We start from the raw sequence: 230,686 nt of genomic DNA, 5'->3' as shown, positions 1-230,686 counted from the left end.
ATACGTCTCGCCGAACGGAAACGAACCGACGATTCCGGCCGGTGTTAGCGCCGATGAGCTTGACCGTGATGCGCTGCGTGCCCTTGCCACCCTTTCCGGTCCTAACCGAGACATCGTTGCGCGTCATCTCGTGATGGCTGGGCAGCTGATTGATCTCGATCCGGAGGCTGCCTATCAACACGCACAGGCCGCGGTTTCCCGTGCTGGCCGCGTCGACGTTGTCCGTGAGGCAGCCGCTTTGACCGCTTACGCGTCCGGCCGCTACGAGGAAGCTCTGCGCGAGGTTCGTGCGGTCCGTCGTATGCGCGGCGATTCATCGCTGCGTGCAGTCGAGGCAGATGCCGAACGCGGTCTTGGCCATCCGGAGAAGGCCGTCGAAATCATCGACGCAACCGATGCCTCGTCCCTTGATCTCGCTGAGCAGGTCGAGCTTGTCCTCGTCTCCTCCGGTGCCCGCGCCGACCTCGGCCAGGCTGACGTCGGCCTCGTGATCGTCGACGATGCTCTCGCTGCACTGCCTGCCTCTGCCGATGACGAACTGCGTCGTCGCCTGATGGAAGTGAAGGCACAGCGCCTGACAGAGCTCGGTCGCGACGACGAAGCTGGCGAGGTTCTCGATGCTATGCCTGCCGTTGCTGAAGATGCTGAGATCATCGACGTTGCCCTGTACCAGGATTCAGATGTCGATGGGAAGCGTTCGCCGCTGCGTGGTACCGGCAACGCCCTCGCCGAGGACTACGATTGTGCTCTCCTTGACCTTGATGGCACCGCGTGGTCGGGCGACGAGCGCATCGAGCATGCGGCTGCGTCCGTCGTTGAGGCGCGTGAGCTTGGTATGGCTTCTGCCTTCGTCACGAACAACGCAATGCGTACGCCTGCGCAAGTGGCCGAGAAGCTCAACAGCATGGACTTTGATGCGACGGCTGACATGATTATGACCTCCGCGATGGATATTGCCGCGATCATGGCTGAGGAGCTTGAGGAAGGCTCGAAGGTCTTTGTGATTGGTGGTGCGGGTCTGCGCCTCGCGCTGGAAGAGCGTGGCTTCGTTCTCGTTGATAGTGCTGACGATGAGCCCGCCGCCGTCGTGCAGGGCCTCGATAAGCAGGTGGATTGGGCGCTTCTGTCCGAGGGCGCGTTCGCAATCGAGCGGGGCGCTGCCTTCTACGCGTCCAACCTCGACGCGACGCTGCCCGTTGAGCGTGGGCAGGCGCTTGGCAACGGTTCGCTCGTGCGCGCGATCCAGCACGCGACCCACAAGCGTCCCACTGCTGGTGGAAAGCCTGAGCCGGGCATCTATCGTCGCGCGAGCGAGCTCGTGGGTGCACAGAACCCGCTCGCCGTGGGCGACCGGCTCGAAACCGACATCATGGGAGCGGTTGCCGCGGGCGTTCCCGCGATGCACGTTCTCACGGGTGTCCACATGGCCAGGGATGTCATCCGTGCGCCCCGCGGCCAGCGCCCGAGCTACCTCGCGATCGATATGCGTGGCCTGCTGGAGGCACACCCCGCCCCGAAGCATCACCGTGACGGGACGTGGACGTGCGGACTGTCCCAGGTGGCAAAAGCGCACCGTTCTGGTGTGTTGACCCTTGACGATGTCGAGCTGACCGAGCCGGTGACGATCACGATGGACTCCTACCGTGCGCTTGCCGCAGCCGCGTGGGAATACGCGGATGCTGCTGGTTCCGCCCCTTCGTGCCCCGAGATTACCGTTGTGAGCAATGACGATCCGGCTGGTATCGTCACTGCCCCGGAGCCGACCGCAGCTATCGATGACGACGACGATTTCTTCGACGTCGCCGCAAACGCCGACAGCCTCCCGGAGCCGGATTCGCAGACGCCTGCATTCCTGCCCGGGGAAGAGGAGCTTGAGCGCCTCCTTGAGGACACGGCCGATTTGGACGACGAGGCCTGATGGCCCTACGCGAGCAGATAGAGGCCCGGCTCATCGGTTTCGATGGTCTTCCAGTGTCAGAGCAAATGACGACGCTGGAAGCCATTGAGTCTGATTTGCGCCGGGCCCTGTCTGCCGGCGTTCCCGGCGGCGCGGCCGTTCCTGCGGAACATATTCGCGTCGCTCATAAGGATCGGAGAGATGGGTGAAGCTTCGCCGTATTGATTCTGAGCTGGTCCGACGTGGGCTCGCGAAATCGCGGTCCGCGGCCGCACAGATGGTTGAGGATGGGCGCGTCAAGCTCGACGGTCAGGTTGTCGTCAAGCCGGCCCGTCAGATGGATCCTGCTCAGGCGATCGTTGTTGAGGAATCCGACGACCCTGAGTACGTCTCGCGTGGCGCGCACAAGCTTGCCGGCGCCCTCGACACGCTCGGTGAGAAAGCACCGGTCATTGAAGGGCGTCGTGCATTGGATGCGGGTGCGTCGACGGGTGGGTTTACTGACGTCCTGCTGCGGCGCGGTGCCTCTTCGGTTGTCGCCGTCGACGTGGGGTACGGCCAGCTGGCATGGAAGCTTCAGTCCGATCCTCGCGTCGAGGTTCACGATCGTACGAACGTGCGCACCCTCGATCCTGCCTCGGTCGCACCAGCCCCCGAACTCGTTGTAGGGGACATGTCGTTCATTTCGCTGACCCTCGTGCTGCCCGCACTGGTCGCAGCGGCCGCTCCACACGCTGACTTCCTGTTGATGGTCAAGCCTCAGTTTGAGATCGGAAAAGAGCGGCTCGGGCACGGGGGAGTGGTGCGTAACCCGGAGCATCACGTTGAGACGGTGGAAAAGGTAGCGCGGTGTGCCATCGACCTGGGGCTCGACATCGCCGCTATTGCCGCGTCCCCGCTTCCTGGGCCGAGCGGTAACGTCGAGTATTTCGTGCATATGCGACGAGATTATCCTGAGCCGATCGATCCTTCCCAATTGACCGATTACATCCGTGCGGCCGTCGCTGCCGGTCCCGCTGGAGGACACTCATGACCCGTGTGTTGATGGTGCGCCATCGTCACCGCCCGAACGCGGTGACGAGTGCTGTGAGCTTGGCGGAGGCCCTCAAGGCGCGCGACATCGAGGTTGTCGAAGACGCCTCCGGGGGTGGCATCGACATGGTGCTATCGATCGGCGGTGACGGAACGTTTTTGGTGGCGGCGTCGAGTGCGCGTGCCTTGGACGTCCCGCTGCTGGGTATCAACGCTGGCCACATGGGCTTCTTGACGGAACTGGGAGATAAGGGCACCGGTGACCTTGCGCGCAAGATTGCCGATGGAGATTTTTCGGTGGAACGTCGCATGACGCTGGACGTGACGATGGAGCGTCCCGACGGTTCCAAGGCTGACGACTGGGCGCTCAACGAAGCGGTCGTTATGCACACGGACGTCGCACATCCCGTTCATTTTGCCCTCGTCGTCGATGGCCAAGAAGTGTCCACGTACGGCGCGGACGGGATGATTCTATCGACGCCGACCGGCTCAACCGCCTATTCATTTTCCGCTGGTGGACCGGTCGTGTGGCCGGATACGGAGGCAATCGTTGTTGCCCCGTTGGCAGCGCACGGGTTGTTTACGCGTCCGCTCGTCGTTGGTCCGTCGGCGTGTGTGGAGATCGTGGTCCTCGATGATATGTGGACTGCTCCGGAAATGTGGTGCGATGGCCTGCGCCGCATGACTGTCCCGGCCGGGGGTGTGGTGCAGGCGCGCGTGGGCTCGTCTCCCGTGCAGCTGGTGCGTGTGGATGATACGCCATTTTCGGCGCGCCTTGTCCGTAAGTTCAACTTGCCAGTCCGTGGATGGAGGGACGCTGCGCAGTGATTGAGTCTCTCGATATCTCCAATCTGGGTGTCATCGCTCACGCGCATGTCGATTTTGGCCCGGGGCTCGTCGTCGTCACTGGCGAAACTGGTGCCGGTAAGACGATGGTTCTGTCGAGTCTGCAGCTTCTGCTCGGGGCTCGCGCTGACGCCGCGCTCGTGCGTAGCGGTGCGCAGCGTCTTTCGGTCGATGGTATTTTTTTGATCGCGCCCGATGTTGCGTCGCGTGTGGAGGATGCTGGCGGCTTCGTTGAAGGCGATGAGCTGATTGTTGGCCGGTCCGTCCGCGCGGCGGGGCGCTCGCGCGCGCACCTTGGTTCCCGTCCCGTTCCTGCTTCGGTATTGGCCGATATCGTCGGCTCGATGGTGACGATCCATGGTCAGTCGGATCAGATTCGGCTGACGGGGGAGGCCGCTCAACGACGTGCACTGGACCAATTTGGAGGTAGTGCACATGCGGCTGTGGTGGAAAAGTATCGCGCAGCTTTTCGCGGTGCCGTCGATATCAAGCACCGCCTTGATTCCTTGCGCGGCGACGCGACTGAACGTGCCGAGGAAATTGAGGACCTGCGCGGCGCGATCGATCAGATTGAGGCGCTTGATCCGCAGCCGGGTGAAGAAGAAGACCTGGTGCGAGAGGCCGCGCGCCTGACGAACGTCGAGGATCTTCGTGCCCTCATGGGTGCCTCCCTTGGTTTTCTGAAGGGGGATGATCGCGGGGATTACGCGGGTGCGGTGGAGGCCGCACGTAGTGCGTACGCGCAGCTAGACGAGGCCTCGCGCTTCGACGAGGCCGTGGCTGATTTCGTCGCCCGTGCCCGTAACCAGGCGCTCGAGTTGGATGCTCTCGCCGATGACGTGTCGTCCTATCTGAGTCGACTCGACGCGGATCCGCAGCGCCTGGCGCAGATTCATGCCCGTCGCGCTGCCCTGAAAGATGCGTTGCGCGGAAGAGCTGCGGATATCGAGGGCCTGCTCGCGTGGGTCCAGGAAGCGCGCGTTCGGCTCGCCGAGCTGTCAGCTCCGGCCTCGGACCCCGCCCTTGTTGAGGAGGAGCTCCGTGCCGCGCAGGAACACGTTCTAGCATGCGGCTCCCGTCTGACGGCCGCACGCGCCACGCTCGCCGCGGAACTTGCCAGCGGTGTCAACGAAGAGCTGCATGCTCTGTCAATGCCCGACGCCACGCTCCACATTGACCTCGAGGCAACGAAGCCGACGTCCCACGGGTGTGAGAGCGTTGTATTCCGCCTGCAGCCGCATCCGCATGCTCCTGCGCGTCCCCTCGGACAGGGTGCCTCCGGCGGCGAGCTCTCGCGCGTCATGCTCGCCCTCGAGCTGATGCTCGGACGCACCGAGGCCTCGTCCACGTTTATTTTCGACGAGATTGATGCTGGCATCGGCGGGCAGACAGCGACGGAGGTAGGCGCACGGCTGAAGAGACTCGCCGCATCGCGCCAGGTCATCGTCGTGACGCACTTGGCTCAGGTTGCTGCGTTTGGGGACCAGCATCTCGTCATCGAGAAAAGCGACGGGACGACGCAGGTTCGCGACGTGCGCGGGGAAGCGCGAGAAGCCGAACTGACGCGCATGATGGGTGGGGATCCGCACTCGGCTGCGGCGCGCCGCCACGCTTCGCAAGTCTTGGCTTCCGCCGTGTCACAATCGCAGGGATGAGTGAAACACTTTCAAAGGAATCGAAGGGCCAGTTGGGGCGCGTACGCGTCGATGACCGCCCCAAGCACCTGGCAACGCGCCTCGAGCGTGGAGAGATCGCCGTTATCAACGTCGCAGACTTGGACCGCGAGAGTGCTGCTGCGCTGGTTGAAGCCGCGCCTATCGCAGTCCTCAACGCCCAGCCCTCGCTGACGGGACGCACCGCGGCTCTCGGTCCGCGTCTCATTCTCGACGCCGGTATCGCGCTCGTTGACGACCTCGGTCAAGACATCATGTCGCTGCGCGAGGGACAGGAAGTCGCCGTCACGGGCGGCAAGGTCCTCGTTGATGGCGGTGTCATTGCAACCGGTAGGACTGTGTCAGCCGAGGACCTGGATGTTGAGGTCGCTGACTCGGCCACGCTGTTCGCCGGGTTCGAGGGGTCTGTCGAAGACTACCTGGCCAAGGATGGTGCAACCGTTCTACGTGGTGAGGGAGTGCCCTCTATTGATGGCCTTGGCAAGCGTCCGATTCTGCTCGTAAGCGCCGCGAGCGAGGCAGCGAGCGATTGTCGCGCGCTCGCCCGCTGGCGTTCCGAGGCTGCTCCTTTCGTTATCGCTGTCGATGGGGGAGCGGACGTCGCCCTCAAAGCGCACCTCACGCTCGACCTCGTCGTGGGTGATGCAGACCTGATGAGCGAGAAGGCCATTCGTCGTGCACGCGCCTTCATCGTGCGGGTCGGTGGTGATGGTCTCGCACCCGGTGCCCAGCGACTCGATCGTATGGGTATCGTCTACGAGCGTGTGGCCATGGCCGGTACGTCTCTCGACGCGGCCCTCGTCGTTGCCGCTCATTCAAGCGCAACCGCGGTGATCACGGCCGGTGTTTCCTACGGGGAGGCTGAGCTTGTTGATGCTGGACGCGCGCTCGTCGCCCCTGCGTTTTTCTCTCGGCTTGCGGTCGGCTCGCGACTCATTGGCGCGCAGGCGGTTGCGGCCACGTTCCGCCCCCGTCCGCGCGGCTGGACCCTCGTGCTCCTCGCCCTTGTCGCTCTTGGGCTGATGGGCGTTGCGCTGTGGTCGACCCCGTGGGGTAACGACCTGTTGCACCCGATTACCTCTTTCTTTGTCTCGCTGATGCATTCCGCTGGAGGAACCCAATGATTAACTTTCGCTATCACGTTGTCTCGATCATCGGGATCTTCATCGCTCTCGCTGTCGGAGTCGTCCTGGGTGCCGGTCCGCTTCAGAGTCGTATCCACGCCGGAGTGAACGCGTCGTCGACTTCGAGCGTGACCGATCCCCAGCTGAGCGCACAGGCGGAAGCCGAGGCAGCGGGCCTGAAAGCCCTCGCTTCCTCGACCCTCGCGGGTTCCCTGACCGGTGCCAAGGTTGCGCTCGTCGTGCTCCCCGGTGCGTCGGATGATGATGTCGCAGCCCTCCGTTCGACGCTCACCGACGCCGGAGCGAGCGTCGTCGGCCGCGTGACGCTGAGCGACAACTGGCAGTCCACATCCATGAGCCAGTACCGCACGACCCTGTCGACGACGCTCGCCTCGCATCTGACCTCCGGCGCGGCGAAGACGGCTAGTGCGGATGGTGTGGTGGGTTACTCGATCGCTCAGGTGCTCACCTCGACCGGCTCCGAGACTGACCTACTGCGTCAGATTCTGACGGATGAATCCACCCCGATCATGACGATTGATGAGGACCCGGCCGGCACCGCGACCACTATGGTCGCCGTCGGGCCGCGTGCGCAGGCCGTTGCCTCGAACGACGCGACCCCCGTCGCAGTAACCGCCAGCTCCGATGCCTGGGTCGGTCTGGCCCAAGCCGTGGGCTCGACGTCCGGTGTGCTCGTGGGCGATGCGTCGACACGCGACGCGATGATCACTTCTGTGCGCGCCAGCGGCACCGTCGTGACGACCGTTGACTCGGTCGGTACCACGCTCGCTGCCGTTGATACGGCGCTCGCCCTGTCCACGCCTGCCACCGGTGCCCGCGCCTTCGGCGTGGGTAACGGAGCACAGTCTGTCATCCCGAGCAACAAGTAAAGCGCGTCAATACGCGATTTTCCTCGTCGGTCCCCGCTGATCTGCCCAGATCGCGGGGGCCGATTCATGCCAGGAGTGTTAGGCTGAAGTTCCATGGTGAGTACTTCAATGCGCACGGTGCGTGCGGAAAATTCCATGACCAAGCATATTTTTGTCACGGGTGGCGTTGTGTCCTCGTTGGGCAAGGGCCTGACCGCCTCCAGCTTGGGAAGACTCCTTCGTTCTCGGGGACTGCATGTGGTCATGCAGAAGCTCGATCCCTACATCAACGTCGATCCCGGCACGATGAACCCGTTTCAGCACGGCGAAGTTTTCGTGACTGAAGACGGCGCGGAAACCGACCTTGATATCGGCCACTACGAACGCTTCCTGGATGTGAACCTGTCGGGCGCTGCAAATGCGACGACGGGCCAGGTGTACTCCACGGTTATCGCCAAGGAACGTCGTGGTGAGTATCTGGGCGATACCGTTCAGGTTATTCCGCACATCACTGACGAGATTAAGAATGTGATGCGTCGTCAGGCGCAGCCTGATGAGAACGGGAATCGTCCTGACGTCATCATCACTGAAATCGGTGGTACCGTCGGCGACATCGAATCGCAGCCGTTCCTCGAGGCGGCTCGCCAGGTGCGCCACGACCTCGGACGCTCGAACGTCGCTTTTGTCCACGTGTCGCTCATTCCGTTCTTGCCTGCTGCCGGTGAACTCAAAACGAAGCCGACGCAGCACTCCGTCAGTGCACTACGTTCGATTGGCATCGCGCCGGATGCTCTGGTGCTGCGCACCGATCGTCCGCTGCCTGAGGGGATCAAGTCGAAGGTTGCGCTCATGTGCGACGTCGACCGCGACGCCGTCATCGAGTGCGCTGACGTACCCTCCATCTACAACGTGCCGCTGACGCTGCATCGCGAGGGACTTGATGCCTACCTCGTCCAGCGCCTTGGATTGTCCTTCCGGGACGTCGACTGGAAGGAATGGAAGGTACTTCTGGAGCGCGTGCACTCCCCGAAGCACCGCCTCGAAGTTGCTCTTGTTGGCAAGTACATCGACCTGCACGACGCCTATCTATCGGTATCAGAGGCGATTAAGCACGGTGGCTTCGCGAACAACGCACGGGTTGATATCCGCTGGGTTGCGTCGGACACCTGCGAAACGCCCGAAGGTGCTGCTCGCGAGCTCGCCGGTGTTGATGCGATCGTTGTCCCCGGAGGCTTTGGCATTCGAGGCATTGAAGGCAAGCTCGGCGCTCTAAGGTGGGCGCGCGAGCATCGTGTGCCGACCCTGGGTCTGTGCCTGGGTTTGCAGTGCATGGTGATTGAGGCAGCCCGCCATCTCGCTGGCATCCCCGGGGCTTCGTCGACCGAAATGGATCCCGACACCGCCGAACCCGTTATTCACACGATGGCGGACCAGCACGAATTCGTCGATGGAAGCGGCGATATGGGCGGAACGATGCGACTGGGTGCGTATCCCGCAAAGCTCGTGCCGAATTCTATTGTTGCGACTGCCTATGGCACGACCGACGTGAGCGAGCGGCACCGTCACCGTTACGAGGTCAACAACGCCTACCGCGACCGCCTCGAGGCGGCGGGCCTGAAGGTTTCTGGAACCTCGCCGGACGGCTCCCTCGTTGAGTTCGTCGAGCTTGATTCGGCTGTGCACCCCTACTATGTTGCAACGCAGGCGCATCCGGAGTTCAAGAGCCGCCCGACGCGCCCGCACCCGCTGTTCGCGGGGCTGATTGAAGCTGCGTTGAAGCGTCATGTGGGACGTTACTCTTCGCGCTCTGACGAGAAGGAATGAGAGGCGACATGCATTTTCTGTCGAGCGACCAGGTCCAGACGATCGCGGACCAGCCGAGTCCTCACGAGGTTGCCGCGAGCGAGGTCGTCTGGAGCGGCCGCATCGTCGACATGGTCGAAGATCATGTCGTCGTCGTGAAGGGACAGGATCCCGTGGTGCGTCAATACACCCGTCATCCTGGTGCAGTTGCCGTCGTGGCGATGCGCGGTGATGGTGGCGCTGAGGAGATTCTGATGGAACGCCAATACCGTCATCCGGTTCAGGCGAACCTGTGGGAGATCCCCGCTGGCCTCCTCGATATTCCCGGGGAAGATCCGCTCGTCGCCGCCGAGCGTGAGCTCGCGGAAGAGACTGACATGAAGGCTGGTCGATGGGAGGTGCTCGTCGACTTCCTGACGTCGCCCGGTGGTACGAACGAGCCTCTGCGTGTTTTCCTCGCTCGAGACCTCGAGGCGACCGGAACGGTCTTCGAGCGCGAGGACGAGGAAGCAACCATGCAGTATGCGTGGGTCTCACTCGACCAGGCTCTGGACATGGTGCTGTCGGGTCGTCTGCACAGCCCTTCCGCCGTCATCGGTATCCTCGCGGCGCATGCCGCTCGTGGCCGCAACTGGGAGGGTTTGCGGCCCGCCAACGCTCCGTGGATGCGGTAGCCACCCAGCTCTGGGCCCTTAGTCCCTCGACTTGTGGGCTGTCCGACACTCCAATCGGCTTTTCGCAACGCCTATTTATCTAAATTGGCGTACACTCGTTCCCAGAGAAAAGCACACGGAGACGCACATGAGAAGCGTCGGAGCGGAGGACAGGTGGCAGAAGAATCAGACGCCACAACCCGACAGCAGGTGCTCGATCTCATCGTCGAAAAGGGACCGGTCACGGCCTCGTCAATTGCGAAGGTCCTTGGGCTGACAACAGCTGCCGTGCGGCGCCATATTACGTTGTTGCTCGATTCCAAAGAGATCGCGGAACACGAGCCAGGTGCCCCCTCCAAGCGAGGGCGGGGACGCCCCGCGAGGCATTACGTCGCGACGGAGCGCGCGCACGTTCACCTGGCCGATGGATACTCAGACCTTGCTTCCAAGGCGCTGGGATACCTTGGGCAGCTCGGGGGAGAGGAAGCCGTCGAATCTTTCGCGGCGGCACGTTCTCGCGAGATCGAACGGCGATACGCCCCGATCGTGCGCGATGCCGGAACGGATCCTCGTGTTCGTGCGCAAGCCCTTGCTGATGCCCTCACTCAAGACGGCTATGCCGCGACCGTGCGCGACATTGGCGGTGGCACGCTCGCTGTCCAGCTCTGCCAGGGCCACTGCCCGATCCAAAACGTTGCGGGCGACTTCCCGCAGTTGTGTGACGCCGAGACAATCGCTTTTGGCAAGCTCCTCGATGTCCACGTGCAAAGACTTTCCACGCTCGCCGGTGGCGGACACGTGTGTACGACTCACATTCCCGTGGGGATGCCCGTGATTCGCCCCGGGGCGCGGAACGTGCGACGCAAGTAGCACGCAGTTAAGAACGAGAGGTTGATACAACAATGACGCAGGCACCCGCCTCGGGCGCTGAGGACCGTCGTATGACCGATGATGAGATCATCGAGTCGATCGGCGGTTATGAGTACGGTTGGCACGACTCCGACGACTACTCCAAGGACGTCCCTACCGGCATTAACGAAGAAATCGTCCGCTTTATCTCGGACGTGAAGGACGAGCCGCAGTGGATGCGTGAACGTCGACTGAAGGCGCTTGAGCTCTTTGAACGCAAGCCGATGCCCGCGTGGGGACCGGATCTGTCCCATGTGGATTTTGATGCGTTCAAGTACTATGTACGCCCCACCGATCGCCAGGTCAACGACTGGGAAGACCTCCCCGACGAAATCCGTGACACCTACGACCGCCTCGGCATTCCCGAGGCTGAGAAGTCGCGTCTGGTGTCGGGCGTTGCCGCGCAGTACGAGTCCGAGGTCGTCTACCAGCAGATCCAGGAGGACCTGGAGCGCCAGGGCGTCATCTTTACCGACACGGACACGGGCCTGCGCGAATACCCCGAGATCTTTGAGGAGTACTTCGGCAAGTGTGTGCCCGCGGGCGACAATAAGTTCTCCGCGCTGAACACGGCCGCCTGGTCCGGTGGCTCGTTCGTGTACGTTCCCAAGGGCGTGCACGTGACCATTCCGTTGCAGGCGTACTTCCGCATTAATACCTCGGCGATGGGGCAGTTCGAGCGCACGCTCATCATTGCCGACGAGGGCTCCTACGTGCACTACGTGGAGGGCTGCACCGCCCCGATTTACGATCAGAATTCGCTGCATTCCGGCGTCATCGAAATCTTCGTGAAGAAGGATGCACGCGTGCGTTACACGACCATTCAGAACTGGTCGACGAACGTTCTCAACCTGGTGACTCAGCGTGCCATCGTCGAAGAAGGCGGAACCATGGAATGGGTCGACGGCAACATGGGTGCCGCAATCACCATGAAGTACCCCGCCTGCTTCCTGATGGGCGAACACGCTCGCGGCGAAACGCTGTCCATCGGCTTTGCCGGCCCCGGCCAGCAGCAGGACACCGGCGCGAAGATGGTGCACATGGCACCCCACACCTCGTCATCGATTGTCTCGAAGTCGGTCTCGCGTGGCGGTGGCCGCACGTCCTACCGTGGCCTCGTCCAGGTCAACGCACGTGCACGCCACTCCAAGTCGAACGTCCTGTGCGATGCCCTGCTCGTGGACAAGATCTCGCGTACCGACACGTACCCCTACGTGGACGTGCGTACGGACGATGTCGAGATGGGACACGAGGCGACCGTGACCAAGGTGAGCGCCGATCAGCTGTTCTACCTGATGAGCCGAGGCCTCGACGAGAACGAGGCCATGGCGACGATCGTGCGTGGCTTCGTTGAGCCGATCGCTAAGGAGCTGCCGATGGAGTATGCCCTCGAGCTCAACCGCCTCATTGAACTGCAGATGGAAGGATCCGTCGGCTGATGACGACCCCCAACACTATTGTCGAGACCATGAACAAGGCCCACTCGCACGGGGCTGACGCCGAGAGGGCACACCCGTCGCGCGCGGATCGTCCCACCTCGTTCAACCTGAACGCCATTCCCGCCCCTCACGGACGCGAAGAAGACTGGCGTTTCACCCCGATGCGCCGCATCGAGCGCCTCTTTGAACCGGCGAACTACGACGCAGGCGATGCGCCCGTTGCGGTTGACGCTCCTGATTCCGTTCTCGTCGAGTCGGTGTCGCGCGATGACTTGCGCCTCGGAACTGTGCTCGCACCCGGCGACCGTACCGCGGTCGTGGCGTGGAACGGTTTTGAGCGGGCGACTGTCGTTGAGATCCCGGCCGAGGCCGAGCTCGACGCACCCGTGCGCATCAACGTCGCAGACGTCGACGGCACCCGTGCGCAGCACCTCGTGATTCGCGCAGGCGCTTTCTCCAAGGCGACGGTGATCCTCTCGCACAGCGGTTCCGCGCAGGCTGCGCTCAACCAGACCGTCGAGGTTGAAACGGGCGACAGCGCGAACCTGACCGTCGTGTCGCTGCAGGAATGGGACGACACCGTCCTGCACGCCTCGAACCAGCGCCTGGCACTGGGACGCGACTCCAAGCTGACCCACATCGTCGTCACCTTCGGCGGCGACCTCGTGCGCCTGTGCGCGGACACCGACTTCCGCGGTCCGGGCGCCGAGCTCACCATGCTGGGCATCTACTTCGTGGACGGCGGCCAGCACCTCGAGCACCGCGTCTTCGTGGATCACTCTCAGCCGAAGTGCTTCTCGCGCGTTACCTACAAGGGTGCCCTGCAGGGGAAGGACGCGCACTCGGTGTGGATCGGTGACTGCCTGATCCGCGAGGCAGCCGATGGTACGGACACGTACGAGTTGAACCGCAACCTGGTGCTCACCGAGGGGGCCAAGGCCGATTCGGTGCCCAACCTCGAAATCGAAAACGGCGAGATCGAAGGTGCCGGACACGCGTCTGCGACCGGTCGTTTTGACGACGAGCAGCTGTTCTACCTGATGAGCCGTGGTGTTCCTGAGCACGAGGCACGCCGCCTGGTCGTGCGCGGCTTCTTCGCCGAACTGATCAACCAGATCGGCGTTCCCGAGGTGGTCGACCACCTCATGGCAACCGTCGAGGCCGAGCTGGCCAAGTCCCGTAACAACTGAGCTGTAAGGAATACATATGTCGACTCTGCGTATTAAGGATCTGCACGTCTCCGTCGAGACTGCCGAAGGCCCCAAGGAGATCCTCAAGGGCGTCAACCTGACGATCAACTCCGGTGAAATCCACGCCATCATGGGCCCCAACGGCTCCGGTAAATCCACCATGGCCTATGCCCTGGCCGGTCACCCCGACTATGAGATCACCTCGGGTGAGGCCTGGCTCGACGATCAGCTCATCACCGAGATGAGCGTCGATGAGCGCGCCAAGGCGGGCCTGTTCCTCGCTATGCAGTACCCCGTCGAGGTGGCTGGTGTGTCCGTCTCGAACTTCCTGCGCACCGCGAAGACCGCGATCGACGGCCAGGCACCCGCCCTGCGCTCGTGGGTTAAGGAAATGAAGACCTCCATGGAGAACCTGCGCATGGACCCCGACTTCGCCGAGCGCGATGTCAACGTCGGCTTCTCCGGCGGCGAGAAGAAGCGCCTCGAGATCCTCCAGATGGAGCTCCTCAAGCCCTCCTTCGCTGTCCTTGACGAGACCGACTCCGGCCTTGACGTCGACGCGCTGCGCATCGTGTCCGAGGGCGTCAACCGCGTCCACGGCGAGACGGGCTGCGGCGTCATGCTCATCACGCACTACACCCGCATCCTGCGCTACATCAAGCCCAGCCACGTTCACGTTTTCGTCGACGGCCACGTCGCGGCTCAGGGTGGTCCCGAGCTGGCTGACGAGCTCGAAGAGAACGGCTACGACAAGTACCTGGGTCTCTGATCGCCGTGTCGCGAGACTTTACCGCCGCCGAGCTCGACGCGATTCGCATCGATTTTCCGATTCTGAGTCGCGTCGGGCGCGGCGGCGCGCCCATTGCGTACCTGGATGCCTCCGCGACATCCCAGAAGCCCGCGTGCGTCATCGACGCCGAGGCCGACTTCTATCGCCGCAGTAATGGCGCGGTCCACCGGGGCACGCACCTGCTGGGCGACGAAGCGACCGACGCATTCGAGAGCGCGCGCGGCGCTCTGGCCTCGTTTGTCGGTGTGTTGGCAGACGAAATCGTCTGGACGAAGAACGCGACCGAAGCGATCAACCTGGTTGCCTTGTCGATTGGTCACGCCTCGCAGGGCATGGGCGGCGCGGAGTCTGCGTCGCTGCGCGTGGGACCGGGCGATCGTATCGTCTGCACGCGCGCCGAGCACCACGCGAACATCGTCCCGTGGCAGCAGCTGTGTGCGCGCACGGGAGCCGAGCTTGCCTGGCTCGACCTGACGCCGGACGGCCGCATTGACCTGGAGACGCTCTCGGTCATCACGCCGAACACTCGTCTCGTCGTGTTCACCCACGTCTCGAACGTGACCGGTGCCGTTTCTCCCGTCGCGGCCGTGAGCGCTGCGGCCCGCGCCGTTGGCGCACTTGTCCTCCTCGATACCTGCCAGTCCAGCGCACACATGGCGCTGAACCTCTCAGAGCTCGACGTCGACTTCGCGGTGTTCTCCTCGCACAAGATGCTCGGCCCCACGGGTGCCGGTGCACTGTGGGGGCGCCGGTCGCTCCTGGCGGCGATGCCGCCCGTCCTCACCGGCGGCTCCATGATCGAATGGGTCACCATGGAGGAATCTACCTTCATGGCACCGCCCGAGCGTTTTGAAGCGGGCTCGCAGCCCGTCGCTCAGGTCGCTGCCTGGTCGCTGGCACTGCGCTACATGTCGGCGCTCGGCATGGATCGCGTGGAAGCACACGAACACGCGCTCACGTCCATGATGCTCGACGGTATCTCGTCGATCGATGGCATCAGGGTTCTCGGCCCAGACTCGGATGTCGATCGCATCGGTGTTGTTGCCTTCGCCGTGGACGGTGTGCACCCCCACGACGTCGGCCAGTTTATGGATTCTGTAGACGTAGCAGTGCGGGTTGGTCACCACTGTGCGATCCCGTTGCATACTTTCTTCCAGGTGCGTTCCTCCGCACGTGCGTCAGTTGCCCCGACGACTACCGCTGACGAGATCGAACGCCTCATCGACGGGCTGTCGAAGGTACGCAGCTTCTTCGGTCAGTAGAATTGCACGTGACGGTTGGGTATGAAAGGAAGCCATGGGCAGTCTTGAACAGTTGTATCAGCAGGTCATCTTGGATCACGCTCGTGAAAAGCATGGTGCTGGTGACCCGTCGGGCATGGACGCATCGTCCCATCAGGTCAACCCCACTTGCGGTGACGAGGTCACCTTGGGCGTTTCTCTCGATGGCGATCATCTCGCCTCCCTTCAGTGGGAAGGCGATGGCTGCTCGATCTCGCGCGCATCGCTGTCCATGATGACCGATCTGACGCAGGGTAAGTCTGCCGAGGAAATCGGCCGTCTCTACCGGGACATGGAAGTTATGATGCATTCGCGTAATCTCGGCGTCGACGATGAGATCCTCGACGACCTCGGTGACGCAGCCGCTCTGGAATCCACCTCCCAATTCGCTAATCGCGTCAAGTGTGCCCTCCTGGGGTGGTATGCGCTGCGCGACGCAATGGCCAAGTCCGGCATCGATATCTCCACCGCGGGCGAGCCCGCCGATCAGTAAAGGAACAGGAATGAGTAACCCGATGGCTCAGTCTGAGCCGGTCGAGCAGCGCTTCGGCACACCCGCTCAGGCGCAAGCTCCCAGCGCCGAGGTGCCCACCCGCCAGATCGACGGCACCGACGTCATCGAGCAAGGCACGCTCGCAGCCGAAAACGTGCTCGAGGCCCTCAAGGATGTCATTGATCCCGAGCTGGGCATCAACATTGTCGATCTCGGCCTGGTGTACGGCGTCGTGATTGGCTCTGAGAACCAGGTCCGCCTCGACATGACGCTGACCTCGGCTGCCTGCCCGCTCACCGATGTCATCGAACGCCAGGCACAGACGATTCTGTCGGCTGTGACCGACGAAGTCCAGATCAACTGGGTGTGGATGCCGCCGTGGGGCCCCGATCGCATCACGCCGGACGGGCGTGAACAGCTTCGGGCGATCGGCTTCAACGTCTGAGGCACCTTGATGCACAGTGTTCCCGGAACCGAGTGGTTCCGGGAACACTGGTATACGGCCCCCAATCGGTGTGCTGACGTCTCTCGTTCACCAGTGTCAGTAGATTCGGTGTTGTGCGTTCCGCTCCTCACACTGTTCCGGTAACCTAATGTGAGTCATGGCATGAAGGAAGGGACCAACACCCATGGAGATGCTCGACAACAACCAGGGCAAGCGCTTGGGAGACTCCCTGCGTGCCACGCTTGACGATGACGCGAAGCTGTCGATTATTAGCGCGCACTTCAGTCTTTTTGCCTATGGAGAGCTCCGCGAGGAACTTGAGCGCCTTGACTCCGTGCGTGTTCTGTTCAATGAACCGACCTTTATCCGAGACATGAAACGGAGACTGAGCACTCTCGAGTTTGACATTGCCCAACGCGCGCAGGGACAGCGCGAGAAAGCACTCGCGGAATCCGGCTTGGAGCTCACACTTCGTAACAAACTGAACCAACGTGCTCTCGCGCGGGCGTGCGCATCGTGGTTGAGGAATAAGGTGACGCTACGCTCCGTGCGGCGTGAGCATGTGCTCCAGTATCCGCCGAGTTATGTCATCGAAGGTGCTGCGGTGAGTCCTCACCTGTTTGCGGGGCAGGGTGCTACTTTCACCTTGGAGGGATTGGGAGTCGCGCGCCGTCCGGACACGCTGACGATGATTACTCACTTTTCGGGGGATGAGGCCAAGGCACAGGTTGAGTTCCTGATGGCGCAGTTTGAGTCCGTATGGGCGAATGAAGAGGCAACATGTGACGTCACCGAGCAGGTCGTCGAGCAGGTGGAGGCGATGTACGCAGACAACGCCCCTGAGTTCATTTATTTCCTGACCCTGTACCACATCTTCCGGCGTTTCCTTCAGGAGACCCGGGACCACAATCCACGTGAAGACACCGGCTTTTTCGATTCGGTGATATGGGGCAAGCTCTACGATTTCCAGAAGGACGCCGTCATCGGGGCGATTCGTAAGTTGGAAAAGTACAACGGCTGCATTATTGCTGATAGCGTCGGCCTGGGGAAGACATTTGAGGCACTCGCCGTCATCAAGTACTACCAGCAGCTCAACAAGAATGTCCTGGTGCTGTGTCCGAAGCGCCTGCGAGAGAACTGGACTCTCTGGATGCAGGCGAGTGATGAGCGTAATCCCTTGGCCGCGGACCGCTTCAATTACAAGGTGTTGAACCATACGGACCTCTCACGTCGGCGCGGCAAGAGCGGGGATACTGACCTAGAACACCTACAGTGGGGCACATTCGATTTGCTGGTCATCGATGAGAGTCATAACTTTCGCAATAAGGCCTCGACCGCAACAAATTCGAACCGTTACACGCGCCTGATGAATGAGGTCATACGATCCAACGGACGCACGAAGGTGCTCATGCTATCGGCGACCCCGATCAATAATCGTCTCACCGACCTGCGCAACCAGATTGAACTCATCACGGAGGGACGCGATGACTATCTCGAGAAGACTGACGGCATCGGTTCCATCGATGCAGTGATGAGGTTGGCACAAAAGCGCTTCAACCTGTGGAGTTCGCAGGCACATGGACGTCACACGACGCAGAGCTTTGCCGAGTACGTCAACGCCGACTATTTCAAGCTTCTTGATGCCCTGACCATTGCGCGTAGCCGCAAGCACGTGACGAAATACTACGGCACCGAGGCGGGTACATTCCCCAGCCGCCTCGCCCCGCGCAATGTCCAGGTGCCCATTGATTCGCGAGGCGAGCTGCCTCCTATCAGCGAACTCTACGCAATGATCAGCGACCTGACGTTCGCCCAGTATCAGCTTCTTTCCTACGTGCGTGAGGATGCTCGCCCTGGCTATGAGGTCGATTACCGTGAGGGGTTCGGCAATGACTTCGGCAGTGAACTACATCGTACGAACGCTGTCGCCGTGCTGATGCGGGTCAACCTCCTCAAGCGCATGGAGTCCTCCGTGAGCGCCTTCCGTACGACTCTGAGGCGCGTGCGCAGTTCCTGCGCCGATATCCTGGAACGGCTTGCAGCGCTTGAAGCACGAAGCATCGACGATGCTCTCAGTTCCATCGAGGTCGGATACGGAATTGAGGGTCTTGAGGACGGCCTCGATGATCGGGAGACTGAGATGTTCGAAGTCGGGGCGCAGATTCGCGTCGACTTGCGCGATGTGGACCGCGAGGCTCTGTCCACGGACCTGACGCACGACGTCGAAATTCTCGACGAACTGATCGATTATTCCTCCGCAGTGACACCGGATCGAGATGCCAAGCTCGGCGCGTTGAGGACACTAATCATCGAGAAGACCGGCGCCGGTCAGATCAATTCGGGTAACAGGAAAGTGCTCGTCTTCAGTGCCTTCGCTGACACCGTTACCTACCTGTATGACCAGTTGGCAGCTGATCTACAGCGCAGCCATGGTCTGACGTGCGCGCAGGTGACGGGCACTCGCAATCGCATCACTGGGAAGCGATACGTGCGCGGTAGCTTCGAGGATATCCTCGGTCGTTTCTCGCCCCATTCGAAGGAATGCATCGCTTTCGCGGAACGTGAAGGGCAGATCGATATTATTTTCGCAACGGATTGCATCTCGGAGGGCCAGAACTTACAGGATTGCGATTGCGTCGTCAATTACGACGTGCACTGGAACCCGGTTCGCATCGTGCAACGCTTCGGCCGGGTCGACCGCCTGGGTTCACCGAACAAGTACATTCAGATGGTGACCTTTTGGCCAGACGTCGATCTGGAGTCCTACATCAAGCTTGAGTCGCGCGTCAAGGCGCGCATGGCTCTGGGCGATGCGAGTGCCTCCGGTGAGGAGAATCTTCTTACCCCATCAGAGGACATGAACGACTTGGAGTATCGCTCGGATCAGTTGCGCACCTTGCGTAGCGAAACCCTCGATCTCGAAGACATGCGGCGAGGAATGTCGATTACGGATTTTGCGTTGGATGATTTCCGAATCGAGCTGGAGCGCTACATGAACGCTCATCCGGGCATTCTGCAAGGCGCACCGACAGGCTTGCACGCGGTCGTCGACATTCCGGATAGCCTGCGCGCTCAGGTGAGTCCAGGAGTGGTGTTCTGTCTCGAACAGCGTGGAGACACCGGTGATAGCAGTGGTGTAACCGCGCCGCTCTCTTTGATTTACGTGCCAAGGGATGCAACGGGCGCACGGGTGTTGTCCCACCCAACGTACTCCCTGGACCTGCTCAGGCAGCTGTGCGAGGGACGTCATGAGCCCCTGGACGCCCTGTGTGCACAATTCAATCGAGATACACGTGATGGTGAGGACATGAGTGTGTACTCGGCTCTGCTGGCGCAGGCTGTCGCAACGGCGATCACGCAGGGAGAAGCAACGACCCTCGAATCGCTGTTTACACCGGGAGTGATCTCCCGCGGAGCCGCGTCAGAAGCAGACTTTTCTCTGGTGAGCTTTGTGGTGCTCCTATGAACTCCATCGACTGGGCTTCGACGCTGGCCATGCCGCCCGGCGTCCGCCGTTTCGAGCGTACGATTCCCACGCATGCGCTGGAGCGCGAGGCCGAACTGACGCGCACGCAGTGCGACGGCCTGGGCAAAATGACGGGGCTGACTCTCCTGGGTGTCGTACAGGAGGGTACGACTGGCATTCCCGCGGCAACGGCGATGGGCCGCCGTATCGATGCGGTGTTGTTCTTGTGGGCGTCCCTCGGTAACACGCGAGCGCTCGAATCGACTGCCACCATTGTGCACGGATGTTTCCCGCATCCCTCAGTCCTGATACAGGAGAACACCCGCGGAGACGTCTGTGTTTCTGCTGCACTCACGTCGCGCAGGAAGCGTGCAGCAGGGTTGAGTGTCGATGCCATGGAGGTGGACACCAGTGTCGGTTTGTGGCGACGCACTGAGCAGGGGAAGGCGTTCTTGTCCTCGTTGGCTTTCTCTACCCTTGATCAGCGCACGCTGGCTCATCTCACCGCGGACATGATGGCGAGAATTCGCTTGGCTCGCGTCGCTCATCTCGTTGGCTTCTATCCTGATCCGGAGCTGTGCCGTAGCCCGGATGTGGTGGCGTTGATCGAGTGCTTGCTTGAGCGTCAGAGCAGGCAAGATCAGCTGCGTGCGCAGTGGAAGGCACGCGGAACCACGCAGCGCGAGCGTCTACGGTTACGAATTCCTCTCGCCGAGGCGATGAGCCAGACGAAAGCAGCTATCGAAGAGTTAACGAGGCGTTGTGGACCTTAACGCTCTCAGCGCCCGAGAGTCTCCCGCACGAGCTGCGCGACCTTGCGGCGCAAGATCTTACCCATCTGGTTACGCGGCAGTTCGGCGATGACGACCAGCTGACGGGGAAGTGCGTAGTGCGCGATGGTCTTTTCCGCCCAGGCACGCACTTCCTCAAGAGTCAGGGGTGCACTCCCGTCTTCCATAATGATCGCCGCGGCGACCTCTTCGGTCGCATCGGACACGGGAATGCCGACAACTGCGACGTCTGAGACGGCTGGATGGGATCGGATTGCTGCCTCGACCTGGGACGGGTAGACGTTGAATCCTCCCGATAGGATGAGTTCCTTTTTGCGGTCAGCCATCGAGATGAAGCCGTCGCTGTTCACACCGATGTCGCCAGTCTTGAACCAGCCTTCGGAGGTAAAGACGCGCGAGCTCTCCTCGGGTGCATCCAGGTATCCGTCGAAGACCTGCGGGCCACGCACGATGATTTCACCGGGCTGCCCGTCCTCGACATCGACCGTATCGTCTTCGAGGGAGACGAGGCGCAGCTGCGTCGAAGGGAACGGAACGCCGAGGACGCCGTGGCGGCGCTTGTCCGACAGGGGAGCGCCCGTGAGGACGGGCGCGGTTTCAGACAGACCGTAACCTTCGACGATCATGCCACCGGTTGTTTCCTCCCAATCTGCGGCAAGCGCGGTCGACAGCGGCATGGCTCCGGCTACCGCGTATCGGATGGAGGTGATGTCGGTATTCGTCTTGTGTGCCTGGCGCAGGATCCGCTCGAACATCGGCGGGACACCTACAAAGAAGGTAATCGGGTGCCGCTTGTGTGCGTCGAGCGCCATCTGCGCATCGAACTTCGGCAGCAGCACCTGGGTCGCCGCCTTGCGCACCGAAGCGCATAGGAAGAACGTCAAGCCGAAGGCGTGGAAGTAGGGGAGGAGAGAGAAGAACGTTTCGGCTCCCTCGTGCAGTTTCCACACCCAGAACATGCACTGGTTAACGTTGACACCGATATTGCGGTGGGTGAGGGGCGCCGACTTCGGGATACCGTTCGTGCCCGAGGTATGTAGGATGACTGCGCGGTCGTCGCCGGTTGGTAGCGGGTGGCTCGAATCTATCGGCGCGGACGAGGCCGTGGCACGGTCCCAGGAGCGTGTCTGCGCGGGGACGGAACCACGCAACTGGTTGCGAGTCTTCCGTGCGCGGGCGACGGGCAGACGAAGAAGCACACGCTGTGACATCGGCATACCGTGCGAAATATCGACCGTAAACACCGTGTCGAGAACATCGAGCGGGTAGGCGTCCACACACTTTTCCCACACGATCGCGACCTTGCCCCCGTGGCGTGCCAGCTGCCCCGCAATCTCCGAGGCCGGAGCAAGCGGGTTGTGCTGCGCAGCGACCGCTCCGATACGCATACACGCGTAGAAAGCGACGAAGGCCTGCGGGCAGTTAGGCAGTGCGATGGCCACCGTGTCGCCGGAACGGACCCCGGCCTCGTGTAGAACCCTGGCGGCCTTGAGTACCTGGTCGCGTACTTGCGCGTACGTGGTCGTTGCGCCAAAGTAATCCAGCGCGATGCGGTCGGGGTACAGGCGCGCCGCATTATCCAGGAGACTGTACAGTGACCCGTCGGGCACGGGAACCTCGTAGGGAACCGCGTCGTACATGTCGTGAGCTTGCTCGACGATGCTGCGTGTCATGACTTCCTCCTGGGAATCGGCGAATCCAATTGTACCGACCCGCAGAATTCCTTACACCTGCGATGCCGACCACGTATCGCACGTGGAAATATCTCCGGAGTCGAGGCCGCGCTGCAGCCAGGTCGCGCGTTGATCGGCACTGCCATGGGTCCAGGTCTCGGGATTGGACGTGCCCTGGTACTTGGTTTGCAGGCGGTCATCGCCAATAGCTTGCGCGGTCTGCAGGGCACCCCGAACCTGATCGGCGGTCGGGGTCTTCAGGTAGGGCGTACCCGTTGACGGATCGGGAGTATTCGACGCCCAGTGCATCCACACCCCCGCGTAGCAGTCCGCCTGAAGTTCTGAGCGCACACCCGCACCCTGAGCGCCAGTCTCGCGCGTGTCGTGAGCGCGGAAGACCCCCTGTAGATTCTGGATGTGGTGGCCCCACTCGTGGGCAACGACGTACTCCTGAGCAAGCACCGAATCGGAGGCGCCATACTGAGAGACCATGTCGTTGAAGAAACCGAGATCCAGATACACGGTGGAATCACCGGGGCAATAGAACGGTCCAACGGCACTCGTCGCGTTCCCGCATGCCGTCGACACGGAATCCGTGAAGATCTGGAAGTCGGGAAGCTCGTAGGTTACGCCCGTCCCCTGATCAGCCAGCTGAGTCTTCCACACTGCGTCAAGCGACTGCGCGGTCGCAACCATTCGGCACTCGACGCGCTCGTTTGCGTCCTTTCCCGTCTGGCACGACGACACGTCCACCGAAGAGGAGGACGAGGAGGAGGTCTGCGGTGACGACGATAGAAGGCTCGTGAGATCAATCCCCGTGAAGTAGGAAAAACCGAGGATGAGGAGGACACCGAGAATCGACCCGCCGCCGGCCCCTGCAATCTTGCGCCCCGCACCCGACGTGCCGACACGGGACGGATCCAAGCGGATATTGTCGTTAAAGCTCATGAATGCTCCCGGGAGTTAGCGGCGTCGACCGGCTTCGTAGCGGCCGAGCATGTCGGAACGGAACTCATCGAAACAACCGTCCTCAATGGAGGCGCGAATACCATCCACGAGGCGCAGCGTGAACCACTCGTTGTGAATGGTGGCCAGCGTCGCTGACAGGATTTCCTTCGCCTTGAAGAGGTGATGGATGTATGCGCGCGTGTAGTGGGTGCACGTGTAGCACCCACAGCCATCGACGAGGGGCGAGAAGTCACGCTTGAAGCGTGCGTTCGTGATGTTGAAACGACCGTCGGGGGTGTAGATCGCAGCGTTACGTGCGACGCGTGACGGATTCACGCAATCGAAGGTATCCGCGCCCGCCGCGACACCCGCAAAAAGATCCTCCGGTTCGGAGATACCCAGAAGATGGCGAGGTCGATCTTCGCCGAGCTCTTCGCACACCCACGACACAATCGTGCCGAGGTTTTCCTTCTCGAGGGCTCCTCCTACGCCAAAGCCGTCGAAGCGCTGACCATCGACGTCCATATCGGCCATCGTGCGAGCGGCCAGACGGCGCAGGTCCTCCCACTGGGCACCCTGAATAACGCCCCACAGCTGCTGATACGGCTTGTGGGAGCGTTCCTCGGTGAGGCGCTTGTGCTCGGCGAGGCAGCGCGCCGCCCACGCGTGCGTTCGCTTGAGTGATTCCTCCTGGTAGGAGCGCGGGTGAAGAAGGCTCGTGAGCTCATCGAACGCAAACATAATGTCGCTGCCGAGCTGATGCTGGATCCCCATCGATACCTCGGGATTGAACCGGTGCTTCGACCCGTCGATGTGGCTGGAGAAGATCACGCCGTCGTCGTCCACGACTGCGTTCGAGGCCTTGATGGCCTGCATTTGGACGGCGGGATCCGTTGGGTCGGCTTGCCCAGAAAACTCCTGTGAGAGCACCTTTTTGAAGCCCGCGCCGAGCGACAACACCTGAAAACCGCCGGAATCGGTGTACGTCGGACCCGACCAGTTCATGAACTGGCCGAAACCACCCGCCTCGTCGACGATGTCGGATCCGGGCTGCAGGTAGAGATGGTAGGCGTTCGCCAGCACTGCCTGGGCACCCAGACCTCGAACCATCTCGGGGGTCAGTGCCTTAACGTTCGCCTTCGTACCGACGGGGATAAACGCCGGGGTACGAATATCACCGTGCGCGGTATGGAGGACTCCGGTGCGGCCCAGGCCCCCGTGCGCTTCCAGACGTGTGCCGATCGTAAATCCGCGGTCAGGGGAGTGGCCGCCCGACGAGGCCGGGGCCTCGAACGGCGTGAGCTGCTCAGCAGCAGGGGAGGAGAGCCAGTTGTCGGTCATCGATCAAAGACCTCGTCCTTCTTCAGTCCCTCAGTGCGGCGGATGGCGGCGATCACCGGATAGGTGACAGGGAGAAGAATGACCTCCAGGAGGACCTTGTAGAAGTACCCGGTCACCGTGTAGTTGATGAAGTTACCCAGCGTCATCTCGCCGTAGAACAGGATCGTGCAGAACAGAATGGTATCCGCGGCCTCGCCGACGACCGTCGAGCCGATGAGTCGGGCCCACAGGTGCTTCGTTCCCCAGCGACGACGGATCCACACGAGCACGTAGGAGTTCAGGAGCTGGCCAGCCAGGTAACCGGCGAGAGAAGCCACAACCGCGCGCCACACGACGCCGAGAACCGCAGCGAACGCCTCCTGGTTTTCGTAATCGGGCGCGGGGGGCAGGTACTGGACGATAAAGAAGGTCAGGGATGCGAGGAACGAGGCGACAAAACCCATGATGATGACGCGCCGCGCGCGTGCAAATCCGTACACTTCCGAGAGCACATCGCCGATGATGTACGTCAGCGGGAAGAGGACCGCACCTCCGTCAAAAATGAGATAGTGCGTGGACGTGCCGAGCATAAACGCCTTGGTCGCGGCGATATTGGAGATGAGCAGCAGTGCCACGAAGGCGACGGAGATGATGTCAAGGGCGCGCGTCTGGCGCGCCGATCCAGACGGAATGGGGCTGTCGGACATGGTGTGAAAACCTCGTAGATTGACTCAAAGAAAGGGTGATACCCGACATCCATTGTGCCTGTTGATCGTGCCGTTGCGCGCATCGGGAGGGCTCACGGCGTGGGTTGATTCGCCCACAGGCACCCCTCCCTCTACTCTTGGAGGGTGATTAACGTCCAGGATTTCTCATTGCGTATCGGTGCCCGTGAGCTCGTCAACCACGCAAGTTTCCGTGTCGATAAAGGCATGTGCATTGGTCTCGTCGGCCGTAACGGCGCCGGTAAAACAACGACGATGCGACTGCTCGCAGGCGAGGCTGATCGCGGCGGCGCCGCCGAGCACACCGGAACCATCACGTCCAACGGCACCGTCGGCTACCTCGCGCAGGACACTCACGTCGGTGATCCACAGATGAAGGCCCGTGATCGCATCATCTCTGTGCGCGGCATCGACTCGATCATCGCGCGCATCCGCAAGGCCGAACACGAGATGTCGACGACCGAGGGCGCGCGGCAGCAGCGTGCCATGGAGCGCTACGTCAAGCTCGATCAGCAGTTTACGAACTCCGGAGGGTGGGCTGCCAACGCCGAGGCGGCGCAGATCGCTCATTCCCTCGGTCTCGAGGACCGCGTCCTCGACCAGACCCTCGATACCCTCTCCGGCGGCCAGCGTCGCCGCGTCGAGCTGGCACGCGTGCTCTTCTCCGATGCGGATGTACTCCTCCTGGATGAGCCCACGAATCACCTCGATCACGACTCGATCATGTGGCTGCGCGACTGGATTAAGACGTTCCCCGGCGGCGTCATGATCATCTCCCACGACGTCAAGCTCCTCGGCGACACGGTCAACCAGGTGTTCTACCTCGATGCAAACCGCGCCCAGATCGACATCTACCACCTCGGGTGGGCGGCGTACCTTAAGCAGCGCGAGGAAGACGAACGTCGTCGGCGTAAGGAGCGCGCCAATGCGCTGAAGAAGGCCGAGCATCTCAAGGCGCAGGGCGAAAAGATGCGTGCCAAGGCCACAAAGGCCGTGGCCGCCCAGCAGATGCTGCGCCGTGCTGAGGAGCTGTTCGCCCAGGCCGGACAGGAAGCCACGCAGGAAAAGGTGGCGCGTCTGCGTTTCCCAGATCCCGCTCCCTCCGGGCGTGTTCCCCTGACCGCCGAAGGACTCTCCAAGTCGTACGGCTCGCTCGAAGTTTTCACCGGCGTGGATCTGGCCATCGACCGCGGCTCCAAGGTGGTTGTGCTCGGCCTGAATGGCGCAGGAAAAACGACGCTGCTGCGCCTTCTCTCCGGCATCGAGGAGCCGGACTCGGGACGCGTCGTGCCCGGACATGGACTCAAACTCGGATACTACGCCCAGGAGCACGAGACCCTCGACGACACCCGCACGATTCGAGAGAACATGGCCGAGGCCGCCCCCACACTCGACGATACCCACGTGCGCAACATCCTCGGACAGTTCCTCTTCCAGGGCGACGACGTTGAGAAGCCCGTCTCCGTCCTGTCCGGCGGCGAGAAGACACGCCTTGCCCTGGCGACCCTCGTCGTCTCGGGCGCCAACGTCCTGCTGCTTGACGAGCCAACCAACAACCTCGATCCAGCATCGCGCGAGGAGATCCTTGCCGCTCTGCGCGACTATGAGGGGGCCGTCATCCTCGTGACGCACGATCCCGGTGCGGTCACAGCCCTGAATCCTGAGCGTGTCCTGCTTCTTCCGGACGCAGATGAGGACCTGTGGGACGACAGCTACCTCGACCTCGTCACCCTCACCTGACAGCGACACTTCTCCATCCCCTCGTTAGGTGCCGCGGGGACGACAAAGGCCGGGACTGGGAAAACCCAGCCCCGGCCTCGTCGAATGAGGATCAGAGCACCTTGGAGAAGAACTCCTTGGTACGCTCCGACTGTGGGTTGTCGATGACCTCGGCGGGAGCTCCGGCCTCGACGATCACGCCGCCGTCCATAAAAACGACCTGATCGGCGACCTCGCGGGCGAACCCGATTTCGTGGGTAACGACCGCCATCGTCATGCCGGAGGCGGCCAGATCCTGCATGACCTGGAGAACTTCACCGACGAGTTCGGGATCAAGCGCGGACGTGGGCTCGTCGAAGAGCATGATCTCCGGATCCATCGCCAGCGCGCGGGCAATCGCCACACGCTGCTGCTGGCCACCCGAGAGCTCGGCGGGGTAGTGGTCCGCACGATCGGCCAGGCCCACGCGATCGAGGAGCTCGAGTGCCTGCGTGCGCGCCTCACTCTTCGAGCGCTTGAGAACCTGAATCGGGGCCTCCATGACGTTTTCGAGTGCCGTCTTGTGCGGGAAGAGATTGAAGCGCTGGAACACCATGCCGATACGGGAACGCTGGGCCGCGATCTCCTTATCGTGACGCTCATGTAGCACACCGTGGTCGTCTTCGCGGTAGCCGAGCAACTCGCCGTCGACGAACACGCGACCGGCACTAATGTCCTCAAGCATGTTCAGGCAACGCAGGAGCGTCGACTTGCCGGAGCCCGAGGGACCGAGGATCACGCATACCTCGCCGGGAGCGATATCCAAATCAATACCCCGCAGGACGTGCAGGTCGCCGAAGAACTTGTGGACTCCGCGCACGGAGACCATGGGCGTCGTGGTCGTCATGGTGTCACATCCAGAAACTTGAGCTTAGTGGTGTGCGTCTCGTCCTCGCTGTCGGCCTTCGAGGACTCGGTGGGGGATTCCGCAGCCGCATTATCGCGGCGTTCGAAACCCTTGCCATAGTACTTTTCGATAAAGGACTGAATCCACATCAGGAGGCTCGTGATCACGAGGTACCAGATTGCCGCGGCGATGAGGAGGGGCACAGGCGCAAACGTCGCCTGGCCACGCTGACGCGCAATGAACGTGAGCTCGAGGGTGAAGGGAATCGCCGACACCAAAGAGGTCGTCTTGAGCATCGAAATCGTCTCATTGCCGATCGGCGGGACAATCACGCGCATCGCCTGCGGCAGGATGATGCGGCGGAAGATCGTTCCGCGCGGCATGCCCAGAGCGGTCGCAGCCTCCCACTGGCCCTTCGAGACGCTCAACAGACCAGCGCGCATGATCTCAGCGAGGTAGGCACCCTCGTTGAGGCCCAGGCCGATGAAGGCCATCCAGAAAGGGGTGAAATAGGTGGCCGTATCAAAGCTCAGCTCCCAGCCCCACAGCGAACCGAGGAACGGCACGCCGAAAGACAGCGTCGGGTACAGCGTGGGCAGCAGCGACCAGAAAATCAGCTGCGTGTAGATAGGTGTTCCGCGGAAGAACCAGATGTAGGCCATCGCCACCCAGCGTAGGACTGGGTTCACGGACTGACGCATAATCGCCATCGTGATCGCGAGCACGGTGCCGACCACCATTGCGAGGACCGTCAGAATGATCGTGAAGAGCACGCCCTGCATGATCGAACGCGAGAACAGCCACTGGAAGACGACCTGCCACTGGAAGTTTGCGTTCGTGATGAGAGCGTGGGCGGCCATCGCTGCGAGAATCGCGGCGACGATTGCGCTCGCCCACCTCCCCGGGCGGGGGACCGGTTTCGCGTCGATCAGCTCGACGCCGTCTTTGATGATTGCCATGAGAGCCTCAGTCGTTCGTCGCCGGGTTCAGCTCGGCGGTGGTCAGGGCTGCGTCCTGAGCGCCATAGGTGGACAGGATGTCCTTGAGGTAGCCGTTGTCCATCAGGTATTGCATGGCCTTCTGGACGGCCTGTGTCAGTTGTTCGTCGTTCTTGCTCAGGGCCACGCCCTGCGGTGCGGATTCGATGACGTCGCCGACCTGCTCGATCTTGCCGCTCGAGAGATTTGCGGTGTAGCCGATGACCGTCGAGTCAGCAAAGGTTGCGTCGTACTGGCCGCCGATGACCTTCGTGGTGATATCGGTCTGCAGGTCGTGCGGCATGATCGTGATCTTGTCCTTGCCGTCGGCTACGCACTTGTCCGACAGTTCGGTTGCGTAGTCTTCCTGCGCGGTACCGGTCTGCACGCCGATCGTCTTGCCGCAGGGGTTGGTCGGATCGAAGTTCTTCGGGTTGCCCGCAGCGACGCCGTAGGCGGAGCCCACCTGGACGTAGGAGATCAGGTTTGCCTGCTCCTCACGCTCGGAGGTGATCGTGAAGGACGAGATGCCGACGTCGAACTTGGTGCCGAGCGCCGGGATGATCGTCGGGAACTCCGCGTGGCTGGTCGTTCCCTCACTGAGGCCCATAACCTTGGCCAGTGCCTTGTTGATGTCGACGTCGTATCCCTGAGGAGTCTGCGAGTCATCACCGAGGAATTCGGCGGGGGCATAATCGGCAGACGCACCATTTCGCAGCGTGCCGCGCGCCTTCACCTCGTCTGGAACCAGGGCAGCGATCTCGTCAACGGTCGGAATCTTCGACACGTCGTACGAGGTCGTGGCTGCGGTGGTTGCCGATGTGTCCGAGCCGCTGGTCGACGAGCTGGTCGACGTCGGATCCGCGCAGGCTGCGAGAGGGAGTGCAGCGGCAGCTGCGAATGCGATGAGGGCGTGTGCCTTCGAGATGGTCATGATCTGCCTTCCGATGGGAGTGGGCCAAGGCCCGTGATTGCTACCATTATGCACCCATATGCATATAAATGCATATTATGCGTAGTGTGTCACGAGTCAGTTGACGCTGGGGTTCAGCTCTGCTGTTGTGAGAGCGGCATTATCGGCGCCGTAGGTGGCCAGGATGTCTGTCAGGTAGTCGTTGTCCATCAGGTACTGCATGGCCTTCTGGACTGCTTCGGTGAGCTGAGCATCGTCCTTTGCGACCGCAATGCCCTGAGGTGCAGATTCGAAGGTGTCGCCGAGCTGTTCGATCTTGCCGCCCGACTGGGCGCTCGTGTAGCCAATGACGGTAGAGTCGGCGAGCGTTGCGTCATACTGTCCACCAATGAGCTTGGTGGCAATGTCAGTCTGAAGCTCGTGGGGCATGACAGTGATCTTGCTCTTTCCTGCTGCGACGCATTCGTCAGAGAGGGTGGCGGCGTATTCCTCCTGGGCTGTTCCAGTCTGAACGGCAATCGTCGTCCCGCACGGATCGCTGGGGTTGAAGTTCTTCGGGTTGCCGGCAGCGACGCCCCATGCGGATCCAACGTTGAGGTAGGACACCATGTTGACCTGCTGTTCCCGATCGGTTGTGATGGTGAAAGACGAAATGCCGACATCAAACTTGGTCCCGAGGGCGGGGATGATCGTTGGGAACTCGGAGTGCTTAGTCTCCCCGCTACTGAGGCCCATGACCTTCGCGAGCGCCTTATTGATATCGATGTCGTAGCCGATCGGCGTCTGCCCGTCGGTGTCCATGAACTCTGCAGGGGCGTAACCGGTCGAGGCTCCATTGCGCAGGGTGCCCCGCTTTTTGACATCGTCTGGGACCAGTGCTGCGATCTCGTCGACTGTGGGAATCGAGGAAACATCGTATGACGTCGTGCTCGATGCGGTCGCCGTCGTTGTCGCACCTCCCGAGCCCGTGCTCGTTGTTGGGTCCGCGCACGCTGTCAGGGCTGTCGCGGCACCGGCTATGGCGAGTGTGGCGAAAATTGTCTTCGTATGCATGATTATGTTCCTCGGTATCCGTACGTCAGTGAAACTGTGTGCTCAATATGCAAGCACATGCATAGTATGCATTATGTGATCGTCTCGGATAGTGGATACACAAGTGGGCAAGCACTCAGTGCTTGCCCACTTGGAACAGTTGCTCAGTTGCCCCGCAGTGCACGGCGCGACGGCTTGGCGCGGAGTGGATCGATCCCCTTCGGGATCGGCGGCTCGCCCGAGCGCAGAGCGTTGATGCGTGCGGAAACCTGGGGGACCTCTTCGGGGGTCAGGACGTTCTTAAGTTTACGCAGCTCGCGCTGGAGATCCTTGAGAGCGATCTGACCATCCTCGCGTCCCACCTGAATCTGATGAACCGGAACGTTGCGCATCACCTTGGTCACTCGCTTTGCTTCCGCTTGCAGAAGCGGACGAACGCGCGAGGCGGGACCCTCGGAGATGAGAACAACTCCGGCGCGTCCAACGATGCGCCAAACAAGATCCCGCTCGCGGGTAAACGCAATAGGCTGCTCGGGGATGACCCAGCCCCGCTGGATTTGGGACAGGGCGACCTTGACGGCTCCCGCAGTATCTTCGACCTGTGAGAACAGAGCCCGGCGCGCTAGGAAGCTCAGAAGGGCAAGAGCTGCGGTGAACGAGCCCATGAGGCCAACGACAAGCCAGCCAATCCACGAGGTATTGGACAGCCAGGCCACCAGCATGAAGATAGCGATCACCACAGCGGCTGTTCCGAGAAGCATCCACGGGAGCGCAGGGTATGTGCGTGCGGTCAGGCGGTACGCATCGAGGATGTTCTGATAGAAGCGCCTCTTAGCGGGGGGATTCGATTCACTCATAGGGTCATTATTCTACGCGGAGAAGATAAGTAAAAGCGCTCGCGTCCGACCAGGTACTTTATAAAATGAGTTGCATCACATTATGCGGATTTGGACAATGGGAACATGAAAATCGGCGGATATGACATTGGGCAGGTCTTTCACATTGGGAGCAATGGTCCATTGTGGAGGACGCGCACCGACGCAGGCGATGCATTAGTCGCGCTACGCTCCCCTCGAGAGGGGGAGCACAACCTTGCGCGTTGGAAAGCGTGGGCATCCATCAGCTCGCGCCATGTCGTTACCCTGCGCGATGTCGTGCGCTCGGATGACGGCCGGTGGGCAATCGTCGAAGACTATGTGCGCGGACGAACTCTCGATTCTGAACTCGGTTCGGCTGACCTCCGCCCGATCGCAACACGGCGTCAGATCGTCCACGGGATCGCGGCTGGCGTCAGCGCGTTACACGCCGCCGGAATCGCGCACGGGGACCTCACGCCAACGAACATCATCATCACCCCTGAAGGTCGAGCCGTCATCATCGACCTCATCGATGAAATCGGTGACGGCGAAGGGACCCCCGGGTGGAGTCTCGAGACATCAGGGATGGCGGGAGACCGACAGTGTCTCCGTCAGATCGCCACACTCCTGAACATGGACGAAGAGCTGGAGCTTTTAGGTTTCTCTGACTCGTCGTCATGGCACGCAGATGCGACCCCGACGGTTACCGAAGCGGATGAGCACATCATCTTGCGCGAGCCCGTCGATCCCGAACGCATCATCGCTCAACTGCGGGCTGCTGCACTGCGCGAAGACACAGTAACTGAATATGACGAGGGTGACTTCTCGCAGGATATGCGTCACCGCAGCGGCGCGAGGCGAATTGGGAGACGGTGGCGGGTGGGTATTCTCGTCGGTGGCCTCGTTGTGATCATGGCAGGTCTGGCCATCATTGCGTATGGGACGTGGCGCGAGACCTCACAGGCCAGAGGTAGCGCACCCGGCACACAATCGTCGGGCCCGGAGACTTCCTCGCCCGCCCCATCCAGTATGTGTGAACCGGCTGCCCTCACCGATCTCATTAGTCGTGCAATCGCGACGCGTGATCGTGCCGTTGTGGACGGTGACGCCTCTGCTCTCGACTCGGTACTCGGGGGCGAACTACTCGAGCAGGACACGACCCGAATCGACACGATGCGCTCGCAAGGTGTTCGCGTCGCGGCCCTCTCTTCGACGATTGACAATGTCGCTGTGCTCTCCTGTGAGCAGGGAGCAATCGATGTGGGTGCAACACTCACCGTCCAGTCATCTCAGGTGTGCCGCGCGGATGAATGTGAAAACCGCGATATACCGGAAGCAACAGATCTCGTTATCCGCGTTGATCCCGTGTCCGGCAAAGTTGTCAAAGCGCAACCGGTCACTGCAGACGATGGACAGAGCGATACGGCACCGGGTTCTGCCGGGTAGCGTCACATACTGATGGGGTGGGCCTGCCACGCAGACCCACCCCATCACGGGTGATAAGCGGTGATCAGAGACCCAGGTCGGCCTCGAACGCGCCTTCCTCGAGACGCTTCTTCACATCCATCAGGAAGCGAGAGGCGTCCGCACCGTCCACCAGGCGGTGGTCGTAGGACAGCGACAGGTACACCATCGAGCGAATCGCGATGACGTCACCACCATCGGCGCCCTTCATGACCACGGGGCGCTTCACGATCGTGCCAACACCCATGATCGCAGTCTCCGGCATGTTGAGGACCGGGGTGTCGAAGAGGGCACCGCCCGAACCGGTGTTCGTCACAGTGAACGTGGAACCGGACAGCTCATCCGGGCCAATCTTCGAGTCGCGGGTGCGGGCAGCCAGATCGTTGATCGATGCTGCGATACCAGCGATGTCCTTGTCACCGGCGTTCTTGATGACGGGAACCAGCAGACCGCGCGGCGTGTCAACGGCGATACCCACGTGCTCGTGATCGAAGTACGTGACCTCCTTGTCGTTGATGGTCGCGTTGATCTTCGGGTGGTAGGCGAGAGCTTCCGTTGCAGCCTTGACAAAGAAGGGCAGGAACGTCAGCTTCGTGCCGTGCTTGGCCAGGAAGGCGTCCTTGGAGCGCGCACGAAGAGCGGCGACCTTGGTGACGTCAACCTCAATGACCGTGGTCAGCTGAGCGGCAGTCTGCAGCGACTCGACCATGCGGCGGGCGATCGTCTGACGCAGACGCGACATCTTCTCGGTCGTGCCGCGCAGCGGCGAGGGCTCACGGACGACTGCAGGCTGCGTGGCGGCCGGAGCTGACGGCGCGGCGGGAGCCGCGGGCGCTGCAACTGCGGCGCGGGCAGCAGCAGCGGCAGCCTCGATGTCTTCGCGACGGATGCGGCCACCGACACCGGTGCCCGATACTGTTGTCAGATCGACGCCGAGCTCGCGAGCAAGCTTGCGCACGATGGGCGTGACGTACGCGGAGCCGGTTACGGCGACGGGGGCCTCGACGACCGGGGCAGCCGACGCCGTCTGTGCCAGAGTCGAGGCATTCGGGAACGGATCCACCGGCGCAGCCGGGGCTGCCGGGGCCGCAGGAGCTGCCGGTGCAGCGGGAGCAGCGGGAGCAGCAGGAGCAGCGGGAGCAGCAGGCGCTGCCGGTGCAGCAGGTGCCGCAGGAGCTGCAGCCTCTGCTGCCGACGCGGCGGTCGGGGCCGACGACGAGATAATCGCGACGACCGTTCCGACCTCGACGGTCTCATCCTCGGGAACACGAATCTCCGCGAGGAAACCGGCCACGGGGGAGGGAACCTCCGAGTCAACCTTGTCCGTCGACACCTCGAGCAGCGGCTCGTCGGCGTCAACGGCATCGCCCACGGACTTCAGCCACGTGGTGACGGTGCCCTCGGTGACGGATTCGCCCAGAGCAGGCATACGCACCTCGGTACCCTGCGCGGGAGCCGCAGCGGGCGCCGACGCAGCCGACGCAGCCGGGGCAGCCGGAGCCTCGACGGGGGCGGCAGCAGGGGCGGCGGGGGCAGCCGAGGCCTCGGAAGCGTCGCCGATGCGCGCGATTTCGGTGCCGACCTCGACGGTCTCGTCCTCGGGGACCAGGATCTCCAGCAGGACGCCGGCGACGGGGGAGGGGACCTCAGAGTCGACCTTGTCCGTGGACACCTCAACGATGGGCTCGTCGAGCTCGACGGTATCGCCGACCTGCTTCAGCCACGTGGTGACGGTGCCCTCGGTGACGGATTCGCCCAGCGCGGGCATGGTCACTGAAGTTGCCATTGTGTGTTCTCCTATTAAAAAATTTCGGTCAGTTGTGGACGTGGAGCGGCTTGCCGGCCAGTGCCATAGCCGCTTCACCAATCGACTCGTTCTGGCTGGGGTGCGCGTGGATCAGGGAAGCGACGTCGGAGGGGTACGCCTCCCAGTTCACCATGAGCTCGCCCTCACCAATCTGTTCGCCGATGCGTGCGCCGATGCCGTGGAAGCCCACGATCGGACCGCCCTCAAACGAGACCAGCTTGATGATGCCCGATGTGGCCAGGATAGACGACTTTCCGTTTCCGGCGAGGTTGTACTCGACCGTACGCACCTGGTCGCCATACTTTTCACGCGCCTGCTTTTCGGTCATGCCGACAGAGGCGATCTCCGGCTCGCAGAAGGTCACGCGCGGGATGTTGATATCCGCCTGCATCGTCGGGTTCAGGCCGGCGATTTCCTCGGCGACGAAGATGCCCTGCATGAAGCCGCGGTGAGCGAGCTGGAGGCCGGGGACGATGTCGCCAACCGCGTAGATGTTGCCAACGCCGGTGTGCAGGCGGTCGTTGGTGATCACGAAGCCGCGGTCCAGTGTGATTCCAGCCTGCTCGTAGCCCAGGCCCTCGGTGACGGGGCCGCGGCCGACGGCGACCAGGAGGACGTCAGCGTCGAAAGCCTTACCATCTTCGGTTTGAACGTGAACGCCCTGCTCATTCTGCGTGGCCGAGGCAAAACGGGTGTTCGTGTGGAACTTGATGCCGCGCTTGCGGTAGGCGCGCTCAAGCTGTTTGGAGATGGCCTCGTCCTCATTGTTGGCGAGGTGGGGCAGGGCTTCGATGATCGTGACCTCAGCGCCGAAGCTACGCCACACGGAGGCAAACTCGAGGCCGATGACGCCGCCGCCGAGAATCACGACGGAGGAGGGAACCCAATCCATCTGGAGCGCCTGATCGGAGGAAATGACGCGGCCGCCGATCTCGAGGCCGGGAATCGAACGCGAGTAGGAGCCGGTGGCCAGAACGATGTTGCGGCCGGTGATGCGCTGGCCGCCTACTTCGATGGTGTTCGCATCAGCGAGGCGACCCCAGCCGGAGATGACCTCGACGTCACGGGACTTGAGCAGACCCTGCAGACCCTTGTAGAGGCCGGAGATGACAGAGTCGCGGTACTTGCCGACCTGAGCCATGTCGATACCGTTAAAGGTGGAGGCCACGCCGAACTTGGCAGACTCGCGAACGGCGTCGGCGGTCTCTGCGGCGTGCAGGTACGCCTTCGTGGGAATGCAACCGCGATGCAGGCAGGTGCCGCCCACCTTGTCGCCGTCGATGAGGGCGACCTTCATTCCGAGCTGTGCAGCGCGCAGGGCGGTCGCGTAGCCACCGGAACCCGCACCCAGAATGACGATGTCGTAGGTCGATTCGCTCAAGGTTTAAAACTCCTCGTTGATGAGCCGGAGCTCAGATGGTTGTTTTCATGGCGGGCCTCACGGTCCTTATAGGCCTATTGTCCCACGTTTGGGCAATACTGTCTTGAAGCTCGGTGTTTCATCCCGGTGTATCAGGCCACATGACACCCTGTTGTTGAGGATGCTTCGTTGATGCGATGCAGGGCGTCCACGGTCTCGGTAGGATCGGTAACGTGCATGGACATGACGCAACGAACGAGACTGTCGGTGCGCGCGATCAGCGCCCGCCGTCGCTTGGACTTGGCCGCATTATCATCGCTTTGTTTTGGCTCCTGGGAGCCTGGATTTTTGTGACGGCTATTCTCGATCTCTTTCATGCCCAGGGCCAGCCCTGGGGGCCACGAATCGTTGCACTCCTTGCTGGCGTCGACTACCTCATTGCTGCGACGGCTTTGACGCACAACGGACGACGCATGCGTCTGGTCGGCTGGGTGACGATTGCACTATCGATCGCTATCCCGATTATTTTGTGGGTTGCGTCGCTCGGTCTCGATGAACTCAATTCCGCACGCTCCGCATGGACCGGTTTTGGCGTGGACTTCTATTACTTACCTCTTGTCGTCTCAGTTGTCGGCCTGGTGTGGATGTGGCGTTCGAATCCGCGCAGGATCGTCTCCCTCGCGGAGCAGGTGGAGCGCCCTTCCGCCCCGTGGAGGGCTAGCTGAGCCACCGCCTCGCAGGGGTTGCCCGCAGCAAGCGAGGCCCGGCGGATTCATCCGACCTGGGCCTCGCTTCTTTTATGTCCATTGAGGGCTAGATGCCTCCTGGGAAGCCGAGCTGACGCCACGCCTCGTACAGGACGATCGACGCGGAGTTCGCCAGGTTGAGGGAACGGACGCCGTCAACCATCTGGATACGCACGCGGTCTGCGACGCGGGGATGATTCATCGCTTCCTCGGAGAGACCGACTGACTCGCGACCAAAAAGGAGGCCGTCGCCATCGGTATAGGAGATGTCGGCGTACATGGTGGTGGCGTGTCCTGTGAGCGCCCAGATACGTCCCGGCACCTGAGCGAGAGCCTCGTCCAGGCTCTCGTGCACCATGACGTGCGCGAGATCGTGGTAATCCAAGCCGGCGCGACGAAGCTTCGCGTCGTCCATGTCAAAGCCCAGCGGCTTGACCAGGTGCAGCATTGATCCGGTACATGCCGACAGACGGATCGCAGCACCCGTATTCCCGGGGATTTCCGGCTCCCAAAAAATAATGTGCAGCATAATCCTCAGGCCTGGTGAGTAACGGTCAGGGTCGCGCGCGCGATGATGTGCTCAAGCGCCACAAACGAGGCCATGGCTGGAGTCGCATCGTCATCGAGCCCGAGCGAATCCGTATCAAGGGCGTGCACCGCGAATACGTAGCGATGCGGGCGGTCGCCAACCGGGGGAGCGGCCCCGAAGTATGAGGCTTCACCCGCATCACCGCGCAGGTGGAAAGCCGGACCGTCCAGCATGAGATCGGAGGCTCCCGCCCCCGCCTCCAGGTGAGTCATCGATGCGGGGATATCGAGGATAGCCCAGTGCCACCATCCCGAGGGGATCGGGGCGTCCGGGTCGAAGCAGGTCAGCATGAAGCTTGCTGTTTCCTCCGGGAAGCCATGCCACGCGAGATCCGGAGAAAGGGAACCTGCGTCGGCTGTCGCTGACTCGGGCATCGGCGCACCATCGGTAAGAACGCTCGATGTCAGTGTGAATGTGGGGACGTCCAGGCCTTCGTAGGGGCTGGGGGCAGGTGGGCGCTGGTCGATGTTCATGCCTTCTCCTTTTCGCGGTGCCTCCATTGTGACCTATGTGCGCTCGATCGGCGTTCGGGACGCAGATGTGTGAGCGCGGTTCTACACTTCCCCTATCGAACACGTGTTCTATTGTTGGAAGGGGGGAGTGATGACCAACGCGCACGCACGGCTGCTCGCGGCACGCGACGTACTAAACCGCGCCGAACAGGCTGTTGGACTACGAGCACGCGACGATATTGAGCATGTGCCTGCTGGTACCTCTCTCGTCCTCCTAGGACCGACGAGCAGGTCCGAACTCATCCGTCTACTCATTGATGTGTGCCCCACCGGTGGGTGGATCGGTGTGTGTGGAGTTGGCGATATCGGTTGGGAGTGGGCGGCTCAGCAGGGGATGAACCTCGACCGTGTTCTCGTCTTAAATGCGGAGAAAGAACACCAGGTGGGCGATCTGTGCGCCCTTCTGGTGGATGCCTGCGATGTCATCTGCCTCGATATACCTGAATTATCCCGACCGCACCAGCGAAACCTGGCGGCGCGTGCCCGCTCAATGGGACGCACAATCGTGACGCTTTCTCCCTGGCAGGGGCTTTCTCGCACCCCCGCGCCACATCGACGAATGCGGCTGGTGGTCTAGGTGCGTGACATGGTGGTGTGGGTGCCCGACTGGCCGGTCCACTGCCTCGTGGTTGACCTGCCGCCGGGTGGGGCCGGGGCCGTCGTGCATGCTGAACGCATCCAGGTAGCCAGCGCGGCGGCTCGGCGGGCTGGCGTCAGGAGCGGCATGAGCGTACGGGAGGCGACTTTTTTATGCCCCGACCTCCTCTGTCTGCCTCGCGATCCCGATCGCGAGGCCAGGGCATTTAGCGCGGTTATTGACGCCTTCGACTCAGTAGCGGCTGGGGTTCAGTGCATGCGTCCGGGCCTGGCCAGGTGTCGGGTGCGGGGCCCGGCTCGTTGGTACGGAAGCGAAGAGGCCGCCGCCTCGGCTCTGGTGTCGGCGATCGAGGAGGCTGTCGGAGTCGAATGCTTCGTCGGCATTGCAGACGGTCCGGTTGCGTCCCTGAAAGCGGCGCGTGAGGGACGTATCGTTCCTCCCGAGGAAACCCAATCATTCCTGGGACACATACCGTTACGCGAGGTTCTTCGCTCTGTTTCTCCCGCAATGGGCAGCAGAGCATCGAATACTGTCGAGCTCTTGCAAGGCCTAGGGGTCCATACCTGCGCGGATTTTCTTAGCCTTGGTCGCGGTCGCGTGTGTGAGCGTTTCGGGGACGTTGGCGACGCGCTCTGGATCCTTGCATCTGGAGGCGAACACACCGGTGCTTCGGCTGATCGTATCCAGCCTGACATTGCGGTGCAGTGCGATATTGATGCCGGTGGAGAATCCATCGACACGATGATGGTTCCCATTCAGCGCATTGCACGAAAACTGTCGCACAAGTTGGCGCAGGGTGGGCTCGTCTCGCAGACGCTGCGCATTGACGTAGAAGACGCAGGGGGCGGGCAACGCACTCGCACGTGGAGCGGATGCGATCTGTGGGCTCCCGATGATGTCGCGCTTCGCGTTCGATGGACGCTGGCGGGATGGACGTCTGGCGTCGATGGTCCCAGTGGTGCTGTAGCCAGCATCCGCGTCACCGCATGCGATCCCCGGGAGGGACAGGGTGCGACCGCACTGTGGGGACGAGGAGACCGCGAGCGCGACGTATCGCGCAGTGTCGTGCGCATCCAGGGTATGGCGGGGCCGGATGCGCTCCTCGTTCCGCGGGTGCAGGGTGGTTATGATCCTCGTAGTCGCGTGGTAATGGCCAGATGGGGCAGTGAGCCTCGCCTGCGTTCGTGTGAGGGGGCGTGGGAGGGGCGCATTGCTCAGCCTCCGGCGACGCTTTTTGACGAGCCCGTACGCGTGAGGGTGGTGAGTGCTTCGGGTGTGTTCGATGACGTGCGTGTTGATCATCGGGGAGCCTTGAGCGCGACACCCGCCTATGTCGTCGAAGCCCACGACCCGACACTGTCCACGCCCGGGAGGGGGCGACGCATCGCGGTCGTGCGCGTGGTGGGTCCCTGGCCGGTGTGGGGACGTTGGTGGGCCGAGGAGCGCCCGCGCGCCTACATGAGGGTGTTGCTTGAGGATGGCCGGGATGCGCTCCTTGTTTGGCAGGGAGGGGAGTGGGCGATGGAAGGAGTGACCCAGTGAGCCGGTGACGGGCGCTGGTGCGTGCCGTAGACTGAAAGGATGGTATCGCTGTCGCTGAGTGAAACGCTGGCCTCGCTGTCGGATGACGATGTGATGGCCCTCGTCGGCCCGGCGACGTGGGCAAACGGTCTGCGTTTGGCACGCAGCGGTGCGGTGCGTGAATTTTCTTGGGATGAGGTCGACGAGCGAGCTGAGGCGCGTATCAAAGAGGCGGGGCTGACGTATCGTGTGCGTGTCGAACAGGGGGTGCTGCGTCCATCGCTCTCATGCGCATGCCCGCTTCGAGGCGACTGCCCGCATGCGGTTGCCGCGCTTATCGTCGGACGTGAGGATGCCCGCGAGAAGCGTCGCACTGTGCCCGAATGGAGCCGGGTTCTTGAGCAGATGCTGGGAGCAGATCGCGACCATCTGGGCGATCCCTTGGCCCTCGTTGTTGATGCCCATAATCCCGGCGTCGAGCCGTCTCTCGTTCCTCTTCGCCGTGGCTCCTCGTCGGCGTGGACGACGAAGCGCGCCTCGTGGCTCGATCTGACGGCAACCCAGTGGGCGTCGGTGACCGATGGTCTTGATCCGACGCATGTCTCGCTGATGCGCGAGGGCTACCGCCTGTCTCGAGAGTCGCGTTCGTGGCATTCGCGTACGGAAGTGACGCTCAGCTCGCTGGGAGAGCATGCATACGCGTGGCTGGCGCGCTTGGTGCGAGCTGGGGTGGAGCTGTATGCGTCGCCCGAGGCGCGCGACCGGGTGGTGCTGTCTCATACGACGTGGGATGCGGACATCGATGTGCGCGCTGACGATGGCGGCCTTGACGTCAGAGTTGTTGCGCGTAACGGAGATGACGTGGTGACCAGGCCTCGCATCGACCGCGATGCGGGTGTTCTACTGCTCGATGGAGGGCGGACGATTGCGCGCATCGAGGGGCTGGCGACCCTCGACGGCTTTCCTCTCGATCGCGCTGTGCATATTCCCTCGGCGGACGTCGCTGAGTTTCGAGGATCGTGGCTGCCGGCGCTTCTGCGGCGTTTTTCGATGGCGTCCTCCGACGGGAGTTTCGACGCGCAGGCGCGGCCGGATGTCTCCCTCGTTGGCACGGTGCGCCGCGATGGAGAGTCTGTTGCTGTGCGTTGGTGGGCGGAGTATGAGCAGGGCGCGTCGCGCTCGCGCACTCCTGTGGCCCACTGTATGAAGGACGAGGCCGTGGCGCAGATTGTGCGCCGCGTCGAGTCGTGGGGGAGTGTACCGGATGCGGATCTGTGGACGCCCCCACCGCGTACGGGGCACCTGTCGCCGTGGCAAGTCCCTGCTTTCTTGGAACAGATCGTTAGCGCCGAGGGGCCAGATGGCCTCGTGTGGGATGTTGCGGAGGATGTACGCGCGATTGATGTGCGAGAAGACGGCTGTGACGTCGAGCTAAGCATCGATCCTGCCCAGCGCGACTGGTTCGACCTGAATGTGCGGTTGCGCTTGGGCACCGTCACGATCAGTGTGCGCGAGGCGCTTGAGGCACTAGCCAGCGGTCAGGACTATGTCGAGGTGGAGGGCGTGTGGGTGCGCCTGGACGGGGAACGCATTCGTTCTTTGGCCACCCTCTTGGAGGAGGCTCGTACGCTGTCGGGCTGGGATGGTGAGGAAATGAGGCTCACTCCCATGCAAGTCGGAATGGTCGATCTGGTTGCCGCCGCATCCGACCACGTGAGGTTGAGCGACGCCTGGAGAACGCGCATCGCCCCGCTGCGCGGCGGCTCGGGGGATGAAGGTTTGCCTCCTGTGCCGTCCCTGAGCAAGATCCTGCGCCCGTACCAGCGTCGTGGACACGCGTGGTTGACGGCTCGGCTGGCGCGGGGAATCGGTGGGATCTTGGCCGATGATATGGGCCTGGGCAAGACTGTTCAGATTCTCTCTGCCGTGGCCGCCCTACACGCGCAGGCGCCTGCGGGCGAAAGAACCCCAGTGCTTGTCGTCGCGCCGACGTCCGTTGTTGGTGTCTGGACCGATCAGGCCCGCACTTTTACGCCGCATCTGCGCGTGCGCGTCGTGCGCGAAACCGCCGCGCGCCGAGGAACGACGATTGCGCAGGAGGTCGAGGAAGCCGACGTCGTTGTCACCTCCTACACGCTGGCGCGCTTGGAGGGTGAACAATGGAAGGACGTGCGTCTCGGTGGTGTCATCATCGACGAGGCGCAGGCAGTGAAGAACCCCCGCACCGCGACGTACCGCGTCCTTCGCGACCTCGAGGCACCGTGGAAGCTGGCGGTGTCTGGCACGCCGATTGAGAATTCGCTGTCAGACCTGTGGTCATTGCTTTCTTTGACGTGCCCGGGGCTCTTGCCCCCGTGGGAGACATTCCAGCAGCGGGTGCGTAAGCCCATTGAAAATGGTGCGGATCCGGCACTGCTCGCGCGTTTGACGGCCTATGTTTCCCCCTTTGTTCTACGCCGTACGAAGGAGGAAGTTGCACCCGATCTGCCCGACAAGATCGTTGACATCGTGCGCGTTGACCTGGGTAAGGAACACCGTCATATCTACGACCAATACCTGGCCCGCGAGCGCGCGCGGATCCTCGATCTCTTGCGCGATGTGGATGCGAACAGGATGAGCGTGTTGGCGTCGATCACGAGGCTGCGCCAGCTTGCGCTCGACCCGGCCCTCGTTGAGTCCTCGTACGCGCACGTTGGCTCGGCGAAAATTGAATACCTGGCTGATCGCCTGGACGAGATCGTGCCGTTGGGCCATCAGGCGCTCGTGTTTAGCCAGTTCACCTCATTCCTGGAACGTATTCGCCACGTGCTGGAGCGTCGTGGAATCTCCGTCGTACAGCTTGATGGATCGACGCGTGGTCGCGCTGAGGTCATCGAGCAGTTCCGCTCGGGGCGCGCCCAGGTCTTCCTGATCTCACTCAAGGCTGGCGGCTCGGGGCTGACCCTCACCGAAGCCGACTATGTGTACGTCATGGATCCGTGGTGGAACCCAGCCGCCGAGGAACAGGCGATTGATCGCGCGCACCGCATCGGCCAGACGAAGAAAGTGAACGTCTATCGCATGGTTGCCACGGACACGATTGAAGCGAAGGTCGTGGAGCTTCAGGACCGCAAACGCCAGCTGATTTCCTCGGTGATGAACGGGACGGGAACTGGTGCCCGCCTCAGCGAGGCGGATCTGCGCGGTCTTCTTGATTAACGGCCGACCACGCCGGCCGGTCGTACGGCGATCTTCAGCCCGGCGCGCGTGCGCACCGCTTCGAGGGCCGTACCTACGTCGGACAGTGCAAACTCGTGCGTGATGAGCTGCGAGAGGTCGATGCTCCCGGTTGACAGCATCTCGACGGCACTCGCGTAGTCGTCAAGGGTCGCGTTGGCACTGCCGCTGACGGTCAGTTCGCGATAGTGAACGAGGTTCGGATCGATCTGCGCCATGGCTCCGACGGGGAAGCCGGCGAAGAATGAAATATGGCCGCCGATACGCGCACACTGGATGGCAACGGGGACGAGGCCGGGGTCTCCGACGGCGACGATCACGACGTCTGCTCCCATACCGTCGGTCCATTCCCGAACCTCGTGCGCGAGGTCGTCGCCTTGAGATGTCGTCGTGATCTCGGCGCCCATCGTGCGGGCCGGTTCGAGGCGCGCCGCTCGACCGCATGCCATGACGCGGGCTCCGGCACGCACCGCGAGCGCGCAGTGGATGAGGCCGATCGGGCCGGTTCCCAGCACGAGAACTCGGGAGTCGGCTCCGATTGGCAGTCGGGTTGTGGCGCGCAGGCAGCACGAGAGCGGCTCAGCCAGCGCCAGGAGGGGCGGGGCGATTTCGCGAGCGACGGGCGTCATGCATGCGAGGGCCTCTTCGGGGACAAGAATGAGGTCTGCGAGCCCTCCGTCCACGCCCGTTCCGAAGAGGCGCATGTGCGCACACACGTTGGAACGGCCACTGACACACGCGTCGCAGTGTCCGCAGGTGATCTCCGGCGCGAGACCGACCTGTGTGCCTGGAGCGGGAACGTCGACTCCTGCCCTCAGCTGGTCTCCAATGCGCCATACCCGCGCGGCAATCTCATGCCCGAGGACCACACCCGGGGTCACCCCGTTCGTCTTTTGTCCCGTCGCGATGCGCAGATCGGTGCCACACAGGGTTGTTGTTTCAACGGCGAGAAGAACGTCTCGAGGACCGAGCGCTGGGATAGGACGTTTCTCGAGAGTGAGTGCGCCAGGGGAGCGAAGCGACGCTGCGAGCATGAAATCCATGGTCCCAGCATACGGTTTGTGACCATAAACGTGGCCCCTCTTCGATACGCATGCGTATGCGTGCATGCAGGGAGCCTCCGACACAGTCGAACACCTGTTCGATATAATGGGTGTGTGACCACGGAGCAACGCTACGCAGAACTGCACGCGCACAGCGCTTTCACCTTCCTGGAAGGGACCGACGAACCCGCGCAGATGGTGGCCGAAGCTGCGCGTCTGGGTCTTGATGCCCTGGCAATTCTCGACGTCGATGGCATGTATTCGACGGTTCAGACGACCATGGCTGCTCGAGACTCCGGCCTGCCGATCGTGTACGGAGCCGAGCTGACACTCACACCAGACGCACTCAGGGGAATCGTTCCGGGCACGCACGCTCCGGGGTGGGGGCTTGCTCCCGGCTCTGACGATCCGGGAATACGCCTGCCCATTTTGGCGGCGAGTCCCACCGGGTACACCAACCTGGTGGGGGCCATGAGTGAGCGGGCCCTATCCGCGCCGGGGGAGCGAAATCCCCGCCACAGCCTCGTTGACCTGAGCGTGGCCGGCGGGGACCTCCTCGTACTCACGGGAGGCAGGCGCGGTCCGCTCATGCGTGCGCTGCGCGCCGGTGGCGTGCCCCACGCGCGCCGCGTCCTGGATGAACTCGCGGACACGTTTGGGCGCGACCAGATTCTCGTTGAATGGCAGGCCGCGCGCGGGGACGAGGACGAGGTCGGAGACACGCTTGCGGACCTCGCGCACGCAAGTGGAACGCGACTCGTCGCCACGACCGGCGCGCGCATGTCCCCCCCTTCGAAGCAAGCGCTCGGCGACATCCTTGCGGCCACCCGACTGGGACTCTCCCTCGACGAGGCGCAAGCGCACCTGGGCGCTCATCGTTCCTTCCTGCGCTCACCCTCCGAGATGGCGAGGCTGCACGGCGCTCACCCGCAAGCCCTTGATAATGCCTGCGACGTCGCAGCCTCCTGCGCTTTCGACCTGCGCCTCGTCGCTCCGCGATTGCCCCGCACCCGAGTTCCCGACGGGCATACACCGGACAGCTGGCTCGCACACTGTGCCTACGAGGGTGCCCGCGAGCGCTATGGGACGCGCGCGCAACACCCTCGGGCGTGGGAAACGATCGATCACGAACTGGACATTATCGAACGACTCGGCTTTGCCGGTTACTTTCTGATCGTCAAAGAGATCGTCGACTTTTGCGGCCGCAACGGCATCCTGTGCCAGGGACGAGGGAGCGCCGCCAATTCAGCGGTGTGCTACTGCCTCGGGATCACGGCAGTGGACGCAGTGCGCCACAACCTGCTCTTCGAGCGGTTTTTGTCGGACGCCCGTTCGGGGCCTCCCGATATCGACGTCGACATCGAGGCGTGCCGCCGCGAAGAGGTCATCCAATACGTCTACGACACGTTTGGAAGGGATCGCGCAGCCCAGGTAGCCAACGTCATCACGTATCGCTCGCGCTCGGCGATCCGCGATGTCGCGCGCGCCCTTGGATACCCTATCGGTACAGCCACGGCCTGGTCCCAGGGCAGGGGAGAGCCGCCAGCCCTTGTGAGTAATGCTGCCGCAGCGCTCGCGCGTCTGCCTCGGCACATGGGGATCCATTCGGGAGGCATGGTGCTCACCGATCAACCGGTCTCACACATCTGCCCGGTGGGGTGGGCCGCAATGCCGGGACGCAGCGTCCTCCAGTGGGATAAAGAGGACTGTGCGGATGCGGGCCTTGTCAAGTTCGACCTGCTCTCGCTCGGCATGCTCACGGCGTTGCGCGTCGCTTTCGACGAGCTCCAGGCGGGCGACGTGCATCCGGGAAATCCCGCACATCAGCATCTGCGCGGCTGGGCGTCGCGAGCGGTGCACGGGAGGGGAGACAAGCCACTGGGGCTGCACACTCTTCCGGAGGAGGATCCGCGGGTCTACGACCTGCTGTGCGCAGCCGACACGGTCGGCGTCTTTCAGGTGGAGTCGCGCGCGCAGATGAACACGCTTCCCCGTCTCAAACCGCGGTGCTTCTACGACATTGTCGTGGAGGTGGCTCTCATACGCCCCGGTCCGATCCAGGGGCGCTCGGTCAACCCCTACCTGCGGCGGCGAGCGGGACGCGAGGAGGTCACCTACCTGCACCCACTCCTTGAGCCGGCTCTGCGTCAGACATTGGGCGTGCCGCTCTTTCAGGAGCAGCTCATGCGCATCGCGACGGATGCCGCAGGTTTTTCGGGCGCGCGGGCCGATCAGCTACGTCGTGCAATGGGTGCGAAGCGCAGCCCGGAGCGCATGGAAGCCCTCAAAGGAGACCTCATGGCTGGGATGGAAGAACGAGGGATTGATGCCCCGACGCGTGAGCGCATCTTCGAGCAGCTCAAGGGGTTCGCGGACTTTGGATTCCCAGAATCGCATTCTTTTTCGTTCGCGCACATTGTATACGCCTCATCCTGGCTGAAGGTGCACGCGCCGGAGCACTTTTATGCCGCGATTCTGGCGTCCCAGCCGATGGGTTTCTATTCTCCTGCGACTCTTGTGCAGGATGCCCGCAGGCACGGCGTACGCGTGGCTGGCCCATCGGTGAACGATTCGCTCGTCGATGCCAGCGTGCAGCGCGTGGGGAAGCAAGCGGGGGAGGATTACCATGCGGGACGATCGGAGCGCCTTCCTTCTCGGGGCCTCGTCCCCCTCGATGTTGATTCAGCCCTCGCGGTGCGCATTGGTCTATCTCAGATACGAGGCCTGGGCGCGGCTGCCGCACGCATCGTTGAAGCGAGGAGCGAGGGAGCGTTCACCAGCCAGGCGGATGTGGCCCAGCGTGCGCACGTGAGCGCCTCCGACATGGAAAAACTTGCGATGGCGGGAGCATTCGAATGCCTGGGAGTAGGCAGGCGCGAAGGGGCGTGGGCAGCTGGGGCGCTCGCACAGCCTTACGCACACGCCGGCCAGTGGCAGCCGTTTCTTCCCGGCACGGAAGTGGGTTCCATCGTCCCCACGCTCCCCTCCCTCTCGGAAGTGGAACGCATGCGATCGGACGTCGCCTCGACGGGCCTGACTCCAGGGACGCACCCTTTCGCGTACATGCGTTCCGCGTTACCTGAGGGGGTCTTGCGGATGGGCGATCTCGGGCAGCACTTGGCCGGACGTATCGTCAATGTTGCGGGAGTCATCACCCACCGGCAGCGCCCTCACACAGGCGGCGGGGTCACGTTCCTCTCCCTCGAAGACGAGACCGGCCTCGTCAACGTCTCTGTGTCGGTGGGAGCATGGAAAAAGTTCCGGCGCGTGTGCCTGGAGTCGAGCGCACTGCTCGTGGGCGGAACGCTCGAGTGGGGAGACGGCGCGATCAGCTTACAAGCCTTCAGGATCACACCGGTCGAGCTCCCCATCGAAGTAAAGTCCCGAGACTTTCGTTAGCGTCCGGCCTGGGACACTGTCCTGGCCACCCCATCGAGGATAAACGCGCGCAGGTCTTCGACCGTCTCGCACACAGCGTCCGCCTCGTCGAGACCATCCTCGGTCGCATACCCCCAGCCAACGCCGATGACCGGGATGCCAGCCTCCTGGGCACCTCGAACATCCCAGATGGAGTCTCCCACGATGACGGGGTGAGAGATGTCAGCCCCCAGGGCCTCCAGACGCGTCAGGGCCTCGCGAATGACGGTCGCCTTACTCGAGGACGGATCGGGAGTAGCTCCCGCGACCACGTCGAAGACGCTGGTCAGTCCCAGGTGTTCCATCTGCGCCAAAGCCATCGGCGTCTGCTTCGACGTCGCGGTGGCCAGCGGAATGCCTGCGTCGTGAAGGTCGTGAAGCAGGTCGATAACCCCGGGGAATGGCTCGGGATCGAGATAGTGAGCAACGTACCGGTGACGATAGCCCGCAACAAGATCGGATAGTTGCTGCCCTTCGTAACCCAGGTCACCAAAAGAGTGCCACAGTGGCGGGCCCACATAGGAGCGAAGACGCTGCTCGTCGGGGATCGGCAAACCGCAGTCTGACAGTGTGTCACGGAAAGCACTGATGACGGCCGGTGCGGAATCGACAATCGTTCCGTCAACATCAAAAAGAACAACAGAAATGGACAAAGACACGTGGTTCCCCCGCGTTGTTGGTGCTTTCTTAGTCACTATGCCCTATTATCCCGAGAGAAGCATCCGACACGACCACGAGGAGGGAGACATGGAAACACGAGCACGACTGACGCCGATTGTTCAAGCTAATAGTGCGCGCGCTGCCGCTTGGCGAGTCTTCTTCGAGGCGTCCGGGCGCCTGCAAGGCATTCTCGAGACGCGCCTGAAGCGCACGTACGGCGTCTCTATGCCGGACTACAACATTCTGCTGGCGCTGTGGGAGGCCCCTGGCCACCGTCTGCGTATGGGGGAGCTCGCGGAGCGGGTCGTTTATTCTCCGTCTCGTGTCACCTACCTCGTCTCGAACCTCTCGCGCGACGGTTGGGTAGAGCGCATTCCGTCACAGACGGACCGACGCGGGTATGACGCGTGCCTGACGACACAGGGCATTGAAACTGTGCTTGCTGCCACAGAGCTGCATCAGCAGACCGTCAGCGAGTACCTCCTTGATGGCATGACGGACGACGATATCGACGCAATTGCAAAGGTTTTCGCGACTCTCGACTCGCGTCTGAGGAACAGCGAAAACGAATCCTAGTTTCGATTGGCGCATGTCGACCACATCGTGTTAAGCTTCTACTCGCTTGCGGATCGCAACGGTTCGCATCGCTCACCTGCGCGGGTGGCGGAATAGGCAGACGCGCTAGCTTGAGGTGCTAGTCCTCATTTTACGAGGGTGGGGGTTCAAGTCCCCCTCCGCGCACGAGATGCCCCGGGGCCGAAAGGCTCCGGGGTTTTCCATATCACCGATGAGGAGGCGCCGTGCGTATTGATATGTGGCTCGACACCTGCGATCCCTGGAGCTACCTGGGGCTGCGACACCTTCGCGCGGCTCTCGAGCAATTCGAGCACCACGACGATGTTGAGGTCTACCTGCATGCATTTCTGCTGGATCCCGAACTCGACGCCCCCGTCGACAAGCCGCGTGTCGTGGCCCTTGTTGAATCAGGTGCCGCAACACTCGAAGAGGTGCGAGAGTCCGACGAACACATGCGCGCACTTGGTGCACGCGAGGGCATTCGTTTTGACTTCGACAACCTGATCATCGCGCCGACATCTCGTGCGCACCGCGTCATTGCGGCCGCCCACGACGCGGATATTGACGAGGATACGGTGGCGGGCCCCTCCTCGTGCCAACTCAAGGTCGCCGAGGCAATCATGCGTGCCCACTTCGAAATGGGTCTCGACATCTCCCACCCGGAGGTCCTTATCGGGTGTGCCCAGGACGTCGGCATGCCCGCAGACCTTGCAGCCCTCGCCGTTGAAGACGAAGAGTGGGCCTCTCGTGTCTATTCGGACTTCCAAATGGCGATGCACATGGGTGTCGCTACCGTCCCAACCTACGTCTTCGATGCCCAGTTCCTCGTCGATGGACCTCAGACCACGACCGCATTCACAAACATCCTGGCCACCGCCTGGGAACAATCTCGAAAGGATCACGCATGAGCGAGCAGAGCGCCACCGCCTCGAACACGACTGGGGGAGCGCCCAGCCCGATGGATCTCGTCATGGAGTTCCACCGCACCTACTCCGTGCCGATTCGTTCCTTCGACGATCCGACGCTGTCCTACGATCGCCTTGACCTGCGCATGAGCCTCATTGCCGAAGAATTCGCTGAGCTCGTTGGCGCCGTGTACGGCAAGCGTGCCCGCGCCATTATCGAGGCGGCAACCGCCGCGGCCGCTGGCGCTGATGACGGGCAGCGCGATGTTATCGAGGCTGCGGATGCCCTCGCGGACCTCGTCTACGTTATTTTCGGGATGGCGATTGAATCAGGAATGGATCTGGATTCGGTGCTGGCCGAGGTGCAGGCCTCGAACCTGTCGAAGCTGATGCCCGACGGATCTGTCAAGCTCCGTGAGGACGGGAAAGTCCTCAAGGGCCCCAACTTCTTCCCGCCGAATATCGCACGTGGACTCGGGATCGACGACTAGGAGGACCCGTTCAACGCGGACTAAAGTCCCTACCACGCGCATTCGTGCCCGTCAGGTGACACAATAGACGCGGTCCACTCATAAGGAGGAAAGACATGGCACGCGTCGCAGTCATCGGCGGAGGTTACGGAGGCGTCACAGTCGCTAAGGGGCTCGATCCCCTCGCGGACGTTGTTCTCATCGAACAGAAGGACCAGTTCGTCCACCACGCGGCCGCGCTGCGTGCGGCGGTTGATACCGTCTGGGAACACGCTATCTTCATGCCCTACACGAATCTCCTGAGCCGCGGCGAGGTCGTACGTGGTACGGTTTCGCGCGTTGATGGCACGACCGTCCACGTCTTCGGGCATGACCCGATCGAGGCCGACTACGTTGTCTTCGCCACCGGTTCCACCTACCCCTTCCCGGCGAAGTATTCCTCGTACCGTTCCTCCGTTGCCAAGGCACGCCTTGAGCAGCTGCACGAGAACCTGAGCCGCGCTCGCTCCGTCATGATCGTCGGTGGCGGCACTGTCGGCATCGAGCTGACCGGCGAGCTTGCCAACGCCTTTCCGGGCCTCGACATCACGATCGTCGAAGCCTCGGATCAGATCCTGGGTACCCCCGGCTACACGGACGCGCTACGTGATGAGATCAGCGAGCAGCTGGCCACGCTCGGCGTGCGTGTCGTCACCGGCTCTGAACTTGCCTACCTGCCGCCGCAGAACGTCGGCGACCTGGGCCACTTCATGGTGCAGACCAAGAACGGCGATGTCATCGAGGCGGACCTGTGGTTCCAGTGCTACGGCGCACGCGCTAACACGGGCTTCCTGATCGGCTCCGACTACGAGTCCGTCATGAACCCGAACGGCACCATCCGCGTGGATGCCACCATGCAGGTCGTCGACCACCCGAACGTCTACGCCGTGGGTGACCTGACCGACGTGCGCGAATCTAAGCGCGCTGATGCAGCACGCCAGCAGGCGCGCGTCGTCATCGCCAACATCACCGCCCAGATCGAGGGCGAGACACCCGACGCCCTGTATGAGCCGACCAAGGAATGGGTGATCCTGCCCCTCGGACCGAACATGGGAGCTTCCCAGCTGCTCGACGCTGACGGCCAGACCCGTATCTTGGGTGCCGATCAGACCGCCGAGATCAAGGGAACCGATCTCATGGTGTCCGTTATCCGTTCGCAGCTCAACCTTCCCTGATAAAGTGCGCCGTCTCACGGTAGAATGAGTGCCATGACTGGAGATCCTCGCCGCGCGCTGACGCGCTTGCTGAACGCCTTCGAGAACCACTTCGACATCGCCCGCGATGGAGACGAGGCCGACGACGCCGCGCTCGAAGCAGCCGAGTTGGCGCTGCGCGACGCGTTCTTCACCTACGACGACATTCTGTTCACTCAGCTCGGGGTCGAGTTGCCGTTCGACATCCTCGATGATTCCGATGAGGATGACGAGGACGATGACTCGGATTACGAGGACGACGACTCCGACTTCGGGAATGACGACGACGATGAGGATGATGACGATTTCATCGAAGTTGACGACTGAGTAGCGTCCCGGATGCTCAAATAGACGGGTGGGGCCCGAACCATGCGGTTCGGGCCCCACCCGCATATGCAGTTCACATGACGGCGTGTTCTCGTCTACGACACCGATGCCGCGCGCACAGCAGGGATCAGCATTGACGGACAGGCTACTGCGCGGCGACCTCGGTGAGTACCTGACGAATTGGTGCTGGCAGCGGCTCCGAATAGTCGAGGAGCGTATCGAGCTGACGGAGGGTACGCGGCCCAACCAGCGCGGAACTCACTCCGGGGAAGTCGCGTACCCATGCCAGTGCGACATCGCCAGTTGAACGTTCCAGCCCTGCCGCAGCGCGAGCGGCCGCCTCGATGACTGTCCTCGGATGACCCTCCAGGTAGGGCTCGACCATATGACGCAGATGTGGCGACGCCGCGCGCGAATCAGCGGGAGTCGTGTGACGATACTTACCCGTCAGGGCACCGCCGGCCAACGCTGAAGCGGCGATGACACCGACGCCTCGGCTCGACAGCTCGACGATTGTCTCGGACGCAGACGCATTCGCCAACGAAAAGGGGGCCTCGACAACAGTCATCGGAGCACACGCACCCAACATCCCGCGTGTGACAGCCTCTGCAAGCTCCCAGTGGGATGCACGTGATAAGCCAATATAGCGGGCTCGGCCGGAGCGGTGCGCAAGCGTCGCGGCTTCGAGAGTCTCCTCAAGCGGGACTTCGGGGCGCGGCTCGACGAGCCACACATCGACGTAATCCGTGTCGAGCCTCGCGAGGGCGTCGTCGAGGCTCCGCAGCAGATCGCCGCGGCCTGCGGCGCTGACCCACGCGCCTTCTCCGGCGCGTCGAACCGCGCCCCGCCAAACGAGTGCGACGCGGTGTCTGCCGATGCTCGACAATCCTTCCGATAGGACGTCAACGGCCGTGCCATCACCGTGTGCTGGGGAGCACTCGACGAGGTTGCCGCCAGCGTCGACGAACGCCTTGAGCATGTCGTGGGCCTCGGGCCCATCGGTGTCGCGTCCCCATGTGAGGGTGCCCAATCCGAGTGCGGACAGGTAGAGCCCGCTGCGTCCGCATTGCTTCAGTTCCATGCCTCTAGCCTAGCCGAGTCCGCGCCAGCCACTGCGCGTGTTGGCGCGGCATCGGGGGAGTGGTTCCACCAAACAGCGGACACAGCGAGCGCACGCCACACCAGTTGCACAAAGGATTCTTGCGTGGTGTGAACGAGTCATGCTCAATGTCGTGTTCGATACGATCCCAGAGGCGGTCGATCTGGCGCTCGAAATCGTGGATCTCGTCTGCCGTGGGATCCAGCGTGATCACCTGCCCCGCACGCAGGTACACGAGCTGCATACGCGAGGGGAGAACCTGCGTACGTGCGAGCAGAAGAGCATAGAAACGCATCTGATAGAGCGCCTCTCCTACGTAACGCGGTCCGGGGGCCTTTCCTGTCTTGTAGTCGACGACGCGCAGCCGTCCGTCCGGAGCTTGATCAACGCGGTCGATAAAGCCGAGCAGACGCACGCCGCGCTCGGTCGTCGTGGTGACCCTCTGCTCGCGCGCTGCTGGGGCGATCCACTGGGGCTGCTCGATCGCGAAATAGCTGTCAATGAGCGCGCGGGCATCATCGAGCCACGCCTGCCGGTCGGCATCGTCTGTGAAGAGCGCGGCAACCTCGGGGTTCTTGGCTGCGAATGCCTGGTATTGAGGCTCCACCTGCGCGCGGGCTTTCTGCGGTGTCCGATCGGATGGATCGAGGGCGAAGAGCTCCTCGAGCACCGCGTGGACGACCGTACCCAGGGCTTTCGCGCGAGTCTCCGGCTCCCGATACCCGTCTAGGACATGGAGCCGGTACTGCAGCGGGCAGCGCTCGTATTCTTTTGCGCGCGACGCGGAAAGCGCAGGATCCCACGTGCGAGGTTCAGGAGAGGGAGCGATCAGGTCTGTCATGAATACCACGCTAACCCCTGGCACCGTCATCTGTGTCCTGCCATGGGCGCAGGTGGTGGTTAGCGGTATCCTTTACGTAATGTCTATTCAACGTAATACTTCGATATCGGCCACTGATTTCGGTCAGCCCACCCGCCGAGGCCCGCTTGCCGAGGGTGACCGCGTTCAGGTTCGTGACCCCAAGGGGCGCTTCCACCAAGTCATCCTCGTCAGCGGTGGTCGTTTCCAGTCCAACCGCGGTGGCTTTAACCATAACGACGTTATTGGCCGTCCTGACGGTCAGGTGATTGTCACTGAAGAAGGCCGCCAGTTCCAGATTCTGCGCCCCCTTCAGGTCGACTATGTGATGTCAATGCCCCGCGGCGCAGCCGTCGTCTACCCGAAGGATGCCGGCGTGATCACCCACATGGGTGACATTTTCCCAGGTGCAACCGTCGTCGAGGCTGGTGCGGGCTCCGGTGCCCTCTCGATGGCACTTCTCGATGCAGTCGGCCCGCAGGGGCATCTCATTTCGGTGGAACGTCGCCAGGACTTCGCCGACATCGCGGCAGCCAACGTCGACCTGTGGTTCGGCCGTCGCCATCCTGCGTGGGACTTGCACGTTGGAGACGTTGACGAGATCCTGTGGTCGGCTGAGGCTGGCAGCGTTGACCGCATCGTCCTCGACATGCTGGCTCCCTGGGAGAACATCGAAGCCATCACGCATGCCCTGATTCCGGGCGGCGTCCTCGTGTGCTACGTCGCAACCGTGACGCAGATGTCTCGCCTCGTCGAGGATCTGCGTACGTCTGCGCGTTTCACCGATCCGATCGCGTGGGAGGATATGCGCCGCGAGTGGCACCTCGATGGTCTCGCTGTGCGCCCCGAGCACCGCATGGTCGCCCACACCGGTTTCCTTGTTATTACCCGCCTTCTTGCGCCCGGCGTCACGCCACAGGAGCGTTCGACGCGGCCGGCGAAGGCCGCCGAGGGCCAGGGAGGCGCGTGGGACGACGAGCAGGACTGGAGCCTCGAAAAGGTTGGTCAGCGCGTCAACTCCGAGAAGAAGGTGCGCAAGGTGCGTCGCGACGTCGTCGCTCAGGCGGACACATGGGCATCGGAAGGACGCGAGGGCGCGACCGATGAGTGAGGCTACTGATCGCGAGTCCCTGCAGCGGCGTCTGATCTCCCTGGAGGAGAAGAACGGCCGCCTGACGAGTGCGCTGACAACGGCGCGCACCGAGCTGATCCGCCTGCAGGGGGAGCTGGCCGACGTGTCGCGTCCCCCGCAGACGCTGGCTACTTTTGTACGTGCTTTCCCTTCGTCGCGTCAGATCGAGGTCGTGAGCGCTGGCAAGCGAATGCGCGTTGCCGCGTCGCCAAAGCTCGACGTGACGGACCTGTCGTACGGGCAGTGGGTGCGCCTCGACGACACGTCGATAGCTGTCGCTGCCGATGATTTTCCGCGCAGTGGACAGGTGGTCTCCGTCCTCGAACTGGTCGGCACAGATCGTGTTCTTGTGGCCACTGAAGGCGGTGCTGAGACTCTCCTCGAGCTTGCCGGTCCGCTGCGTCACGGCAATCTTCGACCCGGCGACTCCCTCGTCGTGGATGCACGTGCCGGGATCGCGTTTGAACGCATCGTGCGCGAGGACGTCGAGCAGCTGCTGACCCCCGAGGTCCCCGATGTCACGTATGAGGACATCGGCGGTCTCGACGATCAGATCGCGCAGGTACGCGACTCGATTGAGATGCCTTTCAACCACCCCGAGCTCTATCGCCAGTTTGGGCTTCGCCCGCCCAAGGGTATTCTCCTGTACGGTCCTCCTGGATCGGGCAAGACCCTGATCGCGAAGGCGGTTGCTAACTCGCTCTCCAAGCGAGGGGGAGCCTCGACGTTCTTCCTGTCCATCAAGGGTCCCGAACTGCTCAACAAGTTCGTCGGTGAGACGGAGCGCCAGATTCGCGCGATCTTCGCTCGCGCGCGCACCCTTGCGGCCGGCGATACCCCCGTCGTTATCTTCTTCGATGAGATGGAGGCGCTGTTCCGCACGCGTGGGACGGGCGTATCCTCGGACGTCGAAACGATGATTGTCCCGCAGCTACTCGCAGAGATGGACGGCGTTGAATCGCTCGATAACGTCGTGATCATCGGAGCATCCAACCGCGCAGACATGATCGATCCCGCGGTGTTGCGACCTGGGCGCCTCGACGTGCGTATCCGTGTGGATCGTCCCGACCGCGCGGGGGCACTCGACATCTTCTCCAAGTACCTGACCCCGCAGGTGCCCATCCATGCCTCGGAAATCGAGCGTTTCGGTGGCATCAACGAGGCCGTGGCGGGGATGAGCCAGCGCGCTGTCGATGCGCTCTACGCACGCAATGAGACGACCGCACTCTTCCTCGCAACACTCGTGAATGGCGACCACAAGCGCATCTACCTGTCCGACCTCGTGTCCGGTGCGCTCATTGCCGGGATCGTTGAGCGCGCCAAGAAGTATGCGATCAAGGACGCGCTGACGGGAGCTTCGTGTGGTCTGAGCATGGAGCATCTTCTGCGTGGCGTCCATGAAGAGATGAATGAGTCCTTGGAACTCGCAGCGACATCGTCGCCGGAAGATTGGGCCCGTACCAGTGGCCTCGCCCCCGAAATCGTGAATGTGAAGCCGATTGGAACAGTGAAATGAGCAGCGAACGCATTATCGGTACCGAGACCGAGTACGGTGTCTACCGTCCCGGCGACGCATGGGCGAATCCGATCGCCCTATCCACGACAGTGGTGACCACCTACGGTGAAATCAGCCGTAGGGGCACACCCGCGCAGGGGGCTGGTGTCGTGCGGTGGGACTATACCGGTGAGGATCCGCTGAACGATCTGCGCGGCATGCGTATGTCACGGGCGGCCGTTGATCCCTCACTTCTCACCGACGATCCCTACCACCTCGCACCATCGGGCGGATCCGAGCGCGTTGCTCGCCCCACGGCGGAGGAGCTGGCACTTCCCGCCGCCACGACAGCTGTCTTGACGAACGGCGCACGGCTCTACGTCGACCACGCCCACCCCGAATACTCCGCCCCGGAGACGATCGGTGCACGCGATGCTCTGCTGTGGGATCGCGCCGGTGAGGTCGTTGCTCAGCGAGTCATGGCGCGCCTGGAAGAACAGGGCGAAGAGCCCATCGTCCTCGTCAAGAACAACACCGACGGCAAGGGAGCCGCCTACGGAACGCACGAGAACTACCAGATGCCTCGCATCACCGATCTCGACGCGATCGTCCGTGGGCTGACGCCCTTCATGGTGACCCGCCCGGTGATCTGCGGAGCGGGCCGCGTGGGACGTGGGCAGAAGAGCGAGGTGCCCGGCTTCCAGATGTCTCAGCGCGCCGATTTCGTCGAGAACGAGGTCGGGCTCGAGACGACCTTCAATCGCCCAATTATCAATACGCGCGACGAACCCCACGCAAACCCCGCGCAGTTCCGCCGCCTCCATGTCATCGGCGGCGACGGCAACATGTTCGACGTGTCGGCATTCCTCCGTTTTGGTACGACTTCCCTCGTCCTGTGGGCGATCGAGCAGGGCACTGACCTGCGCTGGGATTCCCTCGTTATGGATGATCCCGTGCAAGAGACATGGAACGTGTCCCACCATCCAGACCTCGACTACAAGGTTTCAACGGCGGGCGGTGCCTATACTGCGGCCGAACTTCAGCAGGTGTATCTGGACCTGGTGCTCGACACCTTCGCGGAAACAGGAACGACACCCACGGCCGCCGACCAGGAAATCCTCACCCTGTGGCAGTCGGTTCTGGATCGCATGAGGGCCGATCTCTTCTCCGTGGCCACCGAGGTCGAGTGGGTGGGCAAATACCAGCTCATCAAGCGTCAGAAGGAACGTGCGGGCCTCGATTGGAACGATCCGCGCCTGAGCGCGATCGACCTGCAATGGTCGGACCTGCGTCCCAGCCACGGCCTCGTCTATCGTCTGGCGAAGGCCGGCATGGTGACGCGCCTCGTCACCGACGAGGACGTCGAACGTGCAGCCGACGTTGCGCCGACCAACACGCGTGCGCACGTACGAGGGTGGGCGGTCGCTCACCGCCGCGATCTCGTGAAAGCATCGTGGACCTCGCTTGTCTTCGATCCCGGTGAAGGGGACTTTGTCCGTTTCCCGATCGCGGACGCGCGCGACACATCCACCCGATAATCCACTTATCCACGAAAGAAGGAAGAACGAACAATGTCGAATCAGATTTTCGCAGGCGGCCCCACCCCCGAGGACGACGTCACCGAGGTCGGCGGCCAGGTTCAGGCGCGCACCTCGTCGATCGATTCCCTCCTTGACGAAATCGACTCCGTTCTGGAAACCAACGCGGAAGCATTCGTTCAGGGCTTCGTCCAGAAGGGCGGCCAGTGAGGTGAGGCGTCGAGTTTTCGGCATCGAAACCGAGTACGGGCTCACCGCAGCATCACCCAGCGGCGCCAAGCCGATGGATGCCGAGCACGCCGCACGCCAGCTGTTCGAGCCACTCCTGCACCAGGGCCGTTCGTCGAATCTCTTCCTGCGCAACGGCGGGCGCCTGTACCTCGATGTTGGCGCGCACCCGGAGTACGCGACCGCTGAATGTGATCGGCTTGAGGATCTCCTCGAGCAGGATCGCGCCGGTTCTACCATGCTCGCCGACCTTGCAACGCAGGCTGACAATGCACTATCCGAGCTTGGTACGGATCTGCGTCTGCATCTCTTCCGTAACAACCTCGACTCGCAGGGCAACTCTTACGGCTGTCACGAGAACTACCTCCTGCACCGTCGCCGCGACTTCCGCCAGGTCGCCGATGCGCTCGTCGCCTTCTTCGTGACGCGTCAGATCCTGGTTGGAAACGGGTGGATCAATACCGCCGCGGCGGCCCCACGGCTTCAGTTCTCGCAGCGAGCCGATCAGATGTGGGATGCCGTCTCATCCGCGACGACGCGCTCGCGCCCGATCATCAACACCCGTGACGAGGCATTAGCTGATTCCGGTGCATACCGCCGGATGCACGTGATCGTCGGCGACACGAACGTCGCGGAGCCCACTACCGCCCTCAAGGTCGGCATGACCGAACTGCTTATCCACGCAATTGAGGACGGCCTTCACATCGAAGATCTGGCTCTCGCTGATCCGATGCGCGCCATTCGCGAGGTGAACGCTGATCTGAGCGGATCGGCAGCCATTGAGCTAGCCAACGGCAGGATGACGACCGCCGTCACCATGCAGCGCGAGATCCGAGACCGTGTCTTGTCACGCATCCCTGTCTCCGAACTTGACCCGTTGCGCGCCTACGTCGTCGATCTGTGGGGCAGGGGCCTCGACGCGATTGCTAGCGGGGACTGGAGTGACATCGACACCGAGCTCGACATTGCGATCAAGCACAAGCTGCTCACCTCTTACTGCGCACGCAGCGGCGCCACGCTCGCAGATCCGCGCGTCGCTCGACTCGAGCTCTCCTACTCTGAGATCACGGCGGATGGCCTACGCGACCGGATGGAGAGTGCGGGGCTCATGCGACGCCTGACAACCGCCGAGGGTGTTCGCCGTGCACAGACAGTTGCACCGGCGACGACACGAGCAACCCTGCGCGGACGCATTATCGCCGCCGCCGAGGACGCGCGAGCCGATCTGAGCGTCGACTGGGTGCACGTGCGCCTCGACGAATCCCAGACGATTCCGCTGTCACTGCAGGACCCGCTGGCTACGACGGACCCACGCGTCGATGCCCTCATCGGGCAGATTGACGCGTCGTCTCCTACGATTCCCGCATGAGCACCGAGTCGTCATCGCCCGATTCGCCTTCCACGCGCCGCGTGAGAGGCTCATCGCAGCGCGCCGCCGCGCGTGCTTCTCGCACGCAAGGGGCCTCGCGCGGTGGGTTGTTTCTACGTATCGGCCTGGCCCTCACATTGATCCTCGTGGGTGGCGGCCTCACGTGGTGGGTATTTGCTCCCTCTTCGCGTACGGAGACGGTACCGGGCGCAGAAGCGAGCGCCCAGTCGACGACGCTTCCCTTGTTCGATCGTGTGGCGGTCTCGGGACGCGTGGGGGCCACACCGACAATTGACATCAAGGCACCGCTGGAAGTCGATGGCTTCAAGGCTCGCGTCATCGAAGAAGGCAGCGGTCGCGAGATCACGGAAGGCTCTCCCGTCCTCGTCTCGATCACAGCCTTTGATGGGACAAACGGACGTATGCTCTCCGAGTCCGGTCGTCCACAGATGAGCCTCGGGATCGTTGGATCGGATCAGATTAGCTCAGACCTCGCCATGCTGGTGACCGGCAAGCGTGAGGGGTCGCGTATCCTTGCCTTCCGCACCGTCGCCATGGGGGATGGCTCTCCCAACACCATGGAAATCGACGTCGTCGACATTCTTCCCTCCATCGCCACCGGCACGTCAGTCGATGCTACCGTCGGCCCAATGAGTGTCGAGATGAGCCCGGAGGGGCCGCTCATCAGTCACATTGCGACGCTCCCCGGCGGCGTGACGACACAGACCCTCATGAAGGGCGATGGCGTTCAGGTTCACGAGGGTGACCGCGTTGTCGCTCAGTTCACCGTTCTCGGTTGGACCGACGGCGTCGTCCGCGTCAACACCTGGGAAACGGGTGTGCCAGCCGTGGTGAATCTCAACACCGCGATGAAGGGCCTTGCGAATGCGCTCGTTGATCAAAAAGTCGGCTCGCGCCTAGCGATCACGATCCCGCCGGACCTCGCCGCGGGCGATGACACCCTGTGCGTTGTTATCGATATTCTCGGCACTGAGCCGGGTTCGGCCACGGCAGGGGATAACGCGCCTCAGTCCTGATCGCTCATCCCGTGAGAGCCACCGGGCATGAGCGTCGCAGCGTGTGGGACACTGGGAGACATGCTGAGATGGATGACCGCCGGAGAATCGCACGGACCCGCACTGATCGCCACGATTGAGGGGCTTCCTTCAGGGTTGCATGTGACGACGGATGATCTACGACGCGCATTGGCACGCCGTCGCCTCGGATACGGTCGTGGTGCCCGCCAAAAGTTCGAGGCGGACGAGGTGTCCATCCTGGCTGGTGTCCGCCACGGTGTCACCACCGGCGCTCCTGTCGCTCTTCGTATCGGTAATTCCGAATGGCCGAAGTGGGAGACGGTGATGAGCGCGGATCCCGTGGATCCTTCCGCCCTGCTGATTGACGCAGGAACGGGCGACGAGCGCGAGATTGCTCGAAACCGACCGTTGACGAGGCCTCGTCCCGGTCATGCGGATCTTCCGGGCATGCTCTCCTACGATTTGCCCGAGGCCCGTCCGGTCCTCGAGCGTGCGAGTGCGCGTGAGACAGCAGCACGTGTCGCCCTCGGTGTTCTTGCCGAGGCGCTCCTAGATCAGGTTGCGGGCGTGGGCCTCGTCTCCCATGTGGTCTCCGTTGGTGGCCAACGCGCCACGGCTAGCGTTCTTCCTACGCCCGCCGATGAGGCGGCCCTCTGCGAAGCATCGATGCGCGCGCTCGACCCGGCCGACAACGCCCGTTTCGAGGCAGCCGTCGATGCTGCCAAACACGCGGGTGACACGATCGGTGGCGTTGCCGAGGTTATCGCCTACGGTATTCCCGTTGGCCTGGGTACTCACGTGAGTGCTCGTGAACGCCTCGACGCACGCCTGGCGGCGGCCCTCATGTCGATCCAGTCCGTCAAGGGCGTCGAGATCGGCGATGGTTTCGCGCAGGCGGCGCTGCTCGGATCGCAGGCCCATGACGAGATCGTGCACGGACCCGACGGCCACCTGACTCGTACGTCTAACCACGCGGGTGGGATCGAGGGCGGGACCTCCAACGGTTCGCCGATCATCGCGCGAGCCGCGTTCAAGCCCATTTCAACCGTGCCTCGTGCCCTGCGCAGCGTGGATCTGGCAACCGGCGAAGAGGCCGTTGGCTTGCACCAGCGTTCCGATACGTGCCAAGTCGTTCCCGGTGCCGTGATCGCTGAGGCTGAGGTCGCGCTCATTCTCGCTGACGCGCTCTTCGAACATGCTGGTGGGCGCTCTGTGAAAGAGATGCGACGCAATCTGGAGGCTTACCTGAGCGTCGTGGGGGAGCGCGCATGAGTGCCCGAGGTCCCGTCGTCCTCGTCGGACTGCCCGGCGCTGGCAAGTCAAAGGTTGGGCGTCTGTTGGCCGAGCGCCTCGGCGTGAGCCACATCGATACAGATGCCCTCGTCGTCGAACGTGAGCGCAGGAGCATCGCAGAGATTTTTGCCTCCGACGGCGAGGCAGCGTTCCGCGCAATGGAAACCGAGGCCGTTGCGCAGGCCCTGACGCACGACACTGTCGTCTCGCTGGGTGGAGGAGCGGCGGCAACTCCGGCCGTTCGTGACCTGCTTGCCGGCCACACCGTCGTCTACATTGATGCTCCCCACGAAGAACTCGTTCGTCGTACTGCCTCGAAGACGCATCGGCCGCTGCTGGCCGAGGATCCCTCCGGGACGCTCGCGCGGCTGCGCACCGAGCGCGAGCCTCACTACCGGTCTGTCGCCACCATCGTCGTTGAATCTGGCCCCGGTCCGGTCGACGACGTCGTCACCGCCATTGCACAGCAATTGGAGCACTCATGAGCACAACCATCGAGGTCATAGGAGAACACCCCTCCACTATCACCATCGGACACGGGCTTGGCTTCGAGCCGATCCGTGAGGCCCTCGATGAGGCCGCGTCCAAGGTGCTTATCATTCATGCGCGGCCGCTCGCACAGCGTGCGGCCTCGTTAGCGCAGTACCTGCGTGACCGCGGAATTGACGCTTCGACGGCCGATCATCCCGATGCCGAGGCCGGGAAGTCGATCGAGGTCGTCGCATCCCTGTGGGACGAGTGCGGACGCCTCCAACTCGGGCGCAAGGATGCGATCATCGCCATGGGCGGGGGAGCGACCACTGACATGGCCGGTTTCGTCGCTGCTACGTGGCTGCGAGGTATCACCCTCATCAACGTACCGACCACGCTTCTTGCCATGGTGGATGCCGCGGTCGGCGGAAAAACCGGCATCAACACATCGATCGGCAAGAACCTCGTCGGTTCGTTCTACCCGGCCACCTCCGTTATCGCCGATATGGACCTCCTCGACAGCCTTCCCGGCCCGGATCTGGCGGCAGGTGCCGCCGAGGTCATTAAGTGTGGATTCATCGCCGACCCGGAGATCCTGCGCATCGTCGAGTCGACCGATCCGCAGGAGCTGCTCCGTGCTGACAGCCCCTACCTTACCGACATCACGACCCGAGCAATCGCAGTCAAGGCACGCGTCGTGTCAGCGGACCTGACGGAGGGTGGCCTGCGCGAGATCCTCAACTACGGGCACACGCTCGCTCATGCGATCGAGCGCGCGAACGACTACACCTGGAGACACGGGGACGCGGTGGCGGTCGGATGTTGCTTCGCTGCGCGACTCGCTCACGCCCGTGGGCAGCTGAGCGCCAAGGAGGTTGCCCGTCATGATGAGCTCTTCTCCCGTGTCGGGCTGCCCACGCGTTATTCGGGAAGCACGTTGGAAGAGCTGACACGCATCATGCTGTCGGATAAGAAGGTGCGCCGTGGGATTCTGCGTTTTGTCCTTCTCGACGGTATCGCGAAGCCCAGTACCGTCTCCGTGGAGCCCTCGGAGCTGGTAGCACCCGCTATGCAGATCGGGATTAGCGCATGAGCCTCATCGTGCTCATTGGGGTCACGGGATCGGGTAAGTCCACCGTTGGCCGCGAGTTCTCCCGCCGCCACGACCTGCCCTTCTACGAGGTCGACGAGGCCGTTGAGGCGCGGCTGGGCGCTTCGATGCGCAGCCTCGTCATCGGCCGTGATCCACGCCTTGCTGACACCGCACGTGAGGAGGCCGATCGCCTTCTTGGCCTTGACGAGGGCATTGTCACGCTCGGCGCCTCGCAACCGCTCGACCCCGTCACTGCCTCGTCAATCGCGCGAGCGCGCACAAACGGCGCGGTTGTCATCGAGCTGAGCGCCGATCTTTCCGCGGTATCACGCCGAGAAGGCCTCGGCGCGCCCCGCTCAGTGGGCCTGGGCGCACCCCGCGCTGTTCTCACCCAACTGATGAAGCGAGCACGGGAGGCGTACGCGTCCGTGGCCGATGCAACAGTCGATACGAGTGAGCGCACCCCGCAAGAAGTCGCGGATTTGGTCGCACGCGCGTGTAAACTGACCCCTGATTACTGATTCCTTCACAAGTGAGGTACCCCTGTGGCAACGACCAATGATCTGAAGAACGGCCTGGTTATGGTCATCGACGGCCAGCTCTGGCAGGTTGTCGAATTCCAGCACGTCAAGCCCGGCAAGGGCCCGGCCTTCGTCCGCACCAAGATCAAGAACGTCCTGTCCGGCAAGACCGTCGACAAGACCTTCAATGCGGGCCTGAAGATCGAGACCGCGACCGTCGACCGTCGCGACATGACCTACCTGTACCAGGATGGCACCGACTACGTCTTCATGGACCAGTCCACCTACGAGCAGATCAACGTTCCCGCCGAGACCGTGGGTGATGCCCGCAACTTCATGGTCGAGAACCAGGACGTCATCGTCTCCCAGCACGACGGCACCGTCCTCTTCGTCGAACTGCCCGCGACCGTCGTCCTGACGATCACGCACACCGAGCCCGGCCTGCAGGGCGATCGCTCCTCCGCCGGCACCAAGCCTGCGACCCTCGAGACCGGCTACGAGATTCAGGTTCCCCTCTTCATGGAGGAAGGCACCCGCGTCAAGGTTGATACCCGCGACGGCTCGTACTCGGGTCGCGTGACCGAGTAATGTCGAAGCAGCACCGCTTCACCTCGCGCACCAAGGCCCGCAAGCGCGCGGCCGACGTTGTCTACGAGGCCGACCAGCGCGGCATGGGATCCAACCCCGACGTGCTGCGCGACCTCTTGCGCGAGCGTCGCGTCATCACCGCGGCTCAGACTCCGCTCCCGGAGTTCTCGATCCAGATCATCGCCGGTGTGGCGGACAATCTGCGTCGCATCGATTCGCTGATCTCGGCGCATGCTCGCGTACCTGGTCTGGATCGCATCGCCGCCGTCGACCTCGCGGTCATGCGCGTGGCGGTGTGGGAGATGCTCGAGAACGACGAGGTATCGCCGATCATTGTTATCGACGAGGCAATCTCGATCGTCCGATCGATCTCGACTGACACGTCGCCGTCGTTTGTGAACGCGGTCCTCGACGCAATCCGCAAGGACCTTGCGTCACCCGCGTGGTTGCGTCGCAGCTCCGATGAGGAGGATGTGCGCGCTCCCGATGAGACCGAGTCGTCGTCTGACAATGAGCTGCCCGCGCAGGAAGCGCCCGCACGGTCTCTGCCTGCTGGTGCCAAGCCGCTGGATGGTGGCAGCGTCGAAGACGAGCTCGATGAACTCCTTGAGGAGTACTGAGCGCTCGCTCTCCATGCCTGGTGGGGCCGACTCTCGGATGAGAGTCGGCCCCACTTTTTCCTTTAATGCCCGCGCCGAGTGCAGATGCAGCCGACCAGGATGGCTGTCTCGATGGGATCGTAGGCATATCAGTAGGGGGCAGGATCGCCACGATCCTGCCCCCTTTACTGCCTGCTATCAGAGAGCGAGGCGGGTGGTTCGCACATCCCAGAACTCGGGACCGTCGACGATGACCTCGAAGGTCCACTCGCCGGGCAACTGCGCGATCTGAGCGAGCAGCGGTCGGGGCAGGTGGGGAGCGCGGATGATGAAGGACTCGCCGGCGTTCATCGACTGGGCAGCACCGAGGACGGCCGCATGACGCAGACGGTGGGGGATAGCGGTTGCATCAATGGTCGGCTCGGGGAGATCGTGCTCGCCGCAGCCACAGCCGCCGCCGCGAACCTCGGGCTGGGGCAGTTGTTCGATGGTCATGGGCTGGCCTTTCTGTCGGAAAGTTTCATAGGCGCCGTTAGCGCACATCGAATTTTACCGGGATAACCCCTTTCATTGCAGTGCTAACGGTACAGCGTGTTGACATGGGAGACGTAATACCCGGTAGGGGTATGTACCAATACCCCTACCGGGTATGTCCTCAAACCCGAGGCCGCGCTTGAATGCTCACCCAACTGGCCCACACGGGTCCGCGACTTCTCCGGATTCACGGCAATTCGTGCTAGCCACGTGGGGTTTCACACGTGGAGGGGTCACACCCTTACCTGATGACGGGCGTAGGATGGAACTACGACAGATCCTTTAATGACCGTCCCGTGAGGCGGGGAAGGAGTGCGCGTGGCCGAAGTGCACGCAGATCGCGCATCGCGCGGCAAAGAAGTATTGGGAGTTGGCGACGTCGCTCGCTCTCTGACACGCATCGCCTATGAGATCGTCGAGCGCAACGGCGGCAGCAATAATCTCGTCATCGCGGGCATACCGACACGGGGAGCGACTCTCGCACGGCGACTCGTCAACCGGATTAAAGAGGTTTCCGGCACCTATGCCGAACTCGCAATCATCGACACCACGATGTACCGCGACGACCTCGCCTCGCAGCCGCTACGCGCGCCAAAGGAGACGCTTGTTCCGGCAAGCGGCATCAATGGTAAGACTGTCATCCTCGTCGACGATGTCCTCTATACGGGGCGCACCATTAAGGCTGCCCTCGATGCTCTCACCCGTATCGGCCGCCCCGCGGCCGTTCAGCTCGCCGTTCTCATTGATCGAGGACACCGTGAGCTCCCCATTCGCCCGGATTACGTCGGCAAAAACCTGCCGACCTCCCGCGACGAAACCGTCACTATTCTGCTCGACGAAACAGACGGGCGCGACGGCGTCCTTCTCGGGAAAGGCCTGTAAACGATGAGCTTGAATCATCTCATTTCGATCCGCGACCTGACGCGCGAGGAGGCGATTCTAATCCTCGATACGGCAGAGCAGATGGCCTCGACGCAACGTCACGGTGTGAAGAAACTCCCTACGCTTCAGGGCAAGACCGTCGTCAACCTGTTTTTCGAGGATTCCACCCGCACTCGCATCTCTTTCGAGACTGCAGCCAAGCGCCTGAGCGCTGACGTCATCAACTTCCAGTCGCGCGGATCGTCTGTGTCGAAGGGCGAATCGCTCAAGGACACCGCGCTGACGCTCGAGGCCATGGGCGCGGACGCAGTCATCGTGCGTCATTCGTCCTCGGGTGCGGCTCACCGTCTTGCGCACGCCGGCTGGATGAACCTCCCGGTCCTCAATGCCGGTGACGGCACCCACCAACACCCGACGCAGGCGCTTCTCGATGCCATGACGCTGCGGCGTCACTACGCTCCCTCGCTTGGCGAGGACGGTGCACCGATCCCGGGGTCGGGCCTCGACGGCGCGCACGTCGTCATCGTCGGCGATGTGCTCCACTCGCGCGTGGCGCGCTCGAACGTTGATCTGCTGACACTCCTCGGCGCACGCGTCACCCTCGTGGCCCCTCCGACGCTGCTGCCCATTGGCGTCGAGACGTGGAACTGCGAGACTTCCTACAACTTCGATGAAGCCCTAGCGAGCGGCCCCGATGCGGTGATGATGCTGCGCGTGCAGCGCGAGCGTATGTCGAGTGCAGGCGGCGGTTTCTTCCCCTCGCCTGGCGCCTACCACGCTGAATACGGTCTCACACCCGCCCGCTTTGCGACGCTGCGTCCTAACGCTGTCGTCATGCATCCGGGTCCCATGAACAGGGGTCTCGAAATCTGCGCTGAGGCAGCCGACTCAGACCAATCTGTCATCGTCGAACAGGTGTCCAACGGCGTCTGCATCCGCATGGCCGCCCTCTACCTGCTCCTCGCTTCGGAAGGACACAGCAATGACTGAACAGACCCGTGACATCCTCATCACCGGGGCTTCGCTCCTGGGCGGGGAGCCGACCGACATCGCGCTGTCGGGCGGCACGATCGTCGCCATCGGCGCAGATGCCCGCAACAGTGTGCGCGACCCCCGCGTCATCGACGCCGAGGGACTCATCGCCCTGCCGGGCCTCGTTGACATCCACACCCACCTGCGCCAGCCCGGCGGTGAAGACGCAGAGACCGTTTTCACCGGCACCCGCGCTGCTGCGGTCGGCGGCTACACGGCCGTTCACGCAATGGCGAACACCACGCCCACACAGGATACGGCCGCCATCGTCGATCAGGTACTGCGCCTGGGAGAGGAGGCCGACTGGGTGGAGGTACGCCCCGTTGGTGCGGTAACCAAGGGTCTGGAAGGAAAGCATCTGGCATCGATCGGCTCAATGGCCCGTTCGCGTTCCAAGGTGCGCGTTTTCTCCGACGATGGCAAGTGTGTATCCGATCCCGTCCTCATGCGTCGTGCGCTGGAGTACGTCAAGGGTTTTGGCGGCGTCATCGCCCAGCACAGTCAGGATCCTGCCCTCACCGAAGGCGCTCAGATGAATGAGTCGACGCTGTCGGGTGAGCTCGGTCTAGCAGGCTGGCCTGCCGTCGCCGAAGAAGCAATCATCGCGCGCGACATCCTGCTTGCCAAGCACGTGGGTTCACGCCTGCATGTGTGCCACCTGTCCACCGCGGGTTCGGTTGACCTCGTGCGTTGGGGCAAGGCCCAAGGCGTGGACATCACAGCTGAAGCAACGCCCCATCACCTGCTCCTCACCGAGCAGCTGGCGGCCACCTACGACCCGCTCTACAAGGTGAACCCACCGCTGCGCCGAGCTGAAGACGTGGAGGCGGTGCGCGAAGGCCTGGCCGACGGCACCATCGACTGCATCGGCACCGACCACGCACCCCATCCGCTCGAAATGAAGGACTGCGAGTGGCAGGCGGGTGCCTTTGGCATGACCGGCCTGGAAACGGCACTGCCGATCCTTATCGAGACGATGGTGAACACGGGACGCATGGACTGGACGGACATCGCTCGCGTCATGTCGACGGTTCCCGCGCGGATCGGCCGCGTTGAATCGCAGGGCCAGGGCCTCGTCGTCGGAGCACCCGCACACGTCACCCTCGTGGATGCGACCGTGCGCGTCACGGTCGATCCCGCCAAGCAGTGGACCCGCTCCACAAACTGCCCCTTCCGCGGTATGGAACTGCCCGGACAGGTGCGCTACACGATCTATGGCGGCGTCCCGACGGTCGTCGACGCCACCCCGATTGCCAAGGAGGACCGATGACCACGTCCGATATCGCCTTGCTCGTCCTGGAGGACGGCACCGTTTTCAAGGGACGTGCATGGGGCGCGTCCGGCCGCACGCTCGGCGAAATCGTTTTCTCCACCGGCATGACCGGCTACCAGGAGACGCTCACTGACCCCTCGTACCATCGCCAGATTGTCGTCATGACGGCTCCGCACATCGGCAACACCGGTGTGAATGACGAGGACCCCGAGTCCTCGCGCATCTGGGTCGCTGGCTTCGTCGTGCGCGACGCTGCCCGCCGCGCCTCGAACTGGCGAGCACGCCGCGAACTGGAAGACGAGCTCGTCTCTCAGGGGATCGTTGGCATCGCCGACGTCGACACGCGTGCGATCACACGCCACATCCGCGAGCGCGGTGCCATGCGCGCCGGCATCTTCTCGGGTGACGCGCTGCCCGTGGGTGCACAGTACCTGGGCGAGGAGGCCGTGGCCTCGCTCGTGCGCATCGTCGCTGAGTCGCCCGCGATGAGCGGGGCGGCACTGGCCGCCGAAGTGTCGACTGACGAGACCTACGTGGTCGAGCCGCTCGGTGACTTCGAAGGCAAGGAACCCATCGCGCGCGTGGTGGCCGTCGACCTCGGCATCAAGTCGCGCACGCCCTACCATCTGGCTGCGCGCGGCGTTCGCGTGTACGTCGTTCCTTCCACAGCGTCTTTCGCCGATATTGAGGCGCTGAAGCCGGACGGCGTCTTCTTCTCCAACGGCCCGGGTGACCCTTCGACGGCCGACCACGAGATCGGTGTGCTACGCGCTGTCCTAGACGCGGGTATCCCATATTTTGGTATCTGCTTCGGGCACCAGCTGTTCGGCCGCGCCCTCGGGTACGGCACCTACAAGCTCAACTACGGTCACCGCGGCATCAACCAGCCGGTGAAGGACGTGGCCACGGGCCGCGTCGAAATCACCGCCCATAACCACGGTTTCGCGGTGGACGCTCCGGTGGGCGAACCGTCCGTCGCGCCCTTCGATTCGGGTCGATACGGCCGCGTCGAGGTCTCTCACATCGGCCTCAACGACGGCGTCGTCGAGGGCCTTCGAGCCCTGGACATCCCCGCTTTCTCCGTCCAGTACCACCCCGAGGCAGCTGCCGGCCCGCACGACGGCGAACTGCTGTTCGATCGCTTCATTACCCTGATGACCGCCGCTAAGGAGACCCACTGATGCCCCGCAGGAACGATCTGTCGTCCGTTCTCGTCATCGGATCGGGCCCCATTGTCATCGGTCAGGCATGCGAGTTCGACTACTCGGGCACGCAGGCATGCCGCGTCCTGAAGGAGGAGGGCCTGCGCGTCATCCTCGTTAACTCCAACCCGGCCACCATCATGACCGACCCGGGGATCGCGGACGCGACGTACGTCGAGCCGATCACCCCGGAGGTTGTGGCCTCGATTATCGAGAAAGAGCGTCCCGACGCGCTCCTGCCCACGCTCGGTGGCCAGACGGCTCTCAACACGGCCGTCGCCCTGTCCGAGATGGGTGTTCTCGAGCGCTTCAACGTCGAGCTTATCGGCGCGTCGATCGATGCGATCCGCGCGGGCGAGGACCGCGAAGAGTTCAAGGAGATCGTCGAGCGTTCAGGCACCGAGGTCGCGCGTTCCTTCATCGCCCACACGATGGAAGAGTGCCACGCCGCGGCCGCTGAACTCGGTTACCCCCTCGTCGTGCGCCCCTCCTTCACCATGGGCGGCCTCGGCTCCGGTTTCGCTTACACCCCCGAGGACCTCGAGCGCATCGCAGGCCAGGGTCTTGCGGCGTCGATCACGACCGAGGTCCTGCTGGAAGAGTCGATCCTCGGCTGGAAGGAATACGAGCTTGAGCTCATGCGTGACAAGGCGGACAACGTCGTCGTCGTGTGCTCGATTGAAAACGTCGACCCGGTCGGCATACACACGGGTGACTCGATCACGGTCGCCCCGGCGCTGACCCTCACCGACCGCGAGATGCAGCGCCTGCGCGACATCGGCATCGCCGTCATCCGCGCCGTCGGCGTCGACACCGGCGGCTGTAATATCCAGTTCGCGATCCACCCTGAGACCGGCCGCATCATCGTCATCGAGATGAACCCCCGTGTCTCGCGTTCCTCTGCTCTGGCCTCGAAGGCAACAGGCTTCCCGATTGCGAAGATCGCCGCTCGTTTGGCCACCGGCTACACGCTCGATGAGATTCCGAACGACATCACGGGCTCGACCCCGGCCTCGTTCGAGCCGACGCTCGACTACGTGGTCGTCAAGGTCCCGCGTTTTACCTTCGAGAAGTTCCCCGCCGCTGACCCGACGCTGACCACGTCGATGAAGGCCGTGGGCGAGGCCATGGCAATCGGACGTTCCTACACCGAGGCCCTGCAGAAGGCCCTGCGCTCGATCGACAAGAGCGGCGTGCAGTTCCACTGGGATGGCGAAGCGCCCAGCCCCGAGGAGACCCGCGCACTCGTCGAGGCGGCGTCGGTTGGCACCGAGGGGCGTCTCGTCCAGGTTCAGCAAGCGATCCGAGGTGGTGCGACGCTGGAGGAGCTCTTTGAATCCACCAAGATCGATCCGTGGTTCCTCGACCAGATGTTCCTCCTCGATGAGGTCGCGACTCGCATCCGCGAGGCTGAGGCGCTCACCGGCGATGTTCTAGCGGAGGCCAAGCGCCACGGCTTCTCCGACCGCCAGATCGCAGCCATGCGCGGCCTATCGGAGGACACGGTGCGCGAAGTACGCGGCGCCTTCGGCATTCACCCGGTCTTTAAGACCGTCGATACCTGCGCTGCCGAATTCGCTGCTCGAACGCCCTACCACTACTCGACCTACGACCAGGAGAACGAAGTTCGTCCGCGTGAGCGCGAAGCCGTCATCATCCTGGGTGCAGGCCCCAACCGCATCGGTCAGGGCATCGAATTCGACTACTCGTGCGTGCACGCGGCCATGTCGCTGCGCGATCACTACGAGACCATCATGGTCAACTGCAACCCAGAGACGGTCTCGACCGACTATGACATCTCCGACCGCCTGTACTTCGAGCCGCTCACCCTCGAGGACGTGCTGGAAATTTACCGCGCCGAGTGCGAAGCGGGACCCGTCAAAGGCATGATCGTCCAGCTGGGCGGACAGACCCCGCTCTCGCTAGCTGCTGATCTCGAGCGCGCCGGCGTGCCGATCCTGGGCACGAGCCCGCGTGCCATTGACCTGGCCGAAGACCGCGAGGAGTTCGGCAAGGTTCTCGAAGCTGCTCACTGCCCGGCGCCCGCGCACGATACGGCGCACACGCCTGAGCAGGTCATCTCCGTCGCCGAAAAGGTCGGCTACCCAGTCCTCGTGCGTCCCTCCTTCGTGCTGGGCGGACGTGGCATGGCGATTATCAACGACGAGCCAGCGCTTCGCGACTACCTCGCAAGCCACGACTCCGAGCTGCTCTTCTCCCGCGGTCCGCTCCTCATTGACCGCTTCCTCGATGCGGCGATCGAGATCGACGTCGATGCCCTGTACGACGGTGAAGAACTCTTCATGGGCGCGATTATGGAGCACATTGAGGAAGCCGGTATTCACTCGGGTGACTCCTCCTGCGTCTTGCCTCCTATGACGCTGTCCGCACGCGAGCTCGAGCGCATCACGGCCTCGACGGAAGCGATCGCACGCGGCGTCGGCGTGCGCGGCCTCATTAACATCCAGTTCGCGCTGCTCTCCGACACCCTGTACGTCATCGAGGCAAACCCGCGCGCGTCGCGTACCGTCCCCTTCGCTTCAAAGGCAACCGGCGTTCAGCTGGCGAAGGCCGCAGCGCTCATCCAGGTCGGCGCGACGATCGCTTCGCTGCGCGAGCGGGGAATGTTGCCCGCCCACGATGCCCGCGAGATTCACGACGGTGGCTCGATCGCCGTCAAGGCTGCGGTCCTGCCTTTCAAGCGCTTCCGCACCGCAGGCGGCGAAATCGTCGATACCGTGCTCGGTCCCGAGATGCGCTCCACGGGTGAGGTCATGGGCATCGACCGCGATTTCCCGACGGCTTTCGCCAAGTCGCAGCTCGGCGCTTCAACCGATATGCCAACCTCCGGTACGGTCTTCATCTCGATCGCTGACACCGACAAGCGCGCAATCGTCCTGCCGGCGGCTCGCATGCACGAGATGGGCTTCACCATCCTGGCAACCTCGGGCACCGCGTCCGTTTTGCGCCGCAACGGCATCGAAGCTCAGGCAGTCCGCAAATCGTCTGAGGGCCGCGGCGACGGGGGAGAGCCGACCGTCGTCGACCTCATCAACGAGGGGGCGATCGACATGGTCGTCAATACACCTCAGCGCAGCGCTCCGCGTAACGACGGGTACCAGATCCGCGCGGCTGCCGCCTCGCAAGACCGACCCGCTGTCACAACACTCCAGGCATTCAATGCGATGGTGCAGGCCATCGAAGTTCGTATGCGCGGGGCATACTCCGTGCGTAGCTTGCAGGAATGGGACATTATCCGATCGGAGGAAACACGATGACCGCATCTGTTGTCAAGCCGGCGTCTTCCGTCGGCTTTGGAGACCGCCTCTACACCGCCATGCGCACGTATGGGCCGGTATGCGTCGGTATCGATCCTCATGCCAGCCTCCTCAAAGAATGGGGACTTGACGACGACGCGAATGGTGTGCGAGAGTTCTCCCTCCGTGTCATCGAGGCACTCGGTGGACGCGTGGCCGCTTTCAAGCCTCAGGCCGCTTTCTTCGAACGGCATGGCTCGCATGGTGTTGCCGTCCTCGAAGAGGTCATCGCCGCATGTCGCGAGGTCGGCACTCTCTGCATCGTGGATGCCAAGCGGGGTGACATCGGCTCGACGATGGATGGTTACGCACATGCGTTCCTCTCTGATTCGTCGCCGCTTGCGGGAGACGCCGTGACTCTGTCGCCTTATCTCGGCGTCGGATCACTGACTCCGGCACTCGAGCTTGCACGTCAGACCGGCAGGGGAGTGTTCGTCCTCGCCCTCACCTCGAACCCTGAGGGCGCGTCCGTCCAGCACGCCCGCACCGCAGATGGAATCAGCGTTGCTGGTCATGTCGTGTCCCAACTGGCGGACTTTAACAGTCAGTGTGAGCAACAACACCTTGGTCCTGCTGGCATCGTCGTAGGCGCTACCGTCGGCGACGCTGTCAAGCGATTGGGCATTGATCTTGCGGCTCTCAATGGCGCTTTTTTGGCACCAGGAGTAGGCGCACAAGGCGCCGGTCCAGCGCAGGTCAGGGAGGTTTTCGCCGGAGCGACGGATGCTGTCCTCGCTTCGTCTTCCCGTGCAATCCTGCGTTCCGGTCCGGCCATCACCGGCCTTCGAGACGCCTACCGTGCGACGGTTGATTCGCTGCAATAATCTGCTGTGTTACTAAAGAAGCAGCGTTTTGGTCTGGCACTAGTGGTCGGGAAGGTGACATAGTTTATTTACCGAAGATCCCAACGGAGGAGATGATCAGAATGGCACTACCTGATCTCACGCCAGAACAGAGGGCACAGGCTCTTGAGAAGGCAACGCAGGCACGGAGGCGTCGCGCCGAAGTGAAGAACGCGCTCAAGGCGCGCTCGATGAACCTGTCGGAGGTTTTGGAACTCGCTGATACAGACGAGGCCGTGGCGAAGATGAAGGTCGTTTCGCTACTGGAGTCGCTGCCGCGCGTCGGCACGAACACGGCCGCCGTGCTGATGGACGAGTACAAGATTGCCCAAAGCAGGCGCGTGCGTGGCCTCGGCCCCGTCCAGCGGAAGGCGCTCGTTGAGCGTTTCGGCTGACGCGGTAAAGCGTGGCACACTTGAGCCATGACTAAGGCTCAACTGACTGTCCTCGCTGGCCCTACGGCCGTTGGAAAGGGAACTGTTGTCGCTGCGCTCACAAAGCGCTACCCGGCACTGAAAGTGTCGGTCTCGGCAACAACTCGCGATCCTCGACCCGGTGAACTGAACGGCGTCCACTACTACTTTGTTTCCCCCCAAGAGTTCGATGCAATGATCGAACGGGGAGACATGTTGGAGTGGGCGCTTGTTCATGGGAAAAACAAGTATGGGACCCCCCGTGGTCCGGTCGATGAAGCTCTCAATGCCGGCAATCCTGTGCTCCTCGAGATCGATTTAGCCGGTGCACGCCAGGTGCGCGCCAACAGGCCCGACGCGCAGTTCATCTTCCTTGCACCTCCCTCGTGGGAGGAGCTTCAGCGCCGCCTCATCGGCCGCGGTACCGAAGGCCCCGAAGAGCAGGCTCGACGCCTTGCCACTGCCCGTGTCGAGCTTGAGGCGGCTTCGGAGTTTGATCACGTTGTGATCAACGACGATGTGGAGCGCGCGGTGGATGAGCTGGCTCGGCTCATTGGCCTGGAGTAATATCTATCTGAATCCGCCACTGAGAGGAAAACACGCATGTCCGGAATCGTTGCCCAGCCCGTGGGCATCACCTCCCCACCTATTGACGATCTGCTGAAGCACGTCGATTCCAAGTACGCGCTGGTGATCTTCGCTGCGAAGCGTGCGCGCCAGATTAACTCTTACAATCTGCAGCTTCAGCAGAACATGATCCAGTTCGTGGGGCCGGTCGTTGACGTACAGCCGGATGAGAAGCCTCTGGCGGTTTCCCTGCGTGAAATCAACGAAGGCCTCCTGTCTCTCGAAGCTAACCCCGAGGCCTGAAGTGGCAACCATCGTCGTCGCAGTGACCGGCGGCGTTGCAGCCTTCAAAGCACCCATCGTGGTCCGCGAGTGTCAACGCGCGGGCCACGACGTGTATATTGCTGCCACGCGCGCGTCGTTGGAGTTTATCGGCCGTTCGACCTGGGAGGGCATCACGTCGCGCCCTGTCGCCGTGGATATCGCGGGGGAGGGGCGTGCCGAGCACGTGGAGCTCGCCCGAATTGCCGACCTCATTATTGTCGTACCTGCGACTGCGAACTCCTTGGCGCATCTTGCGGCCGGTTTCGCGAACGACATGGTGTCGCTGACGGTTCTTGCCTCGAACGCCCCTGTCGTCGTTGCCCCGGCGATGCATTCCAACATGTGGCTGGCTCCCGCCACTCAAGCCAATGTCCGCACACTACGTGAGCGCGGAGTGCACATCATTGATCCGACGTCCGGCGCACTCGGTTCGGGTGACAATGGGATCGGTCGTCTGCCGGATCCAGAGGAAATCGCGCGAAAGGCACTTGAAGTATTTTCTCACCATGAGCGGGCTTCCCACGTGCTCGCCGACCGCACGGTCGTCGTCACGGCCGGCGGTACTCACGAGCCGATCGATCCGGTCCGTTTTTTGGGTAATCAGTCGTCTGGTCGGCAGGGGCTGGCAATCGCATCGGCGGCAGCACGAGCTGGAGCGGCGGTCAGGGTCATCGCGGCCAATATTGAATCGGCTCTCCTAGCAGGGCTCCCTTCAACCGTACAGGTCACCCGCGTGGGCAGTGCCCTTCAGATGCGAGAAGCCACGGTCAGCCAGGTCATAGACGCCGATGCTCTCGTCATGGCGGCCGCCGTCGCTGACTTCCGTCCCGAGGCCGTGTCACAGTCAAAGATGAAGAAAGACCCCACAAACGAGGAGGCACCTACCATTCGTCTCGTGCGCAACCCCGATATCCTCGCTGAGATCGGGCACAGTGAGAAGCGCCCGCCCCTCGTTGTTGGCTTCGCTGCTGAAACCGGCACAGAGGAGGAGATCCTCGCGTACGGTGCCGATAAGGCGGTGCGTAAGGGAGCAGATTTCATCTGCCTGAACCGGGTGGGCAGCGGCGTCGGGTTCGGCGACGTTGCCAACGACGTCCGCGTCCTCGATGCCAATGGTCACATCGTCGGCCGTTACGTCGGCTCGAAGGATGAAGTAGCGGCAGGTCTCGTCGGCCATATGGCCTCATTCCTTGATAATCTAAAGCGGTGAGTCAACAGCTTTTTTCTTCTGAGTCCGTTACCGAAGGCCACCCCGACAAGGTCTGTGACCGCATTTCCGATGCGATCCTTGACGCGCTGCTCGCCGCCGATCCTCGCTCGCGTGTCGCCGTCGAGACGATGGCGGCAACCGGCCTCATTCACGTCGCCGGTGAGGTGACCACCGAGGCGTACGTTGAGATCCCGGAGATCGTGCGCCGCGAGATCCTCTCGATCGGATACGACTCGTCGCGCGTTGGCTTTGATGGCGCGTCCTGTGGCGTCTCCGTGTCGCTTGATGGCCAGAGCCCCGACATCGCCGGCGGCGTCGACGAGGCCCTTGAGGTGCGCGGCACCCAGGGCGGCGATCCACGCGACCGCCTCGGCGCTGGCGACCAGGGCATCATGTTCGGCTATGCCTCCTCCGACACCCCCGATCTCATGCCTGCCCCCATCTGGCTCGCTCACCGCCTCGCAAAGCGCCTGGCTGACGTGCGCAAGCAGGGCATTGTTGAGGGGCTGCGTCCCGACGGTAAGACTCAGGTGACTCTTGGCTACGAGAACGGCCGCCCGGTGGGCATCGATACGATTGTCGTGTCCGCTCAGCACGACGAGGCTCTGTCTCAGTGCGCGATCAGCGACGCCGTGCGCGACTACGTCATCACGCCCGTCATTGAGGAGTCCGGCCTCGCTCTGGCGACGGGTTCGATGAAGACTCTCATTAACCCCTCAGGACGCTTCGTCCTGGGTGGTCCCGCCGCTGACGCTGGCCTCACCGGTCGCAAGATTATCGTCGATACCTACGGTGGCATGGCCCGCCACGGAGGCGGCGCATTCTCCGGAAAAGATCCTTCGAAGGTTGACCGTTCCGCGACGTATGCTGCCCGTTGGGTCGCCAAGAACGTCGTGGCCGCGGGTATCGCCCAGCGTTGCGAGATTCAGCTTGCATACGCGATCGGCCGCGCTCGCCCGATTGGCCTGTACGTCGACACCTTCGGGACAGCGTCGGTGCCCGAGGAACGCATTGCTGACGCGATCCGCGAGGTCTTCGACCTGCGCCCACTCGGCATGATCGAGGACCTTGATCTGCTGCGTCCGATCTACCGTGAGACCGCCGCCTACGGTCACTTCGGTCGCGAACAGTTCCCGTGGGAGGCCACCAACCGCGTTGACCAGCTCAAGGCTGCTCTCGCATGAGTCAAGTGCCCGAAGCCGAGGACTACCTGCCCTCGTACGAGACCGAGGCCGCGCGTCGCGCCTGGCGTCGTCGCACGAGCCTGGAGATGATCATCTCCGGTTGCATTGGCCTCGTCACGTCTTTCGTTCTATCGATTGAGGCGTGGCAGCTCGCTGCCGATTCGTCCACGCGCTTCGGTTGCGACATTTCGTCTGTGCTCTCGTGTTCGACGGTTGCTCAGACCTGGCAGGCTCGCATCCTCGGCTTCCCTAACGCCTTCCTCGGTATCTTTTTCGAGGCCGTTGTCCTAGCCATCTCGGTGGCTGTTTTCTCCGGCGTGAAGTTTCCGCGTTGGTACATGCTGGGGACGAACCTGCTCTACACGATCGCATTGTTCTTCGCGTTCTGGCTCTTCGGGCAGTCGTATTTCATCATTCAGGTGCTGTGCCCGTGGTGTCTGCTCATCACGCTGACGACGACACTCGTGTTCGGCGGCATCACCCGTATCAACATTCGTGACGGCGTCATCCCAACGCCCGAGGGTCTGCGTCGTATCGTCGCCCAGGGACTTGACTGGGCGCTGTGGGGTCTCATCGTGTTCGGTGTCCTCGCCATGGTGGTCGCGAAGTACGGTCTGAAGCTCCTGGGCTGAGTACGGGACGCAGATGAGCACGGGCCGTGATCCACTGGAATCATGACTTCCCAACAGGGCATGCTTGAAGGCTTCGATCCGCCGCGCTCTCGCAGCGCGGAGATCGCCCGCGTGCTCGTTGATGTCGACCTGCCGCACATTGATCGGCCTCTCGACTACGTTGTTCCAGAGAAGCTGATCGACCAGGCCACGGTTGGGAATCTGGTTCGCGTGCGTTTTTCGGGCGCGCGCGTCGATGGATGGATCATTGAGCGCACGCGCCGTGATGTACTTGACGATGCCGCTCATATTGAGTCGGTCTCCTCGTCGATTCCGGTGTTGACTCCCGCGCTCTATGAGACTGCTCGGCGCATTGCCGGGCGTTTTCTTGCGACAACATCGCAAGTCCTTTCTCTCGCTATTCCTCCCCGGCACGCACGGGGTGAAACGCGCGTGTTGGAGCAGGCACCCCTGCCGTGGCCGCGTCTGGAGGCTCCGTCAGCATCGGCGGGGTGGGGAGCATACTCGGCTGGTGAGGCACTGCTGAGCAGACTCTCGTCCGGCGAATCCCCTCGCGCGGTCGTGACCGCTCTGCGCCCCCTCATGCGCTGCTGTCTGTCAGATGCCGTTGCGGCGACAGTTGCATCAGGTCGCAGCGTCATCGTCGTTACGCCCACCGGCGAGGAAGCGACGCGATATGCGCGCTCTCTCGAGGAGGATCTCGGCGTCCCCGTCGCGGTGACGGGCGGTGAGGTGGCGCCCGAAGAGCGGTACCGTATCCACGCAGCCGCAACACTTGGTCGTGTTCCGATCGTTGTCGGTACGCGCTCTGCAGTGTGGGTCCCATGCGCGTCGCTCGGCCTTATCATCATCTGCGACGACGGGGATGATCGACACCGTGAGCGGCGTTTCCCACGGTGTGACAGTCTTGATGTCGCTGTTCAGCGATGCGCCGTGGAGGGCGCGGGACTTCTCGTCGCCTCGTACGCGCGTTCCGTCAAGGCTCAGGCTCTCGTTCGTTCCGGCTGGGCGGCGAGCCTCGAGCCGTTCCCGGGTGCGTTGCGCGACGCAACGCCGCGCGTCCATCTGCACGGGGTTACGGAGGCGCAGCGCGAGGGGGCCAGCGGCCATATGCGCATCCCTCAGGCGGCTCTGCGTATGATCCGCCAGGGCCTACGCGAAGGTGTTGTTCTTATTCAGGTCGGCGCATCTGGCTATTGGCCGACGGTCGTGTGCCGCCGCTGCGGCGAGCGCGCACGCTGCCGCCATTGCTCCGGCCCGCTCGCGCTGGGCAGCGGGGGAGAGATGACGTGTTCGTGGTGTGCGCGCGCCTCCGTCTCGTGGCGTTGCCCCCACTGTTCGGGTACTGACCTACGGGCAGCCCGCGTCGGTTCCACGCGCACAGCGGAGGAGATCGCTCGCAACCTTCCGGATGCATCCGTGCTCGAATCCTCAGCTGCACATCGGATCAACCGCCAGCTGCCGGCGCGCCCGACGGTCGTTGTGGCCACGCCGGGTGCTGAGCCGGACGTTGATGGAGGATACGCCGGAGCCATCATCCTTGATGCCCATGCCCTCGCCGGTCGTGCCGAGCTGTGGGCACCGGAGGAAGCCGCCAGGCGCTGGCTCAACGCACTGTCGCTCGTCCGCCCAGGTCACCCCGGCCTCGTCGTGGGGACGATTCCAGACGCGTTGGGTCAGGCGCTTGTGCGCTGGGCTCCCACTGACTACGCCGATCGGCTCCTCGATGAGCGTGAGGCACTTGGCTTCTTCCCGGCCACGACGATGGTCGCCCTGGACGGTCCTTCGGCTCAGGTACGCCAAGTTGCCGAGCAGGTCATTCGTGAGGGCGGCGCGGAGCTGGTGGGTACGGTCGTGCGTCCGGCGACTCGCGAAGGCGAGGAGAACGAGGTGCGCACACTGGTGCGAACCCCGTTGGCGGGCGCTGCCGCAATGCTGGCGGTGCTTGCCGATATTCGGCGTTCGCGCAGCGCGCGCAAGGTACCACTCGTCAAAATGAGCGTGAACCCACCCGAGCTCTTCTGAGTCAGCGCCTGCCCAGTGCCGTAAACTGACGGCCGTGCGCATTATTTTTGCTGGTACCCCCGAAGCCGCAGTCCCCACGCTGAAGGCACTGTTATCGTCATCCCACGAGGTTGCTCTCGTCATGACGCGTCCACCTGCTCGACGCGGTCGCGGCAAGACCATGTACCCCTCCCCGGTCGCGGACGTCGCTGCCCAGGCCGGTGTGGAGCTCCTGGAAACCACAACTCTCAAGAGTCCCGAGATTGCGCAGCGTATTGAGGACGTGCATGCGGACCTTGGCGTCGTCGTAGCCTACGGAGGTTTGGTTCCGCCGAACGTGCTCGCGATGCCTACGCATGGGTGGGTGAACCTGCATTTCTCGGATTTGCCCAGGTGGCGCGGCGCTGCCCCGGTCCAGTGGGCTATTCGTGCAGGCGACGCGACGACCGCGTCCTGCGTGTTCAATCTCGAGGAAGGTCTGGATACGGGCGATGTCTATTCGCGCGTCGAGGTCCCGATCCGCCATGAGAGTGCTGGTGAGCTGCTCGCGTCGATGGCCGAGGCTGGGGCACCCCAGGTGCTCAGTGTCGTCGATGCGCTCGCTGACGGCAGCGCGACAGCTATCGCGCAGTCGTCGGAGGGCGTGACGCATGCGCGGCGTCTCGAACATGTTGACGGTTACGTGTCGTTCACGCACGATGCAGCCCACGAAGACCGCATTATCCGTTCCGTGACGCCCAATCCCGGTGCCTACACGCTCTTGCCGGGTGGCGTGCGTATGAAGCTCGACAAGGCAACACCCGTGGACCGGGACGATCTCGAACTCGGCCAGCTTGAGGTCACGAAGAAGCAGGTGACCGTCGGATGCGCGCACGGCGCTCTCGTGCTCGGTCAGGTCGCACCGGCCGGCAAGTCGTGGATGGACGCGGCCGCCTGGGCCAGGGGAGCGCGGCCTTCCGACGCCCTGCGCTTCGGTGGAGAGCTGGAGGGGGCGCGATGAGCGAGAGGCGCTACGCGGACGGCTACCGCAAGCTGCGTCAGGCCGACGAGCCCCGCCGCATTGCCTACGAGGTTCTACACGAGGTCTCGACGCAGGGGGCGTTCGCGAACATTATTTTGCCGAAGGCACTGCGCCAGGCCCGGCGGGACGGACATTTTTCTGACCGTGACGCTGCCTTCACGTCAGAGCTCGTCCACGGCACACTGCGCGCGATTGGGCGCCTCGATTGGGTGATTGCACGTCACATCGATCGGCCTCTTGCTGATCTCGATCCCCGCGCCCTCGTCCTCCTGCGTATGGGGGCCCACCAGCTTCTCGATATGCGCGTGCCCGACCACGCGGCCGTGTCGGCAACGGTGGATGTCGCGCGCGAACATCTCACGGACGGTCCTGTCCGTTTCGTGAATGCTGTCCTGCGCTCGATCACCCGCGAGGATCCTGGCGAGCGCGAGGCGGCCATGGATGCCATTGCCAACGAGGACGAGGCTCTCGGCGTGCGCTACTCACACCCGGCGTGGATGGTCGCTGCTTTCCGCGACGCCCTCAAGGCCCACGGTTATCCCGAGGATGAACTTGTCGATGTGCTGGCGGCTGATAACGAGGTTCCCACGGTCACGTTGGTGGCCCGCCCGTCGCTGATGAGCGTTGACGAGCTCGCCGACGAGGCCGAGGATATCCTCGACACCCGCGTTGCCCTGGGCGCCGTGTCTCCGCACGCGGTCCTCCTCGAATCCGGCGACCCCGCGCGTCTGCCCTCGATTCGTGATGGACGCGCTGGCGCCCAGGATGAAGGCTCGCAGCTCGCGACGCTGATCGCTGCATCCGCACCGCTGGAGGGCGGGTCTGACGAACGTTGGCTCGACCTGTGCGCGGGCCCCGGCGGTAAGGCCGCACTCCTGGCCGGCCTCGCCGCAGGCGTCGGAGCACGCCTGACCGCCAATGAGGTGCACCCGCACCGCGCCCGCCTCGTCGAGCGCACCACGCGTCAGTTCGACTCGATCGAGGTCGTGAGCGGTGACGGCCGTACTTTCGGTGGGGGACGCAGCGCTTGGCCACTGGCGTCCTTCGACCGTGTCATCGTCGACGCTCCCTGCTCGGGCATGGGGTCCATGCGCCGTCGCCCCGAGTCCCGATGGAATCGCACCCCCGCAGACGTCGAGGAACTCACCGTCCTTCAGCGCGAGCTACTTGATCGTGCGCTCGCTCTGACGCGCCCCGGAGGCGTTCTCACCTATATCACGTGTTCACCGCATGCGGCGGAGACGCGTGATCAGGTCGCGCGTCTGCTGGAAAGCGGTGAGGTTGAGCTGCTTGACACCGTCGCACTCGCCAACGACTGCGCACCCGAGGCTCTGGACGTCCCCGCGTCTGCGGGCATCATCAAGGGCTACGACGGTCGTACGCTGCAGCTGTGGGACCACCGTTTCGGTACGGATCTTATGTTTGTGGCCTGCCTGCGCAGGCGCTAGCATATGCGTTATGAACGCCACAATTAGCCCGTCGATCCTCAACTGCGACATCGCTGACCTGCGCGGTGAGCTCACCAAGATCGCAGGAGCGGATATCGCTCACGTTGACGTCATGGATAACCATTTCGTCCCGAACCTGTCATGGGGTCTGCCCGTCGCGGAAGCCGTCGTGAAGTCCGGCATCCTCCCGGTTGACGCGCACCTGATGATCGAGGATCCGGATCGCTGGGCGCCGCAGTACGCCGAGGTCGGCTGCGAGTCCGTCACCTTCCACGCTGAGGCAGCTGCGGCACCACTGCGCCTCGCACGCGAGCTGCACCGCATCGGCGCGCGAGCCGGCCTCGCGCTCAAGCCCGCGACTGATATCGCGCCGTTCGTGGACATCCTCAACGAGTTCGACATGATTCTCATCATGACGGTTGAGCCCGGTTTCGGCGGGCAGTCCTTCATCGAACAGATGATTCCGAAGATTGAGCGAACGCGCGCCGCGATCAACGCTGCTGGGCTGCAGGTTTCAATCCAGGTTGACGGCGGTATTTCCCGCGCGACTATCGAGCGTGCGGCCGAGGCCGGGGCAGACAACTTCGTCGCGGGTTCCGCGGTGTTCCGAGCCCAAGACGCTCATCGTGAGGTCGAGGCGCTGCGCGAACTCGCCAACGCTCACACGCACTGACTGAGAAGACGTTGGGCGGCCGGATGGGATGAGGTCCCATCCGGCCGCCTCTTTTCTTCTCTAGCGGATACGCCTCGCGCGGTGCGCCCGGCGGTGGCACAATGGCACACGAGTACTCCGGGGTCGGTGAAAGTCCGAACCGGCGGTGATAGTCCGCGACCCGCCCTCACAGAACGAGGGCGGTTGAGCTGGTGAAATTCCGGCACCGACGGTGAAAGTCCGGATGGGAGGAGTGCATGAGGCGCCTCCGTGCGTCTACTGTGCTGCGCGTACCCCCGGTGTCGGAAAGTAAGTCGTGGCAATTCGGAACAAGCCCCGCGGTGCGCTCACCGTCGCGGCACCGATCATCTTTCTTGCCCTTGTGCTGGCAGGATGGTGGCTGACGACGACGCTGACCGGCATCGAAGCCTGGCGCCTGCCCGATCCGCTTGCTGTTGCCCGCAAAGGGGTAGCGCTTCTTCAGCGCCCCGCCACCTGGCGTCAGATCGCGGTGACGGGAGGAGAGGCGATTGCAGGGTGTGCGCTCGGAACGGTCGTTGCGCTGCCGTTAGCGTATGCGATCTACCGCTCGCGGCTGCTGGCTGCTGCGGTGGAACCCTTCCTTGGAGCAACCCAGGCGTTGCCCGCCATCGCCATCGCCCCCATTCTCGTGCTGTGGGTCGGGTACGGCATCACGCCGGTCATCGTGCTGTGCGCACTGATGGTATTTTTTCCGATCCTAGTTTCCAGCGTCGTCGGCTTGCGTCATATCGATCACGAGCTGCTGGAAGCTGCCGCGCTCGACGGCGCGACGGGCTGGACGATGGCCGTACACATGGAGCTACCTCTTGCCGCTCCCGCCATTCTGGGCGGCCTGCGTAACGGGTTTGCTCTGTCTGTGACGGGCGCGGTCGTGGGGGAGATGGTCATGGGAGGGTCCGGGCTCGGTCAGGTACTCACTCAAATGAGAAGCAACGTGGACACCGCCGGCATGTTCGTCATCATCGCGATCCTGTGCGTCATGGCAACAATTTTGTACGTCATCGTGTACCGGATCGAGCGGTCGAAGCGCTACGCCATCACGCAGTGAAGGAGACATCCCTTGAAGCTTTCCACTATCGTCCGCGCGACCGTTATCGGTGCCAGCGCCTCGCTGGCACTGGGCGCTTGTACTGCCGGTCCCGGCGCAACGCAGTCAGGCGCGTCCGAGCGAGGCAGCTCGAACGTCACGATCGGCCTGACCTACATTCCTAACGTGCAGTTTGCCCCGGTATATGTCGCTGATTCCCAGGGCCTCTACAACGACGCCGGTGTCACCGCAACGGTCCGTCATCATGGTTCGGATGAGGGTCTGTTCACGGCGCTCCTCGCCGGTCAAGAGGACGTCGTCATTGCATCCGGTGACGAGGCCGCCGTGGCGGCCTCACAGGGCCTGGATCTCGTGTCGATCGGCCAGTATTACGCAACCTACCCGGGAACCGTCATCGTGCCAGCCTCGTCGTCGATCACGAGCCTGGCTGACCTGGCCGGAAAGAACATCGGTATCCCCGGTGAGTACGGTTCGAGCTACTACGCGACTCTCGCCGCCATCAAGGCCGGTGGCCTGCAGACATCCGACGTGACGATTTCGTCGATCGGTTACACGCAGCAAGCAGCCCTCGCTGCCGGACAGGTGGACGCGGTTGTCGGCTTCACCAACAACGACGCGGTGCAGATGCGCCTTGCGGGTATTGACATTCGCGAGATTCCTTTGGACGGCGCTTCGACGCCTCTGGTTGCGGCGTCGATCATTACGACGCGTCAGTGGGCACAGGCCCACCCCGATGCGGCGCGTGCGGTCGTGTCCGCAACCACCCACGCGATGAATGCGATCGCCGCCGATCCCCAGATCGCGATTGACGCGACCGCGAAGTGGGACACGACGCTGAGTGATGAGGCGACGCTGGCCGCAGCGAATGCGGTGCTCGCCGCGACTGTTCCGCTGTGGCTCGGAGATGACGCGCACGCTGACGGGGTGCAGGATCTCGCCACGTGGTCCTCGATGGTGTCGTTCCTGAACTCCATCGGGGTCCTCGAAGGAGACGTCGATCCAAGCGCCATCGTGAGCAACGAGTACGCGAGTACCGCCGATACCGCGTCTTCTCAGTCCTGACGGTGCGCCGCATGCTCGGGACGCGCACGCTTCGCGTAGGGTAGGCGGGTGAGTACCGCCGTCAACGCTAACGTGCGCGTCCTTGAGCTTTTTGTGGAGCTCCTGGGCGCGCGTCCCGGGCGCACCAAGGCGCAGCTGCGGGAGCTTCCGGGCTATCAGGGGCTTGCAGATGATGCCTTTGAGACCCAGTTCCAGCGCGATAAGGATGCGCTGCGTGACGCGGGCGCTCACATGACGATTCGTTCGGGGGAGCGCTACAGCATTTCCTGGGATTCTTTCGCTCCCGGTATTGGGGTGACGAGCGCCGATCGTGCCCTGATGTCGCTGGCCGCGCGCGCGTGGGATAGCAGCGAGTTTTTCGCCGATGCGATCGACGCAAAAGCCGCTGCTGCGTCCCGTGATGATGTCTCCGCTCCCACGATTCGTCTTGGGCTCACCGGCCTCGGAGCTGCAACCGCCTTGTCTCAGGCCATTCGTGAACGCCGAGTGGTGTGTTTCGAATACCCGGGATCCGGGCAGTTGACGGAGCGTTCCGTGGAGCCGTGGGCTCTGTCGGTTCAGGGCCGTGCTCTGTACCTGTGGGGCTGGGACCTCGACCGCAGTGCCGAGCGAACGTTCCGTATCTCGCGCATACGCTCACAGGTATCTTTCATCGGGGAGCCGGGGGACGCATCGGTTCCTCCCGAGGGACCCACTCCTCCTCGGGTCTCCTCCTTTGTCTCTCCCGTCGTCGATGTACGCGCAGGATCTCCCGCACGAATGATTCTTCACGGCTACGAGGCCGGGGGAGTCCCCGAGGAGGGCGGCGTGCCTCGGCGAGGCTGGGAACGCGTCGGCCTTGAAGACGCTGAGCTAGGAACATGGATCGGTCGTCTTCTCCCGCTGGCCGCCGACGTGGTGGTCGTGTCTCCGCACGCTCTGCGCGACGCCATATTGACGCGCCTGCAGGCAGCCGCCACGTGGGGGGAAGACGATGCCTGAGAACGTTCAGCTAGCAGTTGTCCGTCTTGCGTCGATGGTGACGTGGATGAGTGAGCATCCTGGCTCAACCGTCGACGATATTGCCGCTCACTTCCACCGCACGCGTCGGCAGGTGCGCCGCGACGTTGAATATCTCGCGTCCGTCGGAGACTCACTACCCGGTGCCTCGTTTGAGGTCGATTGGGAGCTCTACGAGCGAGAACAACGCGTCACGCTGCGCTCGACACTCGGCGCATCCGCGCCACTGCGACTGTCCGCACTCGAGGCGCAGGCGCTTCTCATCGGTTTGTCTGCGATAACGCCTTTGTTGGGCAGCGATCTTGCCGCCCACGTCCCTCATGCTGCCCTCGTTGTCTGTGCTCTGGGAGGCTTGAAGGAAGCGGACGGGGAGCAGTACGTGGAAGCGATTGCTTCCCCGGCCTCGTCGAGCGCGAGCCTGGAGGCCCTGCGTGATGCGCTCATGCGCGAAGAACGCGTCTCTTTCACCTACGTGTCTGCCTCGGGTATCCAGACGCGCCGCGTTGTCGACCCGTGGTCGCTCGAGGCGACCGCAACCGGCTGGCTCCTGCGCGGCTGGTGTACGCGTGCGGGGCAGGCTCGCAGTTTCGCGGTCGCGTCAATCAGTGACGTGCGCGGCGAAGGCCGGCGCGTTGAGGAGCCCCGCCGCGTGCGCCAGGACGCACCGACCTGGACGCTCGAGGTTGATCGCGATGCTCGATGGATCGCCGACGAATACGACGGTCACATCGCCGCTGAGCTCGCCGATGGGGGAGCGCGGGTTATCCTGCCCGTCTGGAATGAACAGTGGGGCCTGAGTCTCCTGATTGACATTGCCCCGCACCTGCGTACTGTTTCGCCGGACATGCGCCGGGCTGCCGCGCGCCATGCGCGCACTATCTTGGCGAAGTGGAACCGAGAGGATGCATCGTGAGCCCAAAACGACGTCGACATCGCACCCGTGAGACGCATGCTCACACTCATGAGGAGGAGGTCGGCCTGGGGGTGGGCAACGCCGCACAGCGCTACGCCGCCTACAAAGCGGAAGCACAGACGGCCGCCTCGCTGCGTGCACGTTGGGTCTCAACGCTCAGCTTCACCCCTGATCCATTCCAGATTCAAGCACTCGATGCCGTCGAGGCCGGCAGTTCCGTCCTCGTCGCTGCACCCACCGGTGCGGGCAAGACGATCGTTGGGCAGTTCGGCGCATACGTCGCTCTCGAGCAGGGAATGCGCGCGTTCTACACGACTCCCATCAAGGCACTTTCCAACCAGAAATACCTGGAGTTGTGCGACCTGTTCGGAGCGGACAACGTCGGTCTCGCAACCGGTGACACGTCGGTCAATCCCGGCGCACCCGTCGTCGTTATGACGACCGAAGTGCTGCGCAACATGATCTATGCGGGCACACCCCTTGACGACCTGGGCGTGGTTATTCTTGACGAGGTGCACTACCTGGCGGATAAGATGCGCGGCCCGGTGTGGGAGGAAGTGATCATTCACCTACCGGCGCACGTCGCGATCATTGCTCTGTCCGCGACGGTGTCGAATGCCGAGGAGTTCGGCGCGTGGATCCGCGAGGTACGGTCCTCGTGCGAGATCGTCGTCTCCGAAAAGCGTCCCGTGCCGCTCTACCAGCACATGATCGTCGGCGAAGACATCTTCGACCTCTACGCCCCGACGGGGAGAGGAAAGCTCAACCCCGAGCTGGTCGCTGCAACGCGCGATTCAGGAATGCGAGGAGGCCGGGGTTCACGCTCGTGGAATCGCGAGGTTCACGTTCGCCGTGAGTCGCGTCCTTCGACGCTCATTTCTCTCGATCGCGCCGGGCTGCTGCCCGCAATTACGTTCATTTTCTCGCGCGCCGACTGCGAGGATGCGGTTCGCCAGATCCTGTCCACGCGTATCACCTTGACAACGCGTTCGGAGGCCGCCGAGATCGAGAGCTTCGTCGATGAGGTCATTGCGTTACTACCGCCCGAGGACGCGATCGTTCTCGGCACCGCGGCCTGGAAACGCGGCCTCATGCGCGGCATTGCCGCCCACCACGCGGGAATGCTGCCCCTCATGAAGGAGACCGTCGAACATTTGTTTTCGCGCGGCCTGGTCAAAATGGTGTACGCAACCGAGACGCTTGCTCTGGGCATCAATATGCCGGCGCGTACAGTCGTCATCGAATCTCTGACGAAGTGGAACGGTTCAGCGCACGTGTCCCTCTCGGCTGGTGAATATACCCAGCTCTCGGGACGAGCAGGGCGCCGCGGTATCGACACCGAAGGGCACGCGGTCGTCTCGCACCGTGGGGGAGTGGCGCCCGAGGAGGTCGCTGCTCTCGCTTCGAAGCGCACCTATCCTCTGATTTCCGCTTTCACACCGACGTACAACATGGTTGTCAACCTGCTCGCACGCTCGACGCGCGCCCAGACGCGCAAGGTTTTAGAGTCGTCATTCGCGCAGTACCAGGCGGACTCTGCCGTCGTCGCGCTGGCATCGCGGCTGAACGAGCTCGAGGTGCAGCGGGAGGCAACGATGGAAGACCTGTCGTGTTCTCACGGTGATGTGCGCGAGTATCTGACTCTGCGCGACCAGCTCGGTCAGGCGGAGAAGTCGGGGGCTCGGGCGCGCAAGCACGAAGCACGCGAGAAGTCTCGACGTGTGCTGTCCGAGGTGCGCACCGGAGACGTTCTCGCCCTCGTGCGAGGCCGCAAGTCGCGCCTGTGCGTCGTTGGAGCAAAGGCCACTAGTGCCTCGGGCAGGGTCGAGGTATCGATCATTGGCGAGGATGCAACGTGGCGCGCCCTTGCTCCCGAAGACGTACGTGGTGCGATCGCTGTGGTCGGTCACATGTCCATCCCGGGAGGCTCTGCGCTGCGCCGCACGAAGGAGCGGACGCGTATCGCCGGTGAGCTGCGTTCCGGTGCCGCTCAGGGTATCTATGAGGTCCCCTCCGAGCATTCGGATGCCTCCGACCCGGTATCCGCGCTACGCGTTGCGATGCGCCAGCACCCGGTCCACCGCTGCCCCCACCGTGAGGAGCATGCGCGTGCAGGTGCCCAGTGGGCTCGCCTGGGACGTGAGATCGACCGTCTTCGCTCTTCAATTGACTCCCAGACGGGATCCGTTGCCGCCCAGTTCGACCGCGTCTGCACGGTCCTCGAGCGCCTCGGTTTCCTGGTCGGTGACGAGGTCACCGATGCCGGTCAGCGTTTGCGGCGAATCTTCGGCGAGCGCGACCTGGTGGTGGCCATGTCGATGAATGAGGGCACCTGGAACGAGCTTGACGAAGCGGAACTGGCGTCCATGGTGTCCGCGCTTGTCTACGATTCTCGCTGTGACGACGATGCCCAGCAGCTCGCTCCCTCGGGGGTAGGTATTCGCCTTCAGGAGGCCTGGCACGAAAGCCTGGCGATCCTCCAGCGCGTGCATCGCGTCGAGAAGGCATGCGGATGTGAGCCCACCCCGAACCTGGATGCGGGCCTCATGGCAGCGACGCTCGCCTGGGCACACGGGTCAACGCTAGCGACAGCTATCGATGCGACGCCGATCCAAGCGGGTGACTTTGTCCGCTGGATGCGCCAGGTCATGGATTGCCTCGGCCAGATTGCCTCGGCTGCGTCAAGCAGTGAGTTGACGCGCAAAGCCGAGGCCGCGAAGGACCGCATCGGTCGCGGTATCGTGGCTTGGTCGACCATTTAGAATGCTGGAGGGCTTGTGGGCCATCAGGAGATTTTGCAGCGCACCTCGTTTGCGCACGTATGCGGCGACTCCCTCATCGCGGCGATCGCAGGCCTCGCGCTGTACGCATCATTTCAGCCGGTCGGATGGTGGTGGCTGTCTGTGCCCGCACTGGCGCTATACATCTCGCGCATCGACGAGGCCAGGGCACCGCGGGCGTTTACTGTCACGTTTGTGTTCGGCATGAGCTTCTGGCTTCCGCTCATCGACTGGATTCCGCTCGCCGTCGGTACGACGCCGCCGTGGTTCGTGCTTGCATTCGTACAGACGCTTTTCCTGGTGGCCTGGGTGCTGTTCGCGAGGTGGACACAGCTATGGGCGTGGGCGCGCGGCCCGATCATGCAGGCGCTGCTGTTCGGTCTTACGTGGGCTGGAGTCGACGCGGCGCGCTCCCGGTGGCCGTGGTCAGGTTTTCCGTGGGGCTCCGTGGCGTTGCCTCAGGTGGATTCTCCGCTCGGGCACCTCGCCCCGTACGGCGGCACGACAGTGATCACCGCGGTGGTCGTCGCCCTCGCCGTCCTTGTTCGCCGCGCATTCGCGGCTCGGGATGCATCGGTGATTCGCGAGCACTGGTTTTCACGGCCGGCGCTCGCCGTCATCGTCGCGGCCGCATACGTTGCGCCTCTCGCCCTCACGCTGCCGAACCAGGCAGAGAACGGAATGCTACGCATCGGTGTCGTCCAAGGCGACATCGCTCTGCCGGGCGCACAGGCTTACCAGCACGAGGGCGAGGTGACCGGCAACAACGTGCGCTCTTCCCTCGAGCTCGCGAGCTCACCGGACGTGGTTGATCACCCGCTTGATCTGGCGATCTGGGGCGAGGGGTCCGTCGACCGTGATCCCGTCGCGTTCCCCGCAATCGGGCAGGCGGTTGATCATGCTGCCTCCGCGCTCGACGCACCCGTACTGATCGGCTACACGAACCTTAATGAACGCGATCGCGTCAAGAACTGGCTCGCGATCTGGGAGCCGGGCCAGGGGTTGGAAGAATCGGCCCGCTACTCGAAACACGTCCCTGTCCCCTTCGGCGAATTCATCCCACTGCGTGAGTTCATCGCGTCCTTCGCGACCGAAGTCGCACAATCAAGTCGAGACATGGAGGCGGGGGAGGAGCCACCCGTCATGACGGTGCAGGCGCGCGATGGACGCGCTGTTCCTCTCGCAGTAGGCATCTGTTTCGAGGCCGCCTACCCCATGGTGATCGGCGACGGCGTTACTCGTGGCGGTCAAGCCATTGTCGTCCCATCAAACAACTATCACTTCCAATCTTCTGGGGAATCCGCGCAGCAGGGGCAGCTCCTACGCATGCGCGCGATGGAGTACTCGCGCAGTGCCGTCCAGGCCTCGACGACGGGCCATTCCTACGTTATTCGTCCCGATGGTTCCATCCTGGAGCAAACAGATACCGAGCAGGCAGCAACGCTCACCGCCGATATTCCGCTTCGTTCCTCTCTGACGCTGACCGCGCAGGCGGGGGAGAAGATTCCACATGCCGTCATGGTTGCGACGCTCATCACCAGCTTCTTCGCCCTCGTGACGGTTATCGGGCAGGGAATAAGGGCACGAGCGCGCGCCAGGCGTGCATCGAACGACTAATTTCGGCAAAATGTGATCCATGACTATTCCTGAGCGCCTTGTTCCGTCTCCTCAGGGAGACAACACCCTGATCGTGATCCCGACGTACAACGAGATGGAGACGCTTCCAGGGATCCTGACGCAGATCTGGTCCCATGTACCCCGCGCACACATCCTCATCGTCGATGATTCCTCGCCGGATGGAACAGGGGAGTGGGTTGACTCTCGCTGCACGCACGAGGATCGTCTCCATGTCCTTCATCGACCCGCGAAATCCGGGCTTGCCACCGCCTACGTTGATGGCATGGGCTGGGGCATCGAGCACGAATATCCGTTCATACTCCAGATGGACGCCGACGGATCGCACCGTCCAGTGGATCTGCCGAAGCTACTGACGCGCATGGCTGGACCCGATCGACCCGACCTCGTCATTGGGTCGCGCTGGGTGCCGGGCGGACGCATTAACGGTTGGTCTCACAAGCGCGTCGCGCTCTCAAAGGCGGGGAATTATTATGTCCGATTCTGCCTGGGAACACCGGTGAAGGATGCAACTGCGGGACTGCGCCTGCACCGCGCAGCCTTCCTGCGAGACAACGACGTACTCGATCAGGTAGCGACGACCGGCTTTGGATTCCAGGTCGAAATGACCGAACTCGAACGGTCTCTGGGAGCGGTGATCGCCGAAGTACCCATCACCTTTGACGAACGCATCGCCGGCGAATCGAAGCTTGATTCGTCGATCTTCGTCGAGGAACTCGTCATGGTAACGAAAGGCGGCCTGGGTCGCCTGACCCAAGCCGCCCGTCGAGCGTTCTCGCAGTAATCAGCCCTTACGGTACGAACCCTCAGGACGCAGACGCCCCTCGCGGTAAGCGGTGAGCTGCTCGGAAAGTACGACCTCGAGCTCTTCGATGGAGCGACGTTCAAGCAGCATGTCCCAGTGCGTACGCTGGGGCTTGACGGGCTTGTTGTCCTCGTCCTCGACGGTCTCACCGATCAGATCAGCCTGCTGGCCACACTTGCATTCCCAGGTTGCGGGAGCCGTCGCCTCGCTGGAGAGCGTCACCTCGAACTCGTGACCGTTGGGGCACACGTAACGAGCGATGAAACGGTCGGCGAAAACAACGCCGTCCTCGGATTCGAGGGACTTCGCACCGATCTGCATGCCACGCAGTGCGCGGTCAGCCATAACAGCCTCCTGGACGTAGATAAGAAACGGGACCATTCTATCTGACACGTCAAGCGGAACGCTTCCACGGCCTCGTCTCCACCCAAGCCCTCGATCCGATAATGTACATTATGTCCGTTTTTCTTTATCGACCCCTCTCCGACCACGCGCTACAGTTGCTGTCATGACGTCGGACCTACACGTACGCTCCCAGCGGCCTCCTGCCCTTCGCGAGATCATCGCGCTCTCATTGGCATGCCTCGCATACTCGGTCCTGTCATTCTTGGCCAAGGCCCCCGAGTCTGTCGCTGTGGCGCATGCACACGACGTCGCCGCATTCGAGTCGCGCATTGGCATCTTTATCGAAGGCTCAGCAAACACATGGCTGACCGCCCACCCGCTCCTCGCCTCCCTCGCGTCCGCACAGTATGCCGTCTCTTTCCTCGCGATGACCGGCTTCGCGTTGGTCGCCCTCTGGCGCAAGGCCCCGACCCACTACCGCCGGGCACGATGGACACTCGTTATCATGACGATCGGCGCGCTCATCACCTACTGGACCTACCCGCTGGCTCCCCCACGCCTGGTCCCAGATCTCGGCTTTGTCGATGCGGTCGCCGAGCACACGTCCGCATATTCCCAGCTGTTTGGCACGCTTGCGAACCCCTACGGAGCCATGCCATCGATGCACACGGGTTGGTCCATATGGGTCGCATTCATGCTTGGCACGTACGTGTGGCGCTCGTGGTGGGCGCGACTGATTCTCTCCGCCCACCCCGTTGTAACCATCGTGACAATCGTCGCAACGGCTAATCATTATGTGGTTGACGCCATTGCCGGATGTGTGTACTTCCTGCTCGCCTGGCTCTTTATCACCATTGCAAACAGAGCCTTACTGGGAAATGTGCGAACGACCGGCGAGACGTCCTAGGAGCTCCCGTCAATAAACGCTAGTGTGGGTGTCATGAGACTCGGAGTTGATTTTGGTACCACAACCACCGCGATCGCTATCGTTGACCGAGGGAACTATCCCATCGTCTCCTTCGTCAACAATAATGACGATACGGTTGATTTCGTCCCGTCAATCATCGCTCTTGACGGGGACCACCTGGTGTACGGCTTCGACGCGGAAGAAGCTGCCCACGAAGGTGCACCTCATCTGCGTTCCTTCAAGCGTCTACTCTCCGATCCATCAGTCACTGACACGTCCACTCTGCGCCTAGGTAACCACAGCATCTCAATTCTCGACGCACTGACTGGCTTCCTCAGCTACGTTGAGCACCAGCTGCGCACCAATTCCTCCGTCGCCTCCCTCCCCGCATCTGAGCCGCTCGAGGCTCTCGTGGGCGTCCCTGCGCACGCGTGGTCTGCGCAGCGCTTCCTCACCCTTGAGGCCTTCCGCCGAGCCGGCTGGGATGTCCTTGCGATGGTGAACGAGCCCTCCGCCGCAGGCTTCGAGTACACCCACCGTCACGCGGGGACGCTCAACTCGAAGCGCACAGCGATCCTCGTCTACGACCTGGGTGGTGGCACGTTCGACGCTTCGATCGTGTCGGCTACAGGCACACTCCACGAGGTCATGGGATCACGTGGCCTCAACATGGTCGGCGGCGACGATTTCGACGTCGTACTCGCCACCCGTCTCGCAGCGGCTGGCGGCACCGACTCCGGCAAGCTCGGCGACGAGGCGTGGGAGCGTCTCGTCGAAGACTCACGCGACGCGAAGGAGACCCTCTCCCCCTCGACGAAGTTCATCACCGTACCCGTCGACGGAAAGCCCGTGACGATCCCCGTTGCGGACTTCTACGAGGCTGCCACTCCCCTCGTCGATGCGACGATCGAGGCCATGGAACCCCTTTTGGTGCCCGACGCGTCAGGCGTTGGTCAGCTGGGCGGCGATATCGCCGGTCTCTACGTCGTGGGCGGTGGCTCGCAGCTGCCGCTGGTCGCCCGCATCCTCCGTTCGCGCTTCGGCCGCCGCGTGCACCGCTCCCCACACACGGCAGCCTCGACCGCGATCGGTCTGGCCATCGGTGCCGATCCCGAGGCCGCGTACACAGTACGCGAACAGCTCTCTCGCGGCGTCGGCGTCTTCCGTGAGCGCGAGGCTGGCTCGTTCATCTCATTCGACACGCTCCTTGAGCCGAACACTGAGCTTGCTCCAGGTGAGACCATGACGATCAAGCGCCGCTACCGGGCGGCACACAACATCGGCTACTTCCGCTTCGTCGAGTATTCGTCATTCGACGAGGCCGGGGTGCCCCGCGGCGACCTGCAGCCCTACGGCGAGGTTATCTTTCCCTTCGATCGGGCACTGCGTCTCGATGATATCGATCTCACCACGATTCCCGTCGTCCGCACCGACGATGGGCCCCTCATCGAAGAGTCCTACATTGTCGACGCAAACGGCCTGGTCACCGTTGAAATTACCGACATCGAGGCATCGTACACGGTGAGCCGCCCGCTCGGTCGCCGCTAATCCGCGCGCAGATAAGCGCGCTGACAGAACAAAAGGGTGTGGGGGCCAGGCTGAGCCTGGCCCCCACACCCTATCGTCGAATACGTCGCGTCAGGACGCGGAGAGTTTCGCGCGGCGTCGCTGCGCCAGTTCGTCGACGAATGCCGGCTCGGAACGCTCGAGCGGCAGCTCAGCGAGAGAACCTTCGATCTCGCGCCAGACGCGGCCAACGGCGATACCGAAAACACCCTGGCCGCCCTGAAGGAGATCAATCACCTCATCTGTCGACGTGCATTCGTACACGGAGGCCCCATCGCTCATCAGGGTGATCGATGCGAGATCATCCACTCCCCTGTTCTGCAGCGAGGAGACGGCGACACGAACCTGCTGCAGCGACACACCCGCATCGAGGAGCTTCTTCACGACCTTCAGAACGAGGATGTCACGGAAGGAGTAGAGGCGCTGAGAACCAGAACCGCGCGCGGCGCGGATCGACGGCTGGAGGAGGCCGGTACGAGCCCAGTAGTCAAGCTGGCGATACGTGATACCAGCGGCGCTGCATGCAACCGGGCCACGGTAGCCCATCTCGTCGGTGTCAAGGCCTTCGAGCGGGTCGCCGAAAAGCATGCCTTGCCGGCTAGCGACGTTCGCTTGTGCGCTCACTGTCGGGCTCCTTGCAGGTGGTACTTGATGAGAACAGGACTACGGTAGAGCACCGACGCACGGTGGTCAACGACTGAAGCGGCGAGTCTAACCTTCATGTTCAACATGAGACTTAGTCTCCATCGTCCGCGAGAGCAGATACAGCAACCGTCAGCATCTCACGATGCAGCTCGGCGAACAACTCCCCCAGCTCAACCGCCCGAGCACGCGCACGTTCGCGATCCGCGCCACGGCCTCGTCCCCTCTGTGAGGACACGGTCTGATCGATAATATCGGCACTCCGCTCGGCACCCTGACGGACCGCGCGCAACACGCGCACATCGACGCCGGCGCACTCCAAGCGCGCGATCGCAGACACCGCCTGAACGCAGCGAGCGGGAAAGTACCCCGCCAGGTCTGGCGTAATGAGTCCCAGACGCGTGTAGCGTTCCAACGTCTCCATATCGACGCCCGTCAAGTCGGCCAAGTCCGCAGCAGGGATAGCCCGCCGTCCCCCCAGCGAGACCGTCTGTCCCTCAGAGGAGACGACTTGGGCCACCCTGCGTCGCGTCGGCGTATGCCCGGCATCGAGAGCATCGAGCTGCGCACGGATGACGCTGAGCGGAGTGAACGAGTCACGCTGCTCGGTCAGTACGTAGCGTAGCCGCTCCACGTCAGCGGCCGAGTACTTGCGGTAGCCCGAGCCCGTGCGTGCGGGCGCGACAAGCCCCTCGCTCTCCAGGTAGCGCACCTTGGACAGCGAGATCGCAGGGAACTCTTCCTTCAGGGCATCAACAACACGGCCGATCGACAGCTCGGGGCTGTGATCGACGTCGTGCGGCCACGAGCGCGCCTCATGGGACGAAGCCGCCCCCCGTGCATGCGCAACGGCTGCGGACACGTCAGGCCTGCTTGGTCGACGGCTGATAGGTCAGACGATACTTACCAATCTGCACTTCGTCACCGGCATGCAGCTGGATGGAATCAACGCGCTCACGGTTGACGTACGTACCGTTCAGAGAACCCGAATCGCGGACGATGTGCCCGCCCTCGGACGCGATGAACTGGCAATGCTTACGCGACACGGTGACGTCATCAAGGAAAATGTCGGCCTTGGGAGAGCGACCGGCGTTGGTCACCTCCGGATCAAGGAGGAAACGCGCACCCGTGTTTGGCCCGCGCTGAACAATGAGCAGCGCAGAGCCCGCAGGCAGGGCCTCCACTGCTTCGCGATCACGAGCAGACAGCGCAACGGGTGCCTCGTCGACCTCATCAACCACAGGCGCCAAGCCGAAAACTGAGGTTGCAGTCGGATCGAACGGCTGGTTGTCAGACATTGTGCGCTCCAATAAGTAAGAAGATGGACTCTGATAAGTGTAAACGTTCGCCTTGTATCAGGCGCGAGAACGCCGGTGCGAAACGCCTGCAGCACACGACATCACCCGTAGGTCGCAAACTGAGGTGGCTTCGGGGTAGCAATGGACGAAATCGATAGATCATTAACCGGCGTGATCGTCACCGTCGCCCCCTTGGCTCGCATTTGCGCCGCTGAACCAGCTTGAATGTCGAGGGCTGTCGCAATCGTCTGTCCTTCGCCGATCACCTTCCACGTATACGGAGAGGAGATCGGGGTGCCATCGACGACGATCGAACCAGCCTGGCCAGTGAACGCCGAACGCGTGGACAGACGCACGCCGTTGAGTTCGATGGCCTCGGCACCGGCGTTACGAAGCTCCCCCAGGGTCTGAACAAACTGCGTAGGCGTCAGATTCGCGCCGGGATCCGTCACGCCCACCGTCACACCGGGGCCGTGCACCGCGACAGTGCCCGCTGCAATTTGCGCCTGAGTCTGCGCTTTACGTGTGGCCTGCTCGCGAGCGTCGGCCTCACTGGCTGCGCTGCGCAGGTCGTCGAGTTCGCTGGAGAGTTCGCCGCGACGATTGCGCAGGTTTTGTTCCTGCGTACTGAGCTCATCGAGAACAGTCACGAGGTCCTGTTCCGAGAGCCCCTCAAGCGGATCCGAGCGTTGTGCGCGCACCTGAGTCGCCAAGGCAAAACCAAGAATCATGAAGATCACGAGCATCACGACGTGGAGCCCGCGGGGCAGCGCGAAGAATGCTTGGCGAGCGCGCGTCCACAAACGGGGGTGGACGCGTTCTTCACGGTGGGTGCCGTGCGCGCGCGTGAGCTTCTCGGGTGTCTCGTCGCTGGCGCGAGCTGTCGAGGATTCTTCGTTCATCTCAAGCCTTCAGCAGTAGGCGGCGAATCGATGCCGTATTGGAGAAGATACGGATGCCAAGAACGACGACAACCGCCGTCGTCATTGCCGAGCCGACACCGAGCTGCGTCCCCAGGAAGACGAGGAGGCAGGCCACGACAACGTTCCAGAAGAAGGACGTGACGAAGACTCGGTCAGCGAAGCGGCCCTCAAGCCACGCTCGTCCGGCTCCAAAGAGAGCATCGAGGCCCGCAACAACGGCCACGGGCAGGAACGGGGTGAGCCACGCTGGCACCGTCGGGTCGAGGAGCACACCGAGAACAATGCCGATGATTAAGCCGATAACGGCAATCATGAAGAACCTCCTTCGTTGGATGCTCCCACCGGCGTTGCGTAGTGGGAGTCCGTAAGCGTGAGCGCTTCCATCGTGATGTTGTCGGAGACTTTCGAGGAGACGGTCATACCGGTCACTGACTGCGCAGCCGACAGGTAGTCTCCCGTGGCCCCTCGCACAAGAGAGACAGACAGGGCGTTAGAGTCGCCGATCGCAGAAACTTCGTAGGGCGAAGACACGGGTGTGACATTGACGAGGATGACGGAACCGGCCGTGCGCACGAAGGTGTCGGGGCCAATCCGTTGACCGTTGACAGAGATTGCGTCGGCGCCGCCAGCCCACAGGGCATTGACGACCATCGCAAGATCCTGGTCACGTACCGCCCCACTCCCCTTGCCGGGACCGCTACGATCCGCGAGCGTAACGGTGATGCCGGGGCCTCGTACCGGAGTCGTTGCAGTCACCATGTCCTGTGCCGGATCGGCGGCTGCGCTCGCGCCCGATTCGGAATACTGATCGATGGCGCGGCCCAGCGACTGCACGTCATCATTCAGAGCTTCGACGGTCGCCGAGCGCTCGGACGCCTGAGTCTTGAGATCAGATTTCACGTCCCCCGAAGGTGCGCGGAGCGAGGAGGTTGCAACGATAGACCCGAAACCGAGTGCGACGGCAACTGCAAAGACGCCAATTTTTCCGATGAGACTCGCTGGCCTCGAACCGTGATCAGCACGATAGTGTTCGTAGCCCGCATCCAGGGGATTGGCGAGCAGGGAGTTCAAGAGGGACATCGAGGCCGCAGGGTCGACAGGGACGGCATGGGTGGCCTGCTCCGCCTGCCCTGCCGCGTTACCTCGATGTCCCCCGTGTGTCACTGGTCCTGCTTCCAACGGCGCTGCACGCGCTCGTCACGCTCAAACGCGTCGAGATGCTCGATGACGATGCGGCGCAGCTGCGCGGGTGCATCACTATTGGTGTCGAGCCAGGAGCGCAGCAGGCCTACCGAGCGGGACACGCTACCGTCACGATCGATATCGAGCCCGTACGCGAGCACCCCATTGGCATAGCGCAGTGCCATACCAATCGTGTGGGACTCCCAGTAAGAACGAAGACGATCGACGGCTGCCTCAATGCCCGGTTCACCTTCCCATGACGAGGCCTGCAAACCGGCAAGCGTCGCGGTGAGGAAGTCGTTCGACAGAGTCTCCGAATACACCGACTCCCACGCGTGGCGGCGCGCTTCCTCGATTGGCAGAGAGGCGAGCGCCTCGACGCTCATACGCGCTGCTTCCCCCGAACCGTCGGCGCTGCGCCACGCTTCGATGGCACCCGCATCGACGAGGCCTCGCGCCGCCAGCGCTCGGCGCGCGCGCCAGGCAATGTCCGGGTTATCGCTCGCCGCAAAACTGCGCACGGTCGCCTCGTACTCGTCTCCACCGCGTGCCGCGAACTCGGCGATAAAGGCGCGCGTGTAGGAGCGCCAGGCATCGGCGTCTTGCGTCTCACGAGACAAGCGGATCGTGGTGGCCAGGACCTGGTCGTGCACGTCTGCGCGCAGGTCACCCGGCAGGAATGACGAAATCGCTTCAGCGACGAAGAGAAGCAGACGATCGCGGATGGCTGGCTCAGTCTCCGAGGGCACGGCCGTGAGGACGGCGACGATGAAGCGGCGCGGATCAAGCAAGCCATCGCGCACCGCGTTCCACAAAGACGCCCAGATAACTGCGCGCGTCAGCGCGACGTCGATCGACCCCACGTAGGTGAGCGCGACGTCGGTCGAACGCTCATCCAGGCGCGAAATCGCGTAGGTCAGGTCGTCGTCGTTAACGACGACGAGGTCAGCGGAGGCGGCTCCGCCGGGAACCGCGAGGACCCCATCGGGATCAATGGGAGCCTGTTCACCTTCGATGCGCACGTCGAAGCTGTGCGTACGTTCGAGCGCACCGGCGGCGACCCGCCACGTAGACACGGTGACACGGTGGGGACGCAGAACTCCCCCACAGGCCTCGCCACTCTGATGCAGCGTGAAGTCTGTGATAGCACCAACTGCATCCGTCACCCATGAAGCTGACAACGTCGATGGACCGGAGGTCTCCAGCCACGCGTTCTTCCACGAAGAGAGCTCCTGGCGCGAAGCACCCTCAAGCGCAACAAGCAGATCCTGCAGGTTGGTCGCGCCGAACTTGTGCTCGGCGAAGTAGCGGCGTGCGCCCTCATAGAAGGCGTCCTCACCGACCCAAGCAACCAGCTGCTTGAGAACGGACGCACCCTTGGCGTAGGTGATGCCGTCGAAGTTGGTCTTTGCAGCCGCAACGTCCGCAATGTCGGCGGCGATCGGGTGCGTGGTCGGCATCTGGTCCTGCGTGTAGGCCCAGATCTTGCGGTTCATCGCGAAGTTCGCCCATTCTCCGACGTAACGCGTGGCGGTTGCAATCGCGCTGGCACCCTGGTTCTCGGCAAAGGATTCCTTCAGCCACAGGTCGTCCCACCACGAGGGCGTGGCGAGGTCTCCGAACCACATGTGGCACATTTCGTGCAGCGTTGTATTCGCGCGGCGCTGACGCTCGGAGAACGTCGGTGCCGAGCGGGAAATGTAGTTCTCGTTGAAGGTGATGCAGCCCGGGTTTTCCATGGCACCCAGGTTGTATTCGGGCACGTATACCTGGTCGTAGGAGCCCCACGGGAACGTGACGCCGTAGTGCGCATGATAGAAGTCAAGTCCGGCGCGGGTCACCTCGAAGACATCATCGGCGTCGAGGTAGCGTGCGAGGGTACGACGGCACAGGAGTCGCAGCGCCAGCTCGGCGTGCCCGCCATCCGACGCGCCACCGCTCCAGGTGCCCCCCTCGATGACTGCCCACGGACCGGCAACGATCGCCGTGATGTAGCTAGAGAGCGGACGGGTCGCCGTGAAGTCATGACGGAGCGCGCCCGTCTCATCCACGGACTCCACGCCTGTCTCAATCCCGTTGGAGGAGACAACCCAACCCGTCGGTGCAATGACGTGGAATGTCCATTCCGGCTTCACGTTCGGCTGGTCGATGCACGGCCATGCGCGGTGGGCATCGTTGGGCTCGAATTGGGTGTAGAGGTACACCTCGCCGTCCTCGGGATCGGTGTAGCGGTGCAGGCCTTCACCGCTGCGCGAGTAGCGCGCGAGAGCGTGGACCTGAAGGGTGATGGGCTCCCCTACCGGCAGTCCGCCGACCCACACTCGGTCTTCATCTTCCTCGAACGGGTGAGGGGCACCATTGAGGAGGACCTTGGTGACATCGCCCACGATGTCGATGAAGGTGCGCTCCTCGTCCGATGTCATCGTCAGCGTCGACGTCACGGGATAGGTGGGAATCGTGGTGTCTTGGGCTCCTCGGATATCGACCACGACGTCGATGGCGAAGACGTGTAGATGGGCAGCGCGATGTGTTGCTTCGTTGCGTGTCAAAATCTGCATGACACCTATCCTACTGTGTCACGGTCGCTCTGTGTGGCGCGCGCCGCCGCAGCGACGAACTACAGTAGGGGCATGACTTCAGTGATTGATATTCGCCCCACGGTTGCCCCCGTGCCACTCACGACCGCGCTGTCGGGCCTGGAGATCCAAGGGTTTTTCGCTCCCGATGGTGCCCCCGCGTCGATTGCCGACTCGACGTTATCCCTGCGCGGCATCACCGTTTCTTCCGACGACTGCGAGCCAGAGTGGCTTTTCGTGGCGATTCCCGGCCTGAAGCAGCACGGAATTCGTTTCGCTCACGCAGCGATCGAGGCCGGGGCGAGCGTTGTTCTCACCGACGAGGAGGGTCGCACTCAGGCATTTGAACGAGGCCTGGGGGTCCCCGTCGTTCAGGTCAGCGACCCGCGTGGTGTCGTTCCGCAGCTATGTGCCAACGTTTACGCATCCCCCGCTACGCGTCTGACGACGATGGCTGTCACCGGCACGAACGGTAAGACGACGACCTCGTATCTGATGCGCGCGGCCATCGCGTCACGTTTCCCCGATGCCTCGCTGTGTGGCACCGTGGAAACGCACGTCGGCCCGATTTCGTTCGAGGCCGTACGCACGACCGCCGAGGCACCCGTCATCGCCCGCTTCCTTGCAGCCACCGAGGAATACAACTGCGGTGCGGGGGTCATTGAGCTCTCCGCTCATGCTCTTTCGTTGCACCGCGTCGACGGAATCGTTTTCGACGTTGCCGCGTTCACGAACCTGCAACATGATCACCTCGACTACTACGGTGACATGGAAAACTACTTCCAGGCGAAGGCCCTGCTGTTTACGCCTGAGCACTCCCGCTGCGCCGTCGTATGCGTCGATGATGAGTGGGGCCGTCGCCTCGCCCAGCAGGCGACGGTCCCTGTGACGACGGTGTCTGCGCTAACTGACAACGACGCCGACTGGCAAGTCCGCGATGTGACGCCTGACAAGACGATCGGTCGCACCGTCTTCACCCTCGTCGATCCCTCGGGCGCTGGCCACCGCGTCGCGATGCCCATCCTCGGCGAGGTCAATATCCAAAACACCGCGGTCGCGATCGTTGCCGCCGTCAGCTTGGGTATTGAACTCGCTGACGTCATCGGTGCGATTGAGGATGCTCCCCAGATCCCCGGCCGCATGGAAAAGGTCAACCCTACGCCGGGCGGCCAGCCGCTCGTCATCGTCGACTACGCGCACACGCCAGAGGCTCTCGAGTGGACGCTGCGCTCGACACGTGAGCTCACGGAGGGCAACGTCGTCATCGTCTTCGGCACCGATGGCGACCGCGATGCCACCAAGCGTGAGGAACTCGCCGCAATCGCCGCCCGCGAGGCAGACATCCTGTGGGTGACGGATGAGAATCCACGCACCGAGGATCCCCAGTCGATTCGCGACTATCTGCTCCGAGGCATCGCCTCCGTGCGCCCAGACATGGCCGACGTCACCGAGGTCACGACCTGCCGACGCGATGCCGTGCGCCGGGCAATCCTCGCGGCCCAGCCCGGTGACACCGTCATCATTACGGGCAAGGGCGCCGAGTGGTATCAGGAGATCCAGGGAATCCACCACCGCTACAACGACGTTCCCGTCGCCGCCGAGGTCCTCGAAGGCGACGTGCGCGCGCACGAGTAACGCACCGTTATCTGTGAACTGGCGCGCCGCCGGGGCTCCCATCGGGCCTTTGCGGCGCGCCACGCCGTAGACTGAGCGGGTGAATGACTTTGACAATCAGCCCGACGCGCCCGCCGAATTCGAGGCCGACACTCTCGACAACTACAGCGCCGACGAGGCCGCGGCCTCGTCCCTCGCCCTCGAAATGAGCGACGAAGAGTCGGAGGCGCGCGCTCGCGTCATGCGCGCCAACCTCGACCAGTTCGACCTCGACGAGGAAGACCTGGCGCTTCTGGCCGGCGAAGCCGCGCTCGCGGAAGCAGGCGATGTTGCCGCGGGTCTGCCCGTTCTCGCTGTCGTCGGTCGCCCGAACGTCGGAAAGTCCACGCTCGTCAACCGTATTCTGGGGCGGCGCGAGGCCGTTGTGCAGGATACGCCCGGCGTGACTCGAGATCGCGTCTCCTACCCGGCCGAGTGGGCGGGCCGCGACTTCACGCTCGTTGATACGGGTGGCTGGGAAATTGACGTCAAGGGCCTGGACCGTTCCGTTGCTGAGCAGGCAGAGATTGCGGTTGACCTGGCCGACGCCGTCGTCCTCGTGCTCGACGCAACCGTCGGCGTGACAGCCTCCGATGAACGTATCGTCGAGATGCTTCGGTCGAAGAAGAAGCCGATCATCCTCGCCGCGAATAAGGTCGACTCCCCGCTGCAGGAAGCAGACGCGGCGTACCTGTGGAGTCTCGGCCTCGGCGAGCCCCACCCCATTTCAGCCCTGCACGGACGCGGTACCGGCGACCTCCTCGATGTCATCATGGAGGTTCTGCCCACCGAGTCTGCGGTTGCCACGGCGCTGCCCTCTGGCGGTCCGCGACGCGTTGCCCTGGTGGGGCGTCCGAACGTCGGCAAGTCGTCTCTGCTCAACGCCCTCGCTGGCGGCGAGCGCGTCGTCGTCAACGAGCTGGCGGGCACCACTCGCGACCCGGTCGACGAACTCATCGAGCTGGACGGACGCTCATGGTGGTTCATCGACACCGCAGGTATCCGCCGCAAGATGCACCGCACGACCGGCGCGGACTACTACGCGTCGATCCGCACCCAGGCCGCCATTGAAAAGGCGGAGGTTGCGCTGGTCCTCATCGACGGCTCAGCCCCGCTCACCGAGCAGGACGTGCGCGTCGTCCAGCAGGTCATCGACGCGGGACGCGCCCTCGTGATCGTCACGAATAAGTGGGATCTCGTGGATGAGGAGCGCCAAAAGGAGATTAAGAACGAGCTTGAGCGCGAGCTCGTTCAGGTCCAGTGGGCGCCGCGCATCAACCTCGCCGCAAAGACGGGATGGCACACGAATCGCATCGTGCGGGCGCTAGACACCGCACTCGAGGGCTGGGAAACCCGCATTCCGACCGGCCAGCTCAACGCGTTCCTGGGGCAGCTCGTGGCGGCGCACCCGCACCCGCTGCGCGGGGGCAAGCAGCCGCGAATTCTCTTCGGCACCCAGGCGTCAAGCAAACCTCCGCGCTTCGTCCTCTTCACAACCGGGTTCCTCGACCCCGGATACCGTCGTTTCATTGAGCGTCGTCTACGTGAGACTTTTGGTTTCGCCGGGACACCGATCCAGATCTCGGTGCGCGTGCGCGAGCGGCGCCGCAAGTAAACCCCACGAGTAAGGTCGGGATGCCACACCCTGGTATCCCGCCCTTCTCTTTCTCGCAGCCGCCTTCGCTTTTCTCAGCAGTTATCCACAGGCCATGGCGGATTCACACGTGTATCCACAGGTCGCCGCTGACGCGTTGACGCAGTCATGACCGGGGAGCAGGATCGACTCATGACTACTTCACACAACTCCCCTCTTTCCCTGGGCCTCCCCGATGGGCTCGTGCGGTGCAGCGACGGCCTCATCCGCCCTACCTGGGCCTCCCACGACGAACTCATCCGTGACTACTACGACCACGAATGGGGATTCCCCGTTCACGACGAGGTCGGCGTGTTTGAGCGTCTCGTCTTGGAAGGCTTCCAGGCCGGACTCTCCTGGCGTACGGTACTGGACAAGCGCGAGGCCTTCCGGGAGGCATTCGAAGGATTCGTCCCCGACCGTGTCGCGGCCTTCACGACCGCGGATATCGATCGCCTCGTGGGCACACCCGGCATTATTCGTAATCGACGAAAGATAGAGGCGGCGATCACGAACGCGCGTGCGACGGTCGCCTTGCGCAGCGAGGCCGATCCGACCGCTCCGTCGCACCTCGGCGAACTCGTCTGGTCATACCGCCCTGCGCAGGATCCGCGTCCCCGCTCGCAGGAGGAAGTGCCCACGCAGTTGCCGGAGTCGCTGGCTCTGGCCACCGACCTCAAGCGCAGGGGCTTTCGATTCGTGGGACCCACAACGATGCTCGCGCTCATGGCCGCGATTGGCATCGTCAACACGGACATCATTGGAACGCATCGGCGCCCGGCGTAACATCACGACGGGGTAGCCACACGTATGGCTCGCACGTACTCACAGACAGCCGCTATCTGGCATGATGGTGCCATGGCACTGTCACAGAAGCTTCTCAGCCAGGGCGAGATCGTCGTCCGCCACATGCATACTCACATCAAGAAGCTGCTGCCGGCGATCATCGTCGAGTCCATCCTCGTCATCGCCGCCGCAGTAGGTTCCTTCTACGTCCCCGAGAACGCGCGCTACTGGGCACTTGCGACCATCTGGATTGCGGTTCTTCTCCTGTCGATCCCGCTCATTGCCGTCCCGTGGATCAAGTGGATCACAACCACCTATACGGTGACCACGAAGCGCGTCATCACGCGCACGGGCGTCATCAAGCGCACCGGCCATGACCTGCCCCTTACCCGCATTTCGGACGTTCAAATCGAGAAGGATTTCGACGACCGCATCTTCGGCTGTGGCACGCTTGCCCTCCAGACCTCCGCAGACGACCCGCTGCTCCTACGTGACGTGCCGAAGGTTGAGAAGGTGCAAGTGGAGATCTCGAACCTGATCTTCCACGACATTCAGGGAGCAATTGACGCGGATCCGACGAGCTGATCACACTGCGGGGCAACGCGCCCCCACCCGCGGATAGAGTTGCGTCATGTTCGACTTTCACGGCTTCGAAATGACGGTCTTTAAGCTCCTGATCGGTGTCATCCTGATCGTCCTCCACCTGCGCCTCACGGGCAAGCAGCAGACGGTCCAGATGACACCGATCGACTTTATCGGGAACTTCATTCTCGGCGGCATTATCGGCGGCGTCATCTACAACCACGCCATCTCATTCGCCGAGTACGTGAGCTTTCTGCTTGTGACCTTCGCTATCATCTCGGGTCTGAATTTCCTCACCTCTCAGTTCATGCCAACACGTTCCCTCGTGATGGGACGTGCATACACGATCATCGAGGGGGGACGCTTCACTCAGGACGCGCTCGACAGCCCGGATCACAAGCTCGACCCGGTCGAATTTCTCGCGGAGCTACGCGGCATGGGTTTCTTCTCGCTGAGCGACATCAGCCTCGTGCAGCGCGAAGCCAACGGCTCCCTGACTGTTCGCCGCAAGGGTGAGGGCGGTGTTAACTACGTTCTGGTGTCCAATGGCCAGATCGTAGCTGACAACCTCAACCTCGCCCATCGAGACGAGGATTGGCTGCGACACGAAATTTCTCAGGCCGGTGTCGGTGAACTGGAAGACCTCTTCATCGTGGAACTGACTCCCAATAACCGATTGAACATTGTCGACGAGTCCGGCAATACGACGGCCATGAATATTTCCGATCCCGCTGTCAACGTCGTCACGACTGTAGTTGAGTTCCAGAACCCCGATTCGCAGGCGCCCACCCTCGAGGAGTTTGCAGCCGATAACACCGACACAGGCGCTGGGACTTCCGAGTGAGCATCCTCTAGCCCCCGACGAAGCACAGCTCCGGCCTCGTTCCCCCGCCACGAGGCCAGGGCTCGTCGTCCGAAGAGGAAAGATCACGCATCCGCGCAATCACAAGCGGCGGCTGACGAACAAACACAGAAGCCGCCCGCGGTCAGGTATCCGCTGCGTGCCCGGTGAAAGTAAGCAGGTCGAAATCATCCCCGTTGACGACTTCGACCTGTGAAACAGTTTACTCTAGGCATTGAAGTACTTGTGACTGCCCAAACACATGGAATGACCGTCCTCTACCTGCGGAAATCGGCCAATCTTTTCCGAAAAACTACGTTTTACCGGGCGAAATAAAAGCAGCTAAATCTGGATCACATTTCGGTTACAAATTATGGGGACGCACACCACTAAGGACAGAGGTCCCTTCCGTCAAGAACAGTGCAGGCTACACCTGTTCGGACAGACAAAAAACCGTGAGGGACATACCCTCACGGTTCTTTCGTCGGGCTGGCGGGATTTGAACCCACGACCCCTTGACCCCCAGTCAAGTGCGCTACCAAGCTGCGCCACAGCCCGTATTTAGTTCGTCGCCGTGGCGACCTGTAGAACTATAGCGCACCCGGCGATCATGAAGCAAACCGACAGGCGTGCGCCACGACACACCACCACCGGACGAGAACATTCACCCCATCTTCTGCGACTGCGTGCACGTAGCGTCACGCGGAACAAGCGGTCCTGACGTGTCTACGCAATTACACTGATACTTATCTACCGCCAACACGCATCGTGGGAGTACCGCTTATGGCTACCCGTCGTCTTCTGACAATCTCAGCGTCACTCGCCCTTGCCCTCACGGGTATCGCAGCGCCATCTGCTGGGACCTGGGCCGCATCGTCAGCGCAGGCACGCTCGGTCATCACCAGCACGGAGAGCACCCCCTCAAGCGTTGTTACTACCGGGCACACTGTGCAGGCAAGCTCATCGGTACCAGCACCGACGCGTCGACGTTTCCGGTCACGCAGGACCTCCCATGACCCGGTATCTGTCCTCATCTCCCTAATTATTTTCGCCTTGCTCGCCGGCGGCTATTTCCTCTACCGATACATTTCTTCCCGAAACGGGGGCCGTCAATCGCGGATGATGAATTACAACGGCCCCAGCGGACCGCAGTATGGAGTGACAGCCGGAAACTATGGTGGCGCCCAGTATCCACAGAACGGAGCTCCCATGAACACTCCCATGCAAGCAGGAGGCGGCTACCCGGCGGGCGACTATGGCTACCACTACGGCAATCAGCAGGGCGGTTCCCCCTCGTCCGGCGCAAATGGCCCGTACGGTCCTTACGGAACCGGCTACTGACGTCGCGCAACCGCGTGCACGGCTCGACAATCCGCAACGCGAGTGCACACGTAAACCTCACATTGTCTGAATCCACCACATGAAAGAGACCACGTCGATTCACCCATCACCGAGTACATTCGGCGAGGCCCCAATACCGCTGCGCTGGACTACCAGATCGTGCCTGGAGGGAACACACATGCTGTCTCATCGGCTCCTCATCTGCGGAGCCACCCTCGCCTGCGCAACGACCACTCTCATCGGTCCTGCGACGCACGCGTCTGCCGAACCGGCCGCGTCGTCCATCGCAAGCACCTGCCACATGTCTGCATCCGGTGCCACGAGCACCCGCAGCGTCATATCATCCCTTCACCCCCAGGTAAGCGGCACGTCAAGCACCACTGCTCCCGCGCGCCGCACCACCTCGACGAGTTCAGAATCAGGGGCGACTGCTCTGGCAGTCCTCATCATGATCGGGGTCTTCTTCGTCATCTTGTTACCGGCCTGCATCATCCAGGCGATCGTCTACCGACGAGCGCGCAAGAATATCCACGACATGCCGAACTACACCAGCGCCAACGGCCCCCAGTACGGAGTAACAGGCTATCCGCAAGGTACCGAGCCACCCGGGCGCTCGTGGTATACGGGCTTTAGCCCGCCGTGGTCATACAAGCATCCCTGCACCGGACGGCAGGGCACACCCGGGTCTTTCCCCGCGAACGGGTACGGTACCAACCCGGCACAGGGACAGGGCTACGGCATGCCCGCGGCTCAAGGTCCGGTATACGGCACCGCGCCCGACCAGGGACCGACCTATGGCTACGGCACGCAACCCCCCGGAGGAGCCTCGAAAGGACAGAACAACCCGGGCTACTGACGCGCAATATGAGTGTGCCCCGCACCGATGGGTGCGGGGCACACTCATATTCACTTGCGCGTATTACTCATACGTCGCGGCGCACCAGGTCCTCATCGACGTAGGCGAGAACAGCCTCGCACACACCCTCGATATCGAGACCCGTGGAATCAACGGTCGCGACGCCGGGTGCCGCGACCATGAACTCTGATACCGCGGAGTCTGCTTTGTCTCGCCCCTCTACCTGGGCGCGCACGATCTCCATGTGCTCCTCGGTCGCGTCGCCGTACAGCTCGAGCGTACGTCGACGCAGGCGTGCCTCCTGATCGGCGAGCAGAAGAATACGGACATCAGCGTCGGGGCAGACCACGGTCGTAATATCGCGCCCCTCTGCAATCATTCCGGAACCTTCTTCTCGGGCCTCCATCATGCGCCTGCGCTGCTCCGCCGCCATCCACGCGCGCACATCAAGATTCGTCGACACGTGCTTGATCTCCAGGGCGATGCGCGGTTCACGGATCTCCTCGGTGATCTCACGCTCCCCCACCCACACGTGCGGATCTGACGGGTCAGAAACCAGACGCAGCGGCATCTCGTTTGCCGCCGCTGCAACTGCAGCGTTGTCGGTCAGATCAATGTCCCGATCCAAGCAGTACCACGTCAGCGCACGGTACATCGCGCCCGTGTCGAGGTAGCCGATGCGGAGCCTCGACGCCAGGGCCTTCGAGACCGTCGACTTCCCAGAGCCGGCGGGACCGTCAATAGCGATCGTGATACCGACGCGCGAAATGGCGTCCTGACGCATCGAGTCGTTCATAGCTGCATTCTCCTCATCGAGGTATCTAGTGAGTGATGAGTCGCCAGCCCCGCTCCTGCAGGTCTGCGACACAGCGGTCGGACACCGCGGGGTCGATCATGACACGAGCAACACCAGCCTGTGCACCCGCTGAGTGCTCGAGAACGAGGTCCTCAATGTTGATTCCAGACTCGCCGAGCTCGCTAAAGAGTCGCCCAAGCGCACCGGGTTCGTCAGGAATGAGAACCTCAATCTCGGCGTAGCGCGACGGGGCACCGCCATGCTTGCCGGGAATGCGGGAGACGCCCTGGTTACCTGCGGTCATGACGCGATTAATGGCTCCGACGCTCCCACCGCGCAGCGGCCCCAACTCGGCGGCGGCATCCAGGTGCGCAAGGAGATCATCGAGATCGCCTCGAAGATCGCGCAGAATCGATGCCACGGGCCCAGCATTCCCCGCCAGGATGGCAGTCCAGAGGCGAGGGTCAGAACCCGCGATACGCGCGGTATCGCGTAATCCCTGACCGGCTAAGCCGAGAGCCTGAGCGGGGGCATCGACAAGGCGCGCGGCGAGCATCGACGACACAAGCTGCGGAACATGCGACACGAGCGCAACCGCGTGATCGTGCGTTCCAGCATTCATCTCGAGCGGCACGGCTCCAACGTCAGTTGCCAAGGCTCGCGCAACCAGAACGGCGCGCGGCCACGTCAACTCGTGAGCAACGATCACCCATGGGCGCCCGTAGAAGAGGTCCGCATCGGCTGCGCCGGCTCCGCTGCGCTCGCGACCAGCCATCGGATGCGAACCGACGTAGCGCGACGCCGCGTCAAGGCACCCCTCAGAGCGCAATCCATCAAGGACGTCAGCGACGACGGCGTCCTTCACCGACGCAACGTCGGTGACAATCGCATCGGGAAAGCGCTGCAGCGACTCGACGATGATGCGGTCGGCGACATCCGGGGGTGTTGCAACGACAACGAGACGCGGGGATTCGTAGCCTGGCCGATCCGAGCCGCACCCTGAGCGGCGCACCCCGGCCTCGGCGAGGACGTCGGCAAAAGCCTCTCCTGCGCCCACGTCACAGGCCAAACGCAGCGATGTGGGAGAGGCATCCTCAAGATAGACGCGCACTCCCCCGGCACGCAGCGCGAGGCCAAGCGACGCACCAAGCAGTCCCGACCCGACGATGAGAACCGGACCGACAGTCGATACGACTCGCTGCCCGAGCACCCCGCTCTCGCTGCTCACAGGCCGACGGCTCCGTACAGCGCAGTCAGTGCGTTGCCTTTGACGCGTCGGGTCGTCCCCTGCTTGAGATGGTCAAGCGTGATAGGCCCAAAGCCCGTGCGCACGAGCTCGCGCACCGGGTACCCGACAGCCTCCATCATGCGGCGCACCAGGCGGTTACGACCCTCATGCACGACGATTTCGACGGTCGTGATGTCGCCGTAGGTATCGACGATGCGGAAGGAATCAACCTTGATCGGGCCGTCCTCCAGCTCGATTCCGTTCATGAGCGTGCGCTTCACGCCCGGCTTGACCTCGCCGTGCAGACGCGCCACGTAGGTCTTGCGAATCTCGTACGACGGGTGGGTCAAACGGTTCGCGAGCTCGCCGTCGTTCGTCAGCAGCAACAGGCCGGACGTGTCAATGTCCAGACGCCCCACGTGGTACAGGCGCTCCGGATAGTCGGCGATGAGGTCAGCGATCGTGGGGCGCCCCTCCGGGTCGCTCATCGTGGACACGGTACCAATCGGCTTGTTGACGGCCAAGACGATGTGCTTGGTCTCGTCGAGGATCAGGCGCTCTCCATCCACGTGAATGACCTGCTTCGCAGGGTCGACGCGGATGCCCTGGCTGCGCACGACGGTGCCGTCAACACTCACCCGGCCGTCGGCGATCATCTGTTCGGACGCACGCCTGGATGCGACGCCGGCCTGGGCGAGCACCTTCTGCAGGCGCACTCCACCCTCGGTGTAGGGGTTAGCCCTCATAGTTCTTCCTCCAATTCATCCAGCGCGTCAGCGTCTGGCAGGTAGGGTGCCAACGGTACCAGCTCCGACAGGCTCGTTAGCCCCATTTTCTCAAGAAACTCCCCTGTCGTCCCGTACAGGCGCGCGCCAGAGGGTGTCAGTCCCGTCTCTTCCACGAGGCCTCGAGCCATGAGGGTACGCACGACACCATCCACGTTAACTCCACGAATACGGGAGATTCGCGTCCGTGAAATCGGCTGACGATAGGCGATGACGGCCAACGTTTCCAGGGCCGCCTGCGAGAGGCGGGCGTGAGACGATCCGACGACGAAACGGCCGACAACATCGGCGTATGCGCGAGCGGAATAGATGCGCCAGCCACCCGCCACCTCGCGTAGCTCAAAGCCCCGCGGGTGTTCCTGTCCCTCGCCCAGGTACTCGGCAGCAAGCGCGTGCAGTTCGGCGTCAACCTCTTCAGAACTGACTCCCAGAACGTCGGCGAGCTCGGACGCGCCAACTGGTTCGGAGGCCACCATGAGGATCGCCTCAATAGGGCCACACAGTGTGTGTTCACTCATCACCGCTGTCTCCTTCGCTCTCGGATCGTGCACCACTGCGGGACGAGGCCGGGGCAGCATCCGCGTCATCCACACCAGCGTAGTCATCCACGTCAATGTCGAGGCATTCTCGAGTACCCGTCCAATGGATCGTGAGTGCCCCGAGCGCATCCTCCTGATCGAACTCAACCGCGCCTCGCCGGTACAGCTCGAGGAGGGCAAGGAAACGGGAGACAACGACAGCACGCGTCTGGGCATCCTCAACGAGTTGATGGAAGGTCATGGAACCTGCCTCAGCCAGCATCGCACTGACGAGAAGCGCCTGCTCGCGCACGGGCACGACAGGGTCATGCAGGTGAGTGACCTGCACCGTCGGTGCCGAGGCAGACAGCGCATTGGCCGCGAGGCGCGCGAGGTCTTGGGGGGTCGTGAGCCAGCGCAGCTCGGGAAGAAGCGTCGCAAAATGCGGCTCCAGGGGCACGTCCCTGGCGACGTACGAGCCGTACTCCCCCATCCGCTGATCAACATACTTCGCTGCTTCCTTGAACGCGCGATACTGCAGAAGCCGGGAAAACAGCAGATCACGGGCCTCCAAATCGGCCTGCGAGGCGTTGTCCTCCTCGTCAATGGCGGGCAGTAGGTGAGCCGCCTTCATGTCGAGCAGGGTCGCCGCCACGACCAGGAATTCCGTCGTACGAGACAGGTCCGGCGAAGCCTGCATAAAAGCGATGAACTCATCGGTCACCTGGGCGAGTGCAACCTCGGTGATGTCGAGTTTTTTGCGGGCAATCAGGGACAGGAGGAGATCGAAAGGGCCTTCGAAAACGGGGAGTGACACAGCGAAGAGGTCAAACTCCCCCTGGACCTCGAGACCCTCAGGCCGCGTCGCCACGGGCTATGACTTCCCGCGCGAGTCGACGGTAGGCGTGCGCGCCCGCATGGTTGGGAGCGTAAGAAGTAATCGGCTCAGTCGCCACAGACGCATCCGGGAACTTGATGGTGCGACCGATACGAGTATCGAACACGAGATCGCCGAATGCCTCCTGTAGGCGCTGGAGGACCTCGCGCGAGTGCAGCGTGCGCGAGTCAACCATCGTAGCGACAATGCCATCAATTTTGAGACGCGGGTTGATGCGGTCGCGCACCGTCTCGATGGTTTCGACGAGCAGCGCGACGCCACGCAGCGCGAAGAACTCTGCCTCGACCGGGACGATAACACCGTGAGCTGCGGTGAGGGCGTTGACTGCGAGCAAGCCGAGGGACGGCTGGCAGTCGATCAGGACCACGTCATAGTCAGCTTCGACGTGTCGGAGAACGCGGGCCAAGGCACTCTCGCGGGCAACCTCATTGACGAGCTGAACCTCCGCCGCGGACAGGTCGATGTTCGCAGGGATGATATCGAGGTTTTCCGTCGCCGTGTGACAGATAGTCGCCTTCACATCCGCTTTGGGGTTCATGAGCAGCGTGTAGATCGTCTGCTCCATATCGAGCGCATTAATACCCAGCCCAACGGAGGCGGCACCCTGGGGATCAAAGTCCACGATCAGGACCCTTCGCCCATATTCAGCCAGGGCGGCACCCAGATTGATGGTCGTCGTCGTCTTACCGACGCCGCCCTTCTGATTACACATCGCGATCACGCGAGCGGGACCATGCCCCGACAGCGGCGCGGGCACAGGGAAATCGACCGGCTCTTCGCGCAGGTCGGGCGTCAGCGTAGGATGCGAGTTCGTGGTCACGTCCCCATCCTAATTCATCACCGCGCGGTTGCCTCGGTGCCACGCGCCCGTGGGTGCGAGAGGGTAAAGACCTCACGCAGCGCTTGTGCGGTCACCTGGGTGTAGATCTGAGTGGTTGCTACCGAGGCATGCCCGAGAAGCTCCTGGACTTCGCGCACGCTCGCGCCACCCTCGAGCAGGTGCGTCGCAAACGAATGCCGCAAGGTATGCGGAGAGACGCGGTCTCCCAGGTCAGCCGCCTGAGCCGCGCGCCGAATAGCCGTCCATGCACTCTGACGAGACAGCGCACCGCCGCGGGAGTTGAGGAAAAATACCGTCTGGCCCCTGCCTCGTGCTGCCAGTGCCGGTCGCGCACGCACTCTGTATGCGTCGAGCGCGTCAACAGCGAAAGAACCGACCGGAACGATCCTCTCTTTGCGTCCTTTGCCAAACAGACGTACAACGGGGACATCGCCGTCAAGATCAAGGTCATCAGCGCTCAAGGACACCGCTTCAGACACGCGCGCACCCGTGGCATACAGGAGTTCGAGCAACGCAGCATCACGAAGGCCGATGGGTGAATCGTCGGCGTGAGCGGCATCAAGCAGCCGTCCCACCTCCTCGACAGAGAGAGCCTTGGGCAGGTGATGCCCCTGACGAGGGGCGTGCAGCTGGGCAGCGACATCCGTCGCGACAACCCCCTCCGTCAGCGCGTACTTATGCAGCCCTCGGATAGCGGCCGACGCGCGCGCTACGGACGACGCTGCTGCAGCTTTCCCCGTGACCGCTCCGGATGCCAGACGCATCATGTAGTCTTCGATGTCGCGCACGCTCACGTCCCCGACATCGTTTTTCCCTCGGCTCTTCATGTCAAACGCATACCGGCTGGCATCTCTGCGATAGTTTGAAACTGTATGCGCAGATGCCCCCTTTTCAACGCGCAGATAGTCCACCCAGTCGCGCACGAGAGCTTCCAGAGAGGTCATGGTGTCAGGGTAAGCGACTGTGCAACATATGTGCGTGAGCGCTATCGGCATGCGCACATATTCGCTAGACTGTGACGCGGTAAACCATTTCCGCCCCAACGCTGGGGCCCTACAACTGGAGACCACCGTGTCACTTCACTGGGATCACATTGATGACGAAGCGGTCAAGACCGCTAAGATCCTCGCCGCCGACGCCGTCGAGCAGGCTGGATCGGGCCACCCCGGTACTGCTATCTCACTCGCCCCCGCCGCCTACCTCCTCTACAACAAAGTCATGAACGTCGACCCTGCCGACCCACGCTGGATCGGACGCGACCGCTTCATCCTCTCGGCCGGCCACTCGTCGCTGACCCAGTACGTCCAGCTCTACCTCTCCGGCTTCGGGCTCGAACTTGATGACATCAAGAAGCTGCGCACCGCTGGCTCCCTGACCCCCGGCCACCCCGAGTACGGCCACACCAAGGGCGTGGAGATCACGACCGGCCCGCTGGGTACCGGCATCGCTTCCGCCGTCGGCTTCGCCATGAACGCCCGCCGTGTCCACGGCCTGCTGGATCCCGAGACCCCCCTCGGCAAGTCCGTCTTCGACCACAACGTCTACGTCATCGCTGGCGATGGTTGCTTCGAAGAGGGCGTCTCAGCTGAGGCTTCCTCCCTCGCAGGCACCCAGGAGCTCGGCAACATTACCGTCATCTGGGACGACAACCACATCTCCATCGAAGACGACACGTCGATCGCTTTCACCGAGGACGTCCTGGCCCGCTACGAGGCCTACGGCTGGCACGTCCAGCGCGTCGACTGGCTCGGCGAGGATGGCTCCTACGAGGAGAACACCGCCGCGCTGAACGACGCCCTCGAAGCCGCCAAGGCCGAGACCAGGAAGCCCTCGCTCATCGCGCTGCGCACCATCATCGGCTGGCCGACTCCCGGCAAGCAGAACACCGGCGGTATTCACGGTTCCAAGCTCGGCTCCGAGGCGCTGAAGGGCCTCAAGGAGACACTGGGCGCCGATCCTGAGAAGATGTTCGATGCCGATTCCGCGCTCGTCGACGAGGTCCGTGCCCGCGCGGCCGCTCGCGCAGCCGAGTACCGCAAGGACTGGGACGCCCGCTTCGAGGCATGGAAGGCTGCTCACCCCGAGCAGGCTGCCCTGCTTGAGCGTCTCCTCGAAGGCCGCCTGCCCGAGGGCTGGGAGGCCGCGCTGCCCGCCTTCGAAGAGGGCAAGGCCATCGCAACCCGCGCTGCCTCCGGTCAGGTCCTCAACGCGATTGCTCCGGTCCTTCCCGAACTGTGGGGCGGCTCCGCCGACCTCGCTGGCTCGAACAACACCTTCCTGAAGGGCGAGCCTTCCTTCCTGCCCGCACACCGTTCCTCGTCTGCCTTCAGCGGCAACGAGTTCGGCCGCAACCTGCACTTCGGCGTGCGCGAATTCGCCATGGGTGCTGCCCTCAACGGCATCGCTGCTGACGGCTTCACCCGCGCCTACGGCGGCACGTTCTTCGTGTTCTCCGACTTCATGCGCGGGGCCGTGCGCCTCGCCGCCCTCATGGATCTGCCGGTCACCTACGTGTGGACCCACGACTCCATCGGCGTGGGCGAAGACGGCCCGACGCACCAGCCGATCGAGCACCTGGCCTCCTACCGCGCGATCCCGAACTTCGCGGTCGTGCGTCCCGCCGACGCAGCTGAGACGGCCGCCTCCTGGAAGGCCATTCTCGAGCAGTCGCACCCGGCGGCCATCGTCCTGTCCCGCCAGAACCTGCCTAACCCGGCACGAGGCGAAGGCACCGGCCTGGCCACCACCGAGGACCTCGCGCGCGGTGCCTACGTCCTGGCCGACACCGAGGGCACGCCCGACGTGATCCTGCTGGCCTCCGGCTCCGAGGTCTCCGTCGCCCTCGAGGCGCGTGAGAGCCTGGCCGCCGAGGGCATCGCCGCGCGCGTCGTGTCTGTGCCGTGCCTCGACTGGTTCGAGACTCAGGACCGCGAGTACCGCGACTCCGTCCTGCCCCCGTCGGTGCGCGCTCGCGTCTCCGTCGAAGCAGGCATCGCCCTGCCATGGTACCGCTGGATCGGCGACGCCGGTCGCGCAGTCTCCATCGAGCACTTCGGCGCCTCCGCGCCGGGCGAACTCCTCTTCAAGGAGTACGGCATCGACGCCGAGCACGTGGCCGCGGCTGCGAAGGAATCCATCGAGGCCGCTCGTTCGTGACTTTTTAGTCAACTGAACTGAACATAGGGCTGCTGGCGCGCGAGGGCGTGCCAGCAGCCCTATTCTCGTAGACATGTGTGGGTCCTCGGTCCCGCTTCGCTCACCCAACGGGCGCAGCGTTCGGGCCCCGGCCTCGTCCCAACCCCTTGAGCGAACGGAGCGACCACTCGTGACCAACGAGATCCCCACCCTGCGCGATCCCCAGGACCGCAGGCTTCCGCGTATCTCACCGCCCTGCGGCCTCGTCATCTTCGGCATCACCGGTGACCTCGCCCGCAAGAAGTTGCTCCCCGCGATCTACGACCTCGCCAACCGCGGCCTACTGCACCCGGCGTTCTCGTTGACGGGGTTCGCGCGCCGCGACTGGAGCCCGCAGGACTTCGAGGAGTACGTGCGCGCATCCATCGAGGCCCATACCCGCACTGGGTTTAACCAGGGTACATGGAACCAGCTGCGCTCCGGACTACGCTTCGTCTCCGGTACCTTCGACGATCCTGAAGCCTACCGTCGCCTCGCGCAGACCGTCGCCGAACTCGACCATTCACGCGGCACCGGCGGCAATCACGCCTTCTATCTGTCCATTCCTCCGTCGTACTTCCCCGTCGTGGCCAAGCACCTGTCGGACACCGGCCTCAACAAGCGACAGGGTCGCGAATGGCGACGCGTCATCATCGAGAAGCCCTTCGGTCACGACCTCCAGTCCGCGCAAGAGCTCTCCGATGTCATCTCCCAGATCTTCGACGAGAAAGACGTCTTCCGCATCGACCACTACCTGGGCAAGGAAACCGTCCAGAACATCATGGCCATGCGCTTCGCGAACGCCATGTTCGAGCCCCTGTGGAAGGCAAACTACGTCGACTCCGTCCAGATCACGATGGCCGAGGACATCGGCATCGGCACGCGCGCGGGCTACTACGACGGCATCGGCGCAGCGCGCGACATCATCCAGAACCACCTGCTGCAGCTCATGGCACTCACTGCCATGGAGGAACCCGTACGTTTCACGCCCGAGGAGATCCGCACCGAGAAGGAGAAGGTTCTCTCTGCCGTGCGCCTGCCCGACGACCTGGCTGCCGACACCGCACGCGGCCAGTACGCGGGCGGTTGGCAGGGAGGCGACCGTGTACGCGGTTACCTCGAGGAGGACGGTATCCCCGCCGATTCGACCACGGAGACATTCGCAGCGATCAAGCTTTTCGTCGACACGCGGCGCTGGGCTGGCGTGCCGTTCTATCTGCGCGCAGGCAAGCGCTTGGGCAAGCGCGTTACCGAGATCGCCGTGATCTTCAAGCGCTCTGCCCACGTACCGTTCGGCAACTCTGCCCTCAGCGAATCCGCTCAAAACGCACTCGTCATCCGCGTCCAGCCGGATGAGGGCCTGACCCTCAAGCTCGGCGCCAAGGTCCCGGGCACCTCGATGCAGGTGCGTGACGTCACCATGGACTTCGCCTACGGCCACGCGTTTACCGAGGACTCCCCCGAGGCGTATGAGCGGCTCATCCTCGATGCGCTTGTCGGTTCCGCGCCCCTGTTCCCCCACCAGCACGAGGTCGAGGCCTCGTGGAAGATCCTCGATCCGATCCTGTCCTTCTGGGAGAGCCAGGGACAGCCCGAGCCCTACGCCCCCGGCACCTGGGGTCCCCAATCCGCGCACGACATGTTGGCCCGCGATGGCCGTTTCTGGAGGCTCCCGTGATCATCACCCTGAAGAACACCACGTCCGCCGAGGTCGCATCCCGCATCGTCGAGCTGCGTGACGAACGCGGCGCTGCGGCCCTCAGCCGCGTTCTCACGCTCCTCATCTGCGTGCCTGACCTGATCGACGTCGACAACGCAATCGAGGTTTCCGACGCGGTCTCGCGCGAGCACCCCTGCCGCGTCATCGTCATTGTCGAGCCCGAGTCGACGGAGGGAACCGCGCGCCTCAACGCCCAGATTCGCGTCGGCGACGCAGCGGGTCTGTCCGACATCATCATCCTGGAGCCACGCGGCGAGGCAGCATCCAACATCGATTCGCTCGTCATGCCTCTGCTCCAGTCCGATACTCCTGTCGTCACTTACTGGCCGGTGGTTCCACCGCAGAATCCTGGCACCCACCCGCTCGGCCGCCTGGCGGTCAAGCGCATCACCGATTCGCGTGCAACCGAGTGCCCGATGGAGACGCTGTCGGCTCTGTCGACCGTGTACACCCCCGGCGACATCGATCTAGCATGGGCGGGCGTCACCCTGTGGCGTGCGCTCCTGGCCGCGATCGCGGAAGACTTCGACCGTCTACCAACCTCAATCCGCATCGCGGGAAACGCCACACATCCGTCGCCGTTCCTCGTCGCCGCGTGGCTGCACCACCAGCTGGGCGTGCCAGTCGAGCGTGTTGTCGACAACGACGCGCTCACGATCACGGACATCACGTTCTTCTTTGACGATGACACGACCGTGTCTCTGTCGCGCAGTGCTTCCTCGTCGGTGGCTTGTCTATCGCGTCCCGGCCTCGAGGACCGTAGCGTGAACCTGGCACGCCGTTCCGTTCAGGACTCACTCATGGAGGATCTGCGTCGTCTCGATCCAGACGTCTACTACGGGGAGCTCCTCACGGCAGAACTGCCACGGCTCACCCTCTCCTCCGAAGGCGAGTGACATGGTTTCCGTTCACACGCTTGAGGTTTTTCCAACCGTCGACGAGCTGAACGCCGCCGTTGGCCGCGCATTCTTTGAGCGCCTGCGCACGCTCATCAACGAGGCCGGGACGGACGTGCGTATCAACGTCGCCATTTCCGGCGGCGCGATCACCACCTCCCTTCTGCCCTCCCTGCTACCGTGCGTCGACCAGGTTGACTGGTCGCGCGTTCGCGTGTGGCTGGTGGATGAACGCTATGTTCCCGCCGGAGATAAAGACCGCAACGATGACCAGGCGTGGGATGGATTCCTCTATGCTGCATCAGGCGTGGAGTTCGTGCGGATGCCGAGCGCCGATACCTCAGCACCCAGCGCTGGTTCTCTTGACGATGCCACCGCTGCATTCGCAGACACCTGGCACTCGGTCATGGGCGATCGATCCTTCGATATCGCGCTGATCGGTATGGGTCCCGACGGACACATCTGCTCGCTCTTCCCCGGACGCGTCAACATGCACGAGGCCTCCCCCATCCTGGCGATTCGCAACTCGCCCAAGCCGCCCCCCGAGCGCATCACCGTATCGATGCCCATCATGCGCCGATGCCCCGAGGTGTGGCTCACGACCGGTGGTTCGGCAAAGGCAGAGGCGCTCGGACGCGCTTTTGCCGGCGCGTCGCCCCTCGACCTTCCCGTTGCGGGGATCCTCTCCCCAACGACGCGAGTCTACGTGGACGAGGCAGCGGCCTCGCGACTGGACCTCGGGTAGAAGCATCACCTTACTTTGTGGGGCCGCCTTCGTGACGAAGGCGGCCCCACTGCCTCTTGCCTGGGTACAAAATGGCTCCCCGCTGATCAGCGGAGAGCCACAGCTCGATGATGATCGATACCGATCAGCCACCAAACTTTCCAAGCAGGACGAAACCGATGATGCACACCACCCAGATGAACAGAGTGCCCATGGTGATGCGGTTCAGGTTACGCTCGGCGACACCGGAGGACCCTGCCGACGAGGAGATACCGCCACCGAACATGTCCGATAGGCCGCCGCCCTGCCCCTTGTGCATCAGGATGGTCAGGGTGAGCAGGATGCTGGTCACGAAGATCAGCCCAATCAGCACGTTGTTCAGAATGGTCACGGTGGGTCCAGTTTCTATCGCAGGTCGCCCCAACTCGGGGCACATATAGTCCTATATTAACTGAGAATGCCGATGGGGCCAACCGGCACACCGGTTGGCCCCATCTCGCGTCCGCTCCGCCCCAGCTCGACTGGCCGGGTATCACGGGCGTGTGAGCGTTGCTCAGGCGTAGAAGTTCGCCATGGCGGCGAAGGAGTCAGCCTTCAGGGACGCGCCACCGACGAGACCGCCGTCGACGTCGGGCTGAGCCATGAGCTCCTTGATGTTGCCGGGCTTGGCGGAGCCGCCGTAGAGGATCCGGGTGGACTCGGCGGTTTCGGCGCCGAAGTCCTCGGCCAGGGCGGCGCGGATGGCGCCGCACACTTCCTGGGCGTCCTCAGCGGATGCGGTCTCGCCGGTGCCGATGGCCCAGATGGGCTCGTAGGCGATGACGATCTTGGCAACCTCTTCGGCCTTCCAGCCGGCGAGCGCGGCGCGGATCTGGCCGAGAACGAAGTCGACGTAGGTGCCGGCCTTGCGGATCTCGAGGGCTTCGCCGCAGCACAGGATTGGGGTCATACCGGCGTCGAAGACCTTGCGGGCCTTGGCACCGACGAGCTCGTCGGACTCACCGTGGTACTCGCGGCGCTCGGAGTGGCCCATGACCACGTAGGTGACGCCGAGCTTGGTGAGCATCTCGGTGGAGATTTCACCGGTGTAGGCACCGTTGTCGTGGATGGAGACGTCCTGGGCACCGTACTTGATCTGGAGATCATCGGCGTCGACGATGGTCTGGACGGTGCGGATGTCGGTGAACGGCGGGATCACGAGGACCTCGCACTTGGAGTAGTCGTGACCAGCGTCGGACAGTGCCATTTCGAGGCCCTGGACGAGGTGATTGGCCTCGAGGTGATCGAGGTTCATCTTCCAGTTGCCGGCCATGAGGGGCGTACGTGCCATGAGTCAGTCCTCCAGAACTGCGATACCGGGCAGAACCTTACCCTCGAGGAGTTCGAGGGAAGCGCCACCACCAGTGGAAATGTGGGAGAAGGTGTTCTCGTCGAAGCCGAGCAGGCGCACGGCTGCGGCGGAGTCGCCGCCGCCGATGACGGAGAACATGGAGCCCTTGGACAGGGCCTCTGCGACGGCGCGGGTGCCACCGGCGAACGCGTCGAATTCGAAGACGCCCATGGGACCGTTCCAGGCGACGGTCTTGGCGGTCGCGAGCTTGTCAGCGAAGAGCTTCGCGGACTCGGGGCCGATGTCCAGACCCATCTGATCATCGGGGATAGCGTCGACCTTGACGACGGTCGCGGGCGCGTCTGCCGCGAATTCGGGGGCGACGATGACGTCCACGGGCAGGACGAGGTCAACACCGCGCTCGGCGGCCTCGGCGATGTAGCCCTTGACGGTGTCGATCTGGTCTTCCTCGAGGAGGGACTTGCCCACCGAGTAGCCCTGAGCGGCGAGGAAGGTGAAGACCATGCCGCCGCCGATGAAGAGCATGTCGGCCTTCTTCAGCAGGTTGGCGATAACGCCGAGCTTGTCGGAGACCTTGGAGCCGCCGAGGACGACGCCGTAGGGGCGCTCGGGGTCGCCGGTCACCTTGGACAGGGACTCGATCTCCTTGAGGACGAGCAGACCAGCGGCCGAGGGCAGCAGCTTCGCAATGTCGTAGACCGAAGCCTGCTTGCGGTGCACGACACCGAAGCCGTCGGAGACGAACGCGTCGCCGAGCTTGGCGTACTCGCGGGCAAGCTCTTCGCGCTCCTCGTCGACCTTGGAGGTCTCACGGGGATCGAAACGGACGTTCTCGAGCAGCGCGATCTCGCCATCACCCAGAGCGGCGACGGTCTCAGCAGCGGAGGGGCCGACGACGTCGGAAGCCAGCGTGACCTTCACGCCGGAGAGTTCAGCAAGGCGCTTGGCGACGGGGGCAAGCGAGAAGGCGGGATCGACCTTGCCCTTGGGGCGGCCGAGGTGAGCCATGATGACGACCTTGGCACCGGCGTCGGTGAGGGTCTTGAGGGTCGGCAGAGCCGCACGAATACGGCCATCATCGGTGATGACGCCGTCCTTGAGCGGAACGTTGAAGTCGGAGCGGACGAGGACGCGCTTGCCGCGCAGGTCGCCCAGAGTGGAGATAGTCCTCACGAGGAGTCCTTTCGGTGTGAAGGCGGTGGCGATGTACGAGATGCCCGTGCACGAGCGTGCACGGGCATCTCGCTGATCAGCTCATGGCTGGTATATCAGCTGTGTGCTCAGGCGAGCTTGGAGCCGACGAGGGCGGTGAGGCGAACGAGAGCGTTCGAGTAGCCCCACTCGTTGTCGTACCAGGACAGGACCTTGACGAGGTTGCCGATGACCTTGGTCTCGGTGGCGTCGAAGATCGAGGTGTGCGGGTCGCCCACGATGTCGGAGGAAACGATCGGATCCTCGGTGTACTCGAGAACACCCTTGAGCTCACCCTCGGCAGCGGCCTTGACGGCAGCCTTAACGGCCTCGACGGAGACCTCCTTCTTCGCGATGAAGGTGAGGTCGGTCAGGGAGCCGGTCGGGGTGGGAACGCGGACGGCGAGGCCATCGAACTTACCCTCAAGCTCGGGCAGAACCAGGGCGACGGCCTGGGCAGCACCGGTCTTGGTGGGGATCATGTTCAGGGCCGCGGCGCGGGCGCGACGCAGATCCTTGTGGGGAGCGTCGAGGACGCGCTGGTCACCCGTGTAGGAGTGGATGGTGGTCATGATGCCGCGCTCGATGCCGAAGTTCTCCTCGAGAACCTTGGCCAGGGGGGCGAGGCAGTTGGTCGTGCAGGAGGCGTTCGACACGATGTTCATCGTGGCGCCATCGTACTTGTCCTCGTTCACGCCCATGACGAAGGTGCCGTCGACGTTCTTCGCGGGAGCGGAGATGACGACCTTCTTGGCGCCAGCGTCCAGGTGAGCCTTGGCCTTCTCGCCGTCGGTGAAGAAGCCGGTGGACTCAACGACAACCTCAACGCCGAGCTCGCCCCAGGGCAGATCGGCGGGGTTACGCTGCGCCAGCACCTTGATGTGCTTGCCGTTGACGACGATGCCCTCGTCATCGTAGGAGACCTCGCCCTGGAAGCGACCCGTGATCGAGTCGTACTTCAGCAGGTGAGCGAGGGTCTTGTTGTCGGTGAGGTCGTTAACGGCGACGATCTCGATGTCCGCGCCCTGCTCGAGAGCAGCGCGGAAGAAGTTGCGGCCGATGCGGCCGAAGCCGTTGATGCCAACGCGGGTGGTCACTATGTTCCTCCTGCTCGTGCCCCTCGCGGGGCACGGTATTCGATGCAACCGGGCGTGCGGGTTGCCAGCCCGGCCCGCAGATGTCTGCGGTTCCAGCAGTTCCTAATCTACACCCCAGAGCGTGCTCTGTCACAATCCAATTTGAAATTCTGCACGTGGGGTAATTCTCGTTTGAATCGAGACGTTGTGGCAGGAACCAGGGACCTCAGTCCTCATCGAGCATGTCGAGGGTGAGCGCGGATTCCGTATCGGGAATGCCTCGTTCGTGTGCAACCTTGTCAGCGAGGGCCAGGAGTCGTCGGATTCGCCCGGCAACGGCATCCTTGGTGAGCGGCGGATTCGTGTGCTTGCCGAGCTCTTCGAGGGATGCCTGCTTGTACTTCAGCCGCAGGGTACCTGCCTCGAGCAGGTGAGCCGGTACGTCGTCCCCAAGAATCTCAAAGGCTCGCTCAACGCGCGCACCGGCTGCGACGGCGGCACGCGCGGAGCGGCGCAGATTCGCATCGTCAAAGTTAGCCAGTCGGTTGGCGCTGCCCCGCGCCTCGCGGCGCTCGCGTCGCTCCTGCCAGGCCTCGAAGGTCTGGGGTGCACCCATCGCGGAAATCAGCGCGCCGATCGCATCAGAGTCACGGACGGACACACGATCCGTACCGCGCACCTCCTTCGAGCGCGCGGCCGCGCCGAGCTTACGCGCGCAACCCACCATGGCGAGTGCCACCTCGGGACCGGGACAGGTGATCTCAAGCGAGGAGGAACGTCCGGGTTCCATGAGCGAGCCGCGGGCGAGGAACGCACCGCGCCAAATCGCCGCAGCCTCGGCCGTCCCCGAGGCGACGAGTACGGGCGGCAGGCCGCGAATGGGACGGCGCAGTGAATCAACGAGACCGGTCAGGCGAGCGAGCTCATCAGCCTTGTGGACGACTCGCACAACGTAGCGCTTGCCGCGTCGCAGGGAGGATCCGGACACGACGACGACGGAGGATTCCGCATTGTACAGCGCCTGCAGGTAGGTGCGCAGGCGCCGCGCAGCGACGGGCGAGTCGAGCTCAGCCTCGACGAGAATGCGACCGCCCACGAGGTGCAGACCGCCGGCGAAACGCAGTGTCGCGCTTACCTCGGCGGCCACCTCCGACGGCGTCGTGATGACGGCGCGCGCGAGCTCGTCCTTCATGTCAGATGTCAGAGACACGGGTTCTTCCTAGGGTGTGAAGTCGTTTGTCAACAGGCAACAGCTTCTAAGGTAACCACGTTTCGCTCTGTCCGACCTCACCAAGGAAGCCGTCGAATGCGTCACGCAATGCTGCGGCAAGGCGCAGCGGGTCGTGGTGCGGAGCCCCGTCACCCGTGCGGACCTGGCGCAGGAGAACGCGCGCACCGAGCTCCTCGGCAGCGACGATCAGGTCATCGATATCATCGCATGCCGTGGGGTCAGCGACGACGACGTCGAGCTTGAGCATGGGCGCGTACTCGCGCAGGACACGCACGTGATCGGCGGTCGACATGAGGTCAGTTTCGCCGCGTTGGCGTGCCAGGTTGAGCACGAGCGCGCGGTGCGCATCCGTCGTTGCGAGTGCTCGGTTGATGTCGGGGACCAGCAGATGCGGAATGACCGACGTGTACCAGGAGCCGGGGCCCAGCACGACCCAATCGGCCTCGGAGATGGCGTCGGTAACCGCAGAGGGGACCTCGGGGGCCTCGGGCGTAATACGAACGTGCTCGACGGTACCGGGGGCGACGGCGACCTTCGATTGGCCGGACACGACGTAACGACGTCCACCGTCGTTCATGTCCGCCTCGATATCAATGGGCGTCGTCGACATGGGCAGGACCCGCCCCTGTGCCCCGAGGAGTCGGCCCACCCAGTCGAGGCCCTCAACCGGATCGTCGAGGAGCTGCCAGAGGCCAGAAATCAGCAGGTTACCGAGCGCATGGCCGTTGAGCGGGCCGCTCGTATCGAGGCGCAGCTGCATGACGTCACGCCATGTCAAGCCCCACTCGGATTCCTCACATAGCGACGCCAACGCCATACGCAGGTCGCCGGGAGGCAGGATCGGCATCTCCTGGCGCAGACGGCCGGAGCTGCCACCGTCATCCGCGACGGTCACGACCGCTGTGAGCGCGCGGGTGATATGGCGCAAAGCCCGCAGGGTTGCGGACAAGCCGTGTCCGCCGCCTAGGGCGACGATGTTCTGGCCGGATTCTCCACGTTGAACCCAGCCGGCTGCATCAAGATAGGGCATCAGTCTCTCCCAATGTCACGGTGCATCACGCGAACCGTGTATCCGTGTGTGCGCAGGCGCTTGGCGATTGCCTCGGAGCAAGCAACTGAGCGGTGCTTTCCGCCCGTGCATCCGACGGCAATCGTGACGAATGGCTTCAATTCTGCCAGATAGCCGCTCAGCATGGGAGCCAGTAGGTCCGCATATCCAAGAGCAAAATCGCGTGCACCCGGCTGAGAGAGCACGTAGTCGGCGACGGCCTGGTCCCTGCCCGTGAGGTGACGCAGCTCGTCCACCCAGTACGGATTCTTGAGAAAACGCACGTCAACGACGTGATCGGCGTCGAGGGGCAGCCCGTGCTTGAAACCGAACGACTCGACGGTCACCTGCAGGGGGCGCTCCTCCCCCGCCACGATATCGCGGATACGCCGGGTCAGATCGTGGACACTCATGGTGGAGGTGTCGATGACTTCGTCGGCGGCGCGGCGCAGTGGCGCGAGGAGACGCATTTCGGCCTTGATACCGTCCATGAGCGTGCCTGCGCCCTGGAGGGGATGGGGACGACGGTTGGATTCGTAGCGGCGCACGAGGGTCTGGGGGCTGGCCTCGAGGAAGATAATGCGGTAGGCGATGCCCGCGCCCTTGAGCTGCTCGAGTGTGGCGTCCAGCGTTCGGAAGAAGGTACGCGAGCGAACGTCGACGCCGACCGCCAGGCGATGCACGCCCGCCGCGGGGTCATTCGACATCATGCCGACAAGAGCGGGCAGCATGGTCGGCGGCAGGTTGTCGACGACGTACCAGTCCAGATCCTCAAGCGCCCGAGCGGCACCGGTTCGGCCCGCTCCCGAGTAGCCGGTGATGATGAGGACTTCGTTAGAGGCGCGCGGCTCGTACTTGACGCGGATCATGTCGCGCACGGCGATGCCCTCGGGAACCGTGGGAGGGTTCTCCTCGTTCATCGACGAGGCCTGGGCCTGGCGCTCATCGCGGTCGTCCGTGGGTGTGTGGTCGGGCATGGCGTCCTCCTGACGGGTGGGCTGGGCTGATGGGTGGGAGCGGTTACGCGCAAGGCGCGGGGGCCTCGTCAATGGAGATGCCTGCGGCCGCGCGCCTGGCGATGACTCGCGCTTCCTTCGGCGTGCTCGCGGTGGCGGCGACGACGCCGACGCGCCTGCCGGCGCGGCTGATGGGCTTGCCGAAGATGCGCACGATGTCGGCGGCGGCTAGGGCTTCGGCAACGCCGTCGTAGACGGGGGCGTCGACGGCACCGGTTGACTTGATGACGGCCGAGGCACCGGGGCTCGCCTGCGCGGTCGAGACGGGCAGGCCCAGGATGGCGCGTGCGTGCAGTTCGAACTCGGATTGCGCTTGCGTCACCATCGTCACCATGCCGGTGTCGTGGGGGCGTGGCGAGAGTTCGGAGAACCAGACCTCATCGCCACGCACGAAGAACTCGACGCCGAAGATGCCGAGGCACGGCCCGTTTCCGGCCTCGGCCAGGGCGTCAGTGACGGCCTTGGCCATCGTGCGTGAGGCTTCGAGGGCTGCCTCGCTCATGGCCATGGGCTGCCAGGATTCGACGTAGTCTCCGCCCTCCTGACGGTGCCCGATGGGCGCGCAAAAGCTCGTCGTGACCGTACCGGACTTAGCGTCCCAGGAGCGCACGGTGAGCAGCGTGATCTCATAGTCGAAGTCGACGCCTTCTTCGACGATGACGACGCCGGTCGTCGCACGCGCGTCCTCCTTCGCATGTGCCCATGCGGAGGCGGCCTGCTCGGGGCCGGTGACGCGGGACTGACCGTGCCCGGAAGAGGACATGGTCGGTTTCACGAAGGCGGGGTATCCGATCTCGTCGAGAGCGGTGGCCAGCTCGGCCTCACTGCGCGCGAATCGGAAAGCGGACGTACGCACGCCGGGGAGGGAGGCGGCGAGGGTGCGGATGCGCTGGCGGTCCATCGTGGCCTGGACGGCGAAGGCGTTGGGGACGACGCGCACGCCTCGCTCCTCACAAGCGCTGAGTTCGTCAGTCGCGATGGCTTCCACCTCGGGAACGATGAGGTCAACGTCAACGCTGTCGAGCACCTCGCGCAGAGCCTGCGGGTCGCTCATGTCAAAGACGCGGGATTCGTCCGCCACCTGCATGGCGGGAGCATTGCCGTAGGAGTCACACGCGATAACGGTGCATCCGTAGCGCTGCAGGGCGATCGCTACTTCCTTACCGAGTTCGCCCGATCCAAGCAGCAGCACGCGCGCCGGCAGCGGCACGGGAAGCGTGAATGTCATGGTGTGTCCTCCCTCGACGATGTCGCAAGCCTATCGCGAATCGTGCGCGCGAGACCGGGTCCCACGCCCTTGACCTCGGCAATGTCCTCCACGGATGCCTCACGGATCCGCTTCACAGAGCCGAAATGTTTCAACAGCGCGGCCTGACGGGCGGGTCCAAGCCCTGGGATGGAATCGAGCACCGAGCGCCGCTGGGCCTTCGAACGCCGCTTGCGGTGCTTCGTGATCGCGAAGCGGTGGGACTCGTCGCGCAGGTACTGCAGGAGGTAGAGCGCCTCCGAGGTGCGCGGCAGGATGAGAGGGAACTCGTCACCGGGGATCCATACCTCCTCCAGGCGTTTCGCCAACCCGACGACGGGCACGTCCGCACCCACGGCGTCGAGGGCGGCTCGCGCGGCATTGACCTGCGGGAGGCCACCATCGACAACGACCAGGTCGGGGCGGTAGGAGAATCGCTTGGGGCGCCCCGTCGTCGCGTCGATCGGACCGGAGGTGTAGGCGACACCATCCTCGTCCTCTCCTTCGACGCCAGCCTCCTCGGCCAGCAAGCGTGAAAAGCGCCGGGTGAGGACCTCGTTCATCGCGCTCGTATCATCGGGGGTACCGCTCCCGTCCTCACCGCGGATGTTGTAGGTGCGATAGGCGTCCTTACGCGGCATGCCGTCCTCAAAGACCACCATCGAGGCGACCTGATTGTCGCCGCCCGTGTGCGACACGTCGTAGCACTCGATACGCAGGGGCGCTGCGGGCAGGTCCAGGTTCTCGGCGAGCTGCTCGAGTGCCTTCGAGCGCGCCGTAATGTCGCCCGCCCGCTTCGTCCGATGCAGGGCAAGGGCCTGGCGAGCATTTTCCGTCACCGTCTCCATGAGCTGAGCCTTCGGGCCACGCTTGGGAACGTGAATGGACACGGACGCGCCGCGCACCTCCCGCAGCCAGCGCGCAATCGTATCCTTCTCCTCGGGCTCGACAGAGACGAGTACCTCGCGCGGGATCGCCGATGTGGGCGTGTGCGCGACGTCGTCCACGCTCACAGCCGCCACCTTGTCCGGCTTCCCGGCCCCGGCCTCGTCCGGCGACGCCGAGGAATACACCTGCTCCAGCAGGCGGGACATGAGGGCGGCGTCATCCGCCCCGTCGACGCGCTCGATCACCCATCCGCGCGTGCCCCGGATACGCCCGCCACGCACGTGGAAGACGTGAACCGCAGCGTCCAGGTCATCGCTGACGAGCGAGAACACGTCGGCGTCCGAGCCGTCATCCAGCACGACCGCATTGCGCTCCAGCACCGTGCGCAACGCCAACACATCGTCGCGCAGCTTCGCCGCACGCTCGAAGTTCAGCTCCGCCGACGCCTGGCGCATCTGCTCCTCCAGGTCACGGATGACGGGACCCGTGCGCCCCTCCATGAACTGGCACAACCCCTCGGCGAGCGCGCGATGCTCCTCCATCGAGATGCGCCCCACGCACGGCGCGGAACACTTATCGATGTAGCCGAGCAGGCATGGACGCCCCTGAGCCTTCGCTCGCTGGAACACGCCTGCGGAGCACGAGCGCATCGGAAACACGCGCAGCAGCTGATCGATCGTCTCACGAATCGCCCAGACCTGGGTATACGGCCCGAAGTAACGCGACACCGCACGCTTACGCTCACGCGTCACCTGCACACGGGGGAAGCGCTCCCCCATCGACACCGCCAGATACGGGTAGGACTTATCGTCCTTAAACATGACGTTGAAGCGCGGATTGAATTCCTTAATCCACGTGAACTCCAGCGTGAGCGCCTCCACCTCGGAACGCACAACGGTCCACTGGACGGCGCTCGCGGTCGTCACCATCTGCTGGGTGCGCGGATGCAGGTTCGCCAGATCCTGGAAGTAGTTCGTCAGGCGATTGCGCAGGTTCTTAGCCTTACCGACGTAGATGACGCGGCCCTGAGGGTCGGAGAATCGGTAGACGCCCGGCGAGGTCGGGATATCTCCCGTGCGGGGTCGGTACGTCGAAGGATCAGCCACGCTCCCAGGGTACGAGGCCGGGGCTGGCAGCGCCCGATGCCCACCGCGGGCGTGCTCTATGTCATGAAACCTTTGAATAATGAAACCAATACGCGCAGCCGCCACCTGTAGGCATATACTGGTCTTGGTTGCGAATTGACCTATTCTTGACCAGCGAGTACAGCTCTCCCACAAAGAAGGACGTTCATGTTCACCTCCACCCAAGAGGTCGCAGACTTTATCTCCGAGCAGAACATTGAACTCGTCGACGTGCGTTTCTGCGACGTCCCCGGGGTTCAGCAGCACTTCACGATCCCCGTGAGCGAATTCTTGGACGCCGCATTGTCGGACGGCCTGATGTTCGACGGCTCATCGGTGCGCGGCTTTACCGCGATCCACGAGTCCGACATGAAGCTCATCCCGGACATCTCTTCCGCGTTCGTTGACCCGTTCCGCGATCGTAAGACCCTGGTCGTTAACTTCTCGATCGTCGACCCCTTCACGGATGAGCCTTTCTCGCGCGACCCGCGCCAGGTGGCTGCGAAGGCCGAGGCCTACCTGCGTTCGACCGGTATCGCAGACGAGTGCTTCATCGGTGCCGAGGCGGAGTTCTACCTCTTCGACGACGTGCGCTACCAGGTCACCCCGCACAACACCTTCTACTCCGTCGACTCCCCCGAGGCGTACTGGAACACCGGCCGCGTCGAAGAGGGCGGTAACATGGGCTATAAGGTGGCCGTCAAGGGCGGTTACTTCCCTGTCTCCCCCGCCGACAAGTACGCGGATGTGCGCGACGAGATGAGCCGCCTCCTCGAAGAGGTCGGCCTGACGATCGAGCGCGCCCACCACGAGGTCGGCTCGGGCGGCCAGCAGGAGATCAACTACCGCTTCGCGACGCTGCAGACCGCGGCGGACGACATGATGAAGTTCAAGTACGTCATCAAGAACGCGGCCCTCGAGTTCGGCCATTCCGCGACCTTCATGCCCAAGCCCCTGTTCGGCGACAACGGCTCGGGTATGCACACGCACATGTCTCTGTGGAAGAACGGCGAGCCCCTCTTCTACGACGAGCGCGGCTACGGATCCCTGTCCGACACTGCCCGTTGGTTCATCGGTGGCCTGCTGGAGCACGCTCCCGCGCTGCTCGCCTTCACGAATCCGTCGGTGAACTCTTTCCGCCGCCTGGTTCCTGGCTTCGAGGCTCCGATCAACCTCGTATACTCGGCGCGCAACCGCTCCGCGTGCATCCGCATCCCCGTGACGGGCACCTCCCCGAAGGCCAAGCGCGTGGAGTACCGCGTGCCGGACCCGAGCGCGAACCCCTACCTGGCCTTCTCCGCGTGTCTCATGGCGGGCATCGACGGCATCAAGCGTCGCATCGAGCCGGCAGCCCCCATCGACAAGGACCTGTACGAGCTGCCCCCGGCCGAGTACCAGGACATCGCGAAGCTTCCGAGCTCTCTCGAGGCCGCTCTCGACGCACTGCGCGAGGACCACGAGTTCCTCACCGAGGGCGACGTCTTCACCCAGGATCTCATCGACACCTGGCTCGAGTACAAGGAGACCAAGGAGGTCGCCCCGATGCGCGCCTACCCGCACCCCTTCGAGTACCAGATGTACTACGACCTGTGATCTAATCGTCACTCAGCGGCCCCCGCCCCGATTATGGGGCGGGGGCCGCGCTCTACCCAGTAGACTCACAACGGACCTATTGTTCAGTCTTTGAACCGATACCCGGGAGGACACGATGAAGCGCATGCGCGATGGCTCGTACACGATCAAGCCGACGTACAAGGTCGGCGACCATGACATCGTGCCCGACATGCTGGCCAAGCGAGCCCTCAGCCACCCGCACCAGGTGTGCGTCGAGCAGCGTTCCTCCGTCGGTTCCACCCGCTCCCTGACCGCCGGTGAGCTCCAGCGTCAGGTCGAGTACACCGCCTGTGGCCTCATCGGCCTCGGCGTGCAGGCTGGAGACGCTGTGGCGATCCTGGCCCCGACCTCGTACGAGTGGCTCCTCCTGGATCTGGCACTGCTCTCGATCGGCGCGATCACCGTCCCGATCTACGAGTCCGATTCCGCCGCCCAGATCGAGCACATCCTCACCGACGCGCACGTGACCCGTGTTTTCACCGCTACGACACAGCAGGCCGAGCTCGTGGGCTCTGTTGCCCCCGGGCATACCGTCGCCATCGATTCCTTCGATCGTGGCGCACAGCGCATGATCGCCCGCGCCGCCACCGGCATCACGATCGAGAACGTCGAACAGCGCCGCGCCACCATGTCGTCCTCGGACATCGCAACCATCATCTACACCTCGGGCACGACGGGTAACCCCAAGGGCGTGGCCCTCACGCACGCGAACTTCATCGCAACCGCTCAGGGGGCGCGCCAGGTCCTCGGCGAGGTCATCGACTCACCCGAGACACGCCTGCTCCTCTTCCTCCCCGTCGCGCACGTGCTCGCCCGCCTCGTCATGCACGTGATCCTCTCCGGCCAGGGCGTGCTCGGCTTCTCGCCCAACATCAAGAACCTGCTGCCGGACATCCAGACCTTCAAGCCCTCCGTCCTCCTCGTCGTTCCTCGCGTCCTCGAGAAGGTCTACAACGCCGCGTCCTCGAAAGCAGGCGGCGGCATTAAGGGCCGCATGTTCGCGTGGAGCGCCAAGCAGGCACGCGCCTACTCGATCGCCTCCGAGAAAACCTTCGGGCCGGGCATGCTGAAGAAGATGCGCCACGGCATCGCCGACGCACTCGTCTTGAAGAAGATCCGGGCGATCCTCGGCCCCAACCTGCGCTACATCGTCTCCGGCGGCGCGCCCCTGGCCACCGATCTCGCCCACTTCTACGCGGGCATGGGCCTCACGCTCATCCAGGGCTACGGCCTATCCGAAACGACAGGCCCGATTGCCGTCCAGCATATCGGCAAGAACCCCGTGGGTGGCGTCGGCCTGCCCTTGCCCGGCAACTTCATCAAGATCGCCAAGGACGGTGAGATCCTCGTGCGCGGCCAGTCCGTCATGCCCGGCTACTACCACCTACCTGAGCAGACCGCCGAGGTCATGCCCGACGGCAAGTGGTTCCACACCGGCGACCTGGGTTCCATCGACCGCAAGGGTCAGCTGACCATCACCGGCCGCAAGAAGGAACTCATCGTCACCGCGGGCGGAAAGAACGTCTCCCCCGAGGTCCTTGAGGACTCCCTCGCCACGCATCCGCTCGTCGCCAACGTCATCGTGGTGGGCGATCAGCGCCCCTACGTCGGAGCCCTATTCACGCTCGACGCCGACATGCTGCCCGACTGGCTTGCCAAGCACGGCCTGCCGCAGTGCTCGCCCACCGAGGCCGCCGAGCTGCCCGCCGTGCGCGAGTCCCTCGAGAAGGCCGTCGAACGTGCCAACAAGGCCGTGTCCCGCGCCGAGTCGATCCGTAAGTTCCGCATCATCGACGCCACCTTTACAATCGCGAACGGCTACGTGACTCCCTCGATGAAGCTACGCCGACGCAAGGTGCTCGCCGACTACGCCCACGAGGTCGATGCGCTCTACGGCGGCCCCGTCTCCGCCGAGCCGACGAAGAAGCGCGGTTTCTTCCACCGCTCCAAGAAGAACTGATCCCCCCCAACACAGCGCAGCGCGCTCACCCCACGAAAGGACCGCAATGACGGTACGCAGGCTCGCAGACGGCTCATGGGAGTCGATCGCAACGCGAGAGGCCACCGAGGACATGAACCTGCCGAAGATGCTCCACCAGCGCGTGGCATCTCACCCCGGCCAGGTCGCGATTGAGCGGCGTTCCAACGTCGGCGCGTGGCGTCCCGTCACCATGGAGACGTTCCTGGGCGAAGCCGACTCAATCGCACGCGGTCTCATCGGCATGGGCCTCGAGGCCGGCGAGCACCTGGCGATCCTGGCGCCCACCTCCTACGAGTGGGCACTCATCGACGTGGCCGCACTGTCCTGTGGTGCCATCACGGTCCCGATCTACGAGACGGACTCTGCGTCCCAGATCGCGCATATCCTCCAAGACGCCGACGTGCGCATCGTCATCACGGCGACCACCCAGCAGGCCGAGCTCGTCGAGTCCGTGCGCACCGAGGGCGTCCGCCATATCCTCTCCCTCGACCGAGGCGCCGAGCGCGTCCTGACGGGTGCCGCCCAGGGTGTCACGGTCGAGCAGGTGCGCGAGCGCACCGACGCCGTCAAGCTCAGCGACGAGGCGACGATCATTTATACGTCCGGCACGACGGGCATGCCCAAGGGCGTTGTCCTCACGCACGGCAACTTCATTTCGCCGATGCTGCAGGCCTACGACTTCCTGCCGGTGCTCATCAACGATCCGAAGTCGCGCTCCCTGCTCTTCCTACCGGTCGCCCACGTGCTCGCGCGCTTCGTCATGTACTGCCTGCTCGCAGGGCAAGGCGTCACCGCGTTCTCCCCCGACACCCGTAATCTCGTGAACGACATAGCGACATTCAAACCGACGATGCTCCTCGTGGTTCCGCGCGTCATGGAGAAGGTCTATAACGCTGCCTCCGCGAAGGCCGGCGGCGGCGCGAAGGGACGAATCTTTGCCTGGGCTGCCAAGCAGGCCCGTGCCCTGTCTGCGGCCACCGCCTACGTGGACTCTCCCCTGCCCGAGTCCGCCGTCGCGGGTCCCGGCCCCGACACCACGCCCATCCCCGATGCTTCCGCGACACCCTCCCCCGGTCCGTCGGCATCACTCAAGCTGCGTGGCCGCGTCGCCGACGCGCTCGTCTTGAAGAAGGTCCGTGCGGTGCTCGGGCCGAATCTGCACACCATCATTTCGGGTGGCGCGCCCCTGGCCCCTGACCTGGCAAACTTCTATCGCGGCCTGGGCATCACGCTCCTGCAGGGATATGGCCTCTCCGAGACGACCGGACCGATCTCCGTGGAGACCCCACAGGACTTCCCGCCGGATTCGGTGGGCTTCCCCTGGCCCGGCAACCGGATGAAGATTGCTCCCGACGGCGAGCTGCTCGTGCGCGGCATCTCCGTGTCGAAGGGCTACCACAACCTGCCCGAGGCCACAGCGCAGGCCTACGTCGACGGCTGGTTCAAGACCGGCGACCTCGCTTCCATCGACGATCGCGGTCACCTGCGCATCACGGGACGCAAGAAGGAGCTCATCGTTACCGCGGGCGGCAAGAACGTCTCCCCCGAGATCCTCGAGGAGTCCCTTTCAACGCACCCGCTCATCGCGAACATCATCGTGGTGGGCGACAACCGCCCCTACATCGGTGCGCTCATCGCCCTGGACACGGAGATGCTGCCCGAGTGGCTGACCACCCACGGCCTGCCCGTCGTCGATGCTGCGCAGGCCGCGAACCTGCCCGAGGTACGCGAATCGCTGGAGAAAGCGATCGCCCGCGCCAACAAGGCGGTGTCTCGCGCCGAGTCGATCCGCCGCTACCGCATCGTCAATGCGGCCTTCACCGTAGAAAACGGCTACATGACGCCCTCCCTCAAGCTCAAGCGCCGCCGCGTCCTGGCGGACTACGCCGACGAGGTCGATGCGCTCTACGCGTCGGGCGAGGCAGCGAAGAACCAGGAATAACCCGGCCACCTGCTCGGGGATCCCGATCCGACGAAACGGCCCCGACCTCGTGACATACGAGGCCGGGGCCGCTTCGTGCGTTCAGGAACACCTAGTCTGCGGTGTTGCGTCCCACGACGAAGGCAGCAAACAGCGCGAGGAGGAAGGCAACACCGATGACCGGCATCGGGATCCAGAAGAGCATTCGGCGAGCGATCTCCAGGGCGGCCGAGGCGACCACGCCGACCGTCAGGAACATGTGGAAGGCGCGTGCCCACACGAAACCACCGGATTCCGAGCTCCACAGGGATACGAGCGTCATGATCAGGAACACGAGCACAACTGCGTAGATCGCAATGGCCGTCCCCAGCTGCCACACGTGGCGTGCCTCCGCATGAGCCGTCACGCTCAGGCACAGGTTGCCGAGGCCGGCGACGAAACCGCAGCCCAGCCCGTAGACGCGGCTGCGCCCAGCGGCGTGGGCCACGAGAGCCTTGAGGGCAAGGCCGCCCGACACCACCATGAGCGCCACCACGATCAGGTGCACCCATGCGGGCCAAAAGTACGAGAAGCCGTAGAGGCCATATGCGGGATTCATGAGGTCCATACTAACCATTACTTGCGCGAGCTCGCGGCGTCGCGCGCGGCCTCCTTCGCAAGGACCTCGGCGAGGTACTGGCCGGTGAAGGATTCCTTCACCTGTGCGACCTCTTCGGGCGTGCCCTGCGCGATGACCGTGCCGCCGCCTGCGCCGCCCTCAGGACCCATGTCGATGATCCAGTCGGCGCTCTTGATGACATCCAGGTTGTGCTCAATAACGATGACGGTGTTGCCCTTGTCGGCCAGGGATTGCAGCACCAGGAGGAGTTTACGGATGTCCTCGGAGTGCAGGCCCGTCGTGGGCTCGTCGAGCACGTAGACCGTGCGGCCGGTCGAGCGTCGCTGCAGTTCGGAGGCGAGCTTCACGCGCTGGGCCTCACCACCCGACAGGGTTGTGGCGCTCTGGCCGAGGCGCACGTAGCCCAGGCCCACCTCGACGAGCGTGTTGAGGTGGCGGGCAATGCGCGAGATCGGCGCGAAGAACTGCGCAGCCTCCGCGATCGGCATGTCGAGCACATCGGCGACGGTCTTGCCCTTGTACTCGACCTCCAGGGTCTCGCGGTTGTAGCGAGCGCCGTGGCAGACCTCGCAGGGCACGTACACGTCAGGCAGGAAGTTCATCTCGATCTTGAGCGTGCCGTCGCCCTTACAGGACTCGCAGCGACCGCCTTTAACGTTGAAGGAGAAGCGTCCCGGGCCGTAGCCGCGCACCTTCGCTTCCTGCGTTTCGGCAAAAAGCTTGCGGATCTGGTCCCACACGCCCGTGTACGTCGCAGGGTTCGAGCGCGGCGTCCGCCCGATCGGGCTCTGGTCAACGTGCACGACCTTGTCGAGCTGCTCGATGCCCGTGATCGTGCGATGACGACCCGGAACCATGCGCGCGCCGTTCAGACGCGAGGCCAGCGTGCGGTACAGAATGCCGTTGACGAGCGTCGACTTACCGGAACCGGACACACCGGTGACGGCGGTAAAAACACCGAGTGGGAAGGACACGTCGATGTTCTTCAGATTGTTTTCGCGCGCCCCCTTGACCGTCACGACGCGCTTCTTATCGATCGGGCGTCGCGTCGGCGGCAGGAGAATGCGACGCTTGCCCGACAGGTACTGTCCGGTGAGCGACTTGCGGTTCTTCAGGAGCTCGGCAAGAGGGCCCGAGTGGACGACCCAACCGCCGGTCTCGCCAGCGCCGGGGCCGATGTCAACGATCCAGTCAGCGGCCTCCATCGTCTCCTCGTCGTGTTCGACGACGATGAGCGTGTTGCCAAGATCGCGCAGGCGTTCAAGTGTCGCGATGAGCTTGCGATTATCTCGCTGGTGCAGGCCGATCGACGGTTCATCGAGGACATACAGGACGCCAACGAGGCCGGAGCCAATCTGCGTCGCCAGGCGGATGCGCTGCGCCTCGCCGCCAGACAGCGTGCCAGCACCTCGGGAAAGAGTCAGGTAGGTCAGGCCCACGTCAACGAGGAAGGCCAAGCGTGCCTCGATCTCGGTGAGGATTGGCGCCGCGATCGCGCGCGCACGCTGCTCGAGCTCGACGGTCGCGAGGAACTCACGTGCCTCCGAGATGGACAAGTCGGAGAGCTCGGCAATCGACTTGTCCCCGATGCGCACGGCAAGAACCTCGGGCTTGAGGCGCGCGCCGTGGCACGTCGGGCAGGGAATCTCGCGCATGTAGGAGTCGAGCTTCTCGGACACGGCGGCCGACTCGGTCTCCTCGCGCTTGCGCTCGATATAGTTGACCGCACCCTCGAAGCCCGTCGTGTAGGAACGCTCGCGCCCCCAGCGGTTACGGAACTTCACCGTAACCTCGTAGTCCTTGCCGTACAGGACAGCGTCCTTGACCTTCTTGGGCAGGGACTTCCACGGGGTACCCATCGCAAACCCCAGCTCCTTGGAGAGGGACTCGAGGAGCTTCTTGTGGTACTTGAAGTTCGAGTTCCAGGGGATGACCGCGCCGTCCGCGAGGGAGAGCTCCTCGTCAGGAACGACCAGTTCGGGATCGACCTCGAGGCGGAAACCGAGACCCGTGCAGTCGGGGCAGGCACCGTAGGGTGCGTTGAAGGAGAAGGTGCGCGGCTCGATCTCGTCGAGCATCAGCGGGTGGTCGTTGGGGCACGCGCGCTTTTCGGAGAAGCGGCGGCGGCGCTCCGGGTCCTCGGGATCGAGATCGACGCAGTCAATGATGACGAGGCCATCCGAGAGGCGCAGCGCCGTCTCGACGGAATCCGTGAGGCGCTGGCGCATGCCCTCGCGCACGACGAGACGGTCGACGACGACCTCGATCGTGTGCTTGAGCTTCTTTTCCAGCTTGGGGGCGTTCTCAAGGCGGACCATCTCACCGTCGATGATCGCTCGGGTGTAGCCCTCGGAGCGCAGCTCGTCGATGAGGTCCTGGTACTCGCCCTTGCGACCGCGCACGACTGGGGAGAGGACCTGGAAGCGCGTGCCTTCCTCCATGGTGCGCACGCGGTCAACGATCTGCTGCGGCGTCTGCGCCTGAATCCGCGCGCCACACACAGGGCAGTGTGCCACGCCGGCTCGGGCGTAGAGCAGGCGCAGGTAGTCGTGGATCTCCGTGATCGTGCCGACGGTCGAGCGCGGGTTGCGCGACGTCGACTTCTGATCGATGGACACGGCGGGCGACAGGCCTTCGATGAAATCCACGTCGGGTTTGTCCATCTGCCCAAGGAACTGGCGCGCGTAGGAGGACAGTGACTCCACGTAGCGACGCTGTCCCTCGGCGAAAATCGTATCGAAGGCGAGGGATGATTTACCCGATCCGGACAGGCCGGTGAAGACGATCATGGAGTCGCGGGGCAGCTCAAGGCTGACGTCCTTGAGGTTGTGTTCGCGAGCACCCTGGATAATTAGCTTATCATGCACCATTCGATACTATCCGCCATCTAGGCAAATGCCGGGATCAGGGCTAGTGTTATGCGTATGGCTTACTATGCAGTTGAATACGTCTACAACCCGTCGATGACCGAGACCATGGACGAGGTTCGTCCGACGCACCGCGCGTTCCTTTCCGGCCTGCTCGAGCGGGGAATCAACATCGCGTCCGGTCCCCTCGTCGGCGAAATCCCCGGCGCACTGCTCCTTATCAACGCCGAGAGCGAGGCCGACGTTGAGCGCATCCTCAACGAGGATCCCTTCTACGTCGCCGAGGTCGTCCAGGCGCGCCTCATCCGCGAGTGGAACCCCGTGATCCGGGCGTTCTGACGCCTCATACGAACGAGGCCGGGGCCGGGTCTATCACCCGACACCGGCCTCGACTCGTATCGACTCTGGCTTAGCCTTCCAAGGAACGCGCGAATTGGCGCGCGTAGAAGATACGCTGCGCGACCTCGATGAGCAGGGCGGCGCAGGCACCGACGCACACGATGACGAGCCACTCGTCGCCGGTGGGTGCGACCATCGAGAAGAAGCCACGAACCTGCGGGATGAAGACTCCGCCCACCGTTGCCGAAATGACGCTCAGCAGCAGGACCCACTTCCAGGTCGACAGCGGACGCGAGGTGATGACGAGGAGCCAGATCGCACCCAGCATGAGCGAGAGGATCGCGGCCGTCGACTCGCGCGACTGCGGCGGGCCGTCGACGATGCCGAAGGCCGTGAGGGCGGCCGCCGCAAGAATCACGCCCGTGGGCATCGCCAGCGACAGCGTACGCTTCAAGAACCCGGGCACATAGCGACGCGGGTTCGGCCATAGGGCCAGGAAGAACGCGGGAATACCAATGGTCAGGGAGTCAATGTAGCTGAACTGGCGTGGCAGGAACGGGTATCGCCAGCCGACCAGCGCCGTCACGATGACAAGCACGGCCGCGTACGTGGTCTTCGCCAGGAACAGCGACGACACGCGCTCCATGTTCGCGATGATCCTGCGTCCCTCGGACAAGACGCCCGGCAGGACCGAAAACTTCGAGTCGACCAGGACGATCTGCGCGACCGCCTTCGTGGCCTGCGTGCCGTTGCCCATCGCAATGCCGAGGTCGGCGTCCTTGAGTGCGAGCGCGTCGTTCACGCCATCGCCCGTCATCGCGACGCAGTGATCGCGAGCCTGGAGAGCGCCGACCATCGCACGCTTCTGCTCAGGCGTCACGCGTCCGAACACATCGTGGTTCTCGATCGCATCGATGAAGGCCTCGGAGGTCAGGTCCTCGGGCAGGTCCCTCGCATCCATGAGGCGAGCGGGCGACCCATCGGGCGCGGTCAGGCCAGCCTGCGTGGCCAACGCGCCGACCGTCGTCGGGTTGTCACCGGAAATGACACGCACATGCACGTCCTGCGACCGGAAATACTCGAGCGTTTCAGCCGCGTCCGGGCGCAGATCCTCCTCGAGCACCACGATCGCCGCCACGGTGCGATGCGTGGGGAGCTCATCGTCGACCACTGCCTCGTCAGCGCGAACGAGAGCGACGACACGGGACCCTTCCTGCGCAATACCACGCACCTTTGCCAGCAGTTCGGCGTTCTCAGCCGATGCCTCGTCGATGACGAACTCGGGTGCACCTAGGATCCAGGATTCACTCGCGCTCCCCCAGGCGCTCCACTTGCGCGCCGAGGAGAAGGGAACCGACCACTCGATACGCTCAGCCGCACCGGTACGCGCCGACTCGTCCAGGTAGTCCCAGATGGCTTCCGCAGTCGCATTGGTGCGGTCGCTCGCCGCACTCGCAAGCGCGCGAAGCACCACGGCCTCCTCACCCGAGATGACATCAATGCCGCGCACTCGGATACCGCCGGTGGTGAGCGTGCCCGTCTTGTCCAGGCACAGGCAGTCGACGCGCGCAAGTACTTCGACCGCCGGGAGTTCTTGAACAAGAACGCCGCGACGAGCCAGCGTCGCCGAACCAATCGCAAAGTTCATGGAAGTGAGCAACACGAGTCCCTGTGGGATCATGCCGATCACGGACGCAACGGAGAGAACGAGGGCCTCGCGCCAGTCTCCCCCGTGACCGCCAGCGATGCGATTCTGCGAGTAGAACGTCAAAACCACAATAGGGAGCAGCATCACCGAGACGACCTGCAGAACCCGGTTGATCGACATCTGAATTTCAGAGACCGTGCGCGTGAAGGCGCGTGCCTGCTCGGACAAGCCCTGCGCGTAGACACGCTCACCCACCGCCGTGGCGACCATCCTGCCCGAACCCGCGACGACGCTCGTACCCGCCAGCAGCTGATCGCCCTGCTTTTTCTTGACGGGGCGCGACTCGCCGGTCAACAGCGACTCGTCGATCTCGAGGCCCGCCGACGAGAGCACGGTTCCATCCACGCTCACCTGGTCGCCGAGCGTCAGATCGATGACATCATCGAGGACAACGTCCCGAGCGGGCACCACCGAGAGCGTACCGTCGCGCAGAACCGTCGCCTGCGGAGCATCGACGATAGCGAGGGAATCGAGGGTGCGCTTCGCACGCAGCTCGGAAACGATACCGATCACGGCATTGATGATCATGACGCCGCCGAAAATGCCGTCGCGCAGGTCTCCGAAGAGCAGAACGATGACCGACGCTGCGACGATGATCGCGTTGAACAGCGTCAGCACATTCTCACGGATAATCGACGCCACCGACCGAGACGTGCGGTCCTTCACGCGGTTGACAGCGCCGCGCGCAACACGCTCGGCCACCTCAGCGGCGCTCAGGCCGCGCTCATCGATGTTCACGTTCTCAACGGTCACCGCCGCTCCCCTCGTCCATGGCGGTACGCACCAGCGAGGCAACGACTGTGATCGCCAAGGTAACAACGATGACGCCCAGCGACACTGACACGGAGATCTCGGGTGCCCACTCGAATCCCCGGCCACCGTTGATAAACGGGATCGTGTTGGTATGCAAAGCCTCGAGAATCAGCTTGATACCGATGAAGCTCAGGATCACACCGAGGCCGTAGCCCAGATACACGAGCTTGCCCAGCAGCGCATCCACGAGGAAGAAAAGCTGGCGCAGGCCCATCAGCGCGAACACGTTGCACGCGAACACGAGGAAAGCCTGCGAGGTAATGCCAAAAATCGCAGGAATAGAGTCGAAGGCAAACATCAGATCCGCAGAACCAAGCGCCAAAACAACCACGAACAGAGGGGTCAGGTAGGTATGACCACCATGGCGATACAGCATACGGTTGCCGACAAAACCATCCGTGATGGGCAGGACGCGACGCACGATACGAATGAACGCATTCTCCTCGTACTCCTCATCGTCCTCCCCCCCGGTAATGGTCTCCTTGATCTGGGAAAACGCCGTCCACAGGAGCCACAGTCCGAAGAGGAAGAAGACCCACGAGAAGCGCGCAACGAGGGCTGCGCCCAGCAGGATAAACACGAGGCGCAGCAGCAGCGCGATCACAATGCCGAAAAGCAACGCCTTCTGCTGATTCTCACGCGGAACGCGGAAAGCCTTGAGGATCAGGATGAACACAAACAGGTTATCGACCGACAGCGACCACTCCATCGCCCAGCCCGCATAAAACTCCTGGGCGTAGAGCCAGCCGTTGGTCAACCAAATTCCAACACCGAAGATACCAGCCAAACCAACGTAGAACAGGGTCCAGCGAGCGGCCTCGCCAGCCGTGGGCGGGTGTGGGTTACGCGCATGCCCAAGGAAATCGAGCACGACCAAACCGATGGCAACGAGGGCGAGAATGCCCCACGCCCACGGGTGAACAACCATGAGTACCTCTTAACTATCCGACCAGGAAATTTTAGCGCTCTCCTGCAGCAGGTTCTTCTCCCGCACGCCGTTTTCGAGAAACCACGAGAGAAGCCATAACCGTGAGAAGAATCGTCGCCACGATAAAACCGAGCGAGAACGCAATCGATGGCTCAGGGATAACGGAAACCTCGTGACCGCCATTGATGAAGGGCAGCTCGTTGGTGTGCAACGCGTGGTTGATGAGCTTGAAACCAATGAAGCCGAGAATAGCGGCGAGGCCATAATGCAGGAACACAATACGATCCAGCAGGCCGTCGATGAGGAAGTAAAGCTGACGCAGGCCAAGCAACGAGAATGCATTGGCAGCGAAGACCAGGTATGCCTCGGAGGTCAGCGAGTAGATCGCGGGGATCGAGTCGACGGCGAACATGACGTCCGCGGTGCCGATCGCAATGACGCACAGGAGCATCGGCGTGATGTAGGTGCGGCCCCCATGGCGGTAGAGCATACGCGAACCAATGAAGCCATCGGTAACCGGCACGATCTTCGACACCCAGCGCACGATCGACGGCGGACGGTACTCATCGTCGTCATCATCGCCAGACCCTTCACGCACCTGGCTCACCGCCGTCCACAGCAGCCATGCGCCGAAGAGGTAGAAGACCCACGAGAAGTTTTCGATCAGCGCGGCGCCAGCCAGGATGAAAAGAAGCCGCAACACGAGGGCGATGACGATGCCCGCCAGCAGGACCTCCTGCTGGTTCTTCCGGGGAACCCGGAAGCTCGAGAGGATGATGACGAACACGAAGAGGTTGTCAATACTGAGCGCTTTCTCGGTGATGTAGCCGCCGAGGTACTCCTGGCCGTATTCCGGCCCCCACAAAGCCCAGACAATACCACCAAAGATCAGGGCAATGGCGATGTACGCAACCGACCACCAGGTCGCTTCCTTAAGCGTGGGTTCGTGCGGGGTGCGGACGTGGCCGACGATGTCGACAACGATCATGGTCAGGATGATGGCAGCCAGGACAATCCAGGCGAGCGCGTGCACGTGCATACGGGTGCCTCCGGTACGAGTCGGGTACCGGAGGTCTCTTCCCGCCAGAAAAACTGGCCGGTGACGCCGGAGGCCGCGCCGCATGGGCGGGCCGTCGTGATGACGACGCCACTGTTGGTGGGAGTACTCCCCTCCGCTTACATCTCTATCCTAGTCGGACACAGCCGCTGTCCGGTGATTCATGACGAGTGGCGTCTGTCGCCTTGACGATGGCCACTGCCCCAGGGGCCGATGCCGTGGCCACCTCCAACCTCCGACCACCCCGGTCGGAAAGCGCGCTCAGTGGGCACGCTTCATGGCGCGCAGTTCCTTCTTGAGATCCTCGATCTCATCACGCAGGCGGGCGGCGACCTCGAATTGGAGGTGCTGGGCGGCGGTCATCATCTGGGCGGATAGCTCCTCGATGAGTTCGGCCAACTCGGCTTCGGCACGCTGGCCCGACGCAACGGTGCGGCCGCCACCGCTGGCGTCGGAGCGCTCCCGCGCGCTCTTTTCCTTACGGTACCCGCCCTCGAGCAACGTCTGTGTGTCGACCTGCTCGCGGGCGAGCATGTCGGTGACGTCGGAGATCTTCTTGCGCAGCGGCTGGGGGTCGATGCCGTGTTCCTTGTTGTAGGCGATCTGGATCTCGCGACGACGCATGGTCTCGGAGATTGCCTCGTTCATCGAGTCCGTCATGTTGTCGGCGTACATGTGGACCTCGCCGGACACGTTTCGGGCGGCGCGGCCGATCGTCTGGATGAGCGAGCGGGTGGAGCGCAGGAAGCCTTCCTTGTCGGCGTCGAGGATGGAGACGAGGGAGACCTCGGGCAGGTCCAGGCCCTCGCGCAGCAGGTTGATGCCGACGAGCACGTCGAAGGTACCCAGGCGCAGCTCGCGCAGCAGCTCGACGCGGCGCAGCGTGTCGACGTCGGAGTGCAGGTACTCGACCTTGACGCCACGCTCGGCCAGGTAGGTCGTGAGTTCCTCGGCCATCTTCTTGGTGAGGGTGGTGACGAGGACGCGCTCGTCGCGTTCGACGCGCAGACGCACCTGTTCGAGGAGATCATCGATCTGTCCCTCGGTGGGTTTGACGACGACGAGCGGATCGACGAGGCCCGTCGGACGAATGATCTGCTCGACCACCCCGTCCGAGCGTTCGAGCTCGTAGGGACCCGGCGTCGCGGAGAGGTAGACGGTCTGGCCGATGCGCTGCGTGAACTCGTCCCACTTGAGGGGACGGTTGTCCATCGCGGAGGGCAGGCGGAATCCGTAGTCGACGAGGGTGCGCTTGCGCGACATGTCGCCTTCGAACATCGCGCCGATCTGTGGGACGGTCACGTGGGACTCGTCGATGATGAGCAGGAAGTCGTCCGGGAAGTAGTCCAGCAGCGTGTGCGGGGGTGTGCCGGGGCCTCGCCCGTCAATGTGGCGAGAGTAGTTTTCCACGCCCGAGCACGATCCGATTTCCTTGAGCATCTCCAGGTCGAAGGTGGTGCGCATGCGCAGGCGCTGCTCCTCGAGGAGCTTGTTCTGCGCCCGGAACCACGCGAGGCGGTCGTCAAGCTCGTCCTCGATCGAGGCGATCGCCTTCTTCATGCGCTCCTCGCCCGCCACATAGTGCGAGGCCGGGAACAGGTAGGTGTGGTCAACCTGGTCGATCACGTCGCCGGTGAGCGGGTGTAGCACCGCGAGGGAATCGATCTCGTCGCCGAACATCTCGATGCGAATCGCGAGCTCCTCGTACACCGGGATGATCTCGATCGTGTCGCCGCGCACGCGGAAGGTGCCACGCGTGAACGCCATGTCGTTACGCACGTACTGCATCGCGACGAAGCGCCGCAGCAGCGCGTCGCGGTCGATGATCATGCCGCGCTCAAGTTCGATCATGCGCGCCACGTACTCCTCGGGGGTACCGAGGCCGTAGATGCAGGACACCGAGGAGACGACGACCGTGTCGCGCCGCGTCAGCAGCGAGTTCGTGGCGCTGTGCCGCAGTCGCTCGACCTCGTCATTGATCGACGAGTCCTTCTCGATGAACGTGTCCGTCTGGGGAACGTAGGCCTCGGGCTGGTAGTAGTCGTAGTAGGACACGAAGTATTCGACGGCGTTGCCGGGCAGCAGTTCGCGGAATTCTGCTGCCAGCTGCGCGGCGAGCGTCTTATTCGGCTCGAGCACCAACGCGGGACGCTGCAGCTCTTCGATGAGCCACGCGGTGGTCGCGCTCTTGCCCGTGCCGGTCGCACCCATGAGGACCACGTCCTGCTCGCCGTCACGGATGCGTGCCGCCAGCTCACGGATTGCTTTAGGCTGATCGCCTGATGGCGTGTAGGGAGAGATGACCTCGAAAGGCTTGTCTTGGCGGATGACGGGGGTTTCGTTCACCCTCCTACGCTACCGCCCAGGTCAGCGGGGTGCCCGCACAAAGCACACGGGTTCGCGATGAGCATGGAGTGCCCCGGCCTCGTCAATCAACAATGGGTACGTCCGGGGTGAGCCAACGCTCATAGACGAGGCCTGCGACCTCCTCGAGCTCCGCAGCGCTGCCCTCATTGTCGATCCAGATGGAGGCGACGGCTCGGCGCTCCTGCGACGAGGCCTGGGCGCGGATGCGGGAGCGCGCGTCCTCAGATGCCACTCCCCTGGCTTCCAGGCGCTCAATACGCTGCTCGATGGGCGCATCCACGATAACAACAGCGTCGAAGCGATCGGCGCGGTCCCCCTCGACGAGGAGAGGAATATCGTAGACCGCTAGCGCACCTGCCGGGGCCTCACGCAGGATCGACCACGCGCGCGCTTCGATGACGGGGTGCGTCATAGCGTTGAGCCGTGCGACGCGTTCCTCCGCCCCTTCACCCCCGAACACGCGCGAGGCGAGGAGCGACCGATCCAGAGTGCCATCCTGCCGGATGAGGTCGTTACCGAACTCCCGCGCAACCTCGGCAAGCACGGGCTCACCGGGCTGGAGGATCTGTCTCGCAATAGCATCCGCGTCGGCGATGACAGCCCCCTTGGATGCAAAAACGCGCGTCACCGACGACTTGCCACTGCCGATACCCCCACTGACCGCAATGATGCGACGCGGCCCCTGGGCGCGGGGGCCATCAAGTGGACGAATAAGCGTGGCCGTACAAGCCCCAGCGCGAAGAGTCGTGTTCACGACTCCCAGACTATCCCGCCTGCGGTTGCGTATACACGCCCTCATGCAAGAATTGGTGCTGTTAGAGAACGCACATTATCAAGTGAGTAGCAGTGACGCAGACAGTCAATGATGATTCCACTGAGCGTTCGGGCGTCGCGGTCCTCATCGCGACGTCCTTGACGCTCTTCTCGATGTTCTTTGGTGCCGGTAACCTTATTTTCCCGCCGATCATGGGCGCGTCGGCCGGCACCAACTTGACCCCCGCGATGATTGGTTTCCTCATCGGCGGCGTCGCTCTCCCCGTCATTTCGATCATCACTATTGCCCTGTCGGGCACCGATATCCGTGACCTTGTGAGCCGCGCCGGCAAGCCCTTCGGGCTCGTTTTCTCTGTGATGGTGTATCTCTCGATCGGTGCCTTCTACGCGCTGCCGCGCACGGGTGCTGTGTCCTTCTCGACAGCTGTCGCCCCCATTATCGGGACAAAGTCTCTCACCGCATCGATCATCTTCAGCTTCATTTTCTTTGCCATCGCCTTCTACCTGTGTTGGAATCCCGGCCATATCATCGACGCGCTCGGCAAGGTACTCACCCCCATCCTGCTCGGGCTGCTAGTTCTCCTCGTGTTCCTCTGCCTGGCATCCCTGCCGACCTCTCACGACGCGCCAACCGGCGAGTACGCGGCAACTCCCCTCGCCGCTGGTCTCCTCGAGGGCTACATGACGATGGACTCAATTGCGGCCCTGGCCTTCGGCATCATCGTCGTCACGTCGCTCGGTCATACTGGGGGCGGCATCGGCGCGAAGGTCGTACGCCGCACCTCGACGGCGGCGATTATTGCCGGTTCGCTGCTCGGCGTCGTCTACGTGGGGTTAGGCCTCATCGGCCACGTGATCCCGAATGCTCAAAGCTACAGCGACGGCGCAACCCTGCTCGCTGATGCTGCCCAGATGACAATGGGCTGGCCCGGGCAGATTGTCTTCGGTCTGATCGTTCTCACGGCCTGCATGACAACGGCTGTCGGCCTCATCGCAGCAACCTCGGAGTTCTTCCACCGGCTTGCCCCGCAGATTTCCTACCGTACGTGGATGATCGTCTTTACGATCATCTCCTTCGTGTTGTCATCTGCGGGGCTCAGCTCCGTACTCGCGATCGCGGTTCCGATCATCACGTTCCTCTACCCTGTCGCGATCACGGTCGTGTTCATCACGATCATCACCCATCCGCTTCGACTCGCAACGCCGGCGCTGTGGACGTTCCGCCTGGGCGCGTGGATGGCTGCGGCATGGTCTGCGGCGACAACGCTGGCACATATCGGTGTTGCAACAGAGGGAATTAACTCTCTTCTCATGTGGAGCCCACTTCAGGCGAACCAGCTCGGCTGGATCCTACCCACCGTCGTCGCGGCGTTGGTCGGCGCGTGCATCGATGTGGCAGTAATGAAGCGCTCGGCCACCTAATCATCGTCAGCGACCGACCCCGCACAGCATCGTTGCTGTGCGGGGTCTCGTTGTCTGTGCTGCGACGCCACGACGTAAGCCAGAACAAAAGTCGCACATAATTTCCAACGGTCAGTTTTCGAGATCCGCTAAAAACGTTGCAATCCCAACGATGCGACTTCAATATTTGAAACACCCGCAAGGGAATTACGTGCGACATTGTTGAGTAACCCGTCATCACGAGGCCTGCGGGGCCTGGCCGGGCTTCGAGACGAGGCACCGAGCGCAAGCTCGGTTGCCAAGTCTCGCGGGCGGGCAGGCCTCGCGGCGGCCGGAGATCTAGCTGAGCGGCAACCAGAAAAAGTGGTGGCCCCCAGGAAAACCTGGGGACCACCACTCATGCGTTCACTGACGTGAACTGACGGGCCAAAGCTCAGTCACAAAGACTGGTTCAGTTGTTCGTCAGCTTCTCACGCAGCGCGGCCAGGGCCTCGTCGGAAGCAAGGGTGCCCTCGTTGTCGACAGGGGTCGAGTAGGAGGCCTGCTCCTCGATGGAGGGAGCCGCTTCGGCGTCCTCTTCGAGGGCCTTGCGGACCTGAGCCTTGTGGGCCTCCCAGCGGGCCTGAGCCTCGGCGTACTGGGCTTCCCAAGCCTCGCGCTGAGCGTCGAAGCCTTCCATCCACTCCTGGGTCTCCGGATCGAAGCCCTCGGGGTACTTGTAGTTGCCGTTCTCGTCGTACTCGGCGGCCATGCCGTAGAGCGAGGGATCGAACTCTTCGGAGTTCGGGTCCACGCCCTCGTTGGCCTGCTTGAGGGACAGGGAGATGCGGCGACGCTCGAGGTCGATGTCGATGACCTTGACGAAGACCTCTTCACCGACCTTGACGACCTGGTCCGGCAGCTCGACGTGACGCTGAGCCAGCTCGGAGATGTGGACGAGGCCCTCGATGCCGTCCTCGACGCGGACGAACGCGCCGAAGGGGACGAGCTTGGTGACCTTGCCGGGCACAACCTGGCCGATGGCGTGGGTGCGGGCGAATGCCTGCCACGGATCTTCCTGGGTGGCCTTGAGCGAGAGGGAGACGCGCTCGCGATCCATGTCGACGTCGAGAACCTCGACGGTGACTTCCTGGCCGACCTCGACGACCTCGGACGGGTGGTCGATGTGCTTCCAGGACAGCTCGGAGACGTGAACCAGGCCGTCGACACCACCGAGATCGACGAACGCGCCGAAGTTGACGATGGAGGAGACGACGCCGGTGCGCACCTGGCCCTTCTGCAGGGTGTGCAGGAAGTTCGTGCGGACCTCGGACTGGGTCTGCTCGAGCCATGCGCGGCGGGACAGGACCACGTTGTTGCGGTTCTTGTCGAGCTCGATGATCTTCGCTTCGATCTCGCGACCGATGTAGGGGGCGAGGTCGCGGACGCGACGCATCTCGACGAGGGAGGCGGGCAGGAAGCCGCGCAGGCCGATGTCGAGGATCAGGCCGCCCTTGACGACCTCGATGACGGTACCGGTAACGACGCCGTCCTCTTCCTTGATCTTCTCGATCTGGCCCCATGCACGCTCGTACTGCGCGCGCTTCTTCGACAGGAGGAGGCGACCTTCCTTGTCTTCCTTCTGGAGGACGAGCGCCTCGATGTGGTCGCCCACGGCGACAACGTCGTCGGGGTTGACGTCGTGCTTGATGGACAGCTCACGAGAGAGGATGACACCCTCGGTCTTGTAGCCGATGTCGAGGAGGACCTCGTCATGGTCGACCTTGACGACAGTGCCCTCGACGATGTCACCATCGTTGAAGTACTTGATGGTCTCGTCGATGGCTGCGATCAGGTCTGCTTCCGAACCAATGTCGTTGATGGCGACCTGCGGCGTATTGGTGGTCATGTAGTAGTTTCTCCGAAACGGACTGGATAGTAGATGGACAGTTCCAGCGCCTGAAGCCCGATGCGGATGCACCTGTCCCCAGACACTGGGGTCTAGTCTAGCAGCCTTGAGCGCGCAAATGTGACGAATTTGGCGACACTTTCCGTGGCGTGCGTCGCGTCGTCACAGGTTTCAGTGGGCTGCGAGCTGCCAGGACGCGCCGATTCCGACAGCGACGTCAAGCGGGACGGAAAGTTCGACGGGAGTCGCCATCTTCTCACGGACAAGCGCCTCGACGGCCGCAGCCTCTCCGGGAGCAACTTCGAGGAGCAGTTCGTCGTGGATCTGCACGAGGAGTCGGGAGGCAAGCCCGACCTCGGACAGCGCGTCCGCCACGTTCATCATCGCGATCTTCACGATGTCCGCGGCACTGCCCTGGATCGGCGCGTTGAGGGCGGCACGTTCAGCCATTTCTCGACGCTGGCGGTTCGAGGAGCGGAGATCGGGCAGGTAGCGGTGCCGCCCGAACATGGTCTGGGTGTAGCCATCCGCGCGCGCCTGGGCGACAAGGCCCTCAAGGTAGTCGCGGACCTTGCCGAAGCGTTCGAAGTAGCGATCGCGCAGGGCTGCAGCCTCGGGCACGGGAATGCCTAGCTGGGCGGCGAGGCCGTAGGAGGAAAGACCGTAGGCCAGGCCGTAGGAGGTGGCCTTGATACGCGAGCGTTCCTCGCCGGTGACCTCGCAAACCGGGGTTCCGAAGACCATGGACGCCATGGTCCGATGCAGGTCCTCGCCGGAGTTGAAGGCCTCGATGAGCGCCTCATCTCCGGACAGGTGCGCCATCAGGCGCATTTCGATCTGCGAGTAGTCCGCGCTCATCAGTGACTCGAAACCTTCACCCGCAACGAAGGCGCCGCGGATACGCATACCGTCGGCGCTGCGAGCGGGGATGTTCTGCAGGTTCGGGTCGGAGGAGGCCAGACGCCCCGTGGCAGCTGCGACCTGAGAGAACGTCGTGTGGATGCGCCCGTCCGAGGCGACGGTGGCGGACAGGGAGTCCACCATCTGCTTGAGCTTGATGCGGTCGCGGTGAGTCAGCAGGAAACCGAGGAAGTCATGCCCCGCTCCCCCGGCATCCGCCGTCTTGGCGTACAGGTCAGCCAGCGCCTCAGCGTTCGTCGTGTACCCGGTCTTCGTCTTCTTCGTCTTGGGCAGGCCAAAGTGGTCGAAGAGCAGCTCCTGGAGCTGCTTGGGGCTGGAGAGGTTGACTTCGCGTCCCGCTGCGGCCCACGCCCCCTCACGCGCGGCATCGACCGCCTTGCCGAGTTCTGCGGACAGACCGTCGAGAACGTCAGTGTCCGCGGCGATGCCGATGGTCTCCATCTGGCCCAGAAGGATCGACAGCGGCATCTCCATGTCGGTGAGGAGGGACGTCTCGGCGCTTTCTTCCAGTTGGGCGCGCAGCGCCCGGGCAAGCGGGTGCAGGTGGGCGGCTAGTTTCCCGGCGCGCACTGCGCCAGCGCCGGGACCGGCGCCCAGGTCATCCAGGCCGAAGAGAGCATCCGAATCACCCTCCTCCACGTCGATCACGACGCCGAGGACACGCGAGAGAACGTCCTCAAGCTTGTGGGAACGCTGGTCGGGGTGCGCGAGGTAGGCGGCGAGCATCGTGTCGCAGCCGACGGTACCGAGAGTCCAGCCGCGTGAAGCGAGCGCATGGCGCATCCCCTTGGCGTCGTGCACGATCAGGGACGAGGCCGTGGCAAGAACGTCGCCGAGCGCTTGCTCCTGCGCGGGGCTGAGTTCGACGGGATCGATGACGAGTGCGTCGTTCTCGGACGCCAGAACAACGCGGGTGACGTCTCCACGCACGGGGCGTGAATCGCCTTCAACGAGAAGGGCGAGGCTGGAGCGAGTGCCCACCCATTGCGCGATATCGCACGCGGCATCGGCAACCATCACCTCGATGTCAACGTCGGCGGCGGGCTCGGGAGTCTCGTCGATGGCCCCCTCCCCCATGCCGATACCGGCAACCTCACGGACCTTCGTACGCAGTCGCCCGAACTCGAGAGAGTCGAAGAGACGGTCGATGGCGGCGACGTCCGTGGGGCGACGTGCCAGATCACTGAGCGAGACCTCAAGGTCCATGTCGGTGAGCAGACGATTGAGCCGACGATTGCGCGCCACATCGTCCATGTGTTCACGCAGTGCAGCGCCGCGCTTTCCGCCAATCTCATCGGCACGCGCCAGCAGGTTGTCGAGACCGTCGAACTTGTTGATCCACTGCGCGGCGGTCTTCGGCCCTACACCCGGGACGCCGGGCAGATTATCCGAGGTCTCACCAACGATTGCGGCAATCTCGGGGTAACGGTGCGGCGGAACGCCGTACTTGTCTTCCACCGCCTGCGGAGTCATACGACGCAGGTCACCTGGCCCCGTACCGGGGTAGAGCACCGTCACGTTGTCGGTCACCGTCTGAAACGAGTCACGATCGCCGGACACCACCAGAACAGTCGATCCCTCGTGACCTGCGCGATACGCAAGAGTCGCGAGGATATCGTCGGCCTCAAAACCCTCACGGGACAGAGACACGATACCCATCGCGTCAAGCACCTCGCGGATGAGCTCCACCTGCCCCTTAAATTCTTCGGGCGTCGCGTCACGGGTGCCCTTGTACTCGGGGTACTCCTCCGTGCGGAATGAGTGCCTCGACACATCGAATGCGACAGCGATATGCGTCGGCTGCTCGGTCTCCAACAAGCGCGTCAGCATTGAAACGAAGCCGTAAACCGCGTTTGTGTGCTGGCCTGTGGCCGTCACGAAGTTATCTGGCGGGAGCGCATAGAAGGCGCGAAACGCCATCGAATGGCCATCAATAATCAGCACAGTGTCACTCACACATGCCACCCTAGATGCCATGACACACGATCACCAGATGAAACACACGCAGTCTTCCTCACCTGATCCGCTCGCCCGCGGCGGCTGGGTCGGCGCCCACTGGCCTGGGACCCTCATGGAAGCAACGGGTATGGAGGTCATCGAGCACAGTGCTGTGCGTACCGTTATTTCCATGCCGATTGACGGAAACCGCCAGAGCGCTGGCATTCTGCACGGGGGTGCCTCCGCTGCACTCGCCGAAACGGCGGCGTCCTTCGCCGCCCAGATTCATGCGCGCGAGACAAACCCAGGCAAGCAAGCCTACGCAGTGGGCACGGAGCTCAACGCATCGCACATCAGCGCCGGACGTGAAGGGATCATCACAGCGACCGCGACGGCGGTCCACCTCGGACGCTCGTCCACCGTCCACACTGTGGAGATCAGGGACGAGGCCGACCGCCTCATCTCAGTTGCGCGCGTCACCAACCGGATCCTCGTGCGCGCGAGCCACGACTGACCGACAAGAAACAGTAATGGGGAGGGCCGAGTGACCCTCCCCATTCGTGTACGTGATTCTCAGTCGTCGACCTGGTTGATGACCGCGTCAGCGACCTCACGCATCGACAGACGGCGATCCATCGACGTCTTCTGGATCCAGCGGAAGGCTTCAGGCTCGCTCATTCCCATGTTCTTCATGAGCAGTCCCTTGGCGCGGTCCACGCGCTTGCGGGTCTCGAAACGATCGGACAGATCGGCGATCTGGTCTTCAAGCGACTCGATCTCAGCGTGACGCGACAGTGCGATCTCGACTGCAGGGATCAGGTCGGCAGGGCTGAACGGCTTGACGACGTAGGCCATCGCACCGGCGTCGCGTGCGCGCTCAACGAGCTCCGTCTGCGAGAACGCGGTGAGCATCACAACGGCGCACGACAGCTCCTGCAGGATCTTCTCCGCAGCGGTGATGCCATCCATCTTCGGCATCTTGACATCCATCACGCATAGATCGGGTTCGAGCTCGAGTGCCAGCTCGACAGCTTCCTCACCGTCGGCAGCTTCGCCGACGACCTCGAACCCCGCCTGGGTGAGCGTCTCAACGATATCGAGACGGATCAACCCCTCGTCTTCTGCGACGAGGACGCGACGCGGTTCAGCCTGCTCTTCACTCATTGTCATATTCCTCAGTTTGATCGGTTTGCTCAGCTGCTCTATTGTGGGTCTCGCACACGCGAAGCCCCGATAGCCCAACTGGCAGAGGCGGTCGGCTCAAACCCGGCTTGTTGTGGGTTCGAATCCCACTCGGGGTACCGCCAGTGGAGTACGTGCTCCTAATGGTACCGGCATTTCAGCGCATATGCGACGTGCGCACCGCAATTGATACCTCAAAACTGCAGATGAAAAGGGGCCGACAAGCGTTGCTTGTCGGCCCCTTTTGCTGCTCAGGCCACGACGCTCAGCTCGAGACCGAGGTACTCGGCAGCCGCGCCCCTGCGGGCCGGCTCGTCAAGGTCGGCGATAGCCTGCTTGACCCTCGAATCGTGGAAGTCAGCGAACCAGGGCTCAACGGCGCGCGAGAGCTGGCCGACCTCCAGGTTGTTGGCCACACGGCCAAACAGAGTGTCGTGGACCGACACGGTCCGGATGTTCGTATTCATTTTTCTTCCTCCATCTTCTTCTCTTCGGGCGCCCCAGAAAACATGCTTTGATCGCACAGGCATTTCTGAGCACGCCTAGCAGCACTTTGCTGCATGTGCCGCGCCGTCATTGGTGCGGCGTCCACGTGTCTCAACGCGTATCCGAGTACTTTATTCCACGAATTCCGTTTTGTCCACGTGACGAAACAAAAACAGTGGGGGGCGCTGGCTCATCGCCAGCGCCCCCCACTACTGCCGCATCTCACGCGTGGCGAAGACCGCCAATCGCATAGTCAGCTTCATCTCCGACTTCGTGGATACGCAGCATGTTCGAGGAGCCAGCGATGCCCGGCGGCATACCGGCGACGATGACAAGCTGATCACCGATGTCCGCCAGGTGCGAGGACTGCACGACCTGATCGAGCTGCCAGACCATGTCGTCCGTGTGCTGCACCTCGGGAACACGGTACGTCTGGATACCCCACGACAGGGCCAGACGACGACGTGTCGATTCGAGCGGGGTGAACGCCAGCATCGGGATCGGACGGCGCATACGCGACAGCAGGCGAGCCGAGGTGCCGGACTGGCTGAAGGTCACGAGGTAACGGGCATCCAGATGCTCGGCGATACGAGCCGCAGCTTCGCAGATAACGCCCGCACGATCGGCGTAGAAACCGGGGATGGAGGCGATGCGCTCACCACCGTTTTCTTCCGTCGACTCGATGATCGCGGCCATCGTACGGACAGTCTCGATCGGGAAAGCGCCGACCGAGGTCTCACCGGACAGCATGACCGCATCGGCACCATCGAGAATGGCGTTCGCACAGTCGGACGCCTCGGCGCGCGTGGGGCGCGGGTTCTTGATCATGGAATCCATGACCTGCGTCGCGACGATAACCGGCTTGGCAGCAATACGGGCAAGCTCAATCGCGCGCTTCTGGACCAGCGGCACGGCTTCCAGGGGCATCTCAACGCCGAGGTCACCGCGGGCGACCATGATGCCGTCGAAGGCCTCGACGATCTCTTCCAGCGCCTCAACAGCCTGAGGCTTCTCGATCTTGGCGATGACCGGGATGCGCTTGCCCATCTCGTCCATGATCTCGTGGACATCCTTGATGTCCTGCGCAGAACGCACGAAGGACAGCGCGATGAAGTCGGCATCCTGCTCGATGCCCCAACGCAGGTCTTCCTTGTCCTTTTCGGACAGTGCGGGGACGGACACAGCAACGCCGGGAAGGTTCAGGCCCTTGTGGTCCGAGACCATACCGGGAACCTCGACGCGGGTCACGACATCAGTATCCGTCACCTCGATGACGCGGACCGCGACGTTGCCGTCGTCGATCAGCAGGCGGTCACCGGGAGCACAGTCGCCGGGCAGCCCCTTGAAGGTCGTCCCGACGAGTTCCTTGGTGCCGGGAACATCACGGGTGGTGATGGTGAAGGTGTCACCGATCTTGAGTTCCTGGGGGCCATCCTGGAAGGTTTCCAGGCGGATCTTGGGGCCTTGGAGGTCAACCAGGACAGCGACCGCGCGACCGGACGTCGCAGACGCCTTCCTCACGCGCTCGATGACGGCCTCGTGTTCCTCAGCCTTTCCATGCGACCGGTTGATACGCGCGACATCCATGCCGGCGTCCACCAGCGCCTGGAGCTGCTCAGGAGAATCAGTAGCAGGTCCAATAGTGCAGACAATCTTAGCTCGACGCATAAATAAGAGTTTACCGCCCAATCACTGTTGAAACGAGGAGGATCCGCGCCGGGGCGACGTGATCATTCCCATGAATCCACCTGTGGCGGGACCTTCGCGCATCGGAAAATGACCGAGTTCAGGATCAGAAGGCCTCGAGGGTGCTCTCGTCGGCGGATTCTTCCTCGGTCACACCGGCACCGACGATATCGTCAGCGTCGCTATCGTCGGGCACCACCTCATCCCCTGTCTCCTCGGTGTCCGCCGCGGCCTCGCTGTCGTCAGCGACGACGGTTGTCGGATGCCCCAGGCGCCCTGCGATGACGAATACGAGTACTCCGAGCGTGAACACGAGAAGGGATGTCCATACGTTCAGGCGCAGACCGAGAACCGTGTGCGCATCATCGATGCGCAGCATCTCGATCCAGCTGCGTCCCGCTGTGTACGCCATCAGGTACAGGCCGAACACCTGGCCTCCGGCGAAGCGGTGACGTCGATCGAGCCACACGATAATGGCGGCTGCGGCAAGGTTCCACAGGCACTCGTAGAGAAACGTCGGGTGGAACAAAGTGCCTGCCGGATACCCGGCGGGCATGTGGGCCACGTCGATCTGAAGTCCCCACGGCATTGTTGTCGGTCCGCCGAAGAGCTCTTGGTTAAACCAGTTTCCCCACCGACCGATGGCCTGGGCGACCAGGAGTGCGGGAGCCAGAGAATCCGCGATCGGAGCGAAACGCACACCAGCCCGCTTGACAGCGATAAAGGCTCCAAGCGCTCCGAAGGCAACGCCACCCCAGATACCGAGACCACCGCGCCAAATCTGGAAGGCGAGCATCGGATCACCACCCGGACCGAAGTAGGCATCCGGGGAAGTAACGACGTGATAAATCCGCGCACCCACAACTCCGAGCGGAATCGCCCAAAGAGCGACGTCATACAGTGTGTCCGGGTTTCCACCGCGGTCTCGGTAGCGACGAGCGGTCCACCAGACGCCGACGATCATACCAACGGCAATAATGATGCCGTAGGCGCGCAGCGGGATCGGACCGAGGTACCAGACGCCCTGCGAAGGCGATGGGATGCCGACAGCGACGAGGGTGTTCACGCGCGGGCCCCGCTGACGCCGGCCTTCAGTTCGGTGGCGAGCTCGCCCAGGGTCTTCAGCCCGCGGTCGATATCGTCATCGAAGAGCGTCTTCACCAGCGCGGAACCGACGATGACTCCGTCCGCATATGCGCCGATCTCGCGGGCCTGCGCGCCATTGGATACGCCGAGGCCCACGCACACGCGCTCGGCTCCGGCCGCGCGGGTACGCGCCACAACATCGGTGACATGCGCGCCAACAGCCGCACGCGCACCCGTGACGCCCATCGACGAGGCCGCGTACACCCAGCCGCGCGAGTGCTCGGCGATGAGTTTGAGGCGGCGCTCGGGGGAGGAGGGGGCGCTCAGGTAGATGCGTTCCAGGTCGTACTTATCCGACGCGGCTTCCCACTGTGCGCCCTCCTCGGGCGGCAGGTCGGGGGTAATGAGGCCGGAACCGCCCACGGCAGCAAAATCCTTGGCGAAGCGCTCAACGCCCCACCACTCAACGGGATTCCAGTAGGTCATCGAGCATGTCGAAATGCCGTACGAGGTCAGCTCGTCCACCGCGTGGAAGAGGTCTTCGAGGTGGGTGCCACGCTCGAGAGCAGCGACGGTCGCTCGCTGGATCGTCGGTCCGTCCATCCCGGGATCCGAGTAGGGGAAACCGAGTTCGATGACATCAACGCCGCAGTCCGCGAGGACCTTGCCCGCACGAATCGAGTCCTCGACCGACGGGAAGCCGACGGGCAGGTACGCGATGAGAGCTGCGTCGCCGCGCTGGAGGGCGGCATCGATGGCGATTGCTGAATGGGGTGCGCGCGTCATGTCACTTCTCCTCGTTCTGGTCCAGGACGGTAACGCCCGACGGTCCGGCGCTGGGGTCGATGACCTGCAGCTTCGCGCGCCCATATCCAAACCACCGCGATGCGGTATCCACGTCTTTGTCGCCACGCCCAGACACGGTCACGATGACAATAGGCTCCTCCCCCGGTTCGAAAGGCCCCTCTGTTTCGGCCTTGGCCAACGCCCACTTGCGAACGCCAGCAAGCGCATGAGAGGACTCAATGGCGGGGATAATGCCCTCGGTACGGGACAGATGCAGGAACGCATCCATGGCCTCGGCGTCAGAAATCGGCATGTAGGAGGCGCGGCCCGTACGCGCCAACCACGCGTGCTCCGGACCGACTCCCGGATAGTCGAGGCCGGCGGAAATCGAGTGAGAAGCCTTCGTCTGGCCGTCACGTTCCTGCAGGACGAACGTACGCGCCCCGTGGAGCACGCCCACCTCGTCGGCGGTGATGGAGGCAGCGTGACGCCCCGTCTCGAAACCATCGCCGGCAGCCTCGCATCCGAGGAGCTCGACGCTCGGGTCATCGATAAAAGCGGTGAATGAACCAATGGCGTTGGAGCCGCCCCCCACGCATGCGACCACGACGTCGGGCAGGCGGCCCTCGGCGGCAAGCAGCTGAGCACGCGCTTCGTCGCCGATGACGCGCTGCAGATCACGCACGAGTTCGGGGAACGGGTGCGGACCCGCGGCGGTACCGAAAATGTAGTTGGTCGTCTCAACGTTGGTCACCCAGTCGCGGAAGGCCTCGTTAATTGCGTCCTTCAGCGTCGCGGAGCCCGCCGTCACAGCGATGACCTCGGCCCCGAGCATCTGCATGCGCGCGACGTTGAGAGCCTGGCGCTCCGTGTCCTCACGCCCCATGTAGATCGTGCAATCCAAACCGAGGAGGGCAGCCGCTGTCGCCGTGGCCACGCCGTGCTGGCCCGCACCGGTCTCCGCGATGACCCGGGTCTTTCCGAGCTCCTTCGTCAGCAGTGCCTGGCCGAGAACGTTGTTAATCTTGTGCGACCCCGTGTGGTTGAGATCCTCGCGCTTGAGGAATACGCGCACGCCACCCAAATCGGCTGCGAAACGGGGTGCCTCCGTCAGCAGGGAGGGCCGCCCCGCGTAATTCACGAACAGGTCACGCAGGCGGCGCTGGAAAGACCGATCACGCCACAGACGCTTCCACGCAGCCTCAACCTCTTCGAGGGGACCCATGAGGGACTCGGCGACGAAACGCCCACCGAAATCACCAAAGTACGGTCCTTGCACAAAATTCTCGGCAACCATCACTGTCCTTCCTGACGCGCCGCAGCGACGCGAGCCTTACGATCCGTGCGCAGCGCGGGGTGCTGTCCAGCGCTCACCATGTCCTGAATGCTCGCCATCGGGTCGCCCGACGTCACGAGTGCCTCACCGACGAGAACCGCGTCTGCGCCCCACTTGGCGTATTCAAAGACGTCGTGCGCGTTTGCAACGCCGGACTCGGCGACGGCAACGACATCCTGAGGAATGACGTCGATGACCTGCTCGACGGTCGAGCGGTCAACCTCCAGCGTTTTCAAGTTACGAGCATTGACGCCGATGATAGACGCCCCCGCCTCCATCGCACGCAGGGCCTCGAGACGCGAGTGTGTCTCGACGAGGGCCTCCATACCCAACGAGCGGGTGCGCTCCAGCAGGGACACAAGGACGTTCTGCTCCAACGCCGCGACTATCAGGAGCACGAGATCAGCACCGTGAGCACGCGCCTCGTGGATCTGGTACGGCGTGACGATGAAGTCCTTGCGCAAGATTGGAATGTCGACGGCTGCGCGTACCGCATCGAGATCGGCGAGCGAACCGTTGAAGCGCCGCTGCTCGGTGAGCACCGAGATAACCGATGCTCCCCCGGCCTCGTACGTGGAAGCGAGTGCAGCTGGATCCGGAATCGACGCGAGTGCCCCCTTGGACGGCGAAGAGCGCTTCACCTCGGAGATGATCTTGACGGCACCGTCACGGTTACGAAGGGCACCAAGCGCATCCTTCGCCTCGGGAACCTGGGTCTCCATCTCCTTGATCCGAGCCAGAGGGACGCGATCTTCACGCTCTTTCAGGTCCTGGAGGACCCCGGCGATAATGTCATCGAGAACGCTCACGATGCTCCCCTTTCAGGCAGAAACAATCAATCTTCACCTAGGCTAGCGAAAAATAGCGGACGGTGGGTGAGGCATCCCGTGGGACGAGTCAGGACAGGGGCACCAGGGTCGATGCGCGCACGACGGACTCCACTGCGGCAGCAGCCTTGTTACGGGATTCCTCATACTCCAGCGCCGGCACCGAATCGGCAACAAGGCCCGCACCCGCCTGCACCGAGGCAACGCCATCCTTCAACGATGCCGTACGAATCGCGATCGCCAAATCAGCATCGCCCGACAGATCGAAGTAACCGACGACGCCACCGTATACGCCTCGCGCGGCGGGTTCGAAGTCGTCGATGAGCTCAATGGCACGAGGCTTGGGCGCACCGGAGAGCGTCCCCGCAGGGAAGGTCGCGACCAGAGCATCGAGAGCATCAGCATCCGGACGCAGCACACCCGTCACCGTGGACGAAATGTGCTGAATATGCGAAAAACGCTTCAGCTCCATGAGCGTGGAGACCTCGACCGACGCAGGATCGCACACCTTCGACAGGTCATTGCGAGCCAGGTCGACGAGCATCACGTGTTCCGACAGCTCCTTGGGATCCTCAAGCAGCTCGGCCGCCAGGCGGTGGTCCTGCGCAGAATCCGCCCCACGCGGACGCGAACCGGCGATCGGATACGTCCAGACGCGGCGTCGTTCACTCTTGACGAGGGTCTCCGGAGACGAACCGACAACCTCAAAATGACCGCCCTTCTCGTCGGGCAGGTCCAGGAAGTACATGTAGGGCGAAGGGTTGACCGTACGCAGCACGCGATAGACATCGATGCCGCTGGCTGACGTCGATACATCAAGGCGTTGCGACACGACGATCTGGAACGCATCACCATCTTCAATGGCGCGCTTCGCTGCGTTGACAGAGGACTCGAAATCGGCGCGCGCTGTACGCTCACGTACCTGAGGCGGCGTCGCATCGCTCGTCCCCAGCACCGCGGGCGCAATCGGGGTCGCCAGTTGTGTCGTCATCGCATCGAGGCGCTCAATAGCACGGTCGTACGCCCCATCAACGCCGTCCGCCGAACCGTTGAGGTTCCAGGCGATCGCCATCAGGTACACCGACCCTGTCGCATGATCGAGGGCAGCAACCTCCGTCGCCAACACGAGCGTCGCGTCCGGAATATCCGACTCCTTCGGTGCTGTCGCGGCGAGCGTAGGCTCCCACTCGGGTATGATGCCCCAACCGAGAGAACCAACGAGAGCACCCGTCAGCGGAGGCAATCCGTCAATCGCCGGCGCAGCGAGTTCTTCGAGTGCAGAGTGAACGACCTCAAGGAACGTTCCCTCCTCACGAGCACCTTCCGGGTGGGAACCGATCCACTGTGCGTGACCGTCGCGTGCGACGATGGCGCCAGCACTTGAGGCTCCGACAAAAGACCAGCGCCCCCACGAACCACCGTGTTCGGCAGACTCGAGAATGAAGCTTCCGTAATTGCCATGGGCGAGCTGTCGATAGACGCCAACCGCGCTCAGCTCATCTGCGAGGACACGCCGCACAACGGGGATCACGCGCCTGGAGGCCGCGAGATCGACAAAGACGTCGCGTGGGGGCCAGGTCTGGCCCCACTCAAGGCTCACAGGCTCAAACTGGTACGAAGGCGTCGAAATACTCACCACCCTATTGTCCCATCCGGACGCGTACGCGTCCCGGCGGGGTCCACAATGAGACCGACTGCTACAGCCAGTCCGGAACGACGCCCCACGCGATTGCGGCCGTCAGCGCGGATCCAATCATCCAAGGACCCATCGGCACGCGCGACTTCGTCCCTGCTGAGCCGATCACAATTTTCCAGAGCGCAGCAAAGCCAGCCAGCACGAAAGATAAGGCCAGTGAGGAGACCGCTGCCTGAATACCGACGGTCCCAACCATCGCTCCCAAAACGGGTGCGAGCTTCACGTCTCCCCCACCCATACCGCCGGGCAAACGGTTCAGCAGTGCGATAGGGATAGTCCAAATGAGAGCTCCGGCAACACATCCGATGAGGCGCTGCTGCCACAGGGGCGAAATGATGACGCCAACAATGACACCCACGCTCACGCCGATACCCATCGCCGCGGTATATGCGTTCGGCAGGCGGTGGGTCTGCGCGTCAACGTAGGCACTCAGTGCCCCGATCATCGCAACCGTCATGACAGCCGGCATGCCGGGGCGCATCTGCGCCGCCACAAAAAGGATCGCCCCGACGATCGCGGAACTCCACACAATCGCGTTACGCGTGAGCGGGGTACGAGTCGCTTCAATGAAATAACGCCGCTGAATCTTCCAGCCAGAGCGCCACAGCCACACCAGCACGATAATCCACGTAAGGAATCCGGACACGAGAGACAGATCCGCACTAATACGCTGGGGAAGCCAACCGACGATCACGACGCCGCACCTTCCCGTGAGCGCCGCTCCAGCTCCTCCTCAAGCGCAGTACGCATCACATCAATATCGGGACTGCGCCCGGTCATCAACTGGACCTGCGCACCCGCCTGATAGACGAGCATATCGGTACCTTCCGCGACAATGCCGCCGCCTGCCTCAAAGACGCTACGCAATGCCGTATTGCGCGGGGAATAGACGACATCCAAAAGGACTTGCCCGTCACGTACATCGAGGCACTGCGCGAGCGGATCCGCGACGCCCGCGGGCACTGTTGACACGATGAGGTCAACCGCGCGCGCTGCCTGCAACACGGCCTCGACGTTTGACCATAGAACCTGTTCGATGGTGACGCCCAGACGCGATGCTGCAGCAACAGCTGACCCGGGCCCGCCGAAGCGGCGTGCAGCGACGGTCGACGTCGTTATCCCCAGCTCGCCAAGCGCGGCGAGTGCCGAGGAAGCCGTGGCGCGGGCGCCAAGGATCAGAGCACTCGCAGGCAAGGGGCGTTGCGCGAGCGAACACGCGCGGCGAACAGCCGAGGCGATACCCGCCACGTCGGTGTTAAAGCCGGCGAGAACGCCCGAGGACGGAACAACCGTATTAACCGCGCCGACGGCACTCGCGAGAGGATCGATCGCATCCAGCAGCGGCATCACCGCCTGTTTGCAGGGCATCGTCACCGATAGGCCCGCACAGTTGTCGCCGAGTCCACCGATGAAACCGGGAAGTGATGCGCCGTCCTGCTCGAGGCGACGATACTCCCACCCATCGATGCCGAGCTGCGCCCATGCTGCTCGGTGAATGACCGGCGACAGGGAATGCTCGATCGGAGAACCGATAACGGCGGCCCAGGTCATGAGGCCGTACAGACCTTCGGATTCGCAGCGCAGTACGCCTTAAACTGCTCGCGGTTCTTCTCCTGCTCTTCCAGAGTGGAAGCGAACAGGGTCTCACCCGTGTCCAGGTTCACCGTCACGAAGTACAGCCATGTTCCGTCGGCCGGGTGGAGCACAGCCTTGATGGCCTTTTCGCTCGGCTGCCCAATCGGGGTGGGCGGCAGTCCCGGGTGGAGGCGCGTGTTGTATGGGTTGTCGTTATCGAGGTCCGCCTGATCTGGCACACCGCTGGTCTTCCCCACGCCGTACAGCACCGTCGAGTCCATGCCGAGCATGCCCTTCGTCTCTCCGTTCGTATCGGCCAGACGATTATCGATGACGCGCGCGACCATCGGCATGTACTTATCGATGTTCATCTCGCCATCCACGATGGACGCCTTAATGAGGACGGTCTCGCGATCTGCCGGGGCGACGCCCAGACGGTCGAGCTCATCGATCGTGCCCTTGACCATACGCGCGATGAGGGTCGTCGGCGTGTCTGTTTCACCGACCTCATAGGAGCCCGGAAGGAGCCACCCTTCGGCGTTACCGCCTGCCTCGGAAGGCAGGCCGATCGCCTCGGTATCGGCGAATGCCGCATCGACGTCGGCCTCGGAAACACCCATGATATCGACGATGCGCTGCTTGACTTCCGACAGCTTCTGCCCTGCGCCAATAGTCACCGTCGAGTCCACACGGTTTGTCTCGTCCAGCAGGGCGGCAAGCGCTCCGGACGCGCTCATCTGCAGCTTCAAGCGGTACGTGCCCGGGCGGATCGACATGGATGCCGATGTCTTCTCGAACTGGCGCACGAAGGCACCCACGGACTTCACGACGCCCGCTTCCACGAGGGTCTGACCGATCGCGCGGCCGGTGGCCTCCTCATCGATGGTCACTTCAATCGAACCGGTGCCGGGGCCCGGATAGTCATCCGACGACGTTGTTGATGCGTTGAAGAGCTGGTCGTAGGCAACGTAGCTCGCACCGGCGAGCAACCCGAGCACGAGAACGATGATGAAGAACGAACGAATGCGACGACGACGCTTGCGTTTACGGGCCGCACGGCGTTCGCTGGCAAGCCTGCGCGAGCGCATACCAGTCGTTTCTGACGCGGTTTCGGCGATCGTCGCCACGCCACTTGCGCGGGCGGGCGTAGCGGATACACGCGGTGATGAGCCAGTGTCCGTCACCTCATCAAAGGACGGGTGCGCAGCCGCGCGTTGACGAGGGCGCGCTCCGCGCACGGATGCTGCGTCGGCCGAGGCAGAGGCTACCGCAGGTGTGCCGTGAACGGGGGTACGATCTGAATCCTGCGCCGCCGTGGCGTCGGAGCTCTCCTGTGGGGCATCGGAGTAGACCTTGGGTTCACCGGAGTGAATCTCACGGCGAGAACGGAAGGGGTAAGGGGGAGGCGTGCTCACGTGTGTACTCCTTCGTTGGGTTCGAGGATGATCTCCTCACCGGGAGCTCGACCGCCCATGCGTTCAAGCTCGAGAGCCTGTTCCAAGATGATCTGCGCAGCCACCTGGTCGATGACGCTGCGATGGTCAATTTCCGGGATACCTGAGGCGCGCAGTCGAGCGTGCGCCTGGTTGGATGTCATGCGCTCATCGACCATCGCGACCCGAACATCGGGAACAAGCTTCTTGATGCGACGCGCATACTTGCGCGCCCCCTTTGCAGAAATGCCCTCTCCCCCGCGCAGATGGCGAGGCAATCCAACGATTACTTCGATCGCTTCATGACGACGAACGATGTCAGCCAGACGATCAAGATCAGACAGATCGGGCGCCCTGTGAAGGGTTTCGACAGGCATCGTGAGAATGCCGTCGGGGTCGCACCGGCTGACGCCGACACGCACGGTGCCGACGTCCACGCCGATACGAATACCCCGACGAATACTCACAGGGCCTCGATTTCCTTGCGGATCGCATCGATCGCATCCGCGATGCCCTCGGGCTTCGTACCGCCGCCCTGAGCGATGTCAGCCTTGCCGCCACCGCGACCATCGACGTGCGCGAGTCCCGCGCGCAACAACGCGCCCGCGTCGAGCGTCAGCTCGCGCGCACGCTCATTCGTGGCAACCACCAAAGCGGCCTTGCCGCCCTCGGTGCCGGCCAGGGCGACAACCGCGCCGCGCTCGTGCCCCAGACGCGCCACGACGTCCTGGACCAGACCGCGCAGCTCCTTCGTCGGGACACCGTCGACCGCGGCTGCCACGAGGTCGACCGCGCCGATGCGCTCAGCGGATGCCGCGAGGTCGCCACCCCGACGCTTCGCCTGTTCGGCCTGGACCTTCTCCAGCTTCTTCTCGGATTCGCGCAGCTTGGCGAGCAGCGACTCGATGCGCGCGGGCAGCTCGTCCACGCGCCCGCCCACGAGCTGGGACAGCTGGGAGACGAGAGCGTGTTCCTTCGCCTGGAACTCATACGCGCCGGTACCGACCAGGGCCTCGATGCGGCGCACGCCGGAGGCCACCGAGCCCTCGCCGAGCACCGTCACGCGGCCGATGTGGCCCGTCGTGGGTACGTGGGTGCCACCGCAGAGCTCACGGTCGAAGCCGTCGCCGATCGTCACGACGCGCACCTCGGAGCCATACTTCTCGCCGAAGAGAGCGATCGCGCCCATTTCCTTCGCCTTGTCGATGCTCATGACCTCGGTGGTCACGGGCAGGTCCTCGGCCAGCTTCTCGTTCACCAGCTCCTCGATGTCGCCCAGCTGGGAAGCGGCGAGCGCGCTGTTGTGGCGGAAGTCGAAGCGCAGACGCGAGGGCGAGTTCTCCGACCCCGCCTGGTCCGCATGCTCGGACACGACGTTGCGCAGTCCCGCGTAGACCATGTGGGTCGCCGTGTGCGCACGAGCGATCGCCAGGCGACGCTCGGAGTCAATCTCGGCGATCACCGAATCGCCCAGAGCAATGCCACCCTGACGCAGGTGACCACGGTGGACGGTCAGCCCGCGGATCGGAGCCTGGACGTCGGTCACGTCGATCACCGTGTCGCCGCCGGGCAGGCGAATCGTTCCATGATCGGCCAGCTGGCCGCCCATCTCCGCATAGAAGGGCGTCTGATCGAGGACAATGTCGATAGCGGCAGGAGCCTCGGCCGCCGGCACCGGCTGTCCGTCCACGAGGATCGCCTGAACACGGGCAGGCGCGGAGTCCTGGGTGTAGCCGAGGAAGGTCGAACCCCCGCCCATCTCCTTTTCGATCTCGTGGAAGACGCGCACGTCGGTATGGCCAGTCTTCTTCGAGCGCGCGTCGGCGCGGGCGCGTTCCTTCTGCTCGGCCATGAGGGTGCGGAAGCCCTCCTCATCGACGGACACGCCCTGCTCGGCGGCCATCTCGAGGGTCAGGTCGATCGGGAACCCGTAGGTATCGTGCAGCAAGAATGCCGACTTGCCCGAGATGACGGGCGCGCCCGTCGATTCCTTCGCGCTGGCCACGGCCACGTCCAGGATCGTCGTGCCGGCGCTGAGCGTGCGACGGAAAGCATCCTCCTCCGCGTAGGCAACCTCGGAGATCGTCTTCCAGTTCGTCTCCAGCTCGGGGTAGGAGGCCTTCATCGCATCCTTCGAGGCCGTCAGCAGCGTCGGCATCGCCGGCTCGTCGACCCCCAGCAGACGCATCGATCGCACCGCGCGGCGGATCAGGCGACGCAGCACGTAGCCGCGGCCGTCGTTGCCCGGACGCACGCCGTCGCCGATGAGCATGAGGGAGGAGCGAACGTGGTCGGCAACCACGCGCATGCGCACGTCATCGTCGTAGGCCGCGCCGGCCTCGGGGCCCGCGGCACCCAGGCCGTAGCGCTTGCCGCTCATCTGCATCGCGGCATCGATGACGGGGAAGACCTCGTCAATTTCATACATGTTGGGCTTGTCTTGCATCACGAAGGCCAAACGTTCGAGGCCTGCGCCCGTATCAATCGCCTTCTTGTCGAGTTCGCCGAGCAACGGGTAGTCCTTGCCGGTGCCCTCGCCGCGCATGAACTGATCGAACACCAGGTTCCACAGCTCGAGGTAGCGGTCACCGCCGGGGTCCACGGTGCCGCCCACGGCCTCGGGACCGTAGGCGGAGCCGCGGTCGTAGTGCCACTCGGCGCAGGGGCCAGCAGGGCCGGGCTGACCCGTATCCCAGAAGTTTTCAACGCGCGGCAGGCGCACGATGTGCTTGGGATCCATGCCGATCTGCTTCGTCAGGACGCTCAGGGCCTCATCGTCCTCGTCCCAGATCGTCACCCAGAAACGATCGCCGTCGAGGCCGTACTTGCCTTCCTCGCGCGAGCCGGTCAGCAGGTCCCACGCGAAATTAATGGCACCTTCCTTGAAGTAATCGCCGAAGGAGAAGTTGCCGTTCATCTGGAAGAACGTTCCGTGACGGGTCGTCTTACCGACGTTATCAATGTCGTTCGTGCGAATGCACTTCTGCACCGACGCGGCACGAGGCCACGGCGCGGGCTCGACGCCCATGATGTAAGGGATGAACGGAACCATGCCCGCGATCGTGAACAGAATCGAGGGCTCCGGGGAGACAAGAGAAACGGAAGGACGAATCTCATGCCCCTGCTTCTTGAAGTATTCGAGCCAGCGGGTGCGGATTTCAGACGTACGCATAGTCCCCCATGTTAGACGCTCTGCGCCGCTCACGGCACTTCGGCACGCGCAAGCGGACAGTGGGATAAAAGAAAAACCGCGCCCCCGAGCATCGCTCGGGGGCGCGGAAAAGGCCAGTATCAGCGCGAGTAGTGCTCGACGACCATCTGAACATCGACGGTCACCGGAACCTCAGCACGCTTCGGGCGACGCACCAGGGTCGCCTTCAGGCGGGCGAGATCAACGTCCAGGTACTCGGGGACGGCGGGCAGAACGTCGCGGTGAATACCCTCGGCAGCAATCTCGAAAGGAACCGTGGTCTGCGACTTGGGCTTGACCTGCAGGGTCTGGCCGGGCTTCACGCGGAACGAGGGACGGTCGACGATCTTGCCATCAACGAGGATGTGACGGTGAACGACGAACTGGCGAGCCTGCTGGATGGTGCGGGCGAAGCCAGCGCGCAGGACGAGGGCGTCCAGACGCATTTCGAGCAGCTCAACCAGGTTCTCACCGGTCAGGCCGACGGTACGACGAGCCTCTTCGAAGGTGCGGCGCAGCTGCGACTCACGAATGCCGTACTGGGCGCGCAGACGCTGCTTTTCCTTCAGACGAACGGCGTAGTCGGAGTCCTGGCGGCGGCGCGTACGACCGTGCTCACCGGGGCCGTAGGGACGCTTCTCGAAGTAGCGAACGGCCTTGGGGGTCAGAGCCAGACCGAGGGCGCGAGACTCACGCACCTGCTTGCGGGAACGATTCGTTGCCATGTTTCTTCTTCCTGTTTCTCATGTCATGCCGGAGGTACCGGCATGGGGCCAACTCCAGGATCAATGAGATCCGTCGGCTAAGGCCCCAGGTGTCCGCTGGTGCGGACAACTGTTACATCCTAGCGTCTTTTCAGCAAATTGCGAATCACGCCAAGCCGCTTCGTGAGCATCGCCTCATGCCCGTTTTCCGTTGGCTCGTAGTAACACGTGCCTTCCAGGTCGTTAGGTAGGTACTGCTGCGCCGCAACATGGTGCGGATAATCATGCGCATAGAGGTACCCTTCACCGTGGCCCAGCGACTTCGCACCGGAATAGTGCGCGTCGCGCAAGTGCTCGGGAACCGCTCCCCCACGCCCCGCACGCACATCGGCGATCGCACGATCAATCGCCAGGTACGTCGCGTTCGACTTCGGGGCCGTTGCCACGGCGACCACCGCCTCCGCGAGGAGCAGACGGGCCTCGGGCATACCAATCAGCGCAACACCCTGCGCGACGCTCACGCAGGTCGTCAACACCTCAGGGGCAGCCATGCCGACTTCTTCTGAGGCGGCGATCATGATACGCCGCGCAATGAAGCGCGGGTCCTCCCCGGCCTCGATCATACGGGCGAGGTAGTGGAGCGCCGCATCCACGTCAGACCCACGCATCGACTTGATGAACGCGCTTGCCACATCGTAGTGCTGATCCTTGCTCCATCGAACGAGGGCCTGGTTGGCCGCCGCTTCAACGCTCGCGACCGTAATCTCGCCGGATCCATCGTCGCTAGCCACACCCGCGGCTGCCTCCAGGAGAGTCAAAGACTTACGCGCATCCGAGCCCGCGAGCCGCACCAAGCCAGCCACGGCCTCGTCAGTAATGGAGAAACGGCCCGACAACCCACGTTCATCCGAGAGCGCACGACGAATCAGCCCCTCAATCGCATCCGCATCAAGCGGACGCAGGGTCAGCAGCAACGAGCGCGACAGGAGAGGGGAAATCACCGAGAACGAGGGATTCTCAGTCGTTGCCGCCACAAGCACAACCCAGCGATTCTCAACCGCGGGCAGAAGCGAGTCCTGCTGCGACTTCGAAAAACGATGCACCTCATCGACGAAGAGAATCGTCTCTTGTCCCCCGCCGGCAAGAGTCCGTCGAGCATCATCGACTACGCGACGAACATCGCTCACACCAGAGGAAACTGCGGACAGCTCCACAAACCGGCGCCCGGACGCACGAGCAATCAAGTAGGCAAGCGTCGTCTTTCCCGTACCCGGAGGTCCCCACAGGACCACGGAGGAAACAGAGACCCCATCGCTCGCACTCGGAGAGAGCAAGCGCCGCAACGGAGCCCCCTCACCCAACAGGTGCGACTGACCAACCACCTCTGCGAGCGTCGTCGGGCGCATACGAACGGCGAGGGGCGCGCCCGCATTGAAAGCAGGCACGCCCGACTCGTCGACAGACTCAGAATCAAACAGATCCATGAGCCCTAGCTTAGGACAATGTGACTCCATTCGAAGAAGAGCCAATCTTGGGACCTGAGAGAACCTGGACAACGACGAGGCCACCGAGGATCAGCATGCAGGCACCGGCACCCAACAGGTAGCCATTCAGACCTTCAGACTCGTCGCCAGCCAGCGAGGAAGACAACATCTCAGCATGCAGCTTCACGCCGCCCGAGGCGTCAACGGAAGACCCAGCACCGGCTGCGGCAACCGTCGAAGCGACCTTGAACTCAGCCCAACCGACCAGTTCATGCTGTCGGTTCGCCACAACGACCTTGTAGTCGCCCATCGGCAGGCCCGTGACGTCCATAGTCACCTGATTGGAGTCTTCGACCTGAAGCCAGCGGGCCTCACCGGTCTGCATGATGTTCGCGCTCACCCAGTCGCCGGCAACGGCCTTATCCGAAGGGACATTGATCGTCAGCTGCCCGCCCGTGAAAGCAGCACTCACGCCACCCTTGTTCGCGTCAGTCAGCTGCGACACGTCCGAGATAGGCGACACCGGAGTGTCGGAAGGCTGCGCGGAGCCAGCAGAAGCACTCGCAGAAGGCGTCGGGGTCGGCGTTTCAGAAGGTGTCGGAGTCGGACGCACGGCAGGCAGCTGCGGATCATCAGGCTGAGCTGCGGGATGCTCGGTCGTCGGAGCAGGCGCGGGGTCAGCGCTGGGTTCGCTCGACGGTTCGGGTGCGGGATCGGACGTCGGTTCGGACGCGGGATCGGACGTCGGTTCGGACGCGGGATCGGACGTCGGTTCGGGCGCGGGTTCCGTCGTCGGCTCGGCCGTGGGCTGAGGCGCGGGATCAGCAGTCGGATCCGTCGTCGGTTCAGTCGTACGCGCGTCGTCATCGCCAACAGGCTGATACACGCTCACCGTGTAGCTCACGGGGTCGCCCTCAACGAGGTCTCGGCCTTCCTTGAACATGAGCACCGTGACGGTGTGCTTTGTTCCAGGTGCCCACGTGATGCCCTCGACGTTGTTCTGTCCGTTGGGCACAGGAACCCTCAGGGTGTAGCTGTGCGGACTGGTGGCAACCCACACATCATCCGCAGTAACGGGCACCGTTTCACCGTTACGCTCGTACGTCGGCTGCGCGATGGGCGTCACGCGACCCGAGTCGAGCATCACGCCCCAATAACCCGTATCACCGTACTGCTTCTCGAAAGAAGAGCCCTGTTCAATTCGAACAGTGAACGCTGTCGTCGGGACAGGGATTGCCCCGTCGTTATCGTCTGCGCGAGCAGCAAACCCTGGGATCGCAAGCGCGATGGCAGCGAACAGGCACAGAGCCATCAGGAGGCTCATCAATCGACTGCGCCCCCCGAGGCCGCGCGCGGCAAGGGCAGAAGCGGCCCGTGCGTGCTGCATACCGTTCTCCTTAGTGACTTAATCCTCGGAAGCATTTGTTCTGAAACTAGAGTAACAGGCGTGGCGCACGAATGCTAAATTCCAACGCACACCAATCGGTTAATGCACATTTTCTCAGAGCACTAGCCCAGATGAAAGATGATTAGCGCGGCAATCCGTGGGAGCGGCGAACAATACTGACCGTCACGATGGCACCGAGCAACGCAAGAACGCCACCACCAGCAAGAATCCAACCATTCAGGCGCGACTCCTCCTCGCGCGCAGCCTGATTCGAGGCCTGCTGCTCGGAGTGAGCCTTAGGACCGATCTGCGATGCGGACACACTTTGCTGAGTCGAGGAGGTCGAAGGCTCCGGAGCGGGATCCACGCCGCTACCAGATCCACCGGATGAAGCAGACGAGGACTGCGTCGACGATCCGCCATTCGCAGACGAAGAGCTGGGAGAAGGAGACGATGCAGAAGATACCGGATCGTCACCTTGCGTTCGTTCGGGCGCCTCAGCCTCACCGTGCGCACTGGTCGATGCGCTACTAGGAACGGAGGGAGCGTCGGTAGGGCTGACAGGGGGCTTATCAGAATGGGAATCGGGTGTCGGAGCGTCGCTGTCATCCGTCACCGGATCGGTAACATCGCTCGTCGGCAGCTCGGTCGGTGACAGCGAACAAGAGCGCGCCTCGGCCGCTGAATCGACAAGTGTTACCTCAACCTGCACATAGTTGCCCGTCACGCCATCACCGATCATGACCTGATGCCGCGTTCCAACCGCCCACGTAGTCGGCAGGTCAATATCCGCCGAGAACTTGCCGTCCATATCGACCTTCGCGACGGACCACGCAGCCCTATTACGTGCGACCGAGGACGGAACCCACGCTGGGAGGATCATGTCATCAGAGCGCTTTTCCTGGCCATCATCGAGCGTCACAATCACGAAACCGAGGGCACCCTCGGAGGACGGACCCCAGCCAGCGCCTTCCACATGTAACGGCACACCGGTTGCCACGACCGACGATGCTATGATCGATGCCCCTTCTTCGGACGCAGTCAAACACTGCCCTGCATTATCGCCAATCCCATCGGCGCTATAAGCGGGGGCGACCGACACGAACATTCCACCGACGACGGAAGCAGAGGCGGTCAGTGCGAGCAGGGACATGCGAAGACCCCGGCTCTGTGAGCGCACCTGTGTCGTCATGCGTATTCGTTTCCTTCTGTCTGGGATAGTCTCAACCGATCAACACTGTCACGCCCAGAATGCGCATGTCAGTGCCTGAGTAACCACTCGATACGGGCACCATACTATTGCCTGGTCCGCAAGATGTAATTGCGAGCAACAAGCAAATTCACGGCACACTCGCTCAACACCTGATTTTACCTGCATTTACGCGAATCTGTCACTGCAACTGTGAGCAATATTATCGAGCAATCATGACCTCTGATGACCCGCTGGTCAGCATTTGAGATATCGAGAAACACAATGGCGACTACCGGCGTGGGATGACTAGAGGAGCTCCCGTCTCCGGATCCTCGATGATGCGGCAGGGCACTGCGAAGACACGTTCTACGAGCTCGGGCGTGACTACCTGGGCTGGCTCCCCCTGTGCGAGGATCTGCCCGTCCTTCATGAAGACGAGGTGCGTGGCATACCGGAATGCAAGATGCAGATCATGCAGCACGGCGACAACGGTCGTACCCGCACGTTGCAAGCGCTCGGCGAGACGGAGCACCTCCAGCTGGTGATTAAGATCGAGATACGTCGTCGGTTCATCGAGCAGCAAGATCTCCGTCGACTGCGCCAAGGCCATCGCAATCCAGACACGCTGACGCTGACCACCGGAAAGTTCGCCAACGCGCCGCCCCACGAGGGAGGCGACGCCGGCATTCTCCATCGCACGAGCAACAGCTTCATCGTCTTCACGACTCCACTGACGCAGAAGGGATTGATAGGGGTAGCGTCCCCTCGCCACCAAGTCTTCCACGAGCATATCGCCCGGAGCCACGGACGATTGCGCGAGCAATCCGAGCCTGCGCGCGAGCGCCTTCTGATTCATGTCAGCAACGCTGCTGCCGTCCAACTCCACCACACCGCTACGAACATCGAGCACGCGCGCCAACGACCGCAAGAGAGTCGACTTCCCGCACGCATTGGGGCCGACGATGACGGTCAATTCCCCAGTCAGCACGTCCAGGGACAGCCCATCCAGAATCGGAGCATTCTTCCCGTAGCCGACGACGATATCTCGGGCACCCAGCCCCGGCCTCGTTCCCACCTCAGTCACGACCTCACCTCACGAATCAACAGCCACAGGAGATACAAGCCTCCCACGACACCCGTCACAACACCGACGGGAAGCTCAGCGGGAGCAATCAAACGCTGAGCACACACGTCGGAAGTCAACACCAGCAACGCTCCCACGAGCGCGGATGAAGCGAAACCCACTCCCCCGCCACCGCACAGGCGATGCGCAATATGCGGGGCGGACAATGCGACGAACGCGACCGGACCAGCGACGGCCGTCGCGCAGGCAACGAGCAGGATGGCAACAACGATCGACAGAAGACGAATGCGGCGCACGCGCACACCGAGCCCGGTCGCAACGTCGTCTCCCATCGCCACAAGCCCCAGCGGAACTGCAGCCGCGACGCACGCACATGCGACAACGCCGAGCACGATCAGGAGCAGCGTTAGTCGAGCGAACGTGACCCCCGAAAATGATCCGGCACTCCACAGCTGCGCTCGCTGCGCCGCCTCCAGTGGCGCCTTGACGATCAGCAGCGAATTGATAGCGCGCAGCGCAGCAGAGCAACCAATACCGACCAGGACAACACGTATTCCCGTCACGCGCATACCGCCCGCGCAGGCGAGAATAAGCACGCCTGAGAGGAGACCACCGAGCAACGCTCCGAAGCCAGTGACGGCCGGACTCGCCCCCAGCACAATAATCGCTATGAGCGCGCCGGTCGCGCACCCCGTCGAAAGCCCGACAATATCGGGGCTACCCAGAGGATTACCCGAGATCGTCTGGAAGATACGCCCCGAAATGCCGAGCGCGCACCCGACCGCGACAGCGGCCAGCATCCGCGGCAGCCGCACAGACTGAACAAAGTAGACACCGAGGAAATCATCTCGAGGCCCGCCATCACCCAGCAGGCGTCGGAAGGAATCCCCAGCACTGAGCCCATAGTCGCCGAGTGTCAGCGAATAGATGCACAAGCCGATCAGAAGAAGGAGGCCGATGATGACTACCGCCGCGCTACGTCGATGGATGCGCACGGAGAAACCCGCTCTCGACACAGTGGTGTACCGGTGGCTTTCTCGCGTCACGACATGCCCCTTCCACGCGCACCGATAATGAAGAAGGGGGCGCCGATCAGGGCTACAACGACGCCAACGGGCACCTCGGAAGGCGCGAGGACGAGACGCGACGCAATATCTGCAATGCACACCCACACAGCGCCCGAAACCGTCGACCAGATCGCGATCGCGCCCTGCCTCGCCCCCACAACGCGTCGGACCATGAGCGGCACCGCGAGGCCGACGAATGTCAGCGGACCGCCCAGCGCCGTCGCTCCACCCGCGAGAGCCGTCACCGCAAGAACTCCCAGTGCCCGAATGAGCCGCACGCGCACACCAAGACTCACGGCGGCATCCTCACCGATGGTGAGAACGCCGAGAGCTGACGAGATCAGAGCTGCGAGGACGCAGCCGCACAGGATAACGACTCCCGCAGCGGCCACGGAGCCCATATCGACTCCTTCCAACGAGCCGGATGCCCAGTAGCGGAACTCGTTGAATGCGAATTGATTCGCCGTCAACACTGCCTGCGTGAGGGATGCAAGAGCCGCAGATACGGCGATGCCCGCAAGAGCCAGCCGAGAACGCGATCCGCCACCGCGCCCCGAAATAGCAAACACGAGCGCCGCGGCCACACCGGCACCAACGAGGGAAGCACCGAGCGTCCCCGCACGCGTCACGACTCCGGAGATGGCCGTCACGGAGACAACGACGAACGCCGCACCTGCGTTAATGCCGAGCACGCCGGGGTCGGCGAGCGGATTGCGGGTCATCGCCTGCATGATGGAGCCCGCCAAACCGAGCGCACCGCCGATCATGAGCGCGGCGATCGTGCGCGGCACGCGCAGCTGGGTGACCACCTGAGCGTCCTGACTCGCCCCACCACGAACCAGAGCATCCCACACAACATCGGGAGCAATGGAACGGGAACCGAGGGCGAGCGAGGCCATCGCAACGAGGACAAGCACCAGCGTCGCCACTGCACAAGCAATGGCGACGCTGGCGATACGATGTGTCGTCATGTCAGGTCAGCGACCCGCATCGTCCGACCATCAGGCTCAGGAAGCCGGGACGAACTGGGCCTCGATGCTCGAGACGATGCCGTCCATCAGGAGGTAGCCGCCGGTCGAGGTCCATAGGGAACCGTCGACGGGGATGACGTGGTTCGCCTTGACGGCACCGAGAGAGTCAAAACCAACGGTATTCTTCGCCTCTTCGAGGGCTGCGGCAGAAGCCTCAACACCCGTGTTGCCACCGGCGGACGGGTTGTTCACCGAAGACTTGCCAAGCGTGCCAAAGAAGATCCAGTCCGCATCGATCTGGTCGATGTTCTCCAGGGAGACGGGCTCAGAGTGGCCCTCGCCGTCACGGTCCTGGTTCGCGGGGCGCTTCATGCCGAGTGCGGTCAGAGCCTGTCCAGCGGGGAGCTCCTTGAGGATCAGGCCCGCGCTATCGCCCTGCCAACGCACGACCGAGTACGTCTGATCGAGGTAACCGGCGTCCTTCAGACGGGCGCTCACCGATGCGACATGCTGGTCGAACTCCGCGAGCTTGGTCTCGGCCTGGTCGGCCAGACCCAGCGCATCCGCGGTAAGCGCGAAGGTCTGCCGCCAGTCACCACCGGACTGAGTGGTGAAGAAGACGGGCGCGATCTGAGAAAGCGCAGTCAGGGTTTCCGTGTCGTTGTTCTTCACAGAGGTGCCGTCGACGAGGATCAGATCGGGGTGCGCTGCACCGATAGCCTCAAGGTTGGGCGTGCCGATCGATCCAAGGATCGGGATATCTCCCGCACGATCGATCAGGTAGTTCGGGACGGTCTGCTGGCCGCGGCCGGACACGACACCAATCGGGGTAACACCGAGGGCGAGCGCATTATCGGTCGTCGGCTCGGAGAGCGTCACGACGCGGCTCGGGTGCGACGGCAGGGTCACCTCCTGGCCGGATGCGTCGGTAACAGTGCGCGTCTCGGACATCGCAGAGGCCTCGGGGGACGAGGCCGGGGTGGGCTGGGTGGACGAGCAGGCTCCCAGGGCGAGAGCGCTCACAGCGATGCCAACGATGGCGCTGATTCGCGTCGACAGGTGCACAAGTGCCTCAATTCAGTCGATCTATTAAGGGCAAAGGTAAGCCTAACCTATAGGGAGCATGGCGACCCAGTCTGTTTCGTCACTGGTCAGTATGTGAGAGCACGCCACTCATCGAGTGCACGAATCAGCCCTTCCCGCCACCAAGCAACATCATGCCCGCTGCGGTAATGATCCAATTCCACATGGGCTCCCAGGCTCCGCAGAAGCTCCGCACAGTCATCAACGACCGGGCGCATCGTCTGCTCCAGAGTCCCGACCTGCAGGCGTAGCGTCACTCCGGGATGGGGTGCCGCCACCCCAGAGCGCAGGTCTCGCATCAACGTCCCCTCGCCCATGCCTCGCGCAGCCCCACCCCACCACAGGGACGGCGATTGGGCGACGATCTCGTCGACGGGCAGATCCTGTCGTAAGCCAACCTCCAGCGCGGCGAGGCCACCGTAGGATTGGCCGGCGACCATCACGGGACCTGCCCCGGCCTCGTCACACACTGCCTGAAGCAGAGCAGCAACACGATCCGCATCCGTCAGCTCCGCCTCACGCTGCGCACAAGCACCCGCATCGATGGTGACCACACGCAGCCCGGGATAGCGGCGGGTCAGCCAGCCCACACCGTTGGTTCGCCAGATCTCACCGTCGAAGAGAATCAGGGTGCAGGTTGGCACGCTCTCACCGTCATATGTCACGACGCGACGTCCGCCTGCCATCCCCAACCGCGCGGCGATCGCCTCACCGATCTCGACCTCTCGCACCGCCCGCATCTGGGCGTCGGACAGATCTCGCGACGGCCACACCACTGCCACATCGGGGCCAACAAAGAGCGAAGCCCGCTGCCCACGGCCATTGACGAGGGTCAGAGGATTGGCCGCGTCGGGGCGAGCGCTCTCAACAAACCGAAGCCATTGCCCCATGTCCGTCACGACGCTGACGCACACCTCCGACGACTCCACGATCGCCTGCTGGTAGCTGATGATCGCGTCAGCGGGAAGCGCACACACGAGCGCGTGAGCATTGCCGTCGTCCGCGCCCGCACCCATGCGAAACTCGTCAAGGTGCTCGCACGCGCGATCCGTAACCGTGTTCAAGATGACGTAGCAATCAGCGGCGGCCTCGTCTGCGGATTGGAAGGTCACACGAACGGCGTCAACCCCATCAACGATAAGGCGCTGGCCAACAATCGGGAGCGCATCGGTATCGCGATAGATCCCGTCTCTTGTCTCTTGGCGCAACAGGCAAAAACCCGTGCGCGAAAAAGTCGATGCGTCGAATGCCACGCGTTCAGTCGAACAGCGAAATATCGCCAGCGCCAACACGAGCGACGACCGCATCTCCGCCCGCGAAGTCGATGACCGTGGTCGGCTGCGCCACGCCGACGGGTCCCACCACGACGAGATCAACCTGGTGCCCGATGCGCTCATCGACATCGAAACCATCTGTGAGGGGCTCATCCTCGCCGGGCATAATGAGCGTCGAACACGCCAGGGGCTCGCCAAGCGCCTCAACGATCGCCTGAGTGATGACGTGATCGGGGATGCGCACGCCCACCGTGTGCTTCTTCTTGTTCAGCATGATGCGCGGAACCTCTTTAGTCCCCCGCAGGATGAATGTGTAGGGACCGGGCGTGAGCGCCTTCATGGTGCGGAACTCGTGGTTGTCAATAATCACAAGCTCGCCCAGCTGCGCAAACGAGTGACACAGCAACGAGAAGTTATGTTTGTCATCAAGCTTACGGATCGAGCGGATCGTATCCATGCCCGCCTTGTTGCCAGCCTTCGTCGCGATCGCATAGCCGGAGTCAGTGGGCAGCGCAATCGTGCCGCCGCGCTCCAGCAGATCAACGACCGTGTTGACCAAACGTGCCTGCGGATTAACCGGGTGCATCTCGACGTACGACATACCCCTATTGTGCACGAAACCCCCACCGGTCGGTGACCAATGGGGGTTCCGTGGACAAGGTCACGGCGCGAGAATCACTTCTCGGATCCCTCGGATGCTTCCTCGCCGCGCTTCTTCGGCTTCGCATCGACGCCGGCTTCCTTACGCTGCGCGGGCGTAATCGGCGCCGGAGCCTCGGTCAGCGGGTCGAAGCCACCGCCGGACTTCGGGAAGGCGATGACGTCGCGGATCGACTCGGACTTCGTCAGCAGCGAGACGATGCGGTCCCAGCCGAAGGCCACGCCGCCGTGCGGCGGAGCGCCGAACTTGAAGGCATCGAGCAGGAAGCCGAACTGCGCCTGAGCTTCCTCCTCGCCGATACCCATCACGTTGAACACGCGGTTCTGGATGTCGCGGCGGTGAATACGGATCGAACCGCCGCCGATCTCGTTGCCGTTGCAGACGATGTCGTAGGCGTAGGCCAGCGCATGACCCGGATCCTTGTCGAAGGAGTCGATCCACTCGGGCTTGGGCGAGGTAAACGCGTGGTGGACAGCCGTCCAGGCGCTGTGGCCCAGTGCCACGTCGCCCTCGGCCTCGGCATCACCGGTGGGCTTGAAGAGCGGCGCGTCGACAACCCAGGTGAACGCCCAGGCGTCGGGGTCAATGAGGTTGCAGCGCTTGCCAATCTCGAGGCGAGCAGCGCCAAGCAGCTCACGCGACGGGGTCGGCTTGCCAGCGGCGAAGAAGATGCAGTCACCAGGCTGTGCTCCGGTGGCGGCAGCAAGGCCCTCACGCTCGGCCTCGGTGATGTTCTTAGCAACCGGGCCGCCCAGCGTGCCGTCCTCGGCGACCGTGACGTAGGCCAGACCCTTGGCGCCGCGCGCCTTGGCCCATTCCTGCCACTTGTCGAACGTTCGGCGCGGCTGCGAGCCACCACCGGGCATGACGACGGCGCCAACGTAGGGAGCCTGGAACACGCGGAAGGTCGTGTCCTTGAAGTAATCGGTGAGCTCGGTCAGCTCGAGGCCGAAGCGCAGATCGGGCTTGTCCGAACCGTAGCGCTCCATCGCATCCTTGTACGTCATGCGTGGAATCGGCGTGGACAGGTCGTAGCCGATCAGGGCCCACACGTTCTTCAGGACGTCCTCGGCGACCTCGATAACGTCGTCCTGGTCCACGAAGCTCATCTCGATATCGAGCTGGGTGAACTCGGGCTGACGGTCGGCGCGGAAATCCTCGTCACGGTAGCAGCGAGCAATCTGGAAGTAACGTTCCATGCCGGCCACCATGAGCAGCTGCTTGAAGAGCTGAGGCGACTGCGGCAGGGCGTACCACGAACCCGGCGAGAGGCGCGCGGGCACAATGAAGTCGCGGGCGCCTTCGGGGGTCGAACGGGTCAGGGTCGGGGTCTCGATCTCGACGAAGTCACGGGCGTAGAGCGCCTCGCGCGCGGCACGCGACACCTTCGAGCGCAGGCGGATCGCGTACTGCTCTGGCTCGCGACGCAGGTCGAGGTAGCGGTACTTCAGACGCGTTTCCTCGCCGACGTTGCCGGAATCTTCAGCATTGGAGGACACCTGGAACGGCAGGGGCGCGCTGGTGTTCAGGATTTCGATGTCGTCACCCATGACCTCAATGGCGCCGGTGGCCAGGTGCGGGTTCTCATTGCCCTCGGGGCGGGCACAGACCTCGCCGGTGACCTTCAGGACGAACTCGGAGCGCAGCTCGTGCGCGACACGCTCGTCACGGACGACAACCTGGGCAATGCCCGATGCATCGCGCAGATCGATGAACGCAACGCCACCGTGGTCACGACGACGATCCACCCAACCGGTGAGCGTCACGGTCTGACCGACCAGGTCGGTGCCGAGGGTTCCAATGTTGTGAGTGCGAAGCACTGTGATTCCTTTCGTTCTTACCATCCGCGAGACAGGCGGCGGCGGTGTCATTGTACGCCTGCCCGCCCAATAGTCGCTTGTGCCGCGAGTAGGATAGTCACCATGCCCGCCGATGCTTCCACCTCTTCCTCCGCTCATGTTTCCTGGACTCCGGCCGAAATCGGATTGGCTATCGGATCGGTTCTGCTCATCACACTCGTGGCCTTCGAGGAGCTCGCGGCAACCACGATCATGCCCGCAGTCGTTGCTTCTTTTGACGCCGCGGCGTGGTATCCGATCGCTTCGGGTGCGGCATTGGCGACTCAGCTCAGCGCCACGGTGGTCGCGGGAGCCCTGGCAGACTGGAAGGGACCGCGTGTGGTGTTGCTCTCGGGTCTGGCCTTGTTCGCCGTTGGCCTGGTGGTGTGCGCCGCAGGTTCGCACGTGACGATCTTCGTCATCGGACGAGCTCTCCAGGGACTGGGAGGCGGTCTGCTCATCGTTCCGCTCTACGTTCTCGTCGGAGCGGTTGCGTCTGCACGTCATCGCCCATCATTCTTCGCGTCGTTCTCCTTGGCGTGGGTCCTGCCGTCTCTGGTTGGCCCCGCGATCGCAGGACACGTCACCGAAGTCTGGGGATGGCGTTACGTCTTCGGTGTTGTCCCCCTGTTCGTTGCGATCGCTGCTGTGCCCATCGCCTACGTTCTACGTTCCCTGCCGACTGCCCAAGGACAGCGCTCCCCTGTCCTTGCGGCGCTCTCGCGTGACGCCGGTTTGGTGGGAGTCGGCGTCATGGCGCTCCAGCTCGCGGGTGCGCTTCCCTCGCGACTGGCCCAGTTCGCAGTCTTCGCCCTCGGCGCGGTCATCACGGTCTGGGCTCTGCCCCGCCTTCTGCCGCGAGGAACCTTTGCGTCCCGCCGCGGCATGCCGTCGGCGATTCTCGCGAGGCTCAGCGCGATGGCTTCCCAGGTGGGTCTCGCCGTCATGATTCCGCTCATCCTTCAGCGCGTGCACGGATGGTCCGAGGCCTCTTCTGCCTGGTGGGTCACCCTCGGATCGATCACATGGGCCATCGGCGCGGTCGGCCAAGCGCGCGTTCACGATCCGCAGCTGCGACGCCAACTCCCGGTCGTCGGCGGCGCAATGATGGCGGTCGGAGCGGTCCCCGTGGGTGCTCTGCTTCTTCCATCAATTCCGGTGTGGGTGGCCCTCGTCGGCTGGCTTCTCGTCGGCCTGGGCGTCGGTCTCGTTCACGCACCCTTGTCGGTCATGGCGCTCGAGGTGACGCCCGAGGCCAAGCACGGGCGTGTCGCATCGTGGCTACAGGTCGCTGATTCAGCAGGACCCGCACTCGAACTCGCCCTCGTCTCAGTGGCCATGAGCGCGTGGGCCGCCACCGCCACGGTGGGCGGGGCGGCCTACGCTCCCTACTGGGTGATTGCTACTGTGCTCGCTGTCCTCACCGTGGTTGCGGTGAGTCGGCTGCGTCTCGCATGGGAACGCTCCACGTCCGGCGAAGCGAGCGGTCAGTCGTCGTAGCGACGCTTGCCGAAGTGGCGGCGTCCGCCCTCGCGGCCGCCGTCGCGTTCCCAGCCTCCATCTCGGCCATCGCGTTCACGACGCGCACGCTTGATGTCTTTCTCCCAGCGCTCGGAGCGAACACTGCGACGAGGACGCGACCCATCGCCTTTTTCGAAGCGGTGCGGACGCTTCTCGTCGCGGTCCCCAAAACGTCCCTCGCGCTCGCCATAGCCACCGCGGCCTCGATTGTCGCGATCGTAGTCGCGACGTTCACGGCGCTCGAAACCATCGCGGTCACCATGGTTGCGCCCGCCGGGTCCCTCGTCCACGCGGATACGCAGCTGACGGCCCGACACGTATCCCTTGGAGATACGGGACAGCTGCTCGCCGGAGAGGTCCGCGGTGATGTCGACCAGCGAGAAAGTCGGGTAGATCTCAATGTTCCCGATGTCGCGGCCGTCGATGCCACCCTCGCCCGCAATCGCGCCGACGATGGAACCGGGCTTCACGCGGTCCTTCTTGCCGACCTCGATGCGGTAACGCGTACCGGAGCCGGGGGCGGGGCGGCCGCCGCCACGACGACGAGCACCGTTCGCGCCGCCCTTGATCGGTCGGTCCTTATCGCGGCCGGCCTCGAAAGTAGCGCCGACGAACTCACCGGACTCATCCAGGCGTTCTTCACGGCGGATCTTTCCGCTCCCTCGGCGGTCCTTCTCAACTCGCGGCGCCGGACCCTCGTCTCCGACAGCCGTCGCCATCAGCGCCGCAGCGACGTCTTCGACGGAGACCTCATCGCCGAGTTCGGCCAGCAGGCGCTTGTACATCTCGAGACGGCCGCGCTCAATGCGGGCAGACAGGCCCTCGAGCAGGCGGCTGGCGCGGAACTCGGAGACGGCTGCAGGTGAGGGAATCTCAACCTCTTCCATCTCGGTGCCCGTCAGCTTCTCGATGCGGCGCAGGCGGCCGTGCTCACGCGGAGTGAAGAACGTGAGCGCTCGGCCTTCACGACCCGCACGGCCAGTGCGGCCGATGCGATGCACGTAGGCCTCGGGCTCGCGAGGAACATCGAAGTTAACGACAAGTGAGATTCGTTCGACGTCGAGGCCTCGGGCAGCCACGTCGGTCGCAACCAGCACGTCCAGGGAACCGTTCTTCAGACGCTCGACCATGCGCTCGCGCTCGGTCTGAGCGACGTCACCGGAAATGCCAGCCGCGCGGAATCCACGACCCGAGAGCTCCAGTGAGACCTCTTCAACGTCGGCGCGGGTGCGCACGAACACGATGGCGGCGTCGGCCTCCTCCTGGCCTTCCTTGATGTGCTGAGCGCGGGTGGCCAGCACGCGAGAAAGCGCCCCGATCTTGTGCTTGTAGGGCACAACCGCGTAAGTCTGGTGGATCGTATCCACCGTGGAGGACTCGGTCGACACCGCGACCTTCACCGGATCCTTCAGGTGCTCACGCGCAACCTTCTCAATCGCTGCGGGCATCGTCGCACTAAAAAGCGCGGTCAGGCGATCATCGGGAGCGCTCGACGCGATTGTCTCAACGTCCTCGGCGAATCCCATGCGCAGCATCTCGTCGGCCTCGTCGAGAACCAGCATGCGCACGTTCGACAGGTCGAGCGCGCCTTTCTCAATGAGGTCGATGACGCGACCCGGCGTGCCGACAACGACCTGCGCGCCGCGCTTCAGCGCACCAATCTGGGGGCCGTAGGGCGAGCCGCCGTACACGGGCACAACATCAAGGCGGGCTGTGCGCGCCGCAAAGTCCTCGATCGCTTGGGCGCTCTGCATCGCAAGTTCACGGGTGGGTGCCAGAACGAGAGCCTGCACGTCGCGCTCGTCGGCGTCAACAATCGCCAGCAGCGGCAGGCCAAAGGCCGCGGTCTTACCGGTGCCGGTCTGGGCGATGCCGACGACGTCGCGCAGCTCAAGGAGCGGCGGGATGGCGGCAGCCTGAATCGGCGTGGGGACGCGGAATCCCATGTCGGTCACCGCAGCGAGAATCTCCTCGGGCAGACCGAGGCTCGCAAAAGTGACAGCGTCTCCTTCCGGCTCCGCGGTTGAGTCGTCGTGCATGTCCTGATCGGTGCCGTCAACGAGGTCACGATCCTCGTCTGCATCAAAAATATCGTCACGCTCGTCGCGGGCGCGTTCCGTGTAATCCTCTGAGGGCATAGTCGTTCCTTGCCTGTTGCATGTGGGTAGCAAAACCATCGGGCGGGCCATCTCGGCTCCTCAGCGCGGCCTCACCCATAACAACAAACCCCGCATCCCGCGGGCACCATAACAAGGGGCAGCGCCTCATCGCTACGTTCAGCTTACTCGCCATACACGCGCCACGGAGCGCGTGGTCGGCCAATTCACTGTTCCGCTGACGTCGCACCGTGACGAGCAACGCATCGTTCACAGGCGCAGACGCACAATATAGGAGGCGATTGTCACCTGTCGATTATCTTCGGCACGCACTGGTGCCACGACCGCACGCTCCACCTCGTCGCGGCACAGCCCCCTCAGATCACGCATAACTGCACGTCGCCGACGACCCGCAGCCCACCGAGACACTCCCCGATTGATACCTGCGAGAATCACAGTCGCGAGAAGGGAAAGGCCGACGAGCGCCGTCGGTGCTGGAACAGGGCCGAGTGCCGGAACACGCCAGTCGATGAGGACGGCGCGCCCCAGGTGAACAAGGCCGATCCATGCAGCGCCGACGAGACACACGACCCAGGCCAACGCCTGTATCCCGCCCAAGAGACGACTCGTCGAAGGAGCGCCCGTCGCCACCTGCATATTGTCGGAGACCTCACGGTGGGCAACAGCTGGGACATCGCGCGCCCCCTCCAGTGCCCGCTCCATCAGCCGAGCGCGCCATGGTGAGGGACGCCCAGAAGAGCGCTGCGCAACTTCGCGTCGCACGGCATTGACAAAAGCAGCCTCATCCGACGGGGAGCGCGTCGGCAGCGTCGGCGTCGTCGCCCCCTCAGATCGGGACTCCTCATCCAGGTGGAGCCGACGCAACGGATCAGCGCCCAGACGCGCAACCCAGCGAAGCGGGAGCCAGCCACCCGCTCGCCGCCCCGCACGCACCGTGGAAGCCGCCACGGCCTCGGCGATGATCGGCGCACCGGCCAGGTCGGCGGCGGAGGAGGAAAGGTCCGATGCCATGCCATCCGTCTCAATGCCGCGGATGGTTCCGTCAATCCCCACTGCATCTCGAATCAGCACCGCGGCCTCACGCAGAGCCTGACGGGACCGAGACGCCTGGCGCGACACGCGTTCCGCTTCCTTGGACAGATGCTTGACGAGCGTCTGCACCCCTTCGCCAGTCGTTGACGAAACAGACACAACGGTTGCGTCTTTCATTCCCCGCTCGGACAGGAGACGACGCAGGTCTCGCTCGATCGAATCACGCTCGGCGGCGACGACGGTATCGATGTGCGTCAGTACGACGGTCACCGAGGCATGGGAGGAGTGCAGGCGGGCGAGCCACTCGTCGTGAAGCCTTGCATCCGCATATTTCTGGGGGTTGACGACAACCACAAGGGCGTCAACGCGCGAGGCGAGGCGCTCCGCAATCTCCGCATGGCTACTCTCAACCGAGTCAATATCCGGCATGTCAATAACAACCGTGTCTCCCGGCAGGCCGCGAGGGGCCTCGACCCACCGCGCGACTCCCAGCCACCCCAGGAGGTCACGGGGCGCGCGGCCGACGGGCAGAACAGCGCACGGCTCGTTTGTCGTCGGGCGTCGAACGCCGGCGGTCACGACCTCTCCCCCGCTCATAGCGTTCACCAGCGACGACTTACCGGCACCGGTCCCACCCAGCATGCCAATCACGCACCACGTCGGATCAATCTCGCTGCGCTCCGAAGTTATGTCGATCAACTGACGAATCTGGGACAGCGTCGCCTCATTGATGTCCGGGGATGCCAGGGTGCATATCCGGTCAAGTTCCGAGGCAGCGGAGGCGACCGTACCCTTCGAACGCATCATGCCAGAGCCTCCCGCGCATCCGCTAGTGCCTGCTCCAGCGCACTCAGACACGCCCCCTCGTCGGAGCGATCCAGCAGCGCGCAAACGGGTGCCACAACATCCGTCAGAGAAGTGAGCGCAAGCCGCTCCAGCGCGTCGCGCGCCTGCGCGGCGAGAGAACGAACGGTGCGCTCACCGAAATAAGACTCCAGAACTGTCTGAGACAGCGCCGCCGACGCGCCAGCGACACCGACCTCGAGGCCGGTCAAGCCCCCCGTCATCGCAAACACGCTCACCATCAGAGACACCGTCACGACGTTGATTCCACCGGCGAGAAGCCGACCACTCACGTGCGAGGATTCAGCCTGGCTACGAATGATCTGCGTGACCTCGGCGGTCCATTCCTGTGCAGTGCGGCGCGCACGCTCAGATGCCTCATCCGCGTTCAAGAGAGGCTCCAGCGCGGGGCTAGGTCCGAGGACCGGCCGAGCAGTACGCAACGCATCTGCCCACGCCTGGTGATACTGGTCAGCCAAGCGAGCCGCCAAACCGCCCGTCAGGTCACGCTGCACCTGAATGTCCGGGGCTGCCTCACCGCGCAGCGCGCCCATGACGCGAGCGCTCACACCCGACACGAAACGGGAAATCGTGCGCGTCATATCCCACGAGCCGAGCACCTCGGCAATACGCGCGCTCACTTCGCCGCGCAAGACGTCATCACTCGACGTGGACGCGACCTCTCGCGCACGCGAAGCGACGAGGTGCTCGACACCATCAGCAGCTTGCTCAAACGCACGATGACGCGCACGGGCTCCATCGAGGGCACGCACAGATTCCGCGAGGGACGAGGAGACCGCCCCAGCGAGCGAGCGGCGGATGATGGCAGCGCGCTCCGCAGCGTCTCGACCAATCGATTCCAAGAAAGAACCGATAGGAGCAACCGCATCGACCGGCAGTCGCCCATCCGTGAGCGGCTGCTCGTCAATCGTCATAATCGGCACATCGCCCAGACCGCGGCGCTGCGCGAGCCCCGCTAGGTCCGCACGAATCTCACCCGCTGCCCCGGCTGGCACTCGGTTGAGAACAATCGCGACACGCAAGCCACGGCTGGCGGCATCCTCCAGGTGCTTCCACGCGACTGCGTCAGCGTAGCGCGCTGCGCTCGTCACAAACACCCACAGGTCAGCACCGTCAAGAAGCTCCGCTGCAAGACGACGATTGCCCTCCTCCACCGAGTCAATATCGGGCGCGTCCAAGATACCCACGCCCGGCCATACCTTGTCATCGACGGTGATCGTGACTGCATCGAGGCTGTCTCCCCCGACGCCGACGTGTTTCGCCAGACGCGGCAGTACGCGATCCGACATGAACCATGCGCGCGATGACTGCGCGCACACGAGGACAGGACGACGGGTCGTCGGACGTACCGCGCCAGTACGACTCACGTTACGTCCCAGTAGCGAATTCACGAGCGTGGACTTACCCGACCCCGTCGAGCCTCCGACAACGATCAACAGCGGCGCGTCGGCGTCCTCAAGCCGAGGCAGAACGACGTCCTGCAGACGGCGCAGCGCACGCTGCGCATCACTACGGCTCCCCTGGGGCATCGCCTCCAGGGACTGCTCGAGGGCACCCGCCCACGAGCGGGCTGCCTCCACCGACGTGAGCGGCACTCAGTCCGTCACTTTCTCGACCGAGGGGACCGCATCCGCTGCGGGGATCATCCAGGTTGCGGGATCAGCTTCCACCTGCTCGCCGCTGCGGATGTCCTTCACTGTGTCCGCTTCACCCTCACCGCCGGGGAACCACACGAATGGAATGCCACGCTTATCAGCGAACTTGATCTGCTTGCCGAACTTCGCGGCGCTCGGTGCAACGTCCGTAGAAATACCGCGCGCACGCAGCACAGCCGCAATCGCCTCGGAACGCTCACGCTGGTCATCGGTGATAACCGCGACGACAACGGCCGTGGGCACCTTCCGAGAAGCCTTCACCATCGGCGCCGAAATCATTCGAGACACGAGCCGCGAGACGCCAATCGACAGGCCAACACCCGGATACGTGCGCTTACCGTCCTTTGCAAGGGAGTCGTAGCGGCCACCCGAGCAGATCGAACCCAGGTCCTCGTGCCCTTCGATTTCAGACTCGTAGACGCTACCCGTGTAATAGTCAAGGCCGCGTGCGATCTTCAGGTCTGCGACGACTGCGCCAGGCATCCGCTTATTCGCAGTGTCCAGCAGCTCGGTCAGCTCACGCAGCCCCTCTTCGAGCAGCTCGCCGCCCACGCCAAGGCCAGTGAGGCGATCCCGGATCTCAGCCGGGTCCGACGTGCGAATCTGCGCCATCTGAAGCAGAACGTTCGCCTGATCACCGTCGATAGCCGACTGAGCGAGCTCGACTGCCACGCCCTCCGGGCCGATCTTGTCGATCTTGTCGAGACCACGCAGGGCGGCCTCAACGTCGGTAACGCCCAGAGACTCACACACGCCCTGAACAACCTTGCGGTTGTTGACGAGCACGCGCACCGGCGGGATCGGCAGATTGTTCAGGGCCTGCGCCATCACCAGCGGCAGATCGACCTCAAAGTGGAAGGGCAGCTCTCCGTTGCCCACGACGTCAATATCCGCCTGCGTGAATTCACGGAAGCGACCGTCCTGAGGACGCTCGCCGCGCCAAACCTTCTGGATCTGATAGCGCTTGAACGGGAAGTCCAGTTCGTTCGCGTTCTCCACCACGTAGCGGGCGAAAGGAACGGTCAGATCGAAGTGCAGACCCATCCCCTTATCCTTGGGAGCACGTCCGCCGGACGCGGCGGCTTTCAACGCCTGCAGTCGATCCAGAACGTAAATCTCCTTAGAGGTCTCGCCCTTGGCTTCCAGCTGTTCCAGGGTCTCGACCGCCCGGGTTTCAATACCCGCAAACCCGTGCAGTTCAAACACGCGCCGCAGCTCGTCAAGAACATGCATCTCGATGATGCGCCCTTCGGGGAGCCATTCGGGGAAACCTGACAGGGACGTGCGAGCCATGAAGCTTTCTTTCTGTGAGGGAGGAGGCGTTAACCGATACGGCGTGCGCGAATCAGATATTGATTCGAGGTTATCTCATCCGCCAGCGTCGTGGCCGGACCGTGTCCGGGGACGAGAACCGTGCGCGGGTCAAGAGCGTTGGAAATCGTACGCAGCGAATGACGCATTTGTGTTTCATCACCACCGGGTAGATCCGTGCGTCCGACGCTGTCTTTGAAAAGAACGTCGGCGCTCAACGCCCACGGAACTGGCTCACCCGAGGAGTAGAAGGACTGGTTATTCACGCGAATATCCAGCGGGCTCTCGCCCAGAAAGACTGCTGAACCCTCGGTGTGACCGGGAGCCGGGACCATACGCAGCCACACGTCAGGTACCGCTTCGAAGGAGTCGGTGGGCGCTTCACGCAAGTGCACGGGCCTCACCCACTCACCGACGAAGTCCGGCAGCGGCATGGGAAGAAACGAGGCCGGGTCATCCATGCGGTACATGTCAGGGCCCGGCAGGTAGACCGGCACGCTCGAACCATCTGGTCCCCACGAGGACACAGCAGCGGCGTCCCAGACGTGGTCGGGATGACCGTGGGTGAGCAGGACCGCACCAACACTCACGCCCTCACGTTCAAGGACCTCACGGATCAGTTGCTGGATACCGGCCGACGGATCGACGACAAGGGCTGTGCCCGCCCCGGAAGGGACGAGCACCAGCCCATTCGCCGCGTAGAAAGGCGACGGAATAACGTGAAGACGCATGTCACTCCATGGACGAGGAGATCTGTTCGAGCCACGACCGCTTGGTCTCAAGGGCTTCGCGAACGCTCTGCGCCGCCTTCTCGTCACCCTTGGCCTCGGCCTCGGACAGGGAACGCTCGAGCTGAGCGATCTGTTCCTCAAGCTGACCAACCATGCCTGCCGCACGAGCGCGGGTCTCCGGATTCGTGCGACGCCATTCCTTCTCTTCCGCTTCACGGACGGCGGCCTCGACGGCGCGCAGGCGGCCCTCGATGCGGTGCAGGTCGGAAGAAGGCACGCGGCCCACCTCTTCCCAACGGTCCTGAATCTGACGCAACTGGGCCTTGGCGCGTTCAATGTCGGTCACCGGCAGGATCGCCTCAGCATCCACGAGGATCGCTTCCTTGGCCGCGAGGTTCTCACGGTACTGCGCGTCCGTGGCCTCATCCTTGGCGCGACGGGCATCGAAGAAGACCTGCTGAGCGGCACGGAAGCGCGCCCACAGCGCATCGTCTTCCTTGCGGGACGCGCGCGGGGCAGCCTTCCAACGGTTCATGAGCTCGCGGTAGGCACCGGAGGTACGCGACCAGTCCTCGGACGAGGACAGGGCCTCGGCCTCAGCGATCAGCGCTTCCTTCACGCGCTTGGCTTCGGACTGCGCCTGGTCAAGCTGCGAGAAGAACTGACGACGGTGACGGTCGAACTGGGTACGCGCGGAAGAGAAGCGCTTCCAGAGCTCGTCCTCCACAGCCTTCTCCAGGCGGGGGCCACGGCGCTGAAGGGTCTTCCACTCTTCCAGCAGGTCACGCAGCGTTTGCCCGGACTGCTTCCAGTGCGTCTTCGCAGTATCCTGCGCGACAATCGCCTCGGCGCGCTCAACGACCGAGGTGCGCTCGGCAAGAGCCTGGGCCTTGGCTGCCTTGCGCTCTTCGCGAGCGACCTCCTTGCGTTCCTCGGCTGCCTTCTCGACGGCAGCAACGCGCTCACGCAGCGCCGGGATGTCACCGATAACGTTGGGAGAGGCGACCTGCTCTCGCAGCGTCGCGAGCGTCTGGTCAATGTCGCGCGGGCTCAGGCTCGCCAACCGATCCTCGAAGAGCTTAATCGTCGCCTCAAGGTCGGCGTAACGGCGCTCATAGAGAGCGTAGGGAGAAGCGGGAATACCCTCGGGGAAACCGCCAATGACGCGTTCCTCGTCTCCATCCTTGACATAGACGGTCCCATCCTCGCCGATGCGGGCGAAGGGATGCTCAGGCACCTCGGACACTGTTATCGTCGTCGAGGAAGCGACCTCCTCCGGCGTTGAGGGAGCAGCTTCAGGAGCGTTTTCGTTATTCGGAATCGGCGTCGTGGTCACGATATTCCTTCTGAGACGAGGGCTTACGCCCGGCGCGGGTGTGTGCCGATGTGACACACACATCTAGTGTGTCACATCTAACGACAAGGGGAAAGCGAATCGCCGGAAAAGGGGACGGATGTAACACCCATTTTCCGCTCATCAACGCAGGCCACCCCCGCCTCGTCTATGTGTCAGCACCAATGCGCACTGCCTCGAAGACACCGTCAACCCGACGCAGGGCGGACAGAACCGCACTGAGATGGCCAAGATCAGCCAGCTCGAAGGAAAAGTTGCCCGACGCGACCTGATCCCCGTCGGTCTTCAGCGCAGCAGCGAGAATGTTGACGCGGTAGTCGGACAGGACACGCGTCAGATCGGACAGCAGGCCGCCGCGATCGAGCGCACGCACCTCAATCTGCACCCGGAAAGGAGCCCCAAGCCCCTTCTCGTTCCACGAAACATCAACGAAACGCTCAGGCTGCAGCTGTCCCAAACGCACCGCGTTCGCGCACGTGGAGCGGTGCACCGAAACCCCTTGGCCGCGGGTAATGAATCCGACGATGTCATCCCCGGGAACAGGAGTACAGCACTTGGCGAGCTTAACCCAGATGTCGTTGGGACTCAGCCCAGCCACTGTAATCGCCGCATCACCGCTATGCTCCGAGCGAGGCTTCTGCGAGCCCGGCGTCACTCCCTCAGCAAGCGTCTCCTCTGTACCGTCTCCCCCACCCAGGTTATCGACGAGCCGGGTCACAACGTTTTGTGCGGAAATATGCCCTTCACCAACGGCGGCGTACAGGCCAGACACATCCGGGTACCCGAACGACGTCGCCACCGACAGAATCGAGTCGTGGTTCATCAGGCGCTGGAGGGGCAGGTTCTGCTTGCGCATCGTGCGCGCCAACGCTTCCTTACCAGCTTCGATGGCTTCCTCGCGGCGTTCCTTCGAGAACCACGCCTTAATCTTGGAGCGCGCACGCGGGGACGCAACAAAAGCGAGCCAATCGCGAGACGGGCCCGACTTATCCGACTTCGACGTGACGACCTCGACCGTCTCACCCGACTCAAGGCGCGTGTCAAGCGAAACCAGACGACCGTTCACCTTCGCACCCACGGTGCGGTGCCCGACCTCCGTGTGCACGGCATAGGCGAAATCAACGGGAGTTGCGCGCGCCGGCAGGACGATGACCTGTCCCTTCGGGGTAAACACGTAGACCTCGTCGCCGGCGATCTCATAGCGCAGCGAATCCAGGAACTCCTCGGGGTCTCCTGTCTCCCGTTCCATCTCGACCAGGGCACGCAACCAGTTCGCCTGCTCGTCCGAGCTCATCCGATCGGAATCGCCGCCCGTGGCATTGGGGTTCTGCTTGTACTTCCAGTGCGCCGCCACGCCGTGTTCGGCACGCTCGTGCATATCGAAGGTGCGGATCTGAATCTCCACGGGCTTGCCACCGGGACCGATAACCGTCGTATGCAGCGACTGGTAGAGGTTAAACTTCGGCATCGCGATGTAGTCTTTAAAACGACCCGGGATGGGATTCCACCGCCCGTGCAACGACCCCAAGACTCCGTAGCAGTCTTTGATCGACTCCACAAGGACGCGGACCGCGACCAGGTCGAAGACCTCGTCGAATGCCTTCCCGCGCACGATCATCTTCTGGTAGATCGAATAGTGGCTCTTCGGACGACCGCTGACCGTGCCCTTCGTGCCCGAGCGACGCAGGTCCTCCTCGATCTGATCGATGATGTCACGCAGGTATTCCTCACGCTGCGGAGCGCGCTCAGCAACGAGGCGGTCGATCTCCTCGTAGATCTCCGGGTACAGCGTCTTGAAGGACAGTTCCTCAAGCTCCCACTTCACCATATTCATGCCGAGGCGGTGAGCCAACGGCGCATAGATTTCGAGGGTCTCCTGCGCTTTCTTCGCCGCCGACTTCGCTGGGACGAAGCGCCACGTCCGAGCATTGTGGAGACGGTCAGCCAGCTTAATGAGGAGGACGCGGATGTCCCGGCTCATGGCGACGAGCATCTTGCGCAGCGTCTCGGACTGTGCAGCCGCCCCGTAATGCACCTTGTCGAGCTTGGTGACGCCGTCGACGAGGTTGGCGATGGCCTCGCCGTACTCGGCAGCCAACTGCTCGAGGGTGTAATCCGTGTCCTCGACCGTGTCATGCAACAGTGCGGCAACGAGCGTCGGCGTTGTCATACCCATCTCAGCGAGGATGGTCGCAACGGCAACCGGGTGGGTGATATAAGGTTCGCCGGACTTGCGCGTTTGCCCGCGATGGTGCTCTTCAGCGGTACGGTAGGCACGCTCAACGACGCTAATATCCGCTTTCGGATGGTTAGCACGCAGCGCGCGCACGAGCGGCTCAATTTCAGGGATTGTGGCGCGCCCACGCGAGCCAAACCACACGAGGCCGGAGCGCACCCGGGAACCAGCCGCCGGAAGCGCGGAGCCTGTTGTCATGTCGTCGCTGCTCATGGCCCCATGATAGCGACGAACGAGCGGGTCCGGGGATCAGACGATCCCCGGACCCGCTCACTGTCACAAAGCGATACTCACAGATGGAGTGCGGTCTCCACCGTCACATCCGAGAGCACCGAGCGGCCGCCCAGCTCATCAAGCTCAAGCAGAACGGCCACGGCCTCGACGGATGCACCGCACTGACGCAGCAGCCGCACCGCGGCATTCGCGGTGCCACCGGTGGCAAGCACGTCGTCGATGATGAGGACACGCTGACCCTCGTGGACGGACTCGGGATGCATCTCCATGCGAGCCGTGCCGTACTCGAGCTCATAGTCCACGCCGATAACGTGGCCGGGCAGCTTGCCGGCCTTACGGATCGTGAGCATGCCGAGCCCGAGTTCGGCGGCCACGGGGGCACCAAGGATGAAACCGCGCGACTCGAGGCCCGCGACGGCGTCGATGCGGCCCGCGTAGCGCGCACCGATCAGCTCGACCAGTTCTTTGAACGCCGGGCCGTTCGCGAACAGCTCGGTGATATCACGGAACAGGACGCCGGGTTCCGGGAAATCCGGAATCTCCAGAAGGTTATGTTGCACCAGGGCGGCGACGCGGTCGCCAAGCTCACCGATCATCGATGATTCTTCTTCCTGCGGGGCTGGTTCTCATTACCCAGACGCTGTCCGGGCTTGATCGGAGCCACCTTGACGGACTTCGGTGTGGAAGTCTCACCGGTGGCGGTGCGATGATCGCGCTCACGCTCGACCGCCGCGTTGTGCTCGCGGGTCTTGTTCGAGAGCTCCTGGAAGGTCACCAGGAGCGGCGACGCGATGAAGATCGACGAGTAGGTACCGGCGATCATGCCGACGAACAGGGCCAGCGAGATATCTACCAGCGTACCCGGGCCCAGGGCCACGGAACCGATTATGAGGATCGCACCGACAGGGAGAAGCGCCACAACCGAGGTGTTGATCGAGCGAACCATCGTCTGGTTGACCGCAAGGTTCACGTACTCGCCGAAGGTGTAGTGCTTCTGGTCGTAAACGTCCGACGTCAGCTCGCGCACCTTGTCGAAGACGACGACGGTGTCATAGAGCGAGTAGCCCAGAATCGTCAGGAAGCCGATGACGGTCGCGGGCGAAACCTCTACCTGGAGGATCGCGAAGACACCCACGGTGACGGCGATATCGTGCAGCAGCGCCAGGAGCGCGGAGGCAGCCATGCGCCACGAGCGGAAGTAGACGGTCATCAGCAGGGCAACGAGGGCCATGAAGATTGCGAGCGACTGCGCGGCCTTGGTGGTGACCGACGAGCCCCAGGAGGGACCGATCGAGGAGGACTGCACCTCGGAGGCATCCACGCCGTACGCGCTGGCCAGGACCTCGCGCATCTGCGCGGTCTGTGCGGAGTCGAGAGACGTGGTCTGAATACGCACGGAGTCAGAACCCACGCGCGTCACCTTCGGGCTGCCCTCAACGAGGCCGCTCGAGCTGACCGCACGCAATGCGAAGGACTCGCTCTGGTCGCTCACGTGAGCGACATCGAACTGGGAGCCACCGGTGAACTCGATCGAACGGTTGAGGCCAAGGATCGCGACGAGCGCGAAACCCACGACGATCACGCCCGCAGCCAGACCAACGAAGATCTTGCGCTTGGGAACGACGGCGTAGGACTTGTCGCCCGAGTACAGGGCGTTGCCCCACTGAGCAAAACTCATCATGTCAGTTCTCCTCTTCCTCGGTCGCGACCGTCGCGTCATCCGTCGATTCACTCGACGAGGCTTCCTCTGCCTCTTCCTTCGCCTTCGCGGCAGCAAGGCGCGCCGCACGGCGGCGCTCGGCGATCGACAGCCCGTCCCCGGCCTCGTCATCCTTGTTCTTGGAGGCGGAATCGCCACGAGCGACGACGCGCCCACGACCCGCGTACACGAGGGAGCTCTTCGCACCCAGGTGCTCGGGGTCCAGGCCAGAGAACTTGTGACCTTCGCCGAAGAAGCGAGTACGGATCAGCAGCTCCATCATCGGGTGGGTGAACAGGAAGATCACCGCGATATCGATGATCGTCGTGACGCCGAGCGTGAAGGCGAAGCCCTGAACACCACCCACAGCAAGCAGGTAGAGGACCACGGCAGCGACCAGGTTGACAGCGTCGGAGACGAGGATGGTGCGCTTGGCGCGATCCCAACCCTCTTCGACAGCAGCCTGCAGCGGTCGGCCATCACGCACTTCATCGCGAACACGTTCGAAGTACACAATGAAGGAGTCAGTCGTCACGCCGATTGCCATAATCAAACCCGCGACACCCGCCAGCGACAGGCGATAGCCCATCGCCCACGACAGCAGCGTAATCACCAGGTAGGTGATAATCGAGGCCACCACCAGGGAGCCCGCCGAGATGATTGCCAGACCGCGGTACTGCCAAATCAGGTAGAGGATGACGAGCAGGAAGCCGATGAGGGCTGCCCACAGGCCAACCGTCAGGTGATCGGTACCGATTGTCGCCGAGATCTGCTGTTCGGACTCGACCTCGAAGTTCAGCGGCAGCGAACCGAAGCTCAGCTGATTCGCGAGGGTGGACGCCGACTGAGCGGTGAAGTTACCGGTGATCTCAGCCTGTCCGTTGGGGATGATCGCGTTCATCGAGGGGGCCGTGATGACCGTACCGTCGAGGACGACCGCGAAGGAGTTACGGTCGGGACGGCCCTGGTAGAACGAGGAACCCGAGGGGTCAGACTCGTGGAATCCGTAGAGGATGGTGGAGGTGTCCTTGAACTTCTCCGTACCCGCGTCGTTGAACTGCAAGGAGACCGCCCACTGGCCGGTGGTCTGTCCGTTGCTGTTGCGCGCGAGACCGGCCGTCGCAGTCTTCAGGTCCGAACCCGGCACCGCCACGGGGCCGAGGATGTACTTGATCTGACCGGACTCGTCACAGGCAGCGTAGGGCTTGTCCGAGGCACCCTCGACGTGCTTCACGTCGGCCGCAGCCGAGCAGTCAAGCGTCAGGAAGTCGTACATGACCTGTTCGGTGATCCACGCCAGATCGGACGCGTTCTCGGGGGTCGTCGCAGGAGTATCGGACAGGACACCGTCCTGGTTGGTGTCAGCAATGCCCATCGCGGTCGACGCATCAAGAGCGGTGGACTGCACGCCAGACTGGGCCGCTTCGGTCGCCGGGGCGCCAGACTGGGCACCCGACTGCTCGCCGGACTGCGGCGTACCCGTCTGCGACGGCTGCTGGTTCTGGATGACGCCCTGGGCTGCGCCGATGCGCAGGACAGGACGGAAGTTCATTTGCGAGGACGAACGAATCAGGTCCAGCTGCTCCTGAGAGGGCGTGCCGGGGATCGACACCATGATGTTCGAGTTACCCATCGAGGTAATCTCGGACTCGGACACACCCGAGGCGTCGATACGGTTACGAATAATCGAGATCGCCTGGGTAATGTCCTCTTCGGTAATCTCGCGCTGTCCGTCACCCGTCACGGTCGGGGTCAGGATGAGCTGAGTACCGCCCTTCAGATCGAGGGCGAGATCAGGATACGGAGACACGCCCTCGCTCAAGTGCCCGATCGCAAGTGCCGCACACGCCGCCACGATGGAGACGGTGAGGGTCACGAGCGCGCGCACGGGGCGTCGCTTATGTGATGCCACGGTTCTACTTTCCGTTCAGCCTTGACTTACTTCTGCTGCTCGTCGGGCTCGTTGTTGAAGAAATCATCGTTGGTCGGCTCGTCGAGGCCAAGGACCGTCTCGTCCTCATCCGTCGTCTCGTCCGCGCCAGCGGTCTCGAGCGTGTCCTTCTGCTCTGTGTCGGCGAGGGGCGGCTGACCGCCAATTTCGGCGATCATTTCACGCTCCCAGTACATCTCGTGCCCGTCGGTGGTCTCCAGGACGATGATGTCGCCGTCGAGGTCAACAAAACGACCCCAGAAGCCGACGCGGGTACGAACCCATTCTCCGGGCTTCACGGCGGCAAGCTGGTCGCGCTTTTCCTGCTCCATCTTCGCCATCTGCTTCTTGCGCGAGGACGAGGTCCACCACATAAAAGCGACCATGACGACGATCAGGATCACGAGGGTGTAGTTGTTCATAAAGGCTGATTCACTTTCGATGACGGTCAGGCGCTTGAAGCGCACCTTGCCAGTCTAATGCCCGAGGAGGGTTTTAGCCTAAGTGATCAAGGAGTGGCGCGGCGCGTGTATCACCCGAGCCTCTTTGACACCGCCATGTGCGGCTGTGGCCAGCCACGATGGGTACGAGGCCCACTCCCCTAGTCGAAGAGCGCCCCGTCCGGCGCGGGCGGCTGAAGCCCGAGGTGTGCCCATGCCTTGGGGGTTGCCATGCGTCCGCGGTTGGTACGGACGAGGAATCCTTCGCGCACGAGGTAGGGTTCTGCGACCGTTTCGACCGTTTCTGCTTCCTCGCCGATCGTCACGGACAGGGTCGTGAGACCGACAGGACCTCCTGCAAAACGGCGGCAGATGGCGTCAAGGACGGCTCGGTCTAGGCGATCGAGACCTGAGGGATCAACCTCGAAGAGCTCGAGCGCGCCGCGCGCGGCCTCGAGGGTCAGCTGCCCGTCACCGTGCACCTGGGCGTAATCAACAACGCGACGCAGGAGACGGTTCGCGATACGGGGCGTACCGCGCGAACGCGACGCGATCTCGTGGGCGGCCTGCGCGTCGATGGGCGATCCGAGCAGCGAGGCCGAACGGGTGACGACGGACTGAAGCTCATCGGTCTCGTAGAACTCAAGGTGGGCAGTGAAGCCAAAGCGGTCGCGCAGCGGAGCGGGCAGGAGCCCGGAACGCGTTGTCGCCCCGACGACCGTGAAAGGCGGGAGCGTCAGCGGGATCGAAGTCGCGCCGGGGCCCTTGCCCACGACGACATCGACGCGGAAGTCTTCCATCGCGAGGTAGAGCATTTCCTCAGCTGTGCGCGCGAGACGGTGGATCTCATCGATGAACAGGATGTCGCCTTCTTGGAGGCCAGACAGGATCGCCGCCAAGTCGCCCGCATGCTGGATCGCCGGTCCGGAGGTCAGGCGCAGGGAGGTTCCCATTTCGGCGGCGATGATCATGGCGAGCGTCGTTTTGCCCAGCCCCGGAGGGCCCGCGAGCAGGACATGGTCGGGGCTGGCTGAACGCATACGCGCGGCATCGAGAACCAGCTGGAGCTGTCCTCGCACGACCCGCTGCCCCACGAACTCCGAGAGCTTCTTGGGGCGCAGCGCGGCCTCGGCCGCACGTTCCAGCTCCCCCGCGTCGGGAGCGACGATGCGCATCGCATCGACGTCGAAACCCGAATCCATCTGATCAGCCACGTCCACCTCCCAAGCTCACGAGAGCGGCGCGCAGCATGTCCGAAGCACCGAGGCCACTGCCCGCCAGCTTCTCGATCGCCTTGGCGGCCTGAGCCTCGGACCATCCGAGACCAACCAGGGCGGCGCTCACCTCGGAGGCCACCGCATCCTCAGTGGGCGCGGGAGTAGCGGCGGTTTCTCCGCCCGGCAGGGCCGCAGGGGTTCCAAGCTTATCGCCGATCTCGAGCGCCATGCGCTGAGCCGATTTCTTGCCCACACCGGGAATACGCTGGAGAGCCGCCAGATCCTGTTCACGCACGGCGCGACGCAGGTCATCGGGACGCAAGACCGCCAGGGCTGCCAGCGCGATCTTCGGGCCGATACCCGAGACCGACAGGAGCTTCGTGAACACGTCGCGCTCATCCGCGGACTCGAAGCCGTACAGGGTCATTGAGTCCTCGCGCACGATCATGGACGTAAACACCGTCATCTCCGCGTCGCGGGAAGCACCCTGCGCGAAAGCCGGCGTCACATGCACGCGGAAACCAATGCCTCCGACGAGGATATCGATGTGGTCGAGGCCGACGCTCGCGACAGTGCCGCGCAGAATGGAGATCACTGCGTTCCTTTCGTTCATGGATCGCCCACACACGGGCGAACATATGTACGATTCTAGCCGCGCCTACGCCTCGGATCGACGGCACCCGTTCGGCGTTGCGCGGCCTGGGCCTCGGCCCACGCCCGTTGAGCGGGCGTCATCGATCCGCGAGCAGTCAGGCGACCCGAGATCGAGACGGCCACCGAAGAGTCCTCGGGAGCACCGAGGAGCCCTGTCCCCCGCCACGCGTGCGTGATCGCGATGGCCAGCGCATCGGCAGCGTCGGCAGGTTTGGGAGCTTTCGCGAGGCCGAGGATGCGCGCGACCATCGCCTGCACCTGCGCTTTATCCGCGTTGCCATTTCCCGAAACAGCAGACTTCACCTCGGAGGGCGTGTGAACGGCCATCGGCAGTCCGGCGCGACCGACGCAGGTCATCGCCGACCCCATGACCTGCATCGTGGTCGTTACCGACTGCAGGTTATCCTGCGCAAAGACACGCTCAATAGCAACGACCTCAGGTTCGTAGCGTTCGATGACGCTATCGATCGCGTCCGCGATGGTACGGAGGCGAAAGTGCGTCGCCAAGTCCTTATCGGTACGGGCAACCCCAACGTACACGAGCGAGGCGCGCCGCGACGCATCGACGTCGACGACGCCGAGGCCGCAGCGCGTCAGGCCCGGGTCGATGCCCATGACACGCATCAGGCGCGCTTCACCATATCGACGAACATCGCGTGAATACGGTCGTCCCCACCCACCTCGGGATGGAAAGACGTCGCCATCACGTTGCCGCGGCGTACGGCGACGATCGGGCCATCAGCACGGTTACCGGCGCGCGCGATCACCTCGACGCCCTCGCCCACCGACTCGACCCACGGAGCGCGGATGAACACGGCATGGAACGGACCACCCTCAAGACCCACGACATCCAGGTCTTCCTCGTAGGAGTCGACCTGGCGACCGAAGGCATTGCGGCGCACAACCATGTCAAGCGCACCGAAAGAACGCTGGTCCGCTCGACCGTCCAGAATCGACGAGGCGAGCATGATCATGCCCGCGCACGTCCCATACACGGGCATGCCGGACGCAATGCGTTCATTCAACGTGTCAAGCAGCCCGAAAGACAGGAGGAGATTCGACATGGTCGTCGACTCACCGCCCGGAATGACAAGGCCGTCAACCTGCTCCAGTTCGCAAACCCTTCGCACAAGCAGCGCGCGGGCGCCGGAGTTTTCCAGCGCCCGCACATGCTCTGCGACGTCGCCCTGAAGGGCGAGAACGCCGATGGTCACCATCCGCGCTCCGCGAGGCGATGATCAACGGGCAGGTCGTCGACGTTAATACCGACCATGGCCTCGCCCAGGCCACGCGAGACCTCGGCGATGACGGACGGATCATCGTAGAAAGTCGTGGCCTTAACGATGGCGGCCGCGCGCTTGGCGGGGTCACCGGACTTGAAGATGCCCGACCCAACGAACACGCCCTCGGCACCCAGCTGCATCATCATGGCAGCATCGGCGGGGGTGGCGATACCACCGGCCGTGAACAGCACGACGGGGAGGCGACCCTCGCGCGCGACCTCGGCGACAAGCTCGTAGGGGGCCTGCAGTTCCTTGGCCGCGACGTAGAGCTCGTCCTCGGGCAGGGAGGTCAGGTGGCGGATCTCATCGCGGATCTTACGCATGTGCGTGGTCGCGTTGGAGACGTCGCCGGTGCCGGCCTCGCCCTTGGAGCGGATCATAGCCGCGCCCTCGTTGATGCGGCGCAGCGCCTCACCGAGGTTGGTCGCACCGCACACGAAGGGGACGGTGAAGTTCCACTTGTCGATGTGGTGGCTGTAGTCGGCGGGGGTCAGGACCTCGGACTCGTCGATGTAGTCGACGCCGAGGGACTGCAGGACCTGCGCCTCGACGAAGTGACCGATGCGGGCCTTGGCCATCACCGGGATCGACACGGCCTCGATAATGCCTTCGATCAGGTCCGGGTCAGACATGCGGGCCACGCCACCCTGGGCGCGGATGTCGGCAGGGACGCGCTCGAGAGCCATGACGGCCACGGCACCCGCATCCTCGGCGATCTTCGCCTGCTCGGGGGTGACGACGTCCATGATGACGCCACCCTTGAGCATCTGGGCCATACCGCGCTTGACCTGAGGGGTGCCGACCTCGCGCTTAGCGGTCGAATCGCTCATGTTCACTCCTGCTCTTCCAGCTGGGCACGAACCTCGTCCGACAGGGACATGTTCGTGTAGATGTTCTGCACGTCGTCGGAGTCCTCGAGGACGTCGATGAGCTTGTTAACCTTGAGGGCGCCCTCGAGATCAAGCTCGACCTCGGTGGAGGCGACGAACTGGACTTCGGCGGAGTCATAGTCGATGCCGGCGTCCTGCAGAGCGGTACGCACGGCGACAACGTCCTTGGGGTCGGACTCGACGACGAAGAGCTCGCCGGCGTCCTCGACCTCTTCGGCGCCCGCGTCCAGGACGGCCATCATGATGGATTCCTCATCCACACCGTCGGCGGCGGGCACCTCGACGATGCCGCGACGCGAGAATAGGTAGGACACCGAACCCGGGTCGGCCAGCGAGCCACCGTGACGGGTGAAGCCCAGGCGCACGTCGGAAGCCGCACGATTACGGTTATCCGTCAGACACTCCACCAGGAAGGCGACGCCGCCCGGGCCGTAGCCCTCGTACATGATCGTCTCGTAGTTCGCGCCGCCGGCCTCGGCACCGGAGCCGCGCTTGACGGCGCGGTCGATGTTGTCGGCGGGGACGGAGTTCTTCTTCGCCTTCTGGATGGCGTCGTACAGGGTCGGGTTGCCAGCGGGGTCGCCGCCGCCCGTGCGAGCTGCAACCTCAATGTTCTTGATGAGGCGCGCGAAGAGCTTGCCGCGCTTGGCGTCAATGGCGGCCTTCTTGTGCTTGGTGGTCGCCCACTTAGAGTGTCCCGACATCACTTCTCCCTGTTGGGTGGATAGATACCGCCATATTCTAACGCGTCTGCGGCCCCCATCCGCATCCGGGCGGGCCCCACGTGGACAAACGTAAACACAGTCACAGGAACAATGGACGAGGCCGGGGCCGCTTGTGCTTCTCCGGGACCTATCGGGTGGGCGGGGTGAACAGGACGCGCAGGGTGCAGCTGGTGGGGGCCAGATCCTCCCAGGTGCCGTCGAACGTAAGGATGACCGCGGTCGCAGTGGGCACACCTCGAGCGACCTCTCCCCGATCGTCCTCGCGGGCCAGCACGTATCCGGCACCGGAGATGGTGGGCTCGTGACCGACGATGAGTGCTCTGTCGCCCTCGAAAGTGCGCGCCAAGGTCAGGATATCTTCGTCGTCGGCGTTGTAGACACCGCGGTCGAACCAGCTGTCACGGATCTGGACACGCTGGCGGATCTGTTCAAAGGTCTGCTGAGCACGTGTGGCATCCGAGCACACCGCAACGTCGAACACGCCGACCTCACGGCTCAGGGCACCGCCGAGGCGCACCGCCTGGTCGAGGCCTGCTTGCGTGAGGGGTCGGACGTGATCGGGGTAGGAGTATGCGGCCTGCGCGTGGCGAACGAGAACGAGGGTTGGCATACTTCCAAGCGTAACCGCACGGGGAGGACACCATGGCACTGGGTCTCGAAAGCGCCTCGGGCATCTGCTCGGCACGCGAATGCACGAACGCTGCTATCTATCGGATCGACTGGCGCAATCCGGCGATCCACCGCGCCCGGACGAAGACGTGGCTGGCGTGCGAGGAGCATCTGTCCTACCTGGAGAACTACTTCAGATACCGCTCGTTCCCTTTCGAGGTGTCAGCCTTCGTCGCGCACGATCAGGAGGCGCCTCACGACCACTGATCGAGAGGACGGTCGTTCCAGGTCAGGGCGTGGAGCCGCTTCGCGAGTTCATCTGCAGACGCCGGAGTAAAGTCGGGCACCCACTCGAAGGTGGAGGTACCCGTGTTCGACATGAAGTGCTGGGAGACGAGTTCCTCGTCGATCTCTTGGGACAGCCACGTGGCCAGCAGGCGCGTGAGCGCACCGTGGATGACGAAGACCGCGACGGCCTCGTCCCCCGCCTGCTCACGCGCTTCCAGGCCCACGCGACGTACGGTCTCGAGCGAGCGCGCCAGTGCCTCGCGCCCGTTTTCGCCGCCCGGCATGCGGTTATCCAGCTCACCCGCACACCACGACAGGGTTGTGCGCACGTAGAGAGACTGGGAAGCCGGGTCTGCAGCCATTTCAAGGTCACCGGAACGCAGCTCACGGATGCCGGGGTGCACCTGCGGGGTCAGGTCGTACCTGCTCGCCAGCGGTGCCGCAGTCAGGCGCGTGCGGTACAGGCCAGACAGCGCAATGACGGTGGGAGGAGGCGCAACCTCGGACTCCCACCGGTCCGCGAGGCGCTGGGCCTGCAGGAGCCCTTCGGGGGTCAGCCCGAGGCCGGGGCGCACGGTGTCAAGCGCGCCGAGGCGATTCGCGGGTGTCTGTCCGTGCCGTACCAGCACAATCTTCACTGCTGCTCCCAGAAAAGTCGTTCCATCACGGCGCGCGCCTTGCGTCCGGCGCGCAGCCAGTCTTCTTCGAGGGCATTCAGCCCGCCGCTACCGTACCCGAGGATCGCCGCAAGAGCACGCAGCTCCGCACTATCACGGGGTAAAACGTCGAGCTTCACACCGCTCATACGGCCTGTCGCCAGCGTATTCGCAGCGCGGATACGGGTCGCCATATCCCAGGCTTCGAGGAGAATCTGCGCGTCCTGGGCACTCATCAGATCGTGATCCCGAGCAGCCAGAATCGCCTGCGTCGTCGACGGCGTACGCAGCGCGCGGTTGCGCATACCGGTGCGCATCTGAATGAGCTGAATGGTCCACTCGACGTCAGAGAGGCCACCGGGGCCCAGCTTGACATGGCGCGCAGGCTCGGTGCCGCGGGGCAGGCGCTCGTTCTCCATGCGGGCTTTCAGCAGTCGGATGTCGCGCACGTCCGACTCACTCACTCCTCCGTAGGCGAGCTCCGCGAAGAGCTCCCGCGCCTGATCGGCGAGCTCCCCCTCCCCAATCGGACGCGCGCGCACCGCCGCTTGCCGCTCCCACGTGGAAGCCCAGCGCTGCGCGTACTCGCGATGCGACTCGATCGTGCGACTCATCGGGCCGTTCTTGCCCTCGGGGCGCAGGTCAAGATCGACGACGATACCCAGCTGGCTGGTGGCCGAACCAAGAAGGCTCTTCACACGGTTCACGATGGCCGTCGCGCTGGCCGCAGCCTCGGCATCAGAGGCACCGCCGACCGCCTCATGCACGGCGATCACATCCGCATCGGATGCATAGGAGCACTCGCGGCCCCCGTAGCGTCCCATCGCGACAAAGACAACGTTCGCCCGCTGCCCGCCCCAGCGCTCGATTTCCTCCCGCTGGGCGATGGCGAGGGCTCCCAGGATTGCAGCATCCGTGGCGTCGGCGATCGCGTTTCCACGAGGATTGACGCCATCCAGGAGGTCGGTCATCGCGCAACGGGTCAGCTCACGCGTGCGCACAGCACGGACTCGGGCAGCTGCCTCGGACGCATCCTCATGGCGGTCAATGAGCGCCGCCACTTCCCGAGCCAGCCGATGCGGCTCGCGCGGTGCCAGCTCGTCATCGTCATCGAGCCAGGCGACGGCCTCGGGACGCTTGGCGAGCGCCTCGGCGATCCACCTGGAGTTCGGGAGCATGGTCGTGAGCCTGCGAGCAGCAACGCCGGAGTCACGCAGGAGCGCGAGGTACCAGTGCGAATCGCCGATGTCCTCGGACAGGATCCGGAAATTCAGCAGACCCATGTCGGGGTCGGCCCCCGCCGCAAGCCACGAGATAAACACCGGGAGCAGGTGGCGCTGAATTGCAGCGCGTCTGCTCGTCCCCTGCGTGAGAGCAGCGATATGTGTGAGGGCACCCGCCGGATCACGGTAGCCGATCGCAGCGAGACGGTCACGCGCACCATCCGCGTGCAGTGACACCTCGTCCTCGCTCAGCGAAGCCGTTGCGGCGATGATCGGTCGGTAGAACACATCCTCATGGAGGGCCCGCACCCGTGCACGTACCTCATCGATCGCGGCACTGATCGAGCCCGCGTCGGGGAAGCGCGAGCGATCCATCGCGCGCCCGAGGACACGCAGTTCCCGATCCTTGTCCGGGATCAGGTGGGTGCGGCGCATACGAGGCAGCTGCGTACGGTGCTCGACGGCACGCAGGAAGCGATAGCAGGATGCGAGCTGATCAGCATCACTGCGAGCGATATAGCCGCCGTCTCGCAGCGCTTCAATCGCCTCCAGCGTCGAGCGCACGCGCAAGAAAGCATCCGTGCGGCCGTGGACAAGTTGGAGCAGCTGGACCGTGAACTCGACGTCGCGCAGGCCGCCACGTCCGAGCTTAAGTTCACGCGACGCATGCAAACGCGAGATGTTGTCCTCGACTCTTCGACGCATCGCACGCGCAGCCTCGACGAACCCTTCACGAGTGGCGGCGCTCCACACGTAGGGCTGCGCGGCATCCTCGAAGGCGCGCCCAACAGTCTCGTCTCCGGCGCAGGCACGGGCCTTCAGCAGCGCCTGAAACTCCCACGTCTGTGCCCATTTGTCCCAGTATTGGCGGTAGGACTCAACCGTGCGAACGAGGGCCCCGTTGCGTCCCTCCGGGCGCAGGTTCGCGTCCACGGTCCACAGTGGCGCCTGCGTGCCCGGCCCCGAGCACGCGGAAGCCGTTGCCGCCGCAAGTCGCGTCGCGACTTCGAGGGCCACACGCTCGTCCTGATCCACCCCGGCTTGCGCGACGTAGACGACGTCGACGTCGGAGATGTAGTTGAGCTCGCGTGCCCCCGTCTTACCCATCGCGATGATCGCAAACGGGGTCTGCCCCTGTGGATCGATGTCGCGACGGGCGAGTGCGAGACCAGCCTCGAGCGTCGCATCCACGAGGTCCGCAATGCGTCGCCCAACCTCGGGCATGAGAGCCTCGGGATCCTCACTTGTCAGATCGTCGGCGGCCACAGACAGGAGAACGCGTCGGTAGGCTGCGCGCAAGTCGTCCGCGCTCGCCCCCTCTGCGGCTACATAGGCTCCCCCCTCAGCCCGAGTTGCGCCCACGGAAGCCAGGAGCACCTGCCTGCTCTGGCCGGGGTCCTCCCAGATAGACACCGCACGCGCGGGATCGGCGATCACGTAGTCGCCCAGCCACTGACTGCCGCCCAGCACGGCACACACGCGACGCCGGGCGTCGGGCTTGTCCACGAGCCCGCGCACGAGGCCGGGGTCTGCTTCGTGCAGACGGATCGCGGCCAGGAGCGCCTGGTCGGGATCGGCGCTCGCGCCCAGGTCACGCTCCCACGCCTCGGCACCGCCCGGCAGCTCCTCGAAAAAGCTGAGCGCGCGGCGCGGGTCCAGGAACCCGGCAATCCGAAGCTCGTCCGGCGTCACCGCGGAACGACCTTCAGGAATTGCTCAAGCTCCTGGCGAGTGATCTGCTGACGATATTCCGTCCATTCCTTGCGCTTGTTACGAATAACGTAGTCGAAAACCTGCTCACCGAGGGTAGAAGCCACCAGATCGGAGCTCTTCATGGAGCGCACGGCATCAGCCAGGGATGCCGGAAGCGCGCGAATACCCATCACCTGGCGTTCACGATCCGACAGGTCCCACACGTTATCCTCGGCCTCGGGCATGAGCTCCATCTTCTTCTCGATGCCTTCCAGGCCCGCCGCAATAAGGACCGCGAAGGCGAGGTAGGGATTCGCGCTCGGGTCGGGAGCACGGTACTCGATGCGCGCGGCAGCGGCCTTCTTCGGCTTGTACAGCGGGACGCGCACGAGCGCAGAACGATTCAAGTGACCCCAGCACACGTAGGAAGGAGCTTCTCCCCCGCCCCACAGACGCTTGTAGGAGTTCACGTGCTGGTTCGTGATCGCCGCGATCTCCTCCGCGTGCGCGAGCAGGCCCGCGATGAACTGGCGCCCCGTCGTCGACAGACGGTACTGACCCGCCGGGGAGAAGAACGCATTTTCTTCGCCCTCGAACAGCGACAGGTGCGTGTGCATGCCCGAGCCCGGATGCTCGATGAACGGCTTGGGCATAAACGTGGCGACGAGCTCCTCACGCAGCGCGACCTCTTCGATCAGGGTACGTGCAGTCATGATGTTGTCCGCAGCGCGTACGGGATCCACCGCACGCAGGTCGATCTCGTTTTGCCCGGGCCCGCCCTCGTGGTGGGAGAACTCGACAGGGATCGCCATGTCCTCCAACATACGAACCGCACGACGACGGAAGTCATTCGAATCCCCGCGTGCGACGTGGTCAAAGTAGCCGGCCTGGTCGACCGGAATCATGCGGTCGGGGGTGACCGGCTGACGCAGGAGATAAAACTCGATCTCAGGGTGGATCATGACGCGGAAACCCGCATCCGCGGCCCGCTGGACGGTGCGCTCAAGTACGCCGCGCGGATCGGAAGGCGCAGGCCGCCCGTCAGGCATGAGCACGTCGCAGAACATGCGCGCCACCGGGTCATCATTCGAACGCCACGGGAGCAACTGGAACGTCGAGGCATCCGGCTTCAGGAGCATGTCCGACTCGTAGACGCGCGTCAAGCCCTCGACCGCCGAGCCGTCGAAACCAATGCCCTCGGCGAACGCTTCTTCAAGCTCGCCCGGGTCGATCGAAATTGACTTCAAGACGCCCGCAACATCCGTGAACCACAAACGAATAAAACGAATATTCTTCTGCGCCACCTCACGCAGCACATATTCCTGATGCGAATCCACCGATGTCCTCCCGTCGAGAAAATGAACGGGCCGACCGCAGGGACTGCGGTCGGCCCGGCATGGCTTCAGTCTACTTGCCCAGGTTGAAACCCTTCGAGATGGATTCCAGTGCGCCGGTGAGATCGGAAGGAAGCATCCACAGCTTGGACGCCTGACCGTCAGCGATCTTCGGCAGCATTTCAAGGTACTTGTAGGACAGGAGCTCGGGCGTGGCCTTGCCGGCGTTAATTGCCGCAAAGACCGTCTGGATGGCCTCGGACTCGCCCTGCGCACGCAGGATCTGCGCCTGACGTGCACCTTCGGCCTGCAGGATCAGCGCTTCCCTCTGGCCCTTGGCCTGGAGCACCTGTGCTTCCTGCTGAGCAGAAGCCGCCAGCACTGCGGCCTGCTTGGCGCCCTCAGCCTTCTTGATCTGTGCCTCACGCTCAGCCTCGGCCGTCAGAATCGTCGCACGCTTGGTGCGCTCAGCCGTGATCTGCTGCTCCATGGCGGCCAGCACTCGCGGCGGCGGCTCAATCGACTTGAGTTCCACGCGGGTGACGCGAATGCCCCACGGGCCCGTGGCCTCATCGAGGACACCGCGCAGCTGCTTGTTGATCGACTCGCGCGAGGTCTGCGTCTGCTCGAGATCGAGCGAACCAATCAGGTTACGCAGGGTCGTCGCGGTCAGCTGCTCAATCGCCTGCAGGAAGTTCGCCACCTCGTAGGTAGCACTGCGCGGATCCGTGATCTGGAAGTAGATCACGGAGTCGATCGACACCATCGCCTGGTCGGCGGTGATGACAGGCTGCGGCGGGAAGTTCGCAACCTGCTCACGCAGGTCGATACGGGCTGCGACGCGATCCACGAAGGGGACGAGGAGGTGGAAACCACCCTCCATCACGGCCTGGTAACGTCCCAGACGCTCGACGACGTACGCCTGCGACTGCGGAACGATGCGGACCGCGCGGACAAGCGATACAACGACAAAGATGACGAGGGCAAGGATCACGATGAACGCGACATCGCCAAAGAGTTCTGCTGAGCTCACTGTCGTCTTTCCTTTCTTACTTCAAAGTCAACAAGTCGGGTCTATCAGGAGGCCGAACCTGCAGACGGCTGGGCGGGGGGCTGCTGCGCCAGGTGAAGAGCGCTGACAACGGCAGTTGCACCATCGATACGATCAACGCGTACCTCGGCACCAACGGGCAACTCCGGTCCTTCGGTCCGCGCGCTCCATTCACCGCCAGAAAACTGGATACGTCCGTGACGCACACCCACTGCCTCGGTGACGTAGCCACTCTTGCCGATCAGGCGGTCCGTATTGCTGGGAACATAATTGCTCGATCGTTCAATCCGTCCTTTCAGGAACGGACGGAGCACAACCAGGAGAGCGATGGACACGACGATGAAGACGATCACCTGGACCGTCAGACTCGCGCCACACGCTCCCGCGATACCGGCGGCAAGAGCTCCAATCGCGAACATCAAGAACACGAAGCTCACGCTCATGACCTCGATAGTGCCGCACACGAGTGCCGCAAGGATCCACAGCCACCAGGTATTCATCGCCCTGCCTCTCTTACTCGGTCACACCGCGCGCCCACCAGCGACCATCGGTGCGACCGGCGAGCAGCGGCATGCCATAGACCTGCGACAGATTGACGCCCGTCAGAACATCCTCAATCGGACCCTGATGGGCAATCTGCCCCTGTGACATGATCGCGCAATGCGTCACGCCATCAGGAATCTCCTCGATCTGGTGGGTCACCAAGATGATCTGAGGAGACTTGGAACCTTTCATGATCTCAGAAAGAGCGGCGATCAGCAACTCACGAGCGCCCAGATCGAGCCCAGACGTAGGCTCATCCAAGACGAGGACCTCCGGGTCGGTCATGAGCGCTCGGGCGAGGAGCACGCGCTGCGCCTCCCCCTCCGACAGTGTCGCAAACTCACGCTGAGCGAGGTGATCAATGCCGAAGATCTCCATGAGCGCACGAGCACGCTCGTCATCAACCTGTTCGTACTCCTCGTCGTGAGCCACAGCCAAACCCCAGGCGGCGCTGCGAACAGTGTCGAGAACCGACTGCGTCGGCACGATCTTGGCAGCCACCGCAGCGGAGGCCAGTCCGACGCGAGTAGCTACCTCGGCAGGATCAGCCTGCGCCAAATCCATGTCCGAGACAGTCACCTCACCGGCGTCCGGCGCAACGCGACCAGATGCGACGCGCGCCAGCGTGGTCTTGCCCGCACCGTTTGGACCAACAATGACCCAGTGCTGACGCGGACGCGTTGACCATGAGACATCGGACAGGATCTGCGTATCCCCTCGTTGGACGGACACGTGCGAAAGATTCAGGACGTAAGTCATGTATCCAGCCTAGTCGTCTGTAGGGTGGCGTGCGCCCTAAACGAGCGAACGATACAGCTCGGCGGTCTTAACGCCGATCGCTTCCCACGAGAAGTGATCGCGCGCGCGTGCCAGGCCGGCCTCGCCCATGCGGCGGCCCAGCTCGGGATCGTCGAGAACACGAATCAGGCGGTCGGCCATCGCTTCCTCGAACGCACGCGGATCCAGCGGCGTTCCCGTCCCGTCCTGCTTCTGCTCGATCGGCACGAGGTAGCCCGTCTCTCCGTCGACGATCACATCGGGAATGCCGCCGGTTGCGGTACCAACGACGGGCAGGCCCAGGGCCATCGCCTCCAGGTTCACAATACCGAGGGGTTCGTAGACGGAAGGCGTAATGAACACCTGCGCCGAGGAAAGGATCGCAGCAACCTCCGGCTGGGGAAGCATTTCGGAAATGAGGACGACGCCGGAGCGTCGGGCACGCAGCTCGGCGACGAGGCCCTCAACCTCGGCCGCAATTTCGGGGGTATCGGGGGCACCTGCGCACAGGACCAGCTGGACGTCCTCGGGGAGAAGCTGGGCGGCGCGCAGGAAGTACGGCAGGCCCTTCTGGCGGGTGATACGGCCGACGAAGACGACGGTGCGACGCGACGGGTCAATACCGTGCTCGGCGAGCACGCGGGCACGCAGTTCCTCTCCTGCTTCGCCTTCGGGCGCGTGCCACTTGTTCAGGTCGATGCCGTTGTGGATGACGTGCACTCGGTCGGGATCAATGCCCGGGTAGCAGCGCAGGATGTCGTCGCGCATACCGTTCGACACGGCGACGATCGCGCTGGCCGCCTCGTAGGCGGTCTTCTCCACGTAGGAGGAGAGGCGGTAGCCGCCGCCGAGCTGCTCGGCCTTCCAGGGGCGCAGCGGCTCGAGCGAGTGGGCGGAGATAACGTGGGGAATGTCACCCAGCAATGAAGCGACATGACCGGCGAAGTTCGCGTACCACGTGTGCGAGTGCACGAGGTCCGAGCCCTCACATGCAGCGGCGATCTCAAGGTCAACGCCCAGGGTACGTAAGGCCGGATTCGCTCCGGCCAACTGAGGCAGGTCGGCATGCCCGGTCACTCCCGGGTCAGCACCGTCGGTGCCCGGCTCGCGCGGACCGTCAAACGCCTGCACCCGCAGGTCATCGACCAGCCCACGCAGGACCTTTGCCAGTTCAAGGACGTGAACACCAGCGCCTCCGTAGACGTGGGGCGGGTATTCGCGGGTAAGCAGATCGACGCGCATAATGGGGTCCTTCCGACAGTAGCGACGCGTAGCACACATCGTATCCGATCTCACGTCAGTGCTGATCGAAAACGAGACGATGTAGCAATCGATAGACATTTGTAATACAGTGTGACCACTCCCACGGATTCGCGCCGATGCGAGTCCACTCGACCAACGAAGAGGTGCCACATGGCAAAGAACCACGTCCTGGCAATCGTTCTCGCGGGCGGTGAGGGTAAGCGACTGATGCCCCTGACGGAGGACCGCGCAAAGCCGGCCGTCCCGTTCGGTGGTCACTTCCGTCTCATCGATTTCGCGCTGTCGAACATCGTGAATTCCGGATACCTCAAGATTGTCGTCTTGACGCAGTACAAGTCCCATTCCCTTGACCGCCACGTCACGAAGACCTGGTACACATCTCCCCTACTCGGCAACTTCATTGCCCCCGTGCCGGCCCAGCAGCGTCGCGGACCGCACTGGTACCTGGGTAGCGCGGATGCTATCTACCAGTCCCTCAACATCGTTGATGACGAGGCACCGGAATACATCGTCATCATCGGCGCTGACAACATCTACCGCATGGACTTCTCGCAGATGGTCCAGCACCACATCGATTCGGGCCTGCCCGCCACGGTAGCCGGCATCCGCCAGCCGATCGAGCTGGCTCCCGCGCTCGGCGTCATCGACGGCGAGGGCGGCGTCGTGAAGAACTTCCTCGAGAAGCCGAAGCACGCTGTCGGCCTGCCCGACGACCCAACCAAGGTGCTTGCCTCGATGGGCAACTACGTGTTCACCACGAAGGATCTGGTCAACGCCCTGCGCGAGGACGCGGCCAACCCCGATTCCAAGCACGACATGGGAGGCAACATCATCCCGTGGTTCGTGGAGCGCGGCGAGTGCGGCGTTTACGACTTCCAGGACAACGACGTGCCGGGTTCGACCGACCGCGACCGCGATTACTGGCGCGACGTTGGTACGCTGGACGCCTACTACGAGGCGAACATGGACCTCATCTCGGTGCACCCGGTGTTCAACCTGTACAACCGCGACTGGCCGACGATGACGATGATCGACGGTTCCCTGCCACCCGCAAAGTTCGTCTACGGTGATGAGGATCGCCTGGGTCATGCGATCGACTCGTTCGTTTCCCCCGGCGTCATTGTTTCCGGTGGCGAGATCGTGCGCTCGATCGTCTCCCCTCACACCTACGTTCATTCATGGGCGAAGATCGAGGATTCGGTCGTTATGCACGGGTCTCGCATCGGTCGTTCCTCACGGGTCGTCAAGACGATTCTGGATAAGAACGTCATCGTCGAGGAGGGCGCCGTCGTCGGCGTCGATCTCGAGCACGACCTCGAGCGCGGCTTTACGGTGACCGAGTCCGGCATCACGGTCGTTCCCAAGGGCACTGTCGTCCACAAGTGAGTATGATGCTCCATCTCGATGAGCCGGGTGCCCCGCTGCTATTTCCCAGCGGGGCACCCGGCCTCGTCGTCACAGACGTCGACTCGACGCTGATCTGCCAGGAGGTCATCGAGGAGCTCGCCGAGGCCGCTGGCACGCGTGAGCAGGTCGCCGAGATTACCTCCCGCGCCATGAACGGCGAGCTCGATTTCGCGCAATCGCTGCGCGAGCGAGTCGCGACCCTTGCGGGTGTCCCAGGATCCGTGTTCGGCGATGTCCTGACCTCCATCACTCCCACGAAGGGCGCACGCGAGCTCATCGAAGCGGTCCACCGCTGCGGCGGCAAGTTCGGCATCGTGTCGGGCGGCTTCGAGGAAGTGGTCGCTCCCCTGGCGGCCTCCCTCGGCATCGATTTCTACGCGGCAAACCACCTTGAGGTCGTAGATGGTGTACTGACGGGCCGCGTGTTGGGCCGCATCGTCACCTCCCAGGTGAAGGTCGACTGCCTGCGTTCGTGGGCCTCGGCGCTCAACCTCCCCCTCGAGCGCACGGTTGCGATCGGTGACGGGGCGAACGACATCCCAATGATGTACGAGGCCGGCGTCGGTATCGCGTTCTGCGCAAAGCCCGCCGTTCGCGATCATGTGTCGATCCAGCTCAACACGCCGGACCTCTCCCTGGCTATCGCTCCCCTCGGACTCGCCTAGCCGCCGACGTCAGGGCTCGCGCGTGTCCGTGAGGCGGATCATGCGCCCATTCCAACCATGCCGCCACGAACGGGCGTACTCAAGAATCTGCGCGGGGTAGATGTCTGCGTCAATCTGAGCCACAGCCTCGTCAATGTCCCACCAGGCCTGCGCGTCGATGACGGATCGCTCCAGATCGGTCCACCCCTCCCGGCTCAGCGCCGTCGACGGCGTATGGGCGAGGAAAAACCACTCGTCCTGGCGTGCGGTGACCGCCAGGAAGTCAAACTCGGCGGTCCGGTAGAGGACGGGGCCGACCAAGTCGTCAGGGGCCAGCTCGATCCCAGTTTCTTCGAAAACCTCACGGACAGCTGCGCTGCGCGGATCCTCTCCTTCCTCGATGCCACCCCCAATCGTGAACCACCAGGATCGCTCCGGCTGATCCTCATCATGGCCCTTCGCCAACAGGACACGTCCCTCATCGTCAAACAGGAGGACGCGGGCGGCCTCCCGGTGGGGATAGCCGTCCGCGTCCACAGGCCAGTCGAGTGCGCTCATGCCTCCAGGGTAGCCCGGTGACGACGCAGGCCCCACACGAGGAGCGCAACGCTCACAAGCAGGACGGGCACCTCGATAGCTCCGTAGGTGAGGTTCCACGAGTCCTCGGGCGCCAGGAAGCCAACGGCATTTGCCTGACCGTGCAGCACGAGGGCCGCGATAAACCCTCCGACCGCAACGAGGATGCCGGCAAACACATTCTTCGCGCGCAGTGCAGCCCACGCGAGAGCGTAGCCGAAGACGCCCGTGAAGATCGCGTGCCCGTAGCCGCCCAGGATCGCGCGCGCCAGGAAGGATTCCCAGAGTCCGCCCATACCGTCCTCGAGGGCACTCACGTAGTAGCCCATATCCTCACCCCAGGCGAAACCAAGGCCGACAAGGACACCCAGGACCGCACCCTGAGACGGATGGGTCAACAGTTTACGGGCGGCGAGGATCAGGATGAGCACGCCGATGCCCTTCGCGGTCTCCTCCACGACGGGCCCCGTCACAACGGAGGTCACAAAATCAACCGCAGAATCGCTCATGCTGGTTGATTCCACCGCGGCGTCGATCAGGCCGTTCCCGATGCCTGCGATCAAGAGCGCACCGCCGGTGCCCCACGTGAACGCGGCAATCCATGACAGGATCGACGGAGTGAATCGCGCCGCCCAGGCCAAGAAGAGGAGGCCGATGAGAGCGCTGACGCACGAGGCGCTCACGGCGAGAGCCGCCGTGGAGCTGCTGGCACCGTCAATCGCACCACGCACCTCGTGAGCTAGTGCCGGAATGCTGATGACGATCAAGATGATCGAGCACACGGTGAGGGCCCGCGACGAAGGGCGGGCAGGATGAGCGTGAGTCACGTTTGTTTCCTTTCTTTCCCCACCATCGTGCGACATCAACCTATGCGTGACCTATGAAAACGCCATGCAACGACCGTGTGAATCGAAAGACTCACATGGGGCGGATGCCCATGAGCGCCTGGAAGGTCTGACGCTGCGTCGTCGCCTCCTGCACCTTTTGCTGCGTATCCTCAATCCGCCCCGGTTCGGGACCACGCACGTTCATGATGACCTGGTCGAGGCCGAGGGACGCCAAGTTGTTCATGAAGGACTTCATCGCCCGCTTTGCTTCAGGGCCGCCGCTCGCCACCCAGGAGAGTGCGTTTCGGCGTGCAGCGGGATCGCACACCATCTGGACTTCGCTGGGCAGAATCCAGCCCTGGTTGACGTAGGGCATGAGACCGGCGGCGATATCGCGCCGCTCTCGACGCATCGCACGGGACACGAAGAACAGCCAGCCACAGAACAGGGGAACCTGAATGATGAAGTAGAGCAACAAGAAGCCACCGCGGCTGCCAGAGATCACCGAGGATCCGTTCCACACACCGTGCATCGTCACACCGATGAGGTAGCCGAGGAGGCTCACGCCGATGCCGGTACCCACCGAACGAGTGCGCGTCGCAGCCCACCCGATCGCCCAGCCGGTGCACGAGGTGTACATGATGTGTCCGAAGACACCCAGGAAGACACGCATCATGAACATTTGAGCGAATTGCCCGGCGTAGGCGCCTCTCACGAAATAGGTGAAGTCTTCGACAACCAGGAATCCGGCCGCTGAATAACCGGCGTAAACGAGGCCATCGAGCGGGGAGGAAATGCTGTTACGACGCATCATCACGATCACGAGCACGCCGAGGGCCTTGAGGAATTCCTCGCCGACTGGAGCGGCAACAACGACCATAAAAATCTGTCCCGCAGCTTCGCTACCGGTTGCGCTTGCGACAACACTGCCGGCGATTTCGTTCGAGATGATGCCGAAGAAAATCGCCACACCACCGCCCCACAGCAGAGCCGCGATCTTCGTCCACCACGGTTCGGGCTCAAAGCGGTCCACGAACTGGAGGAACGTCAGAGTAATGGCAAGAGGAATCAGGCAGCAGATGGCGAGGAGAAGACCAAGGAACGGTCCGCTCGCGAAGAGGAAGCCGCTGATACCCACAAGCATCAAAGCCGCGCCGACACCGATCACGACGGCTTCGAAAACCGGCGCTTTCTTGGCAGTTGTGGGCATAGCCCACGCCTGCACCTGCTGTGGTGCAGCCTGCGGATACTGTGCGGCGCTGGGCCCGGGCATGGTCGGCGCAGTATTAACGAATGACTGGAAGGACGGGGTGAACTGTGCTTCTGGTTCGAAGCGGGTCATCGGGTCTGGAGCAGGAATCTGTGCCGAAGTGCCGAAAGACTGTCCGGTGGAAGCAGTGGGAGCGTAGCTTCGCGCAGGCTGCGGCTGCGGAACGCTCGCTTCCTGCGGCTGCGGCACATCCGAAGCGCCCGGCTGAGGCACGGGAGCGTAACCCGAACCCGCAGGCGCACCGTACTGCCCACCCGGTGCCGACTGTCCCTGCTGGGGCTGAGGCACGGGAGCGTAACCCGAACTCGCCGGCGCACCGTACTGACCGCCCAGAGCCGACTGGTTCTGCTGCTGATTCAGCGGCATATTGCCCTGCGGAGGCATGGAATGCGGGAAATTGTTGCTCATAGTTCTTCTTTCTTAGCGCGCCTGTGCGAGGCGGGAAACGGCGTCGGTCACGTCCTGTTGCTGCTCGGCGATGGACGTCAGACGCAAGAATTCGCGCCTATTCTCGACGGCTTCGGCCAGCATGCGCTGATCGTTATCGATGCGCGCACGGTCGGGGCCATGCTTGGCCATGAGGCGCTGATCCATTCCCAGCGACGCGAGGTTGACGAGGAAGGAACGCATGGCTCGCTTGGCCTCGCGTCCGCCGCTGCGGGCCCACTTGAGGGCGGCCCTGCGTGCTCGCCTATCCGTGGCCATCGTGACCTCGCCGGGAATAAGCCACCCGGTACGCACGTACGGGACGAGTCCAACGCGGATCTTCTCGGCTTCCTTCCGGGACAAAATAATGAGCGTGATCGCCCAGACCACGAAGGCTGGAACTTCGATCCCGAGATAGATCAGGAAGAAGTATTGACCCAGGAACGACGCGGTTCCGTTCCATACGAAGTGGATGACCATCGCAAAGAACCAGAACACCAGGACAATGCCGGTCTTGGACCAGCCGCGCTTGAACTTGATGAGCGCCAGCGCGAGGCCGATACCCGTCATCGAGGTCGCCATGGCGTGCACGAAGGGGCTGGCGATTCCACGCATAATGAAGGTAAACAGGAGACTGCTGTCAGCGGGATCATCGACCCTGAGGAAGTACAGGATGTCCTCGGCAAACATGAATCCACAGGCAGAAAAACCCGCGTAGACGACGCCATCAATAATCGAATTGATGTTGGTTCGACGCACGACGACGACGATGAGAACACCCAACCCCTTGAGGGTCTCTTCGATGAGTGGGGCGATAAAGGTAGCGGCGAGTGCGTTGGATTGATTGACATCACCGAGCGAGAGGATGATGTTCTCCTGAAGGGCTGTGTTCAGGATGCCGGCAGAAATCGTGGCAACCCCCGCTCCCCAGAGAAAGAGAGCGCCCTTCGTCTTCCACGGCTCAGGCTCCCAGCGGTCGATGAACAGAATGAAGCTGACGACGATGAGGAGAGGAACGAGCGCGAGAAGGCTCGTCCGGACGAGGGATACGACACCCGATGACGCCGGGCTCAGCCAGAAGATAACAAGCGCGATGAGACCGATCGTGCTGACCGTCGTGATGATGACCTCGAGCCACGGAAACGAATGCCGTGCCTTCGGCGTCTGCCACACGGGCGCGGCATCGTCGGGGGCTGGCGTGGACATGCCATTCACCATATCGACGTTAACACTGCTAATTTTCTTCAGGCGATAGTCTTCTCCCGGCCCTCCCCAGTGGGTCGTGTTCATGTCAGTATCCCCGTCCGCCGATATGTGTGTCGTCATCAAAGTCAATAGGCTCGGGCACCGGCGCGTGTCCGGCGAGCCGAAGTAATTTTACCATTCGTGCGGAACGCAGAGCACGGACTCCCGCTACATCGACGTTGTGGACGTTTCGGGTGAGTTCGATACGGTAACACGTCGCGTCGAGTGCCTCGAGTCGCGCTTTCGCCTGCGGGTCCTCTTCAATACGCGCACGCACGTCCGGTGTGAGCGTTTCCCGGATCGCACGCGTCAATGCCGACGCTCGCTCCAGCCGAGCACTCACCTCGACGCGATCCGCCTGACGCTGCGCACTCGTGCGCCGGTCGAGTCCGTCTGTCGTCAGCTGATCGCCACCGTCTTGGATATACGCGCGTGCGGCATCGACGAGGCTGGGGCCACCCGCGCTTTCAAGGCCGGCTACGTGAGCCAGCAGTTCCGCCTCCGAGGCACGACGCAACAGCAGACGAGAGAGCGCGTCGCGCGATGCGAGGATTCGCTGATGCAGGCGATCGAGCCGACGCGCACGCGTGATGGAAACGCCCGCGACGAGGGCTGCCACGATGACGCACACGCAGGCGAGAACAACCGTCCAAGGCGAGACATGAATCATCGGGGGTTCTCCTCGTCATCACGGCCACGAATCAGATCGAGCGCCCGCCTCGAACCCGAATCTGCAGGACTGCCCATGTCGATGGCGAGCTTGTAGACCTCAAATACCTTATCCGCGACGACCTCCCAGTCGTACTGAGCGGACGCACGCTGACCCGCATCCGCGAGGGCGTCGAGGCGCTCGCGATCACCCAGCAGGTCCGTTAGGACTGAGGCAAGGGAGTCGCTGTTACCGGTCTCGAAGAGTGCGCCCGCTCGACCATCCTCCAAAACGGCTCGGAACGCTGGAATATCGGAGGCAACAACGGTGGTTCGGGCCGCCATGGCCTCGACAAGGACAATACCGAAGGACTCTCCGCCGGTTTGCGGAGCCACATAGATCGACGCTCCGGCGAGGAGGGATTCCTTCTCCTCATCGCTGATTCCACCCAGGAACGAGACTGAATCTCCGAAACGTGCCACAGTCGCGCGAATATCGGGGGCATCTCCGCGCCCCGCGATCAAGAAACGGGTGCCTGGAACGCGCTCGAGAACAGACTCGATCGCACCCGCGAAAATACCCAGTCCCTTGCGCGGCTCATCAAGGCGGCCAAGGAACACGATGACCGGTCGTTCGTCCGTCGCAACCCACTGGTCCAGGGGCTGCGCCGTGCGGAACGATGCCGTTTCCACGCCGTTCGGGATAATGACGGCGTCTCCCCCATGGTGCTCAATCAGGGTGCGTCGAGCCTCTTCTGAGACAGCGATGCGCACGCCAATGCGTTCCATGTACAGGCGCATCGGAGCCGACGCAATCGCGCGAGATACTGAGCGTCCGAGTGCTGCATGGAACGTACCCACGAGAGGTGCACTCGAGAGCATCGCGGCAGCCATCGACACCGAAGGCACGACGGGTTCGTGAACGTGCACCACATCGAAGTCGTTGTCCGCGAGCCACCGACGGGTGCGCGCGAGAGCCTTGGGCTTGATGGAAATATTTGCAACCGACCCGTTGAAGGGAATAGACACAGAGGAGCCGGCGGATGTAATCCACTCGGGCAGGTCATCGGATGTTGAAGGGGTCAGCACCCGCACATCGTGGCCGCGCGAACGAAGCTTCAGCGCAAGGTCACGAATATGAAAGCCCACTCCCCCGGGCACGTCCCAGGAGTACGGGTTCACGATCCCGATCTTCATCGATTCTTCCTCTCGTGCTCGGCCCTCGCGCGTGCAAGCCGTTCGGGGTCAAGGTCTTCGACAAACACCCTCTGCATCATGTGCCAGTCCTGAGGCTTCGACGCCATCATGGCGGCAAACTGTTCCACCCACGCCTGCGTGAGAGCCTCGACGCGGTTGAACCCCGGGCGTTCCTCTTCACCGACGGTGATCGGCCCGACGCAGCGCACGCGCACGTCAGCCCCCGTTGCGCTCTCATTCTCGTAGGTAATGCACGCCGCAAAAAGCGGGCGTTCGAGCTTTGTTGCTAGGGCGGCCGGCCCCGCCGCGACGAGCGCCCGCCGCGTCCCTAAATCGACTTCAATACCCGAGCCGGAAATGTCTCGATCCGCCAGAAGCGGCACAATCACGCTGCGTCCGCGAACGCGCTCCATGAGCGTCGAGAACACCGATTCGCCCTTCGCGACGCCGATAATTTCCATGCCCAGTCCCTCGCGCAGAGCGACAAAACGATCGAAGAGACTGGGAGGTTCAACTTTCTCGGCCACGGTAACGATGCCACGACCGTGCGCGCAGACCCAAGCACCCGCACGGTCCCAGCTGCCCGAATGCCCCAGAGCGAGGACGACAGGCCCATCCTCGCTCGCCTGTACCAAGGCCTCGAACCCTTCAAAGGACACGCCCTCAAGCAATGGTGCGCCGCGACGTGATCCGAGCATCAGCTGCTCGGCGTAGTTGCGGATGTGGGAGCGAACCGCATCGCGCACCTGCGCATCCGATGGATCAATTCCGGTCAAACGAGCCATGTTGGAGCGCAGCCGCTCGATCATGGCTCCCCCACGTCTCGCAGCGATCGATGCACCCGTATCCGCCATGCGTATGACAAGGCGTAGCGGAAGGCGTGGCGCAACGGAAAAAGCGAGTGACAGGGGCGAGAAACTCACTGGGCTCCTTCGTCAATGTGGCGAGCGGTAAACCAAATGCGCTGGCACACCGTGACGAATGAGGCGAACGCAACCCACGTCAGGCCGCACGCGAACACCCACTCCGGCAGGCCGAGGCTCATCAGCATGGCCGTTCCCATACCGATGATGAGCCGGTCGGTTCGCTCGGCGATCCCCAGTTTGGCGACAACTCCAACGGACTCCGCGCGGGCGCGTGCGTAAGGAACGGCGGCTGCACCGACGATCGAGCAGATACCGGCAATGATCGTCCACGTACGAACGGACGAGTTGTCCATGTGAAAGACCGCGTAAGCAGTAAGCGATCCAAACACGGCACCATCACCCAGACGGTCAAGCGTCGAGTCAAGGAAGGCACCAAAACGGGTGCCTCCCGTCGTCATACGCGCGAGCGTCCCATCGACGGAATCGCCGAACATCACGACCGCGAGAGCGATGCCTCCCTGCCAGATCCACCCCTGCGGGATGCAGATCACCGCGATGGCGACAGTCGCGACCGTTCCCGCGACCGTCACCATGTTGGGGGTTACCCCCGCGCGCGCGAGAACACGCGCGAGCGGTGTAAAGACGGCCCTCGTGATAGAACGTCCGTGATTTCCGAGCATCAGTTCTCCTTGGGCCAGGCAGCGGCCAGCCGGGCGCGAGCGTCCTCAAGCAGCTCGGGGACGGCCTTCGTCTGAGCGATAATCGGCAGAAAGTTGGCGTCTCCCAGCCAGCGGGGAACAACGTGCTGATGGAGGTGCGCGGCGATTCCTGCCCCGGCGACCTCTCCCTGGTTCATGCCGAGGTTGAAACCTGCTGGCGCAGCAACAGCCCGCGTCACTCGCATCGCGGTGGCCGTAAGGTCACCCAACTCGACGCGTTCCTCATCGGTGAGCTCCGTGTAGTCGGAAACATGCCGATACGGGCACACGAGCAGGTGCCCCGAGTTGTAGGGGAACAGGTTCATGAGGACGAAGCACGTGCGTCCGCGGTGGACAATCAGGCCAGTCTGGTCGTCTTTGCCGGGTGCCGTACAGAACGGGCAGCCGACATCCGAGGCGTCTGAAGGCTTCCCCTCACCGCGGATGTAAGCCATCCGATAGGGGGTCCAGAAGCGACCGAAGCCGTCCGGGACGCCCGCCAGCGAGCGGGCGTCCTCGGTCGGCAACGGGCCGTTCGTAATACCGATCGCATCGGGATCGGCGTCGCGGCTCATGTCTCTCACGCTTCGTCGAGACCGTCGATCTGATCCGCGTTGTTACGCGCCTCGATGTGCGACACAATCAGCTCGATTGCGCGGTCAACAGCAATGCCGTTATGCTGCGAACCGTCACGCAGGCGGAAGGAAACCGCTCCCGCCTCGACGTCCTCGCCACCCGCGATGAGCGTGAAGGGAACCTTGTCCTTGGAGGCGTTGCGGATCTTCTTCCCGAAGCGGTCATCGGACAGGTCGGTCTCAACGCGCACGCCGCGCTCGCGTAGCTTGGCGGCGACGTCCTTGACGTATCCGTCGAAGGCTTCGGCGACGGGGATGAGGCGGACCTGAACGGGCGAGAGCCACGCCGGGAACGCACCCGCGTAGTGCTCGGTGAGGACGCCGATGAAGCGCTCAACGGAGCCAAGCTTCGCAGAGTGGATCATCACGGGGCGCTGACGGCTACCGTCGGCCGCCGTGTACTCGAGGTCGAAACGCTCGGGCTGGTTGAAGTCATACTGAATCGTCGACATCTGCCAGGTGCGGCCGATCGCGTCCTTGACCTGGACGGAGACCTTGGGGCCGTAGAAGGCGGCACCACCCGGATCGGGAACGAGGTCGAGACCGGTTGCGGCGCAGGCATCCTCGAGGGCCTTCGTGGCGGCCGCCCAGTCTTCGTCCGAGCCGATGAACTTATCCTTCTTCTTGCCGTCCTCGTCGCGCGTGGACAGCTCGAGGTAGAAGTCCTTGAGGCCGAAGGCCGACAGGATCGACAGGAAGAACTCGATCTGGCTGCGGATCTCCTCCGAGGCCTGCTCGGGGGTGCAGTAGGTGTGCGAGTCGTCCTGCGTGAAGCCGCGCATGCGGGTCAGGCCGTGAACGACACCGCTCTTCTCGTAACGGTAGTCGTGGCCCAGCTCGTAGAAGCGCAGGGGCAGCTCACGGTAGGAGCGGCCGCGCGAACGGAAGATGAGGTTGTGCATCGGGCAGTTCATGGCCTTGAGGTAGTACTCCTGGCCTGCCTTGGTCACGTTGCCGTCCTCATCGCGCTCTTCGTCGACGAGCATGGGCGGGAACATCGTGTCCGCGTAGTAGGGCAGGTGACCCGACGTGTGGAAGAGTCCGCCCTTGGAGATCTCGGGGGTGTGCACGAAGTCGAAGCCGGCCAACTTGTGTCGGTCGGTCACGTAGGACTCGATCTCGTGGCGCAGGATGCCGCCCTTGGGGTGGAAGACGACGAGGCCGGGGCCGATTTCCTCGGGGAAGGAGTATAGGTCCAGCTCGGCGCCGAGGCGACGGTGGTCGCGGCGCTCGGCCTCCTTGATGCGCTCCTGGTAGGCGACGAGGTCCTCCTTGGAGGCCCAGGCGGTGCCGTAAATGCGCTGGAGCTGATCGTTCGACTGGTCGCCCTTCCAGTAGGCAGCCGAAGCCTTGGTCAGCGCGAAGCCGTTACCGATGAGCTTGGTGGAGGGCAGGTGGGGACCGCGGCACAGGTCCTTCCACGCGACGGAGCCGTCGCGGCGGACGTTGTCGTACATGGTGAGCGTGGCACCGCCAACCTCGACGGAGGCACCCTCGGCGCCCTTGCCCTTGGTGGTGACGAGCTCAAGCTTGTAGGGCTGAGCGGCCAGCTCGCGGGTGGCCTCCTCTTCGGAGATTTCGCGGCGCACGAAGCGCTGCCCCTCCTTGACGATGCGCTTCATGCGCTTCTCGAGTTCACGCAGCAGCTCGGGCGTGACCGCGTCGATGTTGCCGAAGTCGTAGTAGAAACCGTCGGTGATGAAGGGGCCGATGCCGAGGTTGACGTCGGGGAACACGTCCTGGACGGCCTGGGCGAGCACGTGGGTGGCGCTGTGGCGCAGGATGTTCAGGCCGTCCTCGCTAGCCAGCGTGATGGCCTCGACGGTCGTGCCCTCCTCGAAGGAGGTCTCGAGGTCGCGCGGAGTTCCGTCAACCTTGATAGCGACGACATCGCGAGACTTCTCGAACCACGTCGTGCCCGTGGTCCCCGCCGGTACGGTTTGTTCATGTCCGTCAATGACGAGCGAGATATCGGGCACTGTGTCTCCTAGTTTCATGAGGTACGCGAGATTGTGTTGTTACTGGGATTCTATCCCTGTGGCGCGAACGCTTCAGGAGCGGGCACGCCAGTCCTTGACAGCTTTCGCCGCACTGAGGGCCCGGTAGGTCGCCTTTTTGATCGGCATGTCCCATCCGCCGGGAACGTCTGTGAAGTGCGAGGCAAAGGCGCTCTTGTACTTGCCGACGCTGTAGAGCTCGGGGCAGCGCGGCGAGTGGGCACCCATAAGGTCGAATTCGCGCACGCCGTCGCGGGCGAGGAATTCGGCGGCCAGGAAGTCCAGGACCGGGGGCTGACGCAGGCGTCGGCCGCCCTCAGTGGAGGCGCCGTACTCTGCCTGCGCGCGGATTCCCTCGACGAGGCAGAAGTCCCAGCAGAGGATGTCGCCCTCGGCGTCACGCATCGAGAAGATACGCGCGTGCTTGGGGCCGAGGATCGTCAGGAGCGTGAGGTAGTAATCCTTGGGATGCGGGCGGAATCCGTCACGTTGGGCGGTCTCCTCCATGACGGCGTAGTACTCGTCGATGACCTCGGCCGCGTTCGCGGTGTCCTCGTGGAAGGTCACGCCCTGGGCCTTGCCCTTCTTCAGGCCCGAGCGGATGGAGCGCTTGCCGGCCTTGGGCATGGCGGCGAGGATTGCCTCCTCGGTCTTGCCGCTGGTGTCGATGACGACGGTACGGTCGTAGGAGATTGTCTGCAGCGGCATGCACAGATCGGGGTGCTGGTAGATAGCATGAAGGCGCACAAAGGCAACCGACTTGTCCTTCGCCTTGATCTCACGCAGGAGGTCGGCACGCAGAGCCGCTTCGCGCTCGGGGGTCGCTTCCTTCACCCACGCCGGTCCCCACTTGGCCCACAGGTAGTGGACGCCGCGCACGGAGTACTTATAGAGCGTGATGAACGCGATCTTCGCGTCATCCTCGCACCACGCGTAGCGGCCCCACACCCCGTGTCCCTGGGACTCCTCGAACGCCTCCCACACGCACGCCTGCTCGATGGGAAGTGAACGGTCCTGGAAGCCAGAGACCGCAGCGATCTTATCGTCCTTGGAAATGGGCACGAGTGCGGTTGTCGTCATGGTGTCCTCGTTGGTCGGAAATATCGGTCGCGTAGGGTGTCAGTCTATCAGGGCCTACTCCCCCGCCGACGAGGCCGGGGCAGCGCACGGAAGAGCCACGACGTCAGTAGGACGTCTCCGTGGGCTCCGGATAGTAGCGGGCAAACTTACGACGATGGTTCTGCTTCTGCAGCCAAACAGTGAGATTACGGCGCAGGTCTTTCTCCGTCGGGTTCAGGAGCAGGTCGAAGCGGCGCCCCTCCCGGATGATGCGCTTGACACGCTTGCGCAGCTCGGGGTCCGTGATGTAGTGCAGGAGCAGGGAATCCGGGACGAGGGTGTACAGGATTTCGTCCTTAGCCTGGACCTGCTCACATTCCTGCCCGTCGATAAGGTCTGCGACCATGGGGATCATCGGATTCGCGCCGGCAGCGGCCATGTACCAGTTGTTACGGCCGATTCGAGGGTTGACCTCGAAGAAGAGGGCGCGCCCGTCGCGAGGGTCGATCTTCACGTCGAAGTTCGCGAATCCGCGGTACCCGTTCTCGGTGAGGAGGGCACATGCGTCGGCCCACAGTTGGGGGAAGTCTTCGGTGATCATGGCAACCGGGTTGCCGATCATTGTGGGGGCGTGATCCTCCAGTAGGACGCGGGCCGAACCGATGAGGGTGACCTTCCCACGCGAGTCGACATAAGCGGTGATCGATCGCATCGCCGTGTTGTCCCCGGGGATCAGCTCCTGGACCAGGAAAGTATCGCGGAAGCCTGCATCCTTCAGGGTCTTCCAGAGTTGCGCCAGCTCCTCCGGCGTATCAATGAACCAGATCTTGCGCTTGCCTTCAAACTCGAGAACGTCGTAGGGCTCGCCCTTTGCGGACTTGGCGACGACCGGGAAACTGAACGGAATGTCCGGGGCAACCCAGGCCTCGTCGTCAACGCCGGAAAAATTGACCGCGACCGTGCCCGGCGAGTCAATCCCCGCGCGCTCACACGCGCGCGCAAACTCTTCCTTATCAGTGAGTCGATCCATGACCTCTTCGGTCGGGAAAGGCACGGCGTAGTGCCTCGACAGCGCCTCCATATTGCGGGCGACGAACGCGGAGAAGATGTCGTGGTTCGCCATCAGGATAAGTTTCTTGTCCGCGTGCTCACCGGCGATGGTCATCAGGACGTCGAGGAGCTGTGCATCGCTCGCGTGGGCGCTCACGTGTCGGACATCGAAAAAGTGTGACCGTGTGATCGACTCCGTGGGTTGGGACCCGACGCAGACGCATCGGCAACCGAATGCTTCGTTGAAACAGCGCCCGATTCCATACACGCCGAAGTCTCCGCCAATGATGACAGGCAGAATATCGTCGCGTGGCGACAGGGGACGAGGCCGGGTCAGGTAGTCGATTGTCATGCCATAAGCCTAGCGCCTGGTAGGATACAGAACTATCCCTGAGACCTCTCTCACCTCTACGAAAGTTCGCTATGAGTTCGCCATTTTCGCAGCATAATCAACAGCCCTTCCAGCCTCAGCAGGGAGCAGGCGGATACCCCCATCAGGGAGGCTACCCTCAGGGAGGAAACCAGCAGGGAGGCTACCAGCAAGGTGCATATCAGCAGGGCGGATACTCCCAGCAGTCCCCTCAGGGCGGGTACGGCGCTTCCCCGTACGGCCAACCCGCCTACTCGGGCGGCCCGATGGGCCCGCAGCCTTCGGGTTCCAACAACGGGAAGATCATTGCGATCATTGCCGGTTCTTTTGTCGCTGCCCTCGTCGTAGCGACAGTCATCTATCTCGTATTCGGATACAGCTCGTCGTCCTCTCAAGACGACCGTTCAGCAAGCCCCTCACCCACATCGTCAAGCTCTCCGTCATACGGATCGAAGCCCACGAGCCAGCCTTCCTCGTCGCCCACCTACGGCTCCAAGCCGTCACCGACGTCGGGATCTGGCACCGGTACGGGCTCCTCCAAGGGCTCGAAGGGGTCGAATGGCGGATCCGACCCCGATGTCGAATCGAGGATCATGTCCACCTGCGACAGCCAGATCAACGCGGCGATCAAGGGCGCGTCTATCACGGATCAGCAGATCACCATGGTTTCCTCGACCTCCAGTAAGCAAACCTACGAGTACACGGGTCGCGTGACCGGCAGGAAAGCCTCAACCAACGAGGCCGTCAATGGCGACTTCAACTGCAAGGCAGACTATGACCCGGCGACGGGTTTGATCGAGACAACATTCCAGTAATCAACGAGCCTGTGCTGCAGCCTGTCCCGCTACTTCTTCGGTCTCCGGCCACGGGCGAGATCGGCCGCACTCACCAGACTTCTACCACTATCAACTTCAGGGAGTCCTCATGTCCAACCCGTACGACCCCAATCAGCAACCTCTTAACGGCGATAACAACGGCCAGTACTCTACTGAACAACAACCGACCGAACAGTTGCCGGCAGTCAACTACGGCCAACAACCGACCGAACAGTTGCCGGCAG

At 63.3% G+C, this 230,686-nt stretch carries 200 protein-coding genes, 3 tRNA genes, 1 pseudogene and 1 riboswitch (1 of these 205 cut by a window edge); of the genes and pseudogenes, 91 read left to right on the top strand and 113 right to left on the bottom strand.

The features are described 5' to 3' along the window. From O3684_RS03780 to O3684_RS03700, 17 genes are all read left to right on the top strand, one after another. On the top strand, nucleotides 1-1,918 hold part of the coding region annotated (locus tag O3684_RS03780; protein WP_500065161.1) for an HAD-IIA family hydrolase (this coding region is incomplete at its 5' end). 87 nt of the annotated region lie to the left of the window's left edge; 1,918 of 2,005 annotated nt are visible. A gap of 184 nt (nucleotides 1,919-2,102) precedes the next feature. Then, nucleotides 2,103-2,930, top strand: a complete 828-nt coding sequence (locus O3684_RS03775) for a TlyA family RNA methyltransferase (RefSeq protein WP_500065160.1) — start codon at nucleotides 2,103-2,105, stop codon at nucleotides 2,928-2,930. Then, complete coding sequence (locus O3684_RS03770; RefSeq protein ID WP_500065159.1) at nucleotides 2,927-3,757, top strand: NAD(+)/NADH kinase; 831 nt, start codon at nucleotides 2,927-2,929, stop codon at nucleotides 3,755-3,757. The genes O3684_RS03775 and O3684_RS03770 overlap by 4 nt, the downstream gene beginning before the upstream one ends. Continuing rightward, on the top strand, nucleotides 3,754-5,430 hold the full coding sequence (gene recN, locus O3684_RS03765; protein ID WP_500065158.1) for a DNA repair protein RecN: 1,677 nt from the start codon (nucleotides 3,754-3,756) through the stop codon (nucleotides 5,428-5,430). Before O3684_RS03770 ends, recN begins: the two co-directional genes overlap by 4 nt. After that, entirely contained in the window at nucleotides 5,427-6,572 is a 1,146-nt protein-coding gene (gene steA / locus O3684_RS03760) for a putative cytokinetic ring protein SteA (RefSeq protein WP_500065157.1), read from the top strand. Before recN ends, steA begins: the two co-directional genes overlap by 4 nt. Next, nucleotides 6,569-7,462, top strand: a complete 894-nt coding sequence (locus O3684_RS03755; protein WP_500065155.1) for a copper transporter — start codon at nucleotides 6,569-6,571, stop codon at nucleotides 7,460-7,462. The genes steA and O3684_RS03755 overlap by 4 nt, the downstream gene beginning before the upstream one ends. Before the next feature lie 135 nt (nucleotides 7,463-7,597). Continuing rightward, nucleotides 7,598-9,265, top strand: a complete 1,668-nt coding sequence (pyrG, locus tag O3684_RS03750) for a CTP synthase (protein ID WP_500062226.1) — start codon at nucleotides 7,598-7,600, stop codon at nucleotides 9,263-9,265. Between the two features lie 8 nt (nucleotides 9,266-9,273). After that, a complete protein-coding gene (locus O3684_RS03745) occupies nucleotides 9,274-9,918 on the top strand; it encodes an NUDIX domain-containing protein (RefSeq protein WP_500065154.1) in 645 nt (214 codons plus the stop codon). 153 nt (nucleotides 9,919-10,071) lie between these two features. Beyond that, nucleotides 10,072-10,767, top strand: coding sequence for a helix-turn-helix transcriptional regulator (locus O3684_RS03740; RefSeq protein ID WP_500065152.1), 696 nt, complete (start codon nucleotides 10,072-10,074; stop codon nucleotides 10,765-10,767). 32 nt (nucleotides 10,768-10,799) lie between these two features. Continuing rightward, on the top strand, nucleotides 10,800-12,245 hold the full coding sequence (sufB, locus tag O3684_RS03735) for a Fe-S cluster assembly protein SufB (protein WP_500065151.1): 1,446 nt from the start codon (nucleotides 10,800-10,802) through the stop codon (nucleotides 12,243-12,245). Beyond that, nucleotides 12,245-13,435, top strand: coding sequence for a Fe-S cluster assembly protein SufD (sufD, locus tag O3684_RS03730; protein WP_500065150.1), 1,191 nt, complete (start codon nucleotides 12,245-12,247; stop codon nucleotides 13,433-13,435). The genes sufB and sufD overlap by 1 nt, the downstream gene beginning before the upstream one ends. 16 nt (nucleotides 13,436-13,451) lie before the next feature. Further along, a complete protein-coding gene (sufC, locus tag O3684_RS03725; RefSeq protein ID WP_016461603.1) occupies nucleotides 13,452-14,204 on the top strand; it encodes a Fe-S cluster assembly ATPase SufC in 753 nt (250 codons plus the stop codon). Nucleotides 14,205-14,209: 5 nt separating this feature from the next. Further along, nucleotides 14,210-15,487, top strand: a complete 1,278-nt coding sequence (locus O3684_RS03720; protein ID WP_500065149.1) for a SufS family cysteine desulfurase — start codon at nucleotides 14,210-14,212, stop codon at nucleotides 15,485-15,487. A gap of 34 nt (nucleotides 15,488-15,521) precedes the next feature. Then, nucleotides 15,522-15,998, top strand: coding sequence for a Fe-S cluster assembly sulfur transfer protein SufU (gene sufU, locus O3684_RS03715; protein WP_048676825.1), 477 nt, complete (start codon nucleotides 15,522-15,524; stop codon nucleotides 15,996-15,998). Nucleotides 15,999-16,008: 10 nt separating this feature from the next. Next, entirely contained in the window at nucleotides 16,009-16,443 is a 435-nt protein-coding gene (locus O3684_RS03710) for a metal-sulfur cluster assembly factor (RefSeq protein WP_500065148.1), read from the top strand. 184 nt (nucleotides 16,444-16,627) lie between these two features. Continuing rightward, nucleotides 16,628-19,909: a helicase-related protein gene (locus O3684_RS03705; RefSeq protein ID WP_500065147.1), complete on the top strand. Its 3,282-nt coding sequence runs from the start codon at nucleotides 16,628-16,630 to the stop codon at nucleotides 19,907-19,909. Then, complete coding sequence (locus tag O3684_RS03700; protein WP_500065146.1) at nucleotides 19,906-20,682, top strand: DUF4391 domain-containing protein; 777 nt, start codon at nucleotides 19,906-19,908, stop codon at nucleotides 20,680-20,682. Before O3684_RS03705 ends, O3684_RS03700 begins: the two co-directional genes overlap by 4 nt. Nucleotides 20,683-20,687: 5 nt before the next feature. On the opposite strand, the gene O3684_RS03695 is transcribed toward O3684_RS03700, so the two are convergent. From O3684_RS03695 to O3684_RS03680, 4 genes are read right to left on the bottom strand one after another with little or no spacing between them, the layout of a single operon-like run. Continuing rightward, nucleotides 20,688-22,373: an AMP-binding protein gene (locus tag O3684_RS03695; RefSeq protein WP_500065145.1), complete on the bottom strand. Its 1,686-nt coding sequence runs from the start codon at nucleotides 22,371-22,373 to the stop codon at nucleotides 20,688-20,690. Between the two features lie 51 nt (nucleotides 22,374-22,424). Continuing rightward, entirely contained in the window at nucleotides 22,425-23,321 is an 897-nt protein-coding gene (gene ypfJ / locus O3684_RS03690; RefSeq protein ID WP_500065143.1) for a KPN_02809 family neutral zinc metallopeptidase, read from the bottom strand. A gap of 15 nt (nucleotides 23,322-23,336) precedes the next feature. Beyond that, a complete protein-coding gene (gene tgt, locus O3684_RS03685) occupies nucleotides 23,337-24,662 on the bottom strand; it encodes a tRNA guanosine(34) transglycosylase Tgt (protein WP_500065142.1) in 1,326 nt (441 codons plus the stop codon). Then, nucleotides 24,659-25,348: a queuosine precursor transporter gene (locus tag O3684_RS03680; RefSeq protein ID WP_500065140.1), complete on the bottom strand. Its 690-nt coding sequence runs from the start codon at nucleotides 25,346-25,348 to the stop codon at nucleotides 24,659-24,661. The genes tgt and O3684_RS03680 overlap by 4 nt, the downstream gene beginning before the upstream one ends. A 144-nt stretch (nucleotides 25,349-25,492) precedes the next feature. On the opposite strand from O3684_RS03680, the gene O3684_RS03675 reads away from it, so the two are divergent. Continuing rightward, nucleotides 25,493-27,106: an ABC-F family ATP-binding cassette domain-containing protein gene (locus O3684_RS03675; RefSeq protein WP_500065139.1), complete on the top strand. Its 1,614-nt coding sequence runs from the start codon at nucleotides 25,493-25,495 to the stop codon at nucleotides 27,104-27,106. A 91-nt stretch (nucleotides 27,107-27,197) separates the two neighbouring features. Here O3684_RS03675 and O3684_RS03670 read toward each other — a convergent pair whose 3' ends face one another. The 5 genes from O3684_RS03670 to O3684_RS03650 all read right to left on the bottom strand — a co-directional run bounded on the left by O3684_RS03670 (nucleotide 27,198) and on the right by O3684_RS03650 (nucleotide 31,750). Then, nucleotides 27,198-27,971, bottom strand: a complete 774-nt coding sequence (locus O3684_RS03670; RefSeq protein ID WP_500062239.1) for an amino acid ABC transporter ATP-binding protein — start codon at nucleotides 27,969-27,971, stop codon at nucleotides 27,198-27,200. Further along, a complete protein-coding gene (locus O3684_RS03665) occupies nucleotides 27,968-28,930 on the bottom strand; it encodes an amino acid ABC transporter permease (RefSeq protein WP_500065138.1) in 963 nt (320 codons plus the stop codon). Before O3684_RS03665 ends, O3684_RS03670 begins: the two co-directional genes overlap by 4 nt. A 7-nt stretch (nucleotides 28,931-28,937) precedes the next feature. Further along, nucleotides 28,938-29,882, bottom strand: a complete 945-nt coding sequence (locus O3684_RS03660; RefSeq protein ID WP_500065137.1) for an ABC transporter substrate-binding protein — start codon at nucleotides 29,880-29,882, stop codon at nucleotides 28,938-28,940. 96 nt (nucleotides 29,883-29,978) lie between these two features. Then, nucleotides 29,979-30,914, bottom strand: a complete 936-nt coding sequence (locus O3684_RS03655; RefSeq protein ID WP_500065136.1) for an ABC transporter substrate-binding protein — start codon at nucleotides 30,912-30,914, stop codon at nucleotides 29,979-29,981. Nucleotides 30,915-31,057: 143 nt separating this feature from the next. Beyond that, the gene (locus O3684_RS03650) at nucleotides 31,058-31,750 is read right to left on the bottom strand and encodes a DUF4191 domain-containing protein (RefSeq protein WP_500065135.1); all 693 of its coding nucleotides are present in this window, start codon (nucleotides 31,748-31,750) and stop codon (nucleotides 31,058-31,060) included. Between the two features lie 105 nt (nucleotides 31,751-31,855). Here O3684_RS03650 and O3684_RS03645 point away from each other — a divergent pair, with 105 nt between their 5' ends. Then, on the top strand, nucleotides 31,856-33,196 hold the full coding sequence (locus tag O3684_RS03645; protein WP_500065134.1) for a protein kinase domain-containing protein: 1,341 nt from the start codon (nucleotides 31,856-31,858) through the stop codon (nucleotides 33,194-33,196). Nucleotides 33,197-33,260: 64 nt separating this feature from the next. Here O3684_RS03645 and sucB read toward each other — a convergent pair whose 3' ends face one another. Both sucB and lpdA read right to left on the bottom strand, forming a co-directional pair. After that, a complete protein-coding gene (gene sucB / locus O3684_RS03640; protein ID WP_500065133.1) occupies nucleotides 33,261-35,000 on the bottom strand; it encodes a 2-oxoglutarate dehydrogenase, E2 component, dihydrolipoamide succinyltransferase in 1,740 nt (579 codons plus the stop codon). A gap of 28 nt (nucleotides 35,001-35,028) precedes the next feature. Continuing rightward, on the bottom strand, nucleotides 35,029-36,402 hold the full coding sequence (gene lpdA / locus O3684_RS03635) for a dihydrolipoyl dehydrogenase (RefSeq protein WP_500065132.1): 1,374 nt from the start codon (nucleotides 36,400-36,402) through the stop codon (nucleotides 35,029-35,031). 212 nt (nucleotides 36,403-36,614) lie between these two features. Between lpdA and O3684_RS03630 the strand changes: the two genes are divergently transcribed. Continuing rightward, nucleotides 36,615-37,106 carry a hypothetical protein gene (locus O3684_RS03630; RefSeq protein WP_500065131.1) on the top strand — a complete coding sequence of 164 codons (492 nt, stop codon included), beginning with the start codon at nucleotides 36,615-36,617 and terminating at the stop codon, nucleotides 37,104-37,106. Nucleotides 37,107-37,194: 88 nt separating this feature from the next. Here O3684_RS03630 and O3684_RS03625 read toward each other — a convergent pair whose 3' ends face one another. Together O3684_RS03625 and O3684_RS03620 are read right to left on the bottom strand one after the other, a co-directional pair. Beyond that, nucleotides 37,195-37,656 (bottom strand): tRNA (cytidine(34)-2'-O)-methyltransferase, encoded by a 462-nt coding sequence (locus O3684_RS03625; RefSeq protein ID WP_500065130.1) that lies wholly within the window; start codon nucleotides 37,654-37,656, stop codon nucleotides 37,195-37,197. 5 nt (nucleotides 37,657-37,661) lie between these two features. Further along, complete coding sequence (locus O3684_RS03620) at nucleotides 37,662-38,189, bottom strand: YbhB/YbcL family Raf kinase inhibitor-like protein (RefSeq protein ID WP_500065129.1); 528 nt, start codon at nucleotides 38,187-38,189, stop codon at nucleotides 37,662-37,664. A 130-nt stretch (nucleotides 38,190-38,319) separates the two neighbouring features. Here O3684_RS03620 and O3684_RS03615 point away from each other — a divergent pair, with 130 nt between their 5' ends. The 4 genes and pseudogenes from O3684_RS03615 to O3684_RS03600 all read left to right on the top strand — a co-directional run bounded on the left by O3684_RS03615 (nucleotide 38,320) and on the right by O3684_RS03600 (nucleotide 43,545). Further along, nucleotides 38,320-38,805: an ImuA'/RecA-like NTPase gene (locus tag O3684_RS03615; RefSeq protein ID WP_500065128.1), complete on the top strand. Its 486-nt coding sequence runs from the start codon at nucleotides 38,320-38,322 to the stop codon at nucleotides 38,803-38,805. A 9-nt stretch (nucleotides 38,806-38,814) separates the two neighbouring features. Continuing rightward, a pseudogene (locus O3684_RS03610) lies at nucleotides 38,815-39,219 on the top strand (Y-family DNA polymerase); the annotation flags it as partial. A gap of 204 nt (nucleotides 39,220-39,423) precedes the next feature. Beyond that, the gene (locus O3684_RS03605) at nucleotides 39,424-40,368 is read left to right on the top strand and encodes a hypothetical protein (protein ID WP_500065166.1); all 945 of its coding nucleotides are present in this window, start codon (nucleotides 39,424-39,426) and stop codon (nucleotides 40,366-40,368) included. Between the two features lie 39 nt (nucleotides 40,369-40,407). Further along, complete coding sequence (locus O3684_RS03600; RefSeq protein ID WP_500065127.1) at nucleotides 40,408-43,545, top strand: SNF2-related protein; 3,138 nt, start codon at nucleotides 40,408-40,410, stop codon at nucleotides 43,543-43,545. Here O3684_RS03600 and O3684_RS03595 read toward each other — a convergent pair. Beyond that, nucleotides 43,542-44,597, bottom strand: a complete 1,056-nt coding sequence (locus tag O3684_RS03595) for a zinc-binding dehydrogenase (RefSeq protein ID WP_500065165.1) — start codon at nucleotides 44,595-44,597, stop codon at nucleotides 43,542-43,544. The genes O3684_RS03600 and O3684_RS03595 overlap by 4 nt on opposite strands. Before the next feature lie 123 nt (nucleotides 44,598-44,720). Between O3684_RS03595 and O3684_RS03590 the strand changes: the two genes are divergently transcribed. Continuing rightward, on the top strand, nucleotides 44,721-48,005 hold the full coding sequence (locus O3684_RS03590) for an error-prone DNA polymerase (RefSeq protein ID WP_500065125.1): 3,285 nt from the start codon (nucleotides 44,721-44,723) through the stop codon (nucleotides 48,003-48,005). On the opposite strand, the gene O3684_RS03585 is transcribed toward O3684_RS03590, so the two are convergent. Continuing rightward, nucleotides 48,002-48,682: an HAD hydrolase-like protein gene (locus O3684_RS03585; protein WP_500065124.1), complete on the bottom strand. Its 681-nt coding sequence runs from the start codon at nucleotides 48,680-48,682 to the stop codon at nucleotides 48,002-48,004. The two genes, O3684_RS03590 and O3684_RS03585, sit on opposite strands and share 4 nt — an antisense overlap. A gap of 88 nt (nucleotides 48,683-48,770) precedes the next feature. Between O3684_RS03585 and O3684_RS03580 the strand changes: the two genes are divergently transcribed. The 6 genes from O3684_RS03580 (at nucleotide 48,771) to O3684_RS03555 (ending at nucleotide 52,193) form a co-directional block, all read left to right on the top strand. Further along, complete coding sequence (locus O3684_RS03580; RefSeq protein WP_500065123.1) at nucleotides 48,771-49,259, top strand: MarR family winged helix-turn-helix transcriptional regulator; 489 nt, start codon at nucleotides 48,771-48,773, stop codon at nucleotides 49,257-49,259. Between the two features lie 78 nt (nucleotides 49,260-49,337). Further along, nucleotides 49,338-49,424: transfer RNA gene (locus O3684_RS03575), tRNA-Leu, on the top strand. Between the two features lie 71 nt (nucleotides 49,425-49,495). After that, a complete protein-coding gene (locus tag O3684_RS03570) occupies nucleotides 49,496-50,167 on the top strand; it encodes a DsbA family oxidoreductase (RefSeq protein ID WP_500065163.1) in 672 nt (223 codons plus the stop codon). Further along, a complete protein-coding gene (locus tag O3684_RS03565) occupies nucleotides 50,164-50,655 on the top strand; it encodes a pyrophosphohydrolase domain-containing protein (RefSeq protein ID WP_500065122.1) in 492 nt (163 codons plus the stop codon). The genes O3684_RS03570 and O3684_RS03565 overlap by 4 nt, the downstream gene beginning before the upstream one ends. Nucleotides 50,656-50,750: 95 nt before the next feature. Beyond that, on the top strand, nucleotides 50,751-51,848 hold the full coding sequence (locus O3684_RS03560; RefSeq protein ID WP_500065121.1) for an NAD(P)/FAD-dependent oxidoreductase: 1,098 nt from the start codon (nucleotides 50,751-50,753) through the stop codon (nucleotides 51,846-51,848). 33 nt (nucleotides 51,849-51,881) lie between these two features. Continuing rightward, entirely contained in the window at nucleotides 51,882-52,193 is a 312-nt protein-coding gene (locus tag O3684_RS03555; RefSeq protein WP_500062257.1) for a DNA primase, read from the top strand. A 145-nt stretch (nucleotides 52,194-52,338) separates the two neighbouring features. Here the strand turns inward: O3684_RS03555 and O3684_RS03550 are convergent, their stop codons facing one another. After that, on the bottom strand, nucleotides 52,339-53,274 hold the full coding sequence (locus tag O3684_RS03550; RefSeq protein WP_500065120.1) for an aldo/keto reductase: 936 nt from the start codon (nucleotides 53,272-53,274) through the stop codon (nucleotides 52,339-52,341). Between the two features lie 4 nt (nucleotides 53,275-53,278). Further along, nucleotides 53,279-54,133 carry a RecB family exonuclease gene (locus O3684_RS03545; RefSeq protein ID WP_500065118.1) on the bottom strand — a complete coding sequence of 285 codons (855 nt, stop codon included), beginning with the start codon at nucleotides 54,131-54,133 and terminating at the stop codon, nucleotides 53,279-53,281. Between the two features lie 79 nt (nucleotides 54,134-54,212). Between O3684_RS03545 and O3684_RS03540 the strand changes: the two genes are divergently transcribed. Genes O3684_RS03540 through nusB form a run of 12 tightly spaced genes read left to right on the top strand, consistent with a single transcriptional unit; the run spans nucleotide 54,213 to nucleotide 65,536 of the window. After that, nucleotides 54,213-55,262: a tRNA (adenine-N1)-methyltransferase gene (locus O3684_RS03540; protein WP_500065117.1), complete on the top strand. Its 1,050-nt coding sequence runs from the start codon at nucleotides 54,213-54,215 to the stop codon at nucleotides 55,260-55,262. Further along, nucleotides 55,255-56,799: a proteasome ATPase gene (gene arc, locus O3684_RS03535; RefSeq protein ID WP_500062261.1), complete on the top strand. Its 1,545-nt coding sequence runs from the start codon at nucleotides 55,255-55,257 to the stop codon at nucleotides 56,797-56,799. Before O3684_RS03540 ends, arc begins: the two co-directional genes overlap by 8 nt. Continuing rightward, complete coding sequence (gene dop / locus O3684_RS03530) at nucleotides 56,796-58,316, top strand: depupylase/deamidase Dop (protein ID WP_500065115.1); 1,521 nt, start codon at nucleotides 56,796-56,798, stop codon at nucleotides 58,314-58,316. The genes arc and dop overlap by 4 nt, the downstream gene beginning before the upstream one ends. Nucleotides 58,317-58,349: 33 nt before the next feature. Further along, nucleotides 58,350-58,526 (top strand): ubiquitin-like protein Pup, encoded by a 177-nt coding sequence (locus tag O3684_RS03525; RefSeq protein ID WP_500065113.1) that lies wholly within the window; start codon nucleotides 58,350-58,352, stop codon nucleotides 58,524-58,526. Nucleotide 58,527: 1 nt separating this feature from the next. Next, nucleotides 58,528-59,913, top strand: a complete 1,386-nt coding sequence (pafA, locus tag O3684_RS03520) for a Pup--protein ligase (protein ID WP_500065112.1) — start codon at nucleotides 58,528-58,530, stop codon at nucleotides 59,911-59,913. Next, nucleotides 59,910-60,950 carry an FKBP-type peptidyl-prolyl cis-trans isomerase gene (locus tag O3684_RS03515; protein ID WP_500065111.1) on the top strand — a complete coding sequence of 347 codons (1,041 nt, stop codon included), beginning with the start codon at nucleotides 59,910-59,912 and terminating at the stop codon, nucleotides 60,948-60,950. The genes pafA and O3684_RS03515 overlap by 4 nt, the downstream gene beginning before the upstream one ends. Before the next feature lie 60 nt (nucleotides 60,951-61,010). Beyond that, nucleotides 61,011-62,222 carry a chorismate synthase gene (gene aroC, locus O3684_RS03510; protein ID WP_500065110.1) on the top strand — a complete coding sequence of 404 codons (1,212 nt, stop codon included), beginning with the start codon at nucleotides 61,011-61,013 and terminating at the stop codon, nucleotides 62,220-62,222. Then, nucleotides 62,219-62,728 carry a shikimate kinase gene (locus O3684_RS03505; RefSeq protein ID WP_500065109.1) on the top strand — a complete coding sequence of 170 codons (510 nt, stop codon included), beginning with the start codon at nucleotides 62,219-62,221 and terminating at the stop codon, nucleotides 62,726-62,728. The genes aroC and O3684_RS03505 overlap by 4 nt, the downstream gene beginning before the upstream one ends. Next, entirely contained in the window at nucleotides 62,725-63,807 is a 1,083-nt protein-coding gene (gene aroB / locus O3684_RS03500; protein ID WP_500065108.1) for a 3-dehydroquinate synthase, read from the top strand. Before O3684_RS03505 ends, aroB begins: the two co-directional genes overlap by 4 nt. Beyond that, entirely contained in the window at nucleotides 63,804-64,328 is a 525-nt protein-coding gene (locus O3684_RS03495; protein WP_500065107.1) for a shikimate kinase, read from the top strand. The genes aroB and O3684_RS03495 overlap by 4 nt, the downstream gene beginning before the upstream one ends. 24 nt (nucleotides 64,329-64,352) lie before the next feature. Next, nucleotides 64,353-64,916, top strand: a complete 564-nt coding sequence (gene efp / locus O3684_RS03490; RefSeq protein ID WP_009055954.1) for an elongation factor P — start codon at nucleotides 64,353-64,355, stop codon at nucleotides 64,914-64,916. Continuing rightward, nucleotides 64,916-65,536, top strand: a complete 621-nt coding sequence (gene nusB, locus O3684_RS03485) for a transcription antitermination factor NusB (RefSeq protein ID WP_500065106.1) — start codon at nucleotides 64,916-64,918, stop codon at nucleotides 65,534-65,536. The genes efp and nusB overlap by 1 nt, the downstream gene beginning before the upstream one ends. A gap of 177 nt (nucleotides 65,537-65,713) precedes the next feature. Here the strand turns inward: nusB and O3684_RS03480 are convergent, their stop codons facing one another. After that, nucleotides 65,714-66,010, bottom strand: a complete 297-nt coding sequence (locus O3684_RS03480) for a DUF2249 domain-containing protein (RefSeq protein ID WP_016461648.1) — start codon at nucleotides 66,008-66,010, stop codon at nucleotides 65,714-65,716. 357 nt (nucleotides 66,011-66,367) lie between these two features. Here O3684_RS03480 and pyrR point away from each other — a divergent pair, with 357 nt between their 5' ends. From pyrR to O3684_RS03365, 23 genes are all read left to right on the top strand, one after another. After that, nucleotides 66,368-66,931, top strand: coding sequence for a bifunctional pyr operon transcriptional regulator/uracil phosphoribosyltransferase PyrR (gene pyrR, locus O3684_RS03475; RefSeq protein WP_500065105.1), 564 nt, complete (start codon nucleotides 66,368-66,370; stop codon nucleotides 66,929-66,931). Nucleotides 66,932-66,934: 3 nt separating this feature from the next. Continuing rightward, complete coding sequence (locus tag O3684_RS03470) at nucleotides 66,935-67,921, top strand: aspartate carbamoyltransferase catalytic subunit (protein ID WP_500065104.1); 987 nt, start codon at nucleotides 66,935-66,937, stop codon at nucleotides 67,919-67,921. Continuing rightward, on the top strand, nucleotides 67,914-69,233 hold the full coding sequence (locus O3684_RS03465; RefSeq protein WP_500065103.1) for a dihydroorotase: 1,320 nt from the start codon (nucleotides 67,914-67,916) through the stop codon (nucleotides 69,231-69,233). The genes O3684_RS03470 and O3684_RS03465 overlap by 8 nt, the downstream gene beginning before the upstream one ends. After that, on the top strand, nucleotides 69,230-70,417 hold the full coding sequence (gene carA / locus O3684_RS03460) for a glutamine-hydrolyzing carbamoyl-phosphate synthase small subunit (RefSeq protein WP_500062275.1): 1,188 nt from the start codon (nucleotides 69,230-69,232) through the stop codon (nucleotides 70,415-70,417). The genes O3684_RS03465 and carA overlap by 4 nt, the downstream gene beginning before the upstream one ends. Continuing rightward, a complete protein-coding gene (gene carB, locus O3684_RS03455; RefSeq protein ID WP_500065102.1) occupies nucleotides 70,417-73,716 on the top strand; it encodes a carbamoyl-phosphate synthase large subunit in 3,300 nt (1,099 codons plus the stop codon). The genes carA and carB overlap by 1 nt, the downstream gene beginning before the upstream one ends. Beyond that, the gene (gene pyrF / locus O3684_RS03450; RefSeq protein WP_500065101.1) at nucleotides 73,713-74,579 is read left to right on the top strand and encodes an orotidine-5'-phosphate decarboxylase; all 867 of its coding nucleotides are present in this window, start codon (nucleotides 73,713-73,715) and stop codon (nucleotides 74,577-74,579) included. Before carB ends, pyrF begins: the two co-directional genes overlap by 4 nt. Before the next feature lie 101 nt (nucleotides 74,580-74,680). After that, nucleotides 74,681-74,992: an integration host factor, actinobacterial type gene (gene mihF, locus O3684_RS03445; RefSeq protein ID WP_500062278.1), complete on the top strand. Its 312-nt coding sequence runs from the start codon at nucleotides 74,681-74,683 to the stop codon at nucleotides 74,990-74,992. Nucleotides 74,993-75,019: 27 nt separating this feature from the next. Next, complete coding sequence (gene gmk, locus O3684_RS03440; protein WP_500065100.1) at nucleotides 75,020-75,577, top strand: guanylate kinase; 558 nt, start codon at nucleotides 75,020-75,022, stop codon at nucleotides 75,575-75,577. Nucleotides 75,578-75,613: 36 nt separating this feature from the next. Next, nucleotides 75,614-75,880, top strand: coding sequence for a DNA-directed RNA polymerase subunit omega (rpoZ, locus tag O3684_RS03435; RefSeq protein ID WP_500062280.1), 267 nt, complete (start codon nucleotides 75,614-75,616; stop codon nucleotides 75,878-75,880). Between the two features lies 1 nt (nucleotide 75,881). After that, the gene (coaBC, locus tag O3684_RS03430) at nucleotides 75,882-77,111 is read left to right on the top strand and encodes a bifunctional phosphopantothenoylcysteine decarboxylase/phosphopantothenate--cysteine ligase CoaBC (RefSeq protein ID WP_500065099.1); all 1,230 of its coding nucleotides are present in this window, start codon (nucleotides 75,882-75,884) and stop codon (nucleotides 77,109-77,111) included. After that, nucleotides 77,108-78,295: a methionine adenosyltransferase gene (metK, locus tag O3684_RS03425; protein WP_500065097.1), complete on the top strand. Its 1,188-nt coding sequence runs from the start codon at nucleotides 77,108-77,110 to the stop codon at nucleotides 78,293-78,295. The genes coaBC and metK overlap by 4 nt, the downstream gene beginning before the upstream one ends. Beyond that, the gene (locus O3684_RS03420) at nucleotides 78,292-78,927 is read left to right on the top strand and encodes a vitamin K epoxide reductase family protein (RefSeq protein WP_500065096.1); all 636 of its coding nucleotides are present in this window, start codon (nucleotides 78,292-78,294) and stop codon (nucleotides 78,925-78,927) included. Before metK ends, O3684_RS03420 begins: the two co-directional genes overlap by 4 nt. Before the next feature lie 42 nt (nucleotides 78,928-78,969). Next, a complete protein-coding gene (locus tag O3684_RS03415; RefSeq protein ID WP_500065095.1) occupies nucleotides 78,970-80,952 on the top strand; it encodes a primosomal protein N' family DNA-binding protein in 1,983 nt (660 codons plus the stop codon). Nucleotides 80,953-80,986: 34 nt separating this feature from the next. After that, the gene (locus O3684_RS03410) at nucleotides 80,987-81,931 is read left to right on the top strand and encodes a methionyl-tRNA formyltransferase (protein ID WP_500065093.1); all 945 of its coding nucleotides are present in this window, start codon (nucleotides 80,987-80,989) and stop codon (nucleotides 81,929-81,931) included. Then, the gene (locus tag O3684_RS03405) at nucleotides 81,928-83,400 is read left to right on the top strand and encodes a transcription antitermination factor NusB (protein ID WP_500065092.1); all 1,473 of its coding nucleotides are present in this window, start codon (nucleotides 81,928-81,930) and stop codon (nucleotides 83,398-83,400) included. Before O3684_RS03410 ends, O3684_RS03405 begins: the two co-directional genes overlap by 4 nt. 10 nt (nucleotides 83,401-83,410) lie before the next feature. Further along, nucleotides 83,411-84,073: a ribulose-phosphate 3-epimerase gene (gene rpe / locus O3684_RS03400; protein WP_500062287.1), complete on the top strand. Its 663-nt coding sequence runs from the start codon at nucleotides 83,411-83,413 to the stop codon at nucleotides 84,071-84,073. 109 nt (nucleotides 84,074-84,182) lie between these two features. Continuing rightward, a riboswitch (FMN riboswitch) is annotated at nucleotides 84,183-84,312 on the top strand. Between the two features lie 56 nt (nucleotides 84,313-84,368). Continuing rightward, nucleotides 84,369-85,142, top strand: coding sequence for an ABC transporter permease (locus tag O3684_RS03395; RefSeq protein ID WP_500065091.1), 774 nt, complete (start codon nucleotides 84,369-84,371; stop codon nucleotides 85,140-85,142). A gap of 12 nt (nucleotides 85,143-85,154) precedes the next feature. After that, complete coding sequence (locus tag O3684_RS03390) at nucleotides 85,155-86,204, top strand: ABC transporter substrate-binding protein (protein WP_500065089.1); 1,050 nt, start codon at nucleotides 85,155-85,157, stop codon at nucleotides 86,202-86,204. Between the two features lie 48 nt (nucleotides 86,205-86,252). After that, entirely contained in the window at nucleotides 86,253-87,185 is a 933-nt protein-coding gene (locus O3684_RS03385) for a helix-turn-helix transcriptional regulator (RefSeq protein WP_500065088.1), read from the top strand. Continuing rightward, nucleotides 87,178-88,116 carry a helix-turn-helix transcriptional regulator gene (locus O3684_RS03380; protein ID WP_500065087.1) on the top strand — a complete coding sequence of 313 codons (939 nt, stop codon included), beginning with the start codon at nucleotides 87,178-87,180 and terminating at the stop codon, nucleotides 88,114-88,116. Before O3684_RS03385 ends, O3684_RS03380 begins: the two co-directional genes overlap by 8 nt. Further along, nucleotides 88,113-90,878 (top strand): DEAD/DEAH box helicase, encoded by a 2,766-nt coding sequence (locus tag O3684_RS03375; protein ID WP_500065086.1) that lies wholly within the window; start codon nucleotides 88,113-88,115, stop codon nucleotides 90,876-90,878. Before O3684_RS03380 ends, O3684_RS03375 begins: the two co-directional genes overlap by 4 nt. Before the next feature lie 15 nt (nucleotides 90,879-90,893). Next, entirely contained in the window at nucleotides 90,894-92,513 is a 1,620-nt protein-coding gene (gene lnt, locus O3684_RS03370; RefSeq protein ID WP_500065085.1) for an apolipoprotein N-acyltransferase, read from the top strand. Nucleotides 92,514-92,532: 19 nt separating this feature from the next. After that, nucleotides 92,533-93,315 carry a polyprenol monophosphomannose synthase gene (locus tag O3684_RS03365; RefSeq protein ID WP_500065084.1) on the top strand — a complete coding sequence of 261 codons (783 nt, stop codon included), beginning with the start codon at nucleotides 92,533-92,535 and terminating at the stop codon, nucleotides 93,313-93,315. On the opposite strand, the gene O3684_RS03360 is transcribed toward O3684_RS03365, so the two are convergent. Next, on the bottom strand, nucleotides 93,316-93,681 hold the full coding sequence (locus O3684_RS03360) for an RNA polymerase-binding protein RbpA (protein ID WP_500062295.1): 366 nt from the start codon (nucleotides 93,679-93,681) through the stop codon (nucleotides 93,316-93,318). A gap of 163 nt (nucleotides 93,682-93,844) precedes the next feature. Here O3684_RS03360 and O3684_RS03355 point away from each other — a divergent pair, with 163 nt between their 5' ends. Together O3684_RS03355 and O3684_RS03350 are read left to right on the top strand one after the other, a co-directional pair. Then, a complete protein-coding gene (locus tag O3684_RS03355) occupies nucleotides 93,845-94,588 on the top strand; it encodes a phosphatase PAP2 family protein (protein WP_500065083.1) in 744 nt (247 codons plus the stop codon). A 33-nt stretch (nucleotides 94,589-94,621) separates the two neighbouring features. Continuing rightward, the gene (locus tag O3684_RS03350; RefSeq protein WP_500065082.1) at nucleotides 94,622-96,136 is read left to right on the top strand and encodes an Hsp70 family protein; all 1,515 of its coding nucleotides are present in this window, start codon (nucleotides 94,622-94,624) and stop codon (nucleotides 96,134-96,136) included. A gap of 90 nt (nucleotides 96,137-96,226) precedes the next feature. On the opposite strand, the gene O3684_RS03345 is transcribed toward O3684_RS03350, so the two are convergent. From O3684_RS03345 to pepN, 7 genes are all read right to left on the bottom strand, one after another. Next, nucleotides 96,227-96,778, bottom strand: coding sequence for a MerR family transcriptional regulator (locus O3684_RS03345; protein WP_500065081.1), 552 nt, complete (start codon nucleotides 96,776-96,778; stop codon nucleotides 96,227-96,229). A gap of 112 nt (nucleotides 96,779-96,890) precedes the next feature. Next, entirely contained in the window at nucleotides 96,891-97,658 is a 768-nt protein-coding gene (gene ftsR / locus O3684_RS03340) for a transcriptional regulator FtsR (protein ID WP_500065080.1), read from the bottom strand. Between the two features lies 1 nt (nucleotide 97,659). Then, nucleotides 97,660-98,094, bottom strand: a complete 435-nt coding sequence (locus O3684_RS03335) for an FHA domain-containing protein (protein WP_500065079.1) — start codon at nucleotides 98,092-98,094, stop codon at nucleotides 97,660-97,662. A 101-nt stretch (nucleotides 98,095-98,195) separates the two neighbouring features. Continuing rightward, the gene (locus O3684_RS03330) at nucleotides 98,196-98,996 is read right to left on the bottom strand and encodes a DUF881 domain-containing protein (RefSeq protein WP_500065078.1); all 801 of its coding nucleotides are present in this window, start codon (nucleotides 98,994-98,996) and stop codon (nucleotides 98,196-98,198) included. 1 nt (nucleotide 98,997) lies between these two features. Next, complete coding sequence (locus tag O3684_RS03325; RefSeq protein ID WP_007589292.1) at nucleotides 98,998-99,330, bottom strand: small basic family protein; 333 nt, start codon at nucleotides 99,328-99,330, stop codon at nucleotides 98,998-99,000. Continuing rightward, nucleotides 99,327-100,181, bottom strand: a complete 855-nt coding sequence (locus O3684_RS03320; protein ID WP_500065077.1) for a DUF881 domain-containing protein — start codon at nucleotides 100,179-100,181, stop codon at nucleotides 99,327-99,329. The genes O3684_RS03325 and O3684_RS03320 overlap by 4 nt, the downstream gene beginning before the upstream one ends. Continuing rightward, the gene (gene pepN / locus O3684_RS03315) at nucleotides 100,178-102,757 is read right to left on the bottom strand and encodes an aminopeptidase N (RefSeq protein WP_500065076.1); all 2,580 of its coding nucleotides are present in this window, start codon (nucleotides 102,755-102,757) and stop codon (nucleotides 100,178-100,180) included. The genes O3684_RS03320 and pepN overlap by 4 nt, the downstream gene beginning before the upstream one ends. 72 nt (nucleotides 102,758-102,829) lie before the next feature. Here pepN and O3684_RS03310 point away from each other — a divergent pair, with 72 nt between their 5' ends. From O3684_RS03310 to O3684_RS03290, 5 genes are all read left to right on the top strand, one after another. Then, nucleotides 102,830-104,410, top strand: a complete 1,581-nt coding sequence (locus tag O3684_RS03310; RefSeq protein ID WP_500065075.1) for a UDP-N-acetylmuramoyl-L-alanyl-D-glutamate--2,6-diaminopimelate ligase — start codon at nucleotides 102,830-102,832, stop codon at nucleotides 104,408-104,410. Nucleotides 104,411-104,489: 79 nt separating this feature from the next. Beyond that, nucleotides 104,490-106,043, top strand: coding sequence for a ribosome biogenesis GTPase Der (gene der, locus O3684_RS03305; RefSeq protein ID WP_500065074.1), 1,554 nt, complete (start codon nucleotides 104,490-104,492; stop codon nucleotides 106,041-106,043). Nucleotides 106,044-106,214: 171 nt separating this feature from the next. After that, entirely contained in the window at nucleotides 106,215-106,847 is a 633-nt protein-coding gene (locus O3684_RS03300; protein ID WP_500065073.1) for a DNA-3-methyladenine glycosylase I, read from the top strand. A gap of 72 nt (nucleotides 106,848-106,919) precedes the next feature. After that, the gene (locus O3684_RS03295; RefSeq protein WP_500065072.1) at nucleotides 106,920-107,432 is read left to right on the top strand and encodes a PH domain-containing protein; all 513 of its coding nucleotides are present in this window, start codon (nucleotides 106,920-106,922) and stop codon (nucleotides 107,430-107,432) included. A gap of 46 nt (nucleotides 107,433-107,478) precedes the next feature. Continuing rightward, entirely contained in the window at nucleotides 107,479-108,273 is a 795-nt protein-coding gene (locus tag O3684_RS03290; RefSeq protein WP_500065071.1) for a DUF421 domain-containing protein, read from the top strand. A gap of 481 nt (nucleotides 108,274-108,754) precedes the next feature. Here the strand turns inward: O3684_RS03290 and O3684_RS03285 are convergent. Then, a tRNA-Pro gene (locus tag O3684_RS03285) sits at nucleotides 108,755-108,828 on the bottom strand. A 651-nt stretch (nucleotides 108,829-109,479) separates the two neighbouring features. Between O3684_RS03285 and O3684_RS03280 the strand changes: the two genes are divergently transcribed. Further along, the gene (locus tag O3684_RS03280) at nucleotides 109,480-109,611 is read left to right on the top strand and encodes a hypothetical protein (RefSeq protein WP_500065070.1); all 132 of its coding nucleotides are present in this window, start codon (nucleotides 109,480-109,482) and stop codon (nucleotides 109,609-109,611) included. Between the two features lie 178 nt (nucleotides 109,612-109,789). Continuing rightward, nucleotides 109,790-110,467, top strand: coding sequence for a hypothetical protein (locus O3684_RS03275; protein ID WP_500065069.1), 678 nt, complete (start codon nucleotides 109,790-109,792; stop codon nucleotides 110,465-110,467). A gap of 67 nt (nucleotides 110,468-110,534) precedes the next feature. Here the strand turns inward: O3684_RS03275 and cmk are convergent, their stop codons facing one another. The 7 genes from cmk to O3684_RS03240 are packed head-to-tail and all read right to left on the bottom strand — an operon-like array spanning nucleotide 110,535 to nucleotide 116,477. Continuing rightward, nucleotides 110,535-111,263, bottom strand: coding sequence for a (d)CMP kinase (gene cmk / locus O3684_RS03270; RefSeq protein ID WP_500065067.1), 729 nt, complete (start codon nucleotides 111,261-111,263; stop codon nucleotides 110,535-110,537). Nucleotides 111,264-111,288: 25 nt separating this feature from the next. After that, nucleotides 111,289-112,491 carry a prephenate dehydrogenase gene (locus O3684_RS03265; RefSeq protein WP_500065066.1) on the bottom strand — a complete coding sequence of 401 codons (1,203 nt, stop codon included), beginning with the start codon at nucleotides 112,489-112,491 and terminating at the stop codon, nucleotides 111,289-111,291. After that, nucleotides 112,488-113,237, bottom strand: coding sequence for a pseudouridine synthase (locus tag O3684_RS03260; protein WP_500062313.1), 750 nt, complete (start codon nucleotides 113,235-113,237; stop codon nucleotides 112,488-112,490). The genes O3684_RS03265 and O3684_RS03260 overlap by 4 nt, the downstream gene beginning before the upstream one ends. Then, on the bottom strand, nucleotides 113,234-113,794 hold the full coding sequence (gene scpB / locus O3684_RS03255; protein ID WP_500065065.1) for an SMC-Scp complex subunit ScpB: 561 nt from the start codon (nucleotides 113,792-113,794) through the stop codon (nucleotides 113,234-113,236). Before scpB ends, O3684_RS03260 begins: the two co-directional genes overlap by 4 nt. After that, nucleotides 113,787-114,665 carry a segregation and condensation protein A gene (locus tag O3684_RS03250; RefSeq protein ID WP_500065064.1) on the bottom strand — a complete coding sequence of 293 codons (879 nt, stop codon included), beginning with the start codon at nucleotides 114,663-114,665 and terminating at the stop codon, nucleotides 113,787-113,789. Before O3684_RS03250 ends, scpB begins: the two co-directional genes overlap by 8 nt. Next, nucleotides 114,649-115,512, bottom strand: coding sequence for a ParA family protein (locus tag O3684_RS03245; RefSeq protein ID WP_500062316.1), 864 nt, complete (start codon nucleotides 115,510-115,512; stop codon nucleotides 114,649-114,651). The genes O3684_RS03250 and O3684_RS03245 overlap by 17 nt, the downstream gene beginning before the upstream one ends. A 17-nt stretch (nucleotides 115,513-115,529) precedes the next feature. Then, complete coding sequence (locus O3684_RS03240; RefSeq protein WP_500065063.1) at nucleotides 115,530-116,477, bottom strand: site-specific tyrosine recombinase XerD; 948 nt, start codon at nucleotides 116,475-116,477, stop codon at nucleotides 115,530-115,532. A gap of 127 nt (nucleotides 116,478-116,604) precedes the next feature. Between O3684_RS03240 and tkt the strand changes: the two genes are divergently transcribed. The 4 genes from tkt (at nucleotide 116,605) to pgl (ending at nucleotide 122,068) form a co-directional block, all read left to right on the top strand. Next, nucleotides 116,605-118,689 (top strand): transketolase, encoded by a 2,085-nt coding sequence (tkt, locus tag O3684_RS03235; protein ID WP_500065062.1) that lies wholly within the window; start codon nucleotides 116,605-116,607, stop codon nucleotides 118,687-118,689. Nucleotides 118,690-118,858: 169 nt separating this feature from the next. Further along, nucleotides 118,859-120,385 (top strand): glucose-6-phosphate dehydrogenase, encoded by a 1,527-nt coding sequence (gene zwf / locus O3684_RS03230; RefSeq protein WP_500065061.1) that lies wholly within the window; start codon nucleotides 118,859-118,861, stop codon nucleotides 120,383-120,385. Next, complete coding sequence (locus tag O3684_RS03225; protein ID WP_500065060.1) at nucleotides 120,382-121,323, top strand: glucose-6-phosphate dehydrogenase assembly protein OpcA; 942 nt, start codon at nucleotides 120,382-120,384, stop codon at nucleotides 121,321-121,323. Before zwf ends, O3684_RS03225 begins: the two co-directional genes overlap by 4 nt. A gap of 1 nt (nucleotide 121,324) precedes the next feature. Continuing rightward, nucleotides 121,325-122,068, top strand: coding sequence for a 6-phosphogluconolactonase (pgl, locus tag O3684_RS03220; protein ID WP_500065059.1), 744 nt, complete (start codon nucleotides 121,325-121,327; stop codon nucleotides 122,066-122,068). A 124-nt stretch (nucleotides 122,069-122,192) separates the two neighbouring features. Here pgl and secG read toward each other — a convergent pair whose 3' ends face one another. The 9 genes from secG to uvrC form a co-directional block, all read right to left on the bottom strand. Next, entirely contained in the window at nucleotides 122,193-122,438 is a 246-nt protein-coding gene (secG, locus tag O3684_RS03215; RefSeq protein WP_500062322.1) for a preprotein translocase subunit SecG, read from the bottom strand. Between the two features lie 162 nt (nucleotides 122,439-122,600). Next, on the bottom strand, nucleotides 122,601-123,377 hold the full coding sequence (tpiA, locus tag O3684_RS03210; RefSeq protein ID WP_500065058.1) for a triose-phosphate isomerase: 777 nt from the start codon (nucleotides 123,375-123,377) through the stop codon (nucleotides 122,601-122,603). A 3-nt stretch (nucleotides 123,378-123,380) separates the two neighbouring features. Further along, nucleotides 123,381-124,571 carry a phosphoglycerate kinase gene (locus O3684_RS03205; RefSeq protein WP_016461700.1) on the bottom strand — a complete coding sequence of 397 codons (1,191 nt, stop codon included), beginning with the start codon at nucleotides 124,569-124,571 and terminating at the stop codon, nucleotides 123,381-123,383. A gap of 107 nt (nucleotides 124,572-124,678) precedes the next feature. Next, nucleotides 124,679-125,686 carry a type I glyceraldehyde-3-phosphate dehydrogenase gene (gene gap, locus O3684_RS03200; RefSeq protein ID WP_500062325.1) on the bottom strand — a complete coding sequence of 336 codons (1,008 nt, stop codon included), beginning with the start codon at nucleotides 125,684-125,686 and terminating at the stop codon, nucleotides 124,679-124,681. A gap of 205 nt (nucleotides 125,687-125,891) precedes the next feature. Then, the gene (gene whiA, locus O3684_RS03195) at nucleotides 125,892-126,875 is read right to left on the bottom strand and encodes a DNA-binding protein WhiA (RefSeq protein WP_500062326.1); all 984 of its coding nucleotides are present in this window, start codon (nucleotides 126,873-126,875) and stop codon (nucleotides 125,892-125,894) included. A 46-nt stretch (nucleotides 126,876-126,921) separates the two neighbouring features. Beyond that, nucleotides 126,922-127,926, bottom strand: a complete 1,005-nt coding sequence (locus O3684_RS03190) for a gluconeogenesis factor YvcK family protein (RefSeq protein WP_500065057.1) — start codon at nucleotides 127,924-127,926, stop codon at nucleotides 126,922-126,924. Then, a complete protein-coding gene (gene rapZ, locus O3684_RS03185) occupies nucleotides 127,926-128,921 on the bottom strand; it encodes a RapZ family nucleotide-binding protein (RefSeq protein WP_500065055.1) in 996 nt (331 codons plus the stop codon). Before rapZ ends, O3684_RS03190 begins: the two co-directional genes overlap by 1 nt. Before the next feature lie 43 nt (nucleotides 128,922-128,964). Beyond that, entirely contained in the window at nucleotides 128,965-130,188 is a 1,224-nt protein-coding gene (purT, locus tag O3684_RS03180) for a formate-dependent phosphoribosylglycinamide formyltransferase (RefSeq protein ID WP_500065054.1), read from the bottom strand. Further along, nucleotides 130,185-132,200, bottom strand: coding sequence for an excinuclease ABC subunit UvrC (gene uvrC, locus O3684_RS03175; protein WP_500065053.1), 2,016 nt, complete (start codon nucleotides 132,198-132,200; stop codon nucleotides 130,185-130,187). Before uvrC ends, purT begins: the two co-directional genes overlap by 4 nt. 186 nt (nucleotides 132,201-132,386) lie before the next feature. On the opposite strand from uvrC, the gene glnA reads away from it, so the two are divergent. The 3 genes from glnA to O3684_RS03160 all read left to right on the top strand — a co-directional run bounded on the left by glnA (nucleotide 132,387) and on the right by O3684_RS03160 (nucleotide 137,755). Next, a complete protein-coding gene (gene glnA, locus O3684_RS03170; RefSeq protein WP_500065052.1) occupies nucleotides 132,387-133,811 on the top strand; it encodes a type I glutamate--ammonia ligase in 1,425 nt (474 codons plus the stop codon). Between the two features lie 115 nt (nucleotides 133,812-133,926). Then, entirely contained in the window at nucleotides 133,927-135,792 is a 1,866-nt protein-coding gene (locus O3684_RS03165) for an AMP-dependent synthetase/ligase (RefSeq protein ID WP_500065051.1), read from the top strand. 46 nt (nucleotides 135,793-135,838) lie between these two features. After that, nucleotides 135,839-137,755, top strand: a complete 1,917-nt coding sequence (locus O3684_RS03160; protein ID WP_500065050.1) for an AMP-dependent synthetase/ligase — start codon at nucleotides 135,839-135,841, stop codon at nucleotides 137,753-137,755. Nucleotides 137,756-137,846: 91 nt separating this feature from the next. Here the strand turns inward: O3684_RS03160 and O3684_RS03155 are convergent, their stop codons facing one another. Together O3684_RS03155 and uvrA are read right to left on the bottom strand one after the other, a co-directional pair. After that, entirely contained in the window at nucleotides 137,847-138,332 is a 486-nt protein-coding gene (locus tag O3684_RS03155) for a polysaccharide transporter (protein ID WP_500062334.1), read from the bottom strand. 17 nt (nucleotides 138,333-138,349) lie between these two features. Continuing rightward, nucleotides 138,350-141,220 (bottom strand): excinuclease ABC subunit UvrA, encoded by a 2,871-nt coding sequence (uvrA, locus tag O3684_RS03150; RefSeq protein ID WP_500065049.1) that lies wholly within the window; start codon nucleotides 141,218-141,220, stop codon nucleotides 138,350-138,352. Between the two features lie 57 nt (nucleotides 141,221-141,277). Between uvrA and O3684_RS03145 the strand changes: the two genes are divergently transcribed. After that, on the top strand, nucleotides 141,278-141,559 hold the full coding sequence (locus O3684_RS03145) for a YciI family protein (protein ID WP_500065047.1): 282 nt from the start codon (nucleotides 141,278-141,280) through the stop codon (nucleotides 141,557-141,559). 70 nt (nucleotides 141,560-141,629) lie between these two features. Here O3684_RS03145 and O3684_RS03140 read toward each other — a convergent pair whose 3' ends face one another. The 5 genes from O3684_RS03140 to coaE all read right to left on the bottom strand — a co-directional run bounded on the left by O3684_RS03140 (nucleotide 141,630) and on the right by coaE (nucleotide 149,186). Beyond that, nucleotides 141,630-144,020, bottom strand: coding sequence for a cation-translocating P-type ATPase (locus tag O3684_RS03140; RefSeq protein WP_500065046.1), 2,391 nt, complete (start codon nucleotides 144,018-144,020; stop codon nucleotides 141,630-141,632). Then, nucleotides 144,010-145,008: a TerC/Alx family metal homeostasis membrane protein gene (locus tag O3684_RS03135; protein WP_500065045.1), complete on the bottom strand. Its 999-nt coding sequence runs from the start codon at nucleotides 145,006-145,008 to the stop codon at nucleotides 144,010-144,012. Before O3684_RS03135 ends, O3684_RS03140 begins: the two co-directional genes overlap by 11 nt. 31 nt (nucleotides 145,009-145,039) lie before the next feature. Beyond that, a complete protein-coding gene (locus O3684_RS03130; RefSeq protein WP_500065044.1) occupies nucleotides 145,040-146,047 on the bottom strand; it encodes a TerC family protein in 1,008 nt (335 codons plus the stop codon). A 279-nt stretch (nucleotides 146,048-146,326) separates the two neighbouring features. Beyond that, nucleotides 146,327-148,411, bottom strand: a complete 2,085-nt coding sequence (uvrB, locus tag O3684_RS03125) for an excinuclease ABC subunit UvrB (RefSeq protein WP_500065043.1) — start codon at nucleotides 148,409-148,411, stop codon at nucleotides 146,327-146,329. A gap of 82 nt (nucleotides 148,412-148,493) precedes the next feature. Further along, nucleotides 148,494-149,186, bottom strand: coding sequence for a dephospho-CoA kinase (gene coaE / locus O3684_RS03120; RefSeq protein WP_500065042.1), 693 nt, complete (start codon nucleotides 149,184-149,186; stop codon nucleotides 148,494-148,496). A 92-nt stretch (nucleotides 149,187-149,278) separates the two neighbouring features. On the opposite strand from coaE, the gene brnQ reads away from it, so the two are divergent. Then, nucleotides 149,279-150,628 (top strand): branched-chain amino acid transport system II carrier protein, encoded by a 1,350-nt coding sequence (gene brnQ / locus O3684_RS03115; protein WP_500065041.1) that lies wholly within the window; start codon nucleotides 149,279-149,281, stop codon nucleotides 150,626-150,628. Nucleotides 150,629-151,058: 430 nt separating this feature from the next. On the opposite strand, the gene rpsA is transcribed toward brnQ, so the two are convergent. Together rpsA and polA are read right to left on the bottom strand one after the other, a co-directional pair. Beyond that, nucleotides 151,059-152,495: a 30S ribosomal protein S1 gene (gene rpsA, locus O3684_RS03110; RefSeq protein WP_500062343.1), complete on the bottom strand. Its 1,437-nt coding sequence runs from the start codon at nucleotides 152,493-152,495 to the stop codon at nucleotides 151,059-151,061. 171 nt (nucleotides 152,496-152,666) lie between these two features. After that, nucleotides 152,667-155,393 (bottom strand): DNA polymerase I, encoded by a 2,727-nt coding sequence (gene polA / locus O3684_RS03105; protein WP_500065040.1) that lies wholly within the window; start codon nucleotides 155,391-155,393, stop codon nucleotides 152,667-152,669. Here polA and O3684_RS03100 point away from each other — a divergent pair. Further along, entirely contained in the window at nucleotides 155,392-155,868 is a 477-nt protein-coding gene (locus O3684_RS03100; RefSeq protein WP_500062345.1) for a hotdog fold thioesterase, read from the top strand. The two genes, polA and O3684_RS03100, sit on opposite strands and share 2 nt — an antisense overlap. A gap of 59 nt (nucleotides 155,869-155,927) precedes the next feature. Here O3684_RS03100 and O3684_RS03095 read toward each other — a convergent pair whose 3' ends face one another. Beyond that, nucleotides 155,928-156,518 (bottom strand): ANTAR domain-containing response regulator, encoded by a 591-nt coding sequence (locus O3684_RS03095; RefSeq protein WP_007588074.1) that lies wholly within the window; start codon nucleotides 156,516-156,518, stop codon nucleotides 155,928-155,930. 63 nt (nucleotides 156,519-156,581) lie between these two features. On the opposite strand from O3684_RS03095, the gene O3684_RS03090 reads away from it, so the two are divergent. After that, nucleotides 156,582-156,655: transfer RNA gene (locus O3684_RS03090), tRNA-Leu, on the top strand. Nucleotides 156,656-156,787: 132 nt separating this feature from the next. Here O3684_RS03090 and O3684_RS03085 read toward each other — a convergent pair. From O3684_RS03085 to aspS, 23 genes are all read right to left on the bottom strand, one after another. Beyond that, nucleotides 156,788-157,003 carry a hypothetical protein gene (locus O3684_RS03085; RefSeq protein ID WP_016461722.1) on the bottom strand — a complete coding sequence of 72 codons (216 nt, stop codon included), beginning with the start codon at nucleotides 157,001-157,003 and terminating at the stop codon, nucleotides 156,788-156,790. A 241-nt stretch (nucleotides 157,004-157,244) separates the two neighbouring features. After that, entirely contained in the window at nucleotides 157,245-158,690 is a 1,446-nt protein-coding gene (pyk, locus tag O3684_RS03080) for a pyruvate kinase (protein ID WP_500065039.1), read from the bottom strand. 124 nt (nucleotides 158,691-158,814) lie between these two features. Further along, the gene (gene lgt, locus O3684_RS03075) at nucleotides 158,815-159,774 is read right to left on the bottom strand and encodes a prolipoprotein diacylglyceryl transferase (protein WP_500065038.1); all 960 of its coding nucleotides are present in this window, start codon (nucleotides 159,772-159,774) and stop codon (nucleotides 158,815-158,817) included. After that, entirely contained in the window at nucleotides 159,771-160,580 is an 810-nt protein-coding gene (gene trpA, locus O3684_RS03070) for a tryptophan synthase subunit alpha (RefSeq protein WP_500065036.1), read from the bottom strand. Before trpA ends, lgt begins: the two co-directional genes overlap by 4 nt. Before the next feature lies 1 nt (nucleotide 160,581). Then, nucleotides 160,582-161,877 (bottom strand): tryptophan synthase subunit beta, encoded by a 1,296-nt coding sequence (gene trpB / locus O3684_RS03065; protein WP_500065034.1) that lies wholly within the window; start codon nucleotides 161,875-161,877, stop codon nucleotides 160,582-160,584. Next, entirely contained in the window at nucleotides 161,877-162,725 is an 849-nt protein-coding gene (gene trpC / locus O3684_RS03060; RefSeq protein ID WP_500065033.1) for an indole-3-glycerol phosphate synthase TrpC, read from the bottom strand. The genes trpB and trpC overlap by 1 nt, the downstream gene beginning before the upstream one ends. Nucleotides 162,726-162,813: 88 nt before the next feature. Beyond that, nucleotides 162,814-164,343, bottom strand: a complete 1,530-nt coding sequence (locus tag O3684_RS03055; RefSeq protein ID WP_500062387.1) for a chorismate-binding protein — start codon at nucleotides 164,341-164,343, stop codon at nucleotides 162,814-162,816. Between the two features lie 97 nt (nucleotides 164,344-164,440). After that, nucleotides 164,441-165,133: an A24 family peptidase gene (locus O3684_RS03050; RefSeq protein WP_500065032.1), complete on the bottom strand. Its 693-nt coding sequence runs from the start codon at nucleotides 165,131-165,133 to the stop codon at nucleotides 164,441-164,443. Next, a complete protein-coding gene (locus O3684_RS03045) occupies nucleotides 165,130-165,990 on the bottom strand; it encodes a shikimate dehydrogenase (RefSeq protein WP_500065031.1) in 861 nt (286 codons plus the stop codon). The genes O3684_RS03050 and O3684_RS03045 overlap by 4 nt, the downstream gene beginning before the upstream one ends. After that, on the bottom strand, nucleotides 165,987-167,429 hold the full coding sequence (gene mltG / locus O3684_RS03040) for an endolytic transglycosylase MltG (RefSeq protein ID WP_500065030.1): 1,443 nt from the start codon (nucleotides 167,427-167,429) through the stop codon (nucleotides 165,987-165,989). The genes O3684_RS03045 and mltG overlap by 4 nt, the downstream gene beginning before the upstream one ends. Continuing rightward, nucleotides 167,426-167,914: a Holliday junction resolvase RuvX gene (gene ruvX, locus O3684_RS03035; protein ID WP_500065029.1), complete on the bottom strand. Its 489-nt coding sequence runs from the start codon at nucleotides 167,912-167,914 to the stop codon at nucleotides 167,426-167,428. Before ruvX ends, mltG begins: the two co-directional genes overlap by 4 nt. Continuing rightward, complete coding sequence (alaS, locus tag O3684_RS03030; RefSeq protein WP_500065028.1) at nucleotides 167,911-170,619, bottom strand: alanine--tRNA ligase; 2,709 nt, start codon at nucleotides 170,617-170,619, stop codon at nucleotides 167,911-167,913. The genes ruvX and alaS overlap by 4 nt, the downstream gene beginning before the upstream one ends. 119 nt (nucleotides 170,620-170,738) lie before the next feature. Further along, on the bottom strand, nucleotides 170,739-171,362 hold the full coding sequence (gene rpsD / locus O3684_RS03025) for a 30S ribosomal protein S4 (protein WP_500062357.1): 624 nt from the start codon (nucleotides 171,360-171,362) through the stop codon (nucleotides 170,739-170,741). A 119-nt stretch (nucleotides 171,363-171,481) separates the two neighbouring features. After that, nucleotides 171,482-172,825 carry a replication-associated recombination protein A gene (locus O3684_RS03020; RefSeq protein WP_500065026.1) on the bottom strand — a complete coding sequence of 448 codons (1,344 nt, stop codon included), beginning with the start codon at nucleotides 172,823-172,825 and terminating at the stop codon, nucleotides 171,482-171,484. A gap of 10 nt (nucleotides 172,826-172,835) precedes the next feature. Further along, a complete protein-coding gene (locus O3684_RS03015; protein ID WP_500065025.1) occupies nucleotides 172,836-174,212 on the bottom strand; it encodes a type IV secretion protein Rhs in 1,377 nt (458 codons plus the stop codon). A 142-nt stretch (nucleotides 174,213-174,354) separates the two neighbouring features. Continuing rightward, entirely contained in the window at nucleotides 174,355-175,365 is a 1,011-nt protein-coding gene (locus O3684_RS03010) for a hypothetical protein (protein ID WP_500065023.1), read from the bottom strand. 328 nt (nucleotides 175,366-175,693) lie between these two features. Then, a complete protein-coding gene (locus O3684_RS03005; protein ID WP_500065022.1) occupies nucleotides 175,694-176,488 on the bottom strand; it encodes an ABC transporter ATP-binding protein in 795 nt (264 codons plus the stop codon). Then, the gene (locus tag O3684_RS03000; protein ID WP_500065021.1) at nucleotides 176,485-177,483 is read right to left on the bottom strand and encodes a FecCD family ABC transporter permease; all 999 of its coding nucleotides are present in this window, start codon (nucleotides 177,481-177,483) and stop codon (nucleotides 176,485-176,487) included. The genes O3684_RS03005 and O3684_RS03000 overlap by 4 nt, the downstream gene beginning before the upstream one ends. 47 nt (nucleotides 177,484-177,530) lie before the next feature. After that, nucleotides 177,531-178,526 carry a FecCD family ABC transporter permease gene (locus O3684_RS02995; protein ID WP_500065020.1) on the bottom strand — a complete coding sequence of 332 codons (996 nt, stop codon included), beginning with the start codon at nucleotides 178,524-178,526 and terminating at the stop codon, nucleotides 177,531-177,533. Nucleotides 178,527-178,562: 36 nt separating this feature from the next. Then, a complete protein-coding gene (locus tag O3684_RS02990; protein WP_500065018.1) occupies nucleotides 178,563-179,591 on the bottom strand; it encodes an ABC transporter substrate-binding protein in 1,029 nt (342 codons plus the stop codon). A gap of 86 nt (nucleotides 179,592-179,677) precedes the next feature. Further along, nucleotides 179,678-180,862 carry an alpha/beta hydrolase-fold protein gene (locus tag O3684_RS02985; protein WP_500065016.1) on the bottom strand — a complete coding sequence of 395 codons (1,185 nt, stop codon included), beginning with the start codon at nucleotides 180,860-180,862 and terminating at the stop codon, nucleotides 179,678-179,680. 4 nt (nucleotides 180,863-180,866) lie between these two features. Next, entirely contained in the window at nucleotides 180,867-181,484 is a 618-nt protein-coding gene (locus tag O3684_RS02980) for an L-threonylcarbamoyladenylate synthase (protein ID WP_500062365.1), read from the bottom strand. Nucleotides 181,485-181,558: 74 nt separating this feature from the next. After that, nucleotides 181,559-183,364, bottom strand: a complete 1,806-nt coding sequence (aspS, locus tag O3684_RS02975; protein WP_500065014.1) for an aspartate--tRNA ligase — start codon at nucleotides 183,362-183,364, stop codon at nucleotides 181,559-181,561. A gap of 102 nt (nucleotides 183,365-183,466) precedes the next feature. Between aspS and O3684_RS02970 the strand changes: the two genes are divergently transcribed. Continuing rightward, the gene (locus O3684_RS02970; protein WP_500065012.1) at nucleotides 183,467-184,882 is read left to right on the top strand and encodes an MFS transporter; all 1,416 of its coding nucleotides are present in this window, start codon (nucleotides 183,467-183,469) and stop codon (nucleotides 184,880-184,882) included. Here the strand turns inward: O3684_RS02970 and O3684_RS02965 are convergent. From O3684_RS02965 to O3684_RS02880, 18 genes are all read right to left on the bottom strand, one after another. Then, nucleotides 184,870-187,041 carry a DEAD/DEAH box helicase gene (locus tag O3684_RS02965; protein ID WP_500065010.1) on the bottom strand — a complete coding sequence of 724 codons (2,172 nt, stop codon included), beginning with the start codon at nucleotides 187,039-187,041 and terminating at the stop codon, nucleotides 184,870-184,872. The genes O3684_RS02970 and O3684_RS02965 overlap by 13 nt on opposite strands. Nucleotides 187,042-187,269: 228 nt before the next feature. Beyond that, nucleotides 187,270-188,859 (bottom strand): GTPase, encoded by a 1,590-nt coding sequence (locus O3684_RS02960; protein WP_500065008.1) that lies wholly within the window; start codon nucleotides 188,857-188,859, stop codon nucleotides 187,270-187,272. After that, nucleotides 188,856-190,511, bottom strand: coding sequence for a dynamin family protein (locus O3684_RS02955; protein WP_500065006.1), 1,656 nt, complete (start codon nucleotides 190,509-190,511; stop codon nucleotides 188,856-188,858). Before O3684_RS02955 ends, O3684_RS02960 begins: the two co-directional genes overlap by 4 nt. Next, nucleotides 190,512-191,864, bottom strand: coding sequence for a histidine--tRNA ligase (hisS, locus tag O3684_RS02950; RefSeq protein ID WP_500065004.1), 1,353 nt, complete (start codon nucleotides 191,862-191,864; stop codon nucleotides 190,512-190,514). Nucleotides 191,865-191,893: 29 nt separating this feature from the next. Beyond that, nucleotides 191,894-192,613, bottom strand: coding sequence for an MBL fold metallo-hydrolase (locus O3684_RS02945; RefSeq protein ID WP_500065002.1), 720 nt, complete (start codon nucleotides 192,611-192,613; stop codon nucleotides 191,894-191,896). A gap of 1 nt (nucleotide 192,614) precedes the next feature. Further along, nucleotides 192,615-193,949, bottom strand: a complete 1,335-nt coding sequence (locus tag O3684_RS02940; protein ID WP_500065000.1) for a DUF349 domain-containing protein — start codon at nucleotides 193,947-193,949, stop codon at nucleotides 192,615-192,617. 166 nt (nucleotides 193,950-194,115) lie between these two features. Next, nucleotides 194,116-196,416 (bottom strand): RelA/SpoT family protein, encoded by a 2,301-nt coding sequence (locus tag O3684_RS02935; RefSeq protein ID WP_500064998.1) that lies wholly within the window; start codon nucleotides 196,414-196,416, stop codon nucleotides 194,116-194,118. A 77-nt stretch (nucleotides 196,417-196,493) separates the two neighbouring features. Continuing rightward, nucleotides 196,494-197,033, bottom strand: coding sequence for an adenine phosphoribosyltransferase (locus O3684_RS02930; protein WP_500064995.1), 540 nt, complete (start codon nucleotides 197,031-197,033; stop codon nucleotides 196,494-196,496). Further along, nucleotides 197,030-198,118 (bottom strand): protein translocase subunit SecF, encoded by a 1,089-nt coding sequence (secF, locus tag O3684_RS02925; protein ID WP_500064993.1) that lies wholly within the window; start codon nucleotides 198,116-198,118, stop codon nucleotides 197,030-197,032. Before secF ends, O3684_RS02930 begins: the two co-directional genes overlap by 4 nt. Before the next feature lies 1 nt (nucleotide 198,119). After that, nucleotides 198,120-200,048: a protein translocase subunit SecD gene (secD, locus tag O3684_RS02920; protein ID WP_500064991.1), complete on the bottom strand. Its 1,929-nt coding sequence runs from the start codon at nucleotides 200,046-200,048 to the stop codon at nucleotides 198,120-198,122. 26 nt (nucleotides 200,049-200,074) lie between these two features. After that, nucleotides 200,075-200,488, bottom strand: coding sequence for a preprotein translocase subunit YajC (locus tag O3684_RS02915; protein WP_048677604.1), 414 nt, complete (start codon nucleotides 200,486-200,488; stop codon nucleotides 200,075-200,077). Between the two features lie 179 nt (nucleotides 200,489-200,667). After that, a complete protein-coding gene (gene ruvB / locus O3684_RS02910) occupies nucleotides 200,668-201,708 on the bottom strand; it encodes a Holliday junction branch migration DNA helicase RuvB (RefSeq protein WP_500065162.1) in 1,041 nt (346 codons plus the stop codon). A gap of 4 nt (nucleotides 201,709-201,712) precedes the next feature. Next, on the bottom strand, nucleotides 201,713-202,318 hold the full coding sequence (ruvA, locus tag O3684_RS02905; protein WP_500064989.1) for a Holliday junction branch migration protein RuvA: 606 nt from the start codon (nucleotides 202,316-202,318) through the stop codon (nucleotides 201,713-201,715). Nucleotides 202,319-202,371: 53 nt separating this feature from the next. Next, entirely contained in the window at nucleotides 202,372-203,001 is a 630-nt protein-coding gene (gene ruvC, locus O3684_RS02900) for a crossover junction endodeoxyribonuclease RuvC (protein WP_500062380.1), read from the bottom strand. Next, the gene (gene pdxT, locus O3684_RS02895; RefSeq protein WP_500064987.1) at nucleotides 203,001-203,594 is read right to left on the bottom strand and encodes a pyridoxal 5'-phosphate synthase glutaminase subunit PdxT; all 594 of its coding nucleotides are present in this window, start codon (nucleotides 203,592-203,594) and stop codon (nucleotides 203,001-203,003) included. Before pdxT ends, ruvC begins: the two co-directional genes overlap by 1 nt. Then, nucleotides 203,588-204,490, bottom strand: a complete 903-nt coding sequence (gene pdxS, locus O3684_RS02890) for a pyridoxal 5'-phosphate synthase lyase subunit PdxS (protein ID WP_009647715.1) — start codon at nucleotides 204,488-204,490, stop codon at nucleotides 203,588-203,590. Before pdxS ends, pdxT begins: the two co-directional genes overlap by 7 nt. Before the next feature lie 2 nt (nucleotides 204,491-204,492). Beyond that, nucleotides 204,493-205,254, bottom strand: a complete 762-nt coding sequence (locus O3684_RS02885; RefSeq protein ID WP_500064985.1) for a YebC/PmpR family DNA-binding transcriptional regulator — start codon at nucleotides 205,252-205,254, stop codon at nucleotides 204,493-204,495. A gap of 148 nt (nucleotides 205,255-205,402) precedes the next feature. Further along, complete coding sequence (locus O3684_RS02880) at nucleotides 205,403-205,885, bottom strand: SixA phosphatase family protein (RefSeq protein ID WP_500064984.1); 483 nt, start codon at nucleotides 205,883-205,885, stop codon at nucleotides 205,403-205,405. Nucleotides 205,886-205,917: 32 nt separating this feature from the next. On the opposite strand from O3684_RS02880, the gene O3684_RS02875 reads away from it, so the two are divergent. Next, entirely contained in the window at nucleotides 205,918-206,151 is a 234-nt protein-coding gene (locus O3684_RS02875; RefSeq protein WP_500064982.1) for a hypothetical protein, read from the top strand. Here the strand turns inward: O3684_RS02875 and O3684_RS02870 are convergent. The 7 genes from O3684_RS02870 to glgA all read right to left on the bottom strand — a co-directional run bounded on the left by O3684_RS02870 (nucleotide 206,139) and on the right by glgA (nucleotide 214,690). Further along, the gene (locus O3684_RS02870) at nucleotides 206,139-206,810 is read right to left on the bottom strand and encodes a histidine phosphatase family protein (RefSeq protein WP_500064980.1); all 672 of its coding nucleotides are present in this window, start codon (nucleotides 206,808-206,810) and stop codon (nucleotides 206,139-206,141) included. The two genes, O3684_RS02875 and O3684_RS02870, sit on opposite strands and share 13 nt — an antisense overlap. Next, entirely contained in the window at nucleotides 206,807-209,743 is a 2,937-nt protein-coding gene (locus O3684_RS02865) for a bifunctional [glutamine synthetase] adenylyltransferase/[glutamine synthetase]-adenylyl-L-tyrosine phosphorylase (protein WP_500064978.1), read from the bottom strand. The genes O3684_RS02870 and O3684_RS02865 overlap by 4 nt, the downstream gene beginning before the upstream one ends. Then, entirely contained in the window at nucleotides 209,740-211,080 is a 1,341-nt protein-coding gene (locus O3684_RS02860) for a glutamine synthetase beta-grasp domain-containing protein (RefSeq protein WP_285098020.1), read from the bottom strand. Before O3684_RS02860 ends, O3684_RS02865 begins: the two co-directional genes overlap by 4 nt. Before the next feature lie 70 nt (nucleotides 211,081-211,150). Beyond that, complete coding sequence (locus O3684_RS02855) at nucleotides 211,151-212,110, bottom strand: SPFH domain-containing protein (protein WP_500062734.1); 960 nt, start codon at nucleotides 212,108-212,110, stop codon at nucleotides 211,151-211,153. A 44-nt stretch (nucleotides 212,111-212,154) separates the two neighbouring features. Beyond that, nucleotides 212,155-212,628, bottom strand: a complete 474-nt coding sequence (locus O3684_RS02850; protein WP_500064977.1) for an NfeD family protein — start codon at nucleotides 212,626-212,628, stop codon at nucleotides 212,155-212,157. Between the two features lie 13 nt (nucleotides 212,629-212,641). Further along, nucleotides 212,642-213,430 carry an ABC transporter ATP-binding protein gene (locus O3684_RS02845; protein ID WP_500064975.1) on the bottom strand — a complete coding sequence of 263 codons (789 nt, stop codon included), beginning with the start codon at nucleotides 213,428-213,430 and terminating at the stop codon, nucleotides 212,642-212,644. 36 nt (nucleotides 213,431-213,466) lie between these two features. Continuing rightward, the gene (gene glgA / locus O3684_RS02840; protein WP_500064974.1) at nucleotides 213,467-214,690 is read right to left on the bottom strand and encodes a glycogen synthase; all 1,224 of its coding nucleotides are present in this window, start codon (nucleotides 214,688-214,690) and stop codon (nucleotides 213,467-213,469) included. 111 nt (nucleotides 214,691-214,801) lie between these two features. Between glgA and O3684_RS02835 the strand changes: the two genes are divergently transcribed. Then, entirely contained in the window at nucleotides 214,802-216,097 is a 1,296-nt protein-coding gene (locus tag O3684_RS02835; RefSeq protein WP_500064972.1) for a glucose-1-phosphate adenylyltransferase, read from the top strand. A 2-nt stretch (nucleotides 216,098-216,099) separates the two neighbouring features. Continuing rightward, the gene (gene serB / locus O3684_RS02830) at nucleotides 216,100-216,783 is read left to right on the top strand and encodes a phosphoserine phosphatase SerB (protein ID WP_500064970.1); all 684 of its coding nucleotides are present in this window, start codon (nucleotides 216,100-216,102) and stop codon (nucleotides 216,781-216,783) included. A gap of 9 nt (nucleotides 216,784-216,792) precedes the next feature. On the opposite strand, the gene O3684_RS02825 is transcribed toward serB, so the two are convergent. The 12 genes from O3684_RS02825 to O3684_RS02770 all read right to left on the bottom strand — a co-directional run bounded on the left by O3684_RS02825 (nucleotide 216,793) and on the right by O3684_RS02770 (nucleotide 229,608). Beyond that, nucleotides 216,793-217,320, bottom strand: a complete 528-nt coding sequence (locus O3684_RS02825; RefSeq protein WP_500064968.1) for an NUDIX hydrolase — start codon at nucleotides 217,318-217,320, stop codon at nucleotides 216,793-216,795. Beyond that, nucleotides 217,317-218,165 (bottom strand): PrsW family intramembrane metalloprotease, encoded by an 849-nt coding sequence (locus O3684_RS02820; protein WP_500064966.1) that lies wholly within the window; start codon nucleotides 218,163-218,165, stop codon nucleotides 217,317-217,319. The genes O3684_RS02825 and O3684_RS02820 overlap by 4 nt, the downstream gene beginning before the upstream one ends. A gap of 91 nt (nucleotides 218,166-218,256) precedes the next feature. After that, entirely contained in the window at nucleotides 218,257-219,843 is a 1,587-nt protein-coding gene (locus O3684_RS02815; protein WP_500064964.1) for a PrsW family intramembrane metalloprotease, read from the bottom strand. 12 nt (nucleotides 219,844-219,855) lie between these two features. Continuing rightward, nucleotides 219,856-221,151, bottom strand: a complete 1,296-nt coding sequence (locus O3684_RS02810) for a PrsW family intramembrane metalloprotease (RefSeq protein WP_500064963.1) — start codon at nucleotides 221,149-221,151, stop codon at nucleotides 219,856-219,858. A 1-nt stretch (nucleotide 221,152) separates the two neighbouring features. Then, nucleotides 221,153-221,776 carry a hypothetical protein gene (locus O3684_RS02805; RefSeq protein WP_500064962.1) on the bottom strand — a complete coding sequence of 208 codons (624 nt, stop codon included), beginning with the start codon at nucleotides 221,774-221,776 and terminating at the stop codon, nucleotides 221,153-221,155. Next, nucleotides 221,773-222,951, bottom strand: coding sequence for a glycosyltransferase family 4 protein (locus O3684_RS02800; RefSeq protein WP_500062724.1), 1,179 nt, complete (start codon nucleotides 222,949-222,951; stop codon nucleotides 221,773-221,775). The genes O3684_RS02805 and O3684_RS02800 overlap by 4 nt, the downstream gene beginning before the upstream one ends. Continuing rightward, entirely contained in the window at nucleotides 222,948-223,874 is a 927-nt protein-coding gene (locus tag O3684_RS02795; protein WP_500062723.1) for a phosphatidylinositol mannoside acyltransferase, read from the bottom strand. The genes O3684_RS02800 and O3684_RS02795 overlap by 4 nt, the downstream gene beginning before the upstream one ends. Further along, nucleotides 223,871-224,497 carry a phosphatidylinositol phosphate synthase gene (pgsA, locus tag O3684_RS02790; RefSeq protein WP_500062722.1) on the bottom strand — a complete coding sequence of 209 codons (627 nt, stop codon included), beginning with the start codon at nucleotides 224,495-224,497 and terminating at the stop codon, nucleotides 223,871-223,873. The genes O3684_RS02795 and pgsA overlap by 4 nt, the downstream gene beginning before the upstream one ends. Next, on the bottom strand, nucleotides 224,497-225,090 hold the full coding sequence (locus tag O3684_RS02785) for an HIT family protein (RefSeq protein WP_500064960.1): 594 nt from the start codon (nucleotides 225,088-225,090) through the stop codon (nucleotides 224,497-224,499). The genes pgsA and O3684_RS02785 overlap by 1 nt, the downstream gene beginning before the upstream one ends. Before the next feature lie 5 nt (nucleotides 225,091-225,095). Next, on the bottom strand, nucleotides 225,096-227,129 hold the full coding sequence (gene thrS, locus O3684_RS02780) for a threonine--tRNA ligase (RefSeq protein WP_500064958.1): 2,034 nt from the start codon (nucleotides 227,127-227,129) through the stop codon (nucleotides 225,096-225,098). A 72-nt stretch (nucleotides 227,130-227,201) separates the two neighbouring features. Then, nucleotides 227,202-228,227 carry a lipid II:glycine glycyltransferase FemX gene (locus O3684_RS02775; RefSeq protein ID WP_500062719.1) on the bottom strand — a complete coding sequence of 342 codons (1,026 nt, stop codon included), beginning with the start codon at nucleotides 228,225-228,227 and terminating at the stop codon, nucleotides 227,202-227,204. A 103-nt stretch (nucleotides 228,228-228,330) separates the two neighbouring features. Further along, on the bottom strand, nucleotides 228,331-229,608 hold the full coding sequence (locus tag O3684_RS02770) for a carboxylate--amine ligase (RefSeq protein WP_500064956.1): 1,278 nt from the start codon (nucleotides 229,606-229,608) through the stop codon (nucleotides 228,331-228,333). 71 nt (nucleotides 229,609-229,679) lie between these two features. Between O3684_RS02770 and O3684_RS02765 the strand changes: the two genes are divergently transcribed. Next, entirely contained in the window at nucleotides 229,680-230,441 is a 762-nt protein-coding gene (locus tag O3684_RS02765) for a hypothetical protein (RefSeq protein WP_500064955.1), read from the top strand. The last annotated feature ends 245 nt before the right edge of the window (nucleotides 230,442-230,686 follow it).

It is taken from the genome of Pauljensenia sp. 20925_1_27 (genome assembly GCF_041432835.1).
In the GTDB taxonomy this organism is placed as follows: Bacteria; Actinomycetota; Actinomycetes; order Actinomycetales; family Actinomycetaceae; genus Pauljensenia.
Note: the sequence above shows the minus strand (reverse complement) of the source record. Positions and strands in the feature narration are given on the sequence as shown.

Excerpts from the sequence above, each read along its gene's own strand:
- O3684_RS03770 (WP_500065159.1), top strand. The coding sequence starts at position 2,927 with ATGACCCGTGTGTTGATGGTGCGCCATCGTCACCGCCCGAACGCGGTG.
- steA (WP_500065157.1), top strand. The coding sequence starts at position 5,427 with ATGAGTGAAACACTTTCAAAGGAATCGAAGGGCCAGTTGGGGCGCGTA.
- O3684_RS03755 (WP_500065155.1), top strand. The coding sequence starts at position 6,569 with ATGATTAACTTTCGCTATCACGTTGTCTCGATCATCGGGATCTTCATC.
- pyrG (WP_500062226.1), top strand. The coding sequence starts at position 7,598 with ATGACCAAGCATATTTTTGTCACGGGTGGCGTTGTGTCCTCGTTGGGC.
- O3684_RS03745 (WP_500065154.1), top strand. The coding sequence starts at position 9,274 with ATGCATTTTCTGTCGAGCGACCAGGTCCAGACGATCGCGGACCAGCCG.
- sufB (WP_500065151.1), top strand. The coding sequence starts at position 10,800 with ATGACGCAGGCACCCGCCTCGGGCGCTGAGGACCGTCGTATGACCGAT.
- sufD (WP_500065150.1), top strand. The coding sequence starts at position 12,245 with ATGACGACCCCCAACACTATTGTCGAGACCATGAACAAGGCCCACTCG.
- sufC (WP_016461603.1), top strand. The coding sequence starts at position 13,452 with ATGTCGACTCTGCGTATTAAGGATCTGCACGTCTCCGTCGAGACTGCC.
- sufU (WP_048676825.1), top strand. The coding sequence starts at position 15,522 with ATGGGCAGTCTTGAACAGTTGTATCAGCAGGTCATCTTGGATCACGCT.
- O3684_RS03710 (WP_500065148.1), top strand. The coding sequence starts at position 16,009 with ATGAGTAACCCGATGGCTCAGTCTGAGCCGGTCGAGCAGCGCTTCGGC.
- O3684_RS03705 (WP_500065147.1), top strand. The coding sequence starts at position 16,628 with ATGGAGATGCTCGACAACAACCAGGGCAAGCGCTTGGGAGACTCCCTG.
- O3684_RS03700 (WP_500065146.1), top strand. The coding sequence starts at position 19,906 with ATGAACTCCATCGACTGGGCTTCGACGCTGGCCATGCCGCCCGGCGTC.
- O3684_RS03695 (WP_500065145.1), bottom strand. The coding sequence starts at position 22,373 with ATGACACGCAGCATCGTCGAGCAAGCTCACGACATGTACGACGCGGTT.
- ypfJ (WP_500065143.1), bottom strand. The coding sequence starts at position 23,321 with ATGAGCTTTAACGACAATATCCGCTTGGATCCGTCCCGTGTCGGCACG.
- tgt (WP_500065142.1), bottom strand. The coding sequence starts at position 24,662 with ATGACCGACAACTGGCTCTCCTCCCCTGCTGCTGAGCAGCTCACGCCG.
- O3684_RS03680 (WP_500065140.1), bottom strand. The coding sequence starts at position 25,348 with ATGTCCGACAGCCCCATTCCGTCTGGATCGGCGCGCCAGACGCGCGCC.
- O3684_RS03670 (WP_500062239.1), bottom strand. The coding sequence starts at position 27,971 with ATGACGACCACGACGCCCATGGTCTCCGTGCGCGGAGTCCACAAGTTC.
- O3684_RS03665 (WP_500065138.1), bottom strand. The coding sequence starts at position 28,930 with ATGGCAATCATCAAAGACGGCGTCGAGCTGATCGACGCGAAACCGGTC.
- O3684_RS03660 (WP_500065137.1), bottom strand. The coding sequence starts at position 29,882 with ATGACCATCTCGAAGGCACACGCCCTCATCGCATTCGCAGCTGCCGCT.
- O3684_RS03655 (WP_500065136.1), bottom strand. The coding sequence starts at position 30,914 with ATGCATACGAAGACAATTTTCGCCACACTCGCCATAGCCGGTGCCGCG.
- O3684_RS03650 (WP_500065135.1), bottom strand. The coding sequence starts at position 31,750 with ATGAGTGAATCGAATCCCCCCGCTAAGAGGCGCTTCTATCAGAACATC.
- O3684_RS03645 (WP_500065134.1), top strand. The coding sequence starts at position 31,856 with ATGAAAATCGGCGGATATGACATTGGGCAGGTCTTTCACATTGGGAGC.
- sucB (WP_500065133.1), bottom strand. The coding sequence starts at position 35,000 with ATGGCAACTTCAGTGACCATGCCCGCGCTGGGCGAATCCGTCACCGAG.
- O3684_RS03625 (WP_500065130.1), bottom strand. The coding sequence starts at position 37,656 with ATGCTGCACATTATTTTTTGGGAGCCGGAAATCCCCGGGAATACGGGT.
- O3684_RS03620 (WP_500065129.1), bottom strand. The coding sequence starts at position 38,189 with ATGAACATCGACCAGCGCCCACCTGCCCCCAGCCCCTACGAAGGCCTG.
- O3684_RS03615 (WP_500065128.1), top strand. The coding sequence starts at position 38,320 with ATGACCAACGCGCACGCACGGCTGCTCGCGGCACGCGACGTACTAAAC.
- O3684_RS03600 (WP_500065127.1), top strand. The coding sequence starts at position 40,408 with ATGGTATCGCTGTCGCTGAGTGAAACGCTGGCCTCGCTGTCGGATGAC.
- O3684_RS03595 (WP_500065165.1), bottom strand. The coding sequence starts at position 44,597 with ATGCTCGCAGCGTCGCTTCGCTCCCCTGGCGCACTCACTCTCGAGAAA.
- O3684_RS03580 (WP_500065123.1), top strand. The coding sequence starts at position 48,771 with ATGGAAACACGAGCACGACTGACGCCGATTGTTCAAGCTAATAGTGCG.
- O3684_RS03570 (WP_500065163.1), top strand. The coding sequence starts at position 49,496 with ATGTGGCTCGACACCTGCGATCCCTGGAGCTACCTGGGGCTGCGACAC.
- O3684_RS03565 (WP_500065122.1), top strand. The coding sequence starts at position 50,164 with ATGAGCGAGCAGAGCGCCACCGCCTCGAACACGACTGGGGGAGCGCCC.
- O3684_RS03560 (WP_500065121.1), top strand. The coding sequence starts at position 50,751 with ATGGCACGCGTCGCAGTCATCGGCGGAGGTTACGGAGGCGTCACAGTC.
- O3684_RS03555 (WP_500062257.1), top strand. The coding sequence starts at position 51,882 with ATGACTGGAGATCCTCGCCGCGCGCTGACGCGCTTGCTGAACGCCTTC.
- O3684_RS03550 (WP_500065120.1), bottom strand. The coding sequence starts at position 53,274 with ATGGAACTGAAGCAATGCGGACGCAGCGGGCTCTACCTGTCCGCACTC.
- O3684_RS03545 (WP_500065118.1), bottom strand. The coding sequence starts at position 54,133 with ATGACAGACCTGATCGCTCCCTCTCCTGAACCTCGCACGTGGGATCCT.
- O3684_RS03540 (WP_500065117.1), top strand. The coding sequence starts at position 54,213 with ATGTCTATTCAACGTAATACTTCGATATCGGCCACTGATTTCGGTCAG.
- arc (WP_500062261.1), top strand. The coding sequence starts at position 55,255 with ATGAGTGAGGCTACTGATCGCGAGTCCCTGCAGCGGCGTCTGATCTCC.
- dop (WP_500065115.1), top strand. The coding sequence starts at position 56,796 with ATGAGCAGCGAACGCATTATCGGTACCGAGACCGAGTACGGTGTCTAC.
- O3684_RS03525 (WP_500065113.1), top strand. The coding sequence starts at position 58,350 with ATGTCGAATCAGATTTTCGCAGGCGGCCCCACCCCCGAGGACGACGTC.
- O3684_RS03515 (WP_500065111.1), top strand. The coding sequence starts at position 59,910 with ATGAGCACCGAGTCGTCATCGCCCGATTCGCCTTCCACGCGCCGCGTG.
- aroC (WP_500065110.1), top strand. The coding sequence starts at position 61,011 with ATGCTGAGATGGATGACCGCCGGAGAATCGCACGGACCCGCACTGATC.
- O3684_RS03505 (WP_500065109.1), top strand. The coding sequence starts at position 62,219 with ATGAGTGCCCGAGGTCCCGTCGTCCTCGTCGGACTGCCCGGCGCTGGC.
- aroB (WP_500065108.1), top strand. The coding sequence starts at position 62,725 with ATGAGCACAACCATCGAGGTCATAGGAGAACACCCCTCCACTATCACC.
- O3684_RS03495 (WP_500065107.1), top strand. The coding sequence starts at position 63,804 with ATGAGCCTCATCGTGCTCATTGGGGTCACGGGATCGGGTAAGTCCACC.
- nusB (WP_500065106.1), top strand. The coding sequence starts at position 64,916 with ATGTCGAAGCAGCACCGCTTCACCTCGCGCACCAAGGCCCGCAAGCGC.
- O3684_RS03480 (WP_016461648.1), bottom strand. The coding sequence starts at position 66,010 with ATGACCATCGAACAACTGCCCCAGCCCGAGGTTCGCGGCGGCGGCTGT.
- O3684_RS03470 (WP_500065104.1), top strand. The coding sequence starts at position 66,935 with ATGAGCTTGAATCATCTCATTTCGATCCGCGACCTGACGCGCGAGGAG.
- O3684_RS03465 (WP_500065103.1), top strand. The coding sequence starts at position 67,914 with ATGACTGAACAGACCCGTGACATCCTCATCACCGGGGCTTCGCTCCTG.
- carA (WP_500062275.1), top strand. The coding sequence starts at position 69,230 with ATGACCACGTCCGATATCGCCTTGCTCGTCCTGGAGGACGGCACCGTT.
- carB (WP_500065102.1), top strand. The coding sequence starts at position 70,417 with ATGCCCCGCAGGAACGATCTGTCGTCCGTTCTCGTCATCGGATCGGGC.
- pyrF (WP_500065101.1), top strand. The coding sequence starts at position 73,713 with ATGACCGCATCTGTTGTCAAGCCGGCGTCTTCCGTCGGCTTTGGAGAC.
- mihF (WP_500062278.1), top strand. The coding sequence starts at position 74,681 with ATGGCACTACCTGATCTCACGCCAGAACAGAGGGCACAGGCTCTTGAG.
- gmk (WP_500065100.1), top strand. The coding sequence starts at position 75,020 with ATGACTAAGGCTCAACTGACTGTCCTCGCTGGCCCTACGGCCGTTGGA.
- rpoZ (WP_500062280.1), top strand. The coding sequence starts at position 75,614 with ATGTCCGGAATCGTTGCCCAGCCCGTGGGCATCACCTCCCCACCTATT.
- O3684_RS03420 (WP_500065096.1), top strand. The coding sequence starts at position 78,292 with ATGAGTCAAGTGCCCGAAGCCGAGGACTACCTGCCCTCGTACGAGACC.
- O3684_RS03415 (WP_500065095.1), top strand. The coding sequence starts at position 78,970 with ATGACTTCCCAACAGGGCATGCTTGAAGGCTTCGATCCGCCGCGCTCT.
- O3684_RS03405 (WP_500065092.1), top strand. The coding sequence starts at position 81,928 with ATGAGCGAGAGGCGCTACGCGGACGGCTACCGCAAGCTGCGTCAGGCC.
- rpe (WP_500062287.1), top strand. The coding sequence starts at position 83,411 with ATGAACGCCACAATTAGCCCGTCGATCCTCAACTGCGACATCGCTGAC.
- O3684_RS03380 (WP_500065087.1), top strand. The coding sequence starts at position 87,178 with ATGCCTGAGAACGTTCAGCTAGCAGTTGTCCGTCTTGCGTCGATGGTG.
- O3684_RS03365 (WP_500065084.1), top strand. The coding sequence starts at position 92,533 with ATGACTATTCCTGAGCGCCTTGTTCCGTCTCCTCAGGGAGACAACACC.
- O3684_RS03360 (WP_500062295.1), bottom strand. The coding sequence starts at position 93,681 with ATGGCTGACCGCGCACTGCGTGGCATGCAGATCGGTGCGAAGTCCCTC.
- O3684_RS03355 (WP_500065083.1), top strand. The coding sequence starts at position 93,845 with ATGACGTCGGACCTACACGTACGCTCCCAGCGGCCTCCTGCCCTTCGC.
- O3684_RS03350 (WP_500065082.1), top strand. The coding sequence starts at position 94,622 with ATGAGACTCGGAGTTGATTTTGGTACCACAACCACCGCGATCGCTATC.
- O3684_RS03335 (WP_500065079.1), bottom strand. The coding sequence starts at position 98,094 with ATGTCTGACAACCAGCCGTTCGATCCGACTGCAACCTCAGTTTTCGGC.
- O3684_RS03330 (WP_500065078.1), bottom strand. The coding sequence starts at position 98,996 with ATGAACGAAGAATCCTCGACAGCTCGCGCCAGCGACGAGACACCCGAG.
- O3684_RS03325 (WP_007589292.1), bottom strand. The coding sequence starts at position 99,330 with ATGATTGCCGTTATCGGCTTAATCATCGGCATTGTTCTCGGTGTGCTC.
- pepN (WP_500065076.1), bottom strand. The coding sequence starts at position 102,757 with ATGCAGATTTTGACACGCAACGAAGCAACACATCGCGCTGCCCATCTA.
- O3684_RS03310 (WP_500065075.1), top strand. The coding sequence starts at position 102,830 with ATGACTTCAGTGATTGATATTCGCCCCACGGTTGCCCCCGTGCCACTC.
- O3684_RS03300 (WP_500065073.1), top strand. The coding sequence starts at position 106,215 with ATGACTACTTCACACAACTCCCCTCTTTCCCTGGGCCTCCCCGATGGG.
- O3684_RS03295 (WP_500065072.1), top strand. The coding sequence starts at position 106,920 with ATGGCACTGTCACAGAAGCTTCTCAGCCAGGGCGAGATCGTCGTCCGC.
- O3684_RS03290 (WP_500065071.1), top strand. The coding sequence starts at position 107,479 with ATGTTCGACTTTCACGGCTTCGAAATGACGGTCTTTAAGCTCCTGATC.
- O3684_RS03280 (WP_500065070.1), top strand. The coding sequence starts at position 109,480 with ATGAACACTCCCATGCAAGCAGGAGGCGGCTACCCGGCGGGCGACTAT.
- O3684_RS03275 (WP_500065069.1), top strand. The coding sequence starts at position 109,790 with ATGCTGTCTCATCGGCTCCTCATCTGCGGAGCCACCCTCGCCTGCGCA.
- cmk (WP_500065067.1), bottom strand. The coding sequence starts at position 111,263 with ATGAACGACTCGATGCGTCAGGACGCCATTTCGCGCGTCGGTATCACG.
- O3684_RS03260 (WP_500062313.1), bottom strand. The coding sequence starts at position 113,237 with ATGAGGGCTAACCCCTACACCGAGGGTGGAGTGCGCCTGCAGAAGGTG.
- scpB (WP_500065065.1), bottom strand. The coding sequence starts at position 113,794 with ATGAGTGAACACACACTGTGTGGCCCTATTGAGGCGATCCTCATGGTG.
- O3684_RS03240 (WP_500065063.1), bottom strand. The coding sequence starts at position 116,477 with ATGACCTCTCTGGAAGCTCTCGTGCGCGACTGGGTGGACTATCTGCGC.
- pgl (WP_500065059.1), top strand. The coding sequence starts at position 121,325 with ATGGTTTCCGTTCACACGCTTGAGGTTTTTCCAACCGTCGACGAGCTG.
- tpiA (WP_500065058.1), bottom strand. The coding sequence starts at position 123,377 with ATGGCACGTACGCCCCTCATGGCCGGCAACTGGAAGATGAACCTCGAT.
- O3684_RS03190 (WP_500065057.1), bottom strand. The coding sequence starts at position 127,926 with ATGCCCTATCTTGATGCAGCCGGCTGGGTTCAACGTGGAGAATCCGGC.
- rapZ (WP_500065055.1), bottom strand. The coding sequence starts at position 128,921 with ATGCCCGACCACACACCCACGGACGACCGCGATGAGCGCCAGGCCCAG.
- purT (WP_500065054.1), bottom strand. The coding sequence starts at position 130,188 with ATGACATTCACGCTTCCCGTGCCGCTGCCGGCGCGCGTGCTGCTGCTT.
- glnA (WP_500065052.1), top strand. The coding sequence starts at position 132,387 with ATGTTCACCTCCACCCAAGAGGTCGCAGACTTTATCTCCGAGCAGAAC.
- O3684_RS03165 (WP_500065051.1), top strand. The coding sequence starts at position 133,927 with ATGAAGCGCATGCGCGATGGCTCGTACACGATCAAGCCGACGTACAAG.
- O3684_RS03160 (WP_500065050.1), top strand. The coding sequence starts at position 135,839 with ATGACGGTACGCAGGCTCGCAGACGGCTCATGGGAGTCGATCGCAACG.
- O3684_RS03155 (WP_500062334.1), bottom strand. The coding sequence starts at position 138,332 with ATGAATCCCGCATATGGCCTCTACGGCTTCTCGTACTTTTGGCCCGCA.
- O3684_RS03145 (WP_500065047.1), top strand. The coding sequence starts at position 141,278 with ATGGCTTACTATGCAGTTGAATACGTCTACAACCCGTCGATGACCGAG.
- O3684_RS03135 (WP_500065045.1), bottom strand. The coding sequence starts at position 145,008 with ATGGTTGTTCACCCGTGGGCGTGGGGCATTCTCGCCCTCGTTGCCATC.
- O3684_RS03130 (WP_500065044.1), bottom strand. The coding sequence starts at position 146,047 with ATGCACGTGCACGCGCTCGCCTGGATTGTCCTGGCTGCCATCATCCTG.
- rpsA (WP_500062343.1), bottom strand. The coding sequence starts at position 152,495 with ATGACCACCAATACGCCGCAGGTCGCCATCAACGACATTGGTTCGGAA.
- O3684_RS03100 (WP_500062345.1), top strand. The coding sequence starts at position 155,392 with ATGACACACGATCACCAGATGAAACACACGCAGTCTTCCTCACCTGAT.
- polA (WP_500065040.1), bottom strand. The coding sequence starts at position 155,393 with ATGGCATCTAGGGTGGCATGTGTGAGTGACACTGTGCTGATTATTGAT.
- O3684_RS03095 (WP_007588074.1), bottom strand. The coding sequence starts at position 156,518 with ATGAGTGAAGAGCAGGCTGAACCGCGTCGCGTCCTCGTCGCAGAAGAC.
- O3684_RS03085 (WP_016461722.1), bottom strand. The coding sequence starts at position 157,003 with ATGAATACGAACATCCGGACCGTGTCGGTCCACGACACTCTGTTTGGC.
- pyk (WP_500065039.1), bottom strand. The coding sequence starts at position 158,690 with ATGCGTCGAGCTAAGATTGTCTGCACTATTGGACCTGCTACTGATTCT.
- trpA (WP_500065036.1), bottom strand. The coding sequence starts at position 160,580 with ATGACGCGCGCACCCCATTCAGCAATCGCCATCGATGCCGCCCTCCAG.
- trpB (WP_500065034.1), bottom strand. The coding sequence starts at position 161,877 with ATGGTTGCCGAGAATTTTGTGCAAGGACCGTACTTTGGTGATTTCGGT.
- O3684_RS03045 (WP_500065031.1), bottom strand. The coding sequence starts at position 165,990 with ATGACCTGGGCCGCCGTTATCGGTTCTCCGATCGAGCATTCCCTGTCG.
- alaS (WP_500065028.1), bottom strand. The coding sequence starts at position 170,619 with ATGCGTACGTCTGAAATCCGCACCCGCTGGCTCGAATACTTCAAGAAG.
- rpsD (WP_500062357.1), bottom strand. The coding sequence starts at position 171,362 with ATGGCAACGAATCGTTCCCGCAAGCAGGTGCGTGAGTCTCGCGCCCTC.
- O3684_RS03020 (WP_500065026.1), bottom strand. The coding sequence starts at position 172,825 with ATGGATCTGTTTGATTCTGAGTCTGTCGACGAGTCGGGCGTGCCTGCT.
- O3684_RS03015 (WP_500065025.1), bottom strand. The coding sequence starts at position 174,212 with ATGCAGCACGCACGGGCCGCTTCTGCCCTTGCCGCGCGCGGCCTCGGG.
- O3684_RS03010 (WP_500065023.1), bottom strand. The coding sequence starts at position 175,365 with ATGTCCCTGCTCGCACTGACCGCCTCTGCTTCCGTCGTCGGTGGAATG.
- O3684_RS02995 (WP_500065020.1), bottom strand. The coding sequence starts at position 178,526 with ATGACGACACATCGTATCGCCAGCGTCGCCATTGCTTGTGCAGTGGCG.
- O3684_RS02980 (WP_500062365.1), bottom strand. The coding sequence starts at position 181,484 with ATGTCGTACGTCGAGATGCACCCGGTTAATCCGCAGGCACGTTTGGTC.
- O3684_RS02970 (WP_500065012.1), top strand. The coding sequence starts at position 183,467 with ATGCCCGCCGATGCTTCCACCTCTTCCTCCGCTCATGTTTCCTGGACT.
- O3684_RS02965 (WP_500065010.1), bottom strand. The coding sequence starts at position 187,041 with ATGCCCTCAGAGGATTACACGGAACGCGCCCGCGACGAGCGTGACGAT.
- O3684_RS02960 (WP_500065008.1), bottom strand. The coding sequence starts at position 188,859 with ATGATGCGTTCGAAGGGTACGGTCGCCTCCGCTGCCTCGGAACTTGAC.
- hisS (WP_500065004.1), bottom strand. The coding sequence starts at position 191,864 with ATGGCTCGCACGTCCCTGTCAGGTTTCCCCGAATGGCTCCCCGAAGGG.
- O3684_RS02945 (WP_500065002.1), bottom strand. The coding sequence starts at position 192,613 with ATGCGTCTTCACGTTATTCCGTCGCCTTTCTACGCGGCGAATGGGCTG.
- O3684_RS02935 (WP_500064998.1), bottom strand. The coding sequence starts at position 196,416 with ATGAGCAGCGACGACATGACAACAGGCTCCGCGCTTCCGGCGGCTGGT.
- O3684_RS02930 (WP_500064995.1), bottom strand. The coding sequence starts at position 197,033 with ATGATCGGTGAGCTTGGCGACCGCGTCGCCGCCCTGGTGCAACATAAC.
- secF (WP_500064993.1), bottom strand. The coding sequence starts at position 198,118 with ATGATGAGTTTTGCTCAGTGGGGCAACGCCCTGTACTCGGGCGACAAG.
- O3684_RS02915 (WP_048677604.1), bottom strand. The coding sequence starts at position 200,488 with ATGAACAACTACACCCTCGTGATCCTGATCGTCGTCATGGTCGCTTTT.
- ruvB (WP_500065162.1), bottom strand. The coding sequence starts at position 201,708 with ATGGATTCGGGTTTCGACGTCGATGCGATGCGCATCGTCGCTCCCGAC.
- ruvC (WP_500062380.1), bottom strand. The coding sequence starts at position 203,001 with ATGCGTGTCATGGGCATCGACCCGGGCCTGACGCGCTGCGGCCTCGGC.
- pdxT (WP_500064987.1), bottom strand. The coding sequence starts at position 203,594 with ATGGTGACCATCGGCGTTCTCGCCCTTCAGGGCGACGTCGCAGAGCAT.
- pdxS (WP_009647715.1), bottom strand. The coding sequence starts at position 204,490 with ATGAGCGATTCGACCGCTAAGCGCGAGGTCGGCACCCCTCAGGTCAAG.
- O3684_RS02885 (WP_500064985.1), bottom strand. The coding sequence starts at position 205,254 with ATGTCGGGACACTCTAAGTGGGCGACCACCAAGCACAAGAAGGCCGCC.
- O3684_RS02880 (WP_500064984.1), bottom strand. The coding sequence starts at position 205,885 with ATGCCAACCCTCGTTCTCGTTCGCCACGCGCAGGCCGCATACTCCTAC.
- O3684_RS02875 (WP_500064982.1), top strand. The coding sequence starts at position 205,918 with ATGGCACTGGGTCTCGAAAGCGCCTCGGGCATCTGCTCGGCACGCGAA.
- O3684_RS02850 (WP_500064977.1), bottom strand. The coding sequence starts at position 212,628 with ATGAATACCTGGTGGCTGTGGATCCTTGCGGCACTCGTGTGCGGCACT.
- O3684_RS02845 (WP_500064975.1), bottom strand. The coding sequence starts at position 213,430 with ATGACTTACGTCCTGAATCTTTCGCACGTGTCCGTCCAACGAGGGGAT.
- glgA (WP_500064974.1), bottom strand. The coding sequence starts at position 214,690 with ATGCGCGTCGATCTGCTTACCCGCGAATACCCGCCCCACGTCTACGGA.
- serB (WP_500064970.1), top strand. The coding sequence starts at position 216,100 with ATGATGCTCCATCTCGATGAGCCGGGTGCCCCGCTGCTATTTCCCAGC.
- O3684_RS02825 (WP_500064968.1), bottom strand. The coding sequence starts at position 217,320 with ATGAGCGCACTCGACTGGCCTGTGGACGCGGACGGCTATCCCCACCGG.
- O3684_RS02815 (WP_500064964.1), bottom strand. The coding sequence starts at position 219,843 with ATGAGCAACAATTTCCCGCATTCCATGCCTCCGCAGGGCAATATGCCG.
- O3684_RS02810 (WP_500064963.1), bottom strand. The coding sequence starts at position 221,151 with ATGAACACGACCCACTGGGGAGGGCCGGGAGAAGACTATCGCCTGAAG.
- O3684_RS02805 (WP_500064962.1), bottom strand. The coding sequence starts at position 221,776 with ATGATTCATGTCTCGCCTTGGACGGTTGTTCTCGCCTGCGTGTGCGTC.
- O3684_RS02800 (WP_500062724.1), bottom strand. The coding sequence starts at position 222,951 with ATGAAGATCGGGATCGTGAACCCGTACTCCTGGGACGTGCCCGGGGGA.
- pgsA (WP_500062722.1), bottom strand. The coding sequence starts at position 224,497 with ATGCTCGGAAATCACGGACGTTCTATCACGAGGGCCGTCTTTACACCG.
- O3684_RS02785 (WP_500064960.1), bottom strand. The coding sequence starts at position 225,090 with ATGAGCCGCGACGCCGATCCCGATGCGATCGGTATTACGAACGGCCCG.
- O3684_RS02775 (WP_500062719.1), bottom strand. The coding sequence starts at position 228,227 with ATGACGACAACCGCACTCGTGCCCATTTCCAAGGACGATAAGATCGCT.
- O3684_RS02770 (WP_500064956.1), bottom strand. The coding sequence starts at position 229,608 with ATGACAATCGACTACCTGACCCGGCCTCGTCCCCTGTCGCCACGCGAC.
- O3684_RS02765 (WP_500064955.1), top strand. The coding sequence starts at position 229,680 with ATGAGTTCGCCATTTTCGCAGCATAATCAACAGCCCTTCCAGCCTCAG.